Source organism: Plantibacter sp. MPB07 (genome assembly GCF_046619465.1).
Taxonomy (GTDB): domain Bacteria; phylum Actinomycetota; class Actinomycetes; order Actinomycetales; family Microbacteriaceae; genus Plantibacter; species Plantibacter auratus.
In genome coordinates, this window is the sequence record NZ_CP177043.1 from 3,300,377 (window position 1) to 3,520,426 (window position 220,050).

A 220,050-nucleotide genomic window follows, 5' to 3' on the forward strand; every position below is an offset into this window, starting at 1 on the left:
CACGCGCGTGCCGAGATCGGTTCGTTCTTCGCAGCCATGGGCACAGGGTATCGAGTTGGGCCAGCCGCCGACCAGAGCAGAATGGAGGGCATGACCGACGCCACTCCGCCGACCCTGACGGAACGACTGACGCTCACCCGCCCCACCGATCGGGATCTGCCGGAGCTCCACGAGCTCCATGCCGACCCCGCGGTCTGGACGCACCTGCCGTCCGCCCGACACACGGCGCTCGCCGAGACCCGTGACCTGATCGAGCGGTACCAGGCCGGCTGGGAGGCGAACGGTCTCGACGTGTGGGTGGCGCGTGACACCGCGACGGGTGCGTTGGTCGGCATCGGCGGCCCGAGCCTGCGTGGCGGGGTCGCCTGGAACCTCTACTACCGCCTGGCGCCCGCGGCCTGGGGGCGCGGATACGCGCAGGAGCTCATCGCGGCCGCGCGAGCCGCGGCAACGGCGTCGGCACCGGACCTGCCCGTGGTGGCGTTCCTCCTGGAGCACAACGATGGTTCACGACGGGCTGCCGAACGCGCGGGGTTGGAGGTCGTCTGGCGTGGCCCCGACGCGGGCAACCCGGATCCCGATGCCGTGCGCCTCGTGTTCGCCGACCGGGTGCTCAGCGACGAGGCGCTCCGCGCGTTCGTGGGTTGAACGACCGCCGCACCCGATCTCCGAGCGTGCAGAAGGACGCCGCTTCCGGGCGCGACCGGGTATTTTCGGGCAACCGGCCGCGAAACGCAAGCAGTCTGTTCACCGACGACGTTCCTCGATACGGTTGGAAGATATGTCAGCCACGGTCGAGATGGAACACATGAGTCAGGTAGAACGCGAACGCCCGCTCCTGCGCAAGGGGAGCGAGGCGAGTTTCGTCCGGTGGGCCTTCGACGGTCGCTCCTGGTGCGCCGACCTCGTGAGCGGGCAGTACCGAGGCGCGACGAAGACCGGTTGGCTCCTCCAGACCGAGAACGAGCAGCGGGAACTCTCCAATCAGGAGTGGGCTCCCTGCATGGCGTGAGCGTGCCGTCCACATCCACCCGCGCCACGCACCGAGGAGCCCACGCATGACCGACCGCATCCTGACCACGCACGCCGGGAGCCTGCCGCGCACGCCCGAGTTGACCCGGTTGCTCGTGGCCCGCGACCAGCGGCGGACGTTCGACGTCGCCGAGCTGGAGGAGGTCACGGCGGACGCGGTGGCCTCGACGGTCGCCGCGCAGCTCGCCACCGGTCTCGATCTCATCAACGACGGCGAGGTCCCGCGCGTTGGCTTCTCCACCTATGTGCTGGAACGCATCGAGGGATTCGGGGGTGCAGGACACCGCAAGCCGACGCTCGACTCCGTGCGATTCCCGGACTACGCGGCGTTCCAGGCGAAGCAGATCGTCGAGGGGGCAGACGTCGCACGGGTGTGGGATCCGCCGATGGCCCAGGGGCAGCTCGTGTACGACCCCACGCTGTCCGGCATCACCGCCGATCTCGACGGCTTCGAACGGGAGCTCGCCGTGCAGGCCGGCCAGGGACGCACACCCGCCGGCACCTTCTTCTCCGCGGCGACGCCCGGGATCGTGTCGACGACGCTCCTGCTCGACGCCGCGAATTCCTTCTACGGCGACGACCGCGCCTATGTGTTCGCGCTCGCCGAGCAACTGCGGATCGAGTACGAGGCGATCGTCGCCCGGGGTCACGTCCTGCAGCTCGACGCCCCGGACCTCGCCATGGAGCGGGCCATCCAGTTTGGTGACGCGACGCTCGAGGAGTTCCTCGCGGCTGTGGACCTGCACGTCGACGCCCTCAACCTCGCCATCCGGGACATCCCCCGTGAGCAGGTCCGGCTCCACGTCTGCTGGGGCAACTGGCAGGGGCCGCACCAGGACGACGTCCCGGTCGACGTACTCCTCCCGCACCTCTACCGGGCGCGGGTGGGCGCGTTCAGCATCCCGCTCGGCAACCCGCGGCACCAGCACGAGGCGCCGGCGTTCCGCGAGCACCCGCTCCCCGAGGGCGCGCTTCTCATCCCGGGGGTCGTCGACGTGACCACCAACTATCTGGAGCACCCGCAGGTCATCGCGAACCGCATCGTCGAGGTCGCCGAAGCGGTCGGCGATCCGACGCGCGTCATCGCCGGCACCGACTGCGGGCTCTCCACGTTCGCAAGCTATGAGTTCGTCGCGACCGATGTCGCGTGGGCGAAGCTCGGTGCGCTCGTCGAGGGCGCTGCGATCGCGTCGAAGCGGCTGTTCGGCGCCTGAATCCTCGGCTGGGCGCCGCGCTCAGACGGTGATCGACGGCTCGTCGCTCACCGAGAGCGTGAGCACGGCCTTGCCGATGAGGTCGTCCTGCTCGAGGTCGCCCTCGAGTCGGCGCAGCTGACGCGCGACGTCGTTCTCGCGGTCGTCGCCGACGAGGTCGACCGACGCGACGAGGAAGAGACGTTCCGGCCCGCTGAACTCGAGGTACAGCGCCGTGACCCGCTCGATCTCCGGGTGCGACAGGAGCGCGGTGATGGTCTGCGCACGGTAGGCGGGGCTCGGCGAGGCTCCGAGGAGATAGCGCCGGTTGCGGTTGATGAGCAGCAGCGCGACCCCGCCGAGCAGGACGCCGATCGCGATCGAGCCGATCGCATCCCACACCGGGTCGCCGGTCACCTGGTGGAGGCCGATGCCGGCCCCGGCGATGATGAGGCCGAGCAGTGCTGCGGAGTCCTCGAAGAACACCGAGCGGAGCGTCGTGTTGGAGCCGTTCACGATGTAGTCGAAGAAGCCGCGGCCGTACTTCTTCGCCGTGCGCCGACCCTCGAGGATCGACTGGGTGAAGGAGAACCCCTCGAGGAGGAAGGCGACGCCGAGCACGAGGTAGCTGAGGGCGTAGTCCTCCATCGCCTCCGGTGCGGTGAGGCTCTGGATGCCGTGCTGAATCGAGACGACCGCACCGACGGTGAAGATCCCGAAGGCGGCGAACAGCGAGAAGATGTAGGCGTCACGGCCGTAGCCGAGCGGATGCGCGGCGTCGCGTTGCTTGTCGGCCCGTTTGTCGGCGATGAGGAGGAAGATCTCGTTCCCCGCGTCGGCCCACGAGTGGGCGGCCTCGGCCAGCATCGACGCCGACCCGGTGAGCGCGGCGACGATGGACTTGGCGATGGCGACGATGACGTTGGCCAGGAAGGCGATCACGACGGTCATGCGCCAACGCTACGCCTAGCCGGGGTCCGTCGTGGACGTCCGGGTGTCTGTGCATCGGGCCGCCAGGGGGAGAGCCTCAGGACTTCAGGACGCGCAGCGCGGAGCCCTTGTGTGCGGCCTTCGCGCCGGTCTTCTCGGACTCCACGATGAACGCGGGCTCGTCCGTCGACGCCGTGAAGTGCTGGCCGTCGAACTGGAAGTCCGCGGTCTTCCGCTCGACGACCTTCCCCTGCGTCCGCCCCTGCGAGGTGCCCCACGACACGCGGTCGCCCACTCGTACGTCTGCCATGCTGCCTCCTCGGCGCTCCACGCCGCGCGCGCGACGTGACAGCGACGATGCCAGCGTGTCGGCGGCCGGACAAGCGCTTGCGCCGCGCGAGTGTAGGGGATATCCCCCGAGGCCCGCGGGCTCCGCGGGGTTAGCGTGTCCCCATGGCCTCGTTCACTCCGGGAAGACCCCGACTCGCGCTCGGCATCGGCATCGTGGCTGTCGTACTCGGGGTGGCGCTCATCCCGGTCGCCGTCGCGAACGCCCACGGCGAGTACGGCTTCCATTTCTGGTGGATCGTCATCGTCCCGATCCTCGCCGGCCTGTACTTCGGTGTGGCCGGAGCCGTCGGGCTCCGCAACCGCCGCTGAGGCCCGCGGCGGCCGCAGGCGCCCCCGGAATCTCGCGTACCGTTGGCGGGATGAGTGACGACGCCGCGACCGATGAGCACCGCAGAACCGCTGCGCACGCCTACAGCGCGCTCGGCTGCCTGCTCCTCGACGCCGGCACCTCCGTCACCGACGTCCGCGACTCCCTGGAGCGCGCCACGGTCGCATCGGGCGACGAAGGCCTCGCCTTCTCGGTGCTGCCGCAGCTCATCATCGTGAACGACGTGCGCACCGGCGCGGTGCTCGCGGCCGGCAACACGCACGGCGAGCTGTCGTTCCGCGGCGCGGCGCGGGCGAACCGGCTCATGCGCGAACTCGAGCTCGGACACTGGCCGGTCGGTGACCTGCCGGCCCGCATCCAGTCGATCCGGGAGACGCCGCGCCCGCACGCGTCGATGCACTGGGTGGTCGGGAACCTGCTGCTCGCGGGTGGGCTCGCACTGCTGTTCCGCTGCCCATGGTGGGCGATCGTCGCATCCATGCTCGTCGGTGCTTTCGTCGGCCTCGTCATCACCCTGCTGGCGCGGTGGCGGGGAGCGGTCGCGATCGCCCCATTCGTGACGGCGTTCGTCTCGACGACGCTCGTCGGGACGCTCGCATCAGCGATGGATCTCGGTCCCGTGCCGCTGTTCGCCGTCTGCGCGCCGATCGCGATCCTCGTGCCCGGCGCGCTCATCACCAACGCCCTGCTGGAATTGACGGCGACGGACATCGTGACGGGCTCGGCACGCCTGATGTACGGGCTCATCGTGCTCGCCTTCATGGCGGCCGGGATCTCGGCCGGGGCGCTGCTCACCGGCCTGTCGATCGACCCCGACTCGACGGCGCTCGTCGGTCAGGTGGACCGCGGGAGCTCGGACCTCGTCGGCTGGGAGTCGGTCCCGCCGCTGTGGTTCACGTGGATCGGCGTCGTGATGCTCGCGGCCGGGATCGGGATCGCGTTCGGCTCGGGCCGCTCCCTGACGCTGCTGACCATCTGCGTGATGGCGCTGACCTATGCGGGCATCGTCCTGTTCGCCCCGCTCGTGGGGAACGCGGTCGCGACGGGGCTCACCGCCGGACTCGTGTTCGTCGTCGCTCGCATCGTCGAGCGGTACTCGGCGGCGGTGCCGTCCAACGTCACGTTCCAGCCGGCCCTGCTCATGCTCGTGCCGGGCACCGTTGGCCTGGTCTCCCTCGCGACGCTCGAGGGCTCAGCGGTCACGGCGGCGCTGACGGTCTTCATCAGCCTCTGCGTCGGCGTCAAGACTGCGGCGGTCCTGACCGGGGTCGTCATCCCGCCGGTGCGTGCGAGCGCCCGTCCTTGAGTCGCCCGGAATCGTCCGAAACCGAGCCGAATCCGTGCAGATTCGGGCGTCTCAGCGTCTCAGGGCTGCACGCGCCCGCGCCTTGATCGCGAGGATGACCTCGGTCTTCGCATCGGCGTAGTCGTTCATGTCGTCCCAGGACCTCCCGAGCAGCTCCCGCTTGGTGCGCTCGTACAACGCGCGGTCGTCGGCGTCGGAACGCAGATGGTCGCGGAGGAGGAGGTACTCGTCGATCTCCGGTGCGCCCTGCTCGTAGAGGTGCACGTGGACGTCGCGCTCCGGGGTCCGGACCATCCGATGGCGGGGTTCACGGACGCGCAGCACGTAGCCGGCGGCCAGCAGGGGGTCGAGGTAGTCCTCCTCCGCCGTGATGTCCTCCACAGCGACCACGATGTCGACGATCGGCTTCGCCGCGAGTCCGGGCACCGAGGTCGAGCCGATGTGCTCGATCGCGACGGTGCTGGTCTCGAGCGCGTCCAGGATGCGCTGCCGGTGCTCCCGGTACCGTTCGGGCCACTCCGGGTCGGCGTCGTGCAGCTCGACCCGGACCGGCTCGGGGCCGCCAACCAGCTCGAGTGTCGTGACGTCCGGGCGGCGGGGACGTCGGCGCAAGCCGTTCTGGATCGCACGGATGTTGTCGCCGAGCACCCCCGAGGCCAGCAGTCCGGAACCGAGCGGCCCTGACGGATCGGTGCCGAGCGCCGGCAGGAGGCGCAGTGCCGTGCGGGCCGGGTCGCTCAGGTGCTCGAGCTGCCAGGCGATCTCGGCCGTGCCGGCTCCGGCCTGATGCAGCTCGGCGGCCTTCGCCGCGTAGGCGGCGGCGCCGAGCGCGTGAGCGCCCATGTGCGCGACACCTGCTGCTTGCCCGGCCGACCACGCGGCGGCTTTGGCTGCGGGTGAGGACACCACCTGCGAGGCCCGGTTGGCGACGAAGCGGCGGCGGATCTCACCGGCGGTGTCGAGTTCGCCACTCGCGTATGCCCGCGCGCGGGCGATCGCGTCACGTGGACGATCGTCGTCCGGGGCCTCCGCTTCGAACAGCGGCAGTACCCGCTCGGCGCAATCGGCGGCCCACGAGGCGACGAGACGGCGGTCGGCTTCACTGAGGGACTGCGGGGAGAGCATGCTCCACCCTCGCACACCCGCCGCGCTCGGAGCGTGGGCAGGCGGGATAGCGTAGAGGGATGGCCGCCTTGAACCTGCCCGTGATCTCCTGCAGCCTCGATCCGGCGAGTCGGAGTCGGACCCTCGCTTCGGCGAGCAGCGGGTTGCTGCGCGAGCAAGGTCATGACTCGTCCGTCATCGATCTGGCCGAGATGGAACTGCCGCCGTTCGACAACGACCGGGTCTTCGAGAGCCCTGCGTTCCGTCGCCTGCATGCGTTGATCACTGCTGCGGACGGCGTCGTCCTCGCCTTCCCGATCTACAACTGGGCGCCGGCCGCGTCGGTGAAGTCGCTCATCGAGGCGACCGGCGCGACCGGTGAGGACGGCAGGGTCGCCGCCTGGTTCGACAAGGTCGTGACTTTCGTCTGCGCTGCCGGCCTGCCGCACAGCACCATGGCGACGGCCACGCTCGGGCAGTCGCTCATGCTGGACTTCAAGTGCGTCATCAACCCGTACACGGCCTACCTGTCGGAGCGGGACTGGGAGCGTCCCGAGGTGCTGAAGGCGGACCGCGGCGAGCGGCTCGCCAAGACGATGAGCGTGCATGCGGAGCTGTCGGCGCTCCTCGCCGAGCGGAGCTACCGCTCGGTCTGGGAGGTGTGAGACGCGGTCTCGCCACGAGGATGAGCGTACGCGCTGAGCTGTCCGGGCTCCTCGCCGAGCGGAGCTATCGCTCGGTCTGGGAGGTGTGAGACGCGGTCTCGCCACGAGGATGAGCGTGCGCGCTGAGCTGTCCGGGCTCCTCGCCGAGCGGAGCTACCGCTCGGTCTGGGAGGTGTGAGTCCCGCGCCTCACAACCGCACGACGAGCTTGCGGGCCGAGACGCCGCCGTGGAGTCGGTCGAGGGCCGGCTGGATCGCTTCGAGGCCTTCGCCGACCACCTCGGGGGCTGGCGCGCAGACGTGTCGTCCGCCGGCGAGCGCGCCCGGCAGGTAGTCCTCCCACAGCATCGGCCCGACCTCGTTGGTCATGAGCGAGCTGCCCCACACGTACCGCGCGGAGATCCCCGCCCGACGGGCACGGATCTGGAGCGCGACGTTGGCCGCCACGAGCCGGGTCATGGTGCGGACGAACGTCAGACTCGGGCCGGCCCGACGCGGCAGCGACCCGAACGACACCGACGGGCTCGCGAGTGCGACGCGGCGTGCCCCGGTGGCGGCGGCGACGGCGACGGCTGGTTCTGCGGAGCCGGTCCCGACGGCGAGGACGCCGACGACCGAGGAGCCGCGGAGGGCGCTGACGAGATCCGCCACGACGGTCGGGCTGCGGTAGTCGAACACGAGGTCGGCACCGAGCTCGCGCATCCGGTCGTGGTTGTGCGGCGAGGCGGTGGTCGCGACCCGGTGGCCGGAGGCGACCGCGAGCTGGATGGCGTTGCTCCCGACGCTGGTGGCGCCGCCCCAGACGACGACGGTCGTCCCGGTGGCGGTGGGGTACTCCGAGGGGTGGGGGAGCGCGAGGTGGTCGCGTTGGAAGAGGGCGGTCGCGGCCGTGGAGATCCCGAGCGGCAGGACGACGGCGTCCTCGTCTCGCAGACCGTCCGGGATCGGGGCAGCGAGGTCCGCCCGCACGACGGTGAACTGCTGGAACCCGCCCTCGGCGTCATGGCGCCGACCGCGCTCCATGCCGACCGCGTACGCCACGACGCGGTCGCCCACGGCGAAGCGACGGACGTCCGGCCCGACGGCCACGACCTCGCCTGCGACGTCCTCACCGAGCACGGCGGGCGAGGGAAGCCACCGGTACATGAGGTTCCCGGTCTGCTGCTTGACGTCGTCGAGCGGGTTCACCGCGACCGCTCGGTTCCGGATGAGGAGTTCGCCAGGGCCGGGTTCGTGCATCGCGGCTGGGCCGACGACGAGGTCCGCGCGGGGTGCTGGCAGCCAGGCTGCGGTGTTCGTCGGCATGAGGTCTCCAAGGGTGTTGCGGATTGGCGTGGCGATGATGACACGGTGTGTCATCACTGTACACCTGACGACACGACGTGTCATCGGTTATCCTGATCGCATGGCACGATGGGCACCCGACGCCGCTCTCCGACTCGAGAGCGCTGCGATGGCGCTCTTCGCCGACCGGGGCTTCGCGGCGACGACGGTCCCGGAGATCGCCGAGGCCGCCGGGCTCACCACCCGCACGTTCTTCCGTCACTTCGCCGACAAGCGCGACGTGCTCTTCCTCCGCGAGCGCGAGCTCCCGACGGTGGTGGGACGGCTGGTCGCCGCGGCGCCAGCAGGGCTCGACCCGCTCGCCCTGGTGATGTCCGGCCTCGAGACCGTGGCCGCCGGTGAGCTGCAGCGCTGGCGGGACGACATCGCCGCCCGCCATGCTGTCATCCGGTCGGAACCGCAGCTGCGCGAGCGGGAACGGTTGAAGTCGGCGGTCCTCACCGACGCGATGCGCGATGCCCTCATGGAGAGTGGTGTCACGTCAGCCGACGCGGCGCTCGCCGCGTCCATCGGTTCGGCACTCTTCGACGCCTCCCTCGAGCAGTGGCTCGCCGGACCGGACGACGTGCTCCTCGTCGACGTGCTCCGCGCGATGCGCGCCCGACTCGGCGACCTCGCGGGTCGCTGACCGAGCAGCCAGGGAACCGGTCGCGCGCGCAGCGTGGCCGTTCTGTTCACGACCCCGTCGTCGCCCGGTCGTACGGTGAGACCATGACACTGAGACTCGGCTTCATCGGCATCGTGACGAACGACATGGCGGCCTCGCTCGCCTTCTACCGAGCCTTGGGCGTGCCCATCGAGCCCGGTCAAGACGATGCTCCCCACGTGGATGCACTCCTGGACGGAGGGGTGGCGCTCGCATGGGACACGGTCGAGACGATCCGCGGTTTCGACCCGACCTTCGTTCCGGCGTCCGGCGGCCACCGGATCGCCCTCGCCTTCGACCAGGGAAGTCCGGCTGCCGTCGACGCCACCTTCGCCACGCTCGTCGATGCCGGATACGCCGGGCACGTCGAGCCCTGGGACGCCGTGTGGGGCCAGCGGTACGCGACCGTCCTCGACCCGGACGGGAACTCGGTCGACCTCTACGCCGCGCTCGCCGCGAACTGAGCGGGGCTCGAGCCGACGAGACGCCTGAACTCGCGGGAGAGGTGGGGTTGGTCGGCATAGCCCGCCGATGCGGCGACGTCGGCGATCGACGAGCCCGAGCGGAGTGAGGATCGAGCTCGATGTGCGCGATCGAGGCGCACGAGCGTGGCGTAGCCGTATCCGAAGGTGGCGAGCATCCGCCGCCGGAAGGACCGTTCGGAGCCGCTCAGCGTCGCGGCGACGTCACGCGCCGGCGTCGCCTCGAACGCCGCTCGGCGGACGGCGTCCGACCAGCGACTCGCTTCGGCAAGCTGGGCCGAGAACGCCGCGAGCGTGCCGATCGGGGCGGGTCCGGCTTCGAGCAGGATCATCGCCTCGCGCAGCCGTGCCGCGGTCCGCCGATCGGTTACGTCGTCGAGCGGTACGAGTTGGTCCGCGATCGCTGCGAGATCGAGGCCGAGCAGGAGCCTGGCCCGCCCCGGCTGCATCCTGAAGCCGAACGACCCGGCGACCCCGTCGGGACCGGTGGCCAGCCACCGTGTGGACGGTCCGGCCACCTCGACCCGGCCGTCGCGGAGGATCAGGTCGACGCAGCCGTCGGCCGGGACGACCGCCCCGCCAGCGCTGTCTTCCGAGCGCCACAGCGCGTCGCCGGAGAGGAGGACACGCTCGGAGTACACCTGCCCAGTGTCTCAATCGGCGCGTGATGGTGTCGACACCGATCGGGCCGATGTCGACCGACGACGGCCGTGGTCCGCCGCTCACCACCGCACACCACGGCGACGGCGGCGCGGTCGGTCAGCGGTGTTCCGTGGACGATCGACCGCCCTGACCGACCGGCTGCTCCGGGAGCCCGACCTGCCACAGGATGAACGCCACCGCGCTGCAGACCGCGAGCGCGGCGCCGATGATCAGTGCAGCCGTGCCGGTGGAGGCGAGCCAGCCGTGGTGGCTGATCCAGCCGGGATCGTCCTGCGGGAAGTCGAGGAACGAAGCGTAGGTCGAGATGCTCACGACGCCTGCCCCCAGGAACGCCGCGGCCAAGACTGATGCGCACCAGGACAGGGTCAGCCATGCTCGGGAGCGGGTCGCACCCGCGCGCGCACGGGCGCCTCGTGATTCCCCCATGCAGCGAGGCTATCGCGATGCCGCGCCATGAGGTCGATCGATGGAGCGGCGTCCGATGGTCGAGGATGAGGGCATGTCGAAGCAGCAGTCGGGCCCGCAGGAGCACCGCGATCCCACCACCAACCCGTACCGGATGAGTCGACGGCGCCTCACGACGTGGACTGGCGCGCTCATCGCCTCCGTGGTGCTGCTCGTCGTCGTCGCGATGGTCTTGGCCGCCATCGGCGGCGACAGTGCCGAGTCCTGGGTCGCGATCGTCCTGTTCGTGGCGTTCGGCGTACCCGTCGCTGCGGCCGCCGTCTTGGGCGGGTTGGCGATCGCCTCATGGGGGTGGGTGGCCGGCACGGTGTTCGGTGTCGGGTGGCTGACGCTGCTCGTCGTCGTCGTGAACAACGGGTTCCATCTGCTCTTCGACGGTCAGGCTGTGGGGCCCGTGATCTATGACGAGGCGATCTGGCAGGCAAGCGGGGTGGGCGGACTGGTCGTCGGTGGGGTGTTGTTCTTCGTCGCCGGCTGGCAGGGCGATGTCCCGATGTGGATCGGCGGGCCGGCCGGGGGAATCGACGTCTCGCGCAGGCGCTTGAGGGGTAGAGAAGGCGACTCGGCCGGCTCTGGCGCGGTGGTCCCGCCACCGAAGCGGAAGCCGCGTCCGAAACCGAAGCGTCGCCCGAAGCAGCAGCGACGTCGCTGACGGCTCACGCGGCCCGGGCGGACCCGTCAGTCGCCGCCGCCCCCACCGCCCCCGTCTCCGCCGCCGCCGCCGCCGGAGTCGCCGCCGCCACCACCGTCCCAACCGCCGGAGTCGCTTCCGCCGTGGTGGCCGCCTCCATGGTGACCGTCGCCATCAACGATGAACGGCATGCCGGAGTCCGAACTCGTACCCCCGCGATGCTTCGTCCCGCCGGCACGTCGTCTGGCCTGCACGGTGATCGTGAAGACGATGACTGCAACGGCGGCGAGGACCACGATCATGATGACGGTTGAGCTGTCCATGGCTCGACCGTAGCGATGTCCGACGGCTGTCGCATCACCCCCGCGGCGAGTACCGGCGTCCGACCCGGACCTCAGCGCCTCGGGATCGTGGAACCGCGGAGGACGAGGCGGCCGGGCAGGTACTCGACGCCCGGTGCGACGTCCGTACCCTCGATCGCCTCGAAGATGCGGGTCGCGGCGAGCCGGCCGAGCTGTTGCAGGTTGGCGTCGATCGACGACAGCTCCGGGCGCGAGTTGGTGGCCAGGATCTCCCAGTTGTCGAAGCTGACGACCGCGACGTCGCTCGGGACGTCGCGCCCGAGGTCGCGGACCGTGTCGAGGACGCCGCGGGCGATCTGGTCGGAACCGGCCACGATGCCGTCGATCTCCGGGTGCTGTGCGAGCAGCATCGCCGCCGCATCGCGACCCCAGTGCTCGGTCCACTCCGAGAACATCGGCGTGCCGACGAGGTCCAGGCCCGCCGCGGCGAGGGCGTTCTGCACGCCCGTCACGCGATCCCTGGCCGCCGCATACTGCGGCTCACCCGTGATCATCGCGATCCGGGAACGCCCGCACGCGATCAGGTGCTCGACGGCGAGGCGCCCGCCGTCGCGGTTGTCGGGGGTGATCGACACGTCGGTCGGGTCGTCGGACGGCGCGTAGGCGTAGACGACCGGGACGGGCAGTTTGTGGCCGAGCGAGGGGCGTGGGTCCGTCGTGCGGCCCACGACGATGATGCCGTCGACGCGCCGGGTGAGGAGCGCGTTCAGATGGTGCTGCTCGCGGATCGCATCGCCCCGGGCGTCGCACAGGAACACGTTGACCTGCCCGGCGCCGAACGCGTCCTCGGCGCCCATGAGGATGGGGATGACGAAGCGGCCCTCGAGGTCGCTCGTCAGGAGACCGACGGTACCGGTGCGCCCGTTGATGAGGCTGCGCGCGAGTTCGTTGGGGGTGAAGGCGACTTCCTTCGCGGCGTCGAGCACCCGCTGCCGGGTCTTCGGGGCGACCTCGCTCCGACCGTTGATGGCCTTCGAAGCGGTGGCCATCGAGACGCCTGCGATCCGGGCGACGTCGCCCAAGGTCGCCGCTCGGCCGGGGGTACCGGTTGCCGACGCACTGACGTCACTGTCTGGCATTGCTCCCCCTCTTCGTTTCCGAAACGTTACCGGACTTCGCTCTTGACGCTACACCGATCCCAGGCTAGCTTTACCGAAAGGCGTTTCGACAGTTTCGAAAACCTCCCATGCACCGCCGGACCCGACCGGTCCGCTCAACGATGAGTCAGAGGAGTCACCATGCGCAGCACGCACACCAGACGGATGCAGCGGGTCGGAGGGGTGTTGGCCGCCAGCGCCCTCCTCGTCGGCCTCGCCGCCTGTTCCTCCGGGGGCGGCGGCAGTTCCCCGCTCGCCAGTGCCGGGCCCGAGGGCGTCGACGACGGCTCCGAGCTCACGCTCTGGACCCGCGCCCCACTCGAGAAGCAGGCGAAGCTCCTCGTCGAGGCCTACAACGCCTCGCACGAGAACCAGGTCAAGCTCACCGTCGTCCCGAACGACGACTACGTCGCGAAGGTCGGTGCGGCGGCCGGCTCCGACAGCCTCCCCGACCTGTTCGCCGCCGACATCGTGTACGTCCCGAACTGGGTCGAGCAGGGCCTGTTCCAGGACCTCACCGCGAACATCGACGGACTCGACTTCAAGGACGAGATCAACAAGGGTCACCTGGCCGCCGGCACCGCGGACGGCAAGGAGCACGTGCTTCCGTTCGTGCTCGACCTGTCGATGCTCTTCTGGAACAAGGAGCTCTACAAGGAGGCCGGCCTCGACCCCGAGCAGGGTCCGACGACCCTCGCCGAGTTCGCCGAGGACGCGAAGGCGGTGCAGGCGCTCAACAAGCCGGACACCTACGGCACCGCCACTGGCCTCAACTGCGGCGGTTGCCTCGTCTTCACCTGGTTCCCCAGTGTGTGGGCCGACGGCGAGCAGGTCATGAACAAGGAGGGCACCGAGTCGCTCCTCGCTGAGGACGGCGCCAAGGAGGTCTACAGCACCTGGGCCGACCTCTGGAAGTCGGGCGCCGTGCTCCCGTCCTCGAAGGACGAGGCCGGACCCACCTGGACCGCCGGCTTCACCGAGGGCAAGGTCGGCGTCATGCCGTACCCGGCGACGCTGCTGTCCTCCACTCCCTTCGACGTGGGCGTGTCCGGCATCCCCGGCCCGAAGGGCGGCGACTCGACCTTCGTCGGTGGCGACGGCATCGGCGTCTCGAAGGACAGCAAGAAGGCCGCACAGTCGTGGAACTTCCTCAGCTGGCTGATGTCCGAGGACGCGCAGGTCGGTGTCCTCGCGAAGGACAACGACGTCGTCTCCCGCTCCGACCTCGCCGAGAACGAGTACTCGAGCAAGGACCCGCGCCTCGTCACGATCAATGAGGTCGCCTCGAAGGGTGACACGCCGTACTCGCTGAACTTCCAGGAGGCCTTCAACTCGCCGACCAGCCCGTGGCTGACCCTCGTGCGGAACGCGGTCCTCGAGGGCACCGACACGGTCGACGCCGACAGCGACGCGATCACGGACGTGCTCTCGCAGTAGCCCGATCCGCCGGTGCGCCGCCGCATCCACCACCGCGACGGCGCACCGGCATCCACCCGCTTCGAAAGGTCCACCCATGAGTACCACCCTCGCCAGACGAGGCCCGACGGACTCGGTCGGCGCCCGGAAGCGTCGAGCCGTGCACGCCCGCACCGGCTGGTTGTTCGCGCTCCCCACCGCCGTGTTCGTCATCTTGCTGTTCCTCGTCCCGCTGGGGCTCGTGTTCCAGATGGCGGCATCCGACTGGCCGCTCCTCGGCGGCAACCAGGGTGTGAACTTCCCCGAGAACTTCCCGAAGGCGATCGACAACCGCTTCTTCCTGGACTCTGTCGTCTTCACGCTGAAGTACACCGTCATCGCGACGGTCCTCCTCATCGGCCTCGGGCTCGGCCTCGCGCTCCTCGTCCAGGAGTCCAGCCGATGGAAGGGCTTCCTCCGCACCGCCTTCCTCATCCCGAGCGCGCTCGGCCTCGCCTCGGCGTCGCTCCTGTTCTACGTCCTGTACTCGCCGATCGCGGGTCCGTTCGCCGACCTCACGAAGGCCATGGGCTTCACCTTCCTCGGGACCCCGGACGCGGCGCTCTGGTCGACGGTCTTCCTCATCGTCTGGCGCTTCGCCGGCTTCTACATGCTGCTCATGCTCGTGGGCCTGCAGGGGATCCCGGAGGAGGTCTACGAGGCGGCGCGCATCGACGGTGCATCACGCTGGCAGACCTTCCGCGACATCACCGTCCCGCTGCTGAAGCCGACCCTCGCCCTCACGACGGTGATGTGCGTCACCGGCTCACTCCTCGCGTTCGAGCAGTTCTACATCCTCACCAAGGGCGGGCCGGACAACAGCACCATCACCGTCGTCCAGCTCATCTACAACGTGGCGTTCCAGGGCCCGAACAACCTCGGCGTCGCCGGTGCGCTGTCGGTCATCGTGCTCGCCGCGCTCATCGTCATCAACATCGTGCAGATCCGCGCGTTCAGCAAGAAGGTCGAGGACTGAGCATGACCATCACCCGAAAGGAACCGGCCACCGTCACCTCGACGATGCCCGACGTCCGTGGTCACGGACGCAATCGCGGCCGCGGACGCGACGGGAAACCGACGAACTTCTTCGGTATCGCCATCCGGATGCCGTTCTGGATCTTCACGGCGGCGCTCGCCGTGATCTTCCTCTACCCGCTCGTGTGGACGGCCGTGCGATCGGTCTCCCCGCTCGCCGGCACGAACCAGACCGAGGGCTGGGGGCTCGGCAACTACATCACCCTCGCCGGCTACCAGGACGGCATCCTGCAGTACATCGGCAACTCGGCGTTCGTCTCGCTGCTGACCGTGGTCCTGACGCTCGTGATCTCGTTGTTCGGCGGCTACGCGTTCGCCAGGTTCCAGTTCCGCGGCAAGAACGCCCTGTTCCTCGCGACCATCGCGATCCTCATGGTCCCGTACGCCACGTTGCTCATCCCGCTCTACGTGCTGCTCAACCTGGTCGGTCTCTCCAACTCGCTCGTCGGGGTGGCACTCGTGCTCACCATGTTCCAGCTGCCGTTCTCGACCTTCATGATGCGCATCGCCTTCGAGTCGATCCCGAAGGAGCTCGATGAGGCGGCGATGGTCGACGGCTGCAACTCCTGGACCGTGCTCTGGAAGGTGCTCGTCCCGGCGGTCAAGCCCGGCCTCATCACCGTGGGACTGTTCGCGTTCCTCGCCGCCTGGAACGACTTCATGGCGCCGCTGATCCTCATCAACGACTCCGCGAAGATGACCCTGCCGCTCGCCGTCTCCAACCTGCGCGGCCAGGTCCAGGGCGTCGTGGACTACGGCGCGACCGAGGCCGGCGTCGTCGTCCTCGCATTGCCGTGCATCCTCCTCTTCCTCATCCTCCAACGTCACTACGTGCGCGGCTTCATGTCCGGCGCCTTCAAGGGGTAACCATGAGCACCACCACCAGCACCACGCCCACGACGTCCACTACGTCGGTGACCGTCGCAGCGCCGGTCGTCCCGACCACCGGCGCGCTCACACCGCTCGGCCTCGACGAGGTGCGCATCACCGACGGCTTCTGGGCCGACCGCCAGCGGGTCAACGGCACGGCGACGCTGCCGCACGTCGAACACTGGCTCGAGCGGGAGGGCTGGCTCCGCAACTTCGACCTCGCCGCCGCCGGCACGCTTCCCGAGGGTCGCCGCGGACGCGAGTTCGCCGACTCCGAGGTCTACAAGTACCTCGAGGCCGTCGCGTGGGAGCTCGGACGGCTCGGCGGTGACGAAGCGCTCGAGTCGCGGTTCCGCGCGATCGTCGACCGGGTCGCCGCCGCACAGGAGGCGGACGGCTATCTGAACACCCGCTTCGGTCGCCCGGGTCAGGGTGAGCGCTGGTCGGATCTCGAGTGGGGGCACGAGCTGTACTGCCTCGGCCACCTCTTCCAGGCGGCCGTCGCCCGGGAGCGGACGAGCCCCGGCTCCGACGACGGGCTCCTCGGGATCGCGACGCGGGCCGCCGACCTCATCTGCCAGGTCTTCGGCACCGACGGCATCCAGTCCGTGTGCGGGCACGCCGAGGTCGAGGTGGGCCTCGCGGAGCTGTCACGGGTGACGGGCGAGCCGCGCTACCTCGAACTCGCGTCGCTGTTCGTCGAGCGTCGCGGCACCGGCGTGCTCCAGGACATCGAGTGGGGCCGTGCCTACTTCCAGGACGACCTCCCGATCCGCGACGCCGAGGCGCTGCGGGGCCATGCGGTCCGCGCGAACTACCTCGCGGCCGGCGCCACCGACGTCGCGGTGGAGCACGGCGACACCGGGCTGCTCGACGCGCTCCGCAGCCAGTGGGACCGGACGATCGCCCGACGCACCTACCTGACCGGCGGTCAAGGATCGCACCACCAGGACGAGGCGTTCGGTGAGGACTTCGAGCTCCCGTCCGATCGCGCCTACTCGGAGACCTGTGCCGGTATCGCATCGATCATGTTCAGCTGGCGGTTGCTGCTCGAGGACCGGGATCTCCGGTACGCCGACCACATCGAGCGCGTCCTCTACAACGTCGTCGCGACGTCGCCGTCGGCCGCCGGCACTGCGTTCTTCTACGCCAACACCCTCCACCAGCGCACGCCGGGGGAGTCGAGCCCGGACGACGAGGTGTCGCCCCGAGCGTCGTCCTCCGAGCGTGCGCCCTGGTTCGACGTGTCGTGCTGTCCACCGAACGTGGCCCGGACACTCGCGAGCCTGGCGGCGTTCGTCGCCACGAGCGACGACCGCGGCGTGCAGATCCATCAGTTCGCATCGGCGACGATCGACACGGTCATCGGCGGCGAGCATGGCGGGCGGTTCCGGGCCGAGCTCGTGACCGACTACCCGCGCTCCGGTGTCGTCACCATGCGGATCGTGGAGGCGCCGAGTGGACCGGTGACCGTCTCGCTCCGCGTGCCGTCGTGGGCTGATGATGCGGTGGTGACCGTCCGATCCGTCGACGGGGAGCCCACCGATCGCGCCGTCACCCCGGGCTACGCCGATGTCGAGCGGTCCTTCGTCCCCGGCGACGTCCTGGAGCTCGCGTTCAGCGTCCGTCCGCGGGTCACCCTGCCGGATCCCCGCGTGGACGCCATCCGTGGCAGCCTCGCGATCGAGCGCGGACCGGAGGTCTACTGCGTCGAGTCGGTGGACCTCCCGGGCGGTGACGAGGCGATCGCGCGTATCGAGGTGGGGGAGGGTGTCGTGCCCGTCGAGGACGCGGACGGTCGGCTGTCGATCGAGCTGCGTACCCGGAGTCTCGCCGACACCGCCTGGCCGTACGGCGATGCGTTCGCCGGGTCGGGACCCGATGAGACCTTCACCGCGAGCATCGCGCCGTACCATTCGTGGGCCGAGCGCGGGCCGTCCACGATGCGTGTCTGGATCCCGATCACCCGGGCGTGAGGTCGGAGCGCGTCATACTGGTGTCTCGTCGACCAGCGATCCGGAAGCAGCCATGACGTATCCTCCGAACCCCGAGGTCCCCTCCGGCCAGCCGCAGGGCGGCCAGCCACAGTCCGGCCAGGCGCCCTACGGGCAACCGTACGGGCAGCCCCAGTACGGCCAAGCACCCTACGGCCAGCCGCAGTACGGCCAGGCACCGTACGGTCAGCCGCAGTACATCGCGCCCCCGCCCCGGGGTGCCAGCTCGCCGGACGACCTGACCCTGCCGCTCTACGGGGCCACGTTCCGCCAGGCCACCAAGCGGTTCTTCAAGCAGTACGCGAACTTCTCGGGGCGCGCGTCGCTCAGCGAGTACTGGTGGAGTTCGCTGCTCACGACGATCCTGATCCTCATCCCGACGCTGCTCGTCATGGTCGGTGCCATCATGACCGGCGTCGCAGCAGCGACGGCTGCGCAGGAAGAAGACCTGTCCGGGGGTGGCTATGACTTCGCGGAGCCTGGGCCCATGGAGTTCGGCATGCGTGTGCTCCTCATCCTCGGCGTGATCCTGCTGTTGGTGGTGTGGTTCGCGCTCATCGTGCCGAGCCTGGCGATCACCTGGCGGCGCTTGCACGACGCGAACTTCCCCGGCCCGTACTACTTCTTCACACTCGTCCCCTCGATCGGAAGCGTCATCATCCTGGTCCTCGTGCTGCTTCCGTCGAAGCCCGAGGGGCAGCGCTTCGATCGCCCGGCGCAGGTGTCGTCCGGACGCTGAGGTCGCAGGAGACGCGGTTCACTGCGGCAGTTCGGCGGCCTTCCGCAGCAGGACGTCGCGCTCACGGTCGTTCGCTGCGAGGTGCGCGGCGGTCAGGAGTTCCGAGCGCGCCTCCTCGATGCGCCCCAGCCGTGCGAGCAGTTCGCCGCGGACGCTCGGGATGAGATGCGACCCCCGCAGCGACGCATCGTCGGCGAGGCTGTCGACGATGCGGAGCGCCGTCGCCGGGCCGGTCGCCATCGACACCGCGATCGCGCGGTTGAGTTCGACGACCGGGTTCGGGGCGATCCGTCCGAGCGTCTCGTAGAGGATCACGATCTGCTCCCAGTCCGTCGCGTCCACGCTCGGAGCGACCGAGTGGCGCTGCGCGATGGCCGCCTGGAGTGCGTAAGCGCCGCGTCCCCGGCCGAGGGCGTCGGCGCGGCTGAGCGCTGCCGTCCCGCGAACGATCTGCGCCCGATCCCAGCGCTCGCGGTGTTGGTCGGCGAGCAGGATGGCGGAGCCGTCGGGTGCGACGCGGGCGGCGAAGCGTGAGGCTTGGAACTCCATGAGGGCGACGAGCGCGTGCGCCTCCGGCTCGCGGGGGACGAGCGCGACGAGGCGTCGGCCCAGCCGCAGGGCCTCGTTCGCGAGGTCGGCGCGGATCCAGGTCGGTCCGCTCGTCGCCGCGTACCCCTCGGTGAAGAGCAGGTAGACGACGCCGAGGACGGCCGACAGGCGCCGGGGCCACTCGGCCGGGTCCGGCGCCTCGAAGTGGACGTTCGCCGCGGCGAGCGTCTTCTTCGCACGGGTGATCCTCGCCTGCACCGTCGGCACCGGGACGAGGAGCATCCGGGCGATCTCCTGGGTGGTGAGCCCGCTGACGACCCGCAGCGTCAGCGCCACCTGCGACTCCCGCGAGAGCGCCGGGTGGCAGGCGGTGAAGACGAGCCGCAGCACGTCGTCCCCGATCGGCTCCCAGTCGAGGTCGCTCGCCTGCTCCAGGTCACGGGCGAGCGACCGGTACCGCTCATCGAGGGCTGCCCGACGTCGCCACCCGTCGATCGCGCGACGTTTGGCCACCATCGTCAGCCACGCACCCGGGGTGCGCGGCACGCCGTCGCGGGGCCAGTGTTCGAGGGCCTCCAGCAGAGCCTCCTGAGCGAGGTCCTCCGCCAGGCCGAGGTCGCCGGTCAGCTTCGTGAGGGTGGCGACGATCTGCGCGCTCTCGATCCGCCAGACGCTGTCGACCACGCGGCGGGCGGCCTCGTCGCCGTCCGCCGCGTCGGTCTCGGTCATGTCGGCGTCGGTCATGTCCGTCTCGCGTCGGTCGTGCTCAGGCCGGGTCGGCCGCCGGCTTCGCCACACCTTCCTGCGCCCGCCACTCCTGCTCCTTCTGGAGGTACTCGTTGTCGGCGTGGTCGGCGAAGTCCGTCTCGTCGGTCACACGGCGCACCTCGATCTTGTTGCCGGGGCCGAGCGGCGCACGGCCGGCCCATTCGATGGCCTCCTCGCGGGTGGCGACCTCGATGGTCCAGAACCCGTTGAAGAGCTCGTGGAGTTCGCCGTAGGGGCCGTCGGTGACGATCGGCGCCTCGGTCGTGAACTCGACGACGGCGCCCTGTGCGGCGTCGGTGAGACCGTCACCGCCGACCATCACGCCGGCGTTGATCATCGACTCGTTGTAGGCGCCCATCGCGTTGATGACCGCTTCGAAGTCCATGTCCTCGAGCTTCTCGACGGACCCGCTGTTGCGCATGATGAGCATGTACTTCGACATCGTCTTCTCCTGTCGTCAGGGGCGCTGATCGCCCGCCTCACTCTGACGTCGAACGGCGAACACGGAAATCGACATCGCGGTCAGAATATCCTCGGCGGGTGCCCGATGGGGAGGGTGAACGGATCGCGGCGGCCAGGTGTCCGGCGGGAGAACAGCGGCGGACGGAAGTCGCGATTCACAGCCCAGGCAACAACTGTGGGTTGATACTGAGTCCATGGCAACTGAGATCGACCACGAAGAGATCATCCGTCAGCTCACCGCGAAGCTGAGTGAGAAGTACTCGGGGGTCGATTCCGCTCGGATCGGCGAGCTCGTGCGCGAAGAGGTCAGCGCGCTCGCCGAACGCCCGGTCCAGGATTACGTGACCGTCCTCGCCGAGCGTGCGGTCAAGAAGTCGCTGAAGCGCGCCGAGAAGTAACGGTCCCGCCACCGGCCGGATCGCTACCGGTCAGGTCTGCTCGTCAGCGCCTCGATCGAGACCACGATGACGATGCAGACGACGAGCAGGATGAACACGTTCGGGTTCAGTGTCAGCGCGTAGAGGACGACGGCGATCAGCACGAGGACGCCGATGATGACGATCGCGCGGCGTGGTGATCTCCGCCTCGTCCGGTTCAGGTCTGCCATGGTGCCCCCTCGCTGATGGTCGGTCGAATCTCCAGACTATGAGTACCCCGGCGACCCGCGCGTCCAGTCTCAGTCGGTAGACTCACCTCGGGTACTTTTGTCGACGAGTCGACAGAAGCGGTCCGGCTCGGTGTCCGTCACCGATCCGATCGCCCGTCGGTGCCCGCCCGAAGCTACGAAGGAGTACCCATGAGCGCACCGTCCGTGCAGCTGTACACCGTCCGCGACGCCATCGCCGAGGACCTGCAGGGCGCCGTCGCCCGCATCGCCGAGATCGGCTTCACGAAGGTCGAGCCATACGCGTTCGTCGAGCGCGCTGCCGAGTTCGAGACCGCTTTCGCCGCCGCTGGTGTCACGGCCCCGTCCGGCCACGCGCCCGTCATCGACGCCGCCGACCCGGCGGTCGCGTTCGACGCGGCATCGCGGCTCGGGATCGGGACGGTCATCGACCCCTTCATCCCCACCGATCGCTGGCAGACCGCCGACGACGCGGCACGTCTCGCCGAGCGCGTCAACGAGCTCGCCGTCCAAGCAGCGGCGTCCGGCCTGAAGTTCGGTTACCACAACCACAACTGGGAGTTCTCGACCCACGTCGACGGGCGCCCGATCTTCGAGCTGTTCGTCGAGCAGCTGTCGCCCGAGGTCGTCCTCGAGATCGACACCTTCTGGTCGACGGTCGGCGGTGCCGACACCCCGGCGTTCCTCCGTTCGCTCGGTGACCGCGTGCAGTTCCTGCACATCAAGGACGGCATCATCTCCGGTGACATCGCCACCGCACTGCCGAGCAGCGAGAGTGCGCTCGTCGTGCCCGACGCGCTCGCTCAGGCGTTCGCGAACCAGCAGCCCGCGGGTCAGGGCCAGGTCGACATCCCGGCGATCCTCGCTGCCGCACCGCACGCGACCCGCGTCGTGGAGTTCGACGGCTACAGCAAGGAGATCTTCGGCGGCGTCGCCGAGTCCTACGCCTGGCTCGCCGAGAACGACAAGTAGGCGCGCACGTCGACAGGCTCGGTGAGCGGGGGAACTCGGTCACCGAGCCTGCGCGGCAGCGCGGCATCAGCGTGGGTGCAGGGGTGGCACGCACTCAGAACGGCGGGACCGCGTCCGGTTCCGTGCGGTGTCGCCTGCCGTCGGGTGTGGTCCAGTCGAGGACCCCATCGGGCCGGTGGTCGAGCGACCACCCCGGTAGATGCTTCAGTCGGTGGTGATGTCGGCAGACGCACGCCAGATTGCCGACACTCGTCGTGCCACCGTCGGCCCAGGCGATGGAATGGTCGAGATCGCACGCCCGAGCCCGTCTCCCGCAACCTGGTGCGCGACAGGTGACGTCGCGGAGGCGGACCGCTCGTTGCAGATCCGCCGGCACCCGGTACTGCTGCCGCCCGACGGAGACGACCGCACTTGTCTCCGGGTGGGTGAGCACCCTCGTCATCGAGGGGGCGTTGACCGCGAGCCGTGCCGCGGTCTCGGGGTCGATCGGGCCGTAGCCGTCAAGGATCGCCGGGGCCTCGCTGACCCCCAGGAGGCTGAGCACGGGCACGGTGAGGTTCACCGTGGGATGGATGTCGTCGAGCACTTCCACCGGCCGGGCGATCGGCGACCGCCGGCCCTGGTGGTCGGTCTGGTCGGCCGTGGTGACGCCGCTGATGCAGAGTGAGCCGAGTGCGTCGGCGCGCAGCTGCTGGCAGGTGCGGTCGTCGTCCGTCAGGTGGGCTACCCCGACGAGTGCGTCGAGGCGTTCTCCGATCGCGATGGCGACGGGCGCCGTGGTGAACAGGTGCACCCATGCCATGCCGTCTGCAGCGGGCTCGATCTCCACCCGTCGGTCGGACTCCGACCGGGCCGCCCGCACGGTGATGGACTCCGGGTGCAGTCGCTCGCGGAGGGTGCGGGCCTGGTGCTGCAGTCGCGTGACGGTCGACTGTTCCGCGATGGGGAGGACCGTCTCGAGGAACGCGGCTCGGCCGTGCGCCGGGATGTCTTGGAGCTGATCGGTGATGGTCCGCGCGTGCCGGCTCGAGATGCGGCCGTCCTCCAATGCACGGAGGACATCCGGAGCATCGGCGACGAGCCGTTCGGCATCGCCGGTGGCTCGTTGCACGGTCAGCTCGGAGGCGCGTGTCGCCATGGCGAGCGTCGCACAGGTGGAACGGCGGATGAGCGCCTTCCGCTGGGCGGGCGTCTCGTCGTGCGACACGAGACTGTCCGCCATGGCGTCGGCCAGGGCCGCGGACCTGGCGAGGAGACGAGCCTCCCGGGCGTCGAGCGCGGCACGCTCGCGCGCGATGCCGGTGAACTCGTCCGACAGTTCCGCGAGACGCTCTTCGAAAACGTCCACCGCGCGCAGCGGGTGCGTGGTGGAGGTCTCGGTCATGACTCCAGTCCACCACGGACCACTGACATTCGAGATGCTCAGTAACGACGCTTCGACGAACCCGGCGAGCGGTCGGGATGTAGAGCGGGTTCGCACTTCGACAGGCTCAGCGACCGGGTGTGTGGCTCAGTGAACGGGACAGTCTCAGTGACCGGGGCGCGGGCGTGCGCAACCCCACGACGATCATCCGGCTCTCGGTCAGGATGGAATCATGAGCGACCAGTCCGACACCACCACCCAGCCCGATCCCGACACCGTACCCGGCATCCCGGACGCGGAGTCGCTGCAGCCGACGAAGCACACCATCGCCATCCTCGGCGCCAACGGCGACCTGGCCAAGCGACTCCTGATCCCCGGCCTCGGCGAGGTCGTCGACGCCGCCCGCGACATCTCGCTGCAGATCATCGGTGCCGCCCGCACGCCGCAGTCGAACGAGGAGTGGCGTGCGACCGTCCGCGCCAGTCTCGAGGACGCCGGCATCGGCGCCCGGACCGTCGACGCGCTGGTGTCGACGACGGAGTTCATCCCGACCGACGCCTCCGACCCCGACGAACTGCGTGCACTGCTCGACGCCTGCACCGGCTCGCCGATCCTCTACATCGCGCTCCCGCCGTCCGCCGGGCGCAAGGTCGCCGAGGCGCTCGCGCAGATCGACCTGCCCGACGACCTCCTCATCGCCATCGAGAAGCCGTTCGGCGACGACCTCGCCGACGCCCAGGCGCTCAACGCGGCGCTCGCCGAGGTCGTGCCGGAGGAGCGTCTGTGGCGCATCGACCACTTCCTCGGCAACGCGACCGTCCTCGGGATGCTCGGCCTCCGCTTCGGCAACCGACTCCTCGAGGCGGGCTGGAACGCGGAGCAGATCGAGAAGGTGGAGATCTTCTACGACGAGGAGCTGGGACTCGAGGGTCGCGCGGCGTTCTATGACCAGACCGGCGCTCTGCGCGACATGTTGCAGAGCCACCTCCTCATGGTCCTCGCGCTCACCGCGATGGAGCGGCCGGACGCGGTGACGCCGACCGACGTCCACGACCGCATCGCCGAGGTCCTTGGCGCCGTCCGGCTGTGGAAGGACGACCCGTCGACCGCCCGTCGCGCCCGCTACACCGAGGGCCGGGTCGGCGACCGGCTCTTCCCCTCCTATGTGGACGAGCCCGACGTCGACGCCTCCCGCGAGACGGAGACGCTCGCACAGCTCCTGCTCCAGGTCGACACCCCGCGTTGGCAGGGCGTGCCGTTCGTCCTGCGCTCCGGCAAGGGCATCGGTGACCCGCGCCGCGAGGTCGCCGTGCACTTCCGCCGCTCGGCTGCGCCGACCGGACTGGACGCTCCGGACGGACACTCCGACACCGTCCTCCGCATGTCGCTCAAGGGCGGTGCGGTGCACCTCGACCTCATCGTGACCGGAGCCGATGACGTCGACGGCCTGCGCCGGGTCGAGCTCGAGGCCGATCCCGGAGCTGCGACCCTCAGCGCCTACGCGCAGGTGCTCGCCGGCCTCCTGCAGGAGAACACGCTGCTGTCGGTGCGCGGCGACATCGCCGAGCAGTGCTGGCGCATCGTCACCCCGGTCGTCACCGCCTGGGCCGCGGGCGAGACGCCGCTCGAGGAGTACGAGGCGGGGAGTGCCGGTCCGACGGACTGGTGACCGGGTCCCGACGCACTGCTGACCGCCTGACACGAAACGACCCGCGCCGAATGATCGGCGCGGGTCGTTTCGTGCTGTGGGCGGTTACGCCGACGGCTTCAGGACGACCTTGATGCAGCCGTCCTCCTTCTTCTGGAAGGTCTCGTACATCGCCGGAGCTTCGGCGAGCGGCACGCGGTGGGTCGCGAGGTCGAGCACGCCGAGCGGGTCGGTGCTGTCCTCGACGAGGGGGAGCAGCGTCGGGATCCAGCGGGCGACGTTGCACTGACCCATCCGGAGCGACACCTGCTTGTCGAACATCGACTTCATCGGCATGATGTCCGCCTCACCGGCGTAGACGCCGCTCAGGGACACGACGCCGCCACGGCGGACGAGCTCGAGCGCGGTGTGCAGGGCGGCGAGCCGGTCGATGCCGGCGTGCTCCATGGCCGGTCGCGCGATCGCGTCGGGCAGCACGCCGACGGCCGTCTGTGCCGCAGCCGCGATCGGTGACCCGTGGGCCTCCATGCCGACGGCGTCGACGACCCCGTCCGGGCCGCGTCCGCCGGTGGCGTCGCGGAGCTCCGCGACCACGTCGTCCGAGAGGTCGAGCGCACGGATGCCGTAGCGCTCGGCGAGGGCACGGCGCTCCGGCACCGGGTCCACGGCGAAGACCTCGAGACCGCGGTGCTTGGCGATGCGAGCCGCGAGCTGACCGACCGGGCCGAGGCCGAGCACGGTGATCGAGCCGCCGTCCGACACCCCGGCGTACTCGACGCCCTGCCAGGCGGTCGGGAGGATGTCGCTCAGGTAGAGGTAGGACTCGTCGGGCAGGTCACGACCGACGACGATGCAGTTCGCGTCGGCGAGCCGCACCTGCAGGAACTCGGCCTGTCCGCCCGGCACCTGCCCGTAGAGCTTCGTGTAGCCGTAGAGGGAGGCGCCGCTGCCGTGCTCGGTGACCTGGGTCGTCTCGCACTGCGACTGCAGCCCGTTGCGACACATGAAGCACTCGCCGCACGCGATGGTGAACGGGATGACGACCCGGTCGCCGACCGCGACGCGGGTGACCTCCGAGCCGACGGCTTCGACGACACCCATCGTCTCGTGGCCGAGGACGTCGCCGCGGTCGAGGAACGGGCCGAACAGTTCGTAGAGGTGGAGGTCGGAGCCGCAGATGGCTGCCGAGGTGACACGGATGATCGCATCGGTGGGGGCGGTGATCGCGGGGTCCGGGACGGTCTCGACCGACACCGAACGGCGACCCTGGTACGTGAGTGCGCGCATGGATGCTCCTTCGTCGTTGTCCTTCCACCCTGCGCCTCCTGGACGTCGGGCGACTGGGGGTGGACGTCTCGTCGGAGGGCTGATACGAGCTCAGCGTGCTGCGTCGGCGGCCACGCGCTGGAGGCTGGCGAGCACCGACCGGACCGCGGATCGCGCCATCGCCTCCGGTCTCGCCAGGACGTCGACGTGCCGGACGAGGACCGCGCCGGCGACCGGTCGGAGGACCATGCCGTCGACGGCCAAGGGCGCCGCCGTGGTGCGCGGCATGACGGCGATCGCCGCCCCCGTGCGGACGACCTGGGCGGCGACCGAGAACTCGTTGATACGGTGGTCGATCCGCGGCGCCCGGCCGCTCAGTGCGCCCAGGTGATGGAGGACGCCGGCGAGCGGGAACCCCTCGTGCGTGGAGATCCAGCGTTCGTCGCGCAGATCCTCCGGTCGCAGCTCCGACCGCGCCGCGAGCGGATGCGCCTCGTGCATCGCGATGTCGAGGGGTTCGACGAGCAGCGGCGTCACGACGAGGCGGTCGAGCGGCCACGCCGGTTCGTTCGAGAGGCGGTGGGCGATGACGAGGTCATAGTCGGCGGTGAGCCCGGCGAACCGGTCCTGCGCGACGTCGGCGTCGGCGAGGATGAGGCGCGGAACCGGACCGGTCACATTGACTCCGGGAATGGGGCCGCTCGCGAGCAGCGGTCCGAAGAACGCCAGCCCCGCGCTGTGGAACGCCGAGACGCTCACGGGGCGCTGCTCGTGTTGGAGGAAGGAGTCCACGGCGTCCCTCGCCTCGGCGAGTGCCTCCTCGACGCGCGCGGCGGCGACGGCCAGGGCTTCGCCGGCCTCGGTGAGGACGAGGCGGCGCCCGTGCTTCTCGGTGAGCGGCACCGGCATGGTGGCCTGCAGCGCGGCGAGCTGCTGCGACACGGCCGAGGCGCTGACGTGCATGGCTGCGGCGACCGCGGCGACGCTGCCACGGTCGCCGAGTTCGCGGAGGAGGCGGAGGCGCGCGGGATCCATAAGCTTTTCCTTCATCGTCGATCCAGACACTGCCTGTTGTTCTGTCGTGTCCGTCTCCAGGAGAGTAGCGGCATGGCCCGCCGCGCACCCTCCGAACTCATCGTCGATGTGCTGCTCGTCGGGGTCGCGGCGGTGTGGGGCGCCAGCTTCCTCGCGGCGAAGGGCCTCGCCGCCGTCACCGGTGTGCCGGCCGCGGTCGCCCTGCGCTTCCTGGTGGCGGTGATCGCCATCGGGCTCATCTGTCTCGTGCGACGGGAGCGACTCCCTCGCGGACGGGGCCTACTGATCGCGGCGGCACTCGGCTGCTCGCAGGCCGCGATCATCGGCCTCGAGACGTGGGGCGTGCACCTGACCTCGGCGACGAACGCCGGGCTGCTCATCAGCCTCGCGCTCGTCATGACGCCGGTGCTCGACGGTGTCGCGTCGCGGTCCTGGCTCCCGAGGTCCTATTTCGTCGCCGCGGTCGCAGCCGTGGTCGGTGTCGCGCTGCTCGTGTCGGACGGCGGTCTCCGCGCACCCACCGCGGGCGACGCGCTCGTGATCGCCGCCGCCGTCGTCCGTGCGGTGCACGTGACGTCGAGTGCGCACCTGACGCGAGGTCGAACCGACAGTACGCTCGGCGTCGTCTTCGTCCAGATGCTCGTGTGCGCCGGGGTGTTCAGCCTCATCGCCGGTGACGGGCTCGCGGCAGCTGTCACGCGGCTCGATCTGCGTGGCTGGCTGGACGTGCTGTTCCTCGGTCTGCTGTGTTCCGTGTTCGCGTTCGTCGTCCAGCTGTGGGCGGTGCGGCGGACTTCGGCCTCGCGCGCGAGCATCCTCATGGGGACCGAACCCGTCTGGGCGCTCCTCGTCGGCGTGCTCATCGCGGGGGAGGTGATCGGCCCGCTGGGTGCGCTCGGTGCGGCGCTGATCATCGTGGCGAGCTATGTCGGCCAGGCGATCGAACGCCGCCACCGCGCGCGGACGACCGGCACGGCACCCACGGTGCAGCAGGAGCCGGCGCCTGTCTGACGGGGTCTACGGTGTGGTCGCCGCGCCCGTGAGCGGCGTTCCCAGCGGTGCTGCGTCCTCGATCCGGCACACGCGGACGTCGATCTCATGGATCGGCGTCCCCGCCATCGACGTCGCGAGCACCCCGCGGATCGCATCGCCGACGAGACGGAGGGTCGCCGGGACCGGAGCCCCGTCGGTCACGCCGATGGTCACGCCGATCGTCAGCGCGCCGTCGGCTCCGCGACCGACGGCCACCTTCGTCGGCTTGTCGTCGTCACGCCCGACCGCGTCGGCGACGGTCCGCAGGACCGCACGGATCGGCGACCCGGACCCGTAGACTGTCGTGACCCCCGGTGTCGCAGCGACGACGGCGGTGAGCTGCTGCGAGAGTGCGGCATCGGTGTCCATCAGGAGTCCTCCGGCCGGGCGACGCGCTGCGTGTGGATGTCGATGATCGTGACGTCGACGGCGACCACGTTGAGCTCGGTGTGCGTGGCCAGTTCCGCGACGACGCGATCCCGGATGAGCTGCGACAGCCGTTCGAGGTTGTTGCCGAACGCGGCCGAGGCGGTGATCGCCACCGTGATGGGCGCGTCCAGGGTCGTCACATCGCCGTCGAGCCGGACCCGACCGACGATGACCCCGCCGACGCTGTCGCCCACCCCGCGGATCAGGGTGCGGACGGAGCCCTCCGTGATACGGAGGTGCACCTCGGGGTCCGGGTGCCTGAGTGGGATGTCCCGCCCGGCGTGCGCCTCGAGTGAGATGTTCTGAAGGACCGCGTGCATCCAGGAGCGGTCCTGCTCGGAGTGCGTCGCCGCCTCCGACTTGAGCAGCGCCCAGGTCTGGGTGCGCAGCCGGAGCAGGGCGTCGAGGGCGAGTTGGCAACCGGGGGAGGCTTCGATGTCGGGGTCGAGGGGCTCACGGCCGCTGTCGAGATAGTCGGAGAGCTCGTCGATGGTGTGCCCGTCGAGGTCGGCGCCGGCCAGGCCGTCGAGCATGGACTCGTGGTCGTCGTCGTTCATCGCCACACCTCCATCTCCCGCAGGACGGTCTGTCTGGCTCGCGCGAGCTGACCGCGCACCGTCGACGTCGGGACCCCGAGCGACTCGGCGATCTCGACGTACGACAGCCCGCCCGTCTCTTTGAGCATCCAGCACTCGCGCTGCATGGCGGGCAGTCGGTCGAGGACCGAGGCGAGTGCGCTCATCTGCATGCGCACCTCGACGACCCGTTCGGGGGACTGATGGGACGGGGCGGGGGCATTCCAATCCTCGATCTCGCTGTGTTCGCGGCGGCGTCTGATGCGGTCGATCGCCCGGTTCGAGACCATGCGCATCAGCCAGGACTTCACCGCGTTCGGGTCGTTCAGCCGGTCCAGCTGGCCCCACGCCTGGATGAGGACGTCCTGCACGACGTCCTCCGCCTCCGACTGGTTGCCCAGCACGCGGACGGCGTAGGCGCGCATGAGCGAACCGTGCCGGAAGACGAGGACCTCGAAGGCGGTGGCGTCTCCGTCGGCGGCGCGCTCGGCGAGGATGCCGTCCGGGAGCACCTCGAGCGAGCGCTTCACGGAGTGGTTAGAGGACGGCGAACGCGGTGAAGGCGACGGCGGTCGCGGACACGATCGCGGACGCGGCGACAGCGGCGACGTACGGAAACTGGAGCGTCTTCGCCGGGCCGTTCTCCACCGCCTCCTTGGCGCGGAGCAGGGAGACGAAGACCCCGAGGTCCTTGCCGGTGCTCGAGGCGGCGACGAAGCGGCCGTCCCGGAACTCGACCATGCCGGCGTACTCGCCGTCGACCGAGGCGACCCAGAGGGTCGCGTCCGGCTCGGCCCAGGCGACCGTGGTCCCCGTGCCTCGCTCCAACACCGTGCTCATGACTGCTCCTTGCTCAACGTTCGTGTTGTTAGAGAATCTAGCTATTCATGCGTCTGCATGTACCCCACTTGACATCGCGATCCGGACTCCGCTAGACAATCTCGTTACGAGAACCACTACTGTTGGACTTCATGACCGCCCAAGCCGTTGACGCGCAGCACTATTGGTACGAACAGGATGAGCACGAGCGCGGCCGCCGCATGCTTGAGGCCATGCGTCTGTACCGTGCCGCCGAGGCCGCGATGCGTCGTCGGACCCGCGACGAGATGCACATGGGCGAGAACGACCTCCTCGCGCTGCGGTTCATGCTGCGCGCCAAGCAGGAGCGCCGTCTGGTCAGCCCCACGGATCTGGGCGCCTACCTCGGCATCAAGACCTCATCGGTCACGGTCATGCTCGACCGCCTGGAGGCGGCGGGTCACGTCGTCCGTCGGCCGAGCGAGACCGACCGTCGCCGCGTCACCGTCTCGACCACCGACTTCGCCGACTCGGAGGTCCGCAAGACCCTGAGCCACATGCACCACCGCATGATGGAGGCGACCACCGGGATCGAACCGGAGATCGCTGCGGGCATCGTCGACTTCCTCGACCGCATGCGCGAGGCCGTCGACTCGATCGACCGCACCGAGCCCGAGGGGCAGCCGCAGCACTGAGCCGCGGCTCTGAGGCGTCGATGGGCCGGGAGGCCACTCGGTCTTCCCCACCTGGTCTGAGGGGAAACAGCGAGGCGGGCCGCACGGTCTGATCCGTGTGGCCCGCCTCCGAATGTCTTCGACGATTTCGACTGCGCGCTGCGGGCCCTCCAGGCGCCGCTCGAGCCGACTCTCAGAAGTCCCCGACCTTCGATGATCCGATGGTAATCGAGCACGTGTCGGACGGCCGATGCTTGAACGGTCGGATCGCTTGTGCTACTCGGGATCGTGCCGGTGGCCGTGTCAGTTGTCGGCGGACAGCTCCGGGTAGTCGGTCTCCGGCATGAGCTCGAGCCCCGCCGGCGTGTAGGTGCGGTCGAGCATGGCCTGCAACCAGGTGCGGTTGAGTGCGACCGGGCGTGAGCCGGTGAACCGGAAGACGATGGGGACGCCGGTCTCGATCCAGATGGCGTAGCGGCCCGAGCCGTGTGCGGGGTCGATCGTCCAGGAGAGGAGGAACGCCTCGCCCTTGCGGAGCTTGGAGACGACGACCATCTGCACATGGGCGAGGGTCCGATCCTCGAGTTCGAGTGCTTCGTTCCCGTACCGCAGCGTTCCCATGTTCCCCAGCCCCCTGTCGTCGTCTGCGCGGTCGATCACCGCGCCGACAATTCTGGCAGCTCCCGTGGATGCGGCGCGAATGCCAGAGCGGGAGTGCTCGTCAGTCGGCGTCGAGGACGGCGTCGAGGAGGCCCGGGAACCGGGTGTCGAGGTCGTCACGCCGCAGAGTGAGCGTGCGGTGGCGACCGTTCGGCTCGTTCCGGATGACGCCGGCCTCGCGGAGCACCTTCATGAGGTGGGACTTCGTCGACTTCGGGATCGTGGGGTCGAGGGCGGTGCAGTTCGCGGCGTCCATCGGTCCGTCCCGGAGTTGCCGCACCATCTCGAGTCGGTCCGGATCGCTGAGCGCGAAGAGCACGGCCGGCAGCTCGATCGCCTCGCGGTCGGGGTGCGTGAGATCGGCTGGTGCGGGCATGGTTCGATAATAGTTGAACAATGAGCGGAAAGCGCGTATCGTCCAATCGTTCGACATTTTTGGAACCGAAGGATGCCCGCCCCGTGCAGACGACGACCCCGTCACCCCCGACCCGACCCGTGCCCACCGCGGCTGACGGCGCGCCCGTGCTGCCGCGCCGTCGCTTCGGTTTCGTCCTCGCGGGGCTCGGCAGCACACTCATGCTCGCCGGTGCCAGCGCTCCGTCACCGTTCTACCCGGAGCTCCAGGAGCGGCTCGGCATCGGCCCGATCGGCGTCACCATCGCCTTCTCGGCCTACGCGCTCGCCCTGCTCGTCGCGCTCCTCACGATCGGTTCGGTCTCGGACCACCTCGGACGCCGCCCGGTGATCACCGCCGGGTTCGTCGTGCTCGCCGCGAGCATGCTGCTCCTCTGGCACGTCGACTCCGGAGCGCTGCTGTACCTCGCCCGCGTGCTCCAAGGCCTCGCCAGCGGGGCACTGCTCTCCACGCTGTCGGCGACGATCATCGATCTGGCCCCGCCCGAGCGGCCACGAGCGGCGACCCTGCTGAACGCCATCGCCCCGATGATCGGTCTGGCCTCCGGCACGATCCTCGCGGGCGTCCTGCTGCAGACGGTCGCCGACCCGTCGAGCTGGACGTTCCTACCGCTGGCGATCGCCTATCTGCTCATCGCGGCGTCCATCTGGATCGTGCCGGAGACCGCAGCCCGCACCCCCGGGTGGGCGCGCGCCATCCGTCCTCGCGCCGCCGTGCCGGTCGACGCTCGACGGCTCTTCGTCGTGAGCATCCCGATCGTGCTCGGTGGATGGGCGACCGGCGGGCTGTTCCTCTCCCTCGGGCCGAGCATCATGCACACGGAGCTCGGCGTGGACGGCCAGCTCGGAGGGGCACTCCTCATCGGGCTGCTGCCGGCCGCCGGGGCCGTCGCGGCCGCGGTGCTCCACCGTCGCCGACCCGTCGTCGCGGCCGTCTACGGGGCGTCCGCGCTGTCCGCCGGGACCGTGCTCCTGCTCGTCGCCCTGATCCTCGGGTCGCTCCCGGTCGCGGTGGTCGCCGTCGTGATCGCCGGAACCGGGTTCGGCACGGCGTTCATGGGCACGATCGCCTCGCTCGTCCCGCTCGCGCCGACCGACGAACGCGCTGAGCTGTTCGCGGCGCTGTACATCGTCGCGTACCTGTCCTTCGGCGTGCCGGCCGTCATCGCCGGCCTGCTCGCCTCGGCCATCGGGCTCCACGCCACGGTGCTCGGTTACGGCACGGTCGTCGCGATCGCCGCGGGCGCGGCCGCTGTGGTGCGCGCCCGGTCGGCGCGCTGACGGTTCGGGCCCGCTGACGACCTCAGCGCGCTGACGGCCCCTCGGTGAGGCGATCGAGGAGGGTCGACGCGCGGTACGGGATGACCTCGATCAGGGAGACCTTGGTGTTCGTCCGGACCACGCCAGGGGCAGCGAGGAGGACGCCCGCGATGCGGTGCAGGTCCTCAGTGTCGTGTGCCACGACCTTCGCGAAGAGGTCGGCGTCGCCGGTGGTCGCGTGCACCTCGACGATCTCCGGGATCGACTCGAGGGCCGCATAGGCCTCGGTCGCGAGGTCCTGACGGATGGAGATCTCGATGAAGGCGGTCAGCGGGTAGCCGAGCGCCGAGAGTCGGACCCGTCGGCTGGGGGCGGCCAGTGCGCCGCTCGTCTCGAGTCGGCGCAGACGGGCGTGGACGGTGTTCCTCGCGACGCCGAGGGTGCGTGCAAGGGCGAGCGCCGTCATGGATGGGTCGTCGTCGAGCGCAGTCAGGATGCGCGCGTCGAGGTGGTCGATGGTCGCAGGATGAGGCATGCTGCTCACTCTCGGGCTGGGAATCGAGCACGATGACCATTGCATTCTACTCGTGTTGCGCAAGACGACGAGCTGACGCATCGTTGGCGGAATGAGCACCCAGCAGCCGAGCGCCGCGACGTCGAGCGCGCAGCAGGCTCCCTCCACACCTGCCCCGGCGCCGTCTCCGGTCCGACACGGGGTGGTCGAGGACATCCTCGGGCTGCTCGTCGGCGTCACCGTGGTGTCGTTCGGCCTCTTCATCCTGAAGGCCGGTTCGGCGGTGACCGGCGGGACGGCCGGCCTGTCGCTCCTCGTCAGCTACCTCGCGCCCGTGCCGTTCCCGGTGCTGTTCATCGCGATCAACCTGCCGTTCTTCCTGCTCGCGATCCGCGGCAAGGGCTGGGTGTTCACGCTGCGGAGCGGCGGCGCGATCGTGCTCGTGTCCGTCCTGTCCGGGGTGCACCCGCTGTTCCTGCCGGTCGGACACATCGACCCGTTCTACGCGGCCGTCGTCGGCAACGTGCTCTGCGGCGTCGGCATCCTGATCCTCTTCCGACACCGGGCGAGCCTCGGCGGGTTCAACATCGTCGCGCTCATCCTGCAGGACCGCTTCGGCATCCGTGCCGGCTACGTCCTCATGGCCGTCGACACCGTGGTCGTGCTCGTGTCGCTCGTCGCCGTGCCGCCGCTCAACGTGCTCGTCTCGGCGCTCGGTGCGGTCCTCCTGAACCTCATCCTCGCGCTCAACCACCGGCCGGGCCGCTACCTCGGCGTCTAGGGCAGGAGATCCGCCCGGCAGCAGGACATCTCGAGCCGGAACGTCCTGCTGTGGTGCTGATCTCCTGTTGCGGTGCTGCTGCTCGCGCGCCTACTGCTTGTAGGACGACAGGAAGTTCCCGAGCCGCTCGATCGCGTCCGTCAGCACGCGCTCCTCGGGCAGGGTCACGACCCGCAGGTGGTCGGGGTCCGGCCAGTTGAAGCCCGTGCCCTGGACGAGCAGGATGTGCTCCGCCACGAGCAGATCGTGGACGAGCTGCTCGTCGTCGTGGATCTCGTGGACCTCGGGGTCGAGGCGAGGGAAGGCGTAGAGCGCACCCATGGGCTTGGTGCAGGAGACGCCCGGGATGGAGTTGAGGCCGGCCCAGGTGGCGTCGCGCTGCTCGAGCAGGCGACCACTCGGTGCGATGAGCGCGTCGATCGACTGCACGCCGGAGAGCGCAGCCTGCACGGCGTGCTGCGCCGGCACGTTCGGGCACAGACGCGTGGACGCCAGGAGGGTGATGCCCTCGAGGAAGCCCCGCGCATGGTCACGCGGCCCCGTGATGACGAGCCAGCCGGACCGGTAGCCGGCGACGCGGTAGGTCTTCGACAGGCCGTTGAAGGTGAGGCAGAGGAGGTCTGGGGCGACGGTCGCCATCGGGATGTGGACCGCGTCGTCGTACAGGATGCGGTCGTAGATCTCGTCGGCGAGCAGCAGCAGCCCGTGCTCGCGTGCGACGCCGGCGATCTGCTCCAGCACCTCGCGGGAGTACACCGCGCCCGTGGGGTTGTTCGGGTTGATGACGACGATTGCCTTGGTGTTCGGCGTGATCTTGGAGCGGATGTCCTCGATGTCGGGCGCCCAGTCCGCCTCCTCATCGCAGCGGTAGTGCACCGGCGTGCCACCCGCGAGGCTCGTCATCGCGGTCCACAGCGGGTAGTCGGGCGCGGGGATGAGGACCTCGTCGCCGTCGTCGAGGAGGGCCTGCATCGTCATCGTGATGAGCTCGGAGACGCCGTTGCCGAGGAACACCCACTCCGGGTCGACCCGGGGGAACCCCTCCATCTCCTCGTAGCGGTAGGAGACGGCCTGACGCGCGGAGAGGATGCCGCGGCTGTCGCTGTACCCGTGGGAGTGGGGGAGCGCGGCGATCATGTCGCGCACGATCTGGTGCGGTGCCTCGAAGTCGAAGATCGCGGGGTTGCCGGTGTTGAGCTTCAGGATGCGGTGCCCGTCGGCCTCGAGACGCACGGCCTCGACGAGGGCCTTCCCCCGGATCTCATAGAGGACGCTTTTCAGCTTGGAGGACTGGTCGAGGGTGCGGCGGGTGGTCATCCCCACAGGCTACTGCGGGGATGTGAGCGCACGACAATGCCGATTCAGGGATCGCGGCTCCCGCGGTCGGTCGGCTCCGGTGTCAGACGGCAAGGGCCTCGAGGCGGGCGAGGAGCACCGGACGAGGAGGCCGCGCCGTGCGGACGACGTCGAGCGCGGTCCGGCCGTCGGTGAGGACGACGGCCGGGTCGAGGCCAGGCGCGGCGAGGAGCACGTCGTACAGCGGTTCGAGTCGGTTCTCGGGGAAGTTGCCCTGCCCGGCGAGTGCGGTCAGCGGGACACCGTTCGCCGGTGAGGACGCGTTGACGTCGGCACCCGCGGTGATGAGTGCGCCGAGCACCCCGGCGTCCTGCTCGGCGTTCCGCTCACCGGAGCGGTCGAGCGCGAGGTGGAGGACGCTGTCGCCCTCGGCGGTGCGCAGGGCGACGTCGGCACCGTCGGCCAGCAGCTGCTGGACGAACGTGGATCGGACGGTGAGATCGGGATTGCGCAGGACGGCGTGGAGCAGGCTGTCGCCGTTCTCGTCGACCGCGGACGCGAGGCCTGGGGTGTAGACGGCTCGGAGCTCGTCGAGGTTCTGCCAGGTCGCCGTGCGGGTCACCGCCTCGGCGGCGGGGGCGAGTCCGGCCGCATCCAGATACACCGTCACCAGGTCGAACAGCTGCGGCCGCCGGAAGCGACTCGAGCGCGCGCGGTCGAGCACCGAGTGCCCGTGCGGGTCGGGCGCGAGGAGCTCGAGGCCCGGCTGGTCGAAGAACGCACGGTAGTAGGGTTCGAGCTCCGCTTCGGACAGCTTCGGGTGGTCGACCTCCTCCACCGGGCGGCGCTGGTGTCGTCCGGCGGGCCGGTTCACGTCGGCACCGGCGGCGATGAGGCGACGGACGAGCGGAGGGTCGACCTCGGGGTCCCGGGTGCGCTGCGCCAGCAGGACGTGCAGCAGCGTGTACCCCTCGTCGAGGACGACCGTCGCATCCGCCCCGTCGTCAAGGAGCCGCCCGGCGATGAACGCGCGCGTCGCCGGATCCTGGTTGGACATCGCCTCGGCCAACAGCGGCAGCCCGGTCGAATCGGTGTACGAGGGCCAGGTCTCGGGGTCGTAGGCCGCCTCGAAGTCCTCGATGCTCGCACGCTTCAACCAGTAGGGCCGGACCACCATCGTGACATCCTCCGATCGGGCGGCACCGGCGGAATGGGCCGCGCCCACCAGCCTAGGCGGACGCCCCGCGCGCTGTCCGGCTGGACGCCCGCTGTCAACGTCGGGGACACGATTCGTCCACGTTCAGGGTAGAGGAGTACCGTCAGACGCTGGCGGTCAAGACTGCCTGGTCAGAGGCACGGAGGAATCGTGACCGGAAACGCAACTACCCGATTCGACAATGTGGCCATGTTGTCGGTGGCGAGCACGCTGCCGTCCGCAGTGGTGACCTCGGTCGAGATCGAAGAGGGCCTCGCGGCCGCGATGAAACGCGCCCGCCTCCCGAAGGGCATCCTGCGACGCGTCGCCGGTGTGGTCGAGCGACGACACTGGGGCCCCGGTGAGAACTCGGATGACGCCACGGTGTCGGCCGGACGCCGTGCGCTGGCCGAGGCCGGCATCTCGCCATCGCAGATCGGCCTCATGATCAACACCTCGGTCACGAGACAGCACCTCGAACCGTCCGTCGCCGTGCGCATCCACGACGGCCTCGGGCTGCCGAGCTCCGCCATCAACTTCGACATCGCCAACGCCTGCCTCGGGTTCGTCACCGGCATGACCATGGCCGCCGCCATGATCGAGTCCGGACAGATCGAGTACGCGCTCATCGTCAACGGTGAGGACGCGAGCGAGGTCCACGCCAACACGATCGAGCGCCTGAGCGGCAGCACCATCGACCGCGACGACTTCATGAGCGAGTTCGCCTCCCTCACGCTCGGCTCGGGAGCGGCCGCCGCCGTCATCGGCCCGGCGGACCGCCACCCGGAGGGGCACCGCATCCTCGGCGGCGTCACCCGTGCCGCGACCGAGTTCAACCACCTCTGCGTCGGCAGCGTCGACGGCATGTTCACGGACGCCCGAGCACTCCTCAAGGGCGGGCTCGACCTCGTCGTGTCCGCGTGGAAGGAAGCGGCCGGCAACGACTGGCGCTGGTCCAAGATGGACCGCTACATCACGCACCAGGTCTCGTCGATCCACACCGACTCCATGGTGAAGGCCGCGTCACTCGACCGCAGCCGGGTGCCGGTCACCTACCCGTACCTCGGCAACGTCGGACCGGCCTCCATCCCGATCACCCTCGCCGACCAGCAGTCCACGCTCCAGAAGGGCGACCGCGTCCTGCTTATGGGTGTCGGATCCGGGCTGAACACCGGCCTCATGGAACTCGCGTGGTAGCGGGCACCGTCGCCGCGAACGTCGGTCTGCGGACCATGGGGGTGCGCGCCGCAGGTCTGCCCGGCCTGCCCGCCGCCTTCTCCCACCGTATCGACGTCCCCGGCCGCCTGGCCGACGCCGGCACCACGCGCAACTGGCACTACCTCGACACCGCCTCGGCGCTCGCCGAAGCCGGCGCGACACCGGTCGGCACCGTGCTCGCCGTCCACGGGAACCCGACGTGGTCGTACCTCTGGCGCTCGCTCGTCACGCAGTCGGTCGAGCAGGCGTCCTCCGGTGGCGACGCCTGGCGCGTCGTCGCGGTGGACCAGCTGGAGATGGGCTGGTCGGAGCGCACCGAGACCACCCGGACCCTCGAACAGCGGATCGCCGACCTCGCCGCCTTCACCGAGACGCTCGGCATCACCGGTCCCGTCGTCACGCTCGGCCACGACTGGGGCGGCGTCATCTCCCTCGGCTGGGCGACGGAGCACCCGGAGGAGCTCGTCGGCTCGATGCTCCTCAACACCGCCGTGCACCACCCGGAGGGCACGGCGATCCCCGCGCCGCTGCGTCTCGCAGGCGCTCGAGGCATGCTCGGTGCCGGATCGGTCCAGACCACGGCGTTCCTCGACACGACGCTCTCCCTCGCGTCACCGCCGCTCGACCGCGACGTCCGCGACGCCTACCGGAGCCCGTACGGGTCGCCGGCCCGCCGTCGGGGGATCGGCGCGTTCGTCGCCGACATCCCCGCGACGAACGACCACGTCAGCTTCCCGCGCCTCGAGCGCCTCGCCGACGACGTCGCCCAGCTCCGCGTCCCGGCCGTCATGCTCTGGGGCCCGCGCGATCCGATCTTCAGCGACCGCTACCTCGACGACCTCGCCGACCGCCTTCCGCACGCCGAGGTCCACCGCTTCGAGGGCGCCGGCCACCTCGTCATCGACGACGCCCCCGTCGCCGAATCGCTGCTCACCTGGCTCGGCGACCGCCTGCCGCAAGGTGTGGCGGCGGAGACCGTGCCAACTGCTCCCGCCGAGGCGTCCGCGTCCGACGGCGGCTTCGAGCCGCTGTGGCGTCGGCTCGACCAGCGTCGCACCGACGACGGCGACGCCATCGTCGAGCAGCGCGGGTCCGGAACCGCACGTCGCGTCAGCTGGCGGCAGCTCGACGACCGCGTGACCCGCCTGGCCGCCGGACTGCATCGCATCGGTGTGCGGCGCGGCGACCGCGTGTCGCTGCTCGTCACCCCCGGTGCCACGCTCACCGCCGTCATCTACGCCTGCCTGCGCATCGGCGCGGTCGTGGTCGTCGCCGACGCCGGTCTCGGCGTCAAGGGACTCCACCGAGCCGTGCGCGGTGCCTGGCCCGCCTACGTCATCGGTGAGACCAAGGGGCTCGCCGCAGCCCGGGCGCTCGGCTGGCCCGGCGTGAAGGTCTCAGCCGCCCGCCTCCCCGGCGCGACAGCAGCAGCGCTCGGCGTCTCCTACAGCCTCAAGGACCTGCTCGACACCCGCACGACGCCTGAGCTGCCCAGCGAACCCGGCCCGACCGACCTCGCGGCGATCCTGTACACCTCTGGATCGACCGGCCCGGCTAAGGGTGTGAAGTACACCCACGCCCAGCTGTCGTCGCTCCGTGACGTCCTCTCGGAGCACTTCGCGATCACCGCCGATTCGGGACTCGTCACCGGCTTCGCTCCGTTCGCCCTCCTCGGTCCGGCGCTCGGTGCCCGTTCCTCGACGCCGGAGATGGACATCTCGGCGCCCCGGACGCTCACCGCCCGGGCGGTCGCTGCCGCCGTGGCGGAGACGGATGCCGACATCGTGTTCCTCTCGCCGGCCGCCATCCTGAACGTGGTCGCGACGGCCGACGCGCTCGACGCAGCGGACCGACAAGCGCTCCAGGGCGTCAGGACCGTGCTCTCGACGGGCGCGCCCGTCAGTCGCCAGCTCCTCACGGCACTCGTGGGTGTCCTCCCCAACGCATCCGCGCACGCGGTGTACGGCATGACCGAGTGCCTGCTCGTCTCTGACATCACCCTCGAAACGCTGCCCGACGAGGACACCGAGCACACGGGTGTGTGCGTCGGGACGCCCATCGGCGGCGTCGACGTGCGCATCAGCCCACTCGATGAGGCCGGACGCGCCACGGGTGCGCCGACGCAGGACGCGGATCGCCTCGGCGAGGTCATCATCTCGGCGGAGCACCTCAAGTCGCAGTACGACCGCCTCTGGCTGACCGACCGTGCCGCTGCCCGCGACGTCGCCGATGACGGACGCTGGCACCGCACCGGCGATGTCGGGCATCTCGACACCGATGGCCGCCTCTGGATCGAGGGCCGTCTGCCGCACGTGATCGCGACCCAGGACGGACCGATCGCTCCGGTCGGACCGGAGCAGGCGATCGAGACCGTGTCGCTCGTTCGCCGCGCAGCCGTCGTCGGCGTCGGCCCCGAGGGTCTCCGCCAGTGCGTCGCGATCGTCGAGACGACCACGGGTACGAAGCGGGTCCAGCTCGCCGATGCGGAGCTCGCCGCGCAGGTGCGGGACGCTTCGACGCAGCCGCTCGTCGCGGTGTTCGTCGTACCCGAGCTGCCGACGGACATCCGCCACAACTCCAAGATCGACCGCACCCGCCTGTCGGTGTGGGCGGAAGGCATCCTGGCCGGTGAACGGCTGAGCACCCCGTGACGGTCCTCGTGACCGGCGCGAGCGGCATGCTCGGCCGCGAGGTCGCGTTGGAGCTGCTCCGCGCCGGCCACCACGTCCGCGTCCTGCAGCGCGGCCCGTCGGCGCTCGCCGATGTCGAGGAAGTGCGCGGGTCGATCACCGACGCGGCGGTCGTCGAGACGGCGATGGACGGTGTCGACGCCGTCGTCCACCTGGCCGCGAAGGTCTCGTTGGCGGGTGACCCGGCGGAGTTCGAGCGCGTCAACGTCGCCGGGGCCGAGGTCGTCCTCGACGCCGCCGAGACCGCGGGCGTCTCACGATTCGTCCACATCTCCTCGCCGTCCGTCGCGCACGGTGGCTCGGCGCTCGTGGGTGTCGGTGCGGAACCGGCCGACCCGGACGCAGCACGCGGGGAGTACGCGCGGACGAAGGCGAAGGGTGAGCTGCTCGCCCTCGAACGTGACCGTCGCGGGTTCGCGGTCGTCGTCGTGCGGCCGCACCTCGTCTGGGGTCCGGGCGACCCGCAGCTCGTCGAGCGCATCGTCGACCGCGCACGCCGCGGCCGGTTGCCGTTGCTCGACGACGGAACCGCCCTCATCGACAGCACGTACGTCGCGAACGCGGCGTCGGCGATCGCGGCGGCACTCGAGCATGCGGAGACGGCACACGGTCGTGCGTTCGTGGTGACGAACGGTGAGCCGCGTCCGGTCGGCGAGCTGCTCGCGGGCATCTGTCGTGCTGCCGGCGTGAAGCCGCCCGCCTTCAGTGTCCCCGCCGGCGTCGCCCGGGCTGCAGGTGGGCTCGTCGAGCGCCTGTGGAGCATCCGTCCCGGCGCCGATGAGCCGCCGATGACGCGCTTCCTCGCGGAACAGCTGTCGACCGCCCACTGGTTCGACCAGCGTCAGACCCGCGCGGCCTTGCACTGGACGCCGGCGGTCTCGATCGACGAGGGACTCGAACGCCTGGCGGAGCACTACCGCGGCTGAGGTCTTCTCCTCGACCCGGCCGTCGCCGTGCGACCGCTGCAGTCGTGGCGATCCGACTGCCAGACTGTGCAGCATGCCCGACACCTGCTTGCGTCCCTGGCTGCCGGACGATGCCGCCGCCCTGCAGGCCGCGTTCATCGCCGACGTCGATCTGGCTCCGCAGTTCGGGGGCGCCGAACTGTCGGCGGTCGAGGACGCCCGTCGCTTCATCACGCAGGAATTACGGTCTTCCGACGACCGTCGGAATTGGGCGATCATCCGCGACGGTGGTGTCGTGGGGAACGTCGGAATGTCGGCGATCGATCGACGACACGCGACGGCTTGGATCTCCTACTGGCTGGCCGGTGACGCGCGGGGCCAGGGCCTGGCCACCCGTGCGGTCATGACGGTCGTCGAGTGGGCGTTCACGCATGGGCTCTTCCGGTTGGAGCTGGGGCATCGGGTCAACAATCCGGCCTCCTGTGCCGTCGCGACCCGGGCGGGGTTCCTCCCGGAGGGCGTCGAACGCCAGAAGCTCGCGTACGGCGAGGAACGGTTCGACGTCGAGTTGCACGCGCGCCTGGCGACGGACCCCGAACCGACCGGCGGTCGCCTCCCGTTCGTGCGCTAGGGGGCGTCGGTCAGCCCGTTGAGCGCTTCGCGGCAGCCAACACGTCCACGGCGAGGCGAAACACGTCGTCTCGACTGTCCGTCAAGCTCATCGAATCTTCGCCGTAGAGGCGGACGAAACCCGGATCCAACTGCGGCTCACGGTTCACGCGCGGCTCAGGCTCTGCTCGTCGATGAAGATGTTGAGGCGCCGCAAGTGCTCCGGCGAGCGGGTGCGCGCACGCTCCCGCAGGCTGTCGAACTGGGAGACGAACCATGGCTCGGGCAGCGGCGTCAGCTCGGGCCATCGTGCGGTGAGCGCATCAGGCAGTGCTCGGCCGTAATGGGCACGGAACAGGGTGTCCCATCCGGTATCCGGGAGTTGCTCTGGAGGTCTGGCGAACAGCGGATCAGTCGCAAGGTCGGGCTCGACTGCGACCTTCTGCGCCGCTTGCGTCAGCAGGCGGAGGGCGAACGTGCGATCTCCCTCGAGGAGTGCGTCGCTCATCGCCTGGGAGACTCCGGCGGGCGAGAACCGAGCGGCGGGTGATGACGACTCGACCGCGTTGATGACGATGTCCTTCCCCAGGGCGCGCAGTGCCCGCTCGAGCGATGCCAGCTTGATCGTCGCGTCCTCCTCGGACTTCAAGAGCTGCGAGATCGCCCCAGGCGTGACGTGCAGGCGCCGAGCCAGTTCGGCCCCGCTCGTCCCCGCCGCGCTCATCGTGTCCCGAATCAGCGTACTCATCGACTCCCCGATCATTAGCTATAGCTAAATGATACCCGAACATCGTGATCGAACACCGTCGCTGCGCATCTTCATCCCTGTCGGACGTCTGCCCTAGCGTCGAGCGCATGCGTTCGTTCCGGATCCAGGTGCCCGATGCCGACCTCGAGGACCTGCGGCGGCGACTCGACACGGTTCGCCTCCCCGCCGCGATCGGTGACGCCGGCGAGGAAAGCGCCCTCTCGCTCGACCGGTTACGTACGCTCGTCGGCCACTGGCGGGACGGCTTCGACTGGCGACGCATCGAACGCGAGCTGCAGGAGGTGTCGCAGTTCGAGGCGGAGGTCGACGGGCAGCGGCTGCATGTCGCGCGGCTACCGGCTCCGGACGGCGTCACGGTGACGATCCCGGTGATCGCGTTCCACGGCTGGCCGTACTCCTTCGTCGAGATGCTGCCGCTGGCGAGGGAACTCGCAGGACGCACGGTCGACCTCGGCGGCGGCCGGACACTCGGCTTCGAGGTCGTCGTCCCCTCGCTGCCCGGGTACGGGTTCTCAGCGCCCCTCGCGGACCGGCCGTTCACCGGGCCGGTGGTCGCCGAGCTCATGCACAGGCTCATGACCGAGGTGCTCGGGCATGCGAGCTACCTCACCTACGGCGAGGACGTCGGGTCGACGACGAGCGACTGGCTCGCGGCGCTCCATCCCGAGTCGGTCATCGGTCAGTTCGCGACGCACGCCGCCTTCCCATCTGCGTCCCGAGCGCGCGACCTCACCGCCGAGGAGCAGGACTGGCTCGACCGACACGACCAGGAGTGGGCTCGCGGTCTCGCCTATGCCCGGGTGCAGGCCACCAGGCCCGAGATCCTCGCGACGGCCCTGAACGACTCGCCGGTGGGCCTCGCCGCATGGATCGCGGAGAAGCTCCTCGCGTGGGCGGGCGAGGGGGACTGGTGGACCGACGACGAGCTGCTGACCACGGTCTCGCTGTACTGGTTCACGCAGAGCGTCGGGTCATCGTTCCGGCCGTATCGCGACCACCCGAAGCAGCCTGAACTCCCACTGATCGAGGTGCCCGTGGCCGTCGCCGTGCAGACGGGCGAACGCGGACTCCCGCGCTCCTACGCGGCGCGGACGTACACCGACATCCGGAGCTGGGAGGAGCTGGACTGCGGTGCGCACTTCACGGCCTGGCAGGTGCCGGACGTGGTGGCGGACCGGATCGAGGCGTTCGCCGTGACCCTGCTCGAGGACTGACCGGCCGAGGAGGCGGGCCGTCAGGCGTCGGCGTCGCGAAGTGAGCGGATCATGCTGCGCAGGATGCTGAGCGCCGCCTGCTGATCGTCCGCGGTCAGGTCGCTCAGCATCCGCACCTCGACCGATCGCACCGCGGCGGTCGCCTGCGCGAGGTGCTCGCGACCGAGCGGCGTCAGCTGAGTGGGCAGGGCCTTCCCAACGGGTGCCTGTTCCGGTCGACTGACGAAGCCGTCGCGCTCGAGGGCCTGCAGGAGCACGTTCATGGACTGTCGGGTGACGAAGGCGCCGCGAGCCAGTTCCGAGTTCGACAGCCCGGGTCGCTGGGCGAGGAGTTCGAGGCAGGAGTAGTGCGTGATCGTCATGCCGAGTGGCCGCAGCACCGCCTCCATGGCTGAGCGGAGTGCGCTCGACGCCTCCTTCAGGAGGTACCCCAGCGAGGTGTCCAGTTCGATCCCGCGTTGACTCATGTCAGTATTCTGACATAGGCTGAGTGTGTCAGATAACTGACACAAGAGAAATGGACGCACATCATGCCCGTCACCGGACCCGACTTCATCTCCCTCCAGGTCACCGACCTCGACGCCTCGCAGGCCTTCTACGAGCAGTACCTCGGTCTCGTCCGCTCGCAGGCCGGCCCGCCGCACGCGGTCGTCTTCGAGACGTCGCCGACCGCCTTCGCCCTGCGCGACATCGTCCCCGGAGCCGACCTCGCCTCGGTGAACCAGCCCGGGATCGGCGCGGCGATCTGGCTGCACGCCACCGACGTCCAGGAGATCCACGACGCCCTCGTCGCCGACGGCCACGCGATCGTCTCGGCGCCGATCGACGGCCCGTTCGGTCGCACCTTCACCTTTGCCGACCCCGACGGCTACCAGCTGACGCTCCACGACCGCGCCTGAGTTGTTCAGTGCCCGACGCGTCAGAATGGACGGATGCGACGATCGAGAGTGCACGTGATGGGCGCCAGTGGCAGTGGCGTGACGACGCTCGGGCGGGCGCTCGCCGATCACTGGTCCGTCCCGCATGCCGACGCCGACGACTACTTCTGGGTGCCGACGGACCCGCCTTACGTCACCAAGCGTTCTGACGCGGAGCGGGTGCGGCTCATGCGCGAGCTGTTCGTGCCGCGCGAGGCGTGGGTCCTGTCGGGTTCGATGCCCGGCTGGGGCGACGAGATCGTCGCCGAGTGCGACGCGATCGTCTTCGTGACCCTCGATCCGGCGGAGCGGCTGCGGCGCCTGGAGGCCCGAGAGATCGAGCGGCGGGCAGGCGAACCGCACGACGACCGCGCGTGGCGGGAGTTCCGTGAGTGGGCGAGCGGCTACGACGACCCTGCGTTCGACGGCCGGAGTCGGGCGTCGCACGAGGCCTGGCTCGCGACCCTGCCGCAGCCGGTCCTCCAGGTCGACAGCGGGCTGTCGCGAGCTGAGCTCCTCGAGGTCGTCCTGGCCTGGGAACCGCGCTGACGGGTGTCGGTGTCAGAGCGCTGTCAACGGGGTGCCGGCCGCCGGATCGAGGCGCATACTGGAACGGTCAGACTTATCTGACACACGTCGCTTAGTGAGCGACTGCGGCGTGCGGTTCCGACGCTCGAGGAGGATGTCTCACCATGAAGGCACTGCGGTACACGAAGATCGGCTCGGCCCCCGAGGTCGTCGAGATCGAGAAGCCGACACCGGGGCCGGGTGAGATCCTGCTGAAGGTCACCGCCGCCGGTGTCTGCCACTCCGACGACTACGTCATGAGTCTCCCCGAGGAGGACTACCTCGCGCAGCAGTACCCGCTGCCGCTCACGCTCGGTCACGAGGGTGCCGGTGTCATCGAGTCGTTCGGTGAGGGTGTCGAGACCGGCCTGCAGATCTGTGACGCGGTCGCCGTCTACGGACCGTGGGGCTGTGGTCACTGCCTCAACTGCTCCCAGGGCAAGGAGAACTACTGCACGAACGCCGCCGCCGAGGGCATCCGTCCTCCCGGGCTCGGCGCGCAGGGTTCCATGGCCGAGTACATGATCGTCGACGACGTCCGCCACCTCGTGCCGATCGGCGACCTCGACCCCGTGAAGAACGTGTCCCTCACCGATGCCGGCCTCACGCCGTACCACGCGATCAAGCGCAGCCTGCCGAAGCTCGGTGCCGGCACCTTCGCCGTCGTCATCGGATCCGGTGGTCTCGGTCACGTCGGCATCCAGATGCTCAAGGCGCTCTCCGGAGCGACGGTCATCGTCCTCGACGTGAGCGACGAGAAGCTCGAGCTGGCGAAGCACGTCGGTGCCGACGTCACGCTCATCAGTGACGAGTCGGCGGCCGGCAAGATCCGCGAGCTGACCGGCGGGGTCGGTGTCGACGCCGTGTTCGACTTCGTCGGCGCGAACCCGACGATCGCCACGGCCACCGCGGTCGCCGCCATGGAGGCGGACGTGACGATCGTGGGCATCGGCGGCGGATCGGCGACCATCGGCTTCGGATCGATCGCCTACGACGCCGCCGTCCGCGTGCCGTACTGGGGTTCGCGGAGCGAGCTGATCGAGGTGTTCGAGCTCGCGAAAGCGGGCAAGGTCGACGTCGAGGTGCAGCCGTACTCGCTCGACGACGCCCCGAAGGCCTACGAGGACCTGCACGCGGGCACGATCCGCGGGCGTGCGGTCATCGTCCCGTAACCACGACTCCCGGAACCGGCGTCCGTCGCACTCGTGGCGGGCGCCGGTTCTGCGTTTTCAGTGCACCTCGGCGCAGGGTTCACACCCCGGAAACACTTTCGACACTGCATCGAAACTCCACCAACGCATACTTTCAATACAGTATCGAAATGAGTCGCGGCGAGGGCAGCGACGTAACCGGAGGAGCATCCCATGACCGTCGTCGAGACCGTTACCACCGTGGAGTCCGTCCGCGCCCGCCTGCAGGAGGCCGGCGTCAAGTACGCGATGGCGAGCTTCGTGGACATGCACGGCAGCATCAAGACAAAGTTCGTCCCGCTGTCGCACCTCGAGCGCATGGCCGGGGGATCGGAGCTCTTCACGGGGGCTGCGCTCGACGGCCTCCCGCAGGCGATCAGCGACGAGGAGCTCTCCGCTCGCCCCGACCTCGACAGCGCCGTGCAGTTGCCGTGGCGGAAGGACGTCGCCTTCTTCGCGAGCGACCTGTACACGAAGGGCGAGCCGTTCGAGGCGGCGTCGCGCAACATCCTCAAGCGCCAGCTCGAGGCGGCGGCTGAGATGGGCTTCACCTTCAACCTCGGGATCGAGACCGAGTTCTTCGTCCTGAAGGACACCCCGGAGGGTGTGACCGAGGTCAGCGACCGCGACGACCTCGCGAAGCCCTGCTACACGGCGACCGCGGCGCTCGACAACCTGGACTGGCTCACCGAACTCGTCGAGGCGATGACGGAGATGGGCTGGGGCGTCTACTCCTTCGACCACGAGGATGCCCCGGGGCAGTTCGAGATCGACTTCAACTACTCCGACGCGCTCACCATGGCGGACCGCGCCGTCTTCTTCCGCCTCATGGCGAACGAGATCGTCCGCAAGCACGGCTACTTCGCCACCTTCATGCCGAAGCCCTTCGCCGACCGGAGCGGGTCGGGTGCGCACTTCAACATGTCGCTCGCCGACATCGAGACCGGCGAGAACCTCTTCGAGACCGATGACGACCCACGTGGTTGCGGCATCTCGGAGCTCGGCTACAAGTTCATCGCCGGTGTCCTCAAGCACGCGCCGGCGCTCTCGGCGGTCATCGCGCCGACGGTCAACAGCTACAAGCGCCTCGTGCGTCAGGGCAGCATGTCGGGCTCGACCTGGGCGCCCGTGTTCGTGAGCTACGGCAACAACAACCGCACCAACATGCTCCGCGTGCCTCTGCAGGGTGGCCGCGTGGAGTGCCGGGCGGCCGACATCAGCTGCAACCCGTACCTCGGGGCGGCGCTCATCCTCGCCGCGGGCCTCGAGGGCATCCGTGAGGACCTCGACCCGGGTGCGCCGCACACCGAGAACATGTACGACTACACCGAGGCGGAGGTCGCGCAGCTCGGCATCGGCATGCTGCCCCGCAGCCTCGGCGAGGCCGTCGACGAGTTCGCGACCGACTCGCTGTCGCGCTCGGTCTTCGGTGACGCGATGTACGACGCGTTCATCGACTACAAGCGCCAGGAGTGGAACGAGTACCAGGCGCACGTGTCGGACTGGGAGACCGCCCGCTACCTGAAGTTCTTCTGATCCCGATGCACCAGGTCCTCGACCTCGGGAGGTTCGCGCTGGAGTCCGGCGCGGACCTCCCGGAGGCGCGGCTCGCGTACACGACGCAGGGCGCGCTGAACGCCGACGGCGACAACGCCGTCCTGCTCCCGAGCTACTACACCGGGACGCACGCGAGCTACGAGCCGTGGATCGGTCCGGGTCGGGCGCTCGACCCCGCGGACTGGTTCATCGTCTCGGTGGACCTGTTCGGCAACGGGGTGTCGACCTCGCCGTCGAACGCCGCCGCGGAGGTTCGCGGGGCCGCGTTCCCCGAGGTCTCGATCGGTGACAACGTGCGCGCGCAGCGCCAGCTCGCCGAACACCTCGGGGTCCGCCGCTGGCGGTTGGTCACCGGCTGGTCGATGGGCGCGTTGCAGGCCTACGAGTGGGCGGTGCGGTACCCGGAGTCCGTCGACACGTTCCTTCCCGTCGCCGGTGCCGCCCGCTGCTCGCCGCACAACGCGGTCTTCCTGGCCGGCGTCGAGGCGGCGCTCCGAGCCGACCCGGCGTTCGACGACGGGCGCTACACGACGCCCCCGGTTGCTGGGCTCCGGGCCTTCGGCACGGTGTACGCCGGGTGGGCCTACTCGCAGGCGTTCTTCCGCGACGGCACCTACCGCGAGCTCGGGTACACCGACGTCGCCGACCTCCTCGAGGACTGGGCGGCCGACCACGGGCGGTGGGACGCGAACGACCTGCTCGCGATGCTGCGCACCTGGCAACGGGCGGATCCCGGGCGAGGGGTCGAGGGTGGGTTGGCCGCGGCGCTCGGTGGAGTGCGCGCGCGGAGCATCGTCATGCCGTCGTCGACGGATCTCTACTTCACCGTCGAGGACAACGTCCTGGAGTCGGCGATGATGCGTCGGAGCGAGGTGCGGGTCATCGAGTCCGACCTCGGCCATGTGGCGGGGCGGCCTGGCGTGCGTGCCGCCGAGACGGCCGTGATCGAGGCGGCCATGCGGGAGCTGCTGGCCGAGGGCTGAGCTGCCGTGCCCGCCCGTAGGATTGGCGGAGGTGTCCGCGAGCAGGGAGTGGTGATCGATGGCCGGCCGCACAGGAGCATCGCCCGGTCGACCTCGCGCGAGCGGGGTCGCCGCCGAGGATCCTCGTGAGGAGATCATCCAGGTCGCGACCAGGTTGTTCGCGGAGCGCGGGTACGAGCGCACGAGCATGACGATGCTGGCCGAGGCGTGCGGGATGAAGCAGTCCTCGCTCTACTACTGGTTCGCCAACAAGCGTGAGGTGCTGCGGGCGACCGCCGCCTCGAACCGCCAGTCGGTCGGCGCTGCGGAGGCCCTCGGTCCGATCGAGGCTGACGTTCCCGCGAAGCTCTACCGCGTCCTCTACGAGGATGGCGTCGCGATCTGCGAGGCGCCCTTCGACTACAACGAGATCGAGCGCCTCGCGGCGGAGCACCCCGACGACCTCGCGTCCTTCTGGGACGACTACCGCGCGCTGTTCGCATTCATCGCCGGGCTCGTCCGCGACGGGGTGGAGCAGGGATCCCTCGTCCTCGGCGGCAGCGAGACGCCGGAGTGGGCGGCAGCGGCCGCACTCCACGCCAACGAGGGCATGCAGAAGGCCTACCGCTATGGCTCCGGCGACATCGCCGCGCAGTACCCGCCGGTCGAGGCCGCCGAGGGTGCGAGCGAGACGGACCGCATCAGGGCCTTCGCCCGCCGGACGGCAGCCGCCACGGTGCACAGCCTCCTCGTCGACCGCGCGGAGTTCGCCGACGTGGAACGGGCTGCGCTCCAACTTGACCTCGCTGTCGGCTCCGCCGGAATCCCGGGCGGTGCTCGTGGTCTCCGAGGCTGAAGCCGGACTCTAGGGCGACGGTAACCCAGAGCTCGCCGCCCTGCAAGCGATTCGGGCGCTGAGCGTGCCGGTCTTACCGTTGCGGCCATGTGGTTCGATAACTGGTCCGACGTCTGAGGGTCCTGCTGATCGGAGTCGCTGCTTACGCGGCGCTCGTGTTGCTCATCCGCGTCTCCGGGAAACGATCCCTGGCGTTGATGAACGCGTTCGACTTCGTCATCTCCGTGGCGCTGGGTTCGACGCTCGCCACCATCCTGCTATCGGCCGACGTCGCGTTCGCCGGTCGGCTCGGCAAGCCGCGCCGTGTGAAGGATTGTCGTCAGCACTCACACCGGGTGAAGCTCTCGCCCGAGGAGGAGGGTATTTGGGTTGCCCGGGCAACTGCAGCGCACGTGACCGTGCCGCGTTTGTTGGTCGAGTCAGCGTTGTCGGATGGCCGCGAGACGCTGGCCGACCGCCGCAACCTCGCCGCCGAGTTGTTCGCGATCCGAGGCCTGTTGCGATCGGTTTCCAACAACTTCAATCAGATCGCGAAGCGCGCGAACACCACGGAGGAGTTGCCGGCGACCGCCGTGGCAACGCTGCGTGCTGTGTACGATCTGACGGGCCGAATCGATGAGATCGCCCGGCGGGTGTAGCGGCGATGATCCCGAAGCATTCACGTGGCGACCGCATGGTCGGTCTGATGAACTACCTTGCCGGACAAGAAGAACGAGCACGAAGACATCCACATTGTGGCGTCGTCGCCGCTGGTGTTTGCGCACCCGGCGGGCGTCGCCCTCAACCAGGCCGACGCGCTCAGGGTAGCCCGCGGGATGGACGTGCCACACGACGTTTACGAATAGCGCACCTGCCCCGACCACGCCGCCAGCGACTGAGCAGTTGGAGCTGCGCGAGCTGCAGAGACTCCGTGCAGCGGCGGACGGTGCTGCAGCCGACACCAACGACAAAGTCCCCGACCGCAACAGGAGCGAGGGCTTCGGAGGGGAAAAAGGGCCAGCAGCGTTAGCTGACGCTCGATCGTCGCCGGGTCGGCCTCGCGTCGGTCGCCCCGAACCGCAGCGCGCTCGTCCACCCCGCTCGGGCGTGTCACTTTCGTTTGCCGACCAACTTGGCCCAGTAAATGACGAGAGCAAACATCAGCGCGGCGCCGATGCCACTGATGAACTGCCACGCCGTGCCGAACGGACGCCAGGTGGTGGCGAACTCAAACGTGTGCTCGGCGGCAAAGGGGGTCTGATCGCCCCACACCCCTGGCCCGAGTTGCGTTCCACTGCTGTACATCTGGGTGATTCCGCAGCTCGGGCAAACGACGACCCCAACAGCCGCGTTGCTCGTAGACACGCCATTGACAAGATCGCCGTCTTCATACCAATCGTCGCCGCCCCTGGCGTTCCAGTACCAGTAGACGTCCTCAGCATGTTCGGGTGGCTTCCAGGTGAAGGCCCACGCCTGGGTCCAAACTCTCTCTTCGGACAAGAATGATTCGGAGACCGGCGGGTCAATGAGCAGATCAATCTGCAGCATCACCATAGTGTCTCCGGTACCTTGCTCCACCGCTGTATCTGGCCGTAGCTGGAACGTTCGGGTAGTTCCCGCAGGCTTGTCAGGGAGATCCTGCCAATCCTCGGCAGTCAGTTTGATCTGTCCGATAGGGCCGGGGGAGACCTTGTACTGTCGCATCTTTTGGATCCGAAGGTCGGTCGCGAGTTCCCACGACAACGAGTCGCGATCGTATGCCACACCGCTCCCCTTTCCGGGCAGCATGAAAGTTGCTTCGATCCTGACTTGGACTTGACGACCAACACCGATCGTTTGCCAGAAGTCAGCGTGTTCCAGGAAAGTGAAGTTCAGCTGGTTCTCGGCAGCGACTCCCCGCGCGTACACGCTCGTGTTGGCGGGCGTCATCGTTATGAAAGGTTGTTCGGGCGAGCGGGTCGTGTGGCTTACCGCTGGCCACGCAGCAAAGACGCCGATGGCCGCGACCACGGCTAGTCCCACGGTCGCCCACCTTTTCGTCCGCAGCGCTCGTCGGGCGCTCTTTCCGGCGGCTATGTTCGCTCGTGTGGCCTCCGCAGCACGTCGGCCGGACAGAGGGGGGTCACTCGCGTCCGCGGGGCTCATGGCATCACGTTAGCGGCTGGGCTCGAAACGCCGAAGCCCCCGACAGGGAGGGTCGAGGGCGCCGGACGCGAAGGCCGAAAGAGTCACGCTGTCACGCTCCGCGTATAGCCTTAAGAATGCGTGGACGAAGGTGGGACAGGGGCTTGGGATCGCGGTTGCCGTGACCGGCTTTGTGCTGACCGTCTACGCCTTTGTGACCCAGACGGTGGTTGACAAGACGCCGATAATCTTCTGGGGCTCGGTGGGTGGCGTGGGGCTGTTCCTCGTCGTCTTTCTGGCGACGACCTTGCCCGCTGGGATTCGAGCGGCCAAATCTCGCCGTGCGGAAACCCGCAAACTGATCGCGAACGGCAGGCTGCACGAGCAGGAGGTACGCGAGATCGCGCAGCTGCAGAGCGCGGTGGCGAGGTGGCAAGACCGCGCTCAGAACGCTGAGGATGATGCTTTCGGTCGCGGTCGCCGAAGAGCTGCTGCAGAAGTGGCGGCAGCTCTTGCCAGCCCCGAGTTCGGAGCGACTGACTACCTGGAACGAGACGGGGAGGTCGTCATCGTGGCTGTCATCATTGATGGCTTGTTTCCGCCGCCAGACTCGATCTTGTTCGTAGAGAGCAAGCTTTCGGGGGATGTGAAGGCGGTGTTGAAGTGCATCGGTTTCATGAATGCCACGACGGCAATGCTCCAAGTCGAAGAATTTAGGTCGTTGGATCGCCAGCAGTTGCTAGAAGTCTTGAGGGAGAACGGCGGACTTCCCGCATCAATGGCGATCGTCGCTCGTGGGTGGGGCGAGGATTTTGGAACAGAAAGGTAGCTCACACTGTGGCTCAAATAGAAGAAGTTGAAGGGCTCGTAGCCCAGCTGTTGTCGGCAACTGAGATCGCAATCAACCTCGGATCGAATCGTGGCGTTCGGGTTGGCGACGCGGTGGTTGTGTGGAGGACGATCGAGATCCGGGACCCTGATACGTCACAGTCCCTGGGGTTCGTGCGCCGTCAGGTTGTGGATCTCATCGTCGACTATGTCGATGATGAGTTCTCCGTCGCGAAGGTTCGCGTACAAGCGTCCGCTTGGCCCGCAAGCATGTTCGGTCACCAGCCCAAGCTCTTCGTCAGGAACGACGATGAGCGGGTGCGTGTCAGCAAGGGCGATGAGGTGACGGTCTACCTGGAACCGAGTTCGCCAGCGGTATCAACAGAGGGCACCGACGAGGAAACCCCCGACCGCAGCGAGGTCGAGGGCTCCTAACAAGGAGAAGAATGCCAGCGCTGCCGGCTTCCCTACCGCATCTGCCGGTTCGACTTGACCGTGTTCTTCCGTGCTTTCGGCGCGTGCGGACGGGGACCGTTGCTGCGGGATTCATGGTTCGCACAGGCCGAACGACGCCGGTTGGAGGTAGCCCAGGCTTCGTCGATCCGCCCGATCGGTGGTCAGCCGAGGGGGAGGTACGGCCTGCTAAGTCCAAGTCGAAGACGGGCCAAGATCGGTAGGTCGGCGCACGATCACGTGGGACGAATTCCAGCAACGGAACTCGCCGCACTAGCGAATCGGGTGCGAGTCTCTGCCTGTCGGTACGGTGGGACGCGGCAGGATCCCTCCTGTCGCGAGCTCCTCGTCGACGAGCAATATCGCGCGCGTTGGCCAGGAGCCGTTCTACGTGCCACTGGCACGATCGGGCCACGGCACAGCGTACGATCACCAGGCTCGTCGTGCGATGAACTGCAGCTGGAGGAGCTTGGTCGCGGCATCTTCTCGCCGGAAATGCCACAACCAAGCACGTCATCTATCCGATGACCCGGTCGATCATGCGCTGCACCAGACGGTCCAGCGCGGCGACGGCGCGGAGGTGGATCGGGTGCTTCTTCGCGTTCCGGGTGATGACGATGGAGCGCCAGTCGTCGCGGTGCTCCGCGATGGGCGTACGTGCATCTCCCGTCGCGGTTGCGTTCTCGGAGGGGCAGTATGGCCCCGAGGTCGCAAGCGAGTGTTCGAGGAGGTGGGTAGAGAGGATGTACCGCAGGGGCGCCGGCACGCCGCGGCGTCCTGGGTGTGCTGTGAGGCTGACGAACTGTGCCAGCAAGGCGCTGCTGACGCTCGCGGATAGCGCCGCGACGTTCTGACGTGAACGTGTCTCCAGGTTGGACCCCTGGATGTACTCAGGGTTGTCGAGCAGTCCGAGCTTGTCGAGTGCGACCTCGCCGGGGAGAAGCTGGCCGATGCAGACCATGCATGGTCTGCCGGGGACCAACGTGTGTGCGCGCCAAATTCCGTTGCGCATGCGCCCGTCGCTGAAAGTGTCGAGAGCGATTCCCCCGTCGATCACGGGAATGAGGTCGGCGTAGGCGATGCCGTTGAGTACCGCCCTCGGCCAAGGGCTGTCCACGCAACAGAAGATCACGTCGTAGTCCAGAGCGACACTTACTCCTTCCGGATCGGAGATGCTCAGCTCGTGGCGGCGTACGTCGACATTGGTCGCCGTCGCGGCGGACCTCATCAGGCGCGCCGCGACATCGACCTTCGAACGCTCGAGTGCTGCGTCGAGTCGAGTCGCGCCGATCATCCGGTCGAGGTTGCGAGTCTCGACAGCGTCGAAGTCCATCACCCCGATGGTGACGAGCCCGGTCGCTGCGAGCCGCTGGGCAACGTCGAGCCCGACGCTCCCTCCTCCCACAACGAGAACGCGCAGGCGTGAGATCGAGCCTTGGGCGCGTTCACCCCACGAGGACACGGTGCGCTCCTGAGAGGCGCTAATCGCTGGCACAGCCCGGAGCTCGTCGTTCCAGGTCACCGACAGCACCGGGGCAACCGATCGGACCGATTCCGCCCAGGTCGGTGCGCCGCGATCGAACCAGAATCGGGCTGACCACGCGGTGTCGTGGCCGCCGAGCGTCATACCTAGCAATGGCAACTTTGTTGCGGTGCGAGCCACACGTTCGTACTCGGATTCGGTTTCGCGATCCATCCCGGAGAGCCGCTGCCACCCTTCCGCTCCCGGATGCGAGTGCACGAGCGCGACCCCGTGACCGGCGGCGCGGGCCTCGCTCGTTGCGCGGAGCACGTATGCGCTGGTGAACGAGGCGTTGCCGTGCACGAGACGCTCACCATCGCGGGGGAGGATGATCGACCGAATCAACGCGGTCGTGCGTTCGACGCCTGTGGAGAGGGCATACGTGGCGATGAGAACTTCTTCCTGTCCATCGTCACGAATGAGGTGATCGCGCATTGCCGCTTCGGCCTCACCCGTCATGGCGACTGAGTACCGCATGTCACGCCTCCCCAGCAACGGCGATGGAGAGGAAACCGCGGACGTGACTCAGCCAGGCCCGCGCCGGCGGAATGGAGGTGTCAGCGTAGCTGTAGTCACGGGAGTGTCTGACGAAGCCGGGTGCGCAGTCGCTGCCGTCGGTGTTGGTTTCCGCAAAGCGCACCGTCTCGGGCAGGTGAATCCAGTGCGGCGGCACGGCTGGCCAGCTCTGGATCTCTGAGATGCTGACGCCGGTGACTACCGTCTTACCGACGAGGGCGCCGCCTACCGGGACGACGTCGTAGAGGATGCTGGGCCCGTCGACCCTCGCTGAAGCGCCTGCGGCAGTCATGTCGTCGATGAACTGCTGGGCCGCCCCGGGCAGGTCGGGCTGGCCACTCATGCGACACCGCCGACGTGCTTGGCCGTGACGAACTCGTCGCCATCGACGATGGTCACGAGCTCCTGATCGGGGAACGATAGGGGGGCACCGACGCGGGCGAGGTCGTAGCCAGCCGGGTCCATGCCGGCCAGACGAAGCAGGTCGGCCGCAGTCTGGTCCTCGTCGTAGGTTCGGAATGGCTCGCCGTCGATGGTGAAGCGAAGGTTCTGGCGCGACCGGAACCGCTCATCGTCCTTGAGGTTGATGATCTGACTGTCCTTGATCTTCTCCTCGACGCCGTTCTTCTTGAGGAGGAAGAGGTCGAAGAACTTCGGGTCGCGGCCGGCAAGCCGCAACAGGGCTGCGGCGGTCTGGTCGGAGTCGTTGACGTCGTAGGCCTTGTCGTTGATGAAGATCTTCAGGCGGACGGGGGTGGTGGGGGTCATGGTGACCCTCCTTCCTATTGAGGTGGTTAGCGTGTCGCTCTCGCTTCCGGGTGGAAGCGAGTAGCATGTACCTGTCGGGTAAACCCCACTGTACACCATTTTTCGTTTACCAAAGAGGTAAAGCTTGAAGTTCGCTTGGTTCGACCCTCAGCTTCAGAGCTACTGCGCTTCTGGGGCGCGTCTGCGAACGGTCGTCGGTGGCCAGGCCAGTGCCGCCGAAGATCTCCTCCACGTCGTGGCACAGGCACCGCGCCTCGGTGATCTCGCCCGCTTCCGGAGTGTCCGGATGGGTGTGAAGGCAGGCAAGCTGACTCTCTCGATCGAGGAGGTTGATTTGCACGCACGGCCGCTCGACTTAGCTGGGGCTCCCGGCATCATCGCGAGCAGGACATCGTTGCTCGATCACGACGCTTCCGAGGCGCTACTCATTCACGACTTACATGTTCGCGGCCGATCGATTCTTCGACGCGCGAGCTGACCGGGATCATGACTACATACAAAGCAACCGACGCCCAGTTCGATTACGCGGCACGTCCAGGCCGCATCCTGCAGCGCGAACTCGATGCACATTCGATCAGTCAGGCCCAGCTCGCGGCGCGAACGGGTCTCAGTACCAAGCACATCAATCTCGTGATCAAGGGGACAGCGCCGCTGTCTCCGGATGTTGCTGTCACCCTCGAGCAGGTTCTCGGGACGCCGGCCGAGATGTGGTCTGGGCTTGAGGCTGCCTACCAGACGCATCAAGCACGGGCGGAACGGCGCAATGCGCTAGAAGGTTTTGTGGAGTGGGCATCAGCCTTCCCTCGTCAGATCCTCATCGCGCGCGACGTCATTGATCCGGCAGATGCCGGACCGCAGGTGGCACGTAAGTTGCTCGAGCTCTTCGGCGTCGCATCCCCTGCGGCTTACGGGAAGACCTGGCTGGAGCCTCAGGCCTCCTACAAGCGAAGTCAGCTGCATTCAATCGATTCGAATCTCACCGCGCTCTGGATACGTCTCTCAGAGTTGCGCGCCGCGGGTTTGATTGAGAACGCTCCCTCGTACGATGCCGACAAGTTACGTGTCGCTGCGGAGGCACTGCCTAAGCTCACCGTGAAGAAGGTTGATGTTGCCTTCAATAAGGCACAGAGTCTTCTTCTTGAAGCTGGTGTCGTACTCGTCTTCGTCCCTGAAATGCCGAACACGCGAATCAGTGGCGTGTCTCGCTGGGTCAACGGCACGCCGATGATCGCAGTTACGAGCCGGTACAAAGCCCTCGATAGCCTCTGGTTCACAATCCTCCATGAGATCGCCCACGTCCTACTGCACCCCAAGAGGAGCACGTTCGTCGACGGGTTCAAGGCGGACGACGATGCAGACTCACAGGAGGCGGCTGCAAATAAGTTCGCCGCATCGCACCTCATCCCCCCCGCTTTCAACAAGGAGCTACAAGCGGCGACCACACCCGACCAGATCCGCTCTCTTGCGGATACTCTCGGGGTCTCACCGGGCATCGTGGCAGGCCAATGGGCCTTCCGAACGCAAACCTGGAACGGGCCGATCGCGAGACTTCGAGAGAAGATCGACTTGGCAGAAGCTCTCGCCTGATCTCGTTTCGTTCCGTCGTTCGAGGACGCGTTCGGAGAGTTGAACTACTTCCGCAGAACGTGGCGCTGAACACGTAAGGGGCGCGGCTGTCGGCCTCAACGGTGCATTGTGATGGATGCCTTGATGCTGCAGTAGGAAAAAGTCTCCGGGGACTTGAGATCCGAGAGCGTTTGCAGGCGAGAGGCTCGCTCGGGCGCACGCGCCGCAGATTGGCCGAAGAGTAGGAGGAACGGACTCTCGATCAGGTCTAGCGGTCCGCAGTTGACTGAGGAGAGAGTCGGTACCTGTTTTCGGGCCAGTCTTTTTCGGTGCAGTTCAACAATGAGTGTTGCCTCAGGTGCGCCTAGGCCTCACCAGGCAGTGTCCCTCGGCCTATCGAGAGCTCCTACGCTCTCGATAGGGAGGATAGGGCCGATTCGGTTGCAGCTCCTTCCAGGGTCAGCTTGCCGAGCCAACAGCGCTGCATCCCGCTGTTGAGCCCCGCGATGACGCGCTCCGAACGCTTCCCGTGCCGGCGTAGGGTGACTCATTCGAGACGATGATCCAGAGCTGCACGGCCACGAGCGCCAAGAAGAGGACGGCCGCCACGAGCCACAGCTTGCCAGAGCGGGTCATCGGCCGTCTCCGGTATCGGTCCGGGCGGCGTCGATGGGTGCGTGTTTCGGGAGCCGCCACGCCTGGATCAACACAACCGCGCCGAGGACGATCTGCGCGGCACCCAGGATGACCCCGAGCGGATAGCCCTGACTGTCAGCGCCGGCGGGCAACCTGAATGCGAGTTGCACGACACCGAGGGTCGCCCACGTCCATCCCAGAATCAGCCGTGGAGTCCGGTACTGGGGATCGTTCGCCCTGACCATGCGAGCAGCCTATGGCGCGCCTGATAGGCGCGCAGTGAGAGAACGCTGCGCGCTTGCGCTTCGCCTGTCCGGTCTCGGCCTCGATACCGTTGTTTCATGACGCGCGACGTGGTGGGGCAGGGGCGGTGGCACGCGTTGGAGCATTTCCGGTGGATCGATGGCGATGCGGACGTGTGGAGCATGCTGCAGGATCACGCGGCGCTCAGTGCGATCGTCACGGCACTGGCTGATCTCGCCGGGCGCGACCGGCCGGACTACATCGTGGGTATCGAGTCACGCGGTTTCGTTCTGGCGCCAGCGGTGGCGGTCGCCTTGGGCATCGGGTTCGTGGCCGTCAGAAAGGATGGAGCCATGTTCCCCGGCTCGTTGATCAGCAGGCGGACCGAGGTCGACTACCGAGGGCAGCAACGCACGCTGTGGATGCGCCGTGAGCACCTGCAGCCTGGGGCTCGACTCGTTCTGGTCGATGACTGGGTGGAAACCGGAAGCCAGGCTCTGGCCGTCGCGGAGCTCGCGAAGGAGGGTGGGGCCGAGGTTGTGTCAGTGGTCACCATCGTCGATGAGGCAAGTGACACTGCGCGGCACCGGCTTCCGCCGATCCACTCGCTCGTGACGGGTGCCGATCTCCCATGATCAGCTTCGGCCGATCACAGAGGAGACGCTCTCCGCGCCTGACCAGAAGGCTGGACACTCCGGCCGGTGTACTCGTGCTCCCGCATACAGTCGAGGAATGTTCGTTCGCTTCCAGAGTGCCGTTCCGAATCGAAACGGCCGGTTCCCCGGTGTGTTCGCGATGGCGAACGGGCTGCACGACACCGGGCGGCTGTCGGGGGAGGACGCAGCATGGTGGCGTCAGAGCAACGACCGGCTGAACGCCGCATACGCGAACCCGTCCGTTGCCTCACCGGGTAGTTTCGAACACCCTGGCGCACGATCGTGGTTCAAGGAGACGGCGATCGATCTCCTCACGCTCACTGGCGGCTATCTCGCACTCCTCGATCGATACGACATCCCCTGGGTCGAGCTCCGAACGATGATGCCGGGCCGCCTCACCTATGAGGACGACGTGCAGATCGTCGCCGTTCCGTTCCGGTACCCCGACGACTGGCCTCTGTGACGCCCATCGCCTTGCGTCGAGTGTCGGGTCAGGGAGATGGGTGCCTCGCGACAACCTCTCGGATGAACGACTCTTTGCCGCGGTTGTAGTCCGCGCGTTCTGAAACGGTCGTCGCCAATCCTCGTTTGATGCGCTCGTACTCGCGTGCCAGACCAGGATTCCCTCGAAGAGCGTCTCGGAAGGCGAGGTGTTCCGCGGCCCAGACCGAGCCCATTCCGCAGACGTGGATGTGCACATTCCGCGGGCGTCCCGCGGGCGGTCGCAGGAAGCGGAAATTCGCACCGCGAGCGCGGAGAACCATCCCCAGTTCTTCCAGGGCGGGTAGGTAGGCGGGTTCATCTTCGATGTCCGGCACTTGGATCTGCATGTCGATGACCGGTTTGGCGGCAAGTCCGGGCACCGCGGTCGAACCGACGTGATCGACGTGGGCGGGGAGGGGGTGGAGCGAGTCCTTGAGCAGGTCTTCCCAGTGCCTGCCCATGTCGGCCCAATCGTCGGATGCGTCGTGGATCTCGACCGCTTCCTCGATGGGCTGGTCGAACCACTCAACGTCGACGTCGTCCATCTTTCAAGTCTGCCGAGGGGCAAAAGCCGACCGGACCTGACACGCGATCCCGTAACGAACACGAAACGGATTCGATACTGCATTGAAACCGGTCATCGTGACAATTGGATGACCTATTGAAAATGCGGTCGTCCGTTTCGGATCCCGCGCGAACCCTGGAGGTCCGGATGGACACGGCTGTAATCGCGGGCAACACGGCATGGCTCCTGGCGGCGGTGGTGGCCGTGGCGCTCATGCTGCCCGGCCTGGCCATGTTCTACGGCGGGATGGTCAGCCGTCGCGTCACCATGAACATGATGATGATGATCTTCGCGTCGTTCTGTCTCGTCGGGATCCTCTGGGTGGCCTTCGGCTACTCGATGGTGTTCGGGGACAGCATCGGCGGCCTCGGACTCGTCGGCGACCCGACCGAGTACCCGGGGCTCGGCCAACTACTCGTCGCGCCGGAGGGGAGCGCACTGCCGCCGCTCGCGCTCGCCGCACTCCACCTGATGTTCGCCGGTCTCACGATCGGGATCGTCGCCGGAGCGGCCGCCGGTCGGATGAAGTTCAGCGCGTGGATGGTCTTCGCCGGCGTCTGGTCGACGCTCGTCTACTTCCCGGTCGCGCACTGGGTCTTCGCCTTCGACTCCGCTGACGGCAGCGTGCAGGGCGGGTGGCTCGCCAACACCATCGGCTCGATCGACTACGCCGGCAGCACCGCGATCCACGTCAACTCCGGGGTCGCCGCACTCGCACTCGCCATCGTCCTCGGCAAGCGCAACGGCTTCCCGTCGCAGCCCAAGGCGCACAGCCTCCCGCTCACCCTGCTCGGCGCCGGACTCCTCTTCGTCGGTTGGATCGGCTTCGACGGCAGCGCCCTCGGTGCGGCCGACAACAACGCCGCCGTCGCGGTCTTCAACACCGTCGCCGCCACCTGCGCCGGCGTCATCGTCTGGCTCGTCGTCGAGAAGCTGCGCGACGGTCACCCGACCACGCTGGGCGCCTGCTCGGGTGCGATCGCCGCACTCGTCGCCATCACGCCCTCCTGCGGCGCGGTCACCCCGCTCGGCTCGCTCGCGATCGGCGCCGCCGCCGCGGTCGTCTGCTACTTCGCCGTCAGCCTCAAGGTCCGCTTCGGCTTCGACGACGCCCTCGACGTCACCGCCCTCCACTTCGTCGGCGGCGTCGTCGGGGGTCTCCTCATCGGTGTCCTCGCGGTGCCGCTCGCGCCCAGCGGCGGCGAGGGACTCCTCGCGGGCGGCGGCTTCCTCCTCCTCGGCAAGCAGGCGCTCGCGATCGTGGCCGTCTTCGCCTACACCTTCACCATCACCTGGGTGCTCGCCAGGGTCCTCGACAAGACGATGGGCATCCGGGTGTCGGCCGAGACCGAGGCGCAGGGGCTCGACGTCGCCCTCCACGCGGAGAACGCGTACGAGATCAGCACGCACGAGGCGCTCGCCCCGCGCGGGCACGCCGAGCCGAAGGTCCCGGCCGTCGAGTAGTCCCGGACGGCCCCCGCGGTCGACCGTCCCCTGCCGAGGACACCACCGCGGTAGGGGGTGGTCGATACCCCAGGGTGATGCCCGGTGTCCCTCCGCTTCGTAGCGTCGGAGCATGGACGTCATCAACGAACTCATCCTCGGCGCCGTGACCTCACCATGGCTCTACCTGGTGATGTTCGCAGCGGCCGTGATCGACGGCTTCTTCCCGCCGATCCCCAGCGAGACGGTGCTCGTCGCCGCCGCGGCGGTCGCCGTCTCGACCGGTGGGTCGAACCTCCTGCTGCTCTGCGCCGTCGCGGCGGTGGGGGCGGCGATCGGCGACAACCTCGCCTACCTCATCGGCCGTGGCGTCGGCACGACCCGCTTCGCCTGGATGCGGCGTCCGCGCATCGCCGCGGCCTTCGACCGGGCCGGGCGGACCCTCGGCCGGCGGGGCGCGCCGCTCATCCTGGGTGCGCGCTACATCCCCGTCGGACGGGTCGCCGTCAACATGTCGGCGGGTGCCCTCCGGTACCCGTGGCGTCGTTTCCTGCCCCTGAGCCTCATCGGTGGCGTGACCTGGGCCGCCTACAGCGCGCTCATCGGCGTCGTTGCCGGGAAGCTCTTCGAGGACCAGCCGTTCCTCAGCTCCGTCATCGGGGTCGCCGTGGCGCTCGTCCTCGGTCTCGTCGTCGACCGGGTCGCAGCGGCGCGTCGTCGTCGTCGCGAGCGCTCGGAGGCCGCTGCCGGGGCGAGTGGGACCGAGGAGGCGGAGGCGGACGACCACCCCGTCCTGGTGCTGGTGGGAGAATGACGATCATGGATCGCACGTCGCCCGGCATCACTCGCCGGACCGTCATCCTCATCGTCCTCGCGGGCGTCGGAGTTGTCCTGCTCAGTGTCCTCGTGCCGATCCAGAGCCTCCTCTACGGCACCGTGCTCCCGGCGTCGTTCCTCCTCGGAGCCGCGATCTGCGGGGCACCGGTCCTCTCCGTGGTCCTTCCGCGCGTCGCGATCGCGCTGTTCGCCGCCGCCGCGTTCGTGCTCCCGCTCATCGCCTCGGCCGATCACGACCCGGTCTGGCCGTGGCCGTGGTCCGTACCCGCGCTCATCGCGTTCGCCGTCCTCGTCGGGGCCGTCACCTTCCTGCACGGCTGGTTGCCGGGGCTCATCACCCTGCTCGTGAACATCGCCGGCTCGCTCGTCGCAGCGCTGCTCGTGCCGTCCGCCGCCGACCCGACCGCCATGGCCGCCGACCTCATCGTCGCGTCCTCCATCGCTGCCGTGGCGTTCCTCGTCGCGCTCCTCGTCTCCGGGCGCGTGCGCATCGGCGAGGAGCTCAACCGGGAGCGCCAGGTCTCGGCCACCGAGCAGTCGCGGCGGCTGCTCGTCGAGGAGCGCACGCGGATCGCCCGCGAGCTGCACGACGTCGTCGCACACAGCATGTCCGTGATCCAGGTGCAGGCCTCGACCGCCAAGTACCGGGTGCCCGGCCTCGCGGACGAAGCCACGGCGGAGTTCGACGACATCGCAGCGACCGCCCGGGCGTCGCTCGTGGAGATGCGTCGCCTGCTCGGCGTCCTGCGGACCGAGGATCAGGTGGCCGAGTTGACGCCGCAGCAGGGCATCGCCGATCTCCCGGCGCTCGCGGAGAGCCTGCGCCGGGTGGGCGCCGACATCACCCTCCAGGTGACCGACACCGACGGCGCCGAGGTCCCGCCGTCTGTGCAGATCGCCGCCTTCCGCATCGTCCAGGAGGGCATGAGCAACGCGGTACGGCACGCGCCCGGCGCACCGGTCGCCGTGGACGTCCGGGTCGACGACGCCGCGGTGCACCTGCGCATCCACAACGGAGCGTCCCGGTCGGCTGGCGAACACGGGGCCGGACACGGCCTGCGCGGCATGCTGGAGCGTGCGGAACTCCTCGGCGGTAGCCTGAGCGCCGGGCCGGACGGTGAGGGCGGCTGGCTCGTCGTCGCCACGTTGCCGGTCGCCGTGTCGTCCGAGCCACGGACGTCGACACCCTCGTCCCCCTCCCGACCCGTCTCCACGAAGGATCGCCCGTGACCATCGACGTCCTCATCGCCGACGACCAGGCCATGGTCCGCGCCGGGTTCGGTGCCCTCCTCGACGCCCACGAGGGCATCCGGGTGACCGGTCAGGCGGCGAACGGCGCGGAAGCCGTGAAACTGTCCGCACGCCTCGACCCCGACGTGATCCTCATGGACGTCCGTATGCCCGAGCTCGACGGGATCGAGGCGACCAAGCGCATCCTCGGGCCGTCCTACCCCGCGGCGAAAGTCCCACGGATCATCATGCTCACCACCTTCGACATCGATGACTACGTCTACGACGCGCTGCAGGCCGGGGCGAGCGGCTTCCTCCTCAAGGACGCGCTGCCCGAGGACCTGGTCCACGCCGTGCGGGTCGTGGCGGCGGGCGACGCCCTGCTCGCCCCGAGCGTGACCCGACGGATGATCGCGCAGTTCGCCGCGCAGAAGCCCCGCGCCTCGCATGGCGCCGCGCGGCTGGCGGAGCTCACCGAGCGCGAGCGAGAGGTGCTCGTCCTCATCGGCCATGGGCGGTCGAACAGCGAGATCGCCGCGACCCTGTTCATCGCGGAGCAGACCGTGAAGACCCATGTCGGCAAGGTCCTCGCCAAGGTCGGCGCGCGCGACCGCGTGCAGGCCGTGATCTTCGCCTACGACACCGGACTCGTCGCCCCGTCCTGACCCGGACTCCGCGCGTCGGCGCCTCACCCCTGGGTACGGGGCGCGACGACACCGCCGGGTGATGTGCCCTTCGGTACCGCGTTCATAACCTCCTCGGACATCACCGAGGAGGACCGTCATGGCCATCACCCACACCCCGCACCGCCGCTCCAGACCCGCACCCGTGACCGGATCGTCGCCCGTCCCGTCCGGTTCGCGCGACACGGGCATCGACCTCGTCCGCGCCTGCTGCATCGTCGGGGTCGTCGTCCTGCACGCGATGATGGTCGGCGTGACGGTGACCTCCGCCGGTCCCATGTTCGAGAACGCGAGTGACGGCACCGCCTGGATCGCCCCGCTCAGCTGGATCCTGCAGGTCATGCCGCTGTTCTTCGTGATCGGCGGCTTCGCCGGCCTGCTCGCGTATCGACGCCACCGGTCGCATGGTGCGCCGACCTCGGCGTTCGTCGCCGCGCGGCTCCATCGTCTGTTGCTCCCCGCGGTCGTCACCATCGGCTGTGTGGGAGCCGCCCTCGCGACGCTGACGCTGGCCGGTGTCCCCGCCGACCTCGTCGCCATGGCCGGCTTCCGGTTCGGCCAGCCACTCTGGTTCCTCGGCGTCTTCCTGCTCTGCCAGGCACTGCTGCCTGCGCTCGCCGCCGCTCATGAGCGCGCACCGCTCCGGTCGATCGCGTCACTCGCCATCGCCGCCGTGCTGGTCGACGTCCTGCGTGCTGCCACTGGTGTCGACGCCCTCGGATTCATCAACCTCGCCCTCGTCTGGACCGCGCTCCAGCAACTCGGATTCTTCCTGGCGGACGGCTCGATCGGTGCGCTCAGCCGGCGCGTCCGGGCGCTCGCCGGTGTCGGGGCGGTCGTCGTCCTCGTACTCACCTGGTGGGCCGGCGTCTACTCCAGCGACCTCATCGCGAACATCAACCCGCCCACCGCGGCGCTGCTCCTCGTCGGGGTCGCCCACACGGCACTGCTGTCGCTCGTCCGCGAGCGACTCACTCGGCTGAGCGCGCGTCGCCGGGTCGCGTTCGTGGTCGACTTCGTCACCCGTCGCGCCATGACGATCTACCTCTGGCACATGCCGGTACTCCTCACCATGGCCGGTGCGTCGGCAGTGTTCGCGCTTCTGACCGGCATCGCCCTCCCCGCGCCGGACAGCCTCGGGTGGTGGTTCGGACGGCCCCTCTGGCTGGCGGTGGCACTGACACTGACCGCACTGGTCGCGACGGTGTTCGCCCGTGTCGAGGCGGTTCCGCCTCCGGTCGCGACCGGTGCACGACGGCGACTCGCGATCGCCGTCCTGCTGGGGCTGGGCGCGATCGTGGCGCTCCTCGTGATCGGTACGACGGTGCTCAGCGCGGCGCTCGCCGTGGTGCTGATCCTCGCCGCGTTACTCCTGAGTGCAGAGGCCGGCGCGGATCGTCGCGGCCAGTGCCGTGCGCCGACGCTGGTGGACCTCGGGTGCGTCCGCTGAGGTCGCGACGACCGTCATCGACGCCTGTGCCCACGTCGCGGCGGTCGAGATGAGCAGCGACCAGATGTCCGCCGGGTCGAGGTCGGGGCGGATCGACCCCGCTCGTTGCTCCGCTTCGATGTCCTGGATGTGGCGGACGTCGTGGTCTTCGAGGCTGGGGTACAGGTAGCCGGTGCTCTCGCGCTCGAGCCGCTTCCACAGCACCAGGCGGGCGAGCGCCGGATCGGCGAGGTAGTCGTCGTAGAGCCGGGCCGCGTACTCGGGGAGCTCGGCGGCGGTGAACGGTACGCGGTCGCCGTTCGCGATGACGTGGGCGTGGAAGACGGCGTCGAACAGCTGGTCCTTCGCGCCGTAGTACGCGTAGATCATCGGCTTGCTCATGCCGGAGCGCTTGGCGATGCGGTCCACCCGTGCGCCTGCGATGCCGTGGGTGGCGAACTCCTCGGTCGCGGCGTCGAGGATGCGCTGGCGAGTCTGTTCGGCGGTGGTCATCGATCCAGTGTAGCGATACTACCAACTAGTAGGTAGTATCGGCCTATGCGCACAACCGCCCTCATGTCCACCGCTGCTCCCCGCTCCCTTCGACCGACCGTCATCGACCGCCGCGAACTCCGCCCGGACGATGTCGACGTGCGGGTCACGCACTGCGGCGTCTGCCACAGCGACCTGCACGCCCTCGCCTCCGCGGGACCCGCGGTCGGACTCGTGCCCGGTCACGAGTTCGTCGGGGAGGTCGTCGCGGTCGGCTCGGACGTGACGTCCTTCGCGCCCGGCGACGCCGTCGCCGTCGGCAACATCGTGGACTCGTGCGGAACCTGCACGATGTGTCTGCGCAGCCAGGAGAACTCCTGCTTGGAGTTCCCGACCCTCACCTACGGTGGCCGGGACCGCATCGACGGGAGCACGACGCTCGGCGGCTACTCCGGGCGCTATGTCGTCCGCGACAGCTTCGTCTACCACCGCCCGACCTCCCTCGACCCGGCCGGTGTCGCACCCCTGATGTGTGCGGGCATCACCGTCTGGGAGCCACTCCGCACCAACGGCGTGGGAGAGGGGACGCGACTCGGCGTTGTCGGCCTCGGCGGTCTCGGCCACCTCGCCGTCCGGCTCGGTCATGCGCTCGGTGCCGAGGTCACCGTGTTCACCACGTCCGAGGGCAAGGCGACCGACGCGCTGCGGCTCGGGGCGTCCCGGGTGGTCGTGTCGACCGACGCCGACGCCATGGCTGCGGCGGTCGGCAGCCTCGACCTCGTCATCGACACGGTCTCCGTGGAGCACGACCTCACACCGTACCTCCGCGTCCTCGACCTCGACGGGACCCTGTGCTCGCTCGGCTACCTCGGACCGATCTCCATCCAGACGATGGACCTGCTCCTCGGCCGGAAGCGACTGACATCGTCGGGCAGTGGCGGTCACCGGTGGACGCAGGACCTCCTCGACTTCTGTGGCACCCATGGCGTGACGGCGGACGTCGAGGTGGTCTCAGCCGCGGATGTGGACGTCGCGCTCGATCGGCTGGCCCGCAACGACGTCCGGTACCGCTTCGTGCTGGACCTCGCCGACATCGACGCCGAGCTTGCCTGACGATCAGGCGTTCGCGGTCGTCGCTTGTCGTCCCATCGCGCCGTCGAAGAACGCCGCGAGCTCCGCGGTGGCCGTGAGCGGGAGTACGTGGGCGACGTACTGGTCCGGCCGCACGACGACGACGGCACCCGCTCGGTCGATGCCGCGGTCGGCGAAGATGTCGACGTCGGGATGGCGGGCGTAGACCTTCTCGTAGTCGATGAGGTCGAACGGGCCGACGCGCGGCAGGAACACCGGCGGAACGGTGCCGAGGTCGATGTCGGTGTGGCGCTGCTGGTAGACGATCTTCACGTCGAACCAGTCGTCGGCCCGCACGCCGTCAGGCACCGCGCGGAGCGGTGACTCCGGGTCGTCCTGCAGCCAGGCGGCGAGCTCCGCCGATCGGCCAGACGCTGGCGAAGCGGCATCCGCGAAGACGTAGATCCGCCAGCGCCCGTCGGCCGTGGCGTGGTGTCCGAGATGGATGTGGTTGGCGTCCGCGACGCGCGAGGTGAGGGCGGACTTGAACCGCTTGCCGATCGGGAAGCCACTCGCGAGGTGCTGGTGGGTCGCCTCGCCGACGATCGCCGACGGGCTGTACTCGGTCATGAAGCCGGCCGGGAACTCCGCGGTGCGCACGTAGAAGTCGGCGAGCTCGGACGGGTCGGCGAACTCCTCCGGTCGCTTCGCCATGAGCGTCGACCACTCCCGGTCGAAGTCGATGAGGTCCTGCGCGACCACCTGCCGCTCGGCCGAGTAGGTCGCGAGCAGACTCTCCGGGCTGCGGCCCTCGAGCACATGTCCGAGCTTCCACGCGAGGTTGAACCCGTCCTGCATCGACACGTTCATTCCCTGGCCGGCCTTCGCGCTGTGGGTGTGGCAGGCGTCACCGGTGATGAAGACGCGCGGCGTGCGCGTGCCGAGTTCGTCGAGCGGGACGTCGTCGAAGCGGTCCGTCAGGCGATGGCCGACCTCGTAGACGCTGTGCCAGGCGACGTGCTTCACGTCGAGCCGGTAGGGGCTCAGGATGGTGTTCGCGTGGTCGATGATCTGCTCGATCGAGGTCGACCGCACGGCCTCGCTGCCGCCCGACGGCACCTCGCCGAGATCGACGTACATGCGGAACAGGTGCCCGCCCTCGCGGGGGATGAGCAGGATGCTGCCGCCGGAACCCGACTGGATGGCGCACTTCGTGCGGATGTCTGGGAAGTCGGTGACCGCGAGGGCGTCCATGACGCCCCACGCGTGGTTCGCCTGGTTGCCGGCCAAGGTGCAGCCGATCGCCTGGCGGACGGCACTCCGGGCGCCGTCGGCCCCGATGACGTACTTCGCGCGGACAGTCCTGGTCTCGCCGGAGGACTCATCGCTCGTGTCCAGCAGCGTGACCGCGACCGGGTACTCCGCGTCGTCGTCGATCTCGAGTCCCTGGAACGCCCACCCGTAGTCGGGGCGCATCCGGGTCGGGGCGTTCGCCATGTACTCGGCGAAGTAGTCGAGCACGCGAGCCTGGTTCACGATGAGGTGCGGGTACTCGCTGACGCCCGTCGTGTCGTCGAGCGGGCGTGCGCCGCGGACGATGCGTCTCGGGTCGTCGAGGTCGGGCTTCCAGAACGCCATCTCGGTGATCCGGTATGCCTCGGCGGTGATGCGCTCGGCGAAGCCGAAGGCGTCGAAGGTCTCGACGCTGCGCGCCTGGATACCGTCCGCCTGGCCGATCGCGAGGCGTCCCGGTCGGCGCTCCACGATCCGCGTGGTGATCGTCGGGAACCGGGACAGCTGGGCGGCGGCGATCATGCCGGCCGGGCCGCTGCCGACGATGAGGACGTCCATCTCCTCCGGGAGGTCCTCGGGTCGATCGACCCCGACGCCCGCTGCAGGCAGGACGCGCGGATCACCGGAGACATAGCCGTGGTGGTGGAACTGCATCGATTCCTCACTTCATCGTCAAGAATTCGATAATGGAACACGCTGTTCGCTTATCGCACGGCAGACACTACCCTGCACCGGCGCACGGTGGAAGACCGTTCGCCGGTGCAGGTGCAGCTCGAGTCGCGGGAGCTCAGTCCTTCGTCGCCCAGGTGCCGAGGTCCTTCACCTCGATGGCGGTCGGGAGTGCGTCCGCGTCGCCGAGGAACGCCTGGCAGGCGACCAGGGGAGCGTCGGGTGCGACTCCGGCGGTCGCGTTGCCGTCCGGCGTGCAGTCGAACTGGCCGATCACCTGGATGGGCTGGTACGTGCCCGTGCCGGTGAGCTTCCACTCGTCGGTCTTCGGGACGGGCAGGGCCGAGCGGTCCGCGTCCGCGATGTCGCCGTCGGTGAGCGTCACCGAGTATGTGACGAAGTACGGCGTCTTGCCCTCGTCGGAGGATGTCGACTGCAGACCCATCTCGGCGAGGTCGCTCAGCTTCCCCTCGCGGACGTCGTCGATGGCGAACGACATCTCGACGCCGGTCCCGACCTCGACGGCCACGCCCGTGCCGATCGCCAGGGCGTCGTCGGGTGCCTGCTGGGCGCCGGCGGAGCATCCGGTGAGGGCGATCCCGAGGGTCGCGGAGACGAGAGCGGTCAGGGCGAGGGCGCGAGGCGTGCGGATCATGCCTTCGACGCTACCCGGAACCGACGCGGCGGGCCTACGGGGACAACTCCCCATCCCGATCAGCAGATCAGCCGCGCTCGTTGTCGAGCAGGGAGAGCACCGCCCGCGCGAACGTCCCGGGGTCCTCCTGCGGGACGTTGTGCCCGATGCCCGGGAGCACGAGGTGCGTGTACGGTCCGGTGAAGTACTGGCGGTCGTCCGCCGGGTTCCCGCCGGCGACCCCGTCCGCGCCGCTCTCGATGACCACGGTCGGCACGGTGATCTCCGGGCTCTCAGCGATGCGCCGCTCGAGGTCGTCGTACCGAGGGTCGCCCGCTTCGAGGCCGAAGCGATGCCGGTACGAGTGGATGACGACGTCGACGAAGTCGGGGTTGTGCAGGGAGGGTGCCGATGCGGTGAAGGCGGTCGCGGCGTCGGCCCAGGTCGGCGACCAGTCGCGCCAGAGCAGCCCGCAAAGCGCCTCGCGGTTCTCGGTGAGGCCGATCCGGCCGCGCTCCGAGTGGAAGTAGTACTGGTACCAGTAGGTCTTCTCCCAGTCGGGTGGTGCAGGGGTGGCGGAGTGCGCGATGTCCTGGATGTTGTAGCCGTCGACGGTCACCAGCCCGCGCACGCGATCGGGGAACAGGGCGGCGGCGATGCAGGCCGCCCGTCCGCCCCAGTCGTAGCCGGCGACCACCGCCTGGTCGATGTCCAGGGCGTCGAGCAGGTCGATGAGGTCCCGGCCGAGCGCGGCCTGCTGGCCCGACCGGTTGGTGTCGTCGGCGAGGAACCGTGTCCGCCCGAAGCCGCGGAGGTACGGGACGACCACCCTTGCGCCGGCTGCTCCCACGATCTCGGCGACCTCGTCGTACGCGCGGACGTCGTACGGGAACCCGTGCATCAGGACGACCGCAGGCCCCAAAGGGTCACCGGCCGTCTCGTAGTCGATGGACAGGAGCGGCGTCGAGACGGAGGCGCGCTGATCGGAGAGCATCCCTCATGATGGCGTGCGCGTTCCTGCCCCACAACTGCCCACGACGTCCCGCGCGCGACGGCGTCGGTCACCCGCGCCAGTGTCCCGGCCGATCGACGGAGGGCGGCAGGAGCGTCGACTCGTCGCCGAGAGCCGCGTTGAGCTGCATCTGGGTGAGGAACAGGGTGTCCGAGAGGTCGGCTCCGTCGAGGCGCGCGCCTCGAAGGTCCGCGCCCAGCAGGTCGACCCCGGACAGGTCGACGCCGCGGAGGTCCGCGGCGATGAGGGTCGCACCGCGGAGGTCGGCCCCGCACAGTCGGCGTGCTCGCAGATCGCGGCCCGCCAGGTCGGCGGAGGGGTGGAGGCCGTCGTGCTGCTCGGCTTCGGCGGTCGCGAGGTAGCCGCCACGTGCCTCCTCGCTGGCCTCGACGAGCACGTGTCGGACCTCGTCGCGAAGGGAAGCGATGTCGCAGTCGAGGATGACGGCGGTGCCGCCGCCGATGATCCCCTGGATGCTGCTGTCGAGGCGGTGGGCGTGGTCGGCGATATCCGGCGAGGCCATCCGCTCGGCGGCTTCGACGAGGTACCAGCGCATCTCCTGCAGCTGTCGGACGACGGAGAACGTGGCGAACATCTCGGGGCTCGTGTCGGGGCGGTCGCGCCAGCTCGTACCGCTGAAGAGCTCCTGCGAGACGAGCTGGCCAGCGCCGAAGCAGTCGAAGACGGTGCACCCGCGGAACCCTCTCGGACGCAGGGATTCGTGGATGGTGCAGGAGAAGTCGTCCGCCAGATTGAGGCAGGGCGTGCCTGCCGGTTTGTCGATTGGGAAGTCGGTTGATCGTTGGAACCCGAACGCGGTGCAGCAGAGCGCGAAGCAGTCAGCGCAGTTCGCGCGAAGAGCCGAGCGGTCGTCGGAGGGGGTCGAGGAAGCGTCGATGGACGTCATGCGTGGGTGTTCTTTCCGGAGTGGTTTCGAGTGGGGGCCGGGGTGCAGGGGAACTCCGCAGGGAGCTCCCGTTCCGGGCGCACGAAATCACCGCCCCTCGTGGGAGGAGCGAACGGGTGTCGCTGAAGGGCCTCTGGGTCACAGAGCGAAAGAACGGTTCACTGCCCTCAGGGTATCGCGCAGGTCCGGTGCTGCTCCAGGTGCGTCTCGTCGTGCCGATCATGTCAGGGGCGTCTCGTACGGTGTCTCCGTGAAGATCCTCCTGCTCTCCCGTCAACCGGGTGCCATGGTGCCCTTCCTTGCCGAGTCGATCGATGTGGCGGGTCGTCGGCTGCGACTCGGGTACGTCGACGACGCACAGGTGGCGCTCGCCGAGGCGCCGTTCGTCCATGCCGAACGTGAGTCGGTGGAGGCCCTCGGACACGAGGTCGTCCGGATCACCGTGCGCGAGACCGCGCCTGCAGACCTCGACCGCGCGCTGGCGGACCTCGACGCGGTCTACGTCGCAAGCGGGAGCACCTTCGCCCTGCTCGAGGCGTTGCGGAGCTCCGGGAACGACACGGTGATCACCAGGCACGTGCAGGCGGGCCTGCCGTACATCGGTTCCAGTGCTGGGTCGATCATCGCCGGACCGGACGTCACCCCCGCCTCACTCCTGGACGACCCTGCAGACGGCCCGACACTCACCGGCTTCGCCGGGCTGGCGCTGGTCGACCGAACGGTGATCCCGCACGCCGACGGCCAGTTGCCGCCGTACCCACCGGAGCTCATCAGTCGGACGCTGGAGCAGTACGCCGACGACTACCCGCTGGTCCCGCTCCGCGACGATCAGGCCCTCCTGGTCGACGGCGCGACGGCGACGGTGATCCCGTCGAGTCCGTGAGCGCTCGCTCAGCGGGCGGACGGAGTGAGTGACGAGCTCGAGCGTGACATCGGAATCGCGCCGGGGAACGGCTCGCGTTTCGGCTCCCAGCCCGGGTTGGCCGCCCGCAGCTCGGCGATCTTCCTCGTCTGCCCGTCCCAGATCCTCGTGAGGACGTTACCGGTGCGTCGGCTCAGCATCGTGGTGATCAGGTTGAGTGGCGAGATCGGGACGGGCATCTCGACGTCGAGCAGGATGCAGAGCCGACCCGAGTAGAGGAAACTCGGATCGTGGTTCACGAACCACCCGCCGCCGCCGATCCGCAGGTAGGTCTCGCCGATGTATCGCGTGGCGCCGTCGGTGAAATCGGTGTCCTGCTCCTGCGCGAAGACGTGGCGGTCCGGCCAACGGTCGAGGATGAGCTGCTCGAGGGAGACGAGCGAGTCCCGCGTGAAGTCGGTGACGACCTCGCGCGGTGTGAGGAAGTCCTCGAATCGCGCGAGGCGTGGTTGCATGATCTCCAACCACTCGATCAGCAGCTTGTCCTGCTCCGGTGCGGGTGATTGTCCGCCGGTCTCGGTGCGTCCGTCGTCGCTCATCCCTCGAACGTACGCGGTGCGCGACGGGCAGGGAATGGGGACATCTCCCCTCGGTGTGGTTGGCTGGGCCACATCTGATCGAATTCGTGACCCTAGGAGGTAGCCGTGCGTGTCTTCGGTGTCTTTGCCCTCGTACTCGCCGCCCTCGGCCTCGTGGTCGCCTCGCTGGTCGTGATCGGCAACCCGGATCTGGCCGCACCCGGTCCGCAACTCCTGCCGTACCAGGCGTACGACTCCTGGCGCTTCACCCTCGGCCTCCTGCTGTGGGGTGCGGGTGTCTGGCTCGCGGTCGGCATCCTCGCGGTGTCGCGCCAGCCGGGGCTCGCCTGGCTCGTCCTGCTCGCGTTCATCCCGCTGCTGGTGGTCGACCTGATCGGCGGCGGGCTGATGCCGAGCTTCGTCCTGGCACTCCTCGCGATCGTCGTTCTCGGGCTCGTCGTCCCGGTGATCGTCGGGGTCGTCGGCGTCGCGATCGGCGGGGCTGTCCGGCGTCGCCGGAAGATCGCTGCAACTGCCTGACGACAGCGCTCCACAGGATCACTGGGCCGGAGCATTTTGCGAACAGCTCCCCACGAGATGGACCCGGTTCAGGTCGTCTGGAACGCTATATCCGGGGGTGCGGATTGTGTTCACTGAACGAGGTGGCGTCGCGAGAGCCGCTCGGCAGCGCAGCGCAGCGCTGAGCGCATGGCAGGTCGGTGTCGTATTCACCGGAGTGGGATGTCTGATCGGCTCGATTGTCGGACGCCTGTTCCCGCCATTCATCGTCGACGGTGGGTTCTGGCGAACCGTCTTGTCCGGGCCGCCGATGGCAGGTGGAATCGCTGGTGTCCTCGCCGTCGTCGCCGCCTGGATCGCGTTCCTCGCGGCAGATCGTCAGGCTCGTGTGACTCGAAAGGCTGCCGAACGCGAGCAGTGGTGGCACAGAGCGGAATGGGCGCTGACGCTGGCACGGTCGGATCATCGGGTGGACAGGCTGATCGGCATTCGAGCACTCGAGCCGCTCCGTACGGAAGCGACCGCAACCGAGTACGAGATGATCCTCGCCGTCACCCACGCCGTCTCGGGAGGGGCCGTGGACACCGGGGAGGGAGCGATGGACAATAGGAGTTCCGTCAGAAGGAGGTTCCCGTGGCAGAAGACGATCGCATGAAGAGCGTTCTTTCCGAGCGGATCGCTGCAGGGAAGGCCGACCCGATCAGCGATGAAGAGCGAGCCCTTGTTGCTGAGATGGAAGCGGATTTCCAGCGGAGATTCGGACGGCCTTCTCGGAGCGTCCTCCGCTCGTCCTCCAAGACGGCCTGAACCGCTCGGCCGGCGCTTCCGCTACAGCGCACCCTCGAAGGTCTGGGTACCGAGGACGGCGAGGAGTTTGAGCTTGCTTGCGGCCTCGGTGTGCGGCGCGGCCGTGAGGACGAGGAGTGCCTGCGACTGGTCCTCGGTGAACAGGGCCTGACAGTCCAGCTCGATGGGGCCGATCTCGGGGTGGATGAGCACCTTGTGGTCCTCGAACCGCCGCCCGACCTCGTGCGTCGCCCACAGTCGCCGGAAGTCCTCACTGTGCGCGGTGAGCGCCTCGACGATCTCGCCGGCCGGCGACTGCGCCCCCAACGAGCCGTAGGCCGCACGCAGCGACGCGACCTGCGCTCGACTCTGCCGGTCCCGGTCCTCGGCGGGGTATCGCTCGCGTTCCTCCGGGTGCAGGAACCAGCGGTAGATCGCGCTGCGTTCCAGGCCCCGGTACCGGTTCGCATCGCCGAACAGCGCCCGGGCCGGGTCGTTCTGGACGAGCGTCTCGCCGAGCGCCGACAGGATGAGCGCGGGTGCGTCGGTGAGCCGGTCGAGGACGCGCAGAAGCGCCGGCGCGACGTAGTCGGTCGCTGCGAGGCGGGTCGGCGCGTTGTGTCCGGCGATCCGATACAGGTAGTCGCGTTCCTCGGCGCTCAGCCGGAGCGCCCGCGCGAGTGAACCCAGCATCTGCGTGCTCGGCTGCGGAGCCCGCTGCTGCTCGAGCCGCGCGTAGTAGTCGGTCGACATCGCTGCGAGCTGCGCGACCTCCTCGCGTCGGAGCCCGGCCGTCCGTCGCCGAGGTCCGCTGCTCAGGCCGACGTCCGCGGGCTGCAACGTCGATCGGTGTCGGAGGAGGAAGTCGGCGAGCGCTGGGCGATCCATCCCGCCAGTATCCGCCTCCGCGGCCAGGCGATCCAGGGATCGCGGATCCATGGATCGCCGCACCCTGGTGCGGCCGTCGTCACCGACGGAGACTCGATGCATGCAGATCACCGGAAACACCGTCTTCATCCCCGGCGCGACGAGCGGCATCGGCCTCGCTCTCGCACGACGCCTCCACGCAGCCGGCAACACCGTCATCATCGGCGGGCGACGCACCGAACTCCTCGAGTCGATCGCCGCCGACGAGCCCGGCCTCCACACCGTGCGGATCGACACAGCCGATCCTGCGAGCATCGAGGCCGCGGCGAAGCAGGTCATCGCGGAGCACCCGGAGATGAACGTGCTGATCACGATGGCCGGCGTCATGCGCGGCGAGGACTGGACTGGTTCCGACTTCGTCGCGACCGCCGAGGAGATCATCACGACGAACGTCCTCGGGCCCATCCGGCTCATCGGCGCGTTCATCGAGCAGCTCCGCAGCCGACCGGACGCGACGATCATGACCGTCTCCTCGGGCCTCGCTTTCACCCCGCTGCGGGTGACGCCGACCTACAACGCGAGCAAGGCGGCCATCCACATGCTGAGCGAGTCGATCCGCCTCCAGCTGGCGGACACGGGCGTCCGTGTCGTCGAGCTCGTCCCGCCGGCCGTCCGCACTTCGCTCATGCCCGGCCAGGAGGAGAGCGACTTCGCGATGCCACTCGACGCGTTCGCCGACGAGGTCATGGGCCTCATCGAGTCGCAGCCCGACGCCACGGAGATCCAGGTCGAGAACGTCAAGTTCCTGCGCTACGCCGAGGTCCGCGGCGAGTACGACCAGACGGTCGCGATGCTCAACCGCCTCGACCCGCACTAGGCGCGTTCGTTCGCCCGAATCTGCACGAATCAGGCTGAGATCGTGCAGAATCGGGCGACTCAGCGCGTCCGGAGCCCGCCAGATGGCGGTGCGATGCCGGGAAGACGGGCACGTTCGGCGGGTGAGTCGGGCCGTCGCGAGCAGCAGACTGGGGATACCGTCATCCGCTGTGGACATTGGAGTTCATCATGACCGCGACCGCGAACCACCCGCCCTTCGATCCCGAGCTCGCCGCGGTCCTCGCCGCCGTCGGCGATCTGATGCCCTCGACCCTCACCGCCGACATGATCCCGATGCTGCGCCAGGCGTCGCCGGTCTCGCTCCCCGTGGACGAGATGCTCGCCGAAGCCGGGGTCGAGCGCCGCGATCTGAGCATCGCCGGGTACGAGGGTGCCGAGATCTCCGTCTCCGTGCTCGCGCGAGCCGGCAAGATCGGCACCGGCCCCGGAGTGTTCCACACCCACGGCGGCGGGATGATCATGGGCGACCGCTTCGTGGGGCTCGCCCAGTTCCTGCCGTGGATCGTCGAACTCGACGCCACGGTCGTCACCGTCGAGTACCGACTCGCACCGGAGTTCCCCGACCCGTACCCGGTGGAGGACTGCTACGCCGCACTCGTCTGGACGGCGGAGCACGCGCAGGAACTCGGCATCGATCCGGCTCGGTTCATCATCGCGGGAGCGAGCGCCGGTGGAGGGCTCGCCGCTGGTGTCGCGCTCCTGGCCCGCGATCGGAGCGGTCCGGAGCTCGCCGGCCAGGTCCTCATCTACCCGATGCTCGACGATCGCGACGCCACCGTCTCGACCACGCAGATCGACGGGGTCGGCGTCTGGGACCGGGGCAGCAACATCACCGGCTGGACCGCACTGCTCGGCGACCGTGTCGGAGGCGACGACGTCTCCATCTATGCCGCCCCGGCACGCGCAACCGATCTGACCGGCCTGCCACCCGCTTTCATCGACTGCGGCAGTGCAGAGGTCTTCCGTGACGAGGACGTCGCCTACGCGACGTCGCTCTGGCAGGCCGGCGTCCAAGCCGAGCTCCACGTGTGGCCGGGTGGGTTCCACGGATTCGACATGCTCGCGCCGCACGCCGAACTCGCCCGGGCCATGACCGCCGCCCGGAACGCCTGGGTCGCTCGCCTGCTCGCGCCCTGAGGTCATCGCCTGTGACGGCCCGGTTCCCTATGCTGGGTCGTCACAGGCACATCGGAGTGACGCCATGCAGGAACTCGTCGGCCGCCTCACCGCCTTGGATCCCGAGGCGAGTGAAGGTCTGAAGGTCATCGCCTACTTCGACGCGCTCGTCGCGGGCGGGGTGAACACCGAAGCGCTCACCCGCGGAGCAGCCGTTCTGGCCGGGGTGCCAGCAGGAGCGCGTACCCCGGAGGCTGCCGTCCGCGTCGATCCTGCCGGCCACCGGCTGCCCGTCGAATCCGCGGACTGGCCGACGCGCACGGTCGCCGGTGACGGGTCCGTCTGGTTGGAACGCGTCGGAGTCGCCCACGCCAACGACGCGATCGTGCTCGAACGGTTCGCGCTCGCCGTGGCCCTACTGCGGTCGCGGCGTCACCCGCAGGCGGACTCGTCGGTGCAGATCCTGCTCGATGCCGACCGTTCCGAGTCGGAACGATCGCAGGCCGCCGAACGACTGTCCCTCTCCGGCTCCGCCCTGCGGGTGATCGCGACGTCACCGTCGGTGCACCCGCAGGGCGGTCCGTCGGCCCTCACGGTCGGCACCGGTGGCGTGCTGCGGGCGACGATCATCAGCGGTCCCGACTCGGTGCCGGGACCGTCTACTGTCGACGGCGTCGCCGGGATCGGACGCCCGGGCGTCGCGACCCAGCTGGTGCGATCGTGGGCGGACGCGCAGTTGGCCATCAGCATGACGGACGCCTCCCACCGGGTCGTCGACATCGCGGACCTCGGTATCCTCGCTGACGCGGTCCGGGAGTTGGCCGCCACCGCCGCTGGGGTGCCGGACGTCTCGGCGCTCGCCGCACTCGACGATCGTGCCGTGCGGGTACTCGACGCGCTGGTGCGAGGCGACAGTGTGCGGTCAGCAGCGCAGGAGCTCGGCATGCACCACTCGACGTTGCAGGGCAAGCACGAGCACTTCACCCGGCTCCTGGGGTACGACCCTCGTGAGCCGGTCGGCCGGGCGCGCTACGAACTCGCCTCGCTGCTGCTCAGATCCACGGGGCGTTGAGTCGCCCCGTTCTGCACGGAATACGGCGATGTCCGTGCAGAATCGGGCGACTCAGCGAGCCGCTGCCTCCAGATCCACGACGACGTCGTGGAGGCCGGCACCGCTCACCGTCACCGTGATGGCACCGGGCCCGCTCGGCCGGACGATCGCCAGCGCCCGTCCGTCGAAGGTGGTGCGCGTGGTCGCGTCGAAGCGCTCGGTCGTCTTCGGGGTGCCGGTTCCGAAGGCCGCGAGCCGACCCTCGCCCGCGACGCTGACCGAGACCTCGCGGTCGGCGCCGGTGACCAGGACGCCGGCCGCGTCCCGCAGCTCGATCGCGATGAAGGCGAGATCGGTGTCGTCGGCGCGGAGCGTCGTCCGGTCGGCGGTCGCCACGAGCCTGGTCGGGCCGGTGGCGGAGACGAGCGCGGTGCGTCCGACCTCCGCGCCCGAGCGGAACGCGACCGCCTCGAGCGTGCCCGGCCGGTAGACGGTCTCGAACTCGGCGAGCTTCGGCCGGCGTCCACCCACCGGCCCACGCGCCACCTCCACACCGTCGAGCAGTAGGGCCACCTCGTCGGCGTCGGCGGCGACCTCGACCGTCACCGGCGCGCCCTCGAAACCGGGCCACGTCCACGAGTCGACCGAGTCGCTCCACGCCCACGGCGACTGCATCGTGATCGTCTGCCCGTGCCGTTCCGGTCGGAGCACCGCGATGGCCGGCTCGGACCGCAGACCGAAGACGATCTCCCGGTAGTACGACACCGGCCGCCGCCAGCCGGTGATGTCGAAGTCGCCGCACCACGCGGTGAGGTAGGGGAACTCGCGCTCGAGTGCGCCGTTCGCCTCCGGGTCCTCAGCGTAGGAGGTCGCACCGATGCCGACCTCGCCGAGGTAGTCCCAGCCGGTCCAGGTGAAGTCGCCGATCACGTTCGGGTTCGCCTCGACGAGCGGCCAGAGGTCGCCGATCTGCGTCGGGAAGGTCTCCGAGCCGACGATCACGCGGTGCGGGAACCGCTCGGCATCGCTCGCGTAGCGGCCGTCCGCGTAATTGAGACCGAGGACGTCGAGGGCTGCACTGGACTCCTCGGTGCGCGTCGTGACGGCGTCGGAGGATCCGATGAGGCTCATCATGTTCGCGCCCGCTTCGCCCATCAGCTCGTTCAACCCCTGGTCCGACGCCATGATGTCGTCCAGATCGTCGAGCACGGCCAGGGTCGCGTTCACGCCGTTCGTCACGAGTCGTGTCGGATCCAACGCGCGCACGTGCTCGGCGAGTTCCCGCGCCTGGATCGCACCGTGCGGGGTGCCGACCTCGACGATCTCGTTGCCGATCGAGTACATGATCACGCTCGGATGGTTCATGTCCTTCGCCACCATCGACTCCAGATCGGCCCGCCACCACTGCGCGAAGTCGAGGGAGTAGTCGTGGTCCGTCTTGCCCCGGCCCCACATGTCGAAGGCCTCGTCCATGACGAGCATGCCGATGCGGTCGCAGGCGTCGAGCATGGCGGGCGACGCCGGATTGTGGGCCGCGCGGATCGCGTTGAAGCCGGCGTCCTTGAGGAGCTGGATACGCCGTTCCTCGGCGCGCGCGATCGACGCTGCACCGAGCGGACCGTTGTCGCTGTGGACACAGGCGCCGCGGAGGAGCACCGGCTCGCCGTTGATGCGGAGACCCTTCCGAGGGTCGACGGTGACCGTGCGGATGCCGTGGACCGTGTGGACGACGGCCGCCTCGTCGGCGGGTCGGTCGTCGACCTCGAGCGAGGTCCTCGCCGAGTACAGTGCCGGCGAGTCGACGCTCCACAGGGCTGCGTCCGGCACGTACAGGCGCTGGCGGATGAGCGCGCTACCGCCTGGCGCGACGGTGACCGGCGTGCGCTCGCCCTCGACCACCCTCCCGTCTGGGCCGGCGAGTTCCGTCGCGAGGACGCGCGCGCTCCTGGTGAGACCCCGGTTGACGATGGTCGTCGCCACTTCGAGCACCGCCTGGTCGTCCTCGATCCGGATCGTCGTGATGCGGACACCGTCGGGTTCGACGTGCGTGGGCTCGTCGACGTGCAGGAGGACCGGGCGGTGCAGGCCGGCTCCGGCGTACCAGCGGGAGTCCTGCCCTGCGCGGGTCTCGATGCGCAGCGTGTTCGTCTCGCCGAAACGGAGGAACGGGGTGAGCTCGACGAAGAAGCGCGCGAAGCCGTCGGCACGATTGCCGGCGAACTCGTCGTTGAGGTACACCATCGCGTGACGGAACGCGCCCTGGATCTCGAGCCGGACGATGCGACCGGACCACTCGGCGGGGACCTCGAAGGTCTTCACCTGGCTGAACGCGCCGGCCGGGAAGTAGGCGGCCCCGCCCTTCGCGACTGCGTCCGGCGAGCGCTCGGTATCGCGCAGGGCGTCGTGCGGGAGGGTCACGGCCAGCGAGTCGTCGGCACCGCCCTGGACGGCGGCGAACGGGCCTCGGGGTGCGCGGACGATCCAGTCGCCGGTGAACGGGATGGTGGTCATGACGTGCTCCAGTGCAGATCGGGATGACGAAAGTCTTTCGGCGTCGTGCGCCCTGACCCCGAAGGTAGGCTGAGCGGCCAGGCGTCGTCAACGCGTCGATTCGAAACTGTTTCGCTAGGCTGGGCGCGACGGACGGCTGCCCGCTGCGGGACGAGGGAGAGGCTCCATGGCACGCACACCCATGACGGGTCCGACGCTGGCGTCGATCGCAGAGCGCGCCGGTGTCTCGATCGCGACCGTCTCGAAGGTGATCAACGGTCGTTCGGGCATGTCCGAGGCGACCCGTGCCCGGGTCGAGACGGCCGTGCGTGAGCTCGGGTACCGCCCGACACCCCGGTCGATCCCCGGTGCTCCGCGAACCATCCACGTCGTGTTCGACACCCTGCACAGCGTCTACTCCCTCCGTGTCCTCGACGGCATGGTCGCCGCGGCACAGCGGTCGGACGTCGATCTCGTGACGCGGGTGCTGTCGGCCGGTTCCGGCTTCGGGTCCACGGATGCGACCGGAGACGAGGTGGCGCTCGACCGCAGCTTCGTCGACGGCGTCGCGGCGCGAGGTGCGATCGGCATGATCGTCGTCACGACGCCCATCGCAGCCGACGTCGTCGATGCCTGCCTCGACGCGGGCATTGCGCTCGTCGCGGTCGACTCGCCGGATCCGCTCGACCGCTCGGTCGCGAGTATCGGCTCGAGCCACGCCGCCGGCGGGCAGCAGGCGGTCGAGCACCTCGTCGGCCTCGGGCATCGGCGGATCGCCTTCGTGGGCGGACATCCGGCGAATCCCGGCCTCCATGCGCGGGCGATCGGCTATCGAGAGGCGCTCTTGTCGGCCGGTGTCACGCTCGACCCAGGGCTCGTCTCGGAGGAGGGGATGGGCACCTCGGCGCGGGCGGTCGAGCGCATGCTCGCACTCGACGACCCGCCGACCGCCGTGTTCGCGACCAACGACGCCGACGCCTTCGCCGTCATCCGCACGGTCGTCCAGGCCGGTCTCCGCGTGCCGGAGGACGTGAGCGTGGTCGGCTACGACGACACGTACTCGGCGATGCTGACCGTTCCGCTCCTGACGACCGTCCACACCTCGATGCACGACATCGGCCGGGCGGCGGTCGACACCGTCCTCCGCCTGCATGCCGGCGAGCGGCCGTTCTCCCATCACCTCGAGCTCGCGACGACGCTCATCGCGCGGGAGTCGACGGGGCCGGTCCCGCCCTCGACGCCCTGAGTTGCCCGAATCTGTGCGTTTCAGCCCGAATTTCGAGCAGTTTCGGGCGACTCAGCGGGACGAGCGCGGCAGGCGGAGGTCGTGGAGCGTGAAGCGGCCGACGGGGAGCGCGGCACGGATCCGGGACTCGTCGAAGCGGCGTGAGGGACGGAGGTCCGCGGGGAGTTCCGGTGCCGCTGGGGCCGCCTCGCTCACTCCTTCCGCCAGCATCTGCGCCTGCGCCTTCGCCACCAACGGCGTCTTCATGAGGCGTTCCGTCGCGCGCGCGAGCAGGCGGATCGTCCACACGGGGACCGGGACGTACAGCGGGCGGCGTCCGGCCACGTGCGCGATCCGGCGCACGGCCGCACCCAGCTCGAGCTCCTCGGCGCCCATGACCGCGACGGTCGGCTCCGACACCCGGCCCTCGAGTGCTGCGACGAGGACGTCGACGGCGTCCGCGACCGGCACCGGACGCACGCGGCGCTCGCGGTAGCCGACGGTCGCGAACACCGGGAAGGTGCGGACGGCCTTGGTGACGTGATCGACCATGTGGTCGCCTGCGCCGTAGATCATGCCGAACTTGAGGACGGTGTGCGCGATGCCCGAGCCCCGCACGATCTCCTCGGCCGCCCACTTCGTCTCGTGGTACCCGGAGCCGCGGTCGGGGCGCGCGCGGAGGAAGCTCACCAGCACGATGCGACCGACGCCGGCGCGGCGGGCCGCGTCCACGACCGCCCGGGTGCCGTCGACGTGCACGCGCTGGAAGGTCTGCTCGCCGAGCTCCCGGTTGATCCCGGCGCAGTGCGCGACCGCGTCGCAGTCGGCGAACGCGGCGGTCAGCGCCTCGACGTCGTCGATCTCCACGCCGGTGCGTCGGGAGACGACGACGATCTCGTGCCCGTCGTGCTGCAGTCGCTCGGCCAGGTGTCGTCCGACGAACCCGGTCCCACCGGTGATGGCCACTCGCATGCTGTCTCCTTCGCTTGTTAGCAATATAGCGAAACTGTATATCGCAATTGTGCTAGATTGCAAACATGGCAGATACAGCGTCGGACATCTTCGCCGCGCTCGCTCATCCGACGCGGCGGCAGATCCTGCAGGACCTCAAAGACGGCGAGCTCGCCGCGGGGGAGATCGCCGCACGCTTCGACGCCACCGGTCCGACCATCTCGCGGCACCTGAGCGTCCTGCGCCAGGCCGGCCTCGTCTCCGAGCGCCGCGATGCGAACCGCATCCTCTACTCACTCGTCGGTGAGCGCCTCGCGCTGTCGGTGGGCGACTTTCTGTCCACCGTGTGCCCGGAGCAGATGGTCCTGCGTGAGGTCCGCAAGCGCCGGACCGCGTAGCTCGGTCTCGATCCGGCGCTGAGTCGCCCGAAGATGTCCGATTCCGCCGCGATCTCGAGCCGTTTCGCGCGACTCAGCGCAGCCCGCGCGTGACGCTGCGGACGATCGTCTGCGTGGCGGCCTCTCCGGCGCGGGTCGGCAGTAGTGCCCAGACGTGGAACTGTCCGGTGCCCTCGTGGTAGTCGACGGTGACGCCGGCCGCTTCGGCTCGGTCGACGAGCAGCTCTGCGTCGGGGTTGAGGACGTCGCGGGTCCCGCTCAAGAGCGTGAGTGGTCCGAGCCCGGCGAAGTCGCCGAAGAGGGGGCTCACGGTCGGATCGGTGATGTCCAGATCGCCGCGCCAGTGCTCCGCGAACACGCGCCCACCGGGCGTCGCCAGCCAGGGGTCGCTCGGCTGCACGAGGGGGATCCGCGGGTTGCTCCAGGTGAGGTCGAGCGCCGGTGACAGCAGGGTGGTCATCGGCAGGACGACGCCCTCGTCCCGGAGTCGGAGCGCAGCCGACAGGGCGATCTGACCGCCGGCCGAGTCGCCCGCGAGGACGGTCGGCCCGTGCCGCTCGATGCTGCGCCGCACCAGCTCGACGACGCCGTTCTGCGCCACCGCCGCGGTGCCGTAGGGCACGAGCGGGTAGATCGGGAGTGTGACCACGGCGCCGGTCTCCGCGGCGATGGTGGCCGCCAGCGTCCAGTGCTGCGGTGCGATCTCGCCGACCCAGCCGCCGCCGTGCGCGTACACGACCCCGCCGATCGCCGGTCGTCGCGTGGGGGACACGGTGTACACCGGCCAGTCTGCGAAACGTTCGACGTCGACCCGGACGTCGCTGCGGAGGGTGCTGGGTGGACCGTAGGACGCCGGCCGGAGGGTGCGCTCTCGGATCCGGCGACGCGCGCCGGCCTCACTCACGAAGGCGCGGTTCGCGCGGATCAGTCGGAGCGCGGGGCCGACGACGGCGCCTGGGATGGTGAGCACGGTGCCTCCGCGGTTGACGGGTTCCTGGGGCTCGCCACGGTAGCAGCGCAGGCTGGGCAGGAGTCCTCATCAGGCTGGAGGTGAAGCGCTCTGACGGGTCTTCGTCGTGGGACACTGGCAGACGGCGTCGACGTGCCGATCGCGCCGCAGCAGCCCGTCCCGAAGGAACCCGCATGCCCGAGCTGAACCCCGTCGTCATCGAGCGAGTCGCCTGGGACGACGAGCGGGCCGTGCGGCTCCGCGCCGCGATGGACGAGGAGATGGACGCCCGGTACGCGTCGGCCTGGGAGGACTGGGACCCCGAGGCCGCCGAGCGAGCGCTGACCGCGTTCACCGTCGATCCTGCCGACATCAGTGCGACCTTCCTGGCCCTCATCGACGGCGAGCCGGTCGGCCACGCCGCCCTGCGCCGACTGCACGGCGAATGGGAGCTCAAGCGCGTCGTCACCCTCCCGGCTCACCGCGGCCGGGGTGTCTCGAAGCGCCTGATCACCGCCGTCGAGGACACCGCCCGTGCCGAGGGGGCGTCCCGCCTCATCCTGCAGACCGGCGACCGCCAGCCCGAGGCCGTGCGGCTCTACGAGTGGCTCGGCTACGAACCCATCCCGATCTACTCGCCGTACGAGGTCATCCCGATGTCGCTCTGCTACGCCCGCCCGCTCCGCTGACGCTCGGCAGCGCGGCTGCCTCCGCTAGTGAGTAGCTTTCGCGGGCTGGTTCCGTGACCGCAGGCGCGAGATCCCGGTCACGATCGCGACGACGATCAGACCGAGGACGAGTCCGAACACGGCGGACATCGCGGTGTCGGCGATCCAGACGACGACCGGTCCGGCGGCCTCGATCGCGTGGGTGACGACGTGCAGGAGGTCGTACGGGACGTGCCAGAACGTCTCGGCGAGGTTCGCGATCACGAGGTGGCCGCCGACCCAGAGCATCGCGACCGTGCCGACGACGCTGATGACGCGGAAGACCGCGGGCATCGACGCGACGATTCGTGCACCGGTGCGGCGGACGCCGCGTGACGGGTTCTTCATGAGCCGGAGTCCGATGTCGTCGATCTTCACGAGCAGGGCGACCGCGCCGTAGACGACCGCCGTCATGACGAGGCCGATGACCAGGAGGGCGCCCAGTGTCATCCAGATGCCGAGCCCCGAGTCGAGGCTGGCGAGGGAGATGAGCATGATCTCCGTGCTGAGGATGAGGTCGGTGCGGACGGCCCCGGAGACGAGCTTCTTCTCGTCGCGGACGTCCTCCTCCGCCTCCGCGTGGTGCATGCCGAACCACTCCATGACCTTCTCCGCACCCTCGAAGCAGAGGTACGTGCCTCCGATGATGAGGAGGAACGGCAGCACCCAGGGCGCGAACGCCGTGAGCAGCAGGGCGATCGGGATGATGATGACGAACTTGTTGATGAGGCTGCCGCGGGCGATCCGCCACACGACCGGCAGTTCCCGCGCGGGGGTGAGCCCCTGCACGTACTGCGGGGTGACGGCCGCATCGTCGATGACGACGCCGGCGGTCTTCGCACTCGCCTTGAGGGCTGCGCTGAGGATGTCATCGACAACGGCGAGCAGGCCGACCGACATGTGCTTCTCCTTGGCTCGGGGATCACGCCGCCGCGGGCTCGGCAGGGACGGAGTCCACAGTAGTGCGGATCGGGGGGAGCGGGGGGTGGGGTGGAACCCCCTGCTCGAGCATGCATCACAGGCGTTCCCTGACCGGTGCACTCCACACGGTAGGGACCGCTCCCTTCCGCTCGGATCGTGCCCCGGTACTGTTGGCACTCACGACAGATTGGGGATTTCGAATGGTCGAGACCACACCGCGCCGCTCACGGTCGGCAGTGCTCGCGCTGACCTTGACGATCGGAACGCTCGTCGCGGCGGCGATCATCGGCGGATACTTCATCATCGTCGGCGATCAGGCCGACATCGCCGGGCGGGTCTGGCTCACGCTGCTGCTGCTCGCGGCCTTCGTCGGTGCCGTGTCGCTCGACGCCGCAGCCGGCCACGGACCCAACAAGTGGTACCTCGCGGTGTCGACGTTGGTGAACATCTTCCTCGTCACCGTCGGCCTCCTGAAGCTGTGGAACGGGTGGCTCCAGCCGCCGAACACCTCCGACGGGTTCGTCTGGTCCACGCAGATCATGCTGTTCCTCGGCATCCTCATCATCGTGCGTCTCGCGCTCATCATCATCCAGGTGTACTTCCTCCACTTCGTCACCCGCGCCACGTCCACCGTGGTCAGGGCCACCGGCATCGTGACGATCGCGCTCATCATCGCCACGGTCCTCGTGCTCGTGCTGCCGATGGCCTTCCCCGAGGGCACCTGGGCGGACTGGTGGTGGCGCATCGCCGCGGCCACGACGCTCGCTGCGGCGATCTCCGCCGTGATCCCCGTGATCGTCCGGGCGTTCTCCCCGAAGCCGGAGGGCGAGCGGGTGACCTACGGGCAGCAGCCGTACCGTCCGGAGGTGTACCAGCAGGCCGCACCCGGCTACCCGGTGCAGGGTTACCCGGGTCAGCAGGGATACCAGGGCCAGCAGGGCTACCCGGGACAGCAACCGCAGCAGCCGTACCAGGGGCAGCCGTACCCGCAGCAGCCGTACCAGGGGCAACAGCCGTATGGCGGCCAGCCGAACCCCGGCCAGCCGAACCCCGGCCAGTACGGGCAGGGGCACCCCGGGCAGGGCTACCAGGGGCAGCCTGCCCCGCAGCAGCCTGCCCCGCAGCAGTTCGCCCCGCAGCAGCCGGGCCAGCAGTGGCCCACGCCGTCCCGGCAGGGCTCCGCGCCCGGGCAGCCTGCTCCGGCACAGCCCGCGCCGCAGCAGTGGGGGCCTCCGCAGCCGCAGGTTCCGTCGTCGCCGGTTCCGCCTGCGTCTCCGCAGCCGGACCAGCAGCGTCCGCAGGAGTCCCGCCCTCCGCAGGAGCCGCAGCAGCCGACGCAGCCGCAGAGCCCGCCGCCCGCCGAGTAGGCGAACCGACCACGAGCCGGCTGGAAGCCCACCGCTTCCAGCCGGCTCCGTCGTCGGTCGCACTCGAAGCCTCGCTTCGCTTGCGCACAACTGCGTAGCCACGTCGGGCACGTCTTCGCCCAGCGGCGGATGTGGCGATGCGCTCGCTCCGTGAGTATGGAATCGGCGCGGTGCGACCGCCCGCCGCCGACTCCTCACGATGGGTGACGATGCGCAAGCTCCTGAAGGTTCCACTGATCTCGATCGCCACGATCGCCGGCCTCGTCGCGGCGGGCCTCGCGACGACGAGCATCGTGAACGCCGTCGCGAGTTCGTCGGAAGCGGGCGAACTGCAGCCCTACGGGCAGTTGGTCGACGTCGACGGCAAGGACATGAACGTCGTCATCAGTGGTTCCGGCGCTGAGACGATCGTCCTGCTGCCCGGGCAGGGCACCGCGGCACCCGGCCTCGACTTCGAGCCGCTCGTCGATGAGCTCCGTGACCAGTACCGCGTGGTGGTCGTCGAGCCGTTCGGCTACGGCCTCAGCGAGCAGACGGACGTGCCCCGGACCTCGGCCAACATCGCCGGCGAGGTGCACGCCGCCCTGCAGCAGCTCGGCATCGACCGGTACGTCCTCGCCGGACACTCGATCGCCGGCATCTACGCCCTCGAGTATCTGGAGCGGTTCCGCGCCGAGGTGACGGCGTTCGTCGGGATCGACACGAGCGTCCCGACCCAGCCCGGAAGCGACGAGCCGACGCCGACCGACGGCGTCGACACGCTGAAGGCGCTCGGCATCCTCCGCCTCCTCACCGCCATCGCGCCCGACCCGTACGAGGGCCTCCCGTACGACGATGCCACCAAGCGCCAACTCGCGATCCTGACGAACCGCAATGCGATGTCGCCGACGCTGCTCGACGAGATCGCCCACACGCCCGGCAACTTCCAGGCGGCCCGATCCCAAGCGTTCCCAGCCGACCTGCCGATCCTCATGTTCGTCGTCGGCGACGACCCGGAACTCTCCGACTGGGTGCCCCTCCACGAGGAGCAGCTCGCCGGAGTCGAGCGGGGTGAACTCGTCCGACTCGACGGCGGCCACTACCTGCACCACACCGAGGCGACGGTGATGGGCGAGGGCATCAAGCGGTTCCTCGCCGACACGCCGGGAGACTGAATCCACGGCCGATCCGGGCTGGCGTGTCGTCGGATGTCGGGTTAGGCTCACTCTCTATCGAACGTATGTTCGAACGACGGGAGGCCACGCATGTTGATCACGAGCACCGAGATCGCGGTCTGGACGACGCCGGCAGGCGTGCCGGAGCGACTGTTCTGGGACGGAGCCCGGTACCTCGTCACCGACACCCCGACCCCGCTCGAGCCGAACGTCTCGTTCGTCACCCATCCACCCGCGGCGACCCCCGCCTGGCGGTTCCAGGCGACCGCTGCAAACGGCCGGTCCTTCGTCTTCGACATCCGACTCGACGCCGCGCGCGGACGCTGGCAGCTCCTCCGCGCATACGAATGAACCGCTCAGACCGTCGCTCGGATCGACGTCGCTCCGGCTGTCAGGCGGCCGGCTGCAACCGCACGACGATCGCCTTCGAGACCGGGGTGTTGCTGCGGTCGGCCGTCGAGTCGAGCGGGACGAGGACGTTCGCCTCGGGGAAGTACGCCGCGGCGCATCCACGAGCGGTCGGGTAGGAGACGACGCGGAAGCCGCGGAGCTCCCGATCCGGCTGTCCGGCCCACTCGCTGAAGACGTCCACCGTCTGGCCGTCCTCCAGGCCGAGGTCGCGGAGGTCGTCCGGGTTGACGAAGACGACGTTCCGGCCCTTCTTGATGCCGCGGTACCGGTCGTTCAGGCTGTAGATCGTCGTGTTGAACTGGTCGTGCGAGCGCAGGGTCTGCAGGAGCAGCCGACCGGGCGGGCAGTGGATCGGTTCGAGCTCGTTGACCGTCAGCAGGGCGCGGCCCTCGGGGTTCGTGAACGTGCGGGAGTCCCGCGGTCCGTTCGGCAGGACGAAGCCGTCCTCGCGGCGGATCTGCTCGTTGTACCCCTCGCAGCCCGGCACGACCCGTCCGATGTGTTCGCGGATCGTGTCGTAGTCGTCCTCGAACGCCTGCCAGGCGATGCCCGAGTCCTCACCGAGCGTCGCTCGCGCGAGGCGCGTGATGATGGCGACCTCGGAGAGCAGACCGGGCGCTGCCGGCGGGATGCGTCCGTGCGAGGCGTGGACCGCGCACACCGAGTCCTCGACGCTGACCATCTGCGGTCCGCTCGCCTGCAGGTCGATCTCGGTGCGCCCGAGGGTCGGCAGGATGATCGCCGCCTCGCCGGTGACCGCGTGCGACCGGTTGAGCTTCGTGGAGATCTGCACGGACAGCTGCGTTCCGCGGATCGCGGCCTCGGCGGCGGCGGTGTCGGAGATCGCCGCGACGAAGTTGCCGCCGAGCGAGATCCAGGTGCGGACCTCGCCCCGCTGCATCGCTCGGATCGCGTTCACCGCGTCGACCCCGTGCTCCCGCGGCATCGGGACCGCGAACTCGCGCTCCATGGCGGCGAGGAAGGACTCGGGCATCTGCTCCCAGATACCCATCGTCCGGTCGCCCTGCACGTTGCTGTGCCCGCGGATCGGCGATGCCCCGGCGCCAGGCTTGCCGATGTTCCCGCGGAGGAGGAGCAGGTTGATGATCTCCTTGATCCCGTTGACCGCCGCCTTGTGCTGGGTCAGACCCATCGCCCAGGTGACGATCGTCGCGTTCGACGCGATGTAGCGCTCGGAGAGTTCGTCGATCTGCTCGCTCGTGAGGCCGGTCGCCTCGAGCACGGCCGCCTCGTCGAGGTCGGCCAGGTGGGCCGTGAGCTCCTCGAGTCCGAGGCAGTGCTCGGCGAGGAACGCGTGGTCGAGGATCGTCCCCGGAGCTGCCGCCTCGGCGTCCAGGACCCGCTTCGAGACCGCCTGCAGCAGCGCCATGTCGCCGCCGAGCCGGATCTGCAGGAACTGGTCGGAGATGACCGTGCCGCGCCCGACCATGCCGCGGACCGTCTGCGGGTTCTTGTACCGCTCGAGCGCCGCCTCGGGGAGCGGGTTCACCGAGACGATCGTCGCGCCCGCCTGCTTCGCGTCCTCGAGCGCCGTGAGCATGCGCGGATGGTTCGTGCCCGGGTTCTGGCCCATGACGATGATGAGGTCGGCCTGCTCGAAGTCCTCGTACCGGATGGTCGACTTCCCGACGCCGATGACCTCGCCGAGCGCCGTGCCGGTGGACTCGTGGCACATGTTCGAACAGTCGGGGAGGTTGTTGGTCCCGAAGGCGCGGACGAAGAGCTGGTAGACGAAGGCCGCCTCGTTCGACGCGCGGCCGCTCGTGTAGAAGACGGCTTCGTCGGGGGACTCCTGACCGCGCAGCTGCTCGCCGACGATGGCGAACGCCTCGTCCCAGCTCACCGGCCGATAGTGGTCCGAACCGGCCGGCTTGTAGACGGGCTCCGACAGCCGACCCTGCATGCCGAGCCAGTACTCCGACTTGTCGGCGAGATCGGTGAGCGAGTGTTCGGCCCAGAAGGCGCTCGGGATGACGACCGGCGTCGCCTCCCAGATGACGGCCTTCGCGCCGTTCTCGCAGAACTCGAGCTTCTTGCGGTCGTCCGGGTCGGGCCAGGCGCAGCTCATGCAGTCGAAGCCGCCGCGCTGGTTGATCGACGTGAAGAGCTCCGCGGTCCGCTTCGGCCCGAGCTGCCGGAGGGCGGGCTCCATGGAGTGCAGGATGCCGGGCAGGCCGACGGCGACGTGCTTCGGGTGGGTGACCTCGATGTCGGCGTCCGTGACGTCCTCGACGGGCGGTTCGGCGCTCATGCGTTCGCTCCGGTCTGGAGTGCTGCTGGTGCCGAGCCTTCGGCCGGGTCGGCGAGCCGGTGCGCTCCGCTGTAGACGACCATCGAGTCGCCACGGAGGAAGCCGACGAGCGTCATCCCGAGTTCGGTGGCCAGTTCGGCGGCGAGCGAGGACGGAGCGGAGACGGCGGCGAGCATCGGGATGCCGGCCATCGAGGCCTTCTGCGTGAGCTCGAAACTCGCGCGCCCCGACACCATCAGGACCATGGAGCGGAGCGGGAGCAACCCCTCCTTCGCCGCCCATCCGACGACCTTGTCGACGGCGTTGTGTCGGCCGACGTCCTCGCGGAGCACGAGCATCTCGCCGGTGCGGGCGTCGAACAGGCCGGCCGCGTGCAGACCGCCGGTGCGTTCGAAGACCGCCTGCTGTGCCCGGAGGCGGTCGGGGAAGGTCACGAGGAGCGCCGGGTCGAGGCGGAAGTCGTCGTCCGCGACGGAGTAGCGCGAGCTCGTCCGGACGGCGTCGATGCTCGCCTTGCCGCAGAGGCCGCACGAGCTGGTGGTGAAGAAGTTCCGTTCCAAGCTCGGATCCGGGGCGGGGACGCCGGGCGACAGGGCGATGTCCAGCACGTTGTACGTGTTGACGCCCTCGTCCGTCGCTCCGGCGCAGTAGCGCGCGGTCCGGACGTCGTCACCCCGGCCGATGACGCCCTCGGAGACGAGGAAGCCGATGGCGAGGTCGACGTCGTGGCCGGGCGTCCGCATCGTGATGGCGAGCGAACGACCACCGACACGGATCTCGAGTGGCTCCTCGACGGCGAGGACGTCCTCGCGGGTGCGCGCGGGCTGTCCCACGGTGATGCGGGTGACGCGTCTGCGCGCCGTGATGCGAGTCATGGCTCATGGCTATCACCCCCATCGGACGAGGGCAAGGTGCCTCACCGGATCCGCAGCCGCCTCGGGGGCTGGATCGCGGCCTAGGCTGGTGCCATGTCCGTCGACGCGATCATCCTCGCGGGAGGGCGGTCCTCCCGTCTCGGCGGCGTCGCGAAGGCGTCGTTGTTCCGCGACGGCCGGACGCTCCTCCAGCTCGCGGTCGATGCTGCGCGGGCGGCCGGCGGCCGTGTCGTCGTGGTCGGCCCCGAGGCCCGGACGACCGCTCCGGTCCGCTTCGTCCGTGAACGCCCCGTCTTCGGCGGCCCTGCCGCGGCCATCGCCGCAGGCCTGGACGCCCTGCGTGATGGCGTCGCGGCCGAGGGCCCCACGCAGGTTGCCGTCCTCGCCTGCGACATGCCGGATGCCGCACCTGCGCTCGCCGCGGTGCTCGAAGCAGCCGCGACCGGGACCGGCACCGACGGCTGGGTCGCGGTGGACGACTCCGGTCGTGAGCAGTCGCTGCTCGCCGTCTACCACCGGGAGGCCCTGGAACGCCGGGTCGCCGCACTCCGGGCGTCGCAGCCGAGCGGTGACCTCGCGGGTGTCTCCGTCCGCCAGCTGCTCGCCGGACTCGTCCTCCGACAGGTGCCCATTCCCGACGGCGGCTCGGCCGACGTCGACACCTGGGCCGACGCGACCGACCTCGGGGTCGTCACCGCCGTCGAGTCGCCGACGCCGACCGCGTCCACCACGCCGACCGCCGACCGCCGACCCTGAGGAGCGTCTCCCATGACCGATGACCTGCATGCCGTCCTCGCCGACTGGACCGAACGAGTATCCGCCGAGCTGGAGCTCGGCGACGTCGCGGTCGACATCGACGCCGTCCTCGGACTCGCGGGCACGGCCGCGCACGCCGTGCGGCGTCCGGCCGCCCCGCTCACCACCTACCTCGTCGGCATCGCCGTCGGGAAGGCGCTCGCGAGCGGGGCGGATCCGGTCGCCGCCGCCGAGGCCGCGACCGCGGCCGTCGAACGGCTGGTCGCCTCGGACTCGACCGCATGACGAGGTCCTCCTGGTCGGACGCCCGCAGCATCGCGCATGCGGCGGGTGCCGCGCAGCGGTCCGACGTCGTCGACACCCTGGCGCTCTCCGAGGCTCTCGGACATGTCCTCGCGGCGCCGCTCGTCTCGCCCATCGCGATCCCGCACTACGCCTCCTCGGCGATGGACGGCTGGGCGGTGGCCGGGGTCGGCCCGTGGACCTTGCTGACCGGTGGAGACGCCGAGCGCGCACGATCGGTCGGACTCGGCGACGGTGTCGCGGTCGACGTCCTGACCGGTGGACTGATCCCGGCGGGCGCCGAGGCCGTGCTCCAGCTCGAGCACGGCGTGGTCGAGCTGGGCTCGGGATCAGCTCGCCTCCACCTCGCGCCGTCCGCGCCGAGCGAGGAGCCGCGCCCGGGGCGGCACATCCGGCCCGCCGGAACCGAGTCACCCGCGGGATCGACGGTCCTCGACGCCGGCACTCGCCTGGGGCCCGTGCACCTCGCGGTCGCCGCCGGTGCAGGCTTCGACCGCGTGTCCGTCATGCCGCTGCCGCGGGTCCGCTTGGTCCTCACGGGCGACGAGGTCGTCACGAGCGGCGTGCCCGCGCCCGGGTTCGTGCGCGACAGCTTCGGCCCATCCCTCCCGGGAGTGATCGCCTCGCTCGGTGGCGTCGTCACGTCCAGCGTCCGTGTCGGCGATGACGCGTCCACCACGGCCGACGCCCTCGGGCTGACGAGTGCGGTCGGCGTCCCGGCCCGCCAGCAGCGGGACCTCGTCGTGACCACGGGTGGTACCGGTGACTCCCGAGCCGATCACGTCCGAGCGTTGCTCCGCGACGCTGGCGCGGACTTCCTCGTGGACGGCGTCGACGTCCGCCCGGGTGGCCCGGCGCTGCTCGCGCGGCTGCCGGACGGTCGTCTGTTCGTCGGGCTGCCCGGCAACCCGCTCGCCGCACTGCTCAGTGTCCTCACGCTCGTGCACCCGGTGCTCGCGGGCTTCCAGGGACTCGAGCTCCCGGCCCTGCGACCGGCGGTGCTCGCCTCGCCCGTCGACGGGGCTCGCTCAGGGACGGTGCTGCGCCCCTACCGCTCGGTGCACGATGCGGACTCGCCGACGCCGCTTGCGGAGCCGACGCCCTGGCACGGGGCAGCCATGCTCCGCGGGCTCGCCGACGCCGATGGCGTGCTCGTGTGCCCGGGCTCCGGCACAGCCGCGGGCGGCCTGGTACCGAGTCTCGACCTGCCCTGGTGATCGGGCCTCGGGTCAGCGGCCCCGGACGGCTGCCGCCGTCATCAGCCGCAGCAGTTCCTCGCCGGCGAGGATGCCGCGCCGCTCGGTGACCGTCAGCGTGTCGATCGTGAAGCCCTCGTCGTCGAGCTCGCCGTGCGCCGGCCGGAACGCGAGGTCGGCGGTCTCCAGCATCGACTGGTCGAGGAGCGAGTCACCGGCCGCGAGGACGAGTGGTCCGTCGAGGCGGCGGGCGACCTCGCTGACGGCGTCGTGCTTCGTGAGCGTCCGCGGCACGCAGTAGAGTTTGCGTCCCTGCAGCGACACCGTCCATCCGAGCCGTTCGCACTCCTGCTCGACCTGTTCGAGCCAGCCCGCCGGGATCGCGTCGCGCTCGACGATCGAGTAGAAGAACAGCGCGTCCGCGACGTTCGTCTTGAGGATCCAGGTCGGCGACGCCAGTTCCTCGAAGCGGGCAAGCGCCTCGTCGAGCGGAGCGGTGTGGTCGGTGAGGTGCGCTCGCACGCGACCGCGCCAATCGGCGTCCGGGACGCCGTCGACGAGGATCTCGCCGCCGTTGCTCGTGATCGCGTAATCGGGCGCACCACCCGGCAGCTGCACCCGCTGATACTGCGCCACGGTCCGCGTCGTGACGGGCATGAAGACGGCCTGTGAGCGCAGCTCGATCAGCAGGCGCTCCGACTCGCGCGTCATGAACGAGATCGGCACGCCGTTCCAGAGCTCCGAGACGATGATCGACGGCGCATCGGGGTCCGGCGTCTCGAGCCAGAACGCCTTCGGCGAGTAGATGAGAGTTCGGTCGAGGTCGCAGGCGACGAGGGCGCTCACTGGGCGTCTCCCGCCGCGGCGTCGCTCAACGGGTTGATGAGTCCGACACAGCTGTAGGGCAACCCGGGCACGACCTCGACCGGCACACCGCGCTGCTCGGCGAGCAGGAGCACGTGCGCGACGTCGTCGAGGGCGTCCGGCGACACGAGCACCTTCCACGGCACCCGGCGGAGCAGGACGCGAGTGGTCTCGCCGACACCCGGCTTCACGAGGTTCACGGTCGGGATGTCGTACTGTTCCCGGATCCGCTCGACGGCCTCCCAGCCGATCCAGCTCGGTTCGCGATCGGCCGTGGAGGCCTCCTCCACGCCCGCTGCGACGTCGTCGACCACCTCGGCGAAGCGGCTGGAGACCGCGTCGAGGAAGGCGCCGGAGACGTCGTGACTGCTCAGCTCGCGGTAGAACTTGGCACCGTGGAACTGGTCGTCGGAGAGCAGCTCGCGGTTGTACACCGTGCGGGACACGAGGCCGGAGACGGTGGAGTTCAGGCACGCCGAGGGGATGAGGTAGTCGTCGCGGGTGCCGTAGACGGGCACGCAGTGGCCGGGGTCCGCGAGGACCGCCAGTTCGTCGGAGAAGCGGATGCCGTCGGTCTCGGCGAAGAGTTCCAGCGCCGCCGTCAGTTCGCGGGCGATGGCGCCCTTGCCGGTCCAGCCGTCGACGAACGCGATCTGCTCCGGGTCGTGGTGCGCCGCGAGGTAGCGCAGCGCGGTCCCGTCGACGCCGACACCGCGCACGATGCTCATCGTGTAGTGCGGCACGTCGATCCCGCGGACCTCCTTCGCCCAGCGACGCATGAGGATCCCGATGGGCGTTCCGGCGCGGGCGAGGGAGACCAGCACCGGCCGGTTCTCGCGGGACGCCAGGACGAGGTCGGTGACGACACCGACGGCCACCGCGAGACGTCGGCTCGACCGCGCGAGGGCGTCCCGGTAGAGCTCCTCGTACTCGGGGGAGGGCAGGTACTCGATGGGCAGCGACTCGGCGTAGTGTGCGCGACCGCTCTGGATCGCGGCCTCGCGTTCCGAAGCGTCGGCCTCGAGGCGGGTGTCGCCGAGGTCGGTCAGCAGCCAGCGCACCTCCGAGGCGTCGTAGGACCCGAAGTCCGGTCCGGTGAGCGGCTCGGGGAGGGCAGCGGCGTCGATGGTCACGGTGCGGGGTTCCATTCGGCTGGGGTCGGGACGGATTCGGTGAGGAGGACGACGATGACGTGGTCGGTGACGGTCCGCAGCGCCTCGACGACGCCGTCGGTCCGGAGCAGGAGCTCGCGGTCGGCGCCCGGCTCCGGGAACAGGACCACCGCCGCGAACCGCGAGCCACCGCGCGAGAGGTTGTAGGCGAAGCGGGGTCCGAAGCCGTCGATCGTGCGGTCGTGGCTGGTGAAGGACACCGCGCTCGCGATGGCGTAGTCGTCACGGTCGATGACGGCGATGGGGGACCGCGTGGTGGTGGAGAAGCGCGTCGTTCCGCGGGTGCGGTCGAGGTGGTCGGCGACGGCCAGCGGTACCGCGATGAACTCCTCGGAGCCGAGCACCACGACCTCGCCGTCCGGCAGCTCCGGAAGGACTCGGTCGGCGATCGCGGCGGTCACCGCGTCGTCCAGGCGTCCTGGCGCACCGAAGCGCGCGCTCCGCACGGGCGACAGGTCGGAGGCGTCCACGACGACGACGTCGCCGGCTGCGGTCGAACCCGCGACCGATGCGGCGGGTGCAGCGTCGATGACCGCTCGCGCGCGGGCGAGGACGTCCTCCGGAAGGTCGACGGCACCCACGCCGAGCGCGACGACGGTGATCCGGGTGCCGAGGCGGTGGGCGAGGTCGTCGAAGCGCTGCCGGTCCGCATCCGAACGGAGGTCGATGAGGCCCGCGATCACCCAGTGCGCCTGCGGCGTGGTGGCGTGCAGCGCGGTGATCGTGTTGCGCACGGTGCGTCCGGTGCTCAACTCGTCGTCGACGAGCACCGTGGTGCCGCCCACCGTGGCCCACGCGGGGTCGCTCGGGTACAGGCGGTGGTCGCTCGCGTGCGAGTGCTCCTCCTCGAACGGCGTGAAGGGCACGTCCGCCTCGTGCCTCGTGGAGTGGAGGTACGGCGAGCCGAGCGCGTCGGCGACGATGTGGCCGAGCCCGGTCGCCGTCTCCGCGTAGCCGACGGTGACGAGCTCCGGCCCGGCCACTGGGGCCGCATCGCGGAGCTGGGCGAGGTGCTCGCGGACGGCGGTGAGGGCGGCGAGACCGTCAGCGTCCGGCCGTTCCCGACGGGCCAGGAGCTGCGCCACGGTGTCGAACGGAGCCGTCTCCGGATCGCTGCCGTCGAGCGCGCTCCGCACCAGCAGTCCGAGCAGTTCTCCGGCGGCGAGCGCCAGGCCGGGCACGGTCGGCACGTGTTTGGCGAGGACCGTCGACACGAGCAACTGCGCGCGTTTGGGGTTGTCGCGGAGTGCGAGACCGACGAGGTCCTCCACCGGGATCAGGCTTCGGGACGCGTCCGAGCGCAGGCCGATGCCGACGGCGTCACTGACGAAGCGGCCCGTCCATACGGTCACCGCATGCTCGTCTCGAGGAGGTCGACGAACGTCGTCTCCTCCGCTGCCACCCCGAAGGCCTCCGCGCGGAGCAGGGTCTTGCGCGCCCACGCCTGGTGCGGCTTCATCTCGTTCATCTTGTTCCGATACGGGGAGGCGTTGGCACCGCCGCCCACATCGCCGACGACCGAGAGGGCGTCGACGTACTCCTCGTGGCTCACGACCGACATCGCGTGGACGACCGGCACGTGGCTCGGGTGGATGACCGTCTTGCCGAGCAGCCCGTTCGCCTGGTCGAGCGCGATCTCGCGGATGAGGCCGTCGAGTCCCTTGAGGAGGAGCTTCTGACGCAGCTGCGCCTCGTTCGCGTCCTGGAACGGCGTCATGCGCAGCTGCGGGCGCATGAGCCGCTCCGCGTTGTGGAAGTGCTCCCAGACCGTGCCGGTGATGACGAAGTCGTCGCCCGGCCGACCGAAGACGTTGACGACGTCGGCGATGACCGAGGAGACGAGTTTCACGTCGTACACGGTGAGGTCGCGGGAGCGCCGGAGCGAGAAGGCGCTCGAGAGGTCGGTGGCGCCGATGCGGACCGCCAGGACGTCCTCGCGGTGGGCCTTGGTGACGTCGACGATCCCGGAGAGGGTGTCGTCGCGGGTCTCGCGGTGGATCATCCGCGGCGACTCGAGGATCGGCATGACCCGGAGGCGACGCGCGCCGTTCGACCCGTCCTGCCCGTAGTCGCGCTGCACGCGACCGAGCGCTTCGAAGAAGCGGTCCGCCACCCCGTCGCTGTTCTCGTACTTGGGGATGACGAAGCCGCTCAGGAGGTCGAGTCCCGGACCGAGGAGCCCGGCGACCCGCTCGAGCTGCTCGGGCGTGCGGACGCGGATGAACAGCAGCGGCAGCACGGGGCGCTTGGACCCCGAGCTCTTGGCGGCGAGCTGCTGCATCGCCTCCGCGACGTTCGTCTCGGCGAACTCGACCGCGTCGTCGGGGACCGAGTCCTCGAGGCACAGCACCATGCTCAGGCAGCCGTGCTTCGCCTGCTTCACGACGTCCTTCGCGAGCGTCGGGCGCGTGCCGGGACTGTAGAGCGTGGCGCCGAGTGCCGCCGCCACGTGTTCCGGCGGGGAGTCGATGCTGATGGGGCTCGGGAGCTTGTGGAACAGCCGCGACGCGCGCTTGTCGTCGACGTAACTGAAGTGGCGCATGGTCATCGTCTCCGGGGTTCGCGGGCGACGACGTACGGCGTCGGCTCGAAGCCGAACTGCTGCAGGAGCGTCTCGAGGGGGATCTCGGCGGGAAGGGGTTCGAGGCGGAGTTCGAGTCTCGACCCGATGCGCAACAGCGAGACGACCGGCGGTGCGCCGGTGTCGTCAGCCGCGGCGAAGCTCTCGCCGTCGAAGAGCTGCACCGTCAGTGGGTGGCCGGCTGTGCCGACGAACAACGCCCGCCGGATGAGGTGCACGTGCCGGAGCGCGAGGATCGCGTCGCCGCCGTCGAAGCCGAGCAGCGGCCGGTTGCCGGGCGTCGTCACCGGTGTGCCGTCGATACCGTCGGCGGTCGCGACCCCCGTCACGAGTTCGACGGTCTCCCACACGACCGCCGTCGCTCCGCCGACGATGAGGCTGCCGATCGCGGACTGACGCGGGTCGAGCCGGACCAGCGGGGTCTCGTCGTCGAGGACGCGGACCTCCTCAGCTGTCGGGGCTGGGAAGGGCTGCGGGGTCGTGGGAGCTGCGGCGGGTGTGGTGGCGGGGCGTCCCGACGGCGTAGCGGGAGCGGGCGACGAGGATCCGCCGAGCGAGAGTCCTGTCGAGAGTGCAGACGGTGCAGACGGCGCTGCCGATGCCGCCGGGGCAGGGGGTGCGGCGGCGGGCGTCGACGGCCCGCCGAGCGTGAGTCCCGTCGACGGTTCTGCCGACGCGGCGGGCGTTGCGGGGGGAGGTGCTGCCGGGGCGCTCGCCACGGGTTCCGCCTGCGCCACCGGCTCAGGTCTCGGCTTCACCCGACGACGGAGGTAGTCGATGTCCCGTCGCACCGGGGAGGTGTTGAGCGGCACGGCTCAGAGGTCGATTCTGAAGTCGCGTGCCACGCCGGCGAGCCCACCGGCGTACCCCTGCCCGAGGGCGCGGAACTTCCAGTCCGACCGGTGCCGGTACAGCTCGGCCAGGAGCAGCGCCTGGCTGCTGCGGACCTCGGCGATCGGCACGTCGAAGCGCACGAGCTCCCGACCGTCGGGCGTGGCGACGCGGACGAACGCCGAGCGCACAGGCGAGAAGTCGCCGGGACCGCGGACGTCGGGGTCGATGTAGAGCAGGAAGGCGATCTTCGACACGGCGTCCGGCACCCGCGACAGCTCGACGTCGATCTCCTCGTCGTCGGCCTCGGACGAGAAGGTGACCGCGCCGTCCTGGCTCTCGACCTGGTTGAAGAACACGAGGTGGTCGTCGGACAGCGCCTTGCCGTCGTCGCCGCACATGATCGCCAGCGGCACGGGTTCGCTCTGCGGCCCGCGGCTCGCGATGACGTCCCAGCCGAACCCGATGAGCACGGCGTCGAGACCAGGGTTCTCGGCGGTGAGCGCGGCGTTCGCGCCCGCGATCAGCGACGCCATCAGTGCGCACCCAGCACGAGACCGGCGTCGGGCTCCTGGAACTTGTCGGAGAGGAAGCGACCGTGCGTCGAGAGTTCGGCGATCGCGCCGATGCGGATCTGGTTGAGGAGGTCGCGGATGGTCTCCTCGATGAGCTCCAGCTGACGGGCGAAGACGATCGTGCTGCGGGAGTCGTCGGTGCGGTCCGCGGCCGGCAGCGCGAGGAAGGAACGCAGCGGGCTGGGGAGGTAGTCCGTCACCATCGCGGCGAGGAGCACGCGCTGCTCGGTCGACGCACCCTGGTCGGCGATCGTCGCGACGACGAGGCGCAACTGGTCGTCGATCTGTCGGAGCTGCGAGGTGAGCAGCGTGGGGAGGTCGCGCCCCACGGAGCGCACCGAGTCGCGGAGTTCGTCGAGGTGCCGGGCCGTCTGCTCGTCCTCGGTCTCACCGACGGGCGCCGGCGTGGCATCGACGACGCCGAGCGGCTCGGCCCCGCCGGTCCGCAGTGCGTTCAGCAGTCGTCCGAATGCCATCCCTCGTCCCCCTTCGTCCTCAGCGACCCGTGCGCCCGATCACCCGAGCGTGAGGCTACCGCAGTTCGCGCTGCTCGGCCTGACGGCTGCGCTCGAGGTACGGCTTCGCCTTCTCGAGACCAGACTCGAGCGCGTTGACGGTGCCCTCCATGTTCTTGGCGGCTTCGGCACGGAAGGTGTCGATCGCGTCCATGGTCTGGAAGACGTTGTCGAACGCGCGCTGCAGGGTCTCGACGCTGACACCCGCGGTGGAGGCCTGCTGGTGGATGCGCGTGGTCTGATCCTTCAGCATCTCGCTCGTCTGCAGGATCATGTTGTTCGTCGTGGTGTTGATCGCGTCGATCTGGTCGAGGACCATCTTCTGGTTCGCGAGGGCCTGCGCGACGACGACGGCGGTCCGCAGGGCGGCGATCGTCGTGGTGCGAGCGCGGTCGACACCCTTGATGAGCTCGAGGTTGTTCTTGCGGATGAGGTCCATCGCCAGGTAGCCCTGCACCGAGACGGCGAGCTGCGTGAGGATGTCCTGGTGACGCTGGCGGACGGGGAAGAGGACGTCGGCCTCGAGCTTCTGGGCTTCCTCGATGCGTCCGGAGGAGCGGGCTTCGTCGATCTTGGCGACGCAGGCGGCGTCGAGCGCCTTCGCGAAGACGGCGTACTCACTGAGCGCCTGCATCGTCTCCCAGAGCTGGACCTTCTCGCCGGCGAGGGCGGCGTTGTCCTTGAGGAGCTCGTCCTGGCCGGCCATGAGCGACTTGATGATCTTGTCGAGCTGGGTCTGCGCGGACTCGTACTTCTGGAAGTACTTGGCGAGCTTGTTGCCGCCCGGGATGAACCCGAGGATCTTGCGCCCGACGCCGAGGTCCGCCTGGTTCGGCGTGAGGTCCTCGACCGTGCTGCGGAGGTCGCCGAGCGTGGTCGCGACCTTGATCTGCGCGCTGTCACCCGAACGCTTCGCACCGGCGACCGAGGTCGACGAGCGGTCGAGCATGCGGGAGGAGTACCCGCTCGACTGCACCATCTCCTTGCCGCCGATCTGGGAGATACCCTCGATCTTCTGCGTGAATTCGGGCGAGCGCGGGTCGAGCGTCGCGACCTCCGTCACGAAGGAGCGCGCCTGCTGCTGGATCTCCGTCTGGCGCTCGGCCGGGACCGGAACCATGCCCGGTGCCTCTTCGGCCTGCACGACGTCCGGTGCATCCGGAGCGTGCAGCACGAGGGAGGCTGCTGCCTGTTCGTTGGCGTCTGGCGGAGTGAGTGGCGTGCTCATGCGGTCGACCTTGCTCTCGTGTGTGGCTTGCTCGTGGTGGAGGCGTCGGTGCTCAGCCGAGCGGGACGCCGAAGTCGCCGGCGATGCCGGCGAGACCGGTGGTGTAGCCCTGGCCGACGGCCTTGAACTTCCACTCGGATCCGTTGCGGTAGAGCTCCGAGAACAGCATGGCGGTCTCGGGGGCGGCGTCCTCGCTGAGGTCGAAGCGGACGATCTCGGTGCCGTCCTGGTCGACGATGCGGCAGTACGCTCCGCGGACCTGGCCGAAGTTCTGGCGACGCTCGTCGGCCTTGTCGATCGACACGGCGATGATCACGCGCTCGACGTCTGCCCCGACCGCGTTCAGATCGACCGAGATCTGCTCGTCGTCGCCCTCGCCGTCGCCGGTGCGGTTGTCGCCGAGGTGCTTGACGGAGCCGTCCGCCGAGGCGGGCTGGTTGTAGAAGATGAAGTCGGCGGAGGAGCGCACCTTGCCGTTCGCACCGACGAGCAGCGCGGAGGCGTCGAGGTCGAAGGCCTCACCGCTCGTGGTGCGCGGGTCCCACCCGAGACCGACCGTCGCGACCGTCAGGCCGGGGCTGGTCTTGGTGAGCGAGAGGTTGTTGCCCTTTTCGAGGGTGAGTCCTGCCATGGTGATCGCTTCTCCTTCGGAACTGCGCTGGCGCGCGGGGGACTGCTGCGGGTGGTGCTCAGAGGGCCTGGGCGGCCGGGCCGAGCAGGTCCATGACGGAACGCCCGTTGGCGCGCTCGCCGATCGCCTTGAAGGTCCAGCCGTTGCCCTCGCGCGAGACCTTCGACATGATCATCGCGGTGTGCGGACCGGAGTCGGTGAGCTGGTAGCGGGCGACCTCGGGCGAGCCGGGGGTCGAGTCGTCGATGATCCGGCTGAAGGCGTTCTGCACGGTGTCGAAGGTCTGGCGGCTGTAGCTGCTGATCACGAAGACGATCTGCTGGACGGACGGGGCGACCCTCGAGAGGTCGACGAGGATCGTCTCGTCGTCGCCGTCGCCGGCACCCGTGAGGTTGTCGCCGGTGTGGCTGGCCGAGCCGTCCTTGCTCGCGAGCTGCTGGAACCAGATGGTGTCGAGCACCTTGCCGGTGGCGTCGAAGAAGATCGCTGAGGCGTCCAGGTCGATGTCGGGTGCGGACGAGCGGCCGAAGAAGCCGCGCTTCACCGGTGCGACGCCGTCCCAGCCGAGACCGAGGCGGATCCGCGTGAGCGAACCGCCGTCCTGCTTCGTCAGTGAGAGCGACTGGCCCTTTTCCAGACTCAGACCCATGGTTCCGTCTCCTAGATGCTTCATCGTGTTGCTGGTGGTGAGGTGTGGGACGTGCGCCCCCGGCCGAAGCTGGGAGCGCACGTCCACGTTATCGGTTCAGCCGGGCGAGCGCCCGGATTCCCGGCCCGTTCAGAGCAGGCCGCGGGAGTCGGAGCTCTTCGCCTGCAGCTCGTGGGCCCGGGCGAGCAGCCGCTGGAGCTCCTCGTCGTCGGCCGCCTTCGCCTGGTGCTTGGGCTTCAGGTTCGCGAACGACTTCTGGCGCTCGACCATGCGGGTGTAGCTCGTCTCGAGTTCGACCTCGTCCACGTGGTGACCGTCCGGGATGTCCTCCGGGGAGTCGGCGTGGTCGACGATCTTCTTCGCCTGGGTGCGGGCGTCGCTGATGATCGTGTGTGCACGACCGGCCGGGCTGAGGAGCGAGGCGAGGACCGTGACGGTCAGGATGCCGATGATGACGATGAGCGACAGGCCAGTGCTGATCTCGAACACCGGGATGTGCTCGCCACCGTTGAGGAACGGCAGGGTGTTCTCGTGGAGCGCGTGCAGGACGAGCTTCACACCGATGAATCCGAGGATCGCCGCCAGGCCGTAGCTCAGGAAGATGAGGCGGTCGAGCAGGCCGTCGATGAGGAAGTAGAGCTGACGGAGGCCGAGCAGCGAGAACGCCGTCGCGGTGAAGACGATGTACGGGTTCTGCGTGAGGCCGAAGATCGCGGGGATCGAGTCGAGCGCGAAGAGCAGGTCGGTGCCGCCGATGGCGACCATGACGAGCAGCATCGGCGTGAGGACCTTCTTGCCGTTCTCGATGGTGACGAGCTTGTCGCCGTCGTAGCGGTCGGTCGTCTTGAAGAGACGCTTGGCGAGACGGATGACGAAGTTGTTCGCGTCGTCGCTCTCCTCCTCCGGGCGGAGGAGCTTGATCGCCGTGAAGATGAGGAACGCGCCGAAGATGTAGAACAGCCAGGACCAGGCGTTCACCGCGGCGGCACCGAGGAAGATGAAGCCGGTGCGGGCGATGAGGGCGAAGACGATGCCGAAGAGGAGCACCTTCTGCTGGTCGGCCCGCGGCACGCGGAAGCTCGACATGATGATGAGGAAGACGAAGAGGTTGTCGACCGACAGGGCCTTCTCCGTGATGTAGCCGGCGAAGTACTCGGATCCGAGTGTGCCACCGCCGAAGAAGAGGACGCCGAGGCCGAAGACGATGGCGATACCGACGTAGAGGGCCGACCACTTCGCGGCTTCCGGCAGCGTCGGCTCGTGGGCCTTGCGCACGTGGAAGATGAAGTCGAAGGCGAGGAGGGCCAGAATGCCGACGATCGTCAGCAGCCAGACGTATCCGGGGATTTCCATGGGCTGTGTTCTCCGCAGCGCTCGAGGTGGGGGACGGGTGATGTTTAGTTGGTGCTGTCCCACTATATAGTTGGTATGGTCGAACCAACACCCGAACGCACGTATTCAGAAAGAATTCAGCTATGAGCGATGACGTCGACCCCGCCGAGGCGGGAGCCGTCATCCAGGCGTCCCTCGCGACGGTGCTCCGGTGGTCCACCAGGGCCGACAACCGGCGTTCACTGCACGACGCCGAGGGTGCCGCCCTCACCGCCACGGACGCGTGGCTCCTCGAATACGTCATCACCGCCGGGCCGATCCGCATGTCCACGGTCGCGGGCTGGATGGACGTCGACAAGTCGACCGCGACGGCCGAGGTGCGTCGCCTCGAGGAGGGTGGTCTCGTCGTCCGGGCGACGGATCCGAGTGATCGCCGCGCGGTGCTCGTGAGCGCGACGGACGAGGGACGGACCGCCCTCGAACGACACCGGCAGGCGGCGCAGCAGGTCTACAACACCCTCGTCGGCAAGTGGAGCGAGCGCGATCGAGCGGAACTCGCCCGGCTGCTCTCGCGGTTCGTCGACGAGTTCTCCTGGGTCAGCGACGCCGTCTCGCAGCACAACGCGAGTCGCTGACTCTACGGCCTCACGGGTCGATGCGCACCGGGATCGGTCCCGTCCGCTCCGCCCGCGGCCCGTACACCCAGAAGCGGTAGAGCACGAAGCGGAACGCGGAACCGAGGGCCAGCCCGACGATGTTCGCCGACACGTTGTCCGCCAGCGGCGTCGTCAAGTGCATCGCGTCGTGGGAGACCCAGAGGCAGGCCAGGGCGATCGCGCCGCCCGCGAGACTCACCAGACCGAATTCGAGCGCTTCGCGGGCGACGTCCGAGCGCCGATGCGCGCGGAAGGTGAGGAGCCGGTTGCCCACCCAGTTGGCCACGATGGCGAGCGTCGTGGAGATGCCCTTCGCCACCAGCAGCCCGGAGGTGCCGGTGTGGAGGAACACGGTGTACGCGAGCAGGTTGAAGACCCCGACGTCGACGAGGAAGCCGGCGCCGCCGACGAGGCCGAAGGCGGCGACCTCGCGGACGATCGGTCGCCGGAGCAGTGCGCGCGGATCGGGAAGGGCTCGGATCACCATCGCGTCACGACCTGACCAGCTCGAAGACGATGCTGCGGTGGACGGGGATCCGCTGCTCGACGTGGTAGCCGAGCGCCTCCAGATCCGCCACGTTCGGAGAGGTGCTCGAGCCCTCGACGACCCAGACGGTGTCGTGGCCGATGAGCCGGTCGTGGATCTCGGACAGCGGCGCGGCGAGATCCCAGAGCTCGGGGCGGTCGCGGTAGCTCGTCTCGAGCGCCACGTCGTCGAGACCGGCGAAGGCCTGCGGGTAGAGGTCGATCGCGAGCCGCGACTTGCGCGAGGGCTTCACCGACTGGTCGAAGACGACCGCGTCGCCCGGCGCGGCATGGGCCTGGACGACCTCCGCGGTCTGCCGGAGGTCGCTGCCGTCGTCCTTCGCGAACGGGCCGCGCTGTTCCGCGAGGACCGGGATCGCGAGCGCCAGCACGAGCGCGACACCGACCGCGGTCGCCACCGCGCGGTCCACCCGCTTCGGCAGGAGGTCGATGATCGTCCGGAGTCCGAGCGCCATCATGATCGCGACGGCCGGGACGCAGAAGGTGACGTAGCGCAGGTTGTACATCGGCGTCACGAGGGTGTTGCCGATGATGAGCAGCGCGGTCGGTGCGAGCGCCCAGACGGCGATCATCGCCAGGGCGCGACGCTGTCGGGAGGATCGGCGCACCACGAGGACCCCGATGGGAGCGAGCACGATGAGCAGCCACGCGAGCACGGCGAAGGCCGGCGTCTGGAACCACTGGCCGACGAGCACCGATTCCGGCGTCGCGTAGTCCCGCCTGCCGAGGAACGCGATCTGCTCGCGCTGCGCGATGCCCGCGATCACGATCGGAGCGCCGAGGACCAGTGCGCCGACCAGGGACCAGCCCCACGCTCGCATCACCCTCCGCCCGGGGCGTTGGAGCACCATCCACGTGGCGTGCACGAGGAGGAGCATCGCGAGGTACAGGAACAGGTACATCGAGGCGGCGCTCGCGATGGCGAAGAGCGCCCAGCTGCGGCGCGATGTGGACCGGCGGCGAACGAGCGACACGAACCAGACCGTCAGCCACACGACCGCGGCCATGCCCAGCGCATAGGAGCGCGTCTCGGCGCCCATCCTGGTGACCTGGGGGATGACGGCGAACACGAGGCCCGCCGTGATGCCGATCGCCGGGGTGAAGATGGACCGCGCGAGCACGACCGTGCCGGCCGCGGCCAAGCCGACGCCGATCGCGCTCGGGAACCGCGTGACGGCCTCGGCGGTGCCGAAGGCACCGGTCCAGACGTGCAGGAACGCGTAGTACAGGCCGTGGACGGCGTCGATGTGGCCGATCATCCCGAACATGACGGGGAGGGGGCGTTCGGCGGCGAGGACGCTCGCCGCCTCGTCACCCCAGTACGACGGCGTGCCGATGCCGATGAGCGAGACGAGGGTGGCGAACAGGCCGACGACCCAGGGTGCGGCGCGGCCGCCGAGGAGGGTGTGGAGGGCGTCCCACCGACGGCGCGAGGGCGCGGTCGGGACGGTGATCGTCGCAGTCATGGGTTCCCCTCGGACGCGACAACCTGGCGCGTCGTCTCATCGTCCGCCGCTCGGATGAACGCCAGCAGAGAGATTCCTGAGAGGCCGCGGGGGATCCTGCCGGGACCCGACGGCAGGAGCCCGGCCGCCCCGGTGGGGAGTTGTCCCCATCGCGCGGCAACGGCGCGCGGGACAGACTGCTGGAGTCCGCCGCCGAAAGGAATCCCGATGCAGCTCTCCCGCGTCACCGCCCTGATCACCCTCCCCGTCGCAGCCATGCTCGTGCTGGCCGGATGCTCCACGCCGTCGGCCCCCGACGCGAAGCCGACGGAGAAGGCTTCGTCGTCTGCGACGTCGAAGCCGACCTCGACCGGATCGGCGGACGGTGAGGTCACCGAGCCTGGAGCGCAGGTCGGGATCGATGAACCGATCGTCTACGAGTCGCAGGGCACCGACGGCGTCACCGCGCTCATCAGCGCGAAGCTGACCGAGGTCACCCCCGCGACGGCCGACCAGGTCGCGTTCCTCAAGACGCAGTTCGACGGCGGGGAACTCGACGGCTACGACATCACGCTCATCCGGCTCGAGATGACCAAGGTGTCGGGCGACCCGGTGGCGTTCAACAGCGACGCGACCTCCTTCTCGCCCGTCGACGCCGATGGCGAGAAGGTCCAGGAGGCCACGCTCATCGGGTGGGACGAGTGCGGATCCGAGTCGTTCACCGAGGAGTTCGACGCTGGCGCGCCGATCACGCAGTGCTACGTCGCGGCGGCTCCCGCCGGTGGCAAGGCTCCGGCCGGCCTCATGTACGACGGCGGCTTCACCGACCCGAACCCGTACGACTCCTTCGACGGCGACCCGATCCTGCTCATCAAGGACTAGCTGCACTGCAGGCCTGAGTGCCCTTCGACAGGCTCAGGGACCGGAGCGTCGCGGGTGAACCTCTCCCGCTCACTGAGCCTGTCGAAGTGCCCGCGAGGAACCCGCATCGTTCCGGTGAACCTCTCCCGCTCACTGAGCTTGTCGAAGTGCCCGCGATGAACCCGCATCGTTCCGGTGAACCTCTTCCGGTCACTGAGCTTGTCGAAGTGCTCGCGAGGAACCCGCATCGTTCCGGGCACACCTCTCCCGGTCACTGAGCCTGTCGAAGTGCGCACGAGGAACCCTTCGACAGGCTCAGGGATTGCGGCGGGGTTCAGAACGGTGCGGGATCCGGTTCCGTTCGATGGTGTTTCCCGTCGGGCGTTGTCCAGTCGAGGACCCCACCGGGTCCGTGGTCGAGGTTCCAGCCGGGCAGGTGCTTCATCCGGTGATGATGTCGACACAGGCAGGCGAGGTTACCGACATCCGTCGTCCCGCCGTCTTCCCAGGCGACCGAGTGGTCGAGGTCGCAGGCCCGGGCGCGTCTGCCGCAGCCGGGTGCGCGACAGGTGCCGTCCCGGAGGCGCACTGCGCGCTGCAGGTCGGCGGGAACGCGGTACTGGTTGCGTCCGACGGAGAGGATCGCGCCGGTTTCGGGTTGGACGAGGATCCGGGTGAAGCTGGGCGCGTTCACCGCGATGCGTGCTGCGGTCTCCGGGTCGATGGGGCCGTAGCCGTCGAGGGTGGCCGGGGCGTCGCTGACGCCGGCCATGCTCAATGCCGGGACGGTGATCTGCACGGTGGGCTTGATGTGCTCCTGGACCTCGATCGGGTGCGGGAGCACCGGGCTCGACATGACGTCGTCCGGGGTCACACCGGTGAGCGCGAGCGCCGCGAGGGCATCCGCCTGCAGCTGTCCGCAGGTGCGGGTGTCGCCCGCCTTGCGTGACTCCGCCGCGGCCGCTTCGACGCGCTCGATGATGCCCTGCGCGATGGGCGCCGTGGTGAAGAGGTGCACCCACGCCATGCCGTCGGCCGCGGGCTCGAACTCGACCCGGCGGTCAGCTTCGGAGCGGACCGCTCGCGCGGTGATCGATTCGGGGTGGAGGCGCTCGCGGAGGACGCGGGCGCGTCTGCGGAGGTTCGCGTTGGTGGACTCTTCCGCGACCGGCAAGACCTCAGCGAGGAACGCCGCTCGCCCCGCGGTCGGCACGTCATTGAGTTGGTCGATGATCGTCTGCGCGTGCCGCGCTGACATGCGGCCGGCTTCGAGGGACTCGAGCACGGCGGGTGCGTCGTTCACGAGACGCTCGGCGTCGTTCGTCGCCCGCTGGACCGTCTGCTCGGGGGTGCGGGTCGCCATCGCGAGGGCTGCGCAGGTGGATCGGCGGGAGAGGGCCAGTCGCTCGGCCGGCGGGAACACGGCCGGAACGACCGAGTCCGCGAGCGCGTCCGCATATGCGGCAGAGCGAGCCAGCAAGCGCGCTTCTCGGGCGTCGAGAGCCGCCCGCAGCCGGTGGATCTCCGCGTACTCCTCCGAGAACTCCACCAGCTGCGCGGCGTAGTCATCGCCGTCGCGGATCGCGGTGGTGGTGGTCTCGGTCATGGAACCAGTCCACCATGGACCACTGACATTCCAGATGATGAGTCTGGGGACTGTGGAAGTTGCTCGTGGGCCCTTCGACAAGCTCAGGGATCGGAAGAAGATCACCGGAACGGGAAGCCCCTCGCGTGCCCTTCGACAGGCTCAGGGATCGGAAGAAGATCACCGGAACTGGAAGCCCCTCGTGTGCCCTGCGACAAGCTCAGGGACCGGGGGAAGATCACCGGAACGGGAAGCCCCTCGCGTGCCCTTCGACAGGCTCAGGGACCGGGGGAGGTCGGTCGGATCGGCGGGGTTTTCCGTTGGCCCTTCGACAGGCTCAGGGATCGGAAGAAGATCACCGGAACGGGAAGCCCCTCGCGTGCCCTTCGACAGGCTCAGGGATCGGAAGAAGATCACCGGAGCAGGAGGTCCCTCGTGTGCCCTTCGACAAGCTCGGGGACCGGAGGAAGATCACCGGAACGGGAAGCCCCTCGCGTGCCCTTCGACAGGCTCAGGGACCGGGGGAGATCGGCCGGATTGGCGGGGTTTTCCGTGTGCCCTTCGACAAGCTCAGGGACCGGGGAGAGGAGCCAGGGACCGGAGGAGGGGAGCCAGGGACCGGGGAGGGGCGCCAGGGACCGGGGGAGGGGGGTCAGGGACCGGGGGTGAGCCGAGTCGGCGTCCCGCAGACAGACGAACGCCGGTGACCCGAGCGGGGCACCGGCGTTCGTGTGATCGGGAGGTCAGTTCTTGAACGCGTCCTTCACGTTCTCACCGGCCTGCTTCACGTCGGACTTGGCCTGGTCGGCCTTGCCCTCCGCGACGAGCTTGTCGTTGTCTGTCGCCTTGCCGACGGCCTCTTTGGCCTTGCCCGCGAGGTCTTCGGCGGCGTTCTTGATCTTGTCTCCTGCGCTCATATGGTGCTCCTCACATGTTCTTCGGGCTGTCGATCCGCACTGATCGAATCCGACAGGGCGACCTGGTGGACGCCCTTCACTTCTACACCCGGGAGCTCGACGTCCGGGCGGGGCTCCAGCAGACTCCCAGAGAACTCCCCGGACCACACAGCACCAGTGCACCCGTCGTCGGTTCGTCCTCGACTGCCAGGACCCCGGCCATCAGACCACGCCGCTCGTGCCGAGCAGGGTGCCGATCGCGAAGGTGGCTGTGAGGGCGAGCGCTCCGCCGACCACGACCCGGACGGTCGGGCGGAGCACCGGGTTGCCACCGATCCTCGCGCTCGTGAAGCCGGTGAGCGCCAGTGCGATGAGCACGACGACGAAGGTGATCGGGACGCGCACCTCGGGCGGCGGCAGCAGGATCGCGAGCAGGGGGAGCAACGCCCCGACCGTGAAGGCGAGCGCCGAGGCGCCGGCGGCCGCCCACGGGCTGACGACCGCGTCCTCGGTGATGCCGAGTTCGGCCTCGAGGTGCGCCGTGAGCGGGTCGTGTGCGGTCAGCTCCTCGGCGACCCGCCTCGCGGTCGTCGGCTGGAGCCCCTTCGCCTCGTAGATCCCGGCGAGTTCCGCGAGCTCCGCCTCGGGGTCGTCGGAGAGCTCCCGCCGCTCCTTCGCGATGAGGGCCCGCTGACTGTCCCGCTGGCTGCTCACCGACACGTACTCGCCGAGGGCCATGGAGATCGCACCACCGACGAGCCCCGCGACACCCGCTGCGAGGAGCGGGGCGCTGTCGGTCGTGGCACCGGCGACACCGACGACGAGGGACGCGACGGAGACGATGCCGTCGTTCGCGCCGAGTACACCAGCACGGAGCCAGTTCAAGCGGCCCGCGAGGTCACCGCGATGCGGTTCGTCCGGGTGGGCGCCGGGTGGTGGTGATGAGCTCATGGATGCATCCAAGCACCGCGCGGGCCGCCCGCGCAGAGTTCCCGACCGGCCGCTTGCCCGATCGCCTAGAATGGAGGCTGGTGCGCCGGGAAGTCTGGTCGGCGGGCGATCGATCGGGATCGCTCTGCTGCTCGACCGAACCCTCACCCGAAGGATCCGTATGCCCGACGCTCACCGCTCCCACGACCTGCCGGCCGACCAGGCCCCGCACTCGATCTGGCGTGGCATCCACCAGACGCTCCAACAGGACACCGTCGGTGGCGCCCTCCTCGTCGTCGCCACCGCACTCGCGCTCGTGCTCGCCAACACCGGTGCTTCCGAGTTCTACCTGAGCGTCCGGGACTTCACCTTCGGTCCGGAGGCGCTCCATCTGAACCTCTCCATCGGTGCCTGGGCGGCCGACGGACTCCTCGCGATCTTCTTCTTCGTCGTCGGGCTGGAGCTCAAGGAGGAGTTCGTCGCCGGCAAGCTCCGGAACCCCAAGACCGCCGCGCTCCCCATCGCCGCTGCGGTCGGTGGTGTGGCCGTGCCCGCCGTCATCTACGTCCTCGTGAACCTGAGCGCCGGGCCCGACGCACTGCAGGGCTGGGCGATCCCGGCCGCCACGGACATCGCGTTCGCGGTCGCGGTGATCGCGGTGGTCGGCAAGTTCCTGCCGCCGGCACTGCGCACCTTCCTGCTCACGCTCGCCGTGGTGGACGACCTCATCGCCATCAGCATCATCGCGATCTTCTACACCGACCACATCGAGTTCCTGCCGCTGGCGCTCGCCGCGGTGCCGCTCGCCGTCTTCGCCGTGCTCGTCCAGCGCGGCGTCCGGGCATGGTGGGTGCTCATCCCGCTCGGCCTGTGCACCTGGGCGCTCATCCACGCGTCCGGTATCCACGCGACCGTCGCCGGCGTGCTGCTCGGCTTCATGGTGCCCGTCTTCTCGACCAAGCGTGCCCGCGTCCAGGTGGGGACCACCGCGGAGGGGCGTCCGATCTACGAAGGCCTCGCGGCGCACTTCGCCGATCGCTGGAGCGTCGTCTCCACGGCGGTCGCCGTCCCGATCTTCGCGTTCTTCTCCGCGGGCGTGGTCATCGGCGGGCTCTCCGGGCTCGTCGAGTCCTTCCAGGACACCATCGCGCTCGGGATCATCGCCGGGCTCGTCCTCGGCAAGCCCATCGGCATCCTGGTGACGACGTTCCTCGTCACCCGCCTGCCCGGCCTCGGCCTCGACCCGTCGATCCGCTGGGTCGACCTCGTCGGCATGGCGTTCGTCGCGGGCATCGGATTCACGGTGTCGCTGCTCGTCGGTGAACTGTCCTTCGGGGTCGGCAGCGAGTCCGACGACCACGTCAAGGTCGGTGTGCTCGCCGGCTCGCTCATCGCCGCCACCATCGGTGCCGCGATCCTCGCCGCCCGCAACCGCGTCTACCGGCGGGCGGTCACGGTTGGAAGTAGTACGCCGAGTGCAGGCGGCAGCCCGGATTGAACCGGGCGTCGCAGTTCGGGCAGCCGTCGACTTCCAGGTAGCGGTCGATCGTCAGTTCCGTCGAGCACACGCCGCACAGGATCGCCTCGCGGTCGCGCTGCTCGCGCGGCCACTGCTCGGCCGGGTGGTCGGCGCACTCCGCGTGGCACAGATGGCACGGGTAGTACTCGCCGCAGCAGGCGAAGCGGATCGCGATGACGTCGAGCGGGGTCGCATAGTGGACGCAGCGTGTCTCGTCGTCGACCGTCTTGCCGAGGACGCGCACGGTGTCGTCGCCGCTCATCGGACGCCCCGGGCGGTGAGGGCCTCACCGAGCTCGTCGGCGTGCTTCAGCGACACCACGAGGAACGGCACGACGAAGGTCACGAGGTTCGACCCGGCCCCGCGCGCCCGCTGCGCTTCCCGGACGCTCGTGGCCAAGCGGGCGAGGACGGGCACCGTGTTGATGGCGACGGCGAGCATCAGGGCGATGCGCGAGGGGTCGACACCGAAGCGACCCAGGGGCTGGAGGACGCGCTCGAAGGCGTCGAGCAGGTCGGCGACCCGCGTGCTCAGCACCAGGAGCGCCGCGAGCAGGATGGCGGCGACGATCCGGGAGGTGTTCGACACGGCGGACTCGACGTCGAGGAACAGCAGTTGGCCGGCCACCGTGATCGTGATGATCCAGCGGATGAGCAGGAGCTGCCGTCCGAGCTCGCCGAGGCCGAGGCCCGAGGCGAGGTAGGCGAGGACGGTCACCGCGGTGGCGATGCCAGCGGTCCACCAACTCGTCGGCAGGAGCGAGATCGCGAGCACCACGACGAGGATGCCGAGCGCCTTCGGGCCGGCCGGCGCGCGATGGAGCCAGCCGGAGCCGGGACGGTAGAGAGTGATCACGCGGTCACGCCCGCAGACTCGCGCGGTAGGCCGCGATCACGTCGTCCGGTGCTCCCTGCGCGACGACCCGCCCACCGTCGAAGAGCAGCGCGGTGTCGCAGCGGGCGGCGAGCTCCAGGTCATGGGTGACGAGGAGGAGCTGATGGCCTGCCTCGGGGTGGAGGAGGTGATCGGCGACGGCGGCGCTGTTGCGGGCGTCGAGGTAGGCGGTGGGTTCATCGGCGATGAGTAGCGCCGGCCGGCGGATCACGGCCCCGCAGAGCGCCAACAGCTGCTTCTGGCCGCCGGAGAGTTCGTAGGCGGACCGGTCGGCGAGGGCAGTCAGGCCGAACTCGTCGAGCGCATCGGCGACCTGCGCGGCGATGTCGGCCTTCGACGCCTTCGTGCCGCGGAGGGAGAACGCGACGTCCTCCGCCACCGTCGGCATGACGATCTGTGCGTCCGGGTTGCTGAACACGATGCTGACGAGTCGTCGAAGGGTCGCCGTGTCCTTCGCGGCGTCGACGCCGTGGACCTGGACGCTGCCGACGGTCGCTCGCGTGAGGCCGCCGACGAGCCGGGCGAACGTGGACTTGCCCGAGCCGTTCGCGCCGATGACCGCGATGCGCGCGTCGTCGAGGTGAAGCGTCACGTCGTCGAGTGCGACGGTGTCGCCGAGACGAGCGGTGACGCCGTCGAGACGGATGGCGGATGACTGGTCGATGTCCCCGATCATCGCACGACCTCGAACACCGCGGCGACGCCGAGACCGCCGCCGACCGAGGCCGCCGCCACCCCGATCGTGCCCGCCGGAGCCCCGCCGCGGACGAGCCGCGAGAACAGGCGGACCACGGCGACCGCACCGCTCGCGCCCCACGGATGACCGAGCGCGAGGGCGCCACCGTCGGCGCAGAGACGCTCGTCGTCCTCGGCGACACCGAGTCGGTCGAGCACGGCGAGCGTCTGGGCCGCGAACGCCTCCACGATCTCGAACGCGGCGACCTGCGCGAGGTCCACGCCGGCCCGATCGAGAGTGTCGAGGATCGCCGGCGCGGCCCCGATCCCCGGGAGTGCCGGGTCGCAGCCGACGACGGCGTGTGCCCGGACGGCGAGGCCGGGCGTCGTGCTCCCGTGGGCGGGCCCGCCGGGCACGACGAGCACGGCAGCCGCTCCGTCGCTCACCCGGCAGGTGTTGCCTGCGGTGAGGGAGCCGTCGGTGAAGAGCGGCGTGAACCGGGGGAGCAGACGCTCGATCCCGCGGCGCGGCGCCTCGTCCTGCTCCGCCGCCCCGACCAGCGGCACGAGCTCGTCGGTGAACCGTCCGGCGGCGACGGCGCTCGCCGCACGGTGCGTGCTCCGCGCCGCGTAGGCGTCCTGGCGTTCGCGGGAGATCCCGTCGTGCTCGGCGAGGTCCTCCGCGGCGCGGGTCATGTCGGGGTCGTGCCATCCCGCCGGTGCGAACGGTGCGCGTGCGTAGGCGACGCCGTCGACGGAACGGGTCGGCGCGGTCGACGCGCTCTCGACCCCGCCGGCGATCCGTGGCCGATGGTCGCCGGCGCTGATCGCCGTGGACGCCTCGATGATCGCCGCGAGGCCGCTGCCGCACTGCCGGTCGACGGTGAGCCCTGCAACGTCGAAGCCGAGGCCGGCCCCGAGCGCGGCGACGCGGGCCGGGTTGCCGCCGGGGCCCATGCAGTTCCCGAGGACGACGTCCGCCACCACCGGCGGCAGGCCCAGCACGTGCGTCGCATCGTCGTGCACGGCGCGGACGACGGGGACCGCCAGCTGCTCGACCGTGAGTGCGGCAAGGGCGCGCCCGCGCGTCGCGATCGGCGTCCGTCGGGCCGCGACGATGCGCGGGAGGGCGTGCGACTCAGACAAGGGACGCCACCGTCCCTGCCGCGAGACGATCGGCGAGCTCCGCGCGGGCTGCCTTGCCGGTGACGGTGCGGGGCAGCTCGTCGACGACGAACCACCGTCGGGGCCGATGGGTCGGCGGCAACAGCGGTGCGAGGGCGTCGCGAAGCATCGCGCGGGTCGGACGCGCGCCCGGGTGCAGTTCCAACACGGCCGTCACGAGCGATCCGACCCCGGCGTTCGGCAGACCGAGCACGACGGCGTCGTCCACCTCGTCGAGTCGGCGCAGAGCCTCCTCGACATCGGCGGGGATGACGGTTGCCGCGGCCGTGAGGATCGCATCGTCGGATCGGCCGAGGAGCGTGACGATCCCGTCGTCGATCCGTGCGCGGTCGCCGACGGTGGACCAGTCACCGTCGCGTCGGAGCGGGCCCGAGCCCCCGAGGTACCCGGTCGCGACGAACGGCGATCGGACCCAGAGGACGTCGTCGTCGCGGACCTCGGGCTCGACGCCGGGGAAGGCACGGAGGCCCGGTCGATCCGGATCGGCGCCGTCGTCGACCGCCACGAAGGAGAGCTCGGCGGCTCCGTAGTAGGACACGACACGGATGCCGAGGTCCTCCGCCCTGGCGCGGAGTCCGGGGTCGAGTGAGGCGCCTCCGATCAACGCCACCCGCAGGCGGGGCGGCACCTCGCCGTCGAGCAGTGCCCGGAGGCCGTTCGGGGTCCCGTGGAACCGGGTCGCGTCACGGGCGTCGTCGGGGGTGAGCGCGTGGGTGGTCGGGAGGGCGAGCGAGCAACCGACGGCGGCCGCATGGGCGACCGAGAACAGCGACAGCGACGACGCGGGCGGCGACGACAGCGCCAGGACGTCGTCCGGCCCGAGGTCGAGCAGCGCGCCGACGGCCGGGAAGGAGTCCGCCCACGACGCGGCGGTCCTGAGCACGATGCGCGGCTCGCCCGTGGTTCCGGAGGTCAGCGTCGCCCACCCCTGGCCAGGCTGTGGACCGGACGCGGTGCTGCGGTCGCGTACGGAACGCCAGTACGACTCGCTCCACCGGTCGTCGCCGATCAACGGCACGCCGCCGGCCGCCCGCACCTCGAGCGCCCGACGGACGAGGTCGGTCGGCGCCCCGCCGCGCAGCGGGACGAGGTGCCCTGGACGCACGGTCATCCGATCCGGGCGGGCTCGCCGGGACGCGTGGAGCCGGCGCCGGCCGCGTTGCGGAACGCGCGCGGGTAGGCGCGGGCGAGCGTCATCGTGATGACCGTCGCGAGCACGACCTTCACGAGGTCGCCGGGCACGAAGACGAGGCTCTGCAGGGCGGTCTCGCCGAGTGGCAGGCGGGTGACGAGCGACTGCACCGGGATGCCGAACGCGTAGATGACGCCGATGCCGCCGGCGAAGACGCCGAGCGCGGTGCGCCACCAGCGCAGCCGACTCCCGCCGGCGTGCACGATGAGCCCGATCACGAAGACGCCGACGATCCAGCCGAGGAGATATCCGGCACTCGGTCCGACGAAGACGCCGATCCCGCCGCGACCGCCGGACAGGAGAGGGAGGCCGATGGCGACGAGCGCCAGCAGCACCAGCATGGAGAGCATGCCGCGCCACGGGCCGAGGATCGCGCCGGCGAGCATGACGCCGAGGGTCTGCGCCGTGATGGGCACCGCGCCGAGCACCGAGAACGCGCCGGGCAGGCCCAGGGCGGCCACGATGGCGGCGAACACGGCGATGCGTGCGATGTCGGTCGCGTCGATCCGGAGTCTGCTCATGCTGGGTCCTTCGTCGGGATGGTCGGTTCGCCTGGGGCGGGTGGATCGCACCTGAACGGTGTTCACCTGAACAGCGTTCACTATAGTGGTGCTCATGTCCGGTCCCGAAACAGTGCGTCGCCATCGGCGCGACGATGTGGCTCAGGTGGCCCTCCGCATCCTCGACGATCACGGCCTGGCCGACCTCACGATGCGCCGCCTCGCCGCGTCGCTCGACGTCCAGCCGAGCGCGCTGTACTGGCACTTCGAGAACAAGCAGACCCTCATCGCCGAGCTCGCCGACCGGATCGTCGATGCGCACCCGGCACCGGGTGACGCGGTGTCCGAGGCCGGTTCCGACTGGCGCGAGCGGACGCGCGTGGAGGCGGAGGCGCTGCGCGACGCCCTCCTCGCCTATCGCGACGGCGCCGAGGTGGTGTCGAGCACCTACGCGCTCGGGCTCGGTTCCGGGCGGGCGCTCACCCGGCTGACGGACGCGGTGTCGGTGGCCGGGTTCGACGAGGCGACGAGTCGACGTGCGGGCACGGTGCTGCTCCACTTCATCCTCGGGCACGTGTCGCACGAGCAGCAACGGATGCAGTACGACAGCGTCGGCGTGCTGGCTGACGCTGCGACGGATCCGCTCGGCCAGGAGGACCAGGCACAGGCGTTCGCCTTCGGGGTCGGTCTCCTCGTCGACGGCCTGGCGGCGCTCTCCGTCCGCTGACGGCTCGTCGTGCGCGATAGCACAGGGTGGATGGAACCGCCCACCGTCTGGATCGGCGGCGGCCCACGGTAGCGTTGGTGCAGGCAGGACGCGAGGGAGGCAGGCGATGGCGAAGGGTGATGACGACGACGTCGACATCGTCATCGACGCCTGGGCGAACGCGTTGCCCGACGTGGACTTCGCACCGCTCGACGTGGTGTCCCGCCTCCGCCGGCTCGTGCCGCACCTGCAGGAGGTCCGACGCCTGTCGTTCGCCGCGAGCAACCTGCGGCCGTGGGAGTTCGAGTTCCTCTCCATCCTCCGCCAGCACGGAGCGGACGGGCTGACGCCGTCCATCCTCGCCACCCGACTGGGCATCACGAGCGGCAACCTCGCGAGCCAGCTCGATCGTCTGGCCGCTCGCTCGCTCGTCGCCCGGCAGAAGAACGAGGCCGACGGCCGGAGCAAGATCGTCGTCCTGACGACCCTCGGTCAGCAGCGGGTCGACGAGGCGATGCGGCGGCTGGTGGACGACGAGAACGCGATGCTCGCCGGGCTCAGCCACGAGCAGGTGGCCGTGCTCATCGAGAGCCTCCGGGTCATCGGCGCGGCGCTCGAGCGTCGGTAGGGGTCTGGGTCGAGGTTCCGGACCCGCCTCAGAACCGCAGGTCGGACGGCCTGCTCAGCTCGATCCAGGTGTCGGTGTCGGGACGCACCGTCGCGGGAGCCGGCTCGAGGACGTCGGCGGAGGCGAGGGCACCGAAGTCGAGACCGGTGAGGTTCGCGAGGTCGAGGATCGGCAGCTGGAAGGTCCGGAACGGGCCGAGTGAGGGCACGGCGGCGGCCTCGTGCGTGTCGTCGATCGCACTGGACCGGTCGAGGTCGAGGTCGTCGAGCTGCGCCGACTGGTCGAGGAGGTAGCCGCTCGCCGCGAGCGCTCCGTCGTTCGACCACGCTGCCACCTTCCAGAACCGGCGTGGGATCTGCACGCCGCGGTAGAGCGGGTCCGTGTCGGCGAACACCGGCCCGGTGAAGACCGACAGTCGCCGGCGCCCGGCCGAGGCGTACTCGAGGACGAGGTCCTCCAGGCCGTTCCAGAGCTCGAGTGACTGGTTGAAGTCCGCAGCCTGCGGGGCGGCGTTCGTGTAGCAGAAGGTGTCGACATTGGCCTGCCGGGCGATCTCGACGGGCCCCCAGACCGGGTCCCTCCGCCGTACGAGGTGGCCGCGGTCGAGGTCGTTGCGGGCGTAGAGCTCCGGGCCGGCCTGCTCCTCGACCGGGACGCGGTCGTCGAGGTGCCAGTCGTCGCCACGCCCGAGGTCGAGGAGGGCGGCGCCGTCGATGTCGACCCCGGTCGCGGCTGCCAGGCGGCGGTCGGGGTCGAGGAGCACGGTGAAGTGCGTGTAGTCGAGCCGGCGGAGGCGCGCCAGCTCGGCGGGGTCGGCCGGTGCCGGGAGCTGCAGCTGGTCGGCGAGGTCGAGGAAGCCTGAATCGAAGCCGGTCATGGCAATGAGTCGATCATGAATCCGATCGAATCGGAACGGGGACCCGCCCGATGGCCACGACGTCACTGACCGTTCACGATCGTGCACCCGTTCCGCAACAAATGAGAGCGCTCTCTTGACCTCGTCCGACCCAGCGCTTAGTGTGTCCTGCATGCCCGTGGGAACGTTCCCACGGCGTCGCGCCGCGGATCCCGGATGGGTGGTCGGCCGACACCGAAGCGCACACACAAAGGAGTGACTGTGAACAGCAAACGCCGCGGCATCACCGCCGCATCCATCGCGGGGGCATCGATCCTCGCCGTCCTGGCCTCGGGGTGCAGTTCCCCCGCCGGCAGTGGCGGAGACGAGAAGATCACCCTCTCGGTCACCACGTTCGGCACCATGGGCGTCGACGCCAACTACGAGCAGTACATGGAGGAGCACCCCAACATCACCATCGAGGCCACCAACCTGGAGGGTGGTGGAGCAGCGCGCGACGACGCCTACGCCAAGATCGCCGCCGGAACCGGCCTCAGCGACGTCGTGGCCATCGAGGAGGGCTGGCTCGGAACCATCTCCGAGGTCAGCGACTCCTTCGTCGACCTCCGCGACTACGGCATCGAGGACGTCAAGGACACCTGGCTGGACTGGAAGTACGAGCAGGGCACGGACGCCGACGGTCGCGTGATCGGCGCCGGTCTCGACATCGGACCGCAGGGCATCTGCTACCGCGGTGACCTGTTCGCGGCAGCCGGTCTGCCGAGCGAGCGCAGCGAGGTCGCTGCGTACTTCGGCGGCGAGGACGCGACCTGGGACCGCTTCTTCGAGGTCGGTGAGGAGTACGTCGGTGCCACCGGGAAGGCGTTCTATCACAGCCCCCGGTTCTTCTGGAACTCCTTCGTGAACCAGCAGGAGGAGGGCTACTACAAGGCCGACGGCGAGACCCTGAACATCGAGGGCAACGACGTGCTGAAGGCGCAGTTCGCGAAGATCGTCGAGGCGGAACAGGCCGGGCTCGGTGCCGGTCTTCCGGGCTGGGACGTCGGCCCGGAGGCCAAGGAGGGCAAGTTCGCGACCTACATGTGCCCGAGCTGGATGCTCGGCATCGTGCAGGGCTATTACGACGAGGGCACGACCGACAGCGGTTGGGACTTCGCCGACGTGATGCCCGGCGGCGCTGCCAACTGGGGCGGTGCGTTCCTCGGCGTCGCCGAGAACTCCGAGCACAAGGAGGAGGCGGCCGAGCTCGCCCTCTGGCTCGCATCCCCTGAGGCGCAGGCCGCATCGTTCGAACTCGCCGGTCCGTTCCCGAGCACGCTCGACGGCCAGGAGCTCGTGAAGGACTCCACCAACCCGTTCTTCAACGACGCGCCGGTGGGCGAGATCTTCGCCGCGCGGTCGGAGGGGGTCGTGGCGCAGGTGAAGGGTCCTGAGGACTCCAACATCCAGGACAACGTGTTCGGTCCGATCCTCGACCGGGTGAGCCAGGGCGAGATCACCGATGGTGACACCGCCTGGAACGAGGCGCTCAAGCTGCTCGACCAGCTCGTCGGCTGACCTCCTCTCCGACGCAGCTCGCCGGGGCGTCCGTTCGCACGCGGACGCCCCGGCACCCCTCCCGCTCCCTCTCCCGGATTGGCAGAGACATGACCAGCACCGCAACCGTCCGCCGGCCACCTGCCGCGTTGACGTTCAGACAGAAGCTGAACCGCTTCGACTACCGCGCCTCGCCGTACCTGTACATCGCGCCGTTCTTCATCCTCTTCGCCCTCATCGGCATCTTCCCGATCGTCTACACCTTCAACGTGTCGCTGTACGAGTGGCATCTGTTGAAGGGCCAGGGCGACTTCGTCGGACTCGACAACTACGTCTCCGTCCTCTCGGACCCGTTCTTCTGGAACGCGTTCGGCAACACCGTCAGCATCTTCCTGCTCTCGGCGGTGCCGCAGCTCGTCATCGCGACGCTGATCGCCGCCCTCCTCGACCAAACGCTCCGTGGACGCACGTTCTGGCGGATGAGCATCCTGCTGCCGTACATCGTGGCGCCGGTCGCCGTCGCGGTCATCTTCCTGCAGATCTTCAACCAGTACCACGGACCGGTCGCCGGCCTCCTCGAACTCTTCGGGCTCGACCCGATCCGGTGGGCGTTCGACGTCTTCCCCTCGCACGTCGCCATCGCGAGCATGGTGAACTGGCGGTGGACCGGCTACAACGCCCTCATCCTCCTCGCTGCGATGCAGGCGATCCCACGGGACGTCTACGAGTCCGCCGCGCTGGACGGCGCGAACAAGCTCCGACGGTTCTGGTCGATCACGATCCCGATGATCCGCCCGACGCTCATCTTCGTCGTCATCACCTCGACGATCGGCGGGCTGCAGATCTTCACGGAACCGAAGCTGTTCGACCCCCGGAGCAACGGCGGATCCGACCGGCAGTTCCAGACGATCGTCCTGTACCTGTACGAGCTCGCCTTCCCGAGACGGGACTTCGGTCGAGCATCCGCCACCGCCTGGATCCTGTTCCTCGTGATCATCCTCGCGGGCCTGATCAACTTCGCCATCACCAGGGCCATCCGGACGAACGACGCACGTCCGGTGCGGATCCCGAAGGTGCGCGACACCCTCATCACGACGCGGTCCGTCAGCACCAGCCCGGCCCGCTCGCGTTCGAAGACCACGAGCACCACCGACCAGCGAGGCGGACGAGCATGAGCACCCTGATGGAACGCACGCGGACCGAACCGACCGCGACCACGGAGGCCCCGCGGTACCGCAAGGGCAAGGACCACGAGCGGCCGGGCATCCTCACCTACGCCATCCTCATCGCGTTCTTCGCCATCTCGGCGTTCCCGTTGTGGTGGTCGTTCGTCATCTCGAGTCGGCAGTCCTCCGACACGAACCTCGTGCCGCCCGCCGTCCTCCCCGGCCCGAACTTCCTCGGCAACGCGGCGAAGGTGTTCGAGACCGCCCCGTTCCTGCAGGCGCTCGCGAACAGCGTCATCATCTCGGGCGCGATCACAGTCTCGGTGGTGTTCTTCTCGACCCTCGCCGGCTACGCCTTCGCGAAGCTGAAGTTCCGGGCCAGCAACGGGCTGCTCCTCGCGGTGATCGCCACGATGGCGATCCCCACCCAACTCGGCATCATCCCGTTGTTCATGCTCATGGCCGAGTGGGAGTGGGTGGGGACGCTCCAGGCGGTGATCCTGCCGGGGCTCGTGACCGCGTTCGGTGTGTTCTTCATGCGCCAGTACCTCGTCGACGTCATCCCCGACGAGCTCATCGAGGCCGCGCGCGTCGACGGCGCGTCGATGTGGGGCACCTTCTGGCATGTCGCGCTGCCGGCCGCCCGACCGGCGATGGCCGTCCTCGCGCTCTTCACCTTCATGGCCGCGTGGACCGACTTCCTCTGGCCACTCCTCGTCCTCGGTCCGCGGAACCCGAGTGTGCAGACGGCGCTCGCGGCCCTGAGTGCGAGCGGCGGACAGACCCCGGACCACTCGCTCGTGCTCGCTGGCGCGGTGCTCTCGGTGATCCCGCTGCTGATCCTCTTCGTCCTCGCGGGGAAGCAGCTCGTGGCGGGCATCATGCAGGGCGCGGTCAAGGGATGACGCCCGCGCCGCATACAGTGTCTTCACACCGGCACGACTGAGGAGACACACCATCGACACCGAGACGGACTCCACCGTCCCCACGCTCATCGCGGTGGCAGCGCTCGCGGGCGTCTCCAAGTCCACCGCCTCCCGCGTCATCAACGGGTCCTCCCAGGTGACGCCGGAGGCGGTCGCGTCCGTGACCGCGGCCGTCGAGCAGCTGCACTACGTCCCGAACCGCGCGGCACGCAGCCTCGTGCGTCGGCGTGCGCAGACGATCGCGATGGTCATCCCGCAACGCACCGCCGAGTTCTTCGCCGACCCCTACTTCGCCGAGGTCATCCAGGGTGCCGCGATGTACGCGTCGTCGACCGACTACACGCTGACGCTGCTGATCGAATCCGACGTCGACCCGGACAAGACCCGTCGGTTCCTCACCGGCGGCAACGTGGACGGCGCGCTCGTCCTCTCGCATCACACGAGCATGCAGGCGTACGCGAAGCTGTCGACGTCCCTCCCGGTCGTGTTCGGGGTGCGGGCGCTCGAGGAGACGACGCCACCTGGACATGTCGTCGACGTCGACAACGTGGAGGCGGGCGCCCTGGCGACCCGGCGTCTGGTGGAGGCCGGTCGGTCCCGCATCGCCACGATCACCGGCCCGCTCGACACCGCGGCCGGTATCGACCGCCGTGCCGGGTGGCGGCGCGCCCTCCTCGAGGCGGGACTCGAGCCGGGACCCGAGGAGGAGGGTGACTTCACGCCGACGAGCGGCGCGCGCGCGATGGAACGGCTCCTCGCAGACGGCCGGCAGGTCGATGCGGTGTTCGCGGCGTCGGCGCAGATGGCGACGGGCGCGCTCGGGGTGCTTCGAGACCGGGGGATCCCGGCGCCGGAGCAGATCGCCATGACCGCGGTCGACAACAACGTGTTCGCCGTGGACGCCTACCCGGCGTTGACGACCGTGGACCTGCACACGGCGGACAAGGGTGCGCTGCTCGTCGAGACCCTGCACCGCCTCATCGCAGGAGAGGAAGTGCCGGAGATGACCACGATCCCGATCGACCTCGTGGAGCGCGCCTCGGTCTGATCCCCGCCAGGGCTCGTAGGCGGGAGTCGCCGCACCTGACTACAGTTACTAGAATTTCACACTTTTGTTTCAGTAGGTTGTTTGATATATTACCTTTCATGACCACGATCTACGACACCACGCGCCGCACCGAAGATTCGCGCATGCTCGCAGCTCTCGTGTCCGCCACGTTCCTGCTCGACGCGCTGATCGTGTTCGGCATCGGCTTCATCCCCGGCGTCTCGCCGCTCGAAGGCGGACCGACGGCGATGACCGCAGCGGTGCTGACCGCCGTCCTCTTCGCCGTTCAGCTCGTGATCGTCGTCGTGATGGCACGTGCCGCCCGGGCCTCCATCGCCTGAGGGCATCGCTTCGGCGAGGTGCTCAGAGATGGATCTGCGTCTTCGGTCCGCCGGAGCTCGCGCGGGGGAGTCCCTCGGCGAGGACCCGCGGCACCTCGTCCAGGGTGATGACGGTGCCGATGAGTCGGCGGATCCGGTCACCCATGAGCGCAAACCGTCGTGCCGCCTCGTCGATCTCGGCCGAGCCGCCGAGCACCGCGTGGACGGCGGCATCGAGGGCGATGAGTCTGCCCGACGGGAGTCCGACGTCACCGTCGGGGACCCCGAGCAGTGCGATGCGGACGCCGACGGTGGCGTTGTCGAGCAGCCGACGCGTGACCTCGGCTGAGCCGGTCGCTTCGATGATCACGTCGAAGCGCTCGTCGCCGAGCGTCGCGGGGTCGCGGGTCTCGAGGTCGAACCCCGTGGCGAAGTCCCGGTCGGATTCGCGGCGCGCGGCGACGGCCACCTCGGCGCCGGCGTCCGCGGCGAACAGGGCGGCGAACATGCCGAGGGTCCCGGCGCCCCAGACGAGCACGCGGTCGCCCGGGCCGGTCTCGGTGAGTCGGATGCCGCGAAGCGAGCACGACGCCGGCTCGACCATCGCGCCCAGGTCCGCATCGACACCTGGTGGGAGGCGGTGTACGGCCCGCTCGGGGAGCACGAGGAGTTCCGCGAGTGCGCCGTCCAGCTGGCCGAGGACGCCGAGTTCGAGGTGGTCGGGGCAGCGGTGGTGGTGTCCGGCGGCGCAGCGAGCGCATGCGCCGCACCCGATGAACGTGTCGCCGGTGACGAGGTCGCCCGGCCCCACAAGGCTGACGCCGTCGCCCACGGCGACCACTCGGCCGGCCCACTCGTGGCCGGGCTGGAGCGGCAGGGTCGTCCGTCCGTCGGCGAGGTACGGCATGGTGCCGCGGAAGAGTGCCACGTCGGTGCCGCAGAGTCCGGCGCGCTCGATCCGGATGAGGACTTCACCCGGTCCAGCCGGTGGATCCGGTCGCTCGAGGACGGTGGCCTCGTTCGGTGCGATGATGTGTACGGCTCGCATGCGGTCTCCTCGTCGTGACGGCGCTGGTCAGAGCGTAGTGGGATGCGCGTCCGGGTTGCAGTGCAACAGTCCCCGTCGACCCGCATGCGGAAGGACGAGGTGTCCTCGTGGGCACTTCGACAGGCTCAGTGACCGTGGGAGGTCTGCTCAGTGACCGGGGGAGGTCTGCTCAGTGACCGGGGAGGTCCGTCCGGAACAACTCCGGTCCCTGAGCTTGTCGACGGGCGTGAGCGCGCGTCAGCTCACCAGGACGACTTGCCTCCGCCTGCGACGACCGCGCTGGGCCGCTGCACCTCGGCGAGACGGGAGGTCCGGAGCGGCGTCGTCTCCCACCAGGCGTCGAAGGTGCCGGACGCCGGGTCGATCTCGAGGTGCATGCGGTGGGGTGTCTCGATGAAGATCGCGTCGACGCGGAGGACCCGCGCTCCGTCCTCGTCGCCGGTGCCCCAGGCGGCACTCGCCGTGATCGGTCCATGCGTCCGCCATGCGCCGACACCGGGGACGAGGTCCACCCGGTCGTCGCCCTCGTGCACGACCAGCACGATGTCGTCACCCTCGCCCGCCGTCACCTCGAGCGCCGTCAGCTGCGCCAGGCCGGTGTCGGCGGCGGCCGAGAACGTCCGTCCGACGAGTTCGCGCAGTGACGAAGTCGCGCCGGTCTCGTCCGACGCGTCGAGCGGCGGCAGGGCGAGCCCCGCCAGGCGTGCGAGCAGCGACTGATCGGCGTCCGAGGTCGGACCGCGGTCTGCGTCGCTGCGCTCGGCGGTCCCGAAGGCCGGCAGCAGGTGCTCCCACGCGGCGTTCAGCACGGCCTGCATGTCGAGACTCTGCCCCGTGATCGCCAGGACGACGTCGTGCTCCGGCAGGACGACGCAGTACTGACCGTAGGCGCCGTCGCCGCGGAACCCGTGGCGGGCCATCCAGAACTGGAACCCGTACCCCTGCGCCCAGTCCGACTCCGGGTCGTCGCCGTTCGCGATGTGGGATCGTGTCGCCTCGGCGACCCACTCCGACGGCAGGAGCTGCCGCCCATCCCACTCGCCACCCTGCAGGTAGAGCTGCCCGAGTGCGGCGATCGCCTCCGTCGTCGCGTGCAGCCCGCTGTACCCGAGCTCGAAGCCCTCGTCGTCCTGCTGCCAGTCGAACTCGCCGATACCCAACGGCTCGAGCAACCGCGGTCGCAGGTAGTCGGTGAGCGTCCCGCCCGTGACGCGCTGGACGATCGCCGCGGCCGTGTACGTGCAGGGCTGGTTGTACGCGAAGACGGTTCCCGGGTCCTCGTCGGGCGGGAGGAGCAGGAAGCCGCGGACGAGGTTCGTCGGGTCGATCGCAGCGGCCCGCATGATCGTCTCCTCGCGGTGCCCGCTCGCCATCGCGAGCACGTGTCGCACGCGCATGGCGCGGCTGCGGGGGTCGGTGATCTCGGCGTCGAGCTCCGGGAAGTGGCTGATGATCGTGTCGTCGAGTCCGAGCAGGCCCTCCTCGACGGCGAGGCCGACGGCGGTCGAGGTGAAGCTCTTGCTCAGCGAGTACAGCAGGTGCACCCGATCAGCCGAGTACGGCGCCCACCAGCCCTCGGCGACGACGTTCCCGCCGCGCAGGAGCATCAGGCTGTGCGGTTCGACGTTCGGCGTGTGCTCGAGGGCCGTGATGAACGCCTCGATCCCGGCGGCGTCGACGTGCTGGGCGGACGGAGTGCTTCGCTGCAGGCTCATCCCTCCATGCTGCCATCTGCCGGCGGTGGGATCGACCCGACGCTCAGTCCTGGTCGGCGTCGAGCTGGTCTCGGAGTCCCTGGTTGATGTCCTCGAGATCGAGCACGCGAGCGATGCCGGCGAGGTTGACGCCGTCGTCGCGGAGGTCGGTGACGCGCTTGAGTCGCTCGATGTCATCCTCGCTGTAGCGACGGGTGCCGCCCTCGGTCCGGGACGGGGTGAGGAGGCCTTTGCTCTCGAAGAGCCGCAGGGACGCCTCCGGGACGCCGGCGAGCTGGGCTGCGACGGCGATGCCGTACACGGGTGTCGCGCCGTCACGATCGGCCATGCTTGAGGTTTCCTTTGAACGGGTTGCAATGGATCAGGTTTCGGATGTATAAAAAATCTACACCACGAAGTGCAGATCCGAACCACCCGATCTGTGACTTCCGGGCACTGACAATCGATGAGCCCGATCCGTCATCGGGCGACAGGGAAGGAGAACACCCATGGCAATGACCCTCGATCCCATCAGCCAGCTCGACCGCTTCGCGGCCTCCGTACTGGACTCCGTGCGCGCACCCCGGCCCATGCCGGTGGACCTCTTCCGTGACGGCGACCGGTACATGATGGTCGCCGACCTCCCCGGCATCGACCCCGGATCCATCGACGTCGACGTCGACGGAGGTCAGCTGACCATCCGCGCTCAGCGCACAGCCGACAGTCGCGAGGGTGTCCGCTGGCTCGCACGCGAGCGCGGTGGCGGCCACTTCCTGCGGCAGTTCACCCTCGGCGAGGGAGTCGACCTCGACGGCATCACCGCGTCCTACGACAGCGGTGTGCTCTCCGTGATCATCCCGGTGAGCGAGCGTGCGAAGCCGCGGAAGATCACCGTCGACTCCACGACCGACCACCCGCAGTCGATCAACGCCTGACCCGGGATCGACACTGACCCGGGATCGACACCGAGCCGGGATCGACACTGAGCCGGGATCGACACTGAGCCGGGATCGACACCCGTCCGGATCGAACGAACCGAACGCCCCGCCCACGATCCGTGGGTGGGGCGTTCGCCCGTGTGCGACCGGCGGTCGGCATACTGGGGGCATGTCCCGCGTCCAACGGATCCTCGTAGCGTCAGCCCTGCTCGTGATGGCCGCACTCGGCCTGTTGGTCGCGGCGACGCAGACCACGATGATCTGGTACCAGGCGCCGGGTGCCGACGGCATCGCGACGGAACAGGTCGCGGTGTTCGAGCCGGCGGTGGTCGGCACTGTGGTCGCCGCGGTGGCGGTGCTCGCGCTCCTGGCGCACCTGGCCCTCGTGATCCGACGCGCGGTGCCTCGGATGCAGTGGGTCGTCGCCATCGCGCTGACCGTCGTGACCGTGATCGCCGCGGTCCTCGTGTCCATCGCGGATCGGCCGGTGTTCTAACGCACGTCGAGCTCAGCCGAGCAGCTCGGCCAACAAGGCCCGAGTCGTCTCCTCGCTCGCCCCGGGGGCCTGCAGGCGCACCCAGTCGTCGCCACGTCGAGCATGCGCCGAGTGCTCGCTCCCAGTCGCATCCACGGCGCCGACCGGACTGTCCTCGCGAAGCACCCACGCACCTCCGGGGAGCACCGTGAACCGGACGAGCTCGCGGGAGTCCGCGGACAGCAGTCGGCAGTCGAGCCCGCCGACCCGCTGGAGCGAGTCCTGCACGAGGTGGTAGCTCGGTGTCGCGGTGCTCACGTAGCTCGCGCCGGTGGCGGCTGCGCCGAGGTGTGCCGCCGCGGTGTCCACCGGCAACGCCGTGGCGCAGGAGCGCGAGGTGGGTGCCGACGACGACGGGGGCGCGGTGGGTGCCGGAACCGGGGCCGCCGCAAGCGCTGTCCGAGCCAGTTCCTCCGTGCGCGTCCCGTTCGGGTCGTCGACCCCTGCCGCATCGACCTCGATGAACCGCTCGCCGTCGAGGGCGTGGACGGAGCAGGCGCCGTCCGAGCACATCGTCCCGTTGATCTCGCCGACGCTCGCGCTCCAGTCGGTGTGCTCGTACCAGTGGTTGAAGGTTGCCCAGTGGTCGACACCCTCTCCGACGAGTCGGACGGTCAGTGAGGTGCCGGCCGCCTCATCGGCCCAGGCGCAGACGGTCCCGCCGTCCTGCAGGACCGGGGCGTCGTCGACGGTGAGCGGTTGCGGCGCGGCTGCGGCGCCCAGGAAGGATGCGACCTCCGCGTCCGGGACGAGCGCATCGCAGGCGAGCCCCGGGAAGGTGGACGTCGGTGCGGGTGGGAGCGCCGCCGATGCATTCGGTGCGGATCCGATCTGAGTCCCGGTGGGCACCCCCGACGGCGGCGCGCTACACGCCGCGAGGACGCCCAGCAGCGCGGCGATCGTGAGGACGCGTGCGCCACGTGCGACCGCGGGCACCGTTCGACTCAGCCCACTGCTCATCGTCGCCGGAACAACCCTCGCTTGCGGCGATGGAACGGCGGGACACTGGTCAGGAGATGCTTCGCGCCAGGCGCCACGTACATGACGTCGATCGGCACGCTCGCCGAGTACGTCGCGAGGGCCCGTGCGAGGGGACCGCTGATCGTCTCACGGGCGGTCGGGGTGCCGACGATGACGAGGAGGTAGCACTCGTCGAACGTGCCGCCCTCCTGCGGGGTGACCTTCCAGCCCAGCACCGCTTCGTCGACCTCGCCGTACTCGGCGAGGACCGCGGTCAGGGTCTCGGTCATCCCTGGTGGGATGCGAGCCGGCTGTCCCACCATGACCTCGGTCTCGCGCTCGACCACGCGTGGTGTGAGCACCGCCTCGCCGTCGAGCAGCTGGGCGACTTCGCCGGGGAGGAACTCCTTGCCGTGCGTGGAGTGCGGGTTCAGGACCAGCCTCGCGCCTCGGGTCATCTGCCACAGGACGCGGCAAGGGAGGGCGAGGAGGTGCTGTTCGAACGACGGGACGACCTGGAGTGTCTCCTGGAAGCGCGCCTTCGAGGTGTAGAACGGCTGCACCGAGCTGCCGTCCGAGTCGAGGAGGTCAGCCAGGGTCGCCATGCCGTCGTCGGTCACGGTCCCTGCCACGATCACGGTGCTCTCGAGGAGCGCCGTCAGGAACGCGGGGGCGTTCGAGCGGTCGTTCGCGGCTGCGGCGAGGAGGGCTTCGATGTCGGGAGCGTCGGGTGCGTCGTCGGCGGCAGGCATGCCAGCAGCGTATCCCGGCCGTGTGGGAAGGTGCGCGTGCTCAGCAGCAGTCGCAGGTGTCCGCGTTCTCCGAGGTGAGCGATGAGACCGGCCGCTTGCACGCGTCTCCACGCCAGGCTTCGACGCCCTCACGGACCGCGAAGCCGGCGATGACGAGGGCGGCGACGCCGTCCGCCCAGGCCCAGCCGAGGGTGCTGTTGAGGACCAGCCCGATGAGGACCGCGGCCGACAGGTAGGAGCAGATGAGCGTCTGCTTCGAGTCGGCGACGGCGGAGGCGGAGCCGAGTTCCTTGCCGGTCCGGCGCTCGAACAGCGAGAACGCCGGCATGATCACGACGCTGGCCGCCGCGAGGACGATGCCGACGGTCGAGTGCTGGACCTCGGCGAACCCGAGCAGCGAGCGGGCGGCGTCGACGCTCACGAACGCGGCGAGGCCGAAGAACGACAGGGCGATCACCCGGAGCGCGACCCGTTCCCGACGATGGGGATCGGGGCTCGAGAACTGCCAGGCGACCGCGGCGGCGGACAGGACCTCGACGATCGAGTCGAGACCGAAGCCGACGAGGGCTGCCGATGAGGCGACGGTCCCGGCCGACAGGGCGACGATGGCCTCGAGGACGTTGTAGGCGATGGTCGCCGCGACGATCCAGCGGATCCGGCGCTGCAGCGTCGCGCGTCTGGCGGGGCTCAGCTGGGCGCGGAGACGAGGGCTCGGCAGGCCGACGGTGCTCATGCGCAGGTGCAGCTCTCACCCGAGCAGCAGGCGGGATCGACGATCAGGACGAGCCGGAGGAGGTCGTCGAGCGCCGGCGCCAGGTGGCTGTCCGCCAGGCGGTACCAGGTGTTGCGTCCTTCCTTGACGCCTTCGACGAGGCCGCAGCCGCGGAGACAGGCGAGCTGGTTCGACATGACCTGTCGGGAGACGCCGAGTGCGTCCGCGAGGTCGGAGGGGAAGGCCGGTGCCTCGCGGAGGGTCAGGAGGATGCGTGCCCGCGTCTCGTCCGACAGGGCGTGCCCCAGCCTTGCGAGTGCGGCAGTGTGCGTCAGGGTCGCGGTCGGCGTCATGGTGTCGGTCACGCGAACGACAGTACACGAAACGCTGTATCGATCAAGCCTCGCGGTCGCCCGAACAGCCGCGTTAGGCGAGGCGAAACGCTGGCAATCGGACATTTCGGCTTGCCGCCGCCGCACCGCGCTGGCAACGTTGACGGGTCCTCGCGGCATGGCGCCCGAACGCATCTCCGCGTCCAGGACGCATCACAGGAAGACCCCGCGACATGACGTTCTGGCCGCTGCTCCTCATCGCGCTCGGCGTCTCCGCCGACGCCTTCGCCGTCGCCCTCACCAAGGGCCTGCACATGCGGCGGTTCAACGTGCGTCACGCGCTCGTGATCGCCGGGACCTTCGGCCTGTTCCAAGCGGTCATGCCGCTCGTCGGCTGGTTCCTCGGCACGCAGTTCGCGCGGTACATCACCGAGGTCGACCACTGGGTCGCCTTCGGCCTGCTCGCCCTCGTGGGCGGCAAGATGCTCTGGGAGGCGTTCTCGAGCCACGAGGACACCGAGGTCGACTCCGACCGCATCGACGTTCGGCGACTCCTCATCCTCGCGCTCGCCACGAGCATCGACGCGCTCGCCATCGGCATCACGCTCGCGTTCCTGCCCGGCTCGATCCTCGAAGCCGTCGTCCTCATCGGACTGACGACGTTCGTGCTCGCCTTCCTGGGCGTCTTCATCGGCCGTCGCGTCGGTCAGCGCTTCGGCAAGCCGGCGGAGATCGCCGGTGGAGTCATCCTGATCCTCATCGGTGTCAAGATCCTCATCGACCACCTCACCGGCTAGTCGGAGGTCACCGCTTCCGGGTGAAGATCGCGCCGGTCGACACGTCCTCACCGAGCGCCTCGAGGCTCCGCCCACGCGTCTCGGGTACCTGGGTGGCGACGAAGAGGAGCGCGAGTGCGCCGACACCCGCGAACAGGAAGAAGGTCCCGGTGATGCCGAGGCCGTCGACCAGGGACGGGAAGTACAGCGCCAGGAACCCGTTTGCGACCCAGAGCATGAAGATCGAGACACCCATGCCGAGGCCGCGCATCTGGAGCGGGAAGACCTCGGCGAGGTACACCCAGACCGCCACGTTGAGGAACGTCTGCATGGAGCCGACGAACACGACCACGAGGAACAGGATGACCCAGGGACGCATCGGGTCGCCCGGCTCGAGCACCATCGAGGAGAAGCCGATGAGTAGATGGCACGCGGTCGTGAGCGAGAAGCCGATGACGAACGTCTTCCGTCGGTCGAGTCGGTCCATGTAGGTGAGGGCGATGAAGCCGCCGACGACGGCGATGACACCGGGCGCGATGTTGGCGATGAGTGCGGCACTCTCGTCGAAGCCCGACTCCACGAGCACGGTCTGCCCGTAATACATGATCGAGTTGATCCCCGTGAGCTGCTGGGCGATCCCGACGCCGACACCGACGAGCAGGATGCGCACGAGCCACGGGTTGCGGAGGACGGCCCCGAGCCCGATCCGGTGTTGGTCGCGCTGCGCGGTGATGGACGCCTCCACTTCCGCGAGTTCGGCGACGGCGCGGTCGTCGGAGCGGACGGTCCGCAGGACGTCCAGGGCGTCCTCGCGGCGACCGTGGTCGACGAGCCACCTCGGTGACTCGGGCATCCGCAGCATGCCGACGAACAGCGCGACCGCCGGGAGGGCGCAGACGGCGAACATGATGCGCCAGACGCTCGTGTGCTCGCTGAACACGGTGCCGATGACCGCGTTGATCACGAACGCCGACAACTGTCCGAGGACGATCGCGACCTCGTTCCGGCCGGTGATCGACCCGCGGATCTCATACGGAGCGAGCTCCGCCAGGTAGACCGGGACGACGGCGGAGGCACCGCCGACGGCGAGACCGAGAAGGATGCGACCGGCGACGAGGAGCTCGACGTTCGGTGAGCAGACGACGACCAGCGTGCCGACGAAGAAGAGGACGGCCAGCACGATGATGCTCCGACGTCGGCCCCAGGCGTCCGACACCCGCCCGCCGAGCAGCGCACCGACGGCGGCCGCGAAGACGAGTGAACTCGTCACGACACCCTCGGTGAGCGGGGTGAGGCCGAGCTCCGCGGTCATCGGTCGCAGTGCGCCGTTGATGACGCCGGTGTCGTACCCGAAGAGCAGGCCGCCGAAACAGGCGACGATCGAGATCAGGCCGAGGTGGCGGCGGTGCGGCCCGGGCGTGAGGGCCGGCAGCGTGCTCGCCGACTGTCGGGCTGTGGGGGATCCGGCCATCGTGCTTCCTCGTCTGCTGGGTCCCGGTGCCGAGCGGCGACGTGGACACGACGACAGTACCGGCTCCGCGCGGTTGCGGGGCGGGCCGTGGCCTCGCCCCGCAACCACACCGACGCCAGGCTGAGGGAGCTGCATCGGTACAGACGGTTCGGGTCTCGTCTATCCGGACGAGGCTACGGTCGAGAGCGATCCGCCGTTCGCGCTTGAGGATGTCCGGCGGCTGTCGTATCCTCTGCGCTCGGCGTTCCTCTGCTCCCTGAGCGACCGGTTCAGTCGTCGGCGCCGGGCCGGAGCAGGCCGCTCTCGTACGCGAGGATGACGAGCTGGGCGCGGTCGTGGGCGGCGACCTTCGTCATGATGCGGTTCACGTGGGTCTTCGAGGTGTGCGGTGAGATGACGAGGTCGTCGGCGATCTGCTGGTTGGATCGGCCGCGGGCCACGAGGAGCAACACTTCCAGCTCCCGCTCGGTGAGGAGCGCCAGCTCGGTGGGGACCTGGCGCGGGCTCGTCGGTTCGTCCGCAGCGACGACGTACCTGGTGATGAGACTCCGGGTCGCGGCGGGGGACAGGAGTGCGTCGCCGGCGTGCACCGCGCGCACGGCGCGGACGATGTCCTCGGGCTCCGAGCCCTTGCCGATGAACCCGCTCGCGCCGGCGCGCAGAGTCGCGATGAGGTTCTCGTCCTCCTCGAACGTGGTGAGGATGAGGACCCGGGTGTCCGCGAGGTCGGGGTCCGCGCAGATCGCGGTGGTCGCGCCGATGCCGTCGAGGACGGGCATGCGGATGTCCATGAGCACGACGTCCGGTCGCAACTCGCGGGCGAGAGACACCGCCTGCGCGCCGTCCACGGCTTCGCCCACGACCTCGAGGTCGGCCTCGGAGGAGAGGATGTCGGCGACGGCCTGGCGGATGAGCGACTGGTCGTCGACGACGAGCACGGTGGTCATGCGGGGGACTCCTCGGGGTGCGTCGGGGCCGGGTGTGTCGGACCGGGGTGCGTCGGCTCGCCGGTCGGGAGGCTCGCGGACAGCCGCCAGCCGCCCGGGGTCGCGCCGACGTCGACGGCCCCGCGGACGGCGGCGACGCGCTCGCGGATGCCGAGGAGTCCGTGCCCGGTGGTCGGCGCCGCGTCGGCCTGCTCACGCGGGACGCCGGGGGCCGTCGGATTGCTCACGCTGACGACGATCCTCCCGTCGCCGCCCTCGACGAGCACGTGCGCACGACGCTCAGGACCGTGCTTCAGTGCGTTCGTCAGCCCCTCCTGGACGACGCGGTACGCGACCGTGTCCGTGGCGGCCGACAGCTCTGGTGCGTCGGGGTCGATCCGTGTCGTGATGTCGAGGCCTGCGGTGGTGAACTCGGCGATCAATGCGTCGAGCCGGTCGAGTCCCGGCTGCGGCAGCGTTCCACGGGAGCCTGCGCCGGCGTCCCCGCCGTCGCTCCGCAGGACCTCGAGCAGGTCACCGATCTCGCCGAGCACCGTCCGTGACGCCCGGCGGATCGAGACGAGCGCCTCCTTCGCCTTCTCCGGCCGCGACTCCAGGGAGCTCGACGCCACCCCGGCGTTCAGGCTGATCACCGAGATCTGATGGGCGACGGTGTCGTGGAGGTCGCGCGCGATCCGCAGCCGCTCCTCGGTCACCCGACGCCTCGCCTCGGCCTCACGGGTCTGTTCGGCCCGCTCCGCGCGTTCGGTGATCGCCAGGATGTACGCGCGGCGCGATCGCGTCCCGTCGCCGGCCGCCGCGGCGAACGCGATCATCACCGCGAACTGCACCGTCCGCGGATCGAAGCTGCCGATCGACGCGAGCAGACTGAGGAGGGCGACGGCGACCATCGTCGCGACGGCGGTGATGAGGGTCGTCCGACGCGCGGAGCGCACGGCCACCCCGAACATCGCGATCGCGGCCGCGATCACGACACCGGGAGCGAGTGTCCCCGTGATCGCCGCCGCACCGTAACAGGCGATGACGGCAGCGAGCACCGGGATGGGCCAGCGTCGGCGGAGCGGGAGCAGGAGCGCGGGCGCGACGACCAGGGCGACGACGAGCGGGCTGCCCGGCCGGAACTCCGCATTGGGGAACGGGATGAACGCCGAGGCGATGATGAGGACCGCGGCGACCACGTCGTGCACCCACGCCGGAGGTCTCCGACGCGGATCGCGCACCCGGTGATCCTGCGTCGCGGAGGTCATTGGCCCAGTCTGCCGGGAACCGGCGCCCGGCGACTCCTCCACACGTGGCATTCCGCGGTACCACGGACGCGGTACACGGGTGTCCGCCGGTGGGGGACGCGCCGGACGGGCGACGCCGCGAGTCTGGAGTGGAGCCGGAGCACCCGGCCCCAGACGAGGAGACACCATGCAGAGCACCACAGCGCCGCCGATCATCTCGGTCCGGGACGTCCGGCGTTCCTACGGTCGCGGTCAGAACCGGTTCGAGGCGCTGAAGGGGGTGAGCTTCGACATCCAGGCCGGCGAGAGCGTCGCGATCGTCGGGAAGAGCGGCTCCGGCAAGTCCACGCTCATGCACGTGCTCGCGCTCCTCGACGCACCGAGTTCCGGCACCGTCGAGCTCGAAGGGGTCGACACGAGCACCCTCCGCGGTCGCCGCCTCAACACGACCAGGAACAAGACCTTCGGGTTCGTGTTCCAGCAGTTCTTCCTCACCGCCAACGCGACGGTGCTCGAGAACGTCCTGCTCCCCATGAAGATCGCCGGCGTCCGCCGCGGTGACCGACGTCGCCGGGCGCTCGCCGCACTCGCGCAGCTCCAGCTCGAGGACAAGGCGCGGAACCGCGCGGTGAACCTCTCCGGCGGGCAGAAACAGCGGACGGTGATCGCCCGTGCGCTCGTCAACAACCCGCGGATCATCTTCGCCGACGAACCGACCGGCAACCTCGACACGGCGACCGGCGCCGTCGTCGAGGACATCCTCTTCTCCCTCAACCGGGAGAGCGGCATCACCCTCATCGTCGTCACGCACGACGAGGACCTGGCGGCACGCTGCGATCGGCGGATCCTCATCCGCGACGGACTGCTCGTCGACGACGAGGCGGTGGCCGCATGAGAACCGTCGACCTCATCGGAACCGCCGTCGCGAACACGTTCCGGTCCAAGACCCGCACCATCCTGACGATCCTGGCGATCTTCGTCGGGGCGTTCACGCTCACGCTCACCAACGGGCTCGGCACGGGCATCAACGCCTACATCGACGACACGGTGTCGAGCGTCGGCGCGTCCGACACGATGACCGTCACCAAGACGGCCGACACCGTCGGAGGGTTGGGTGCGGCGACGAGCGGGCCGAAGGAGTACGACCCGGACGCGGTCGCCGCCACCGGTGCCGGTGCGCCGGGCTCGACCGTCGTCGCCCTGACACCGACCGATCTCGACGAGCTCGGCCGGATCGACGGCGTCCTCGACGTGCAGGCCGTGAAGTCGATCTCGACCGACTACATCGAGGCGGGCGGCGGCACGAAGTACGTCGTCGGTGTCGGTGGGCTCATCTCCGGGCAGAGCGTCACGTTGCTGGACGGTGCACAGCCCGACGACGACACCGAGACCCTCCAGCTCGTGCTCCCCACGTCCTACGTGGAACCGCTCGGCTTCGGAAGCGACGCGGACGCGGTCGGGCAGACGGTCACCGTCGCGATCACGGATGCGCAGCGCACGCAGCACACCGTGGACGCGACCGTCGTCGGCGTCGCCGAGGAGAGCCTCGCCTCGCCCACCGGTGCCTCGATCGTGCCGAACGCCGCGCTCACCGACCTCCTCTACGAGACGCAGAACATCGGCGTCCCGTCCGACCAGGTCGAGCGGTACGCGCAGGCGTCCATCCGGTTCGGCGCGGACGCCACCGATGAGCAGGTCACGGCGTTGAAGGACCGACTGGCCGACGCGGGCTACACCGGCACGACCGTCGCGGACCAGCTCGGCACCATCAAGACGGTGATCGACGGGATCGTCCTCGTCCTCAACGCCTTCGCGATCATCGCCCTCCTCGCGGCCAGTTTCGGGATCGTCAACACGCTGCTCATGTCCGTGCAGGAGCGCACCCGCGAGATCGGGCTGATGAAGGCCATGGGGATGGGCAGTGGGAAGGTGTTCGGGTTGTTCAGCATCGAGGCCGCGTTCATCGGCTTCCTCGGCAGCGCGATCGGCGTCGGCATCGCGGTGCTCGCCGGCACCGGCATCAGTGCAGCGCTGTCCGGATCGATCCTCGCCGACCTGCCGGGCCTCGACCTCATCGCGTTCGACCCGGTGTCGCTCGGGATCATCGTCCTGGTCGTCATGGTGATCGCGTTCCTCGCCGGCACCCTGCCCGCCGCCCGTGCCGCCAAGGCCGATCCGGTGGAGTCGCTCCGCTACGAGTGAGGTGCAGCGGTCGGGAATGCCGGGTGGCGGCTGTGGGGCGTGGCGGAAGCGACGCCCCACAGCCGCGCCGGCGCCAGGTTGAGGAGCAGCGCCGGCGCAGACGCTCAGGTCGTGTCTGCAGCGTCCACGTTACGACGAGCGGCCGTCCCGTCGTCGGAGCTTGAGGCTCCGCGCCCGCACTTCTCCGCTTCGCGCTGTGGGGTGGTGACGTGCTCGGGCCTGAGACCGATCCCGATGAACCTCGCCGCAAGCGGTCGGACGACGGGTCCGGCGAGCTGCATCAGCCGGATCACCCACCGCGGCGCGATGCGGTCGCCCGTGGTCGTGCGGGAGATCACCCGATGCCCCGCCCGCTGGATGCGCTGCATGATCCTGACCGGTCGCTCGCGTCGACGTTGGACGGCTGCGAGGACCCCGGACGGTGCGTCTCCTGCGGCGAGGTGGCCGGCGATAGCGTTGGACAGGGCGACCGCATCCTGGATCGCGTAGTTGACCCCGACGCCGAACATCGGTGACATCGCGTGCGCGGCGTCGCCGATGGCGATGAAGCCCGGTCGGTGCCAGCGGTCGAGACGGTTGAGCTGGACCGAGAGGAGCTTGACCTGCTCCCAGTCGGTCAGGGTGTCGACCACCGGGCGCAGGACGGGCGCGGCATCGACGATCCGGCTGCGGAGTGCCGGCAGGCCCTCGGCTCTGAGCTGCTCCGCGCCGCCCTTCCGGATGACCATGCCGGACTGGTACCGGTCGCCTCGGTCGATCGTGAGCACCATGCCGCGCGGCGAGAGGTAGGCGAGGGTCGGGGGCGGCGGGTCGGCCGGCTTCGGCAGGCTGAACCACAGGACGTCGATCGGCACGCCGCTCTCGTCGGGGATGAGTCCGGCCGCGTCGCGGAGTGCCGAGGTGCGTCCGTCCGCCGCGACCGTGAGGGTGGCTCGGATCTCGATGTCGGTGGAAGTGCTGGTCGCTGGGTCGGTTTCGGTCGCTGGGGCGTCGGCGGTCGTCGTGGTCGCGCGCAGTCCACGCACCCGGCCCTGCTCCACGATCAGGCCGGTCGCCTCGGTGCGGAGGCGGAGCTCGAAGTTCGGCAGTGCGGCGGCCTCCTCGGCGAGGAAGTTCAGGAAGTCCCACTGCGGCGCGAGGACGAGGAAGCGGTCGGGTGCTGGCAGAGTGCGGAAGTCGACCATCGTCATCCGCAGGCCGTCGATCACGGCGTCCATCGCCTGCAACCGGTTGAGCGGCAGCCGCAGGAACCGCTCGCGCAGGCCGAGCTCGCCGAGCAAGGTGATGGTCGACGGGTGGATCGTGTCGCCGCGGAAGTCCCGGAAGAAGTCGGCGTGTTTCTCGAGCACGGTCACGCTGAGGCCGGACCGGGCGAGGAGGTAGCCGAGCACCATGCCGGCCGGGCCGCCACCCGCGATGACACAGTCGCGGTCGGGGGTGTGGTCGGCGGCGTGGTCGCCGTGATCGCTGTCGGTGGGGGTCGTCGGTTTCATCGCACTGCTCCCGTCGGTCTCTTCCGGACACTACTCCGGAACCCATATCGTCGACATCATGCGTGTGTTGCAGCGGGCGGGACTGCCGCTTCTCGTGTCCGGAACGATCGTGCTCGCGCTATCGGCGTGCACTGGTGGCGGTGGGCCCGGTGGCGGCTCCGCCGGCAGTGCGTCGCCCGCTGCGTCGGTGCCGGCGGATTCCTCGAGCGGGGGCTCGGGAGACGGATCGTCCCTGCAGGTCGACTGCGCGGCGGTGGAAGCGGCCGTCGCGCCGTACATCGAGGGGCTCGTCGCGCGGGAGGACAACGGAGCGGACGAGTACGGGACCGTCTGTGGCTGGGAGGCACCGGAGGGGACGATCGATGCGGCGGACATCCGCTCGGTGGAGATCGTCGTCTCGCCCGAGTCGAGCGAGGCACTGTCGGCCGATGAGCTCGCCGCCGCCGGGCTCACGCCGATCCCGGATGCGACCATCGAGGCTGCTGGCGGGACCGCTTACAGTGCGACGGTCGAGACCGGTGTCGCCGCGGTGATCGTCACGACGGTGGTGCTGCCGGAGACGGAGATATCCGTCACCGGTGGGCAATGGGCGGGCCATCCGTCGCTCGACGGACCGGCCGCGGTCGAGGTCGTGAAGGCGCTCATGGGCCCGTGAGTGGCCCGGGAGCTGCGGACCCCCTCCGATCCCTGAGCCTGTCGAAGGGTACTCGCAGGCACTCCTCCTCCGCTCCCTGAGCAACCCTCCCCGGTCCCTGAGCCCGTCGAAGGGCGCTCGCAGGCACTTCGACGAGCTCAGTGACCGGAAGAGGTGCACCCGCGCTCACTCCGGTCTCCGAGCAACCCCCTCCGGTCCCTGAGCTTGTCGAAGGGCGCACGAGGAAGCGTCCAAGATCAGCGACACCCATCCGGTCCCTGAGCCTGTCGAAGGGCGCTCGCAGGCACTTCGACGAGCTCAGTGACCGGAAGAGGTGCACCCGCGCTCACTCCGGTCTCCGAGCAACCCCCTCCGGTCCCTGAGCTTGTCGAAGGGCGCACGAGGAAGCGTCCAAGATCAGCGACACCCATCCGGTCCCTGAGCCTGTCGAAGGGCGCTCGCAGGCACTTCGACGAGCTCAGTGACCGGAAGAGGTGCACCCGCGCTCACTCCGGTCTCCGAGCAACCCCCTCCGGTCCCTGAGCTTGTCGAAGGGCGCACGAGGAAGCGTCCAAGATCAGCGACACCCATCCGGTCCCTGAGCCTGTCGAAGGGCGCTCGCAGGCACTTCGACGAGCTCAGTGACCGGAAGAGGTGCACCCGCGCTCACTCCGGTCTCCGAGCAACCCCCTCCGGTCCCTGAGCTTGTCGAAGGGCGCACGAGGAAGCGTCCAAGACCAGCGACACCCATCCGGTCCCTGAGCCTGTCGAAGGGTGCTCGCAGGCACTTCGACAAGCTCAGTGACCGGAAGAGGTGCACCCGTACTCACTGCGGTCTCCGAGCAACCCCCTCCGGTCCCTGAGCAACCCCCTCCGGTCCCTGAGCTTGTCGAAGGGCACACGAGGAACTTCCACAACCGAGACCACTCAGCATCTGGAATGTCAGTGGTCCATGATGAACTTGTTCCATGACCGAGACCACCGCCTCCGCAGTTCGAGCTGGCGACGAGTACGCCGCGCGCCTCGCGGAGTTCTCGGACCATTACGCGGACATCCAGCGGCGTCGCGCCAACCTGGACGCCGAGGAGGCTCGGCTCCTTGCACGCTCTGCCGCCTACGCGGACGCCTTCGCCGACGTCACGGTCCCGGCGATCTTCCCGCCTGCCGAGCGGCAGGCGCTCTCGCGCCGGTCGACCTGCGCAGCCCTCGCGATGGCGACCCGCACGCCCGAGCAGACCGTCCAGCGGGCGACGAACGACGCCGAGCGCCTCGTGAACGACGCGCCAGCCGTGCTCGAGTCGCTCGAGGCCGGCCGTATCTCGGCCCGGCACGCACAGACGATCATCGACCAACTCAGCGACGTGCCGACCGCTGGGCGGGCGGTGTTCCTCGCTGAGGTGCTGCCGGTCGCGGAAGAGTCCACCAACGCGAACCTCCGCAGGCGCGCCCGAGTGCTCCGCGAGCGTCTCCACCCCGAGTCCATCACCGCCCGAGCGGTCCGCTCAGAGGCCGACCGCCGGGTCGAGTTCGAACCGGCCGCCGACGGCATGGCGTGGGTGCACCTCTTCACCACCGCGCCGATCGCGCAAGGCATCCTCGAGCGCGTCGAAGCAGCCGCCACCGAATCACGCCAGGCCGGCGACACCCGCACCTGCGCACAACTGCAAGCCGACGCCCTGGCAGCACTCGCCCTCACCGGCGTGACCCCGGACGACGTGATGTCGAGCCCGGTGCTCCCGCATCCCATCGAGGTGCAGGAGCACATCAAGCCCACGGTGCAGATCACGGTGCCGGCGCTCAGCATGGCGGGCGTGAGCGATGCCCCGGCGATGCTCGACGGGTACGGTCCGATCGACCCGGAGACCGCCGCGCGCATCGCGGTGAACGCGCCCAGCTTCACCCGGATCCTCGTCCAGCCGGAAACCGGCGCGGTCCTCTCCGTCGGCCGGAATCAATACCGGGTCCCGGCCGACCTGCAACGCGCGGTCCGCCTCCGAGACGGCACCTGTCGGGCACCCGGCTGCGGAAGACGAGCCAGAGCCTGCGACCTCGATCACTCGGTCGCTTGGGAGGACGGCGGGACGACGGATGTCGGTAACCTCGCGTGTCTCTGCCGACATCATCACCGGATGAAGCATCTCCCCGGGTGGAACCTCGAACACGGACCCGGCGGGGTCCTCGAGTGGACGACACCCGACGGCAAACACCATCGAACGAAACCGGACCCTGCCCCATTCTGACTCCCGCCGGTCCCTGAGCCTGTCGAAGGGTTCTTCGTGGGCACTTCGACAGGCTCAGTGACCGGGAGGGGTGTGCCCGGAACCGGTTCGGTCCCTGAGCTTGTCGAAGGGCACTCGGGTTGCGCTGCCTCAGTGATCGGGGAGAGGTGTGCCCGGAACGTTGAGGGTTCCTCGTGGGCACTTCGACAGGCTCAGGCCGGGAGAGGTGTGCCCGGAACCGATTCGGTCCCTGAGCTTGTCGAAGGGCACTCGGGTTGCGCTGCCTCAGTGACCGGGGAGAGGTGTGCCCGGAACCGTTTCGGCCCCTGAGCCTGTCGAAGGGCAGGCAGCCCCGGTGTGCTTCCGGGACCGCGTCCGCACCCTGCCGGGTAGGCTCCAAACGTGGGCACCGACGAAGACCAGATGCTGTCACTCGTGTACGCGAGCACGGCGACACAGCCGTTCACCGACGACGACCTCACCGCCCTGCTCGCCGTCTGCCGCGAGAACAACGCCCGCGCACAGCTCACCGGCATGCTCGTCCACCGTGACGGCCGGTTCCTCCAGGTCCTCGAGGGCCCCGAGGCCGCTGTCCGCAAACTGATGGTCACCCTCGCCGCCGATCCCCGTCACACCGGCATCCGCGTGATGTTCGAGGAGCCCATCCGCGAACGCCAGTTCGCCGCCTGGACCATGGGCTTCGAACGCGCCGACACCGGCTCCGCCGCAGACCTCGACGGCTACCGCGACACCTTCGACGACCTCGACCGCGACGACCCGACCGCCACCATGCGCGCCCTGCAGGAACTCGCCCGCTGGTTCCGCAGCCGCGCCACGCGGAGCTGAGCCACGCTCAAGCCCGCGCTCACACCCGCAGTCAGCCTGCGAGCTTGCCGATCGGGCTGTCGTCGAGGTTCGCGAGCAGCTCGGCGACGTCGCCGTAGACCGCGACAGCACCCGCGTCACGGAGCTCCTGCTCGCCGAACCCACCGCTGCGCACCCCGATGCACTCCACACCGGCCCGCGCAGCCGCCTCGATGTCCCAGACGGCATCGCCGACCATGACCGCTCGCGACGCCGGCACGCCCGCACGATCGAGCGCGACCTCGACGATGTCGGGCTCCGGCTTGGCGGTCTCCACGTCACCGGACGAGGTCGCCGCGAAGATCGCATCGTCGACGTCGAGCAGCTCCCGCAGGATCTCGAGCTCGTTCTCCGGAGCCGAGGTCGCCAGCACGACTGCGATCCCGCGGCCTGCCAACTCGCCGAGCAGCTCGCGCGCACCGCCGATCACCCGCAGCCGGGAGGTGTTCTGAAGGTAGTACTCGCTGTGCAACTCCTTCGCCCGCTCGCCGTACTGCTCGACCTCGTCGGACCCGTCGAGCAGCGATTCGAGCAGCTCACCGCCGTCCTTGCCGATCGAGCGATGGATCCGCCACGCGTCGACCGGCCTGCCGGCATCGGCGAACGCGCGATCCCAGGCGTCGACGTGCAGGTAGTTCGAGTCGACGAGCGTCCCGTCGATGTCGAAGAGCACCGCGATGCGGTCGTCGGAGTTCTCGGGGACGGTGGTGTCAGCTGGTTCGGACATGCGTCCAGTCAAGCCCGCGAGCCCGCGATTGTGAAGCGGTGGTCATTCGCCGCCGAACGTGCGAGCCCGCGGACGCGGCAGCGCGGCCGCTACTGGAACCGACTCGTGAGGATCACCGAGCTGGTCGCATCGTCGAGGAGCACCTGCGTCGAGCGGCCGTCCTGCGAGAAGGCGTCGTCGAGAGCGGACGAACGCACGAACGGTCCCGGCGGCAGTGCGTCGTCGAGTCCGGCGTCGAGGTCCGGGAGCTCCGCCTTCGCGTCCGAGCCCGCCTCACCGGGTGCGAGCGCGCGCAGTTCCGCGTACCCGGCCTCGTCCAGGACGACGACCGCATCGATCCAGTACGTGCTCGGGCCCGGAACCCGCTCGTCGCCCATGGTCCCCGACATCCAGGTCGCCGAGAGCGCGGTGGCGAGTTGCGGGAAGCGGTCGGTGAGCGGCCCGAGCTCGTGCCGGATCTCACCGGTGCCCGAGCGGGTGGCGGAGTCCGATGCCGATGCGGATGCCGCCGTCGTCCGGTCCGGCGACGGTGACGACGCGCAGCCGGCGAGCAGACCGGCGACCACGACGACCACCGTGGCCACGACGGTCGCGCGCGGCGCGAGACGGTGACGTCGATCATGCATCCGAGCAGTCGTGTCCATGCCAGCAGCCTAGAGGTCGTCGATCACTGTCCGTTCGGCCAGCCCGGGACTGTGCGGCAGGCGGGGGTGCCCGGAGCGGCTTGCGCCGAGGCTGGAGCCATGAACCTCTCCACCGCCCATCCCGTCGAGGCTCGCGGGCTCCGCAAGACCTTCCACGGTCGCCCGCGCGTCGATGACGTGTCCTTCACCGTCGCCCCTGGCCGGGTCGTCGGACTCCTCGGCCCCAACGGCGCCGGGAAGACCACCACCATCCGCCTGCTGCTGGGACTCGCCCGTCCCGACGCAGGGGACGGCCTCATCCTCGGCCGCCCGTACCGCGAGCTCGATCAGCCGGCGCGCACCGTCGGCGCCGTCCTCGACGCGGGCGGACTCCACCCGGCCCGCACCGGGCGGCAGCACCTCCGCATCGCCGCCGCGCGGATCGGGGTCGACGCTGCCCGCATCGACGCGGTCCTCACCGAGGTCGGGATGGCACGCGACGCCGACCGCCCCGCCGGCGGGTACTCGCTCGGGATGCGTCAGCGCATCGCGATCGCCGCAGCTCTCCTCGGCGAGCCGGCCGTGCTCATCCTCGACGAGCCGTCGAACGGCCTGGACCCGGCAGGCATGCAGTGGCTGCGACTCCGGCTGCGTGCGTTCGCCGACGCGGGTGGGACGGTGCTGCTGTCGTCCCACCTCCTGTCCGATGTCCAGGACATCGCGGACGACGTGATCGTCATCACCGACGGTCGCGTGCTGGCGCAGTCGTCGATGGTCGACATCCTCGCCGCATCGGGCGGTGACCTCGAGGCGTACTACCTCCAGGTCACCGGAACGGCCCAGCTCACCGAGAACGGGCAGGTGCGCTGATGCTCCGCGCTGAACTCACCGGGCTCGTCACCACGACCGCGACGAAGGTCACCGCGGCGGTCGCCGTCGTGGGACTCATCGTCACGCAACTCGCCTTCGTCACCCTCATGCCCGCCCTCGCCGACGGCGACATCGGGCCGGGGCTCGACGCCCTCGGGAGCGACTTCCCCGTCCTGGACCTCGCCGCCCGTGCCGTCCAACTCGACGCGCTCAACCCGCTCGGCGCGTCGATGGGCAGCGGCTCCATCGGTGTCGCACTCCTGGCCATCACCCTGCTCGGTGTGCTCGCCGGCACGAGTGACGACCGGTACGGCGGCATCGTCGGCGCTGTCCTCGCCTCGCCGAAGCGGTTCCGCATCGTCGCAGCGAAGGCGGGCGCAGTCGCACTCGTCGGCGCCGCCCTCGGTGTCGTGCTCGCCCTCGTCAGCCTGGTCACGCTCGTGATCACCTTGGCAGCCACCGGGACGCCGTTCGTCCTCGGACTCCCGGACCTCGCAGCACGGTTCGGGCTCGGCGTCCTCGCCGTCACCGCCCTGTCGGTCATCGGCCTCGCGGTCGGACTCATCGTCCGCACCCAGCTCGCCGGCGTCCTGACGATGATCGGGATCCTCATCCTCGAACCGATCGCCGTCTCCTCGATCCAGCTGATCACCGGCGGCATCGTGCCGGTCTGGACCCAGTTCCTGCCCGTCGCCCTCGCCCAGGGCGTCATCCACGGCGGAACGGACGGGCTCGGACCGTCCGTCGTCATCCTCGCCCTCGTGGCCCTCACCGCCGCCCTCACTGCGGCCGCATCCGCTGCGCTCGCGCGCCGCGACATCTGAAAGGAATCACCCACATGAACGACCAGACCCAGACCCAGACCCACACTCAGACCAAGACGCAGCACCAGACCCGTCACCGCACGATCATCGCCGTCTCGGCCGCCGCCGCGCTGCTCGCCGGAACCGTCTCCCTGAGCGCCTGCTCCAGCGCCACGGAGCAGACCGCCGGCTCCGGCTCCGCATCCGGGCCGCTGCAGGACCGGATGCAGTCGCTCGTCGACGCCGGCTACCCCGCGGCGCTCGCCTCGGTGATCGGACCGGACGGCGAGGCGCTCGACGTCGCGGCCGGCATCGGCGACCTCGCGACAGATGAGCCGGCCCCGGTCGACGGCGAGGTGCGGATCGCGAGCAACACGAAGATGTTCGTCTCGACCGTCGTCCTGCAGCTCGTCCAGGAGCGGAAGGTCGCGCTCGACACCCCGATCGACACCTACCTCCCTGGGCTCATCACCGGCGATGGCATCGACGGCACCCACATCACGGTCCGTCAGCTGCTCCAGCACACGGCGGGACTCCCCGAGTACGCCGACCAGATCGCCGCCGACGCGTTCGCGGCACAGGAGCGCTACACCTCGCCCCGGGACATGCTCGACATCGCCCTCGCCAAGCCGGCCGTGTTCGCGCCGGGGGAGCGGTGGGCGTACAGCAACACGAACTATCTCGTGCTGGGGCTCATGGTCGAGAGCGTCACCGATCGGGCGCTCGCCCAGCAGATCGACGAGCGCATCGTCAAGCCGCTCGACCTCGAGCACACGTACTTCCCGGCGCCGGGCGAACGCGAGCTGCGCGGTGAACACCCGCACGGGTACCACGCGAAGACCGTCGGCGACCTCCTGGACATCACGGCCCTCGACACCTCGTTCGCCTGGTCCGCCGGTGCGCTCGTCTCGACGCCGCACGAGCTCAACGTCTTCATGAAGGCCCTGCTCGACGGTGAACTCCTGAACGAGGAGACCCTCGCCGAGATGCAGACCACGGTTCCGGCGGGTGACGAGCTGTGGCCGGGAGCGGGTTACGGGCTCGGCCTGCAGAGCTACCCGCTGAGCTGCGGCGGTGTGGCCTGGGGCCATGGCGGCGACATCCCCGGAACCCAGACGCGCAACGCGGTCGGTCCCGACGGCACGGCCGTCACCATCGCCGTCACCTCCCTGCCGTGGGCGGTCGTCTCGCCCGACGACAACGAGCGGTTGATGAAGCAGTACCGGATCGTCGTCGACGCCCTCGACGCGACCCTCTGCGAGCGATGATCACTTCCCACCGGACGCCGAGCGCCGGCCCCAACCGGGGTCGGCGCTCGGCGTGGTTGACTCGACCCATGACCTCTCCCGCACGGCCCGCCCCGCTCGCGGTCCGTCTGCGCTCGGCGCTCCCGCCGGTCCTGGTCCTCGCCGGTGCGGTGGGGTACCTCGGGGTCGTCCCGTGGGTCGACGAGCTGCACGCCGTGCCGGGTCAGGTGTCGCCGTGGGCGCACGCGGGGCTGGTCGTGCTCCAGGCCATCGCCCTGCTCTTCCGGCGTCGGCACCCTGTCGCGGTGTTCGGCGTGGCGGTCCTCCTCGACCTCCTGGTCCTCGGGTCCAGTGGTGGCGAACTCGGGATCGGCTCGTTCGGCGTGATCCTCGCCACCTACGCGCTCGCTCGTCGCGCGGAGCGGCGGACGGTCATCCGCGCGCTGGTGGCCGGTGCGGTCGCGACGACGGTGGTCGGCGGCATCGCGATGATCTTCGGGTCGTCCGAGGAGCCGCTCATCCTCGTGTTCGCGGCCGTTGCGCGAATCGTGTTGCAGTACGTGCTCCCGGCCGGTGTCGCCGAGTACGCCAGGGGTCGCGAGCGCCTGCTGTCGGCGATCGAGGACCAGGCACGCATGGCCGAGAACGAGCGTCGCATCAGCGTGCAGAACGACCTCCGCGCTGAGCGCACCGCCCTCGCGCGGGAGCTGCACGACATCGCCGGACATCACCTGTCAGGGATCATCGTCAGTGCGCAGGCGGCCAGCGCCCTGGTGGAGCGCGACCCGGAACGTGCTCGGGAGATGCTCCAGACGGTGCAGTCCGATGCCCGCACGACGCTCGTGGACCTGCGGCGGACGGTCGGCCTGCTGCGCAGCGACGATGCGGACGCCCAGGGAGGCGGAGACGGATCGACGCTCGGGCCGGCGACCATTCCGACGATCGCGGCGATCCCGGAACTCGTCGAGGCGGCGCGGTCGCGGGGGCAGCACGTCGCCTACACCGTGACCGGCGAGCCTCGTGTGCTGGGGCCGCTCGCGGAGACGGCCGCGTATCGGACCGTCCAGGAGTCGCTGGCGAACGCCGCCCGGCACGCGCCCGGAGCCGTCTGCCGCGTGGCGGTGCGGTTCGAGGTGGACGCGATCGAGCTCATCGTGACGAACGCGGCGTCGTCACAGCGGCCCGCTTCACCGGCGCGCGACGGGTACGGCCTCTGGGGCATGCGGGAGCGTGCCGAACTCATCGGAGCACGATTGACCGCGGCGCCGACGGACGACGGCGGTTGGTGCAACCGCCTCACCATTCCTGACGAGCACCGTCCCGACCAGCAGGGTCCCGACCAGCACCGGAGTGACGCATGATCCGCCTTCTCATCGCCGACGACCAGGCGGTCGTCCGCGCCGGCCTCTCGGTGATCCTCGGGGCCGAGCCCGACATCGAGGTCGTCGGTGAGGCGATCGACGGTGCCGACGCGGTGCGGTTGGCGAAGGAACTGCGTCCGGACCTGATCTGCATGGACATCCGGATGCCGGGCACGGACGGGATTGCGGCGACCCGCACGATAACGGCGGACCCGGACCTCGACGCCGACGTCCTCATCCTGACGACCTTCGACGTCGATGCGGACGTGTTCGCCGCGCTCGAGGCCGGTGCGGCCGGCTTCCTGCTGAAGGGCGCGGACGAGGCGACGCTGCTCGCGGCGATCCGTTCCGTTGCAGCAGGGGAGGGGACGCTCGACCAACGCCTCACCCGTCGTATCCTGCGTGAGTTCTCGGAGCGCAGGCGGGAGACGCCCGCGGCCACGATGGCACCGGCGGAGTCGCCGCTCACCGACCGCGAGTTCGAGGTGCTCGACCTCCTCGCGCAGGGACTCTCCAACGCGGAGATCGCCGACCGGCTCTTCGTCGAACCCACCACGGTGAAGTACCACCTCGCCGGTCTTTTGCAGAAGACGGGAGCGCGCGACCGCCTGCAGGCCGTGCTCTGGGGCATCCGCGCGGGGCTCGTCGACCCGCGCTAATCGGAGTGCAAACGAAATAATATATATTATTGGCTCTTCTTCTACGTGTGTTTTTGAGCGCTACACGGCATGCGATGTTGGACGCGAAGGGACCGGATGGCTGTCGCTACCCAGCGGACGTGTCGTTACACGTGTTCCTTGCTGGAGCTCGTGGAGCGAAGAGCGGACGTGGGTGGGCCGACCTGGGCAGACTGCGCTGCCTGCGGGCTCGAAGCGCCGGAAGCCCTGGGGGCCATCGGGCACGCGGGGGACTGTCTCGTCGTGCTGATGCCCGGCTGATCTCGTCGCAAGGGTGGTCGTCGGGACGTGCTCGGGCGCCGCGCTCTATCGGTGGCGACACCGATCGTCTTGCTCCACAAGGTGCGTTGGCCGCACACGGACACCGGTCGACACATCGTGACGCCGCACGCGTCGACGTCGCCGATAGAGTGCGGTGACGGGTCGCGGACCGGTCTGAGCCTAGGGAGCGCCGATGTTGGTTCGTGTTGAGTGCTCTCCAACGACTGGCCAGGCTCCATGGCTGACCACTTGCTGTCCTGTGGAACGAGCAGGACAGCACTGCATGTTCATCCAAAAGCATAATATTGCCTTTATTGGCAAACTCTCAGGATATTGCTATCTTCCGCGCCAGGTCGCCGATCTTTGGGGCCGGTGTTGAATGATCGAGGAGGTTGAGCGGTTGCGAGAATGCGACTTGGGGACTAAGCCTAAAGTGTCCCCGCAGATGAATTTTGTAGTAATGACGAAAATCGGGATGGACTGATATGGGTTGGCAGAAGAAGCAAATTTTGCGAGACATCTTGATTGTTTCGGCTTCTGTGATTGTCTGCGTGGGGATATCGTTCCTTCTCGTCTCTAGCTGGCTTCCGGGGCTTCCGATAGGGGTGCTGCTGGGATTGGTGCTACAGCTGATCTTTAGGTACCGGTCGACGAAAAAGTCCCAGCGGTCAGAATAGTTCACACTCAAAGGAGAATGTTGTGTTCACAACTCTGAAAGGCAAGCTCGCGGGATTCGCGCTCGTTGCTGCTCTTGGCGTAGCTGCACCCGTCGCCGTGGCTTCATCTGCCTCGGCAGAAGACTGTGATCCTGGCGCCCGACACGACATCTGGGCGACTCCTGATGCCGCGTACGATGCTGTCACGCTCAACGCATGCTCGGCTCGAATCCTCTCCGATGAGTACGGGGCGAGCAGCGGCTACACGGGAGTCGTGGGGCTCATCACTTCATGGATTCCGGGGATCCCTGCGAAGACGGCCTCCGGACTCTTCGGCGTCAAGTCTGTCTCTGATTTCTTCGTCGGGAACGGGCTCGCTTCCTGCTCGAACAATTTCACGACGACTGTCAAGGTGACATTCGCAAATGGCTCGTTTGCCGGCTGTGAAGCTGGTTCTCTGGGCAATGGTGGCGGGATGCGGTAGATATCACCGGACTGGAAATGTTGTCTCTGCCGTAACTGAGCTTCTCAGAGGGGCGTCGTGGAATCTCCGCGGCGTCCCTCCAGCTTTGTTCAGGTCGCCCAGCGAGCGAGGCGTTGCGTTGCTCGAGGTAGCGGTCGATCGAGTTTCGACTGAACGAGCCGATGGGGCTCGGTCGTTGAGTTCGGGCCGAGCGTTCGGGTTCGTAGCAGCGATCTCGTGGAGACCTTTACGTACGGACAACTCGTCGAGCACCCGACGCAACCATGAAGTCATCGTCCGCGGCGAGCATGGCGAAGATCTCTTCTGGGGGGGGGGGGGGGGCTCGCGAGATGTCAGGTTCCAGCGGACGCTGGGGTCTGGGTCGCGCGCTTGGCGGCGCCACTCTTCAAGTTGCTCTGGGTTAGTCATACTTCGCGCTCTCAGAAGGAACGTACTGGGTCTGCAATTACTTCGATGATGCGCCGTCCGGAAGTGTCTCGCCCACTTTCCCTTCCATGAGCTGCCGAAGCGACGCGATCTCGGTCGTGAGTGCTTCGATGTGCGCACTGGTGATTGCTTCGGATACGGCCTCCCTTTGCTCGACGCGTTCGACGATCCATGAGGCAAGGGTGGCAGTGACGACACCGATAAGGGCGATCCCGCCGATCATGACTCCGACGGCAACGAGCTGTCCGGTGTACGTCACGGGGAAGTAGTCGCCGTAGCCGACGGTGGTGATGGTGACGAATGCCCACCAGAGGGCTTGGCCAAGTGTCTGGATCGCGCCGTCACCGCCGCGTTCAGCATCGAGAACCGCAAGACCCGCGACGTACACCAGGAGCGTGGATGCGCCGGCGGCATAGATGATGACCCGTCCCCGGAAGGCGGCGCCGGCGGTCCGGTTCAGGATCGCCAGGAGAGTGACGAGCCGGAGCAGGCGCAACGGGCGGAGCATCGGGAGAACGACGATCGCGAGGTCGAGAAGGTGCGTGTAGAACCAACGCCATCGCGGGTTCGCGAGCACCAGATTGACGACGTAGTCGGCCACGAAGACCACCCACGTCGCCGCGATGATGACCTCGGCGACGCTTCCGCCGGGTTCGGCGATCACCTCGTATGAGTACGCCGCGAGGAAGACGACCGCAGCGATCGCGAGGGGCCATTCAGTGAGCTTCTGCCAACGTGCCTGGGTCATGCGGCGAGCGTATCTGGAGGAGGAGCCCTCGCCCGGACGGGTTGAGAGCGAGCGGTTAACATCGTGGAGTGATTGTCGCGATCGAGGGTCCGAGTGCTGCCGGCAAGACGACCTGGTGTCGAGCGGCAGCGACGGAGTTCGTCGCTGAGTACGTGCCTACGGGCAACGAACCTGATGGACGTGACCCGGAGGCCCAAGCGAGGTATTGGACCGGAGTGAACGGAGATCGCTGGTCGCAAGCGATCGCTCTCGAGCGCCGAGCCGGAGTGGCTCTGTGTGACAGCGATCCCCTCAAGCTGCACTACTCATGGTGCCTGGCTCGCATCGGCGAAGCTTCTGCGACGCGCTTCCTCGCTGAATTGGGTGCTGTCCGTGAGGCGATGCGGCGGCGGCAGATCGGAATCGCTGACGCTGTCTTCCTGACCCTGCCCGAGGAAGGCGTTTTGCGGCGCCAGAAGGACAGCGACACGACACGGTCCCGGCGCGCCTTCGAGCTGCATGTCCGGCTACGCGGCCCCCTCGAGGAGTGGTATCGCACGCTTGACTCTCTCCGTCCCGGGAGCGTGGTCTGGGAGCTACCGCCAACGGGGGTGGCAGATCTCGTGCCAGCGCTGCAGCCCGACGACCGCTACGACGTTGACCTGCTCGATGCGCTCGAATCCCGACTGCCGCAGACCAGCTGACAGCAGACCCCTATTTCAGGTTGTCGACGGTCGCTCGGTGCGCGCGGTCGTCCGATGAGTCGATCGGCGGTGACCGGTCGACGATTCGCGCGCCCGGTCAGGTAAGGCTATCCTTCCTAGGTCCCACCCCTCGAATGAAGGAGACGACGTGCACCAGCGCGCCGCCATCAGCCTCGTCCTCGCCGCGGCGCTCGCCGTCGGACTGTCCGCCTGCGGCGCGTCCGAAGCGGTCGAGCCCGAATCGACCGCCGCCGCCGGGCAGGGCGCGACGGACTACCCGCTCACGCTCGACAACTGCGGCACCGAGGTCACGATCGACGCCGCACCCCAGCGGGTCGTCTCCCTCGACCAGAACTCGACCGAGATCCTGCTGTCCCTCGGGCTCGAGGACCGCATCGTCGGCACCGCCTCCTGGACGGACCCCGTCCTCGACTCCCTTGCCGACGCGAACGCCGACGTCCCGCGCCTGGCCGACAACGCCCCCACCTACGAGGTCGTCCTCGGAGCCGACCCGGACTTCGTCACCGCGTCCTTCGGCCGCCACTTCAACGAGGGCGGCGTCGCACCACGCGAGCGCTTCGCCGAGACCGGTGTCGCCAGCTACCTCTCGCCCACCGACTGCGACAACGGGACGAGCATCAACGGCGGCGGGACGCGCACGACGCCGCTCACCATCGACGCGCTCTACCAGGAGATCACCGAGATGGGAGAGGTCTTCGACGTCTCCGACCGTGCTGCCGCGCTCGTCGCCGACCTGCAGGCCCGTGCCGCGAAGGCGACCGAGGGTGTCGACTTCGACGGCACGACGGTCGCGTTCTGGTTCGCCGACACGAAGACCCCGTACGTCGGCGGCGGGCTCGGATCCGCCGCGCTGCTCGCCTCGACCACCGGGCTCGACAACGTCTTCGGTGAGCTCGAGGACGACTGGCCGGCCACCACGTGGGAAGACCTCGTCGACCGCGACCCGCAGGTCCTCGTCCTCGGCGACCTGCAGCGCGACCGGTTCCCCGGCGACCGCCTCGACGACAAGGTCGCGTTCCTGGAGTCCGACCCGCTCACGAAGACCATGGACGCGGTGCGCAACCAGCGGTACATCGCTCTCCACGGCGCCGAGCTGAACCCCTCCATCCGCTTCGTCGACGGCCTCGAGAAGATCAAGGCGTGGTGGGTCGAGCACGAGGACGAGCTCTGAACCCGGAGACGGTGACGAGTGGCGACACGGTGACGGCCAGCGACACGGCGCGGCGACCCGCCTCACGCGCACGCCGCGCGACGATCACCGGCCTGCTCGTCCTCGCCGGCGTGGTCCTCCTCCTCGTCTCGGTCGGCGTGGCGATCACGCTCGGACCGGCGGACATCCTGCTCGTGAACGTGCGGGACATCGTCGCGAACCACCTCGGCGTCACCGACATCCCCGTGAAGCTGTCGAAGGACGCGATCGTGTGGGAGGAGCGGTTGCCGCGGGCCTTCGTCGCTGCAGCCTGCGGAGCCGGGCTCGGGCTCTGCGGCGTCATCATGCAGTCGCTCCTCCGCAACCCGCTGGCCGACCCGTTCATCCTCGGCATCTCCTCCGGTGCGTCGACCGGTGCGGTCGCGATCGGGATCCTCGGACTCGGCGGGGCGTCGATCGGCCTCTCCGGCGGCGCGTTCATCGGCGCGCTCGTCGCCTTCGGACTCGTGCTCCTACTCTCCCGTCTGTCGGGCGGAGGGACCGACCGGGTCGTGCTGGCGGGCGTCGCCAGCACGCAACTCTTCTCCGCACTGACCTCGCTGATCATCTTCGCGTTCGCCGACTCGGACGAGACGCGCGGCGTGATGTTCTGGCTGCTCGGCTCCCTCGAGGGCGTGCGCTGGGACGACGTGGCACTCTGCGCGATCGTCGTCGTCGCCGGGTCGCTCCTGTGCCTGCGGTACGCCCATGCACTCGACGCGTTCGCCTTCGGTGAGGACGTCGCGGCGTCACTCGGCATCCACGTCGCGAGGACGCGGGCGATCCTGCTCATCGCGACGGCGCTCATCACGGCGACGCTGGTGAGCGTCGCGGGGGCGATCGGCTTCGTCGGGCTCGTCCTGCCCCACGCCGCCCGCTTGCTCGTCGGGCCCCGTCACGGTCGGCTCATCCCGGCCACGGCGATTATCGGTGCGATCTTCATGGTCTGGGTGGATGCCGGCTCGCGCGTCGCGTTCTCGCCGACACCGCTGCCCGTCGGCGTCGGGACCGCGCTCGTCGGGGTGCCGGTCTTCATCGCCCTGCTGGCGCGGAGGAGGACGCGGGTATGACACTCCACGCTGAGCACGTGTCCTGGAACCGCGGCGGTGCGCTCGTCGTCGACGGCGTGACGCTGCACCCCGAGCCGGGACAGACCGTCGGCCTCCTCGGGCCGAACGGGTCGGGCAAGTCATCGCTCCTGCGGGTGCTCCACGGACTCGTGAAGCCGACCGCGGGCCTCGTGACGCTCGACGGTGTCGACCTGGCGTCGGTCGGTCGACGGCGCATCGCGCGTTCGGTCGCCTCGGTGACGCAGCATGCCGACACCGACGTCGACATCACGGTGCGCGACATCGTGCGGCTCGGCCGGATCCCGCACCGCTCGGGACTCGGCGGTGACAGCGCAGCCGACGAGACCGCCGTCGTCCGCGCGCTCGCCCACGTCGGCCTGCTCGACCAGGCCGGCCGCCTCTGGCACACCCTGTCCGGAGGCGAACGCCAGCGGGCACAGATCGCGCGGGCGCTCGCCCAGGAGCCACGTGAGCTCCTCCTCGACGAACCGACCAATCACCTCGACATCCGACACCAGCTGGAGCTGCTCGACCTCGTCTGCGCGCTCCCGGTCACGACCGTGATCGCCATCCACGACCTCAACCTCGCCGCGATGTACTGCGACACGGTCGTCGTACTGCGCGCCGGTCGGGTGGTGGCTGCCGGGGCACCGGGCGAGGTGCTGACCGCGGCGCTGATCGCGGACGTCTACGGCGTGGCGGCCGAGGTGACGCTGGACGTCGAGCGCGGGTATCCGGTGGTCACGTTCACGAGATCGGCTGGGCCGTCCCCGTCACGGTGATGCCGCCGGTGGCCGGGACGTCGACCGTCAGCAGACTGGGGGCGCCGACGTGGTGGCCCTGCCGGACGAGGATCCGAGCCGGAGGAATGAGGAGACCGAGCACCCGCAGGTAGCCCCCGAGGGAGGCGGCTGCGGAGCCGGTCGCCGGATCCTCGGTGATGTCGCCGACGGGGAAGAGGTTGCGGGCCTCGACGAGCAGGTGGCCGGCGTCGTCGATCCCGTGGTCGTGCACGACCGTCACCGTCCCGGCCCAGCCCTGCACGTCCATCAGCGCGCGCAGCGCGGTCGGGTCGAAGGTGAAGCCGTCGAAGACCTGCTGCTCGCGGATCGCGACGACCGGGTGCCGGTTGCCGGCGAACGACTCGCGGAGCGGCCACCGCTCGTCGAGGTCGGAACGCTCGAGCCCGAGCAGCGACAGCAGGCGATCGGCGACCTCGGCGTCGAGACCGCGCACGGTGGGTTCGACGCTGGTGAACGACGCGGTGATCGATCCGGTGCCGCCGTTCGTGTCGCCGTTCGTGTCGGCGTCGGATGCGGTCTCGACGACGAGGGGTCCGACGTTCGTCTCCAGCGTGAAGCGTCCGACGCCACGGCGCTCAGCCAGGGCGACGGCGGTGGCGATGGTCGCGTGCCCACAGAACGGCACCTCGGCACCGGGGGAGAAGTAGCGCATGCGCACGTGGCGGTCGTCGCCGTCGACACCCGGGTCGACGACGAACGCCGTCTCCGGATACGCGACCTCGGTGGCGATCGCCTGCATCTCGGCGTCCGACAGTGCCGAGGCGTCGAGCACGACACCTGCGGGATTACCGCCGCCGGGTTCGGCGGCGAAGGCCGTGAGGCGGAGGAGCTCGGGAGGTCGCGTGGTCGACATCCGACGATGCTAACCCGCGTCGCCGTCCTCGCCGACTGCTGAGACCTCCACGATCCAGGCCCGTTCCGGTGCGGACGACGGGGTCTGGAGGCCCGAGTGCGACAGCACCGCCCCGGAGGCGACCACTCCGGTCCACCCGGCGAGCGGGCCGTCCACCTCGTCCTCCTCGCCGAACCAGGCGGGCACGGCGCGACCGCCGGTCGGCTCACCGATGCGCAACGGCCGAACCCGGTAGCGACGCTCCGGGTCGAGTCCGCGCAGGGTGAACCGCCCGATCCTCGCGACGTCCGAGCGGCTGAGGAACGCGAGCGAGAACAGGGCACGCGACCGGTCCTCGGCCACCACACCCGTGATCTGGAGTGTGTCGTCGAAGACGTCCTCGCGCACGAGCCTCCCCGTGTGCAACAGGTCACGCGTCCGGCGGTAGAGCCCGAACCATCCGCGCAGTTCCTCCAGTTCGGCCGGGGACGCCTGCCGCAGGTCCCACTCGACCCCGAGATGACCGAAGAGCGCGGTCGCCGCACGGAAGGACAGCTCGTGCGAGCGGCCCGTGGTGTGCGAGCGCCCGGAGGCGATGTGGGCGCCGAGCCGCTCCAGGGGGACCAGCTGGGCGGTCCAGCGGTTGATCTGCTGCCGCTCGAGCGGGTCGCTGCAGTCCGAGGCCCACACGCGGTGCGTGCGCTCGAGGACGCCGAGGTCGACGCGTGAGCCGCCGGAGGAGCAGGACTCGATCTCCAGCTCCGGGAATCGACGCGTGAGTTCGTCCATCAACCGGTACACGGCCGCCGTCTGACGATGCACGCCGGCCCGACCGTCGGGTGCCGACCCGGCGTCGACGAGGTCGCGGTTCTGATCCCACTTGATGTACGCGATGTCGACCTCGGTCAGGATCGCGGTCATCCGTTCCAGGACGGCGGCGAAGGCCTCTGGTCGGCCGAGATCGAGGACCTGCTGGTTCCTGGCGGGGATCGGCAATCGTCCGCCCGTCTGCATGATCCAGTCCGGGTGCTCCCGGGCCAGATCGGAGTCGAGGTTCACCATCTCCGGCTCGAACCACAGACCGAACTCCATCCCCAGGCTCCGGACCCGGTCGGCGAGCGGCTGCAGCCCGTCGGGCCACACCTCCTCGTCGACGAACCAGTCGCCGAGCCCCGCGCGGTCGTGTCGTCGCCCACGGAACCAGCCGTCGTCGAGGACGAACCGCTCGATCCCGAGCGAGGACGCGACCTCGGCCAACTGCATCAGAGCCTCGGCGTCGTGATCGAAGTAGACCGCCTCCCACACGTTGAGCGTGAGCGGTCGGTCCCGCGCCGGATGGCCGGATTGCGCGCGCAGGTGCTCGTGGAACATCGCGGCCTGGGCGTCGAGCCCGTCCCCGTGGGCGCCGTACACCCAGGGGCTCGTGTAGGCGTCACCCCTGGCGAGGCGGATCTCGTCGGGCAGCAGCAGTTCGCCGCCCCCGATCACCTGGTCGCCGGTCGAGAGCCGTTCCGCGAGGTGTCGCTGGTTGCCGCTCCACCCCACGTGGACGCCCCAGACCTCGCCCGTGGCGAAGCCGAACCCGGGGACGCCCACGTTCAGGACGAGCGGCGCGTCCGGCCCGGTCCGCCCGCGGCGGTCCTCGCGCACCCAGGCGCCGACCCGGAGCGGCGAGCGCTGCGGCGTCCGCTCCTTGCCCCACCGGCCGGCGAGGTCGAGGACCTCCCGGGCGCGAGCCGGGATCGGGAGCGCGAGATGCAGGTCGTCGAGCCGGTAGACGCCGTCGGCGACGTTGCGGAGCGTCGCACGGACACGCAGGAGACCGGCCTCGCTCAGCTCGAACTCGATCCGGATCGCCAGGCCCGCCTCGGCGTCCTCGCCGTCGACGGTCACCGTGCGCGGGGTCACCTGCGCCGGCCCCATCGTGAACAGCGGCGACCAGTCGCGTCCGTCCCGGCTGCCGGTGATGCCCGGCCGACCGAGCCAGGCCTCGCTCTGCTCCGGCAGCACCGCGAGGCGGGTCGGGCGGTCGGGGGCGTTCTCCGTGACGAACCGCTCCGCGCCGCGCACGACATCGGCGAGCTCCGTAGCGTCGAGCGCACCGAGGTCGGCTCCCCAGTGCGCGATCGACGGCAGATGTCCGTCGCGCAGGTCGATCACGACGCTCACGGCGCGCGATCGCAGGTGGACGACGGACTGTCGGGTGTCGGTGGACATGGGGTCCTTTCGGATGGGGTGCGGTGGTCAGTCCGCGGACGGGCGTGCGAGCTGGCCGTCCCAGGGGACGAAGGTGGCGAGGTCGACGTCGTGCACGGTTCCGTCGGTCCACCGTGCGACCAGTCGGGTCCCGGTCACGTCCACCGCGACCGGGAGGTCGGGTGTCTCGCCGTCGTCGAAGCGGAGGGTGTGGAGCGCGGCCAGGACGGTGTGCCCCGGAGTGCTGGCGGCGTACAGCGCCGGAACCGCCGAGTGCGGGCCAAACGCGTTGGCGTCACGGTAGGCGACGGCCTCCGCGCGGTCCCAGCCGTGCAGCCCGACGATGGTCGCTGCGAGCCCGTCGCGACCGACCACCGTGGCCCGAGGCACGGCCACGGCGGGATCGACCACGGTGCGCAGGATGGCGTCGTCGGCGACGGCCGCACCGCCCTCGCGGACGGTCCAGGCGCGCGTCGATTCGACGAGGTGCGCGCGGAGCTCCTGATCGCCGTGGACGATGCTGACCGTGGTGACGGCGCAGCCCGGCCACACTCGGCCGTCGAGCTGTGGGAGGTGCACCGAGCCGGAGACCTCGCCGACGGTCCGCATCCCGCGGATCGCGGCGCGGCGACTCGCCCGCCCGTCCTCATCGAGCAGCGCGAGATGGCCGTCGACGTTCTCGTCCCACGCCGCGCCCGTCCCCGGGGCCGTGTGCGAGGAGTACCCGAACTTGGCGTAGTGCGGATCGTCCGCGTCGGCGCGAGCGGGCTCGACGGGGATCTCGCAGTGGTCGCTGCCGTGGTTGGCGAGCGTCACGACACCGTCCCGCTGCGAACGCAGGATCCATCCGACCGCCGGCAGCACGGTGGTCTCCGGCGGCCCGTCGGTCGGTTGCGGGTGTTCCGGAGCGGTCCACACCGGGTCGTCGCGGTCGATGGCGAGCCCGAGGAACCCGATGCCCGCGAGGTAGGGCGAGCCGAAGCCGCTGTAGCTCTGCGCGGTGGGCTCCCACGGCCCGTACCAACCGAGACTCAGCGGGCCGTCGACGCCGACGCCGTGCCGGACGAAACCCGAGACCACCCCGGAGGCCAGGCGTCGCGTCGCGCCGGGACTCAACGGGTTCACCCCCGAGAGCTCGGCGCACCAGAGCCCGGCGAGGGCGGCCGTCCGATAGCTCAGCGAGCGGCCGACGTGCACCATCGACCCGTCCGGCGCGACCATGCGCGCGAAGGAGCCGGTGAAGTCGTGCAGCCGTTCCAGATGCCGTGAGCCGTCGGCCGTGCCCGTGCGGTCGGTCATGCGGTACCAGGCCCAGAGGTAGGGGTGGATCGCCCACGCGTTGTAGTAGTCGATCGCGTGTTCCGGACCGTCGGTGTACCAGCCCTGCTCCAGGTGCCACGACTCCACGCGGGCGACGTTCCTCGTGCCGTTCAGCCCGGTGACGTCCTCGTCGACCGAGCGGAGGAACGCCTCCGCCATCGCCGGGAAGAGCTGCCAGTTGTTGTGCCAGACCTCGAGGCGCGCATGGTGGCGCAGCCAGTCGGCGATCTGCACCTGCTCCTTCCGGGTGAGCCCCGCCCACAGTCGGTCGCGACTGACGTACAGGCCGAACGCGATGTTCGCCGCCTCCACGATCGAGTTGGTGACGCCCGTGCCGGGGGCCCGACACGTCACGCCCAGCGGCCAGGACTCCTGACCGTCCGGGGCCGTACCGGCGAGGAGTGCCCGGCTGTACCAGGCGACGAGGTCCTCGACCCCGTCACCATCGCCGGCACCAGGGCCGTCGCCACCGCCGGCGATCCGTGGTGCGGCGAGGAGGAAGGAACGACCGACCGCCTCCATGCCCTCGCGTGCGACACCGTCGCGGGTGACCCGACCGGGCAGCCGAGGAATGCCGCCGAGCGGGCTCTCGAACCGGCGGACCTCCGCCAGCCACCGGTCGGCCGTGGCCTCCCATTGCGCCCGCGTCCACCCGGTGAAGGGTGCGGCGACGGGGTCCGCGGCCGGTAGACGGAACGGCGGGAGCGGGTCGGGCGTCATCGTCGGGCCTCCATCGGTGCTCCCGGTTCCGGGTACTGTTCCGCGCGGCGCACCCGCAGCGCGTGTGACCCGCTCGTCGCGGTGGCGCGCTGCACGAGCCGGATGCGGAAGACGGCCGACCCCCAGACCTCATGGAGCTTCGGGTCGTCGATGTCGATCCGGTCCACCGCCACCTCGAACGCGGGGTCGGTGTCCAGGCGGGCGTCGCCGACCAGGACACCGTGATCGTCGGCGACCGGCTCGGCGGCCGTCAGGAAGGTCAGCGTCATCTGCAACGGTTCGGCGAACGCCCAGTGGTCGTCGACGAGGACGGCGCAGGCGGCACGGTCGAGCGTCACCGTGCGGTCCAGTGCTGTGAGTCGGGCCTCGGGCGGATACGCACCCAGGAGGGACGTGGCGAGGACGGAGCGGTCGCCCTCGTCGGAGAACCGTGTCCCGCTCGCCGTGAAGGACCGACCATACGGTTGCTCGACCCCGGCAGGGAGGGGGACGTTGTGGAAGGCGCTCCGCATGGTCCAGATGCCGTAGCGGGTGTCGGGCATGAAGGTGTCGCGGTGGTACACGCCGACACCCACGTCGATGAGGACGGGCTCACCGTCGAGCGAGACGATGACCCCGCCGACGTCGTTGTGGTTGTGGCTGACGTCGTTGTGACCACCCTTCGCGGCGACCGCCCAGCCGTCCACGCGACCGGCCTGCTCGCGGAACACCGCCACCTCCGTTCCCGGTGCGTACCAGGAGGAGGGCATCCCCGGCGTGGCGTCGCCGGCCGTGGTCCACGCCGGGTCGAGCAGCTCCGCGAGCGTCCGGCGGAACAACGGAGCCAACTGCCCTGAGAAGCCGAGCGGATGCGAACGCCCCATCCAGCGGGCGTGGGCAGCCACCTCGTCGTCGCCCACGCGCTCGCCGAAGCGGGCGAGCAGGTTCCACGTCGCGTTCGACGGCAGGCTCGCGGACCCGTCCGAGAAGTTGACCTGTGACGTGGCCGACAGCTGCATGACCATCGGGAACCGGGCCATCGCGGCGACCGGCGGGACCGCGAAGCCGTCGAAGGCGCCGCCGGTGAGGTCGCCGAGCAGGTCGAGGGCCTCGAACAGGGTCGCGCCCGCCCACCACCAGTACGTCGCACCCTCGTCGCAGCTCCCGTCCTCGGCGTACCCGGCACGGAAACGGTCGAGGACGGCGACCGCGCGGTCCACCGACGCCGCCAGCTCGGACCGATCGGTCTCGACCACGGCGGAGCACACGAGCACGTTCGAGACGATCCACGGGGCCCAGTTGTTCGGCGGTCCGTCGAGCCCGTGCCAGAAGTCCACCTCGTCGCGCCACGGGTCCAGGACCCGACGACGGATCTCGGCGTGCACCCGTGCGCGCAGTCCCGGGGAGGTCCGCTCCAGGCGGTCCCCGGCGATCGTGTCGATCGCGGCGAGCATCCCGCCGATGTAGGCGTCCGAGAGGTCGAGCACGTCACGACCGGGGATCGGGAGGAAGGGGCGCTCGCCGGACTCGGGCAGCGCGTAGTGGGAGGGCAGACACCAGGCGGTCAGTTCGCAGAGCCGCCAGACGCGGTCACCGAGCTCGCCGACCCAGGCGTCGTCCCCGGTGGCACCGAGCGCGAGTGCCGAGGCGGCGACCGAACCGAGGAGGGCCTGCTGCGCCGTCTCGTACGGGATCCGGTCGCCCTCCGCGCTGTACCGGGCCCAGAGCGACAGCGTCGGCGGGTTGCGGTCCGCCTCCGCGCACCAGCGGTGGGCCGCGTCGACGAGGGCCACCCGGTCGCGCTCGGCGACGCGGCCCCAGGCCTCGCGGTGGTCGACCGACGGTCCGGCGCTCCAGTCCCCGACCCGCAGTGCGCGGCGGGCCCGGTCGTCGAACCGTCCGGCGAAGCTCGTGCTCGTCGGCGCGGTGTGGTCTGTCTCGAGGGTCATGGTCTGGCCTCTGGTGTTCGGTGCTCGGTTCACGCCTGCAGCGCGAGGGCGGCGAGGGTGATCGGTCGCTGGAAGGTGCCGAACCGGACGAAGTGCAGGGCCTCGTCGACCGTGTTGGCTGCGAGACGTGCGAGCTCGTTTCCGGCCGAGCCGGCGATGTGCGGCGTGATGACCGTGTTGGGGGTCGACCACAGCCGGGAGGAGGGCGGCAGGATCTCCGGCGAGGTGACGTCGAGGATCGCGACCAGGTCGCCGCGGTCGAGTCGGTCGGCGAGCGCGTCGTGATCGATGAGGTCGCCTCGGGCGGTGTTGATGACCGTGGTCCCGGGCCGCATCAGCTGGAGGAGGGACCGGTCGACGAGGTGCCTGGTGGAGGGGAGCGCCGGGGCGTGGAGCGTGACGATGTCGCTGTGCGCGGCCAGCTCGTCGAGCGTGACGCAGGGCACCCCGAGGGCCGCCTGCTCCTGGTGGTCGAGGGTCGGATCGGCGACGACGACCCGCACGTCCAGGGAGGCGAGGCGCTCGACGACGAGGCGGCCGATCCGGGAGGCGCCGACGACGCCCACCGTGATCCCGTGGCTGCCGACCGTCGGCCACGCCCGCTCCGCATCGACGGGGGCTCGAGAGGCCCGCAGCGTCTCGGTGGCCCAGAACGTGCGCTTCGCGGCGAGGATCACCATCGCCATCGTGAACTCGGCGACCGGGACCGCGTTGGCCGTCGCACTGGAGGTGAGGGCGACCCGGCGTTCGAGGAGGGCGTCGGTGACGATGCCGCGCACGCTGCCGGCCGAGTGCGCCACGGCCCTGAGTGACGGCAGGGATCGCAGGAGCGTCTCGTCGAGCACGGGGGAGCCCCAGCCCGTCACGAGCACTTCGACCGCGGCCAGCTGGGCGCGGTCCTCCGCGCGCTCGAGCCGGAGCGGGCGGTCCGACGGCAGCCTGGCGTACGGCTCCGACCGCAGCCGGGCGAGGTCCGGCGCGGAGAACACCCGTTCGAAGGTGCCGTCCGGCATGAGGAAGCCGATCGTGCCCGTGCGGGCGCTCTCGCTCTGCGGCATCGTCGCCTCCTGGTCGTCTCGGCAGCAGGCTCAATCCCAATCGGAGCCGCCCGATCGTGTCAAGCACGCCCGTTCAAACGAACAGGAATCGAACAGCACAGGGCTATCGCGGTGGCGCGGTCGACTCGCGGAGGCTCAGACTCGGCCGCAGGCTCATGTGGCGTGCGGAGAAGCCCTGCTGGGCCGCGGCCGAGATGCGCTCGAAGCACATCGTCGCCGCGAACCGGCCGATGTCGCGTTTGGGCGGTGCGACCGCGGTGAGCGGCACCCGGGCGAGCCCGGCCACCTCGTCGTCGTACGCCACGATCGACAGGTCGTCGGGGATCGAGAGCCCGAAGTCGAGCGCCGCGTCCGCGAACTCGACGGCGTAGTGGTCCGAGTGCATGAACACCGCGGTCGTGCCGGACGCCACGCACGCCTCGAGGTACCGCCTCGTCTGCTCGCCGACGCCGTGCCGGTCGTCGATGATCGCCGTGCTGGCGTCCTCGCGCAGGCCGAGCTGGCGCCGGGCGCGCTCGTAGCCGAGCCGCAACGACGGCGTCGTCGGGGTGTCGAAGGCCGCCATCCCGACCCGCTCGTGACCGAGGGCGGCGAGGTGTCGGAGCGCGATGGCGGCGCCGGCGGCATGGTCGGTGCGCACGAACTCGAGTCCGTCGCCCACCGGGGACTCCGCGACCGAGCGCTCCACGAGGACGACGGGGACCGGTGCGCGCTCGAGGAGCTCGAGCGTCGCGAAGGCGTCGAGGACCGAGGTGGTCACGAGGAGGCCGTCCACTCCGCCGGCCAGCAGTCGCTCGATCTGGTCGCGCTCGCGGGCGGGGTCGTAGCGCGAGACACCGAGGACGATCCGACCGCCGAGCGACTGCGCCCGCTCCACGGCACCGGCCACGATCGTCGGGAAGTAGTAGCTCGGATCGGGCACGACGAACCCGAAGGTGAACAGGGTGTCGGCGGCACCGGGGGCCGGCGTGGGGCGGGCGCCCGGCCGGTGCGGGATGCCCGTGGTCGGCTGCGTGTCGATCGAGACGGCCCCGCCGTGCACCCGACGGAGGCGGCCCTGCTCCCCGAGCTCGCGCAGGTCCCGCCGGACGGTCATCGCGGAGATGCCCATGCGCTCGGCGAAGTCGGCCGCGGAGAGACTGCCGTGGATCCGCAGTTCGGCGAGGATGCGGTCGTGACGTTGCGAGAGCTCCATGATCGACTCCGATGTTCGATATCTGTTCGGATGATTAGATGATCTTGACTTTACTCAACGGCCCCGCGAAAGATTGCCAACGTTCGAGAGAACGACGCGGAAGCACCCGACGGGGCCTCCGCTGCGAGCAAGGGAGCTGCTGTGAGCGCGACGACGACCGATCGGCCGGAGACCATCCGACCACCGATCGCACCCGCAGGTTCCGGCGGCCGGCCGACGAAGCGCAAGGTGCCGTTCGGGATGCAGCTCCGTCGCGACTCGCCACTGCTCATCATGGTGACGCCGGCGGTCGTGCTGCTGCTGCTGTTCGTCTACATCCCGCTGCTCGGGAACGTCATCGCGTTCATGGACTACCAGCCGTACATCCCGATCCCGGACAGCCCATGGGTGGGCTTCGCCAACTTCTCGGCGCTCTTCGGCGATCCGGCGTTCTGGAACGCGGTCTCCAACACCCTCCAGATCACGTTCATCCAGCTGGTCCTCTTCTTCCCGGTCCCCATCGCGCTGGCCATCTTCATCCACTCGCTGACCTGGCCCTGGCTCCGCTCCATCGTGCAGTCGGTGCTCTACCTGCCGCACTTCCTGTCCTGGGTCATCGTCGTCGGCTTCTTCCAGCAGAGTCTCGGATCGGGAGGGGTGCTCAACACCTGGCTGCGGCAGCTCGACCTCGGGACCGTCTCCGTCATGTCCGACCCGGCGACCTTCAAGCTCCTGCTGTCCTCGCAGGTGATCTGGAAGGACGCGGGCTGGGGCACCATCATCTTCCTCGCGGCGCTCGCGGCCATCGACGACTCGCTCTACGAGGCCGCCGCCATCGACGGAGCGGGCGCCTGGAGCCGGTTCTGGCACATCACCCTGCCCGGGATCCGGCCCATCATCGTGCTGCTGCTCATCCTGCGGCTCGGCGAGGCGCTGTCCGTCGGCTTCGAGCAGATCATCCTGCAACGCAACGCCGTCGGCCCCGGAGCCGCCGAAGTGCTCGACACCTACGTCTACTACCACGGCGTCATCGACGGGAACTGGAGTACCGGCATCGCCGCCGGCCTCATCAAGGGTCTCGTCGGTCTCGTCCTCATCCTCGTCGCCAACAAGGCGGCGCACATGCTCGGCGAGCAGGGAGTGTATTCCAAATCATGAGCACCATCGTCCGACCGGTCTGGGCGGGGAAACCGAAGCCCGTCGTCCTCGCGCTCAAAGCGCTCGCGATCGTCATGATCCTCGCCGTCATCCTGTTCCCGTTCCTCATCGTGGTCTCCACGAGTGTGTCGACCGCCGAGGACGTCACGGCCGCCGGTGGCTACGTCGTGTGGCCAAAGTCCTTCACGCTCGACGCGTACCAGCAGATCCTCGCCGGGGGCGTGGTCACCCGCGCGATCCTGGTGACGCTGTTCGTGACCGTCGTCGGCACGCTCATCAGCCTCGTCTGCACCGTGTCGGCAGCGTGGGCCCTCAGCCGGCGTTCGTTCTTCCAGCGCCCCGTGCTGATGATCGTGCTCGCCACGTTCCTCTTCACCCCGGGACTCATCCCGCTGTACCTGATGGTGAAGCAGCTCGGCCTGCTCGACAACGTCTGGGCGCTCATCCTGCCCGGTGCGTTCAGCGTGTTCAACATGGTGGTCGTCCGCGGCTTCATGATGGGCATCCCGCAGGAGCTCATCGACAGCGCGAAGATCGACGGTGCCGGGGAGTTCCGCATCCTCGGCACGATCGTCCTGCCGCTGTCCCGCGCGGTGATCGCCGTCGTCGCCCTCTTCTACGCGGTCGGGTACTGGAACGCGTTCTTCAACGCGCTGCTGTACATCAACGACACCTCCAAGTGGACGCTCCAGCTCGTCCTGCGCACCTACGTGCTGCAAGGGTCCTCGCTCGTCGGTGGAGCTTCGGACGCCTCGGTGCTGCCGCCGGCCGAGTCCCTGCAGATGGCCGTCGTGCTCATCGCCATCGTCCCGATCCTCATCGCCTACCCACTCGTGCAACGCCACCTCACGAAGGGTGTGCTGACCGGCGCCGTCAAGGGCTGACCGGTCCGCACACCTCCACCCGGCACCGTCGCCGGGACCTCACCCGCGCCCCTGGCGCCAGCCCCACCTCGAAGGAGACCACGATGAACGACACCACCTCCGGCCTGTCACGCCGCACCTTCCTCACCGCGGCCGGCGTCGGCCTCGCCGTCCTCGGCCTCGGTTCCGCGCTCGCCGGCTGCACGCCAGGCGGCGCGACGTCCGGTGCCGCGGGTTCCGGAGCCCTCGTCCCGCTGCCCACGTACGTGCCGATCACGAAGGGACCGACCCCGGACCTCGCCGGCTCGGCCACGGTCCAGCCCGTCTACCTCTCGGCACCGAAGGAGGCCGAGCTCTTCACCTCGGTGTCCGGGAAGGCCGCCGTGAGCGGCACGGTGTCCGGGTTCGTCATCTCGTACAGCCCGCCGGCACCCGCGTCGAACAGCTACCTCCAGGCGGCCGAGCAGGAACTCGGCTGCAAGCTCGACCTGCAGGTGGTCCCGGCCGACTCGTTCGCGCCCAAGTTCGCGACGGTCATGGCCGGCGGCAGTGTGCCGGACCTCGTCGAGTTCCTCGCGTTCCAGCTGCCGCCGTCCTACCCGCAGCTGCTGAAGGCCCAGTTCGCGGACCTGTCCGACCACCTCTCCGGCGACAAGGTGAAGGCGTACCCCAACCTCGCGAACCTGCCCACCCCGTCCTGGGAGGGCTGCCGGATCAACGGCCGGATCTACGGCGTCCCGGTGAACCGCCCGCCGTTCGGCAACATGCTCATCTCCCGACCGGACGTCATCAAGGACCTCACGGGAGCGGAACCCGCTCCGAAGACGAAGGACGAGTTCACCGAGCTCTGCAAGGCGGTCACCGACGCCAAGCGCAACCGGTACGCGATCAGCGGGCAGAGCAACGGCGACAGCGTCGACTGGGCGTACGACTTCATGGGCGCGATGTTCGGGGTGCCGAACGGTTGGGAGCTGCAAGGCTCGAAGCTCGTCCACAAGTGGGAGTCGGACCGCTGGCTCGAGACGCTGTCGTACATCAAGGAGTTGAAGGACGCCGGGTACTACCACCCGGACACCCCGAGCATCTCCGGCTCCCAGGCGAAGACCTACATGGCCAACGGCACGGTCTTGATGCACCAGGACGGCATCTCGGCGATCATCGACCCCAGTGCCCCCGAGGGCGTGGTCTACGACGCGATCCTCCCGTTCGCGGCGGACGGCGGTGCCGGCATCGTCTACCAGGGCTCGTCGATGTTCTCGTTCACCGCCATCAAGCAGGCGGACGACGCTCGGGTGAAGGAACTGCTGACGCTGCTCAACCACCTCGCGGCGCCCTACGGCAGCACCGAGGGGTTCTTCCTCCAGTACGGCCGGGCCGGCGAGCACCACACGCGTGAAGCGGACGGTCGCGTCGTCCTGACCGAGGCGGGTTCGGCACAGATCGGCCCCACCTCGTTGAACCGACTCGCCGCTGCACCGCAGATCCTCGCCAGCGCGGTGCCGATGGAGGAACGGCTACGTCGCTCGCACGCCTGGCAGGAGCAGGCCTCCCCGATGCTGCAGAAGAGCCCGATCACCGGGCTGTACTCGGAGACCGCCGGCAAGACGTCCTCGTCGACGAACGCCCTGTCGTCGACGATGAACGAGTACATCCTCGGCCGGACCGGTTTCGACGCCGTGAAGTCGGGCATCGCCTCGTGGAAGAAGTCGACGAACGACAAGGTGCGGGCGGAGTACCAGGAGCAGCTCGAGAAGCTGTCCTGACGGCGGCCGGCGGTCAGGCGCGGGGTCTGGCCCACATGACGACGCCGTACCAGGCGATGACCGCCACGACGCCGGCGATCAGCCCTCCGAGGACGAGGTCACCGAACGGGTCGTCGCCCGCGACGCCGTTCAGGGTCCAGATGCCCAGGATCACCGCGGCGGCGAGGGCCGACGGGGTCAGCCAGCGCACCGCGTCGCGGAGCAGACCCGGCTTCGGGGCCCGGCGCCGGGCCGACCCGAGGGCGCCGATCACGGAACCGAGGATGGCAAGCCCGGCGAGGACCACCGTGAGGAACCCCGGTGCCAGCGCCGCCGTCCGGGCCCAGGCCGCGGCATCGGCGTCGGTACCGGCGACCGTCCCGGCCGGGAGGTCGAGGACCACGCCGAGGTCGTCGCCACGGACGTCGAGCGGCCATCCGCCGTCGTCGTCAGGCGTGAGCTCGATGGTCGCCGTCTCGCGGCCGGAACCACCCTCGGACGCCGCCGGTCGCCAAGTCCCGGCCTCGGTGGGGGTCCACCCGGCATCGACGGCGTCGTCGAGGAGTTCGTCGTCGGCGGTGAAGCTGAGCCGGAACGGCCCCTGCGCGACGTCCTCGTCCCAGGCGACGCCGCTCGTCCAGCCGTCGAGGAGCGCGACCCAGCTGACCCGGTCGACGTCCCGTCCCTTGACAGTCGCGGAGACGGCCGGCCTCGTGGCGGTCGTCTGGATCACGACGTCGTGCAGGCCGGTGCGCACGTCGGCGAAGGTCGTGCGGAGCAGCAGCCGGCCCTCCGCGCGTTCCGTCGTGAAGGGCGCATCATCGCCGTCGACCGTCACCCGGTCGACCGTGAGGCCGAGGTCCTGGCCGTCGACGACGGCGGGCCATTCGCGCACCACCTGTGCGGGCACCGAGCCCTCGTCGGAGAAGTCCACACCGAGACGTTCGGTGACGCGTAGTCGCGCACCGTCACCGTCGGTCCGCGTGAGCTCCGCGTCGAGGTCGGCTGTCGCGATCGTCGTGAGGGTCGATCCGGGGATGTCGCCCGTGTAGGAACGGGGTGTCTCGGACTCCAGCGACGGCGCCGGGAGGACGTTCACGGCGACGATCGCGCCGACGACGAGCAGCACTGCGAGCACCCGGACGGCGATGCGCGGTCCGGTCAGGAAGCCCGCTCTCGACCCGTCGGCGCGCGAGGCGCGATCGGCCGCGGCCGCCGGCATCGTGATCTCCGGGGCGATCAGCGCGGCGACCCGTCTGCCCGTCACCCGAGGCGGAGCGCCGAGCACGGCGTAGGGCAGGAGGCGGTCGCGCAGGGTCGCGCGATCGAGCAGCTGCGTCCGCTCGGCGTAGACACGAATGCCGAGGAGGTGCTGCTTCACGAGCGCACCCCTGCGGGTCAGCGGCCGGGCGGTCAGGGCGATCGCGAGGACGATGACGGCGAAGACGGTGGAGAGGCCGACGAAGGCGAGCGGCCACCACACCACCGCGAGCACCGTCTGATGGGAGAGCTGCCGGACGATGCCCCACTGGAGGAGGGTCAGCGCGATCGGTGCGGCGATGAACCAGTCACGCACGAAGCCCTTCGGCACCCGGCGGAGACCCGCCTGGATCTGCCCGGCGCGTTCCGGCCCGGTGAGGTACCGACGCAGGGCACGGGGTCGGTCGCCCAAGCGGCCGGCCCGCTTGGCGGCACCCGCCGCCGCGATGAGGCGCGCCTGTCGTTTGGCCTGCTGCTTCGTGCCGCTGATCGCGGCGTCCTTGAGACGTTCGGCGAGCTCCATCGTGGCGGGCGACCGCAGGAGGTGCGCCGCAGTGCGGGGCGTGATGCCCTCCGGCGGTTCCGACTGGGCGAGGTACCACGGACGTCCGCGGGCATCACCCCACGCGACCGCGCGGGCCGCGAACGACAGCAGGAGCGTCGCAGCGAGGACGAGCATCGGCAGGACGGGGCCGAAGGTCTGCACCCAGAAGATCCAGGACTGCGGGGGCATCGTGATCGAGCCGGCCTCGAACGGCATGGTGAACCGCGCCTGCGCGTGCGGTGGGGCCGCGTCTTCGCTCGTGAACGCGTAGACCACCTCGCCGGGTGGGGCGTCCGGCTCCGGGGTCAGCCACTGCCCGGCACCCACGAGGGTCCATGCGAGGGAGCCGCGCGGTTGCCGGACGAGACGGTCGTCGAGCTCCTGTGGGATGGTCACCCGCACATCGAGTTTCGCCACGGCCTGCTGCAGGTCGGGGCCGAACACGTCCCATCGGAGGAGGTCGACGGGCTGCCCGGTAGCTGGGTCGGTGTCGACGTAGGCGAGATCGGAGAGCTGGTACCGGATGACGAGCTCGTGGTCGCCCGTGAGTTGCTCACCGGGGTCGACGACGAGCCGGAGGAAGACCGCTGCCCGCTCCCGGGTCACGTCCTGCTTCACGCCGTCCAACGTCACCGTGATCGCTGACGGGTCGAGGGCGTGCCCCTGGTACTCGGTCGCGAGCACGCGTTCGATCGTGCGGTCGTCGAGGTCCTTCGGGAAAAACGCGTCGATGCGCTCCTCGACGTCGGTGACGAGTCGGCCGTCCTCGTCTGTCGTCACGCGGTAGTCGGCGCTGAAGGAGCGGGCGATCCAGGTGTCGGTGACGTCGGATGCCTCGTCGGTGAGGTCGTCGAGAGTGAGGGGCGGGTTGATGACCGGGCCGACGAGGAGGAGGATCCCGCCGACGGCGACGAGCCCCCAGAGCTGCCACAGCCCGCCGCGGAGGCGGGAGCCGCCACGAGACTGCAACCATCGCTCGACCCGCAGGAGCCAGGCGGAGAGGAGGGTCCACAGTGGCGTGTGCCGGGGCGCGGGATCCGGGATGCGGCTGTCGGGTTCGCCCACGCCGTCCGGTTCCGTCACGTCGTCGAGTGTAATCCCGTGGCGTCGCGCGCCCGGACGCCAGCCGTCGCTCGGCGACGCCGGGAGCTCAGCGACGCCGGGACGTGAAGGCGACCGCCTGGTGGCCCGTCTCGGTGACGTCGCGCTCGGCCGCCGCACGCTCGCGCCCGAGGTCGAGCGACCGGGAGAGAAGCACATAGGCGATCGCGGAGGCGGCGAGACCGATGAACAGGGCCAGGTCCGCCCCGCCGAGCAGCTGCGCGATCGGACCGGTGAACCACACCGTCACGACGAACGGGATCATGGCGACGATGCCGATCGCGTAGGCGAGGAGGCCACGCCAGCCCCAGGCGCCGTAGACGCCGTTCGGGGTGAAGATGTCACGGACGACGTAGTGACCCTTCCGCACGAGGTAGTAGTCGACGAGGTTGATCGACGTCCACGGCACGAGGACGTAGAGCAGGACGACGAGGAAGCTGCTGAAGTTCGCGAGGAACTCGCCGGTGCTCAGCAACGAGCCGATGACGGCGGCCGAAGCGATCGCGAGACACGTGACGACCCGCAGGGTGCGCGTCGGCCGGACCGGTCGGATGGAGTCGATGATCGTGATGGTCTCGATCGACGCCGCGTAGATGTTGACCGTGATGACGCTGATCAACCCGGGCAGCGCGGCCACGAGCAGCCACGTCCCGGAACCCGGCAGGATGGCGTCGGCGGCGTCACGCACCCCTTCGAGCGGGTCGGCGCCCTGGAACGCGCTGGCGACGAACGCACCGAGCCCCATCAGCCAGACCGCGCCGACGAACACGCCGCCGTAGGTGTAGAACAAGGCCCGCCCGGGGTTCGTCTGCGGTGGGAGGTAGCGCGAGTAGTCGGAGACGTACGGTGCCCAACCAAGCGCGTACGCTGCGGCACCACCGAACTGCACGAGGAACGCGACCCAGCTGAAGTTCGCGAGCGACAGCGCGTCGGCCGGCAGCGGCACGACGAAGGGGACGACGACCGTGAACAGCCCGAAGGTGATGAGGAACAGCGCGGTGAGCCACGACTGCGTCCGGTGGATCCAGGAGTACCCGAAGATCGCGAGGAGGACGGCGACGCCGCTGATGAGCACGTACCAGCCCGCACCGGCGTCGACACCGGTCGTCATGGTGAGGACGTCCGCGCCGAGCATCTGGTTGAACATGTTGAAGCCGACGAGGCTGAAGACGACGATCGCGCAGATGAGGACGACGCCGCGATAGCCGAACTGGGCGCGCGACTGGATCATCTGCGGGAGTCCCAGCTGCGGCCCCTGTGCGGAGTGGAAGGCCGTGAACACGGTGCCGACGGCCACGCCGAGGACGATCGCGAGGAGGGACGTCGCGAGGTTCGCTCCGAGCGCCGCGCCGAGCATGCCGGTCGCCAGGGTCGTGACCTGCGCGTTCGACATGAACCAGAGCGAGAACAGCGAGCGCGGGCGACCGTGACGCTCATTGAGCGGGACCCAGTCGATGGAGCGGGATTCGACGAGGGACGGCTGGGTGTCACCCGCTCCGGCGGCGGAACCGGACGGGGGAGTGGGGGCGGCGGGTGTCGCCATGGCTGGCCTCCAGGGCTCGGGCGGTCGAGGAGTGCGACGGGCAGCCGGGGGTCTGCCTCAGGTCGGGGACTCGCTCGTGCCGACGACGGTATCCGCAGCCCACGGACCGGCACAATCGGCCATGCCCCGATCCCAGCCATCGGGGAACACGATGGTCCCGTCCGCGAGGGCTTCGTATGATCGCTGGATGACCAGCACCGACCCCACGGGGTTCACAGACCACAGCGACCCCGACGCGCACAGCATCCGGGTTCGCGCCCACGAACTCGCCCCCGTCCTCGGCGACCTCGACGGTAACCTGCGCACGATCGAAACGGCCGTCCGGGACGCTGTCACGGACGGGGTCCAGCTCCTCGTGCTGCCCGAACTCGCGACGAGCGGCTACTACCTGGGCAGCCCGGAGGCGGCCCGCGCGGTCGCGCTCCCGAGCGACGCGCCGGTGTTCAGTGACTGGGCGTCGCTGCTCCCCGAGGACACCGTGGTGGTCGTCGGCTTCTGCGAGCTGGACGGCGAGGAGATCCGCAACAGCGCCCTGGTCCTCGGCGCCTCGGGGGTGCTCGGGGTCTACCGGAAGGTGCACCTGTGGGACGAGGAGCAGTCCGTCTTCGTGGCGGGTCGCGAGACCCAGCCGGTGGTCGAGACGCCGCTCGGCCGGCTCGGCATCCTCGTCTGCTACGACCTCGAGTTCCCCGAGGTGCCGCGGGGTCTGGCGCTCAGAGGCGCGGACCTCCTCGTCGTCCCGACGAACTGGCCCCTGGTCGAGCGCCCGGAGGGCGAGCGGGCACCCGAGGTCGTCCAGGCGATGGCGGCGGCACGAGCGTCCGCGATCCCGATCGTGTGCTGCGACCGCTCCGGCACCGAGGCAGGCAACCCCTGGACCGAGGGCACCACGATCATCCCGGCCGACGGGTGGCCCGTCGGTGGGAAGGACGCGCGGGGACGGGTGGACGCGACCCTCCGGATCGACCGGGGCGCGACCAGAATCGGACCACGCAACGACGTGCTCGCCGACCGGCGGCCCGAGCTGTACGGGACGCTTACGGCGCAATGACGGGAGAGCGCTCCTCGCTAGGCTGACCGCATGACCCTCGCGCAACTCCGCGCTTTCCTCGCCGCCTACGAGAGCGGTTCCTTCACCGCCGCGGCCGCCGAGCTCGACAGCAGCCAGGCCTCCGTGTCCGAGCTCGTCAGCCGCCTCGAACGCGAGATCGGCCTGCAGTTGTTCGCCCGTGGTGCGCGTCGGCTCGTCCCGACGGCGGCCGCCGAGGAGCTGCGCGAGCACGCCAGACGCGCGGTCGCCGCGATCGACGGCGGACTCGACGCGCTCTCGGCGATCACCTCCCTCGACGGCGGCGTGTGCACCTTCGGCGTCCTGCGCAACGCCGCCTACTACGAGCTGTCCGACCTCGTGCAGCGCTTCCACCAGCGGTACCCCAACGTGCGCGTGCGACTCGTGGGGCTGAACTCGGCACTCGTCGCGGACTCTGTGGCGAGCGGCGAGATCGAGGCCGGGCTCGTCGTCCTCCCGGTGCCCGTCGCGGGCCTCGCCATCCGGCCCCTCTTCCGCGACGAGGTCTTCTACGCCTCCACCACCAGGGATCCCGCCGCGGGCCCGGTCGGGATCGACGAGTTCGCGGACGCCAAGCTCGTGCTCTACGACGCCTACGCCGGGTGGCGGGATCCCACTCGGCTGCAATTGCTGGAGCGCGCTCGCCTGCAGGGACGGTCGATCGAACCGGCCGTCGAGGTCGAGCACGTGGAGACCGCCCTGAGCCTCGCCGCGACCGGGGCCGCGGACACGATCGTGTCCGGCACGGTCGCCCGCACCGGCGGGTTCCCGGAGCAGCTGACGCTCACCCCCTTCGCCGAACCGCTCTACGACACGATCGCGCTCGTCCAGCGCGAGGGCGCCTACCTGTCGCCGGCCACCGCGCGGATCGCCGAGCTCGCCGAGCACACCCTGCTCGCGGCGGCGGAACCCGACCAGGTGATCGCGACCACCCCGAGACGCTGAGCGTCGACCGCGAACCGGCGTATCGGATGACCCGATGGCTCACGCAGGCACGTCCCCCGTTGTCGCCCGCGCACCGCGTTCGTACGCTCGCAGCATGCGTTTCAGTCCTCCCGTGCTCCAGTCCCTCGACGGCTCCTTCCGTCACCTCAAGACCCCGCTCGTCGACGCTCCACCGGCGCAGCGCGATCCGGCCGTCATCGAGACCGTCTCCGCCATGCTGCTCGACATCGAGCGTCGCGGCATGGACGCCGTCCTCGACGCTGCCAAGCGTCTCGACCGGTACGAGGGCGGCGACGTCGAGCTGACGCGCGAGCAGATCGCGACCAGCGGCGACCGGCTCCCCGCCGACCTCCGCGCCGCCATCGACCTCGGCGGCGAGCGCACCCGGGCCTTCGCCCAGGAGCAGCGCTCCCACCTGCAGGACTTCGAGACCGAGCTCGTCCCCGGGCTCGTCACGGGCGTGAAGTACGTGCCCGTCTCCCGCGTGGGCGCCTACCTCCCGGCCGGTCGCTTCCCGCTCACCGCGAGCGCGTTCATGACGGTCGGCGTCGCCAAGCAGGCTGGCGTGCCGACGGTCATCGCCTGCACCCCGCCGCAGCCCGACGGCGGCGCGAACGACGCCGTCGTCTACGCCGCGCACGTGTCCGGCGTCGACCGCGTCTTCGTCCTCGGCGGTGTGCAGGCGCTCGCCGCGATGGCCTACGGTCTGCTCGGCGAGCTGCCGATCGACATGCTCGTCGGTGCGGGCAACGCCTTCGTCGCCGAGGCCAAGCGGCAGCTGTTCGGCACGGTCGCGATCGACCTCCTCGCCGGTCCGTCCGAGGTGGCCGTCCTCGCGGACGAGACCGCGGACCCGATCCTGGTGGCCGCCGACCTGCTCGGGCAGGCCGAGCACGGTCCGAACTCGCCGGCCGCCCTCGTGACGACGTCGGAGGAGCTCGGCCGCGCGGTCATCGCCGAGGTCGAACGCCAGCTCCCGACGCTCTCGACCGAGTCGATCTGCGGGCCCGCCTGGCGCGACTACGGCTCGGTGACCGTGGCCGACGACCGCGAGACCGCCGCGGCGCTCATGGACGACCTCGCCCCGGAGCACCTCGAGGTCATCACGGCGGACGACGCCTGGTACCACGAGCGGTTGCTCAACTACGGGTCGATCTTCCTCGGTGCGTGGAGCACCGTGGCGTACTCGGACAAAGGCATGGCCGGCACGAACCACGTGCTCCCGACCGCCGGCGGCGCCAAGCACAGTGCCGGGCTCTCGGTGTCGCGGTTCCTGAAGCCGCTCACCTACCAGCGGATCGCCGAGGCGGCGACACCCGAGCTCGCCGACGCGGTGCAGGTCATCTCCGATTCGGAGGGGATGGCGGCGCACAGCGCGACGGCGACGCTCCGCACGGCCCGGCTCAGCTGAGGCGGTCGGCACTGAGGCGGTCGGCGCGCACCCGCTCGGTCAGTCACCCTGGCGGAGCGAGTGCTGGGCCTCCTGCATCGCCTCGTCGAAGTCCAGTTCGGGGTCGTGGAGGATCCGGGCGGTCGCGCGAGCGTGCGCGCGGGCCTCTCGCTCGAACGCGTCGGATGCAGCCGTCTGTTCGACGGGTTCGATCGAGGGCTCGCCGATCGTGGCGAACGCGCGGGTGAGACTGAGCTGCACCTCGCGGTCGCCCCGGCCGAACTGCCTCGCCAGCAGCTCGGCGAGCGCCGATGCCTCCCGCTCCGGGACGACCCCTGCGGCGGTGCGCCAGGCGGCTCGGGCGACCTGATCCTCCTCGTCCTCCAGCAGCGCCAGGGTGATGGCCGACCAGGTGCGTGGGTCTCCGGTCTTCGAGAGGGTGTGCAGCGCCTGGCTGCGTGCCTGTGGGAAGACCGACCCGAGTTCCTCCATCAGGCGAGGAACGGTCACCTCGGGGTCGTGCCGCACGAGTGCCCAGGTCAACATGTCGCGCACGAAGAAATCGGGCTCCACGGCGCAGCGGTCGACGAGGACCTCGATATAGGCGGTCCTCGGGGTGGTGCCCGCGGCGAGCGCAGCCTGGAGCCGGTCTGAAGAGGCCGGCACGCGGAGGGCGCGGGCGAGCCCGTTCGCGGCGGCGTCGTCGTATTCCGAGGACATCTCGACCACCTTCCGGGGTGTGGGGACGGGTTTCCAGCGTAGGTGTCCGGTGACGCCGACGGCCCCCTATGACGGCGCTCGTCGTGCGGACGGCCAGACTGGACCCATGATCACCATCCACCTCCGCTACCAGATCGACCCCGAGCAGCTCGACACCTTCACCGAGTACGGGCGGCGCTGGATCCGCCTCGTGAACCGGCTCGGTGGCGACCACCACGGCTACTTCCTCCCAGCGGAGGGCGACAACGACGAGGCGTTCGCGCTGTTCAGCTTCCCCTCGCTCGCCGCGTACGAGCAGTACCGCATCGCCGCGACGACGGATCCGGAGTGCATCGAGGCCTACGAGCTCGTGCGGGGCACCGGTTGCATCGTCCGCTTCGAGCGTCGTTTCCAGACACCGCTCTTCGGCGACGAGGCGGACCTCCGACCCTGAGCCTCAGTGACCCTGAGCCTCGGTGACCCAGAGCCACGGTGAGCGTCAGTAGGGCGCGCGGAACGTCAGGGTGAACCGGGTCGGCGCGTCCTCGGTGAGGAGGGACCCGTTCAGGAGTTCGGCGCGTTCGCTCAAGCCGACGAGGCCGTGGCCCGCGGACGACCACGAGCTGTCCGACGTGCGTGCGGGTCGGGCGTTCCGGATGACCACGGTGACCTCGTCTGCGGAGGCTTCGGCGCGTACGTCGACCGCGGCCCCCGGCGCATGCTTGCGCGCGTTCGTCAGTCCCTCCTGCACGGTCCGGTAGATCGCCCGCTGCACGGGTGCGGGGAGGCCGTCCGGCAACTCGATGGCGGAGGTGACGGCGATGCCGCTGTCCGCGATCAACCGGTCGAGATCGTCGACCGTCGGTTGCGGGGCCAGCGGCGCATGACCGGTCTCCGCGCGCAGCAGCGTCACCATGTCCCGCAGCTCGTCGAGCGTGCGCGACGCGAGCGAACGGATCGTCACCGCCATCCGCTTCGTCCCGGGTTCCTCGGTCTGCACCTGGATCGCGCCGGCCTGGACGGCGATCAGGCTGACCTGGTGGGAGACGACGTCGTGCATCTCCCGGGCGATGCGCGTGCGCTCCTCGACGAGGACGTCGGAGGCGATGCGCGCCCGCTCGCTGCGTCGGATCTGTTCGAGGTCGTGTATGCGGTCGAACAGTTCGCGGCGGGTGCGGACGAGCAGGCCGAAGGCGATCGGTGCCGCCGCGTAGAGTGCGGCGTACACGATGGACAGGATCGTGTAGTTGGGCGACGTCCACCCCCACCACGGCACCGCGGCGAGGACGAAGACCACGGCGCCGGTCGTGACGAGCCGCCAGCGTCGCCGTTCCCGCACCGCGACGGAGAAGAGCGACGCCAACCCGGCCAGGGTGGCGAGGTTCAGGGTGAAGGCCGGCACGGCGAGGAGGAGCGACAGCCACGGCCAGCGTCGCCGGAAGACGAGGCCGACGGCAGCGGCGATCGCCAGGCCGGACTCCCAGGGCGTCGCCCACTCGAGCGTCGTCAGGCTCTCGACGGCCGCCGCCGCGATGAGGGCGAGTTCGAGGAGGACCGACCAGAGCCGCGAGCGCCGCTTCACCGGGGGTCCGCTTCGTCGCCGCGGACCCCGGCACGCTCGGCGATGATGGCGGCTTCGAGTCGGGTCGTCACCTCGAGTTTGCCGAGGATGGCACTCACGTGGTCCTTCACGGTCGCGCGGCTGAGGTGCAGTGCCTCGCCGATCTCGGTGTTGGACGCGCCCGTCCGGAGCGCCGCGAGCACGTCCTGTTCGCGGCCCGTCAGCCCGGACAGTCGCTTCGCCGCCTCGCGGTCGGCGGTGCGGGCGAATCCGCCGACGAGCGTCCGGGACACCTGCGGCGAGAGCACGATGCCGCCCGCGGAGAGGGACCGGAGCAGCATGGGGAGCTGCTCCGGGTCCGTGTCCTTCACGAGGAACCCCGCGGCGCCGCTGCGCAGAGCGCGGGCGATGTAGTCGTCGGAGTCGAAGGTGGTGAGGATCGCGACGACGGGCGGGTCGTCCCAGGTCTGCAGCTCGTCGAGGATGTCGAGCCCGTTGCGCCCGGGCATGCGGACGTCCAGGAGGACCACGTCGGGACGGCTCGAGCGGATCGCCTCCACGGCGCCGATCCCGTCGACCGAGGCGACGACCTCGATGTCCTCGACGGCACCCAGGATGAGTTCGAATCCGGACCGCACCAACGCCTCGTCGTCGACGATGGCCACTCCGATCACGGTGTCCTCCTCAGCTCGACTCTCACCCTACGAGTCCCGGGAACCGGGCGGCGACGGCCGGGATGCTGAACCCGCCAGGTGGCGGGGGTGGAATAGCCCGCAGCAGGATGCGCGTCGCGCCGACCCGGGCGGATACTGAAGCGCCCCGGTGACGTGCGCGCCACTCGGAGCATCGACATCGAGGGTGTCGATCGAACGTCCGGGGGAACCACGATGCGAGAACAGTCATGATACGAGTGCGCGTGGAGCAGCGGATCCCGCTGTCGAAGCCCTTCCACGCCGCCGGTGAACTCGAACAGCTCGAACGCGTCCTCGCCGGAGACCACGTCCACGGCGACGGTGCCTTCACCGCGTCGGCATCCGAGCGCCTCAGGGACCTCTCGGGCGCGCCGCACGTGCTCCTGACCACCTCGGGGACCCACGCGCTCGAGATGATGACCCGCCTGATCGGCGTCGGTCCCGGCGACGAGGTCATCCTGCCGACCTTCACCTTCCCGTCGGCGGCGAACGCGGTCGTCCTCGCCGGAGCGACGCCGGTCTTCGTCGACAGCGACCCGGTGACGGGCAACCTTGATCCTCAGCACGTCGCCGACGCCATCGGACCACGCACGCGGGCGATCTCGATCATGCACTACGGCGGTGTCCCGGTGGACGTGCCCGCGTTCCAGCAGCTCACGGACGAGCACGGGCTGCACCTGCTCGAGGACAACGCGCACGGCCTCGGGGTCGCCGGCGACGGTGTCCGCCTGGGCACGGTCGGAGCGATGGCGGCCCAGAGCTTCCACGACACGAAGAACGTGCACTGCGGCGAGGGCGGCGCCCTGCTCATCTCCGACGAGACCGTCCTGCTCCGCGCCGAGATCATGCGCGAGAAGGGGACCGATCGGGCCCAGTTCCTCCGCGGGCAGGTCGACAAGTACAGCTGGGCGGACCTCGGGTCGAGCTACCTGCCGAGCGAGCTCAACGCCGCCGTCCTCGACGCCCAGCTCCGCGAGTTCGACGTCATCCAGGGGCATCGGCACCGCATCTGGGACCGCTATGCGGCCGAGCTCGCCGAGTGGGCTCACGATCGCGGCGCGACGCTCATGGACCCGCCCGGTGGTGTGCATGCCGCGCACCTGTTCTTCCTCCTGCTGCCGGATGCGCAGGTGCAGCAGGAGTTCCTGCGGCACCTCCAGGCGCACGGTGTCGGAGCGGCCTTCCACTACGTGCCGCTGCACTCGAGCGCGGCGGGCCGGCGCTACGGCAGAGTGGTCACCGAGCCGCAGCACGCGGTCCGGTTCGCCGAGCGTCTCGTCCGGCTCCCGTTGTGGCCGGCCATGACGGACGACGAGGTGGACCGGGTCATCACGGCGGTCCGCGCGTTCGGACCCGTGGCACCAGCAGCACCAGCGGCACCAGCGGCACCTGCGGCACTCGCAGCGACGGCATCGACGGGACAGGACTCCATATGGGCATGATCGGGCAGGGGCTCCGAGCCATCCGCGGCGAGGGCGTCCGATCGACGCTCTGGCGCGCCGCGCACTTCGCCGACGGACGGTTCAACCCGATGCGGCGCAAGCCGACGGACCTGTACCCGAGCGACGCCATCGCCGCGGACTGGACGGTGCCGCGGAACTTCAACGCCGTCGAGTTCCCGGAGCGCCTCTATGACGTGGCGTGGTTGATCTCGCCGCCGAGCCGGACCTCGGGCGGGCACCAGAACGCCTTCCGGTTCATGGAGTTCCTCGAGCGCGCCGGGCACCGGCTCACGATCTACCTGTACCAGGCGTCGGCCCAGCCCGCGGTCGACATCCCTGGGATCCGGGCGATGATGGCCGCGAGCAGCGCGTACCCGGAGCTGCAGGCCGACCTCGTCCGGTACGACCCGACGACCGGCATCGCGCCGGGCGCGGACGTCGTCGTGTCCTCCGACTGGCAGACGGCCTACCCCGCGTTCCGCTACGAGGGGCCGGCCAAACGGTTCTCCTTCGTGCAGGACTTCGAACCGTGGTTCTACCCGGCCAGCAGTGAGTACGTGCTCGCGGAGAACACCTACCGGTTCGGGTTCCACGGCTTCTCCGCTGGGCCGTGGCTCGCGCAGAAGGTCGCGGACGAGTACGGGATGAGCTGTGACCACTTCGACTACTCGGTCGACAAGCAGCACTACTCGCACGTGAACGACGCGCCTCGCACCGAGATCCTGTTCTACGCCCGCCCGCCGACTCCTCGACGCGGTTGGGAGGTCGGCGAACTCGCCCTGACCGAGTTCCACCGGCTGCGCCCCGACATCACGATCAACCTCGTCGGCTGGGACATGTCGGGCTACGAGACCGGGTTCCCGTTCGTCAACCGGTCGGCGATGGACATCTCGGAGCTCAACGCGGTCTACAACCGGTGTGCCGCGGGTCTCGTCCTCTCGCTGACCGACATGTCGTTGTTGCCGCTCGAGATCATGTCCTCCGGCGTCGTGCCCGTCGTCAATGACAGCCCGAACACGACCGGGGTGCTCGACAGCGAGCACATCGAGTACGTCCCGTTGTCGCCTGCGGCCATCGCCCGTCGCCTCGTCGACATTGTCGAACGGCCCGACGCGGTCGAGCACGCGAAGCGGATCTCGGCGTCCATCACCGCCGCGGACTGGTCCGACCCGGGCACGCAGTTCGTGGCGCAGTTCGAGCGCGCGATGCGTACGTCGATCTGACGAGTCTCCGCAGCGTCAGCGAGCCTGCACGGGTCAGCCCGCCCGCACCTGTCGGCCCCGCGAGTCGATGTCGGGCACCGTGGCGGTGGTGGCTGCTTCGCGCGAGCCGAGGGCGGTGAGCGCGAGCTCGACCGCCTCCCGCACGCTCAAGCCGGTCGCCGTGAGGGTGTTCAGCTGCGCGAGGGCCTCGGGATCCACGATGACGACCGAGACGGGCGACTCGGGCCCCGCCTCGCCCACGGCGGACCCGGCGCGAGCCCGACGGGTGGCGAGCCCGCGAGCGATCCACGCCCGGTTCCGCTCGACGTCGATCTTCAATAACCGTTTGTTGTTCCGGACCCGTTCGGCGACGAGTCTGCCCTCGTGGATGTCGGAGTACACCTGCCAGCGCGGGTAGAGGAGCCGGGTCGCGAGGTCGGTCGGTCGCAGTGGGATCGGGAGGTCGTCGATGAAGTCCTGCAGCACGGCGTCGGCGAGCGCCTCGCGGAGCAGTCGCCGCTCCAGGGTGTCGTCGGGCGAAGCTGGGAACGGCAGGGTCATGGGGATCCGGTGGTCAGAGGTCGGGTATGGTCCAGTGTCACTCCGGGTCCTGCGCCCCGGGTGGACTTCACCTGGAAACCACCCCGGAACCAACCCCTGCAATCCGTTGACCGTGCAGGCGCCGGTCTCATCGCACGGACCTGATCGGCAGGACGGCGAGTCCGCCCAGGACGGCGAACACGATCGCCGCGACATACAGCGCGTGATAGTTCTCCCCGCCACCGAGCGCGAGCAGGGGGACGGCGACGATCGGAACGAGCAGCTGTGGGAGCTGATAGGAGAGGGAGACGATGCCGAGGTCCTTGCCGGCCTCGTCGAACGACGGCAAGACCTCCGTCATGAGGGCGATGTCGACGGACACGTAGGCCCCCTGCGCCGCTCCGACGATGAAGATGCCGACGAGGAACACGGTGACGTCGGGGGAGATGATCGCGACCCCGAGCCCGACGGCGCTCAGGAGGCTGGAGACGAGCACGATCGGCTTGCGTCGCCCGGTCCGGTCGGAGATCCAACCGAACAGGACCGTCATGACGATGTTCCCGACTGTGAAGATGATGAGCGCGTTCGCCTGGACACCCGACGCCTGCTCCTTCGGGATGCCCAACTGGTCGATGATGAAGAACAACAGGTAGATCGACACCGAGACGATCGACATCGTCACGAGCAGGCGGCAGGCCCACGCCCAGAAGAAGTCGCGATAGCGCACGGGGTTCAGCCAGTAGGTGGACAGGACGTCGGCGAGGCGCAGCGGCGGAGCAGGGACCGTCCGCACGATGTCCCGGAGCCCGAACACGAGCGCGGTGCTCAGGACGCCACCGATCAGGCCCGGCACGACGAACCAGGTCCACCGAGCATCATTGGGGAGGGCGGCGACGATCTGCGCACCGACGATCAGGGCGAGCCCGCCCGAGACGCTGGCGGCGGCCGCGACACGCGCCCGGATCCGCGCCGGGATCTGATCGGCGAGTAGCGCGTGCACCGCCATGTTCGTCGCACCGAAGCCGAGCTGCACGATGCTCCACCCCAGGATCGTCACCGCGAGGCTGTCACCCGTCGCCAGGATCGCGACCCCGCCGAGCGCCACGACCGCGCCGCCGAGCATCCAGGGCCGCCGCATCCCGAAGCGCGAACGCGAACGGTCGGACAGTCGGCCGAACAGTGGCGTGATGATCATGATGACGACGCCGCCGACCGCCGCGACGATCGAGAGGTTCGTCCCCTTCGTCGCGTCGTCGAGAAAGGCGAGCGCCTTCGGGATCGACGCCCCGCTGATGGTGCCGAGCGCCAGCGTGACCCCGAACCAGGCCAGCACGAACAGCGGCAGGAAGCCGCGCGCCTGCGGTGAGCCGGGGACGGCGTCCGGCTCGACCGCCGCGACGGGGACGGCGTCACCGATCCGCGGCTCCGGCTCGACGGGCCCCGTGGACGGACCGGTGGGTGGGGTGTGAGCTGACATCATCGTCTCCTCGGCTGGATCGGTTCGGGCGCGAGCGGGTTCGTCCCGTAGGCCTCACGGAGCGCGGTGGCCTGGACCGCCTGCCACTGCCTCGCGCCCGCCATGACGGCCGTGAGACCACCCGACGCATGGACGTGGCCGCGCCCGATCCACGTCACCGTCGGGACCCCCGCCTCCACGAGTCGGCGTCCGTACGCCAGACCCGCGTCGCGGAGCGGGTCGTGCTCGGCGACCTGGATCAGCGTGGGCGGCAGGTCCGAGAGGTCGTCGGCCTCGAGCGGGGAGGCGTAGGCGTCCGCCGCACGCGGACCGCCGAGGTACAGCGGCACGAGTGCCTCCGCGTCGTCCAGCCCGAACCCGCGCGCGTACCGGGTGGCGGAGTCGCCCGACGGGGTCAGCGACACCGCGGGGACCTCGAGCGCCTGATGGACGAGGGGGAGGTCACCCGAGTCACGCAGGTGGAGGACGGCGCTCGCCGCGATCCCGCCACCCGCCGAGTTGCCGGCGATGCCCAGGCGGTCTGGATCGACGTCGAAACGGCTCGGGCCTGCTTCGGAGGTCAGGACCCGCAGGGCGTGGATGGTGTCGTCGACGGCGGCCGGATAGGGGTGCTCGGGTGCGAGCCGGTATCCGAGCGCGACGATCTGGATCCCGGCGGCGAGCGCCCGGGCGGCGAGCAGTCGGTCGTTCAGGAGCTCGTGGACGGTGCCGGACGTGAAGCCGCCGCCGTGCAGCGCGAGTTGGGTCGGCGCCGGAGACGGGAGTCCTTCCGGGCGGTATCGGCGGAGCTCGAGCGGCCCGGCCGGTCCGTCGATCCAGCTCGTGGTGATCTCGACCGACGGTGGCGCGGGTTCGGTGAACTCCTCCGCCAGGAGGTCGGAGAGCCGCCGCGCCGCTTGCCGACGGAGGGCGAGGTCCGAAGAGCGGAGTGCCGGCAGCTGCTCCGCGTGCTGCTCGATCCGCGCAGCCCAGGCGAGGATGCCCGGGTCCAGCCGCAGCTCCTCCACGGACGTCACCGCGAGGCCTCCGCCGGCTCGCGGAGCGGCGCGCCGTAGCTCACCGGGTCCTCGTGCAGCGTCCGCAGGGTCGTGATGACGTCGCGGTGCAGGTGGTCTGCGGCCGGGACGTGACCGGTCAGCCCGCCGGAGGTGTGCGTCTGCCCGATGTACCGGACGCAGCTCACCGGCACGCCGGCCTCGCTCAGCACGCGGGCGTAGGCTTCGCCGTCTCCGCGGAGTGGGTCCATCTCCGCCGTGTAGATGACGGCCGGTGGCAGATCCCGGTGGTCGGTCGCGAGGAGTGGCGACGCGTACGGTTCGTGCTGCGTCGCCCGGTCCGGCCCCAGGTACTGGAGCACGAGCTGGCGCGCGAGGCGACGCAGGATGGCACCCGGCACCTGCGTGATCCCGCGGGCGTCGAGGTGTCCGCGCGTCAGGTCGAGCGCCGGAGCCTCGAGCAGCTGCAGCCGGATCGGCCGCTTGGCGCGGTCCCGGTTCATGAGGGTCACGGCGGCGGCGAGGTTCCCGCCCGATGATGCACCACCGATCGCGAGTCGGTCGGGGTCACCGCCGAGTGAACGCGCGTGTTCGGCCGCCCACTCGAACACGGACCAGCACTGCTCCGGCTGTGCGGGGTACCGGACCTCCGGGGCCAAGGAGTACTCGCCGGCGACGATGATGACACCGGCCTCCCTGGCGCGGCGACGGAACCCGGCGTCCCAACCGATCCAGTCGATCCCGGCGATCGTGAAGCCACCGCCGAAGAAGTACACGAGGACGGGTCGGCCACCGGACACACCGTCGGCCAGGGCGGGGAGTCGCTGCTGGTCGGGCCAGTAGACGCGGAGCCGTGCGTCCGGGTGGCCGGGCACGTGGACGGTGTGGTCCTCGGTCGCTGCCACGAGGGTCTCGGTGCCGAGCGCCTCGGAGGACACCCGGTCGAAGGCGGCCGCGTGTGCACGCCGCCCGGCGGGATCCTTCGGCTCGGGCGTCTGCAGCGCTGCCAGACGCCCGGTGATCGCCGTGACGAACGCGTCGACGGTGGGCTTGCTCCGAGCCATGGTGTTCCTCCGATCCCGGCATCGATGCCGTGTCCGGTTCGAGTATCCGCTATCGAAGAACTTCGATCAAAGAACTTTTTACGAGCTAGGATCGTCGGAGGAGGTGCGCCATGGACGAGCGACCGCAGAAGGCGACGATCTACGCGGTGGCCAAGCGTGCCGGCGTGAGCATCTCGACCGTCTCCCTGGCCATCAACCACCCGCAGCGGGTGAACGAGGCGACGCGACGATCGGTCATCGCCGCAGCGACGGAGCTCGGTTACCGCGGTGGTGCCGCCGCGAGCGGTGCTCAGCGGATCGCCGTCGCTGCGCCGTTCTCGAGTTACGCCTCCTACTACCGGCGACTCTCGGGGATCATGGAGCGCGCCGCGATGGACTCGGTCGAGATCGTCGTGCACGACCTCCCCTCGGCGGCGGGGAGCGACAGTCCCGTCCTCGACGCGCTGCCCATGCGAGCGGGGATCGACGGCATCGTGGTGATGGGCGTGCCGCTGTCACCGGCCGCGTTGGAGTCGAAGGCGCTCCCCGGCCCGCCCGTCGTCCTCGTCGACGTCCCGGACGGCGCGCAGCGGCGGCTCGGGCTGCCCTCCGTCCTCATCGACGACGAACGGGGTGGTGAACTCATCGCGCGACATCTCACGGAGCTCGGTCACGAACGGGTGGTGTTCCTCCACGAACCGCAACGCTCCGAGGAGTACGTGTCGGCCGGCATGCTGCGGGCGCGCGGCCTCGGTCACCTGCTCTCCGTCTCCGAGGCCGTGGCCGACGTCGCCTCGACAGACCTCGTCGAAGCCGTCGGTGCCGCGCTCGAGCGGGCGTTCCGGGTCGACCCGGAAGCGACCGCCGTGGTCGCCAACCACGACGAGCTGGCCGCCGCCGCGCACCGGGCGTTCCGCGTCACCGGCGCGCACCTGCCCGTGGGACGCTCGCTCGTCGGCTACGACGACGGACCGCTGGCTTCCGCGCTCGACCTCACGACGGTCCGCCAGCCGTTCGAGGAGTCCGGGTACGCGGCGCTCGATCTCCTGCTCGGCCGGCTCTCGGGTGAGCACGCCCGCGTCTCATCAGTCCAGCTCGCACCCGACCTGGTCGTCCGAGGCACCACCTTCCGCGTCTGACCCGACCTCGCGAGCGCCCGCCGCCGCGACGCTGTTACCCTCGACGCACGAACACCACCGTTGAGGGAGGAATCGTCATGGGCAACGACGCCGGACGACAGGACCGAGCACGCGCAGGATCGAAGCGGGACGGAGCGCTGCAGCCCGCGGGTGGCGGGGAGGCGGAACCCGTCCTGGTCCAGGATCCGGAGCTGCCGCCCACGGCGGTCGACGAAGCCGACCTCGCCCCGAGATGGACCCCGGCGAAGGTGATCCTGTGGGTCGCCATCGCCTTGCTCGGCGGTCTCGCCTGGACGATGCTCGCCCTCGTCCGGGGTGAGACGGTCAACGCGATCTGGTTCGTCTTCGCGGCGGTCTGCACCTACCTCATCGCCTACCGCTTCTACTCGAAGCTCATCGAACGCAAGCTGCTGCGCCCCGACGACCGACGAGCCACCCCGGCCGAGTACCTCGCCAACGGCAAGGACTTCGTCCCCACCGACCGCCGGGTGCTGTACGGCCACCACTTCGCGGCGATCGCCGGAGCCGGTCCACTCGTCGGCCCGGTGCTCGCGGCACAGATGGGCTACCTGCCCGGCACCATCTGGATCATCATCGGCGTGATCCTGGCGGGTGCCGTGCAGGACTACCTCGTCCTCTTCTTCTCGATGCGCCGCGGCGGCCGCTCCCTCGGCCAGATGGCGCGCGACGAACTCGGCGTGATCGGCGGCACTGCGGCGATCATCGCGACGCTCGCGATCATGGTCATCATCGTCGCGATCCTCGCCCTCGTGGTCGTCAACGCGCTCGGCGAGAGCCCGTGGGGTGTCTTCAGCGTCTCCATGACGATCCCGATCGCACTCTTCATGGGCGTGTACCTGCGCTTCATCCGGCCGGGCAAGATCACCGAGATCTCGATCATCGGTTTCGTCCTCCTCATGTTCGCGATCGTGGCCGGCGGCTGGGTCGCCGAGACCGAGTGGGGCGCCGCGGCGTTCACCCTCGACCGCACGGTCATCGCCGTCGGGATCATCGTCTACGGCTTCGTCGCCGCGATCCTGCCGGTGTGGCTGCTCCTCGCACCACGCGACTACCTCTCCACGTTCATGAAGATCGGCACGATCGTCATGCTCGCGGGAGCGATCGTCCTCGTCCGCCCGGAGATCACGGTGCCGGCGTTCAGCGAGTTCGCCGGTGGCGACGCCGGCCCGGTCGTGAGCGGCTCGCTGTTCCCGTTCCTCTTCGTCACGATCGCGTGCGGCGCCCTCTCCGGCTTCCACGCGCTCATCGCGTCCGGCACCACGCCCAAGCTGATCGAGAAGGAGCGCCAGACCCGTTTCATCGGGTACGGCGGCATGCTCATGGAGTCGTTCGTCGCGATCATGGCCCTCGTCGCGGCACTGTCGATCGACCGCGGCATCTACTTCGCGATGAACTCCTCCGCAGCGGCCACGGGCGGCACCGTCGAGGGCGCGGTCGCCTTCGTGAACTCGCTCGGCCTCGCCGGAGTGAACCTCACGCCCGACGTGCTCACGCAGACGGCGGCGAACGTGGGGGAGGAGTCGATCGTCTCCCGCACCGGCGGTGCACCGACGCTCGCCCTCGGCCTCGCGCACATCATGCAGCAACTCATCGGCGGCACGTCGCTCATGTCGTTCTGGTACCACTTCGCGATCATGTTCGAGGCGCTGTTCATCCTCACCGCGGTCGACGCCGGGACGCGCGTGGCACGCTTCATGCTGCAGGACACCTTCGGCAACATCATCCCGAAGTTCCGCGACCCGGACTGGCGGGTCGGAGCGTGGATCTGCACCGCGGTCATGGTGGCGGCGTGGGGAGCGATCCTCATCATGGGCGTCACCGATCCACTCGGCGGCATCAACACCCTCTTCCCGCTGTTCGGCATCGCGAACCAGCTACTCGCCGCCATCGCGCTCGCCGTGTGCATGGCGATCGTGGCGAAACGCGGGAACTTCCGCTGGCTGTGGATCGTCGCCGTCCCGCTGGCGTTCACCGCCGTGGTGACGATCACCGCGTCGATGTTCAAGATCTTCTCGCCGGTTCCGGCCGTCGGCTACTGGGCGCAGAACGCGGCGTTCCGTGAGGCGCTCGCGGCGGGCGAGGACAGCTTCGGAAATGCGCCGACGCGGGCGGCGATGGAGGCGGTCGTGCGGAACACCACGGTGCAGGGGGTGCTCTCGATCCTGTTCGTGACCCTCGCGATCATCGTCATCTTCTTCGCGATCCTCCACACCGTGCGGTCGTTCCGCTCGGGCGGTGGGCCGAGTTCGGAGGATCCGGCGCTGCCGTCGCGACGGTACGCGCCGTCGGGGCTCATCGCCACGAAGGCGGAGAAGGTGCTCGAGCGCGAGTGGTCGACCGTGGACACCGACAAGCGACCCGCGCGGTCGGGGCACTGATGGCCGGCTTGCGGCGGGGTTGGGCCGCGCTGCGGTGGTTCGTCACCTCGCTGATGGGCGACACCGCCTACGCCACCTACGTGGATCACCAGCGTCGCGTCCATCCCGACGCCGCCGTCCCGGACGAGCGCACATTCTGGCGGGAGCGCTTCGCGGAGCAGGACCGGACGCCCGGCTCGCGCTGCTGCTGAACGCGCGGGGCGCTCGTGCCGTCGCGTCCTACTGGTCCACGGCGTGGACGGAGAGGACGACCTGCTCCTCCGGCACGAGCGCCTCGAGGGCTTTGCGAGCGCTCGGGTAGTCGCGACCCTCTGCCTCGATGGTGCGGGTTGCCGTCGGTCGGAAGACCGCGGTGCCGACGAGGTCGCCGTTCACCCGCCCACCGCCGTGCAGCCCGGCGAGGGCGTGCCCGGGCGGGGTGGAGGCGAGGACGGCGGCACGCAGGGCGGCGACGTCGGGTGCGGAGGCTTCGGTGGTGATGGTCGCGCGGTCGCGGACGGTGGCGATGAGCTTCACCCCTCCAGCCTACGGAACGTCGTGTTCCGGGCAACCCTCCACAACCTCTGCCGGAGGCAGATGCTGGAGGTATGATGGATCTACACACCCCCGGACACTTCGGTTACCGGTTAGAAGGCCCCACTCGTTGGGGCCTTCGGAATTTAAGTGGTCGACCAAGCGGGCGGGCGATGGAATCTGCCCACGGCATCGGTGAGCTGGTCGGGATACTGACAGGCGCTGAGGTCGGATTCTTCAATGGTGCCGATGACATCAGGGGCCGTCTTCACCAGTTCTTTCGAGAGGCGGGCGGTCGGCATCGGAAAGATGATGCCAGTCCGGTACCCGAGCTCGTGCTTGAGCATCGAGATCGGCCCGGCCAGGTCGGAGTCGTTCGACAGCATGACGTAGAGGTCGGCAGTGTCCGCGTGTGCGTCGGCGATCATCCTTGACGCCAGATTGACGTCCGAACCCTTCTCCTCAAGTTTGCGGACGGCGACGGTCCTGTGGCGTCCCGTCACTGGGTCGATGGTCACTGGGTGGAGGGGCATGTGACGCTTGTCGTTGCGGAACGTCCCGAGATGGACCTCGACGCGAGGGTCGGCCCGGACCGCACGCAGATACATCTGCTGACGCACAGGTGTCTGAGGATCGATTGCCATTCCGGGCCGAAGCATCGCCGTGAAGTAGCGCACCAGATCGATGTCATACCCAGGCAGGAGCCGTTCGGAGAATTTCGGCAGGTCCAGCCACTTCAGGTGTGGTCTGCCCGTGAGCAATCGGCGGTAGAGATTGAAGCCGTCGACGTAGACGCGCGCTCTGGGTCGTGGCATGCGTTCAGGGTATGGGGCTGACGGTGAACACCCGGCGCAGGAGGCGCTTCGACGTATACAAGTTCACTCACGTCGCAGTGGGGAGCGCACCCCATCCGCCGTGACCCGCTCGTGTACCGTCGAGACGAGCGTCGGACCTGAAGGCGGCTTGAGGTCGATGCGAGGAACGAGGGTGGGACACCGTGCACAGTCCGGATGAGTTGCTCAGTGTCGGCGAGATGAGTCGTCGCACCGGCGTCGCGGTGTCGGCGCTGCACTACTACGAGCGGCTCGGCCTCATCGGTTCCGAGCGGACCGCCGGCAACCAGCGGCGATACCCCCGGCACATGCTGCGCCGCGTCGCGCTCATCTCGGTCGCGAAGCGCCTCGGTATCCCGCTCGAGGACGTGGCGGAGGCGTTCGCCGACGTGCCGCTCTCCAGCACCCCGAGTCACGAGGACTGGCAGCGTGCCTCCCGCCGCTGGCAGAAGGTCCTCGAACAGCGTCGGCGCGGGATCGAGCAACTCGAACGCGAGCTCACCGGCTGCATCGGCTGCGGCTGCCTCTCGATGAAGGCGTGCACACTCCTCAACCCCGACGACGAGCTCGGCGACACCGGCACCGGCGCGAGGCGCATCCCGGTCTGAGTGCACTGCCTGGCCGGTGTTCAGCCGTCGCGGCGTTGTCCGAACGTCGCTGGATCGACCGGCCGCAGCCGTTTCGGCAGCCCCTCGACGACGAGCAGGTACGACTCCGTGACGAGGTCGTCGACGAACGCCGGTTCGAGCTCGCCGTCCGGCTTGAGCGAGATCCAGTGCCGTTTGTTCATGTGATAGCCGGGGATGATGTCGGGGAAGGCCTCGCGCAGACTGTGACTGTCCTCGGGTCGCGCCTTCAGGGTGACGATGGGTTCGCCCGTCGCCCCCGTCTGCAGCATGAAGACCTTGCCGCGGACCTTGTAGACGTCCCACTCCTCGCCGAACGGGTGCGTCAGCTCCGCACCGGGGAGTTCGTCGGCGCGACGGGCCGCCCGGTCCTGCAGCTCCGAGCCGTGCATCGTGGTCCTCCTCGGAGTCGGCGTCAGCCCTGGCTGTCCGTGGGCTTGAGGCCCGCCAGGTTCTGCAGCGGGCACCAGGCGCCGAGGCGCGGGTAGTCGATGGTCACGCCGACGACCCCGTGCTCGCCGAAGGACCGGACCCAGTCGATCGCCGCAGGCATCGGGACCGCGAGCAGCGACACCGTGGCGTCCGGCGGGACCAGCCCGTTCGCGTACGCGGCCTCCTGTGCTCGTTTCCCGCTGCTGTAGATGCCGATCAGGTTCCCCGGTTGCGCTGCGAGCGCATACGGGCGCGGGTTGTCCTCCGGACCACGGTTGATGAAGACCCACCGGTCGAGTGCGGCGACCGCCCGCCAGAGCCGGATCTGAGCGTCGATGTCGTCCGGCGCCGCCCGGCAGGCCTCGTTCAGTGCGTCGAGCTCGGCCAGCACCTCGGGAGCGGGCTCGAGGGTGCGGCCCTGGTTCGGCTGCTCCGGGGCGTCGATCTGCTCATCGACCGGGCTGTCATCGACCGGGCTGTCGTCGTTCGGGCTGCCGTCGCGGCGGAACGGGTTCTTCATGGTCACTTCCTCGTGGCTCGGGATCCGGGTTCGGGGACGTGGCCAACGCTATCGCAGGGGTGCGACGGGGCGCCGGAGGTTCAGAACGCACTCCCGAAGGCGAGGGCTTCGGCCGCTGCCTGCGCCGGCGAGCCGAAGAACGCCGGGCCGTGTCCGGGCAGGACGACGGAGGCCGGTAGCCCGGCCAGCGTGGTCAACGACTGGCGGGCGCGCTGGAGGTCGCCGTGGAACATCTCGGGGAGCAACTGCGGGCCGTCGTGCGGGCTGGTGGGGTGCGCGGTGACGAGTGCGTCGCCCGCGACGAGGACGCCGTGCTCGACGAGGAGAAATCCGAGGTGCCCGCGCGTGTGGCCGGGGAGGGGGAGCGGGCGGACCGCGACACCGAGGGTCGCCCGGAGCTCGGGCACATCCTCGATCGCGGTGACCGACGTCGGCGGTACGACCTCGAGTCCGCCGGCCTCGACGGCGTGGCTGACCCAGGTGGCGACCCCGGGACGTTCCAGATGTGGCTGCACGTCGGCGAGTCCGACCTGCTCGAGCACCTCCCGGCGGACGTTGGGGATCTCGTCGTGGGACGCGAGGATGTCACACTCCGCCAACCCGGCGATGAACGTCGCGTTGCCGATGTGGTCGCTGTGTCCGTGGGTGAGGAGGATCGCCTGCACGTCCTCGACCGCGTAGCCGAGCGCGCCGAGGGTCGCGGTGACGGCCGCGCCGTCGCCGGGGTAGCCGGTGTCGATGAGGACCGGCCCGAGGTCGCCCTCGACGATGATCCAGTTGACGGACGGACCCTGCACGAGGTGTACCCGATCCGTGACCGTGGTGCTGCGGGTGGTGCCGTTCGGCACGGCGTCGATCTGGGACATGGGCGTCCTTCCGATTGCGGAGACGGGTTCGGGGGAGGGGTCGGTGCTCGGGGGAGGGTCAGTGCTCGGCCGGTCCGGCGACGAGCTCATGAGCGGCCGCTGCGGCGGTCGTCGTGGCTGCAGCGCCGGCGGGATCGACGGTCGCGAGGATCGGCCGGATCAGCGTGATCAGTCGCTCGCTGAGCTCGGCCGCATCGTCGTCGCCGACCGTCGTGGTGACGAGTCCGAAGCAGGCGTCGAGCAGGACGTCTGCGACGCCGTCGAGGTCCGGGAGGTCGAGATCGTGCGCTGCGGCCTCCATGCGGAGGTTCGTGCGGGTGTAGGCGCGCCAGTCGAACACCGTGTAGACCGGGTCGTCCATCCGTGGCAGTTCGTGCAGGAGCCGGATGGCGCCCATCGCGATGGGGGACCGCTGCGCTTCCTGCGCCGAGGCGAGGATCATCGTCACCCAGCGGAGTGCGCCGTAGGGCACCCCGATCCGCGCGTCCGCCGCCTGCCACCGCTCGTCCTGCTCGGCGATCACCGCGTGCGCGAGACTCCGCTTCGACGGGAACAGGTGGTACCCGATGACCGATTTCGGCTTGCCCATGACGGACGCGATGCCGGAGAACGACGTCCCGGCGTAGCCGTTCCGGCCGAACTCGAGCCCGGCGGCGTCGATGATCTCGTCGCGGACCTGGTTCATCGCGTACTGGCGCAGACCGCTCACGAGCGCTCCTTCGAGGTGGAGGGCCCGTCGATCGGGCCGCTAGACGATCGTCTGAGTCAGACGCTCGTCTAGCTTAGACGAGCGTCTGTGAGGAAGCTGAGGGATGCGACGACCACCCGCACCGACCACTCAGGCCGGGAGCGGTTCGATGAGGTGCGGGCCCGTGTTGCGGACGTTGTTCACGTCGCGCGTGACCTCGTAGTGGGTGAGATCGTGGGCGACCGCGAAGGACTCCCGGTCGAGCAGCTGCAACAGCTGGTCGGTGTCGAGGTGGTTGCCGAGCCAGTCGTCGTAGCCGTCGGGGGTGAGGCAGGCCGGCATGCGGTCGTGGACCTCGCCCGGTGAGACGTGCGCGTCCCGCGTGATGATCGCCATCGACAGCCGCCACTTGTCCGGGTGGTCCTCAGCCTTGGCAGGGTCTGGCCAGGCGCTGATGATGCCCGCCATCGCGAGCTCGGCCTCGGGGTCGTGGATGAAGTGCGGCTGCTTCCCGGTCTCGGTCACCACCCACTCGTAGTACCCGGTCGCCGGGATGATGCAGCGGGCGGAAGCGAACGCCTTCCGGAACATGGAGCCGGTTGCGACCGTCTCCATGCGCGCGTTGATGGGTTGCGGGCGCTGCTTCGCGAAGTCCTTGGCCCAGCCGGGGACAAAGCCCCAACGGGCGCTGGTCGCGGTCCGTTCCTCGTGCCGGGTGCGGACCACCGTCACCTCGGTGGTGGGCGCGACGTTGTAGTCGGGCGCAGGCGCCTCGAACTCGGCCACGAGGTCCGCGAGGAGAGTGGACGTGGAATCGGTGACGACGAAGCGACCGCACATGCGCTCAGCTTAGAAGCGGGGAACCGTGAGGTCGAGGCCTCCCCGGCAGCGGGCGACTATTCGGCCGAGGGGCACCAGGTTACGAGAGTTCTCACACGTCAAGCGGAGGTGAAGGGGCCCGCCGCTCGAGGAGTACCGTGTCACGCCAGCGTCCGGCGTAGGGTCCATAACTCATGCGGGCGATCCGCTCGCGATGCCCGATCGTGCGGAACCCGACTCGTTCGTGCAGGACCAGGCTCGGGATGTTCTCGGGGAAGATGCTCGATTGGATTGTCCAGATCCCGGCGTCATCAGCGGCCGCGATGAATGCCGAGAGCAGCCGTGTTCCGACGCCGCGTCCTGCCGCTGCCGCGGCGACGTAGACCGAGTGCTCGATCACGCCGCGGTAGACCTCGCGGGTCGAGACCGGCGATGCGGCGACCCATCCGAGGACGGCTCCCGAGTCGTCGACGGCGACGAGTCGGCCGATGGTCAGCTTGCCTGCGTCGAACTGTTCCCAGCTCGGCGGTTCTGCCTCGAAGGTGGCGTTGCCGGTGGCGATGCCCTCGCGATAGATGGTCTCGACCGCGGCCCAGTCGGCGGAGTCGAGCGGACGGATGGTGTCGGCGTCGGTCACGGGCGGATCGCCTGGGAGGCGCGTTCGAGCCCGTCGGTGATGACGCGGAAGTACGCCCAGCGGCCGCGCTGTTCGCGGGTTGCGAGCCCGGCGTCGACGAGGATCTTCATGTGGTGCGACACGGTGGGCTGCGAGAGCCCGACGGGCTCGGTGAGGTCGCAGATGCACGCTTCCCCGCCCTCGCTCGCTGCGATCAGCGACAGCAGCCGGACACGGGTCGGGTCACCGAGCGCTTTGAAGGTGTGCGCGATCCGCTCGGCTTCGTCGAGCGCGAGCACCCCGCCGGTCACGGGGGTGCAGCACGCTGTGGCGTCGGCTTCCAGGAGGGGCGGTTCGATCGGCATGGACACATTCTGACACGTCGTATTGACATCTGTCGATGTATCGATCAGTCTCGTCGTATTGATGGTTGTCGATTGGAGTTGATGATGGTGAACGAGCTGCCCGTGATCGTGATCGGTGCAGGCCCGCAAGGTCTGGCTGCTGCAGCGCACCTGGTGGAGCGGGACGTTCCGGTGCTGGTGCTCGAGGCCGGGTCTTCGGCTGCTGCGGCGGTGTCGGAGTGGGGTCATGTGCGGTTGTTCTCCGATTGGTCCGAGCTGGTCGACGCGGCGTCCGCTCGGTTGCTCGCGCCGACCGGCTGGACCGCGCCGACGACGGGATACCCGACCGGCGCGCAGTGGATCAGTTCCTACCTCGCACCGCTCGCGGACGTCCTGGGGGAGCGGGTTCGGTTCGATGCTCGTGTGGTCGGAGTGTCTCGTCGTGGTCGCGATCGGCTCGTGGACGCGGGGCGTGCGGAGCAGCCGTTCACGGTGCACGTGGAGTCCGCGGACGGGACGGAATACCGCCTCGACGCGCGGGCGGTCATCGATGCCTCGGGCACCTGGTCGACGCCGAACCCAGCCGGGGCGGACGGTCTGCCAGCGCTCGGGGAGCGGGCCGCGTCCGAGACGCTCGGCTACCAGATCCCGGACTTCCGGAACCGGGCCGGCTTCGAGGGCAAGCACACCGTCGTCGTGGGATCCGGGCACTCCGCGGTCACCGCGGTCATCGCGCTCGCGCGGATCGTGCGCCGCAACCCGGACACCACGGTCACCTGGGTGCTGCGCCGCGGCACGGTCGGGAACGCCTTCGGCGGCGGCGACGCTGACGAGCTGCCCGCCCGCGGAGCGCTGGGTGTGAAGGCGAAGGAACTCGTCGACGGTGGCCTCATCAACCTGGTGACGGGCTTCCGCGTCGAGCGCGTGACGCGCGACGGCGATCAGACCGTGTTGGTGTCGGAGGACGGCCGCGAGCTGCCCGGCGCTGATCGGGTGATCGTGCTGACCGGATTCCGGCCTGATCTGTCGTTCCTGTCGGAGTTGCGGATCGAGCTGGATGCGACGCTGCAGGCTCCGGTGCGGATCGCGGCCGAGGTCGACCCGAACCTCCACTCCTGCGGATCGGTCGCCGCAACCGGTGCGAAGGATCTCGCGCAGCCGGAACCGGATTTCTACATCGTCGGCGCGAAGTCCTACGGGCGTGCCCCGACGTTCCTCGCGATGACCGGCTACGAGCAGGTCCGCTCCGTCGTCGCAGCTCTCGCCGGCGACCAGGCTGCGGCCGAGCGGGTGGAGCTGGTCCTCCCGGACACGGGCGTGTGTGGCGGGGCGGGGTTGTTCGATGCCGCTGGTGCGTCGCTGGGTGGTTCGTGCTGCGCGGTGCCGGAGCAGGTGCTGCAGATCGGTCGCGCACCAGCAAGCGTCTGACCGCTCGCTGCGGGAGCTACCGGGTGAGCAGCTCAGTGCGGATCTGCTCGGCCACGGCTTCCCGCAGCGGGCGCACGGCTTCGACGTCCCAGGCCTCGGGGTTCGGGAACGACCAGGCCAAGACCTCGCCGCGCGGGGTGGCAGGCAAGGTCAGGCCGGGCTTCATCAGCACCACGACGTCGGGCTGATCCAGGTCTGCGGCGGTGACCGCCCGTGGCGCTCGGTCGGTGATGTCGAGGCCGAGCTCAGCGACGGTCGCGGCGACCGCAGGGTTCACGGCACCCGATGGGGTGAGGCCTGCTGAGGTGGCGGTGAAGCGGTCTCCGGCGAGGTGTTCGAGGAGGGCCGCGCCGAGTTGGGAACGGCCGGCGTTGTGCTGGCAGATGAACAGGACGACGGGCTTGGTCGTGGTCATGAGGGTGCTGGTGCTTTCTGATCAGGAGGCGAGCAGGCGGGGAGCGAGGTCCGCGATGCGGCGCTCCAGTTCGGTGTAGGCGGCGTCGAACGCGGCATCGGTGCCGGCGCGTACCGGGTCGGGGATCGACCAGTGCAGATCGCCCGTGACGCCGATCTCCTCGTGCGCGTTATCGCAGACCGTGATGACGAAGTCCCCATCACCCAGCACCGCGTCCAATGCGCTCGGCGCACTCGACGGGAGGGCGAGCTGGTGGCGTGCGGCAGCAGCGATCGCGCCAGGGGCGATCTGTTCGGCCGGGTGGGTGCCACCGGAGGCGACGGGGATGGTGCTCTGCCGCGCCCAGAGGGCGGCGGCGAGTTGTGAGCGTGCAGAGTTCGCGGAGCACACGAACACGACTCGGCTGGCCGTGCCTGCAGCGCCGGGCATCAGGCCGTCGAACCCGCCAGGGGTGAGGTGGACGTAGCTGCGTCGCTTGTCGCCTTCGGACGTCGTGCGGGTGATCATGCCGACGGATTCGAGAACGTTCAGGTGGTGCGTGAGCAGGTTACCCGGCGTGCCGAGTGCGACCCGGATCTCCGTCGGGGACAGGTCACCCAACGTCAGCAGATCGATCATCTGTAGGCGCGTGGGATCGCTCAGCGCGGCGTGCTTCGCAGCCCGCGCTTCGACCACTTCAGTTCGTTCGACGTTCATTGGTTCAATATTGACTGAAGTAACTTTGTGAGTCAAGATGATGCCGCCATGAACCCATCGAATCCCGCTCCCATCCCGGTCCGACCGCATCTGCTGCGTCGGATGCTTGCCGAGTTCGTCGGCACCGGACTCCTGGTGGCGATCGTCGTCGGCTCCGGGATCATGGCGCAACGACTGTCCCCGGATGACGTCGGGCTGCAGCTGCTGCAGAACAGCCTGACGACCGCGCTCGGGCTCGCCGTGCTGATCCTCACCCTGGTCCCGGTCTCCGGCGCACACTTCAACCCGGTGGTGTCACTCGTGGACTGGTGGGTGAGCCGCGGCACCCCGCACGGTCTGCCGGTGCGCGACGTCGCGCCGTATGTGGCCGCGCAGATCGTTGGCGGAATCGCTGGCACCGTACTGGCCGGGGCGATGTTCGGCACAGCACCAGTGCTCTCCACGACGGACCGGGCGAGCGCTGAGACGTTGCTCGGTGAGGTCGTCGCGGCTGCCGGGCTCATCCTGGTGATCTTCGCCCTAGCTCGCTCCGGGAAGGGCGCGGTGACCGCGGCCGCGGTCGGTGGCTACATCGGGGCGGCGTACTGGTTCACCAGCTCGACGTCGTTCGCGAACCCGGCCGTGACGATCGCCCGCATGTTCACCGACACCTTCGCCGGGATCGCCCCGGCCTCGGTCGGCCCGTTCATCCTCGCGCAACTCATCGGCGCGACCCTTGGGGTCGGCCTGGTGCTCGTGCTCTATCCGACTCCCGCGCGCAGCACCGCTGCGGCCGTGGCTCCACAACCTGCAGCTCAGCTCTGAAAGGCACCCTCATGCATCTCGCAGTCATCGGCGGCAGTGACGCCGGTATCTCCACCGCCCTCCGCGCCCGGGAGCTCGACCCCTCCGTGGACGTGACGGTGATCGTCGCTGACGCCTACCCGAACTTCTCCATCTGCGGCATCCCCTACTACTTCTCCCGCGAGGTCCAGCCCTGGCAGTCCCTCGCGCACCGCACCCACGCCGACCTCGAAGCCACCGGCATGAACCTGCGCTTGAACACGCTTGCGACCGGTATCGATGTCGCCGGCCAGCGCCTCACCGTCCGCGACGAACACGGGACGGAGTCGACCATCGCCTACGACGAACTCATGGTCGGCACCGGAGCCTCACCCTCCACCGCCGGCATCACCGGCCTCGACCAGCTCGGCCCCGCAGACGGCGTGCATCTGCTGCACTCGATGGGCGACACCTTCGCCCTCGAGCACTACCTGGACACCCACCAGCCGGAGACCGCGATCATCGTCGGTGCCGGGTACGTGGGCCTGGAAATGGCCGAAGCCCTCACCGTCCGCGGCCTCCAGGTCACCCAGCTGCAGCGCGGCCCCGAAGTGCTCTCCACCCTCGACCCAGAACTCGGTTCCCTCGTCCACGACGAACTCACCCGCCACGGCGTGAACGTCATCACCGACACCCGTGTGGAGCACCTCAGCAAGACGAACAGTGGTCTCGCCGTGACCGGCCTGCAGGACGGACGGCCGTTCGAGCGCAGCGCCGAGCTCGTGCTCGTCGTCGTCGGCGTCCGGCCGAACACGAGCCTGCTCACGGAGGCCGGCGCTGCAACTGGGCCGGGTGGTGCGGTGGTCGTCGACGAGCAGATGCGCACCGGCCTGCCGCACGTCTGGGCGGCGGGCGACGGCATCGTCACCCACCACCGCCTGCTGGGCGTCACGTATCTGCCGCTCGGCACGACGTCGCACAAGCAGGGCCGGGTCGCTGGCGAGAACGCGATCGGCGGCAACACCCGCTTCGCCGGCAGCCTCGGCACCCAAGTGGTGAAGGTCTTCGACCTGGTTGCCGCTCGCACCGGGCTCCGTGACCACGAAGCGGTCGCGGCCGGATACACGCCGCACAGCTCGACGGCGATCGCGGACGACCACAAGGCCTACTACCCGGGCGCGACACCGATCAGCATCCGCATCACCGCAGCAACCGACAGCGGGCTGCTCCTCGGTGCGCAGCTCGTCGGCACCCGCGGCGCGGAGATCGCGAAACGCGTTGACACCTACGCCACCGCCCTGCACCACGGCATGACGGTTGACGCGATGAGCGACCTTGACCTCTCGTACACGCCGCCACTCGGCTCCCCGTGGGACGCCGTGCAGGTCGCGACGCAGGCGTGGAGCCGGAGTCTCAAAGTCCTGAACGGTTAGGAGGCCGCCGGCCGCTCCGACGACGAGGCGACCGCACATGCGCTCAGCTTAGGAGCGCATGTGCGGTCGGTCGACCCCTACCGCTCGATGCCGGCCCGCGCGTCGCGGCGGGTCTTCGCGAGCGAGGCGACCGTCGCCACGGTGATGGTCGCGGCGATGAAGAGCAGCGAGAACCAGATCGGGATGTCGGGGATCCAGTCGATGTGCTGACCGCCGTTGATGAACGGCAGCTCGTTCACGTGGAGGGCGTGGAACACGAGTTTCACGCCGATGAAGGCGAGGATGACGGCGAGACCCTGGGCGAGGTAGACGAGGCGTTCCAGCAGGCCGCCGATCAGGAAGAACAGCTGGCGGAGGCCCATCAGGGCGAAGGCGTTCGCGGTGAACACGATGTACGCCTGCTCGGTGAGGCCGTAGATCGCGGGGATCGAGTCGACCGCGAACACGAGGTCGACGAACCCGATCGCGACGATCGTCAGCAGCATCGGCGTGAAGAAGCGCTTGCCGTCGATCCTCACCGAGAGTCGGTCACCGTGATGGGTGTCGGTGATCGGGAGGATGCGGCGGGCGAATCCCACGACCTTGCCGTTGGCCGGGTCGCTCTCGTGGCTGCCGAACGCCTGGCGGTACGCGAGGAACAGCAGCAGCGCGCCCATCAGGTAGAAGATCCAGGAGTAGTTCTCGATGAGTGCGGCGCCGACGGCGATGAACGCACCGCGCATGATGAGCGCGATGATGATGCCGATCATCAGCACCTTCTGCTGGTACGCCTTCGGGACGGCGAACCCGGCCATGACGATGAGGAAGACGAACAGGTTGTCGATCGACAGCGCCTTCTCGGTCAGATACCCGGCGAAGTACTCGCCGCCGTACGTCCAGCCGGAGACGAGGCCGATGCCGACGCCGAACAGCAGGGCGAGGCTGACGTAGAAGATCGACCAGCGTGCCGACTCGGCGATCGTCGGTTCGTGGGGCCTCCGCACGTGCGCGAAGAACTCGTAGACGAAGAAGAGGATCGTGACACCGATGGTGATGATCCAGATCAGCGGGGTGACGGCCATGGTGGCTCCAGGGGCTCGAGGACGGGACTCCGACGCGATGGTCGGAACACGGTCTTCTCCACTCTCGATGAGAGCCGACACCCCGGGACCCGATGGCGGATCCGTACTGACGAGCATGTCGCGAAGGAGTACTCCCCCTGCTCCGACAAGTGTAGGTCAGGGGGTGGACGGGGTACCTGGGAATTCGCCCTTCGACAGGCTCAGGGACCGGGTGAGGGGCGGCTCAGGGGCCGGGTGAGGCTCAGGGACCGGAGGTGCTCAGGGGACGTCGACCCGGCGCCTCGCCAAGCGCTCGGCGTTCGCCGTCGCCGTGGAGTCGCGCAGGATCAGCTCCGGTACCGAGGGTGGCACCGCTCCCGGGGGTTCTCCGTTGACGTGGTCGAGCAGGGTCGCGAGCAGCGTCCGGCCGACCTGTTCGAAGTCCTGCCGCACGGTGGTGAGCGGCGGCGAGAGGTGCTCCGCCTCGGGGATGTCGTCGAACCCCACGACGCTGAAGTCGAGCGGGACCCGGAGTCCGCGCTCGGTGAGCGAGTGCATGAGCCCCAGGGCCATCTGGTCGTTGGCGGCGAACACCGCGGTGACCTCGTCGTCCAGCTGACGGCCGAGAGCGTATCCGGAGGTCGGCGTCCAGTCGCCGGTCCCGACGACCTGCGCGACGAGACCCGCAGTGGCGAGTTCGTCTCGCCAGCCGCGCTCGCGCTCGCGGGCGTCGATCGCGTCCGGTGGTCCGGCGAGGTGCCCGATGCGCCGGTGGCCGAGCCCGATGAGGTGGGCGGTCGCGGCACGCGCGCCGGCGTACTGGTCGACGCCGACGGTGACCATACCTGCACGTGGCGTGGCGTGCAGGGCCACGAGCGGCACGCTGAGTTCCATCCCCGCCACGATGTCGGTGACCCCCTCGCGTGCGCTGATCACGGCGATCCCCTCGACGTTCTGGCGCAGGAACCCCTCGACCGCTGCACGCGCGGAACCCGGGTCGCTGTCCACCATGTTCGCGGTGAAGACCGACCAGCGGGCGTCGCGGGCCGCGGCGTTGAAGTGCAGGACCGAGGACGACGGCCCGAACTCGGTACCGCCGGTGGCGATGAGGCCGATGGTCCGGGATCGCTTCGTGACGAGCGTCCGGGCGGCGGGGGAGGGGACGTAGCGCAGCTGCTTGATCGCTTCGTCGACCCGCGCCTTCGTCGCCGGGCGCACGTTCGGGAGGTCGTTGAGTACTCGTGACACGGTCTGGTGCGAGACCCCTGCGAGCCGCGCGACGTCGAAGATCGTCGCATGACGGGACGGCTCAGCCACGCGGTCCCCTCTCGTCGTCGGCGGTCGTGATCGGTTCCGGCGGGGCCTCGTCCGGCCCCTCCGAGATCGCGGCCAGCAGCTTCGAGACGGTGAGGTCGTAGTTCGGGAGGTCGGCGACCTTCCGTCGGTCGCGCAGCACGGCGATCCGGTGGCTGATGCGCAGGACCTCCTCGAGTTCGGCTGAGATGAACACGACCGACAGACCGTTCTCGGCGAGCCGGGTCACGAGCTTCTGGATCTCGGCCTTGGCGCCGATGTCAATGCCTCGGGTCGGTTCATCGAGCACGAGCAGCCGAGGAGCGAGCGCGAGCCACCTCGCCAAGAGTACCTTCTGTTGATTCCCGCCTGAGAGCTCCTTCATGAGCGCATCGGGATTCGCCGGTTTGATGCCCATCGCCTGGATGTAGCTCTCGGCCAGTTCGTTCTGCCGACGCAGCGGGATCCGTCTGAACCACCCGAGGTCCGCCTGGAGGGCCAGCGCGATGTTGTCGCGCAGGCTGAGGTCGCCGATGATCCCCTCAGTGCGACGGTTCTCCGACGCGTAGACGATCCGTTGCTTGAGGGCGCGGCGCGGGGATCCAAGGCGGGTGGCCCTCCCGGCCACCTCCACCGAGCCGGTGTCGGCCCGGTCGACACCGGTCAGGAGTCTGGCGAGCTCCGTCCGTCCTGAGCCGAGCAGGCCGGCGATGCCGACGATCTCGCCCTCGTAGACCTTCAGGTCGATCGGTTCGATCGCACCCTGGCGCCCGAGCCCGATCGCCGCGACGAACGGGTCCTCACCGTCCAGGGCGTCGCCCTCGTCAGAGGTGTCGAGCGCGCGTCGGATCTCGTCGAAGGTCGCGAGCTCCTTGCCGATCATCTTGTGGACGAGGTCGATCCGGAGCAGTTCGTGCGGGAGGTATTCGCCGACGAGACGCCCCTCCCGCAGCACGGTGAGTCGGTCGGAGATCTCGTAGACCTGGTCGAGGAAGTGCGAGATGAAGAGGATCGCGACGCCCTCGGCCTTGAGGATCGAGATGACCCGGAAGAGTTCGGTGACCTCGTCGTTGTCGAGGCTCGAGGTCGGTTCGTCGAGGACGAGCACCTTGGTGCGCACGGCGATCGCCCGGACGATCGCGACGAGCTGCTGGATCGCCGGCGGGTGGGCGGAGAGCTGCGAGGCCGGGTCGATGTCGAGTCCGACGACGGCGAGCAGTTCGCGGGCGCGCTCGCGCATGCGCCTCCCCGAGATCCCTCCCCAGGTATGGCGTGGTTCGCGGCCGAGGAGGATGTTCTCGGCGACGGTCAGGTTGGGGAGGAGGTTGACCTCCTGGTAGACGGTGCTGATCCCGTGCGCCTGGGCGTCGGCGACGCTCGAGAACGACACCTCTCGTCCCTCGAGGAGGATGCTTCCGCTGTCGATCCGATGGACCCCGGTGAGCGACTTGATCAGGGTCGACTTTCCCGCTCCGTTCTCGCCCATGAGGGAGTGGACCTCACCGGGGAACAACCGGAGGTCGACGTCGTCGAGCGCTTTGACGCCGGGGAAGCTCACGGAGACACCGCGCAACTGCACGAGTGGCGTGGGCGAGGTCATCTGCAACTCTCCATCGAGGTGGTCGCGGCCGGGGTGTCCGCTGATCACCTGACTCTAGCGCGCGCGACGGCGCCGCCGGGAGGCCGCTCCGGAAGAATTGTGAGGGCTAACATTGCCTGTTGACAACCGGTTCGAGCCGTGGCTAATGTTCAGCACAACGCAGATGTGATCGCTAACAATCACCAACCACCTGCGTCACCGCAGCACCACGCACGTCACATTCACGCCGCACCCATCGTCGGGACCGCGGGTCTCAAAGAGGAGAACAATGTTCAAGACAACACGTGTCCGCGCACTCGCGGGCCTCGCCCTGGTCGGCGCTCTCGCGTTCAGCGCGACCGCCTGCTCGAGCGGTTCCGGAAGCTCCGACGGCGACGCCGGTTCCGACGGCGAACTCACCACCATCGGCTTCGTGGCCGTCGGTCCCGAAGGCGGATGGCGCACCGCGAACGAGAAGAACATCCAGGACTCGTTCTCGAAGGAGAACGGCTTCGACCTCAAGTACGCACCGGCGACGAACGGCGACCAGAACTCGCAGATCACCGCCTTCACCTCGTTCATCGACGAGGGCGTCGACGCCATCCTGCTGTCCGCCACCGAGGCGACCGGCTGGGAGAGCGTCCTGGAGCGCGCGAAGGAGGCCGAGATCCCCGTGGTCCTGCTCGACCGCGGCATCGAGCCGAACGACACCGAGCTCTACACGAGCCGCATCGCCCCCGACAACGTCGGCATCAGCGCCTCGGCCGCCGAGTGGGCGAACGGTCAGTTCCCCGACGGCGCCAAGTACGTCGTCCTCGAGGGCCCTCCCGGCCTCTCCGTCGTCAACGACCGCAACAAGGGCTGGGACGACACCATCGACCCGAACTTCACCAAGCTCGAGTCGCAGTCGGCCAACTGGTCCACCGAAGAGGCGAAGAGTGTCTTCGAGACCATCCTCAAGGCGAACAACAACGACGTCCAGCTCGTCTTCGCACAGAACGACGAGATGGGCCTCGGCGCTGCACTCGCCGTCGAGGAGGCCGGCCTGAAGCCCGGAACCGACGTCAAGATCATCACGATCGACGGCACCAAGGCGGCGCTCGAAGCACTCGCCGCCGGACGCCTGAGCTTCGTCGCCGAGTACAACCCGCTGTTCGGTGAGACCGCGATCGACATCGTCAAGAAGGCACTCGCCGGCGACAAGGTCGAATCGGACATCGTGGTGCCGAGCGTCACGTTCGACTCCCCGGACGCCGCGACGGCAGCACTGCCCGAACGCGCCTACTGATCCGACCCGGTCGCCCGGCAGCCACTCCCTCGCTGCCGGGCGACCGCCCACCCGCTTCCCGGGGACCAGACTCCCCGGCGACGACGCCGGACCGACCGGCAGAACGACCAGGCAGACATGGCAATCACCGAGCCGATCGTCGAGATGCAGCACATCTCCATCGAGTTCCCAGGCGTCAAAGCCCTGCAAGACGTGGACTTCCGTCTCTTCCCCGGCGAGGTCCACACGCTCATGGGCGAGAACGGCGCCGGCAAGTCGACGCTCATCAAGGCGCTCACCGGTGTGTACAAGATCGACTCCGGTACGATCCTGGTCGCCGGAGGCCCCCGTTCCTTCTCCGGAACGGCGGACGCGCAGAGCGCCGGCATCTCGACCGTCTATCAAGAAGTGAACCTCTGCGACAACCTCACCGTCGGCGAGAACGTGATGCTCGGCCACGAGGTCCGCGGTCCCTTCGGCATCAACTGGCGCCGCACCCACGAAGCCGCACACGAAGCGCTCGTCGGGCTCGGCCTCGGGCACATCGACCCCAAGCAGCCGCTCTCGAGCATCTCGCTCGCGCTGCAACAGCTCGTCGCGATCAGCCGGGCCATGGTCACCAAGTCGAAGGTGCTCATCCTCGACGAGCCGACCTCCAGCCTCGACGCCAACGAGGTGGAGGGCCTCTTCCAGGTCATGCGCCGACTGCGCGACCAGGGCGTCGCGATCCTCTTCGTCTCCCACTTCCTCGACCAGGTCTACGCGATCAGCGACCGACTCACGGTGCTCCGCAACGGTGAGTTCGTCGGGGAGTACCGCACCGCCGACCTCAACCGCACCGAGCTCATCTCCAAGATGATCGGCAAGGACTACGGCGCGCTCGCCGCCCTGGGTTCCAACCGCGGCCGGACCGCCACAGCCGACACCCCGGCGTTCTACAGCGCCAAGCACCTCGGGCGGAAGGGCTCGATCGACCCCGTCGACATCGAGGTCCACGCCGGCGAGGTCGTCGGTCTCGCGGGGCTCCTCGGGTCGGGCCGCACCGAGCTGGGTCGGCTCATCTACGGTGCCGACCGTCCCGACTCCGGCACGGTCACGATCGACGGCGCGACCGCCGAGGTCCACACGCCCATGGCCGGCCTGTCGAAGCAGATCGCCTTCTCCACGGAGAACCGACGCGACGAAGGCATCATCGGCGACCTGACCGTGCGGGAGAACCTCATCCTCGCCGTCCAGGCCCGCAGGGGCTGGGCGCGTCCGCTCTCCCGCCGCGAGCAGAACGAGCTCTGCGACAAGTACCTGCTCGAACTCAACGTCCGCCCCTCCGACCCGGAACGACCCATCAAGAACCTCTCCGGTGGTAACCAGCAGAAGGTACTCCTCGGCCGATGGTTGGCGACGAAGCCGCAGCTCATCGTGCTCGACGAGCCGACCCGCGGCATCGACGTCGGCGCCAAGGCCGAGATCCAGGAGGCGATCGCCGCGCTCGCCGAGGACGGGATGTCCGTCGTGTTCATCTCCTCCGAGCTCGAGGAGGTCGTGCGCTTGAGCGAGCGGATCGTCGTGCTGAAGGACCACCGTAAGATCGGCGAGATCGTCAACGGACCCGAAGTCACCGCAGACACCATCGTCGACCTGATCGCCACCGAAGGGAGCGCCACGTGAGCGCCACCAGTCAGGGGCCGGCCCGTTCCGGTTCCTCCGCACGCGGCGGCCAGGGCTCAGCCCGCGGCGTCGTCAGCACCATCGTCCACCAGCCCTACATCTGGGCGATCGTGACGTTGCTGCTCCTCCTCATCATCAACCTCGTCAAGGACCCCGGCTACCTCGGCGTCTCCGTCAACGGCACGACCGGCAACCTGTCGGGCAACCCCATCGACATCCTGCGTGCGAGCGCCCCGATCATGATGATCGCGGTCGGGATGACGCTCGTGATCGCCACCCGCGGCATCGACCTCTCGGTCGGATCCGTCATGGCCGTCTCCGGCGCCGTGTCGATGGAGTTCATGAGCAACCAGAGCGGCGGCGACGCCGGTTCGGCCATCGTCGCAGCGCTGCTGGCGCTCGCCGTGAGCGCCTTCCTCGGCACCGTCAACGGAGTGCTCGTCTCGATCGTCGGCCTACAGCCGTTCATCACCACGCTGATCACGATGCTCGCCGGCCGCGGCCTCGCGAAGGTCATCACCTCGGGGCAGAACACCTCCGCCACGAACGAGCCCTTCCGCTGGCTCGCCAACGGCACCGTGTTCGGATTCCCCGTCGTCTTCATCATCGCCGGTGTCATCGTCGCGATCGTCGCCTTCCTCGTCCGGCGCACCGCGCTCGGCCTGATGATCGAGTCCATCGGTATCAACCCGCGCGCCGCCCGGATGGCGGGTATCCGCCCCATCGGCATCCTCATCGCCGTCTACATCGTGAGCGCCGTCCTCGCGGGTGTCGCCGGGATCTTCAGCACCGCCAGCGTCATGACGGTCGAGGTGGCGAAGACCGGGTTGAACGCGGAGATGGACGCCATCCTCGCGGTCGTCATCGGCGGCACCTCGCTCGCCGGCGGCAAGTTCTCCCTCACCGGCAGCGTGATCGGCGCGCTCCTCATCGCGACGCTCGACAAGACGATCGTGTTCCTCTCCATCCCCTCCTCGGCGACGCCGGCGTTCAAGGCCGTCGTGATCGTGATCATCTGCCTCCTCCAGTCACAGCGCGTGAGAGCCCTGTTCGCCCGGCGGAAGTCCCGGACGACGCCCACGGCGTCGGTCCCCACGCGAAAGGAAACGGTGTCAGCATGAGCACCCTCACCGACCGACCGGCGCCCGACGCTCCGGTGCTCCCGCGGCGCTCGCTGCTGTCCCGGCTGACGCCCAACCTCGAGACCCTGCCCACCCTGGCGGCCGTCGTCATCTTCATCGGCATGGTCGTCTACGGCGAGATCGCCTACGGACGGATCGTCCAGGCCAGCACGATCTCGAACCTGCTCATCAACAACGCCTACCTGATCATCCTCGCCGTCGGGCTCACCTTCGTGATCCTCACGGGCGGCGTGGACCTCTCCGTCGGTGCGATCATCGCCATCAGCAGTCTCGTCGGGGTGATGCTCGCGAACTCGGGCTGGAACCCGATCGCGGTCATGGTGATCATGATCCTGATCGGCTCCGCGTTCGGCGTGTTCTCGGGCGTGCTCGTGCAGTACTTCAACGTGCAACCGTTCATCGCCACCCTCGCGATGATGTTCCTCGGGCGCGGTCTCGCGTCGATGCTCAGCACCACCCCGGAGCGTCTCGCCGACGACTCGCCGATCCGTTCGCTGTCCACCGAGTGGAAGGTGATCGACGGCCCGAAGATCAACGACCTCATCACCACCCCGAACGTCCTGATCGCCCTGCTCGTCGTCGCCGCGGCGTTCGTGGTGCTCCACAAGACCCGCCTCGGCCGGACCGTCTACGCGATCGGCGGCTCTGAGCAGTCGGCGCTGCTCATGGGGCTGCCGGTCGTCCGCACGAAGCTCATGGTCTACGTGATCAGCGGCACGCTGGCCGGTCTCGCGGCCGTCGTCTACACCTCGAAGCTCGGCATCGCCCAGAACATCACGGGCGTCGGCTGGGAGCTCGACGCCATCGCCGCGGTCATCATCGGCGGCACGCTGCTGACCGGAGGCGCCGGCTTCGTCCTCGGCTCCGTCGTCGGTGCGCTCGTCCTCGGCCTCATGAACGTGCTCATCACCCGCGACGGCAGCATCCCGCCGGAGGCGACGACCATCATCACCGGTGGCATCCTGCTCGTCTTCGTCCTCCTCCAGCGACTCGTGGTCTCGCGCAAACGCAAGACCTGACGCCCGCCCCCCCCGCAGCACCACCCGTTCCATCCCGCTCGACAACGACGCCGAACCAGGAGAACCAACCCCCATGAGACAACTGCGCCTCAAAACGGTCGTCGCGACCTCCATCGCGGCCCTGATCCTGCCGCTCGTCGGTGCCTCCGGCGCTGCCGCAGCGGTGTCGCCGGGGACCGCCCCGGCAGCGACATCCCAGTCCGGCTTCCGAGCCGCCCCCACGGCGCAGGAGGATCTGGACGCCGCCGCGGCGGCGCTCTCGATCGCGAACGTCGACGACGTGCGCGGCAATCTGACCCTGCCGGGAGCCCCCGATGGGATCGACATCGCCTGGGCGTCGTCGGACACCACCGTGATCACCACCGACGGTGTCGTGACGCGGCCCGCCACGGACACCACCGTCACCCTGACCGCCACGCTGAGCCAGGGCGAGGCGACCGCGACGCGCGAGTTCACGGCGACCGTCCGCGCCGCGATCGCGGCCCCCGACTACGAGGGCTATGCGTTCGCCTACTTCACCGGCAACTCGCTCGCCGGCGAGAACATCTACTTCGCCGCCAGTGAAGGCAACAACGCGCTCGACTGGAACGAACTCAACGCCGGACGCCCGGTCCTCACCTCGGACGAGGGGACGAAGGGGCTGCGCGACCCGTTCCTCATCCGCTCTCCCGAGGGCGACACCTTCTACCTCATCGCCACCGACCTCTCGATCGGCAGTGGCACGTCCTGGGGTGACTCGGTCCGGAAGGGCAGCCACTACCTCGAGGTGTGGGAGTCCCACGACCTCGTGACCTGGTCCGACCAGCGGCACATCGAGGTCGCACCGGAGAACGCCGGCAACACCTGGGCACCCGAGGCGTACTACGACGACACCATCGGCGCGTATGTGGTCTTCTGGGCTTCGTCGCTCTACGGCGCCGACGACCCGGACCACACCGGGAACAGCTACCACCGCATGATGTACGCGACCACCCGCGACTTCACGACGTTCAGCGAGCCGCAGGTCTGGCAGGACCAGGGTGTCTCGCGGATCGACTCGACGGTGATCAAGTCGAGCGACACCTACTACCGCTTCACCAAGGACGAGGGCGCCGGTGGCACCGGGTGCGCCGACATCATCCAGGAGTCCTCGACGGACCTGCGGGCCACGCTCGAGTCCTGGACGGTGCTCGACACCTGCATCGGTCGCGATGCCGGCACCAGCGCGGTCGAGGGGCCGACGGCGTTCGCCGCCAACCCTGGCGACGTCAACGGTGACAAGTTCTACCTCTTCGTCGACGAGTACGGCGGACGCGGCTACATCCCGCTCGAGACCGAAGACATCGCGAACCCGGACTGGCAGGTCGCGAAGGACTACGACCTGCCCGCGAGCCCGCGCCACGGTACCGTGCTCCCGGTCACCGCCGCAGAGCTGCAGCTGCTCGAGGACAGCCTCGGCGGAGCACCCGAGCCGGTGCCCGCGAACGAGGACGGCGAGATCGTCCGGTACGACTTCGCCGGGTCCGCAGGCTCGACGCTCAATGACATGTCGGGCAACGGCCTCGACGCTGCGGTCGAGGGCGGTGCGAGCTTCTCCGACGGTGCGCTGCAGCTGGACGGCGGCGACGACTACGTCAAGCTGCCGGACAACCTGCTCGCCGGCGTGAAGGACGTCACGGTGGAGGCGGAGGTCTGGATCGACCCGACGCAGGCCAACCCGTACTTCATCTACGGGCTCGGCAACACCACCGGTGGCGCCGGCGACGGCTACCTGTTCAGCACCGGCAACGCGTACCGGACGAGCCTCGCGACCGGCAACTGGAGCACGGAGCAGACGGTGTCGCAGGGCAAGGACCTGACGCGCGGTCGCTGGGCGAAGCTGACGTACACGGTGCAGGGCACGACGGCCACGATCTACCTCGACGGCATCGCCGTCGGCACCGGAACCGTGACGTCGGATCCGGGCGACATCGGCGGCGGGTGGACGAGCGCCAATTACCTGGGCCGCTCGAACTACGACGCCGACAACCGCCTGAAGGGCGCGTTCCGTGAGTTCGCGATCTACAACCGCGCGCTCTCGGCGGACGAGGTGCTCGCCGGCTCCGGGAACACCGCGGCGCTGACCGACATCGGCCTCGAGGAGGACGTGCTCAAGACCGCTCCGATCGTGGACAACGACCGCCACGAGGTCGTCTTCCCGGTACAGCCCGGGACGGACCGCACCGCCTTGAGCCCGACCTTCACGACCGCGGCCGGTGTCACGGCGAGCCCCGCCTCGGGGACCGCCGTCGACCTCAGCAGCCCGGTGACCGTGACGTTGACGCCGACCTCGGGTGAGGCCGTGACGTGGACGATGCGGGCCGTCGAGATGAAGAGCCCGGTCATCCCCGGTCTCTACGCCGACCCGAACGTCTTCGTCTGGGGCGACACCTACTACATCTATGCGACCACCGACGGCTTCGCCGGTTGGGGTGGCAAGGAGTTCTTCGTCTGGTCATCGAAAGACCTCGTCGACTGGGAGCGTTCGGCGGAGCCGATCCTCACGCTCGACGGCGCGAACGGGAACGTGCCGTGGGCGACCGGCAACGCCTGGGCGCCGACGATCGCCGAGAAGGACGGGAAGTTCTTCTTCTACTTCAGCGGCCACAACCCCTCGGTCGACCGGAAGACCATCGGTGTCGCCGTCGCGGACAGCCCGGCCGGTCCGTTCGCGGCTCAGCCGAACGCGATGATCCTCAACGACGAAGCGGTGACCTCGGGACAGGCGATCGACCCGGCCACGTTCACCGACCCGGTGACGGGGAAGAGCTACTTGTTCTGGGGCAACGGCTCGCCGGTGTACGCCGAGCTGTCGGACGACATGCTGTCGATCAAGGCCGACACGCTCGAGCGCATCGACGGCCTGACCGACTTCCGCGAGGGTGCCTTCGTCAACTACCGGGACGGGATCTACCACCTGACGTACTCGATCGACGACACCGGTTCGGAGAACTACCGGGTCGGGTACGCGACGGCGACGAGTGTGGACGGCCCGTGGACGTACCGCGGTGTGATCCTGCAGAAGCAGCCCGAACTCGGCATCCTCGCCACCGGTCACAGCTCGATCCTCAACGTGCCGGGCACCGACGACTGGTACATCGTCTACCACCGGTTCGCCATCCCTGGTGGTGACGGCCAGCACCGCGAGACGACGATCGACCGGCTGACGTTCGACCCGGAGACGGGCCTCATGAACCCGGTCGTCCCGACCCTCGAGAGCGTCGGTCCACAGCGGATCGCGGTGCCCGGTGCCGAGGGCACGCTGACGATCGACCAGCCGTCGGTGCGGGTGGGTGAGTCGATCTCGGTGTCCGGGTCCGGCTTCGCCGCGGGGGAGCAGGTTCGGTTCACGCTGTTCTCCACCCCGACCGACCTCGGGACCGTCGTCGCGGACGCTTCGGGTGCGTTCGTGGCGACGCTCACGGTGCCCGCTTCGGTGGTGCCGGGTGCACACACCCTGCAGGCGCTGGGCGCGGACTCCGGCATCACGGCCGAGGCGGCGCTGACCGTCCTGGCTGCTGATGCCGCGGCTCCCGGCGCTGCGGGCTCCGGTCCTGGTGCATTGTCGACCACCGGTGTCTCGGTCGTCGGATTCCTGGGTCTGGCCGGGCTGTTCCTCGCAGCCGGCGCGTGGCTGGTCGTCCGTCGCCGACGCGTCGCCGCCTAGCCCGCGCCGACACGGCATCGATCCCGTCCGGGGTGACCATCGTCACCTCGGGCGGGATCATGCATGCGCCGTCTGACGCGTCGAGCTCCGTCAGTAGCTGAGGTCGGGGAGGAGGAGCCCTCCGACGATCGCGACGAAGCCGAGGCCGATGAAGGCGAGCGAGACGAGCGTCGCGCCGGTGACGCGGAGCAGTATCGACGTCCGACGGTGACGACGGTCCTCGAGCGACCCGGCGCCCCGCGCCGCCCGGATCGCCCGCCAAGCGCTCGGAACACACCCGAGCACCGCGACGGCGGTCAGGATCTGCGCGATCCGGATGACGATCGCCGACGGCGCCGGTCCGTCGGAGATGAGCGCCTGCGCGACGACGGCCCAGAACGGTGCCGCGGCGATCAGAGCGAGGATCGATCCCCGCGTCCACCAGGTGAGCACGCGTCCACGTCGATCGGAGGGTATGGGCTGATCGCGGCCCGCGCGACGCAGGGCTCCGAGCGGCCACGCGATCAGGGAGAGGACGAGGGCGATCAGCGACAGGGCGGCGACGGTCGGGACCAGCGCGCGCTCGGTCGGCATGGGCTGCATCGTGAACGCCGGATCGAACCCGACTGCCGTGACGACGTCCCCGTCCGTCGCAGCGGCGACCCGGCGCTGACCGCCGATCTCCTGCCAGACCCAAGGCTCGACCTCGGTGAAGCGGAGCGGCGTCCCGGCGCTGTCGGTGATCGCGGAGATCGTGACCACCCCGTCCTGCTCGGCGGTGACCTCCACACTCGACAGGATGTAGAACAGGCGCACGAACGTCGATTCGCCTCGTCGCGACAGTTGGTATGTGCCGGCCAGTGCGGCGCCGTGGTCCGCCGCCGTCTCGACGGCCCCGGGGGCCGTGCGATCCTCGGGGAAGTACCGATCGGCGAACCCGGTCGTGATCGCATCGCGGATCGCCGTCGTTGAGTCACCGTTGACACCGGTGCTGTTGAGGGAGATGAAGATCCCGGCGTCGTCGTCGGGGTAGATCTCGAGCTGAGCGTGGAAGGCGGTCAGGTCGCCGGCGTGGCTGAGGACGCGGTGTCCGTTGCGGTCCCGCTCGAAGAAACCGAGGGTCATCTGTGGACCGTTCGCCAGGTTCCCCAACTGTTCCTCGCCGAGCGCCGGGGCATGCATCTCGTCGAGCGTCTCAGGGGCGAGGAGGGTGCGCCCGTCGGCGGCGGGGTGACCGAGCTGTGCGTTCATGAAGTTCGCCAGGTCTCCGGCGGTTCCGGTGACGGCACCCGCCGGCGACGGACTAACCACTTCGAAGGGCACCTCCGGTGATCCGGCGAACCGGTACCCGGCCGACATGTCCTGCTGCCGTTCGGGTGAAAGCGGCTGTTCGTACGTCGCGCCGTCCATGTCGGCTGCCTCGAGGATGTGCTCGGTGGCGTACTCCTCGAACGGTCGTCCGGTGACGCGTTCGACCACGTAGGCGGCGAGCCCGTTGGAGTAGTTGGAGTAGGACGGCGTGGTGCCCGGCTCGAACAGCTGCACGGGTGGATCGATGGACACCGTGTCGCGGAGGGGCTTCGGCACGGCGGGCGCCGAGGCGATGAGGCCGCCCAGCTGGTCCTCGAAGCCGGCGGTGTGCGTCAGGAGGTGACGGAGGGTGACGGGGGTGTCGAACGTCACCGGCAGGGTGAAGTCGAGGTAGGACTGGACGGGTTCGTCCAGATCGACGGCACCCGCTTCGACCTGCTGCATGACCGCGGTCGCCGTGATCAGCTTCGACACGGAGCCGATCCTGAACAGCGTCCGGTCGACGTCGACCGTCGTGGGCTCGGCCGTCCCGGTGGCGGCCTTCGACACGCCGTAGCCGCGCTCAGCCAGGATCTCACCGCCGCTCACCACCGACACCACGGCACCGGCGATCCCCTCGCGTTCGAGGGCGGCGGGCAGCATCCCGTCGAGCCACGCGTTCGTGTCCTGCGAGGTCAAGGACGCCGCCGCACTCTGAGGCGTCGCCTCGGCTGGTTCCACCGCCAGTGCCGATCCGGCGGCCGGTGCGGCACCGCAGGCGATCGCCCCAGCGACCGCGAGGGCGAGCATCCGCCATCCCCGGGATCGAGGAGCCGTCAGGACAGGGCGGCCGGATCCGCGATGGGTGTCGTTCACAGAAGTCAGTCGACCATCATTCGGCCGTCAGTGCCAAAACGAGGGTGTTCGGTGGGGGTCTCACGCCCACTCGGGCTCGGTACGCGCGAAGTCAAGCGTTCCAGGGCGCTCGTCCGCCGAATCTACGGGTGTCGATCACCACCAAACAGGCGGCGGCCGGCCAGTTCGTGACGGTGACCGTCTCCGGCTACGAGCGTTGGGACTTCCTGTCACTCACGCTCGGAGACGTACGGATCGGGCAGGTGTACACCGACGTCAACGGTGCAGCGAAGATCACCCTCCGCGTGCCGACGGATACGGCGGCGGGGAAGCTGAGCCTGGAGGCGACGGGGAGTTCGGGAACGCCGTCCGCTGCCGTGACACTGAACGTGACCCGCTGACGGGCCGCCTGCTGGGCGCCGAGAGACCACGCTCTCGGCGCCCAGCACACGTGATCCCGGCTCAGTCGAGCGGGACGCCGAAGTCGCCCGCGATGCCGGCGAGACCGGTGGTGTACCCCTGGCCGACGGCACGGAACTTCCACTCGCCGTTGTGGCGGTAGATCTCCGCGAAGAGCATCGCCGTCTCCTGCGACGCGTCCTCGGTGAGGTCGTAGCGGACGATCTCCTGCTGGTCCTGATCGAGGACCCGGCAGAAGGCGTCGCGGACCTGGCCGAAGTTCTGGCGGCGGTTGTCGGCGTCGTGGATGGAGACCGCGATGACGATGCGGGCGACATCGGGCTCCACCGTGCGGAGGTCGATCGTGATCTGTTCGTCGTCGCCGTCACCCTCGCCGGTGCGGTTGTCGCCCAGGTGGACGACGGAGCCGTCGGGGGTCGACATCTGGTTGTAGAAGATGAAGTCGGCTGAGGAGCGGATCTTGCCGTTCTCGGCGACGAGGATCGCGGAGGCGTCGAGGTCGAACGCGACGCCGACGGTGGTCCGCGGGTCCCACCCGAGACCGACGGTGGCGATCGTCAGACCAGGGCTGGTCTTCGTGAGCGAGAGGTTGCTGCCTTTGGAGAGGCTGAGGCCTGCCATGGGTGTGTTCCTTCGAGAGTGCTCGGTGATGTTCGAACCTCCATCCTGCCTTGTTCCGGCTGAGTTTGGAGTGGGTTGCGGTGCATCGACCCGGAATCCCTCGGTGGGTGGGCAGCAGCGATCAGGCGTCGTCGGTGTCGGGGGAGCCCGTCGCCACGACCTCGTCGAGCGGGACCTCCTCGCGTGCGACCGCGGCCGCGACATCGCCGAGTCGTCGCTGCCGGGACCGGGCGTACTGCCGGATCATGCCGAACGCCGTGTCCATGTCGACGCCCGCCGCCCGAGCCAAGTACCCCTTCGCCTGTTCGATGGCGACCCGGCCGTCGAGCGCGCGCTGGAGCTGCGCGGTGGCGAGCGTGGCGTTCTCGATCGTCCGCTGCTGGAGGAGGCTGATCGTCGCGACATCGGCCAAGGCCTGGGCGGCGCGGGCGTCGGCACCGTTGAGGGCGCCCTCGGTCTCGCGGAACAGGTTCAGCGACCCGACGGTCGTGTCGCGGAGGCGCAACGGGATCGCGTGGACGCCGATGTACCCGCTCTCGTTCGCCGCATCCGCGAACCTCGGCCAGTACGTGTGGAGCTCGTCGGCCGTCTCCACCGTCACCAGGTCACCCGAGGTGACTGCGGCGATGCACGGGCCCTCACCGGCGTTCAACTGGAGGAGCCCGAAGAAGCTGCTGCGCTCGCTCGTCGAGGCGACGACGCGCAGGGTTCCGTCGCGGTCGGCGAGGTGGATGGCACCGGCCGCGGCGTCGAACAGCTCCACCGCGCGATCGACGAGGATCTGTAGGAGCTCGACGACGTCGTAGTCGTCCACGAGGCTGTCCGTGAGCGTCACGAACGTCTCGATGAGTCGTGCTTCGCGTGCGTCGTCCATACCGGCGTCAGTCCTCATCTGTTGATCAGCGGATCCACGGTAACCGAGCGGACGGCCATCCGCATGGTCCGGTACGCTCTGGCGGATGCGGAATCTGGACTGGGACGGCCTGCGGAACGTCAGGGACCTCGGCGGCTTGCCGACACCCTGGTCGTCCACCGGCGCCACACGCCACGGGATGGTGGCGCGGGGTCCCCGACGCGAGCTGCTCACCGCGGAGGGATGGGACGCGGCGATGGCGTGGGGCCTGCGGTCCGTCGTCGACCTCCGCAGCGCCGATGAGACGGGTGCACGCGCGGCGGACCCGGACGTCCGTCCTCCGGTGGACCTCACGATCACCCTGGCGCCGACCGAGGATCAGACCCGTGCGGAGTTCCGCGAGGTGTGCCTCCCGATCCTCGACTCACCGGAGTACTGGCAACACAACGTGCGTATCCTGCCGGAGCTGGTCCGCGGCGCTCTCGAGGCGATCGCCTCATCCCAACCCGGCGTCCTGGTCCACTGCGCCGCAGGCCGTGACCGCACCGGCCTGGTCAGCGCGCTGCTCCTCGCCAATGCCGGCGTCACCGAGGACGCGATCGTCGACGATTACGCCGACTCGGTGCGCGCGATGGCGGGGACGGCGCCTCACGGCGGCCCGACCCACGATCGCCAGGCATCGTGGACGCCGGAACAGGTCGACGCCTTCCTCGCGGAGGTGACGCCGCACGTCCACGCTTTCGTCGCCGACGCGGACGGCGTCTTCGACACCCTGTGGGTCGACGCCGAGACTCGCACCGGCTTGCGTCGTCTGCTCCTGCCGTGACGGCACCAGGCCGGCTCGGATGCCGTCCTGCTACGGTCCTAGCGGATCGTCATCCGCTCCCGTCAGTCACCTCACCATCGGAACAGGAACTTCACCCGTGCAGAAGATCGCCGTCGTCATCGTCGTCCTCCTCGTCCTCTGGGCGGCCCTCTCCATCGCCGGATTCGTGCTGAAGGGCCTGTTCTGGCTCGGGATCGTCGGCCTCGTCCTCATCGTCGGCACCATCGCGTTCGGCGCGGTGCAGCGCTCGCTGAACAACCGCCGCTAGGCCCGGCACACCGGATCGGTCTCCAGCCCAGCCGCCACGACCACTACCGCGGCAGCGCTGCGAACCGCTCCGTCTTGTACGTCGGGCCGAGGACGAGGAGCCGCTGGCCGGCGGTGAGGACCGTGTCGCCGGTCGCGTAGGTCCACCGGTCGTCCTGGCGGACGGCGACGACGG

At 69.5% G+C, this 220,050-nt stretch carries 227 protein-coding genes (2 of these 227 only partly in view); 112 read left to right on the plus strand and 115 right to left on the minus strand.

Features of this window, described 5'->3' with window-relative positions; genetic code table 11:
* A protein-coding gene (locus ACLIME_RS15235) for a hypothetical protein (RefSeq protein ID WP_159876848.1) crosses the window boundary here: on the minus strand, positions 1-38 show its 5' portion. It extends 250 nt beyond the left edge of the window; the window shows 38 of its 288 coding nt (coding positions 1-38); its start codon is at positions 36-38; the stop codon falls past the left edge of the window.
* 52 nt (positions 39-90) lie between these two features.
* On the opposite strand from ACLIME_RS15235, the gene ACLIME_RS15240 reads away from it, so the two are divergent.
* The 3 genes from ACLIME_RS15240 to ACLIME_RS15250 all read left to right on the plus strand — a co-directional run bounded on the left by ACLIME_RS15240 (position 91) and on the right by ACLIME_RS15250 (position 2,246).
* Positions 91-648: a GNAT family N-acetyltransferase gene (locus ACLIME_RS15240; RefSeq protein ID WP_411557433.1), complete on the plus strand. Its 558-nt coding sequence runs from the start codon at positions 91-93 to the stop codon at positions 646-648.
* Between the two features lie 160 nt (positions 649-808).
* Positions 809-1,012, plus strand: coding sequence for a hypothetical protein (locus ACLIME_RS15245; RefSeq protein ID WP_124768057.1), 204 nt, complete (start codon positions 809-811; stop codon positions 1,010-1,012).
* Positions 1,013-1,058: 46 nt separating this feature from the next.
* The gene (locus tag ACLIME_RS15250; protein ID WP_411557434.1) at positions 1,059-2,246 is read left to right on the plus strand and encodes a cobalamin-independent methionine synthase II family protein; all 1,188 of its coding nucleotides are present in this window, start codon (positions 1,059-1,061) and stop codon (positions 2,244-2,246) included.
* A gap of 21 nt (positions 2,247-2,267) precedes the next feature.
* On the opposite strand, the gene ACLIME_RS15255 is transcribed toward ACLIME_RS15250, so the two are convergent.
* Positions 2,268-3,176 carry a cation diffusion facilitator family transporter gene (locus ACLIME_RS15255; protein ID WP_079704532.1) on the minus strand — a complete coding sequence of 303 codons (909 nt, stop codon included), beginning with the start codon at positions 3,174-3,176 and terminating at the stop codon, positions 2,268-2,270.
* 76 nt (positions 3,177-3,252) lie between these two features.
* Positions 3,253-3,465 (minus strand): DUF2945 domain-containing protein, encoded by a 213-nt coding sequence (locus ACLIME_RS15260; protein WP_314138089.1) that lies wholly within the window; start codon positions 3,463-3,465, stop codon positions 3,253-3,255.
* A gap of 143 nt (positions 3,466-3,608) precedes the next feature.
* Here ACLIME_RS15260 and ACLIME_RS15265 point away from each other — a divergent pair, with 143 nt between their 5' ends.
* Together ACLIME_RS15265 and ACLIME_RS15270 are read left to right on the plus strand one after the other, a co-directional pair.
* Complete coding sequence (locus tag ACLIME_RS15265; RefSeq protein WP_137242746.1) at positions 3,609-3,815, plus strand: hypothetical protein; 207 nt, start codon at positions 3,609-3,611, stop codon at positions 3,813-3,815.
* A 50-nt stretch (positions 3,816-3,865) separates the two neighbouring features.
* Positions 3,866-5,140, plus strand: coding sequence for a threonine/serine exporter ThrE family protein (locus tag ACLIME_RS15270; protein ID WP_411557435.1), 1,275 nt, complete (start codon positions 3,866-3,868; stop codon positions 5,138-5,140).
* 51 nt (positions 5,141-5,191) lie between these two features.
* Here ACLIME_RS15270 and ACLIME_RS15275 read toward each other — a convergent pair whose 3' ends face one another.
* Positions 5,192-6,265, minus strand: coding sequence for a GrpB family protein (locus ACLIME_RS15275; protein WP_411557436.1), 1,074 nt, complete (start codon positions 6,263-6,265; stop codon positions 5,192-5,194).
* Between the two features lie 59 nt (positions 6,266-6,324).
* On the opposite strand from ACLIME_RS15275, the gene ACLIME_RS15280 reads away from it, so the two are divergent.
* The gene (locus tag ACLIME_RS15280; RefSeq protein WP_411557437.1) at positions 6,325-6,909 is read left to right on the plus strand and encodes an NADPH-dependent FMN reductase; all 585 of its coding nucleotides are present in this window, start codon (positions 6,325-6,327) and stop codon (positions 6,907-6,909) included.
* Between the two features lie 188 nt (positions 6,910-7,097).
* Here the strand turns inward: ACLIME_RS15280 and ACLIME_RS15285 are convergent, their stop codons facing one another.
* The gene (locus tag ACLIME_RS15285; protein ID WP_411557438.1) at positions 7,098-8,267 is read right to left on the minus strand and encodes a zinc-binding alcohol dehydrogenase family protein; all 1,170 of its coding nucleotides are present in this window, start codon (positions 8,265-8,267) and stop codon (positions 7,098-7,100) included.
* A 46-nt stretch (positions 8,268-8,313) separates the two neighbouring features.
* Here ACLIME_RS15285 and ACLIME_RS15290 point away from each other — a divergent pair, with 46 nt between their 5' ends.
* Entirely contained in the window at positions 8,314-8,880 is a 567-nt protein-coding gene (locus ACLIME_RS15290; protein WP_411557439.1) for a TetR family transcriptional regulator, read from the plus strand.
* 83 nt (positions 8,881-8,963) lie between these two features.
* Complete coding sequence (locus ACLIME_RS15295) at positions 8,964-9,362, plus strand: VOC family protein (RefSeq protein WP_124768073.1); 399 nt, start codon at positions 8,964-8,966, stop codon at positions 9,360-9,362.
* Here ACLIME_RS15295 and ACLIME_RS15300 read toward each other — a convergent pair.
* Together ACLIME_RS15300 and ACLIME_RS15305 are read right to left on the minus strand one after the other, a co-directional pair.
* Positions 9,338-10,021: a helix-turn-helix domain-containing protein gene (locus ACLIME_RS15300; RefSeq protein ID WP_411557440.1), complete on the minus strand. Its 684-nt coding sequence runs from the start codon at positions 10,019-10,021 to the stop codon at positions 9,338-9,340. The genes ACLIME_RS15295 and ACLIME_RS15300 overlap by 25 nt on opposite strands.
* Before the next feature lie 118 nt (positions 10,022-10,139).
* Positions 10,140-10,469: a hypothetical protein gene (locus ACLIME_RS15305; RefSeq protein WP_411557441.1), complete on the minus strand. Its 330-nt coding sequence runs from the start codon at positions 10,467-10,469 to the stop codon at positions 10,140-10,142.
* A gap of 73 nt (positions 10,470-10,542) precedes the next feature.
* On the opposite strand from ACLIME_RS15305, the gene ACLIME_RS15310 reads away from it, so the two are divergent.
* Positions 10,543-11,160, plus strand: a complete 618-nt coding sequence (locus ACLIME_RS15310; protein WP_411557442.1) for a hypothetical protein — start codon at positions 10,543-10,545, stop codon at positions 11,158-11,160.
* Between the two features lie 26 nt (positions 11,161-11,186).
* Here the strand turns inward: ACLIME_RS15310 and ACLIME_RS15315 are convergent, their stop codons facing one another.
* Both ACLIME_RS15315 and ACLIME_RS15320 read right to left on the minus strand, forming a co-directional pair.
* Positions 11,187-11,462 carry a hypothetical protein gene (locus ACLIME_RS15315; RefSeq protein WP_411557443.1) on the minus strand — a complete coding sequence of 92 codons (276 nt, stop codon included), beginning with the start codon at positions 11,460-11,462 and terminating at the stop codon, positions 11,187-11,189.
* Between the two features lie 71 nt (positions 11,463-11,533).
* Positions 11,534-12,580 (minus strand): LacI family DNA-binding transcriptional regulator, encoded by a 1,047-nt coding sequence (locus ACLIME_RS15320; RefSeq protein ID WP_079704543.1) that lies wholly within the window; start codon positions 12,578-12,580, stop codon positions 11,534-11,536.
* A gap of 159 nt (positions 12,581-12,739) precedes the next feature.
* Here ACLIME_RS15320 and ACLIME_RS15325 point away from each other — a divergent pair, with 159 nt between their 5' ends.
* From ACLIME_RS15325 to ACLIME_RS15345, 5 genes are all read left to right on the plus strand, one after another.
* Entirely contained in the window at positions 12,740-14,035 is a 1,296-nt protein-coding gene (locus ACLIME_RS15325; protein WP_411557444.1) for an ABC transporter substrate-binding protein, read from the plus strand.
* 76 nt (positions 14,036-14,111) lie between these two features.
* Positions 14,112-15,029, plus strand: coding sequence for a carbohydrate ABC transporter permease (locus ACLIME_RS15330; RefSeq protein ID WP_079704545.1), 918 nt, complete (start codon positions 14,112-14,114; stop codon positions 15,027-15,029).
* Between the two features lie 2 nt (positions 15,030-15,031).
* Positions 15,032-15,955 (plus strand): carbohydrate ABC transporter permease, encoded by a 924-nt coding sequence (locus ACLIME_RS15335; RefSeq protein WP_341864845.1) that lies wholly within the window; start codon positions 15,032-15,034, stop codon positions 15,953-15,955.
* A 2-nt stretch (positions 15,956-15,957) separates the two neighbouring features.
* Positions 15,958-17,934, plus strand: coding sequence for a glycoside hydrolase family 127 protein (locus ACLIME_RS15340; RefSeq protein ID WP_411557445.1), 1,977 nt, complete (start codon positions 15,958-15,960; stop codon positions 17,932-17,934).
* Positions 17,935-17,986: 52 nt separating this feature from the next.
* Positions 17,987-18,691, plus strand: coding sequence for a DUF805 domain-containing protein (locus ACLIME_RS15345; protein WP_411557446.1), 705 nt, complete (start codon positions 17,987-17,989; stop codon positions 18,689-18,691).
* 18 nt (positions 18,692-18,709) lie between these two features.
* On the opposite strand, the gene ACLIME_RS15350 is transcribed toward ACLIME_RS15345, so the two are convergent.
* Positions 18,710-19,969, minus strand: coding sequence for an RNA polymerase sigma factor (locus ACLIME_RS15350; protein ID WP_411558801.1), 1,260 nt, complete (start codon positions 19,967-19,969; stop codon positions 18,710-18,712).
* Between the two features lie 37 nt (positions 19,970-20,006).
* A complete protein-coding gene (locus tag ACLIME_RS15355) occupies positions 20,007-20,450 on the minus strand; it encodes a YciI family protein (RefSeq protein ID WP_191940091.1) in 444 nt (147 codons plus the stop codon).
* 214 nt (positions 20,451-20,664) lie between these two features.
* Between ACLIME_RS15355 and ACLIME_RS15360 the strand changes: the two genes are divergently transcribed.
* Positions 20,665-20,868 (plus strand): three-helix bundle dimerization domain-containing protein, encoded by a 204-nt coding sequence (locus ACLIME_RS15360; protein ID WP_079704549.1) that lies wholly within the window; start codon positions 20,665-20,667, stop codon positions 20,866-20,868.
* A 23-nt stretch (positions 20,869-20,891) separates the two neighbouring features.
* Here ACLIME_RS15360 and ACLIME_RS15365 read toward each other — a convergent pair whose 3' ends face one another.
* Complete coding sequence (locus tag ACLIME_RS15365) at positions 20,892-21,077, minus strand: hypothetical protein (protein WP_079704550.1); 186 nt, start codon at positions 21,075-21,077, stop codon at positions 20,892-20,894.
* 189 nt (positions 21,078-21,266) lie between these two features.
* On the opposite strand from ACLIME_RS15365, the gene ACLIME_RS15370 reads away from it, so the two are divergent.
* On the plus strand, positions 21,267-22,067 hold the full coding sequence (locus tag ACLIME_RS15370; protein ID WP_079704551.1) for a sugar phosphate isomerase/epimerase family protein: 801 nt from the start codon (positions 21,267-21,269) through the stop codon (positions 22,065-22,067).
* Positions 22,068-22,161: 94 nt separating this feature from the next.
* Here ACLIME_RS15370 and ACLIME_RS15375 read toward each other — a convergent pair whose 3' ends face one another.
* The gene (locus tag ACLIME_RS15375; RefSeq protein ID WP_411557447.1) at positions 22,162-23,451 is read right to left on the minus strand and encodes a DUF222 domain-containing protein; all 1,290 of its coding nucleotides are present in this window, start codon (positions 23,449-23,451) and stop codon (positions 22,162-22,164) included.
* 211 nt (positions 23,452-23,662) lie between these two features.
* Here ACLIME_RS15375 and ACLIME_RS15380 point away from each other — a divergent pair, with 211 nt between their 5' ends.
* Complete coding sequence (locus tag ACLIME_RS15380; protein WP_411557448.1) at positions 23,663-25,099, plus strand: glucose-6-phosphate dehydrogenase; 1,437 nt, start codon at positions 23,663-23,665, stop codon at positions 25,097-25,099.
* An 84-nt stretch (positions 25,100-25,183) separates the two neighbouring features.
* Here ACLIME_RS15380 and ACLIME_RS15385 read toward each other — a convergent pair whose 3' ends face one another.
* Positions 25,184-26,365 (minus strand): alcohol dehydrogenase catalytic domain-containing protein, encoded by a 1,182-nt coding sequence (locus ACLIME_RS15385; protein WP_411557449.1) that lies wholly within the window; start codon positions 26,363-26,365, stop codon positions 25,184-25,186.
* 90 nt (positions 26,366-26,455) lie between these two features.
* The gene (locus ACLIME_RS15390) at positions 26,456-27,379 is read right to left on the minus strand and encodes a LysR family transcriptional regulator (protein ID WP_411557450.1); all 924 of its coding nucleotides are present in this window, start codon (positions 27,377-27,379) and stop codon (positions 26,456-26,458) included.
* A gap of 72 nt (positions 27,380-27,451) precedes the next feature.
* Here ACLIME_RS15390 and ACLIME_RS15395 point away from each other — a divergent pair, with 72 nt between their 5' ends.
* A complete protein-coding gene (locus ACLIME_RS15395; protein ID WP_411557451.1) occupies positions 27,452-28,390 on the plus strand; it encodes a DMT family transporter in 939 nt (312 codons plus the stop codon).
* A 6-nt stretch (positions 28,391-28,396) separates the two neighbouring features.
* Here ACLIME_RS15395 and ACLIME_RS15400 read toward each other — a convergent pair whose 3' ends face one another.
* Genes ACLIME_RS15400 through ACLIME_RS15415 form a run of 4 tightly spaced genes read right to left on the minus strand, consistent with a single transcriptional unit; the run spans position 28,397 to position 30,255 of the window.
* Positions 28,397-28,780, minus strand: coding sequence for a hypothetical protein (locus tag ACLIME_RS15400; protein ID WP_411557452.1), 384 nt, complete (start codon positions 28,778-28,780; stop codon positions 28,397-28,399).
* Positions 28,780-29,397: a hypothetical protein gene (locus ACLIME_RS15405; RefSeq protein ID WP_079706159.1), complete on the minus strand. Its 618-nt coding sequence runs from the start codon at positions 29,395-29,397 to the stop codon at positions 28,780-28,782. Before ACLIME_RS15405 ends, ACLIME_RS15400 begins: the two co-directional genes overlap by 1 nt.
* Complete coding sequence (locus ACLIME_RS15410; RefSeq protein WP_079704557.1) at positions 29,394-29,945, minus strand: RNA polymerase sigma factor; 552 nt, start codon at positions 29,943-29,945, stop codon at positions 29,394-29,396. Before ACLIME_RS15410 ends, ACLIME_RS15405 begins: the two co-directional genes overlap by 4 nt.
* 7 nt (positions 29,946-29,952) lie before the next feature.
* Complete coding sequence (locus tag ACLIME_RS15415; RefSeq protein ID WP_124768103.1) at positions 29,953-30,255, minus strand: hypothetical protein; 303 nt, start codon at positions 30,253-30,255, stop codon at positions 29,953-29,955.
* 131 nt (positions 30,256-30,386) lie between these two features.
* Here ACLIME_RS15415 and ACLIME_RS15420 point away from each other — a divergent pair, with 131 nt between their 5' ends.
* Positions 30,387-30,908 (plus strand): MarR family winged helix-turn-helix transcriptional regulator, encoded by a 522-nt coding sequence (locus tag ACLIME_RS15420; RefSeq protein WP_411557453.1) that lies wholly within the window; start codon positions 30,387-30,389, stop codon positions 30,906-30,908.
* Positions 30,909-31,190: 282 nt separating this feature from the next.
* Here ACLIME_RS15420 and ACLIME_RS15425 read toward each other — a convergent pair whose 3' ends face one another.
* Both ACLIME_RS15425 and ACLIME_RS15430 read right to left on the minus strand, forming a co-directional pair.
* Complete coding sequence (locus tag ACLIME_RS15425) at positions 31,191-31,508, minus strand: hypothetical protein (RefSeq protein ID WP_086472701.1); 318 nt, start codon at positions 31,506-31,508, stop codon at positions 31,191-31,193.
* 100 nt (positions 31,509-31,608) lie between these two features.
* Positions 31,609-31,923: an ArsR/SmtB family transcription factor gene (locus ACLIME_RS15430; protein WP_064295809.1), complete on the minus strand. Its 315-nt coding sequence runs from the start codon at positions 31,921-31,923 to the stop codon at positions 31,609-31,611.
* An 83-nt stretch (positions 31,924-32,006) separates the two neighbouring features.
* Here ACLIME_RS15430 and ACLIME_RS15435 point away from each other — a divergent pair, with 83 nt between their 5' ends.
* Entirely contained in the window at positions 32,007-33,242 is a 1,236-nt protein-coding gene (locus tag ACLIME_RS15435; protein ID WP_411557454.1) for an MFS transporter, read from the plus strand.
* A 22-nt stretch (positions 33,243-33,264) separates the two neighbouring features.
* On the opposite strand, the gene ACLIME_RS15440 is transcribed toward ACLIME_RS15435, so the two are convergent.
* Positions 33,265-33,756: an Lrp/AsnC family transcriptional regulator gene (locus tag ACLIME_RS15440; protein WP_411557455.1), complete on the minus strand. Its 492-nt coding sequence runs from the start codon at positions 33,754-33,756 to the stop codon at positions 33,265-33,267.
* Between the two features lie 91 nt (positions 33,757-33,847).
* On the opposite strand from ACLIME_RS15440, the gene ACLIME_RS15445 reads away from it, so the two are divergent.
* Positions 33,848-34,516 carry a YitT family protein gene (locus ACLIME_RS15445; protein ID WP_086472703.1) on the plus strand — a complete coding sequence of 223 codons (669 nt, stop codon included), beginning with the start codon at positions 33,848-33,850 and terminating at the stop codon, positions 34,514-34,516.
* 90 nt (positions 34,517-34,606) lie between these two features.
* Here ACLIME_RS15445 and ACLIME_RS15450 read toward each other — a convergent pair whose 3' ends face one another.
* Together ACLIME_RS15450 and ACLIME_RS15455 are read right to left on the minus strand one after the other, a co-directional pair.
* On the minus strand, positions 34,607-35,833 hold the full coding sequence (locus tag ACLIME_RS15450; protein ID WP_056009747.1) for a pyridoxal phosphate-dependent aminotransferase: 1,227 nt from the start codon (positions 35,831-35,833) through the stop codon (positions 34,607-34,609).
* 82 nt (positions 35,834-35,915) lie between these two features.
* Positions 35,916-36,989: a hypothetical protein gene (locus tag ACLIME_RS15455; RefSeq protein ID WP_411557456.1), complete on the minus strand. Its 1,074-nt coding sequence runs from the start codon at positions 36,987-36,989 to the stop codon at positions 35,916-35,918.
* Positions 36,990-37,217: 228 nt separating this feature from the next.
* On the opposite strand from ACLIME_RS15455, the gene ACLIME_RS15460 reads away from it, so the two are divergent.
* From ACLIME_RS15460 to ACLIME_RS15475, 4 genes are all read left to right on the plus strand, one after another.
* A complete protein-coding gene (locus ACLIME_RS15460) occupies positions 37,218-38,204 on the plus strand; it encodes a 3-oxoacyl-ACP synthase III (RefSeq protein WP_411557457.1) in 987 nt (328 codons plus the stop codon).
* On the plus strand, positions 38,198-40,876 hold the full coding sequence (locus tag ACLIME_RS15465) for an alpha/beta fold hydrolase (RefSeq protein WP_411557458.1): 2,679 nt from the start codon (positions 38,198-38,200) through the stop codon (positions 40,874-40,876). Before ACLIME_RS15460 ends, ACLIME_RS15465 begins: the two co-directional genes overlap by 7 nt.
* Positions 40,873-41,841, plus strand: coding sequence for an NAD-dependent epimerase/dehydratase family protein (locus tag ACLIME_RS15470; RefSeq protein WP_411557459.1), 969 nt, complete (start codon positions 40,873-40,875; stop codon positions 41,839-41,841). Before ACLIME_RS15465 ends, ACLIME_RS15470 begins: the two co-directional genes overlap by 4 nt.
* A 73-nt stretch (positions 41,842-41,914) precedes the next feature.
* Positions 41,915-42,451, plus strand: a complete 537-nt coding sequence (locus ACLIME_RS15475) for a GNAT family N-acetyltransferase (protein ID WP_411557460.1) — start codon at positions 41,915-41,917, stop codon at positions 42,449-42,451.
* 144 nt (positions 42,452-42,595) lie between these two features.
* On the opposite strand, the gene ACLIME_RS15480 is transcribed toward ACLIME_RS15475, so the two are convergent.
* Positions 42,596-43,177, minus strand: coding sequence for a helix-turn-helix domain-containing protein (locus ACLIME_RS15480; protein ID WP_124768119.1), 582 nt, complete (start codon positions 43,175-43,177; stop codon positions 42,596-42,598).
* Between the two features lie 107 nt (positions 43,178-43,284).
* Between ACLIME_RS15480 and ACLIME_RS15485 the strand changes: the two genes are divergently transcribed.
* Positions 43,285-44,412, plus strand: coding sequence for an epoxide hydrolase family protein (locus ACLIME_RS15485; RefSeq protein ID WP_411557461.1), 1,128 nt, complete (start codon positions 43,285-43,287; stop codon positions 44,410-44,412).
* Between the two features lie 20 nt (positions 44,413-44,432).
* Here the strand turns inward: ACLIME_RS15485 and ACLIME_RS15490 are convergent, their stop codons facing one another.
* Positions 44,433-44,879, minus strand: coding sequence for a MarR family winged helix-turn-helix transcriptional regulator (locus ACLIME_RS15490; protein ID WP_411557462.1), 447 nt, complete (start codon positions 44,877-44,879; stop codon positions 44,433-44,435).
* Between the two features lie 63 nt (positions 44,880-44,942).
* Here ACLIME_RS15490 and ACLIME_RS15495 point away from each other — a divergent pair, with 63 nt between their 5' ends.
* The 8 genes from ACLIME_RS15495 to ACLIME_RS15530 all read left to right on the plus strand — a co-directional run bounded on the left by ACLIME_RS15495 (position 44,943) and on the right by ACLIME_RS15530 (position 51,306).
* Complete coding sequence (locus ACLIME_RS15495) at positions 44,943-45,311, plus strand: VOC family protein (RefSeq protein ID WP_411557463.1); 369 nt, start codon at positions 44,943-44,945, stop codon at positions 45,309-45,311.
* Positions 45,312-45,344: 33 nt separating this feature from the next.
* Positions 45,345-45,878 carry a hypothetical protein gene (locus tag ACLIME_RS15500; protein WP_192004167.1) on the plus strand — a complete coding sequence of 178 codons (534 nt, stop codon included), beginning with the start codon at positions 45,345-45,347 and terminating at the stop codon, positions 45,876-45,878.
* 143 nt (positions 45,879-46,021) lie between these two features.
* Positions 46,022-47,068, plus strand: coding sequence for an NAD(P)-dependent alcohol dehydrogenase (locus tag ACLIME_RS15505; protein WP_411557464.1), 1,047 nt, complete (start codon positions 46,022-46,024; stop codon positions 47,066-47,068).
* Positions 47,069-47,260: 192 nt separating this feature from the next.
* A complete protein-coding gene (gene glnT, locus ACLIME_RS15510) occupies positions 47,261-48,622 on the plus strand; it encodes a type III glutamate--ammonia ligase (protein WP_411557465.1) in 1,362 nt (453 codons plus the stop codon).
* Positions 48,623-48,627: 5 nt separating this feature from the next.
* Positions 48,628-49,626, plus strand: a complete 999-nt coding sequence (locus tag ACLIME_RS15515) for an alpha/beta fold hydrolase (RefSeq protein ID WP_411557466.1) — start codon at positions 48,628-48,630, stop codon at positions 49,624-49,626.
* A 58-nt stretch (positions 49,627-49,684) separates the two neighbouring features.
* Entirely contained in the window at positions 49,685-50,461 is a 777-nt protein-coding gene (locus ACLIME_RS15520; protein WP_411557467.1) for a TetR/AcrR family transcriptional regulator, read from the plus strand.
* 155 nt (positions 50,462-50,616) lie between these two features.
* The gene (gene mobC, locus ACLIME_RS15525; protein ID WP_411557468.1) at positions 50,617-51,099 is read left to right on the plus strand and encodes a plasmid mobilization relaxosome protein MobC; all 483 of its coding nucleotides are present in this window, start codon (positions 50,617-50,619) and stop codon (positions 51,097-51,099) included.
* A gap of 57 nt (positions 51,100-51,156) precedes the next feature.
* Positions 51,157-51,306, plus strand: a complete 150-nt coding sequence (locus ACLIME_RS15530; protein ID WP_411557469.1) for a hypothetical protein — start codon at positions 51,157-51,159, stop codon at positions 51,304-51,306.
* Positions 51,307-51,550: 244 nt separating this feature from the next.
* On the opposite strand, the gene ACLIME_RS15535 is transcribed toward ACLIME_RS15530, so the two are convergent.
* Positions 51,551-52,450, minus strand: coding sequence for a hypothetical protein (locus ACLIME_RS15535; protein ID WP_411557470.1), 900 nt, complete (start codon positions 52,448-52,450; stop codon positions 51,551-51,553).
* Between the two features lie 295 nt (positions 52,451-52,745).
* Between ACLIME_RS15535 and ACLIME_RS15540 the strand changes: the two genes are divergently transcribed.
* Complete coding sequence (locus ACLIME_RS15540; protein WP_411557471.1) at positions 52,746-53,393, plus strand: hypothetical protein; 648 nt, start codon at positions 52,746-52,748, stop codon at positions 53,391-53,393.
* Between the two features lie 8 nt (positions 53,394-53,401).
* Positions 53,402-53,827 carry a FlgT C-terminal domain-containing protein gene (locus ACLIME_RS15545; protein ID WP_411557472.1) on the plus strand — a complete coding sequence of 142 codons (426 nt, stop codon included), beginning with the start codon at positions 53,402-53,404 and terminating at the stop codon, positions 53,825-53,827.
* Positions 53,828-54,362: 535 nt separating this feature from the next.
* On the opposite strand, the gene ACLIME_RS15550 is transcribed toward ACLIME_RS15545, so the two are convergent.
* The 3 genes from ACLIME_RS15550 to ACLIME_RS15560 are packed head-to-tail and all read right to left on the minus strand — an operon-like array spanning position 54,363 to position 56,651.
* Positions 54,363-55,844, minus strand: coding sequence for a ThiF family adenylyltransferase (locus ACLIME_RS15550; RefSeq protein ID WP_411557473.1), 1,482 nt, complete (start codon positions 55,842-55,844; stop codon positions 54,363-54,365).
* Position 55,845: 1 nt separating this feature from the next.
* The gene (locus tag ACLIME_RS15555; protein WP_411557474.1) at positions 55,846-56,226 is read right to left on the minus strand and encodes a hypothetical protein; all 381 of its coding nucleotides are present in this window, start codon (positions 56,224-56,226) and stop codon (positions 55,846-55,848) included.
* Positions 56,223-56,651, minus strand: a complete 429-nt coding sequence (locus ACLIME_RS15560) for a hypothetical protein (protein ID WP_411557475.1) — start codon at positions 56,649-56,651, stop codon at positions 56,223-56,225. The genes ACLIME_RS15555 and ACLIME_RS15560 overlap by 4 nt, the downstream gene beginning before the upstream one ends.
* A gap of 486 nt (positions 56,652-57,137) precedes the next feature.
* Between ACLIME_RS15560 and ACLIME_RS15565 the strand changes: the two genes are divergently transcribed.
* Positions 57,138-58,238 carry an ImmA/IrrE family metallo-endopeptidase gene (locus ACLIME_RS15565; protein WP_411557476.1) on the plus strand — a complete coding sequence of 367 codons (1,101 nt, stop codon included), beginning with the start codon at positions 57,138-57,140 and terminating at the stop codon, positions 58,236-58,238.
* Between the two features lie 611 nt (positions 58,239-58,849).
* Here the strand turns inward: ACLIME_RS15565 and ACLIME_RS15570 are convergent.
* On the minus strand, positions 58,850-59,098 hold the full coding sequence (locus ACLIME_RS15570; protein ID WP_411557477.1) for a hypothetical protein: 249 nt from the start codon (positions 59,096-59,098) through the stop codon (positions 58,850-58,852).
* A gap of 96 nt (positions 59,099-59,194) precedes the next feature.
* Here ACLIME_RS15570 and ACLIME_RS15575 point away from each other — a divergent pair, with 96 nt between their 5' ends.
* Together ACLIME_RS15575 and ACLIME_RS15580 are read left to right on the plus strand one after the other, a co-directional pair.
* Positions 59,195-59,731 (plus strand): phosphoribosyltransferase family protein, encoded by a 537-nt coding sequence (locus ACLIME_RS15575; protein WP_411557478.1) that lies wholly within the window; start codon positions 59,195-59,197, stop codon positions 59,729-59,731.
* Positions 59,732-59,828: 97 nt separating this feature from the next.
* Positions 59,829-60,215 carry a hypothetical protein gene (locus ACLIME_RS15580; RefSeq protein WP_124768143.1) on the plus strand — a complete coding sequence of 129 codons (387 nt, stop codon included), beginning with the start codon at positions 59,829-59,831 and terminating at the stop codon, positions 60,213-60,215.
* Between the two features lie 28 nt (positions 60,216-60,243).
* Here the strand turns inward: ACLIME_RS15580 and ACLIME_RS15585 are convergent, their stop codons facing one another.
* Entirely contained in the window at positions 60,244-60,780 is a 537-nt protein-coding gene (locus ACLIME_RS15585; RefSeq protein WP_411557479.1) for a GrpB family protein, read from the minus strand.
* A 167-nt stretch (positions 60,781-60,947) separates the two neighbouring features.
* Between ACLIME_RS15585 and ACLIME_RS15590 the strand changes: the two genes are divergently transcribed.
* The 5 genes from ACLIME_RS15590 (at position 60,948) to ACLIME_RS15610 (ending at position 66,443) form a co-directional block, all read left to right on the plus strand.
* Entirely contained in the window at positions 60,948-62,264 is a 1,317-nt protein-coding gene (locus ACLIME_RS15590; protein ID WP_411557480.1) for an ammonium transporter, read from the plus strand.
* Positions 62,265-62,376: 112 nt separating this feature from the next.
* A complete protein-coding gene (locus ACLIME_RS15595) occupies positions 62,377-63,057 on the plus strand; it encodes a DedA family protein (RefSeq protein WP_411557481.1) in 681 nt (226 codons plus the stop codon).
* 5 nt (positions 63,058-63,062) lie between these two features.
* Positions 63,063-64,310, plus strand: coding sequence for a sensor histidine kinase (locus ACLIME_RS15600; protein ID WP_244175374.1), 1,248 nt, complete (start codon positions 63,063-63,065; stop codon positions 64,308-64,310).
* Entirely contained in the window at positions 64,307-64,975 is a 669-nt protein-coding gene (locus ACLIME_RS15605; protein WP_079704581.1) for a response regulator, read from the plus strand. Before ACLIME_RS15600 ends, ACLIME_RS15605 begins: the two co-directional genes overlap by 4 nt.
* Positions 64,976-65,093: 118 nt before the next feature.
* Positions 65,094-66,443: an acyltransferase family protein gene (locus tag ACLIME_RS15610; protein ID WP_124768151.1), complete on the plus strand. Its 1,350-nt coding sequence runs from the start codon at positions 65,094-65,096 to the stop codon at positions 66,441-66,443.
* Here the strand turns inward: ACLIME_RS15610 and ACLIME_RS15615 are convergent.
* Entirely contained in the window at positions 66,360-66,935 is a 576-nt protein-coding gene (locus tag ACLIME_RS15615; protein WP_124768153.1) for a TetR/AcrR family transcriptional regulator, read from the minus strand. The genes ACLIME_RS15610 and ACLIME_RS15615 overlap by 84 nt on opposite strands.
* 45 nt (positions 66,936-66,980) lie before the next feature.
* Between ACLIME_RS15615 and ACLIME_RS15620 the strand changes: the two genes are divergently transcribed.
* A complete protein-coding gene (locus tag ACLIME_RS15620) occupies positions 66,981-68,027 on the plus strand; it encodes an NAD(P)-dependent alcohol dehydrogenase (protein ID WP_411557482.1) in 1,047 nt (348 codons plus the stop codon).
* A gap of 3 nt (positions 68,028-68,030) precedes the next feature.
* Here ACLIME_RS15620 and ACLIME_RS15625 read toward each other — a convergent pair whose 3' ends face one another.
* The 4 genes from ACLIME_RS15625 to ACLIME_RS15640 all read right to left on the minus strand — a co-directional run bounded on the left by ACLIME_RS15625 (position 68,031) and on the right by ACLIME_RS15640 (position 72,500).
* On the minus strand, positions 68,031-69,932 hold the full coding sequence (locus ACLIME_RS15625) for an FAD-binding monooxygenase (protein WP_411557483.1): 1,902 nt from the start codon (positions 69,930-69,932) through the stop codon (positions 68,031-68,033).
* 133 nt (positions 69,933-70,065) lie between these two features.
* Positions 70,066-70,602, minus strand: a complete 537-nt coding sequence (locus ACLIME_RS15630; RefSeq protein ID WP_411557484.1) for a hypothetical protein — start codon at positions 70,600-70,602, stop codon at positions 70,066-70,068.
* Between the two features lie 67 nt (positions 70,603-70,669).
* On the minus strand, positions 70,670-71,575 hold the full coding sequence (locus ACLIME_RS15635; protein ID WP_411557485.1) for an alpha/beta fold hydrolase: 906 nt from the start codon (positions 71,573-71,575) through the stop codon (positions 70,670-70,672).
* Between the two features lie 67 nt (positions 71,576-71,642).
* Entirely contained in the window at positions 71,643-72,500 is an 858-nt protein-coding gene (locus ACLIME_RS15640; RefSeq protein WP_411557486.1) for a pentapeptide repeat-containing protein, read from the minus strand.
* A gap of 250 nt (positions 72,501-72,750) precedes the next feature.
* Here ACLIME_RS15640 and ACLIME_RS15645 point away from each other — a divergent pair, with 250 nt between their 5' ends.
* The gene (locus ACLIME_RS15645; RefSeq protein ID WP_411557487.1) at positions 72,751-73,383 is read left to right on the plus strand and encodes a Type 1 glutamine amidotransferase-like domain-containing protein; all 633 of its coding nucleotides are present in this window, start codon (positions 72,751-72,753) and stop codon (positions 73,381-73,383) included.
* Between the two features lie 8 nt (positions 73,384-73,391).
* Here the strand turns inward: ACLIME_RS15645 and ACLIME_RS15650 are convergent, their stop codons facing one another.
* Positions 73,392-73,961: a hypothetical protein gene (locus ACLIME_RS15650; RefSeq protein ID WP_411557488.1), complete on the minus strand. Its 570-nt coding sequence runs from the start codon at positions 73,959-73,961 to the stop codon at positions 73,392-73,394.
* A 105-nt stretch (positions 73,962-74,066) separates the two neighbouring features.
* Between ACLIME_RS15650 and ACLIME_RS15655 the strand changes: the two genes are divergently transcribed.
* Positions 74,067-74,480, plus strand: coding sequence for a hypothetical protein (locus tag ACLIME_RS15655; RefSeq protein WP_411557489.1), 414 nt, complete (start codon positions 74,067-74,069; stop codon positions 74,478-74,480).
* Positions 74,481-74,586: 106 nt separating this feature from the next.
* Positions 74,587-75,114, plus strand: a complete 528-nt coding sequence (locus ACLIME_RS15660; protein WP_411557490.1) for a hypothetical protein — start codon at positions 74,587-74,589, stop codon at positions 75,112-75,114.
* Positions 75,115-75,287: 173 nt separating this feature from the next.
* On the opposite strand, the gene ACLIME_RS15665 is transcribed toward ACLIME_RS15660, so the two are convergent.
* Positions 75,288-76,133, minus strand: coding sequence for a helix-turn-helix transcriptional regulator (locus ACLIME_RS15665; protein ID WP_411557491.1), 846 nt, complete (start codon positions 76,131-76,133; stop codon positions 75,288-75,290).
* A gap of 100 nt (positions 76,134-76,233) precedes the next feature.
* Between ACLIME_RS15665 and ACLIME_RS15670 the strand changes: the two genes are divergently transcribed.
* The 3 genes from ACLIME_RS15670 to ACLIME_RS15680 all read left to right on the plus strand — a co-directional run bounded on the left by ACLIME_RS15670 (position 76,234) and on the right by ACLIME_RS15680 (position 79,197).
* On the plus strand, positions 76,234-76,989 hold the full coding sequence (locus tag ACLIME_RS15670; protein ID WP_159876953.1) for an SDR family oxidoreductase: 756 nt from the start codon (positions 76,234-76,236) through the stop codon (positions 76,987-76,989).
* A gap of 188 nt (positions 76,990-77,177) precedes the next feature.
* Positions 77,178-78,146 carry an alpha/beta hydrolase gene (locus ACLIME_RS15675; RefSeq protein ID WP_124768177.1) on the plus strand — a complete coding sequence of 323 codons (969 nt, stop codon included), beginning with the start codon at positions 77,178-77,180 and terminating at the stop codon, positions 78,144-78,146.
* A gap of 64 nt (positions 78,147-78,210) precedes the next feature.
* Positions 78,211-79,197: a hypothetical protein gene (locus ACLIME_RS15680; RefSeq protein WP_411557492.1), complete on the plus strand. Its 987-nt coding sequence runs from the start codon at positions 78,211-78,213 to the stop codon at positions 79,195-79,197.
* A gap of 51 nt (positions 79,198-79,248) precedes the next feature.
* Here ACLIME_RS15680 and ACLIME_RS15685 read toward each other — a convergent pair whose 3' ends face one another.
* Positions 79,249-81,687, minus strand: coding sequence for a glycoside hydrolase family 2 TIM barrel-domain containing protein (locus ACLIME_RS15685; protein ID WP_411557493.1), 2,439 nt, complete (start codon positions 81,685-81,687; stop codon positions 79,249-79,251).
* A gap of 166 nt (positions 81,688-81,853) precedes the next feature.
* Between ACLIME_RS15685 and ACLIME_RS15690 the strand changes: the two genes are divergently transcribed.
* Positions 81,854-82,912 carry a LacI family DNA-binding transcriptional regulator gene (locus ACLIME_RS15690; RefSeq protein WP_411557494.1) on the plus strand — a complete coding sequence of 353 codons (1,059 nt, stop codon included), beginning with the start codon at positions 81,854-81,856 and terminating at the stop codon, positions 82,910-82,912.
* A gap of 51 nt (positions 82,913-82,963) precedes the next feature.
* On the opposite strand, the gene ACLIME_RS15695 is transcribed toward ACLIME_RS15690, so the two are convergent.
* Positions 82,964-83,863, minus strand: a complete 900-nt coding sequence (locus tag ACLIME_RS15695; protein WP_411557495.1) for an NAD-dependent epimerase/dehydratase family protein — start codon at positions 83,861-83,863, stop codon at positions 82,964-82,966.
* 65 nt (positions 83,864-83,928) lie between these two features.
* Here ACLIME_RS15695 and ACLIME_RS15700 point away from each other — a divergent pair, with 65 nt between their 5' ends.
* Positions 83,929-84,240 carry a metalloregulator ArsR/SmtB family transcription factor gene (locus tag ACLIME_RS15700; protein ID WP_064295846.1) on the plus strand — a complete coding sequence of 104 codons (312 nt, stop codon included), beginning with the start codon at positions 83,929-83,931 and terminating at the stop codon, positions 84,238-84,240.
* A 73-nt stretch (positions 84,241-84,313) separates the two neighbouring features.
* Here the strand turns inward: ACLIME_RS15700 and ACLIME_RS15705 are convergent, their stop codons facing one another.
* A complete protein-coding gene (locus ACLIME_RS15705; protein WP_411557496.1) occupies positions 84,314-85,210 on the minus strand; it encodes an alpha/beta hydrolase fold domain-containing protein in 897 nt (298 codons plus the stop codon).
* A gap of 173 nt (positions 85,211-85,383) precedes the next feature.
* Here ACLIME_RS15705 and ACLIME_RS15710 point away from each other — a divergent pair, with 173 nt between their 5' ends.
* Positions 85,384-85,878 carry a GNAT family N-acetyltransferase gene (locus ACLIME_RS15710; RefSeq protein ID WP_079704598.1) on the plus strand — a complete coding sequence of 165 codons (495 nt, stop codon included), beginning with the start codon at positions 85,384-85,386 and terminating at the stop codon, positions 85,876-85,878.
* 24 nt (positions 85,879-85,902) lie between these two features.
* On the opposite strand, the gene ACLIME_RS15715 is transcribed toward ACLIME_RS15710, so the two are convergent.
* Positions 85,903-86,796, minus strand: coding sequence for a DUF808 domain-containing protein (locus ACLIME_RS15715; protein WP_411557497.1), 894 nt, complete (start codon positions 86,794-86,796; stop codon positions 85,903-85,905).
* Between the two features lie 221 nt (positions 86,797-87,017).
* Between ACLIME_RS15715 and ACLIME_RS15720 the strand changes: the two genes are divergently transcribed.
* The 3 genes from ACLIME_RS15720 to ACLIME_RS15730 all read left to right on the plus strand — a co-directional run bounded on the left by ACLIME_RS15720 (position 87,018) and on the right by ACLIME_RS15730 (position 89,689).
* Entirely contained in the window at positions 87,018-88,184 is a 1,167-nt protein-coding gene (locus ACLIME_RS15720; protein ID WP_411557498.1) for a hypothetical protein, read from the plus strand.
* A gap of 209 nt (positions 88,185-88,393) precedes the next feature.
* Positions 88,394-89,338, plus strand: coding sequence for an alpha/beta fold hydrolase (locus tag ACLIME_RS15725; RefSeq protein ID WP_411557499.1), 945 nt, complete (start codon positions 88,394-88,396; stop codon positions 89,336-89,338).
* A 90-nt stretch (positions 89,339-89,428) separates the two neighbouring features.
* Positions 89,429-89,689: a hypothetical protein gene (locus ACLIME_RS15730; RefSeq protein ID WP_411557500.1), complete on the plus strand. Its 261-nt coding sequence runs from the start codon at positions 89,429-89,431 to the stop codon at positions 89,687-89,689.
* Between the two features lie 40 nt (positions 89,690-89,729).
* Here the strand turns inward: ACLIME_RS15730 and ACLIME_RS15735 are convergent, their stop codons facing one another.
* Positions 89,730-92,021 carry an FdhF/YdeP family oxidoreductase gene (locus ACLIME_RS15735; RefSeq protein ID WP_411557501.1) on the minus strand — a complete coding sequence of 764 codons (2,292 nt, stop codon included), beginning with the start codon at positions 92,019-92,021 and terminating at the stop codon, positions 89,730-89,732.
* Positions 92,018-92,896 (minus strand): formate dehydrogenase accessory sulfurtransferase FdhD, encoded by an 879-nt coding sequence (gene fdhD, locus ACLIME_RS15740; RefSeq protein ID WP_124768195.1) that lies wholly within the window; start codon positions 92,894-92,896, stop codon positions 92,018-92,020. Before fdhD ends, ACLIME_RS15735 begins: the two co-directional genes overlap by 4 nt.
* Before the next feature lie 93 nt (positions 92,897-92,989).
* Between fdhD and ACLIME_RS15745 the strand changes: the two genes are divergently transcribed.
* The 3 genes from ACLIME_RS15745 to ACLIME_RS15755 are packed head-to-tail and all read left to right on the plus strand — an operon-like array spanning position 92,990 to position 95,172.
* Positions 92,990-93,652, plus strand: a complete 663-nt coding sequence (locus ACLIME_RS15745) for a molybdenum cofactor guanylyltransferase (RefSeq protein ID WP_411557502.1) — start codon at positions 92,990-92,992, stop codon at positions 93,650-93,652.
* Positions 93,653-93,664: 12 nt separating this feature from the next.
* Positions 93,665-93,937, plus strand: a complete 273-nt coding sequence (locus ACLIME_RS15750; RefSeq protein ID WP_411557503.1) for a DUF6457 domain-containing protein — start codon at positions 93,665-93,667, stop codon at positions 93,935-93,937.
* Positions 93,934-95,172 carry a molybdopterin molybdotransferase MoeA gene (locus tag ACLIME_RS15755; protein WP_411557504.1) on the plus strand — a complete coding sequence of 413 codons (1,239 nt, stop codon included), beginning with the start codon at positions 93,934-93,936 and terminating at the stop codon, positions 95,170-95,172. Before ACLIME_RS15750 ends, ACLIME_RS15755 begins: the two co-directional genes overlap by 4 nt.
* Before the next feature lie 12 nt (positions 95,173-95,184).
* Here the strand turns inward: ACLIME_RS15755 and ACLIME_RS15760 are convergent, their stop codons facing one another.
* The 11 genes from ACLIME_RS15760 to ACLIME_RS15810 form a co-directional block, all read right to left on the minus strand.
* Entirely contained in the window at positions 95,185-95,997 is an 813-nt protein-coding gene (locus ACLIME_RS15760; RefSeq protein WP_124768203.1) for an HAD family hydrolase, read from the minus strand.
* On the minus strand, positions 95,994-97,163 hold the full coding sequence (locus tag ACLIME_RS15765) for a cysteine protease StiP family protein (protein WP_411557505.1): 1,170 nt from the start codon (positions 97,161-97,163) through the stop codon (positions 95,994-95,996). Before ACLIME_RS15765 ends, ACLIME_RS15760 begins: the two co-directional genes overlap by 4 nt.
* On the minus strand, positions 97,145-98,539 hold the full coding sequence (locus ACLIME_RS15770) for a phosphoribosyltransferase domain-containing protein (protein ID WP_411557506.1): 1,395 nt from the start codon (positions 98,537-98,539) through the stop codon (positions 97,145-97,147). Before ACLIME_RS15770 ends, ACLIME_RS15765 begins: the two co-directional genes overlap by 19 nt.
* The gene (locus tag ACLIME_RS15775; RefSeq protein WP_071261351.1) at positions 98,536-99,729 is read right to left on the minus strand and encodes an HpcH/HpaI aldolase/citrate lyase family protein; all 1,194 of its coding nucleotides are present in this window, start codon (positions 99,727-99,729) and stop codon (positions 98,536-98,538) included. The genes ACLIME_RS15770 and ACLIME_RS15775 overlap by 4 nt, the downstream gene beginning before the upstream one ends.
* Before the next feature lie 2 nt (positions 99,730-99,731).
* A complete protein-coding gene (locus ACLIME_RS15780) occupies positions 99,732-100,580 on the minus strand; it encodes a hypothetical protein (protein ID WP_137242675.1) in 849 nt (282 codons plus the stop codon).
* 3 nt (positions 100,581-100,583) lie between these two features.
* Positions 100,584-101,135, minus strand: a complete 552-nt coding sequence (locus ACLIME_RS15785) for a TerD family protein (RefSeq protein ID WP_064295863.1) — start codon at positions 101,133-101,135, stop codon at positions 100,584-100,586.
* A complete protein-coding gene (locus tag ACLIME_RS15790) occupies positions 101,135-101,650 on the minus strand; it encodes a hypothetical protein (RefSeq protein WP_079704609.1) in 516 nt (171 codons plus the stop codon). The genes ACLIME_RS15785 and ACLIME_RS15790 overlap by 1 nt, the downstream gene beginning before the upstream one ends.
* Positions 101,651-101,705: 55 nt before the next feature.
* Positions 101,706-102,917, minus strand: a complete 1,212-nt coding sequence (locus tag ACLIME_RS15795) for a toxic anion resistance protein (protein ID WP_079704610.1) — start codon at positions 102,915-102,917, stop codon at positions 101,706-101,708.
* Positions 102,918-102,969: 52 nt separating this feature from the next.
* Positions 102,970-103,548, minus strand: coding sequence for a TerD family protein (locus tag ACLIME_RS15800; protein ID WP_079704611.1), 579 nt, complete (start codon positions 103,546-103,548; stop codon positions 102,970-102,972).
* Between the two features lie 58 nt (positions 103,549-103,606).
* Complete coding sequence (locus tag ACLIME_RS15805; protein WP_079704612.1) at positions 103,607-104,197, minus strand: TerD family protein; 591 nt, start codon at positions 104,195-104,197, stop codon at positions 103,607-103,609.
* A 129-nt stretch (positions 104,198-104,326) separates the two neighbouring features.
* Complete coding sequence (locus ACLIME_RS15810) at positions 104,327-105,550, minus strand: TerC family protein (RefSeq protein WP_079704613.1); 1,224 nt, start codon at positions 105,548-105,550, stop codon at positions 104,327-104,329.
* A 122-nt stretch (positions 105,551-105,672) separates the two neighbouring features.
* On the opposite strand from ACLIME_RS15810, the gene ACLIME_RS15815 reads away from it, so the two are divergent.
* Entirely contained in the window at positions 105,673-106,164 is a 492-nt protein-coding gene (locus tag ACLIME_RS15815) for a MarR family winged helix-turn-helix transcriptional regulator (RefSeq protein WP_079704614.1), read from the plus strand.
* 10 nt (positions 106,165-106,174) lie between these two features.
* Here the strand turns inward: ACLIME_RS15815 and ACLIME_RS15820 are convergent, their stop codons facing one another.
* Positions 106,175-106,672, minus strand: coding sequence for a GtrA family protein (locus ACLIME_RS15820; RefSeq protein ID WP_138945987.1), 498 nt, complete (start codon positions 106,670-106,672; stop codon positions 106,175-106,177).
* Between the two features lie 4 nt (positions 106,673-106,676).
* Positions 106,677-108,197: a glycosyltransferase family 39 protein gene (locus ACLIME_RS15825; RefSeq protein WP_411557507.1), complete on the minus strand. Its 1,521-nt coding sequence runs from the start codon at positions 108,195-108,197 to the stop codon at positions 106,677-106,679.
* A 207-nt stretch (positions 108,198-108,404) separates the two neighbouring features.
* On the opposite strand from ACLIME_RS15825, the gene ACLIME_RS15830 reads away from it, so the two are divergent.
* Positions 108,405-109,058 carry a hypothetical protein gene (locus ACLIME_RS15830; RefSeq protein WP_079704617.1) on the plus strand — a complete coding sequence of 218 codons (654 nt, stop codon included), beginning with the start codon at positions 108,405-108,407 and terminating at the stop codon, positions 109,056-109,058.
* Between the two features lie 313 nt (positions 109,059-109,371).
* Here ACLIME_RS15830 and ACLIME_RS15835 read toward each other — a convergent pair whose 3' ends face one another.
* From ACLIME_RS15835 to ACLIME_RS15845, 3 genes are all read right to left on the minus strand, one after another.
* Positions 109,372-110,643, minus strand: coding sequence for a DUF222 domain-containing protein (locus ACLIME_RS15835; RefSeq protein WP_411557508.1), 1,272 nt, complete (start codon positions 110,641-110,643; stop codon positions 109,372-109,374).
* Between the two features lie 722 nt (positions 110,644-111,365).
* Positions 111,366-111,539: a CsbD family protein gene (locus ACLIME_RS15840; protein ID WP_079704619.1), complete on the minus strand. Its 174-nt coding sequence runs from the start codon at positions 111,537-111,539 to the stop codon at positions 111,366-111,368.
* A gap of 201 nt (positions 111,540-111,740) precedes the next feature.
* Complete coding sequence (locus ACLIME_RS15845) at positions 111,741-112,469, minus strand: VIT family protein (protein WP_411557509.1); 729 nt, start codon at positions 112,467-112,469, stop codon at positions 111,741-111,743.
* Positions 112,470-112,629: 160 nt separating this feature from the next.
* Between ACLIME_RS15845 and nhaA the strand changes: the two genes are divergently transcribed.
* A complete protein-coding gene (gene nhaA, locus ACLIME_RS15850; protein ID WP_411557510.1) occupies positions 112,630-113,946 on the plus strand; it encodes a Na+/H+ antiporter NhaA in 1,317 nt (438 codons plus the stop codon).
* Here nhaA and ACLIME_RS15855 read toward each other — a convergent pair.
* Genes ACLIME_RS15855 through ACLIME_RS15880 form a run of 6 tightly spaced genes read right to left on the minus strand, consistent with a single transcriptional unit; the run spans position 113,900 to position 118,434 of the window.
* Positions 113,900-114,229: a CHY zinc finger protein gene (locus ACLIME_RS15855; protein WP_411557511.1), complete on the minus strand. Its 330-nt coding sequence runs from the start codon at positions 114,227-114,229 to the stop codon at positions 113,900-113,902. The genes nhaA and ACLIME_RS15855 overlap by 47 nt on opposite strands.
* Positions 114,226-114,822, minus strand: coding sequence for an energy-coupling factor transporter transmembrane component T family protein (locus ACLIME_RS15860; protein ID WP_411557512.1), 597 nt, complete (start codon positions 114,820-114,822; stop codon positions 114,226-114,228). The genes ACLIME_RS15855 and ACLIME_RS15860 overlap by 4 nt, the downstream gene beginning before the upstream one ends.
* Positions 114,823-114,826: 4 nt before the next feature.
* Positions 114,827-115,537: an energy-coupling factor ABC transporter ATP-binding protein gene (locus ACLIME_RS15865; RefSeq protein WP_411557513.1), complete on the minus strand. Its 711-nt coding sequence runs from the start codon at positions 115,535-115,537 to the stop codon at positions 114,827-114,829.
* Positions 115,534-116,682, minus strand: coding sequence for a thiolase family protein (locus tag ACLIME_RS15870; protein WP_411557514.1), 1,149 nt, complete (start codon positions 116,680-116,682; stop codon positions 115,534-115,536). The genes ACLIME_RS15865 and ACLIME_RS15870 overlap by 4 nt, the downstream gene beginning before the upstream one ends.
* Positions 116,675-117,832 (minus strand): class I adenylate-forming enzyme family protein, encoded by a 1,158-nt coding sequence (locus ACLIME_RS15875; RefSeq protein WP_411557515.1) that lies wholly within the window; start codon positions 117,830-117,832, stop codon positions 116,675-116,677. Before ACLIME_RS15875 ends, ACLIME_RS15870 begins: the two co-directional genes overlap by 8 nt.
* The gene (locus ACLIME_RS15880; RefSeq protein WP_191940156.1) at positions 117,829-118,434 is read right to left on the minus strand and encodes a biotin transporter BioY; all 606 of its coding nucleotides are present in this window, start codon (positions 118,432-118,434) and stop codon (positions 117,829-117,831) included. The genes ACLIME_RS15875 and ACLIME_RS15880 overlap by 4 nt, the downstream gene beginning before the upstream one ends.
* Before the next feature lie 94 nt (positions 118,435-118,528).
* Here ACLIME_RS15880 and ACLIME_RS15885 point away from each other — a divergent pair, with 94 nt between their 5' ends.
* Positions 118,529-119,140 (plus strand): TetR/AcrR family transcriptional regulator C-terminal domain-containing protein, encoded by a 612-nt coding sequence (locus ACLIME_RS15885; RefSeq protein ID WP_159877011.1) that lies wholly within the window; start codon positions 118,529-118,531, stop codon positions 119,138-119,140.
* Positions 119,141-119,246: 106 nt separating this feature from the next.
* Complete coding sequence (locus ACLIME_RS15890; protein WP_079704629.1) at positions 119,247-119,747, plus strand: MarR family winged helix-turn-helix transcriptional regulator; 501 nt, start codon at positions 119,247-119,249, stop codon at positions 119,745-119,747.
* Between the two features lie 28 nt (positions 119,748-119,775).
* On the opposite strand, the gene ACLIME_RS15895 is transcribed toward ACLIME_RS15890, so the two are convergent.
* Positions 119,776-120,624: a DNA/RNA non-specific endonuclease gene (locus ACLIME_RS15895; RefSeq protein WP_411557516.1), complete on the minus strand. Its 849-nt coding sequence runs from the start codon at positions 120,622-120,624 to the stop codon at positions 119,776-119,778.
* 234 nt (positions 120,625-120,858) lie between these two features.
* On the opposite strand from ACLIME_RS15895, the gene ACLIME_RS15900 reads away from it, so the two are divergent.
* The 5 genes from ACLIME_RS15900 (at position 120,859) to ACLIME_RS15920 (ending at position 125,620) form a co-directional block, all read left to right on the plus strand.
* On the plus strand, positions 120,859-122,160 hold the full coding sequence (locus ACLIME_RS15900) for an ABC transporter substrate-binding protein (RefSeq protein WP_124768237.1): 1,302 nt from the start codon (positions 120,859-120,861) through the stop codon (positions 122,158-122,160).
* 89 nt (positions 122,161-122,249) lie between these two features.
* Positions 122,250-123,314 carry a carbohydrate ABC transporter permease gene (locus tag ACLIME_RS15905; protein WP_192019902.1) on the plus strand — a complete coding sequence of 355 codons (1,065 nt, stop codon included), beginning with the start codon at positions 122,250-122,252 and terminating at the stop codon, positions 123,312-123,314.
* The gene (locus ACLIME_RS15910) at positions 123,311-124,210 is read left to right on the plus strand and encodes a carbohydrate ABC transporter permease (protein WP_411557517.1); all 900 of its coding nucleotides are present in this window, start codon (positions 123,311-123,313) and stop codon (positions 124,208-124,210) included. The genes ACLIME_RS15905 and ACLIME_RS15910 overlap by 4 nt, the downstream gene beginning before the upstream one ends.
* Before the next feature lie 94 nt (positions 124,211-124,304).
* Positions 124,305-125,279 carry a LacI family DNA-binding transcriptional regulator gene (locus ACLIME_RS15915; RefSeq protein WP_411557518.1) on the plus strand — a complete coding sequence of 325 codons (975 nt, stop codon included), beginning with the start codon at positions 124,305-124,307 and terminating at the stop codon, positions 125,277-125,279.
* Positions 125,280-125,377: 98 nt separating this feature from the next.
* Positions 125,378-125,620: a hypothetical protein gene (locus tag ACLIME_RS15920; RefSeq protein WP_274499091.1), complete on the plus strand. Its 243-nt coding sequence runs from the start codon at positions 125,378-125,380 to the stop codon at positions 125,618-125,620.
* Between the two features lie 22 nt (positions 125,621-125,642).
* Here ACLIME_RS15920 and ACLIME_RS15925 read toward each other — a convergent pair whose 3' ends face one another.
* The 3 genes from ACLIME_RS15925 to ACLIME_RS15935 all read right to left on the minus strand — a co-directional run bounded on the left by ACLIME_RS15925 (position 125,643) and on the right by ACLIME_RS15935 (position 128,690).
* Positions 125,643-126,647, minus strand: a complete 1,005-nt coding sequence (locus tag ACLIME_RS15925; RefSeq protein WP_411557519.1) for a zinc-dependent alcohol dehydrogenase — start codon at positions 126,645-126,647, stop codon at positions 125,643-125,645.
* Positions 126,648-126,889: 242 nt separating this feature from the next.
* A complete protein-coding gene (locus tag ACLIME_RS15930; RefSeq protein WP_411557520.1) occupies positions 126,890-128,362 on the minus strand; it encodes a serine hydrolase domain-containing protein in 1,473 nt (490 codons plus the stop codon).
* A 43-nt stretch (positions 128,363-128,405) separates the two neighbouring features.
* A complete protein-coding gene (locus ACLIME_RS15935) occupies positions 128,406-128,690 on the minus strand; it encodes a MerR family transcriptional regulator (RefSeq protein WP_079704638.1) in 285 nt (94 codons plus the stop codon).
* A 160-nt stretch (positions 128,691-128,850) separates the two neighbouring features.
* Here ACLIME_RS15935 and ACLIME_RS15940 point away from each other — a divergent pair, with 160 nt between their 5' ends.
* Together ACLIME_RS15940 and ACLIME_RS15945 are read left to right on the plus strand one after the other, a co-directional pair.
* Positions 128,851-129,276, plus strand: coding sequence for an Hsp20/alpha crystallin family protein (locus ACLIME_RS15940; protein ID WP_071261327.1), 426 nt, complete (start codon positions 128,851-128,853; stop codon positions 129,274-129,276).
* Positions 129,277-129,448: 172 nt separating this feature from the next.
* A complete protein-coding gene (locus ACLIME_RS15945) occupies positions 129,449-129,775 on the plus strand; it encodes a hypothetical protein (protein WP_411557521.1) in 327 nt (108 codons plus the stop codon).
* Between the two features lie 12 nt (positions 129,776-129,787).
* Here ACLIME_RS15945 and ACLIME_RS15950 read toward each other — a convergent pair whose 3' ends face one another.
* The 4 genes from ACLIME_RS15950 to ACLIME_RS15965 are packed head-to-tail and all read right to left on the minus strand — an operon-like array spanning position 129,788 to position 132,591.
* Positions 129,788-130,750 carry a hypothetical protein gene (locus ACLIME_RS15950; RefSeq protein ID WP_411557522.1) on the minus strand — a complete coding sequence of 321 codons (963 nt, stop codon included), beginning with the start codon at positions 130,748-130,750 and terminating at the stop codon, positions 129,788-129,790.
* Positions 130,751-130,770: 20 nt separating this feature from the next.
* A complete protein-coding gene (locus ACLIME_RS15955; protein WP_411557523.1) occupies positions 130,771-131,526 on the minus strand; it encodes an enhanced serine sensitivity protein SseB C-terminal domain-containing protein in 756 nt (251 codons plus the stop codon).
* Between the two features lie 40 nt (positions 131,527-131,566).
* Positions 131,567-132,259, minus strand: a complete 693-nt coding sequence (locus ACLIME_RS15960; RefSeq protein WP_411557524.1) for a cation diffusion facilitator family transporter — start codon at positions 132,257-132,259, stop codon at positions 131,567-131,569.
* Complete coding sequence (locus ACLIME_RS15965) at positions 132,256-132,591, minus strand: ArsR/SmtB family transcription factor (protein ID WP_079706164.1); 336 nt, start codon at positions 132,589-132,591, stop codon at positions 132,256-132,258. Before ACLIME_RS15965 ends, ACLIME_RS15960 begins: the two co-directional genes overlap by 4 nt.
* A 212-nt stretch (positions 132,592-132,803) precedes the next feature.
* Between ACLIME_RS15965 and ACLIME_RS15970 the strand changes: the two genes are divergently transcribed.
* Positions 132,804-133,367 (plus strand): manganese efflux pump MntP family protein, encoded by a 564-nt coding sequence (locus ACLIME_RS15970; RefSeq protein WP_192004221.1) that lies wholly within the window; start codon positions 132,804-132,806, stop codon positions 133,365-133,367.
* 7 nt (positions 133,368-133,374) lie between these two features.
* On the opposite strand, the gene ACLIME_RS15975 is transcribed toward ACLIME_RS15970, so the two are convergent.
* The 3 genes from ACLIME_RS15975 to ACLIME_RS15985 form a co-directional block, all read right to left on the minus strand.
* A complete protein-coding gene (locus ACLIME_RS15975; RefSeq protein ID WP_411557525.1) occupies positions 133,375-134,817 on the minus strand; it encodes a sugar porter family MFS transporter in 1,443 nt (480 codons plus the stop codon).
* A gap of 269 nt (positions 134,818-135,086) precedes the next feature.
* Positions 135,087-135,764 carry a response regulator gene (locus ACLIME_RS15980; protein WP_411557526.1) on the minus strand — a complete coding sequence of 226 codons (678 nt, stop codon included), beginning with the start codon at positions 135,762-135,764 and terminating at the stop codon, positions 135,087-135,089.
* The gene (locus ACLIME_RS15985; protein ID WP_411557527.1) at positions 135,761-137,011 is read right to left on the minus strand and encodes a histidine kinase; all 1,251 of its coding nucleotides are present in this window, start codon (positions 137,009-137,011) and stop codon (positions 135,761-135,763) included. The genes ACLIME_RS15980 and ACLIME_RS15985 overlap by 4 nt, the downstream gene beginning before the upstream one ends.
* Before the next feature lie 166 nt (positions 137,012-137,177).
* On the opposite strand from ACLIME_RS15985, the gene ACLIME_RS15990 reads away from it, so the two are divergent.
* Both ACLIME_RS15990 and ACLIME_RS15995 read left to right on the plus strand, forming a co-directional pair.
* Complete coding sequence (locus ACLIME_RS15990) at positions 137,178-137,885, plus strand: ABC transporter ATP-binding protein (protein ID WP_411557528.1); 708 nt, start codon at positions 137,178-137,180, stop codon at positions 137,883-137,885.
* Complete coding sequence (locus tag ACLIME_RS15995; protein ID WP_411557529.1) at positions 137,882-139,192, plus strand: ABC transporter permease; 1,311 nt, start codon at positions 137,882-137,884, stop codon at positions 139,190-139,192. The genes ACLIME_RS15990 and ACLIME_RS15995 overlap by 4 nt, the downstream gene beginning before the upstream one ends.
* A gap of 104 nt (positions 139,193-139,296) precedes the next feature.
* Here the strand turns inward: ACLIME_RS15995 and ACLIME_RS16000 are convergent, their stop codons facing one another.
* Positions 139,297-140,685, minus strand: a complete 1,389-nt coding sequence (locus ACLIME_RS16000) for an FAD-dependent oxidoreductase (protein ID WP_411557530.1) — start codon at positions 140,683-140,685, stop codon at positions 139,297-139,299.
* A gap of 58 nt (positions 140,686-140,743) precedes the next feature.
* Between ACLIME_RS16000 and ACLIME_RS16005 the strand changes: the two genes are divergently transcribed.
* The 3 genes from ACLIME_RS16005 to ACLIME_RS16015 all read left to right on the plus strand — a co-directional run bounded on the left by ACLIME_RS16005 (position 140,744) and on the right by ACLIME_RS16015 (position 144,384).
* On the plus strand, positions 140,744-141,340 hold the full coding sequence (locus ACLIME_RS16005; protein ID WP_137242645.1) for a hypothetical protein: 597 nt from the start codon (positions 140,744-140,746) through the stop codon (positions 141,338-141,340).
* 947 nt (positions 141,341-142,287) lie between these two features.
* Positions 142,288-143,559, plus strand: coding sequence for a DUF222 domain-containing protein (locus ACLIME_RS16010; RefSeq protein WP_411557531.1), 1,272 nt, complete (start codon positions 142,288-142,290; stop codon positions 143,557-143,559).
* Between the two features lie 381 nt (positions 143,560-143,940).
* The gene (locus ACLIME_RS16015) at positions 143,941-144,384 is read left to right on the plus strand and encodes a BLUF domain-containing protein (RefSeq protein WP_411557532.1); all 444 of its coding nucleotides are present in this window, start codon (positions 143,941-143,943) and stop codon (positions 144,382-144,384) included.
* 31 nt (positions 144,385-144,415) lie between these two features.
* Here the strand turns inward: ACLIME_RS16015 and ACLIME_RS16020 are convergent, their stop codons facing one another.
* Together ACLIME_RS16020 and ACLIME_RS16025 are read right to left on the minus strand one after the other, a co-directional pair.
* On the minus strand, positions 144,416-145,129 hold the full coding sequence (locus ACLIME_RS16020) for an HAD family hydrolase (RefSeq protein ID WP_159877050.1): 714 nt from the start codon (positions 145,127-145,129) through the stop codon (positions 144,416-144,418).
* Positions 145,130-145,218: 89 nt separating this feature from the next.
* Complete coding sequence (locus ACLIME_RS16025) at positions 145,219-145,773, minus strand: hypothetical protein (RefSeq protein ID WP_159877052.1); 555 nt, start codon at positions 145,771-145,773, stop codon at positions 145,219-145,221.
* A 99-nt stretch (positions 145,774-145,872) separates the two neighbouring features.
* On the opposite strand from ACLIME_RS16025, the gene ACLIME_RS16030 reads away from it, so the two are divergent.
* From ACLIME_RS16030 to ACLIME_RS16055, 6 genes are all read left to right on the plus strand, one after another.
* Positions 145,873-146,622: an ABC transporter ATP-binding protein gene (locus ACLIME_RS16030; RefSeq protein WP_411557533.1), complete on the plus strand. Its 750-nt coding sequence runs from the start codon at positions 145,873-145,875 to the stop codon at positions 146,620-146,622.
* Positions 146,622-147,446 (plus strand): hypothetical protein, encoded by an 825-nt coding sequence (locus tag ACLIME_RS16035; RefSeq protein ID WP_159877056.1) that lies wholly within the window; start codon positions 146,622-146,624, stop codon positions 147,444-147,446. The genes ACLIME_RS16030 and ACLIME_RS16035 overlap by 1 nt, the downstream gene beginning before the upstream one ends.
* Positions 147,447-147,460: 14 nt before the next feature.
* Positions 147,461-148,693, plus strand: coding sequence for a serine hydrolase domain-containing protein (locus tag ACLIME_RS16040; protein WP_411557534.1), 1,233 nt, complete (start codon positions 147,461-147,463; stop codon positions 148,691-148,693).
* A 68-nt stretch (positions 148,694-148,761) separates the two neighbouring features.
* Positions 148,762-150,033: a sensor histidine kinase gene (locus ACLIME_RS16045; RefSeq protein WP_411557535.1), complete on the plus strand. Its 1,272-nt coding sequence runs from the start codon at positions 148,762-148,764 to the stop codon at positions 150,031-150,033.
* A complete protein-coding gene (locus tag ACLIME_RS16050) occupies positions 150,030-150,692 on the plus strand; it encodes a response regulator (RefSeq protein WP_159877062.1) in 663 nt (220 codons plus the stop codon). The genes ACLIME_RS16045 and ACLIME_RS16050 overlap by 4 nt, the downstream gene beginning before the upstream one ends.
* Before the next feature lie 978 nt (positions 150,693-151,670).
* The gene (locus tag ACLIME_RS16055; RefSeq protein ID WP_159877064.1) at positions 151,671-152,111 is read left to right on the plus strand and encodes a hypothetical protein; all 441 of its coding nucleotides are present in this window, start codon (positions 151,671-151,673) and stop codon (positions 152,109-152,111) included.
* 445 nt (positions 152,112-152,556) lie between these two features.
* On the opposite strand, the gene ACLIME_RS16060 is transcribed toward ACLIME_RS16055, so the two are convergent.
* The gene (locus ACLIME_RS16060) at positions 152,557-153,285 is read right to left on the minus strand and encodes a potassium channel family protein (protein ID WP_411557536.1); all 729 of its coding nucleotides are present in this window, start codon (positions 153,283-153,285) and stop codon (positions 152,557-152,559) included.
* Positions 153,286-153,353: 68 nt separating this feature from the next.
* On the opposite strand from ACLIME_RS16060, the gene ACLIME_RS16065 reads away from it, so the two are divergent.
* The 4 genes from ACLIME_RS16065 (at position 153,354) to ACLIME_RS16080 (ending at position 157,030) form a co-directional block, all read left to right on the plus strand.
* Positions 153,354-153,968 carry a hypothetical protein gene (locus ACLIME_RS16065; protein WP_411557537.1) on the plus strand — a complete coding sequence of 205 codons (615 nt, stop codon included), beginning with the start codon at positions 153,354-153,356 and terminating at the stop codon, positions 153,966-153,968.
* Between the two features lie 148 nt (positions 153,969-154,116).
* Entirely contained in the window at positions 154,117-155,160 is a 1,044-nt protein-coding gene (locus ACLIME_RS16070; protein WP_411557538.1) for an ABC transporter substrate-binding protein, read from the plus strand.
* Complete coding sequence (locus ACLIME_RS16075) at positions 155,133-156,248, plus strand: FecCD family ABC transporter permease (protein WP_411557539.1); 1,116 nt, start codon at positions 155,133-155,135, stop codon at positions 156,246-156,248. Before ACLIME_RS16070 ends, ACLIME_RS16075 begins: the two co-directional genes overlap by 28 nt.
* On the plus strand, positions 156,245-157,030 hold the full coding sequence (locus tag ACLIME_RS16080; RefSeq protein ID WP_411557540.1) for an ABC transporter ATP-binding protein: 786 nt from the start codon (positions 156,245-156,247) through the stop codon (positions 157,028-157,030). Before ACLIME_RS16075 ends, ACLIME_RS16080 begins: the two co-directional genes overlap by 4 nt.
* Here the strand turns inward: ACLIME_RS16080 and ACLIME_RS16085 are convergent.
* The 6 genes from ACLIME_RS16085 to ACLIME_RS16110 all read right to left on the minus strand — a co-directional run bounded on the left by ACLIME_RS16085 (position 156,996) and on the right by ACLIME_RS16110 (position 166,300).
* Positions 156,996-157,904, minus strand: a complete 909-nt coding sequence (locus ACLIME_RS16085; protein WP_159877076.1) for a PhzF family phenazine biosynthesis protein — start codon at positions 157,902-157,904, stop codon at positions 156,996-156,998. The genes ACLIME_RS16080 and ACLIME_RS16085 overlap by 35 nt on opposite strands.
* A gap of 9 nt (positions 157,905-157,913) precedes the next feature.
* Positions 157,914-160,100: an alpha-galactosidase gene (locus ACLIME_RS16090; RefSeq protein WP_411557541.1), complete on the minus strand. Its 2,187-nt coding sequence runs from the start codon at positions 160,098-160,100 to the stop codon at positions 157,914-157,916.
* Between the two features lie 27 nt (positions 160,101-160,127).
* Entirely contained in the window at positions 160,128-162,119 is a 1,992-nt protein-coding gene (locus ACLIME_RS16095) for a DUF2264 domain-containing protein (RefSeq protein WP_411557542.1), read from the minus strand.
* Positions 162,116-164,047, minus strand: coding sequence for a hypothetical protein (locus ACLIME_RS16100; protein ID WP_411557543.1), 1,932 nt, complete (start codon positions 164,045-164,047; stop codon positions 162,116-162,118). Before ACLIME_RS16100 ends, ACLIME_RS16095 begins: the two co-directional genes overlap by 4 nt.
* 29 nt (positions 164,048-164,076) lie before the next feature.
* Positions 164,077-165,105, minus strand: a complete 1,029-nt coding sequence (locus ACLIME_RS16105) for a hydroxyacid dehydrogenase (protein ID WP_411557544.1) — start codon at positions 165,103-165,105, stop codon at positions 164,077-164,079.
* Between the two features lie 103 nt (positions 165,106-165,208).
* On the minus strand, positions 165,209-166,300 hold the full coding sequence (locus ACLIME_RS16110; RefSeq protein ID WP_124768321.1) for a substrate-binding domain-containing protein: 1,092 nt from the start codon (positions 166,298-166,300) through the stop codon (positions 165,209-165,211).
* 141 nt (positions 166,301-166,441) lie between these two features.
* On the opposite strand from ACLIME_RS16110, the gene ACLIME_RS16115 reads away from it, so the two are divergent.
* The 3 genes from ACLIME_RS16115 to ACLIME_RS16125 all read left to right on the plus strand — a co-directional run bounded on the left by ACLIME_RS16115 (position 166,442) and on the right by ACLIME_RS16125 (position 170,063).
* A complete protein-coding gene (locus tag ACLIME_RS16115) occupies positions 166,442-167,437 on the plus strand; it encodes an ABC transporter permease (protein ID WP_411557545.1) in 996 nt (331 codons plus the stop codon).
* Positions 167,434-168,321, plus strand: coding sequence for a carbohydrate ABC transporter permease (locus ACLIME_RS16120; protein ID WP_079704680.1), 888 nt, complete (start codon positions 167,434-167,436; stop codon positions 168,319-168,321). The genes ACLIME_RS16115 and ACLIME_RS16120 overlap by 4 nt, the downstream gene beginning before the upstream one ends.
* Positions 168,322-168,404: 83 nt before the next feature.
* A complete protein-coding gene (locus ACLIME_RS16125) occupies positions 168,405-170,063 on the plus strand; it encodes an extracellular solute-binding protein (RefSeq protein WP_411557546.1) in 1,659 nt (552 codons plus the stop codon).
* 13 nt (positions 170,064-170,076) lie between these two features.
* On the opposite strand, the gene ACLIME_RS16130 is transcribed toward ACLIME_RS16125, so the two are convergent.
* Both ACLIME_RS16130 and ACLIME_RS16135 read right to left on the minus strand, forming a co-directional pair.
* Positions 170,077-172,929 (minus strand): hypothetical protein, encoded by a 2,853-nt coding sequence (locus tag ACLIME_RS16130; RefSeq protein ID WP_411557547.1) that lies wholly within the window; start codon positions 172,927-172,929, stop codon positions 170,077-170,079.
* Between the two features lie 67 nt (positions 172,930-172,996).
* A complete protein-coding gene (locus tag ACLIME_RS16135) occupies positions 172,997-174,490 on the minus strand; it encodes a purine-cytosine permease family protein (RefSeq protein WP_411557548.1) in 1,494 nt (497 codons plus the stop codon).
* Between the two features lie 187 nt (positions 174,491-174,677).
* Here ACLIME_RS16135 and ACLIME_RS16140 point away from each other — a divergent pair, with 187 nt between their 5' ends.
* The 3 genes from ACLIME_RS16140 to hisD all read left to right on the plus strand — a co-directional run bounded on the left by ACLIME_RS16140 (position 174,678) and on the right by hisD (position 177,915).
* The gene (locus tag ACLIME_RS16140; RefSeq protein ID WP_411557549.1) at positions 174,678-175,541 is read left to right on the plus strand and encodes a nitrilase-related carbon-nitrogen hydrolase; all 864 of its coding nucleotides are present in this window, start codon (positions 174,678-174,680) and stop codon (positions 175,539-175,541) included.
* A gap of 30 nt (positions 175,542-175,571) precedes the next feature.
* Complete coding sequence (locus tag ACLIME_RS16145; RefSeq protein ID WP_079704685.1) at positions 175,572-176,504, plus strand: LysR family transcriptional regulator; 933 nt, start codon at positions 175,572-175,574, stop codon at positions 176,502-176,504.
* A gap of 94 nt (positions 176,505-176,598) precedes the next feature.
* Positions 176,599-177,915 carry a histidinol dehydrogenase gene (gene hisD / locus ACLIME_RS16150; protein ID WP_411557550.1) on the plus strand — a complete coding sequence of 439 codons (1,317 nt, stop codon included), beginning with the start codon at positions 176,599-176,601 and terminating at the stop codon, positions 177,913-177,915.
* A 39-nt stretch (positions 177,916-177,954) separates the two neighbouring features.
* Here hisD and ACLIME_RS16155 read toward each other — a convergent pair whose 3' ends face one another.
* Positions 177,955-178,614 carry a HEAT repeat domain-containing protein gene (locus ACLIME_RS16155; RefSeq protein WP_411557551.1) on the minus strand — a complete coding sequence of 220 codons (660 nt, stop codon included), beginning with the start codon at positions 178,612-178,614 and terminating at the stop codon, positions 177,955-177,957.
* 106 nt (positions 178,615-178,720) lie between these two features.
* Here ACLIME_RS16155 and ACLIME_RS16160 point away from each other — a divergent pair, with 106 nt between their 5' ends.
* Positions 178,721-179,047: an NIPSNAP family protein gene (locus ACLIME_RS16160; protein WP_079000967.1), complete on the plus strand. Its 327-nt coding sequence runs from the start codon at positions 178,721-178,723 to the stop codon at positions 179,045-179,047.
* Between the two features lie 45 nt (positions 179,048-179,092).
* Here the strand turns inward: ACLIME_RS16160 and ACLIME_RS16165 are convergent, their stop codons facing one another.
* Both ACLIME_RS16165 and ACLIME_RS16170 read right to left on the minus strand, forming a co-directional pair.
* Positions 179,093-180,175 (minus strand): sensor histidine kinase, encoded by a 1,083-nt coding sequence (locus tag ACLIME_RS16165; RefSeq protein WP_411557552.1) that lies wholly within the window; start codon positions 180,173-180,175, stop codon positions 179,093-179,095.
* Complete coding sequence (locus tag ACLIME_RS16170; protein WP_124768339.1) at positions 180,172-180,828, minus strand: response regulator; 657 nt, start codon at positions 180,826-180,828, stop codon at positions 180,172-180,174. The genes ACLIME_RS16165 and ACLIME_RS16170 overlap by 4 nt, the downstream gene beginning before the upstream one ends.
* A gap of 242 nt (positions 180,829-181,070) precedes the next feature.
* On the opposite strand from ACLIME_RS16170, the gene rffA reads away from it, so the two are divergent.
* Together rffA and ACLIME_RS16180 are read left to right on the plus strand one after the other, a co-directional pair.
* The gene (gene rffA / locus ACLIME_RS16175) at positions 181,071-182,288 is read left to right on the plus strand and encodes a dTDP-4-amino-4,6-dideoxygalactose transaminase (RefSeq protein WP_411557553.1); all 1,218 of its coding nucleotides are present in this window, start codon (positions 181,071-181,073) and stop codon (positions 182,286-182,288) included.
* Positions 182,285-183,511 (plus strand): glycosyltransferase family 1 protein, encoded by a 1,227-nt coding sequence (locus ACLIME_RS16180; RefSeq protein ID WP_411557554.1) that lies wholly within the window; start codon positions 182,285-182,287, stop codon positions 183,509-183,511. The genes rffA and ACLIME_RS16180 overlap by 4 nt, the downstream gene beginning before the upstream one ends.
* A 33-nt stretch (positions 183,512-183,544) precedes the next feature.
* Here the strand turns inward: ACLIME_RS16180 and ACLIME_RS16185 are convergent, their stop codons facing one another.
* The 4 genes from ACLIME_RS16185 to ACLIME_RS16200 form a co-directional block, all read right to left on the minus strand.
* Positions 183,545-184,051, minus strand: a complete 507-nt coding sequence (locus ACLIME_RS16185) for a hypothetical protein (RefSeq protein ID WP_411557555.1) — start codon at positions 184,049-184,051, stop codon at positions 183,545-183,547.
* A gap of 127 nt (positions 184,052-184,178) precedes the next feature.
* Positions 184,179-185,507: an MFS transporter gene (locus ACLIME_RS16190; protein WP_411557556.1), complete on the minus strand. Its 1,329-nt coding sequence runs from the start codon at positions 185,505-185,507 to the stop codon at positions 184,179-184,181.
* Positions 185,507-186,523, minus strand: a complete 1,017-nt coding sequence (locus ACLIME_RS16195) for an alpha/beta hydrolase (RefSeq protein WP_411557557.1) — start codon at positions 186,521-186,523, stop codon at positions 185,507-185,509. Before ACLIME_RS16195 ends, ACLIME_RS16190 begins: the two co-directional genes overlap by 1 nt.
* A complete protein-coding gene (locus ACLIME_RS16200) occupies positions 186,520-187,566 on the minus strand; it encodes an alpha/beta hydrolase (RefSeq protein WP_411557558.1) in 1,047 nt (348 codons plus the stop codon). The genes ACLIME_RS16195 and ACLIME_RS16200 overlap by 4 nt, the downstream gene beginning before the upstream one ends.
* Positions 187,567-187,676: 110 nt before the next feature.
* Between ACLIME_RS16200 and ACLIME_RS16205 the strand changes: the two genes are divergently transcribed.
* The 3 genes from ACLIME_RS16205 (at position 187,677) to ACLIME_RS16215 (ending at position 191,274) form a co-directional block, all read left to right on the plus strand.
* Entirely contained in the window at positions 187,677-188,684 is a 1,008-nt protein-coding gene (locus ACLIME_RS16205; protein ID WP_411557559.1) for a LacI family DNA-binding transcriptional regulator, read from the plus strand.
* Positions 188,685-188,761: 77 nt separating this feature from the next.
* Positions 188,762-191,083 carry a carbon starvation CstA family protein gene (locus ACLIME_RS16210; RefSeq protein WP_411557560.1) on the plus strand — a complete coding sequence of 774 codons (2,322 nt, stop codon included), beginning with the start codon at positions 188,762-188,764 and terminating at the stop codon, positions 191,081-191,083.
* The gene (locus ACLIME_RS16215; RefSeq protein WP_411557561.1) at positions 191,083-191,274 is read left to right on the plus strand and encodes a YbdD/YjiX family protein; all 192 of its coding nucleotides are present in this window, start codon (positions 191,083-191,085) and stop codon (positions 191,272-191,274) included. The genes ACLIME_RS16210 and ACLIME_RS16215 overlap by 1 nt, the downstream gene beginning before the upstream one ends.
* Positions 191,275-191,302: 28 nt before the next feature.
* Here the strand turns inward: ACLIME_RS16215 and ACLIME_RS16220 are convergent, their stop codons facing one another.
* Together ACLIME_RS16220 and ACLIME_RS16225 are read right to left on the minus strand one after the other, a co-directional pair.
* Entirely contained in the window at positions 191,303-191,599 is a 297-nt protein-coding gene (locus tag ACLIME_RS16220; protein WP_079704698.1) for a hypothetical protein, read from the minus strand.
* A 143-nt stretch (positions 191,600-191,742) separates the two neighbouring features.
* Positions 191,743-192,411: an NYN domain-containing protein gene (locus ACLIME_RS16225; protein ID WP_411557562.1), complete on the minus strand. Its 669-nt coding sequence runs from the start codon at positions 192,409-192,411 to the stop codon at positions 191,743-191,745.
* Between the two features lie 218 nt (positions 192,412-192,629).
* Between ACLIME_RS16225 and soxR the strand changes: the two genes are divergently transcribed.
* Complete coding sequence (soxR, locus tag ACLIME_RS16230) at positions 192,630-193,037, plus strand: redox-sensitive transcriptional activator SoxR (protein ID WP_079706171.1); 408 nt, start codon at positions 192,630-192,632, stop codon at positions 193,035-193,037.
* Between the two features lie 20 nt (positions 193,038-193,057).
* On the opposite strand, the gene ACLIME_RS16235 is transcribed toward soxR, so the two are convergent.
* The 7 genes from ACLIME_RS16235 to ACLIME_RS16265 all read right to left on the minus strand — a co-directional run bounded on the left by ACLIME_RS16235 (position 193,058) and on the right by ACLIME_RS16265 (position 197,361).
* Entirely contained in the window at positions 193,058-193,447 is a 390-nt protein-coding gene (locus ACLIME_RS16235; RefSeq protein ID WP_079704704.1) for an MmcQ/YjbR family DNA-binding protein, read from the minus strand.
* 23 nt (positions 193,448-193,470) lie between these two features.
* On the minus strand, positions 193,471-194,007 hold the full coding sequence (locus ACLIME_RS16240; protein ID WP_411557563.1) for a hypothetical protein: 537 nt from the start codon (positions 194,005-194,007) through the stop codon (positions 193,471-193,473).
* Positions 194,008-194,087: 80 nt separating this feature from the next.
* A complete protein-coding gene (locus tag ACLIME_RS16245) occupies positions 194,088-194,873 on the minus strand; it encodes an MBL fold metallo-hydrolase (RefSeq protein ID WP_411557564.1) in 786 nt (261 codons plus the stop codon).
* 58 nt (positions 194,874-194,931) lie between these two features.
* Entirely contained in the window at positions 194,932-195,582 is a 651-nt protein-coding gene (locus ACLIME_RS16250) for a TetR/AcrR family transcriptional regulator (RefSeq protein WP_064295974.1), read from the minus strand.
* Between the two features lie 129 nt (positions 195,583-195,711).
* Positions 195,712-196,401 (minus strand): SOS response-associated peptidase, encoded by a 690-nt coding sequence (locus ACLIME_RS16255; RefSeq protein WP_411557565.1) that lies wholly within the window; start codon positions 196,399-196,401, stop codon positions 195,712-195,714.
* A 91-nt stretch (positions 196,402-196,492) separates the two neighbouring features.
* Positions 196,493-197,017, minus strand: a complete 525-nt coding sequence (locus ACLIME_RS16260) for an N-acetyltransferase family protein (RefSeq protein WP_411557566.1) — start codon at positions 197,015-197,017, stop codon at positions 196,493-196,495.
* The gene (locus ACLIME_RS16265; protein WP_208612308.1) at positions 197,014-197,361 is read right to left on the minus strand and encodes an ArsR/SmtB family transcription factor; all 348 of its coding nucleotides are present in this window, start codon (positions 197,359-197,361) and stop codon (positions 197,014-197,016) included. Before ACLIME_RS16265 ends, ACLIME_RS16260 begins: the two co-directional genes overlap by 4 nt.
* 84 nt (positions 197,362-197,445) lie before the next feature.
* Here ACLIME_RS16265 and ACLIME_RS16270 point away from each other — a divergent pair, with 84 nt between their 5' ends.
* On the plus strand, positions 197,446-198,768 hold the full coding sequence (locus tag ACLIME_RS16270) for an NAD(P)-binding domain-containing protein (protein ID WP_411557567.1): 1,323 nt from the start codon (positions 197,446-197,448) through the stop codon (positions 198,766-198,768).
* Between the two features lie 16 nt (positions 198,769-198,784).
* Here the strand turns inward: ACLIME_RS16270 and ACLIME_RS16275 are convergent, their stop codons facing one another.
* Together ACLIME_RS16275 and ACLIME_RS16280 are read right to left on the minus strand one after the other, a co-directional pair.
* On the minus strand, positions 198,785-199,183 hold the full coding sequence (locus ACLIME_RS16275; protein WP_411557568.1) for a low molecular weight phosphatase family protein: 399 nt from the start codon (positions 199,181-199,183) through the stop codon (positions 198,785-198,787).
* 21 nt (positions 199,184-199,204) lie between these two features.
* On the minus strand, positions 199,205-199,879 hold the full coding sequence (locus ACLIME_RS16280; protein WP_411557569.1) for a helix-turn-helix domain-containing protein: 675 nt from the start codon (positions 199,877-199,879) through the stop codon (positions 199,205-199,207).
* Positions 199,880-199,927: 48 nt separating this feature from the next.
* Here ACLIME_RS16280 and ACLIME_RS16285 point away from each other — a divergent pair, with 48 nt between their 5' ends.
* Together ACLIME_RS16285 and ACLIME_RS16290 are read left to right on the plus strand one after the other, a co-directional pair.
* The gene (locus tag ACLIME_RS16285; protein ID WP_241160997.1) at positions 199,928-200,683 is read left to right on the plus strand and encodes an aquaporin; all 756 of its coding nucleotides are present in this window, start codon (positions 199,928-199,930) and stop codon (positions 200,681-200,683) included.
* Positions 200,684-200,694: 11 nt separating this feature from the next.
* Entirely contained in the window at positions 200,695-202,074 is a 1,380-nt protein-coding gene (locus tag ACLIME_RS16290; protein WP_411557570.1) for an FAD-dependent oxidoreductase, read from the plus strand.
* A 77-nt stretch (positions 202,075-202,151) separates the two neighbouring features.
* Here ACLIME_RS16290 and ACLIME_RS16295 read toward each other — a convergent pair whose 3' ends face one another.
* From ACLIME_RS16295 to ACLIME_RS16305, 3 genes are all read right to left on the minus strand, one after another.
* Positions 202,152-203,135 (minus strand): TerC family protein, encoded by a 984-nt coding sequence (locus ACLIME_RS16295; protein ID WP_411557571.1) that lies wholly within the window; start codon positions 203,133-203,135, stop codon positions 202,152-202,154.
* A gap of 258 nt (positions 203,136-203,393) precedes the next feature.
* Entirely contained in the window at positions 203,394-204,431 is a 1,038-nt protein-coding gene (locus tag ACLIME_RS16300) for a LacI family DNA-binding transcriptional regulator (protein ID WP_086472833.1), read from the minus strand.
* The gene (locus ACLIME_RS16305; protein ID WP_411557572.1) at positions 204,424-206,007 is read right to left on the minus strand and encodes a sugar ABC transporter ATP-binding protein; all 1,584 of its coding nucleotides are present in this window, start codon (positions 206,005-206,007) and stop codon (positions 204,424-204,426) included. The genes ACLIME_RS16300 and ACLIME_RS16305 overlap by 8 nt, the downstream gene beginning before the upstream one ends.
* Positions 206,008-206,275: 268 nt before the next feature.
* On the opposite strand from ACLIME_RS16305, the gene ACLIME_RS16310 reads away from it, so the two are divergent.
* The 5 genes from ACLIME_RS16310 (at position 206,276) to ACLIME_RS16330 (ending at position 214,764) form a co-directional block, all read left to right on the plus strand.
* The gene (locus ACLIME_RS16310) at positions 206,276-207,274 is read left to right on the plus strand and encodes an ABC transporter substrate-binding protein (protein WP_086472835.1); all 999 of its coding nucleotides are present in this window, start codon (positions 206,276-206,278) and stop codon (positions 207,272-207,274) included.
* A 117-nt stretch (positions 207,275-207,391) separates the two neighbouring features.
* Entirely contained in the window at positions 207,392-208,918 is a 1,527-nt protein-coding gene (locus ACLIME_RS16315; protein WP_411557573.1) for a sugar ABC transporter ATP-binding protein, read from the plus strand.
* Positions 208,915-210,039: an ABC transporter permease gene (locus tag ACLIME_RS16320; RefSeq protein WP_124768368.1), complete on the plus strand. Its 1,125-nt coding sequence runs from the start codon at positions 208,915-208,917 to the stop codon at positions 210,037-210,039. Before ACLIME_RS16315 ends, ACLIME_RS16320 begins: the two co-directional genes overlap by 4 nt.
* Complete coding sequence (locus ACLIME_RS16325; protein WP_159877136.1) at positions 210,036-211,079, plus strand: ABC transporter permease; 1,044 nt, start codon at positions 210,036-210,038, stop codon at positions 211,077-211,079. The genes ACLIME_RS16320 and ACLIME_RS16325 overlap by 4 nt, the downstream gene beginning before the upstream one ends.
* 73 nt (positions 211,080-211,152) lie before the next feature.
* Positions 211,153-214,764: a family 43 glycosylhydrolase gene (locus tag ACLIME_RS16330; RefSeq protein ID WP_411557574.1), complete on the plus strand. Its 3,612-nt coding sequence runs from the start codon at positions 211,153-211,155 to the stop codon at positions 214,762-214,764.
* 90 nt (positions 214,765-214,854) lie between these two features.
* On the opposite strand, the gene ACLIME_RS16335 is transcribed toward ACLIME_RS16330, so the two are convergent.
* On the minus strand, positions 214,855-216,843 hold the full coding sequence (locus ACLIME_RS16335) for a serine hydrolase domain-containing protein (RefSeq protein WP_411557575.1): 1,989 nt from the start codon (positions 216,841-216,843) through the stop codon (positions 214,855-214,857).
* A gap of 194 nt (positions 216,844-217,037) precedes the next feature.
* Here ACLIME_RS16335 and ACLIME_RS16340 point away from each other — a divergent pair, with 194 nt between their 5' ends.
* Entirely contained in the window at positions 217,038-217,289 is a 252-nt protein-coding gene (locus ACLIME_RS16340) for a hypothetical protein (RefSeq protein WP_411557576.1), read from the plus strand.
* 61 nt (positions 217,290-217,350) lie between these two features.
* Here the strand turns inward: ACLIME_RS16340 and ACLIME_RS16345 are convergent, their stop codons facing one another.
* Entirely contained in the window at positions 217,351-217,929 is a 579-nt protein-coding gene (locus ACLIME_RS16345; protein WP_079704718.1) for a TerD family protein, read from the minus strand.
* A gap of 121 nt (positions 217,930-218,050) precedes the next feature.
* On the minus strand, positions 218,051-218,821 hold the full coding sequence (locus ACLIME_RS16350; protein WP_411557577.1) for a GAF and ANTAR domain-containing protein: 771 nt from the start codon (positions 218,819-218,821) through the stop codon (positions 218,051-218,053).
* 67 nt (positions 218,822-218,888) lie between these two features.
* On the opposite strand from ACLIME_RS16350, the gene ACLIME_RS16355 reads away from it, so the two are divergent.
* A complete protein-coding gene (locus ACLIME_RS16355; protein WP_124768373.1) occupies positions 218,889-219,608 on the plus strand; it encodes a tyrosine-protein phosphatase in 720 nt (239 codons plus the stop codon).
* Between the two features lie 97 nt (positions 219,609-219,705).
* Positions 219,706-219,876 carry a hypothetical protein gene (locus ACLIME_RS16360; protein WP_164486832.1) on the plus strand — a complete coding sequence of 57 codons (171 nt, stop codon included), beginning with the start codon at positions 219,706-219,708 and terminating at the stop codon, positions 219,874-219,876.
* A gap of 43 nt (positions 219,877-219,919) precedes the next feature.
* On the opposite strand, the gene ACLIME_RS16365 is transcribed toward ACLIME_RS16360, so the two are convergent.
* A protein-coding gene (locus ACLIME_RS16365) for a potassium channel family protein (protein WP_411557578.1) crosses the window boundary here: on the minus strand, positions 219,920-220,050 show its 3' end. The gene runs 556 nt beyond the window's last position; only the last 131 of its 687 coding nucleotides appear in the window; the start codon falls outside the window, past its right edge; it ends in the stop codon at positions 219,920-219,922.

Coding starts and splice junctions, on each gene's coding strand:
- ACLIME_RS15240 (WP_411557433.1), top strand. CDS start 91: ATGACCGACGCCACTCCGCCGACCCTGACGGAACGACTGACGCTCACC.
- ACLIME_RS15245 (WP_124768057.1), top strand. CDS start 809: ATGAGTCAGGTAGAACGCGAACGCCCGCTCCTGCGCAAGGGGAGCGAG.
- ACLIME_RS15250 (WP_411557434.1), top strand. CDS start 1,059: ATGACCGACCGCATCCTGACCACGCACGCCGGGAGCCTGCCGCGCACG.
- ACLIME_RS15255 (WP_079704532.1), bottom strand. CDS start 3,176: ATGACCGTCGTGATCGCCTTCCTGGCCAACGTCATCGTCGCCATCGCC.
- ACLIME_RS15260 (WP_314138089.1), bottom strand. CDS start 3,465: ATGGCAGACGTACGAGTGGGCGACCGCGTGTCGTGGGGCACCTCGCAG.
- ACLIME_RS15265 (WP_137242746.1), top strand. CDS start 3,609: ATGGCCTCGTTCACTCCGGGAAGACCCCGACTCGCGCTCGGCATCGGC.
- ACLIME_RS15270 (WP_411557435.1), top strand. CDS start 3,866: ATGAGTGACGACGCCGCGACCGATGAGCACCGCAGAACCGCTGCGCAC.
- ACLIME_RS15275 (WP_411557436.1), bottom strand. CDS start 6,265: ATGCTCTCCCCGCAGTCCCTCAGTGAAGCCGACCGCCGTCTCGTCGCC.
- ACLIME_RS15280 (WP_411557437.1), top strand. CDS start 6,325: ATGGCCGCCTTGAACCTGCCCGTGATCTCCTGCAGCCTCGATCCGGCG.
- ACLIME_RS15285 (WP_411557438.1), bottom strand. CDS start 8,267: ATGACACACCGTGTCATCATCGCCACGCCAATCCGCAACACCCTTGGA.
- ACLIME_RS15290 (WP_411557439.1), top strand. CDS start 8,314: ATGGCACGATGGGCACCCGACGCCGCTCTCCGACTCGAGAGCGCTGCG.
- ACLIME_RS15295 (WP_124768073.1), top strand. CDS start 8,964: ATGACACTGAGACTCGGCTTCATCGGCATCGTGACGAACGACATGGCG.
- ACLIME_RS15305 (WP_411557441.1), bottom strand. CDS start 10,469: ATGGGGGAATCACGAGGCGCCCGTGCGCGCGCGGGTGCGACCCGCTCC.
- ACLIME_RS15310 (WP_411557442.1), top strand. CDS start 10,543: ATGTCGAAGCAGCAGTCGGGCCCGCAGGAGCACCGCGATCCCACCACC.
- ACLIME_RS15315 (WP_411557443.1), bottom strand. CDS start 11,462: ATGGACAGCTCAACCGTCATCATGATCGTGGTCCTCGCCGCCGTTGCA.
- ACLIME_RS15320 (WP_079704543.1), bottom strand. CDS start 12,580: ATGCCAGACAGTGACGTCAGTGCGTCGGCAACCGGTACCCCCGGCCGA.
- ACLIME_RS15325 (WP_411557444.1), top strand. CDS start 12,740: ATGCGCAGCACGCACACCAGACGGATGCAGCGGGTCGGAGGGGTGTTG.
- ACLIME_RS15330 (WP_079704545.1), top strand. CDS start 14,112: ATGAGTACCACCCTCGCCAGACGAGGCCCGACGGACTCGGTCGGCGCC.
- ACLIME_RS15335 (WP_341864845.1), top strand. CDS start 15,032: ATGACCATCACCCGAAAGGAACCGGCCACCGTCACCTCGACGATGCCC.
- ACLIME_RS15340 (WP_411557445.1), top strand. CDS start 15,958: ATGAGCACCACCACCAGCACCACGCCCACGACGTCCACTACGTCGGTG.
- ACLIME_RS15345 (WP_411557446.1), top strand. CDS start 17,987: ATGACGTATCCTCCGAACCCCGAGGTCCCCTCCGGCCAGCCGCAGGGC.
- ACLIME_RS15350 (WP_411558801.1), bottom strand. CDS start 19,969: ATGACCGAGACCGACGCGGCGGACGGCGACGAGGCCGCCCGCCGCGTG.
- ACLIME_RS15355 (WP_191940091.1), bottom strand. CDS start 20,450: ATGTCGAAGTACATGCTCATCATGCGCAACAGCGGGTCCGTCGAGAAG.
- ACLIME_RS15360 (WP_079704549.1), top strand. CDS start 20,665: ATGGCAACTGAGATCGACCACGAAGAGATCATCCGTCAGCTCACCGCG.
- ACLIME_RS15365 (WP_079704550.1), bottom strand. CDS start 21,077: ATGGCAGACCTGAACCGGACGAGGCGGAGATCACCACGCCGCGCGATC.
- ACLIME_RS15370 (WP_079704551.1), top strand. CDS start 21,267: ATGAGCGCACCGTCCGTGCAGCTGTACACCGTCCGCGACGCCATCGCC.
- ACLIME_RS15375 (WP_411557447.1), bottom strand. CDS start 23,451: ATGACCGAGACCTCCACCACGCACCCGCTGCGCGCGGTGGACGTTTTC.
- ACLIME_RS15380 (WP_411557448.1), top strand. CDS start 23,663: ATGAGCGACCAGTCCGACACCACCACCCAGCCCGATCCCGACACCGTA.
- ACLIME_RS15385 (WP_411557449.1), bottom strand. CDS start 26,365: ATGCGCGCACTCACGTACCAGGGTCGCCGTTCGGTGTCGGTCGAGACC.
- ACLIME_RS15390 (WP_411557450.1), bottom strand. CDS start 27,379: ATGGATCCCGCGCGCCTCCGCCTCCTCCGCGAACTCGGCGACCGTGGC.
- ACLIME_RS15395 (WP_411557451.1), top strand. CDS start 27,452: ATGGCCCGCCGCGCACCCTCCGAACTCATCGTCGATGTGCTGCTCGTC.
- ACLIME_RS15400 (WP_411557452.1), bottom strand. CDS start 28,780: ATGGACACCGATGCCGCACTCTCGCAGCAGCTCACCGCCGTCGTCGCT.
- ACLIME_RS15405 (WP_079706159.1), bottom strand. CDS start 29,397: ATGAACGACGACGACCACGAGTCCATGCTCGACGGCCTGGCCGGCGCC.
- ACLIME_RS15415 (WP_124768103.1), bottom strand. CDS start 30,255: ATGAGCACGGTGTTGGAGCGAGGCACGGGGACCACGGTCGCCTGGGCC.
- ACLIME_RS15420 (WP_411557453.1), top strand. CDS start 30,387: ATGACCGCCCAAGCCGTTGACGCGCAGCACTATTGGTACGAACAGGAT.
- ACLIME_RS15425 (WP_086472701.1), bottom strand. CDS start 31,508: ATGGGAACGCTGCGGTACGGGAACGAAGCACTCGAACTCGAGGATCGG.
- ACLIME_RS15430 (WP_064295809.1), bottom strand. CDS start 31,923: ATGCCCGCACCAGCCGATCTCACGCACCCCGACCGCGAGGCGATCGAG.
- ACLIME_RS15440 (WP_411557455.1), bottom strand. CDS start 33,756: ATGCCTCATCCTGCGACCATCGACCACCTCGACGCGCGCATCCTGACT.
- ACLIME_RS15445 (WP_086472703.1), top strand. CDS start 33,848: ATGAGCACCCAGCAGCCGAGCGCCGCGACGTCGAGCGCGCAGCAGGCT.
- ACLIME_RS15450 (WP_056009747.1), bottom strand. CDS start 35,833: ATGACCACCCGCCGCACCCTCGACCAGTCCTCCAAGCTGAAAAGCGTC.
- ACLIME_RS15455 (WP_411557456.1), bottom strand. CDS start 36,989: ATGGTGGTCCGGCCCTACTGGTTGAAGCGTGCGAGCATCGAGGACTTC.
- ACLIME_RS15460 (WP_411557457.1), top strand. CDS start 37,218: ATGTTGTCGGTGGCGAGCACGCTGCCGTCCGCAGTGGTGACCTCGGTC.
- ACLIME_RS15475 (WP_411557460.1), top strand. CDS start 41,915: ATGCCCGACACCTGCTTGCGTCCCTGGCTGCCGGACGATGCCGCCGCC.
- ACLIME_RS15480 (WP_124768119.1), bottom strand. CDS start 43,177: ATGAGTACGCTGATTCGGGACACGATGAGCGCGGCGGGGACGAGCGGG.
- ACLIME_RS15485 (WP_411557461.1), top strand. CDS start 43,285: ATGCGTTCGTTCCGGATCCAGGTGCCCGATGCCGACCTCGAGGACCTG.
- ACLIME_RS15490 (WP_411557462.1), bottom strand. CDS start 44,879: ATGAGTCAACGCGGGATCGAACTGGACACCTCGCTGGGGTACCTCCTG.
- ACLIME_RS15495 (WP_411557463.1), top strand. CDS start 44,943: ATGCCCGTCACCGGACCCGACTTCATCTCCCTCCAGGTCACCGACCTC.
- ACLIME_RS15500 (WP_192004167.1), top strand. CDS start 45,345: ATGCGACGATCGAGAGTGCACGTGATGGGCGCCAGTGGCAGTGGCGTG.
- ACLIME_RS15505 (WP_411557464.1), top strand. CDS start 46,022: ATGAAGGCACTGCGGTACACGAAGATCGGCTCGGCCCCCGAGGTCGTC.
- glnT (WP_411557465.1), top strand. CDS start 47,261: ATGACCGTCGTCGAGACCGTTACCACCGTGGAGTCCGTCCGCGCCCGC.
- ACLIME_RS15515 (WP_411557466.1), top strand. CDS start 48,628: ATGCACCAGGTCCTCGACCTCGGGAGGTTCGCGCTGGAGTCCGGCGCG.
- ACLIME_RS15520 (WP_411557467.1), top strand. CDS start 49,685: ATGGCCGGCCGCACAGGAGCATCGCCCGGTCGACCTCGCGCGAGCGGG.
- ACLIME_RS15550 (WP_411557473.1), bottom strand. CDS start 55,844: ATGCGGTACTCAGTCGCCATGACGGGTGAGGCCGAAGCGGCAATGCGC.
- ACLIME_RS15555 (WP_411557474.1), bottom strand. CDS start 56,226: ATGAGTGGCCAGCCCGACCTGCCCGGGGCGGCCCAGCAGTTCATCGAC.
- ACLIME_RS15560 (WP_411557475.1), bottom strand. CDS start 56,651: ATGACCCCCACCACCCCCGTCCGCCTGAAGATCTTCATCAACGACAAG.
- ACLIME_RS15565 (WP_411557476.1), top strand. CDS start 57,138: ATGACTACATACAAAGCAACCGACGCCCAGTTCGATTACGCGGCACGT.
- ACLIME_RS15570 (WP_411557477.1), bottom strand. CDS start 59,098: ATGGTCAGGGCGAACGATCCCCAGTACCGGACTCCACGGCTGATTCTG.
- ACLIME_RS15575 (WP_411557478.1), top strand. CDS start 59,195: ATGACGCGCGACGTGGTGGGGCAGGGGCGGTGGCACGCGTTGGAGCAT.
- ACLIME_RS15580 (WP_124768143.1), top strand. CDS start 59,829: ATGTTCGTTCGCTTCCAGAGTGCCGTTCCGAATCGAAACGGCCGGTTC.
- ACLIME_RS15585 (WP_411557479.1), bottom strand. CDS start 60,780: ATGGACGACGTCGACGTTGAGTGGTTCGACCAGCCCATCGAGGAAGCG.
- ACLIME_RS15590 (WP_411557480.1), top strand. CDS start 60,948: ATGGACACGGCTGTAATCGCGGGCAACACGGCATGGCTCCTGGCGGCG.
- ACLIME_RS15595 (WP_411557481.1), top strand. CDS start 62,377: ATGGACGTCATCAACGAACTCATCCTCGGCGCCGTGACCTCACCATGG.
- ACLIME_RS15600 (WP_244175374.1), top strand. CDS start 63,063: ATGGATCGCACGTCGCCCGGCATCACTCGCCGGACCGTCATCCTCATC.
- ACLIME_RS15610 (WP_124768151.1), top strand. CDS start 65,094: ATGGCCATCACCCACACCCCGCACCGCCGCTCCAGACCCGCACCCGTG.
- ACLIME_RS15615 (WP_124768153.1), bottom strand. CDS start 66,935: ATGACCACCGCCGAACAGACTCGCCAGCGCATCCTCGACGCCGCGACC.
- ACLIME_RS15620 (WP_411557482.1), top strand. CDS start 66,981: ATGCGCACAACCGCCCTCATGTCCACCGCTGCTCCCCGCTCCCTTCGA.
- ACLIME_RS15625 (WP_411557483.1), bottom strand. CDS start 69,932: ATGCAGTTCCACCACCACGGCTATGTCTCCGGTGATCCGCGCGTCCTG.
- ACLIME_RS15630 (WP_411557484.1), bottom strand. CDS start 70,602: ATGATCCGCACGCCTCGCGCCCTCGCCCTGACCGCTCTCGTCTCCGCG.
- ACLIME_RS15635 (WP_411557485.1), bottom strand. CDS start 71,575: ATGCTCTCCGATCAGCGCGCCTCCGTCTCGACGCCGCTCCTGTCCATC.
- ACLIME_RS15640 (WP_411557486.1), bottom strand. CDS start 72,500: ATGACGTCCATCGACGCTTCCTCGACCCCCTCCGACGACCGCTCGGCT.
- ACLIME_RS15650 (WP_411557488.1), bottom strand. CDS start 73,961: ATGAGCGACGACGGACGCACCGAGACCGGCGGACAATCACCCGCACCG.
- ACLIME_RS15665 (WP_411557491.1), bottom strand. CDS start 76,133: ATGGATCGCCCAGCGCTCGCCGACTTCCTCCTCCGACACCGATCGACG.
- ACLIME_RS15670 (WP_159876953.1), top strand. CDS start 76,234: ATGCAGATCACCGGAAACACCGTCTTCATCCCCGGCGCGACGAGCGGC.
- ACLIME_RS15675 (WP_124768177.1), top strand. CDS start 77,178: ATGACCGCGACCGCGAACCACCCGCCCTTCGATCCCGAGCTCGCCGCG.
- ACLIME_RS15680 (WP_411557492.1), top strand. CDS start 78,211: ATGCAGGAACTCGTCGGCCGCCTCACCGCCTTGGATCCCGAGGCGAGT.
- ACLIME_RS15685 (WP_411557493.1), bottom strand. CDS start 81,687: ATGACCACCATCCCGTTCACCGGCGACTGGATCGTCCGCGCACCCCGA.
- ACLIME_RS15690 (WP_411557494.1), top strand. CDS start 81,854: ATGGCACGCACACCCATGACGGGTCCGACGCTGGCGTCGATCGCAGAG.
- ACLIME_RS15695 (WP_411557495.1), bottom strand. CDS start 83,863: ATGCGAGTGGCCATCACCGGTGGGACCGGGTTCGTCGGACGACACCTG.
- ACLIME_RS15700 (WP_064295846.1), top strand. CDS start 83,929: ATGGCAGATACAGCGTCGGACATCTTCGCCGCGCTCGCTCATCCGACG.
- ACLIME_RS15710 (WP_079704598.1), top strand. CDS start 85,384: ATGCCCGAGCTGAACCCCGTCGTCATCGAGCGAGTCGCCTGGGACGAC.
- ACLIME_RS15715 (WP_411557497.1), bottom strand. CDS start 86,796: ATGTCGGTCGGCCTGCTCGCCGTTGTCGATGACATCCTCAGCGCAGCC.
- ACLIME_RS15720 (WP_411557498.1), top strand. CDS start 87,018: ATGGTCGAGACCACACCGCGCCGCTCACGGTCGGCAGTGCTCGCGCTG.
- ACLIME_RS15725 (WP_411557499.1), top strand. CDS start 88,394: ATGCGCAAGCTCCTGAAGGTTCCACTGATCTCGATCGCCACGATCGCC.
- ACLIME_RS15730 (WP_411557500.1), top strand. CDS start 89,429: ATGTTGATCACGAGCACCGAGATCGCGGTCTGGACGACGCCGGCAGGC.
- ACLIME_RS15735 (WP_411557501.1), bottom strand. CDS start 92,021: ATGAGCGCCGAACCGCCCGTCGAGGACGTCACGGACGCCGACATCGAG.
- fdhD (WP_124768195.1), bottom strand. CDS start 92,896: ATGACTCGCATCACGGCGCGCAGACGCGTCACCCGCATCACCGTGGGA.
- ACLIME_RS15745 (WP_411557502.1), top strand. CDS start 92,990: ATGTCCGTCGACGCGATCATCCTCGCGGGAGGGCGGTCCTCCCGTCTC.
- ACLIME_RS15750 (WP_411557503.1), top strand. CDS start 93,665: ATGACCGATGACCTGCATGCCGTCCTCGCCGACTGGACCGAACGAGTA.
- ACLIME_RS15755 (WP_411557504.1), top strand. CDS start 93,934: ATGACGAGGTCCTCCTGGTCGGACGCCCGCAGCATCGCGCATGCGGCG.
- ACLIME_RS15765 (WP_411557505.1), bottom strand. CDS start 97,163: ATGGAACCCCGCACCGTGACCATCGACGCCGCTGCCCTCCCCGAGCCG.
- ACLIME_RS15775 (WP_071261351.1), bottom strand. CDS start 99,729: ATGCGCCACTTCAGTTACGTCGACGACAAGCGCGCGTCGCGGCTGTTC.
- ACLIME_RS15785 (WP_064295863.1), bottom strand. CDS start 101,135: ATGGCGTCGCTGATCGCGGGCGCGAACGCCGCGCTCACCGCCGAGAAC.
- ACLIME_RS15790 (WP_079704609.1), bottom strand. CDS start 101,650: ATGGCATTCGGACGACTGCTGAACGCACTGCGGACCGGCGGGGCCGAG.
- ACLIME_RS15795 (WP_079704610.1), bottom strand. CDS start 102,917: ATGAGCACGCCACTCACTCCGCCAGACGCCAACGAACAGGCAGCAGCC.
- ACLIME_RS15800 (WP_079704611.1), bottom strand. CDS start 103,548: ATGGCAGGACTCACCCTCGAAAAGGGCAACAACCTCTCGCTCACCAAG.
- ACLIME_RS15805 (WP_079704612.1), bottom strand. CDS start 104,197: ATGGGTCTGAGTCTGGAAAAGGGCCAGTCGCTCTCACTGACGAAGCAG.
- ACLIME_RS15810 (WP_079704613.1), bottom strand. CDS start 105,550: ATGGAAATCCCCGGATACGTCTGGCTGCTGACGATCGTCGGCATTCTG.
- ACLIME_RS15815 (WP_079704614.1), top strand. CDS start 105,673: ATGAGCGATGACGTCGACCCCGCCGAGGCGGGAGCCGTCATCCAGGCG.
- ACLIME_RS15820 (WP_138945987.1), bottom strand. CDS start 106,672: ATGGTGATCCGAGCCCTTCCCGATCCGCGCGCACTGCTCCGGCGACCG.
- ACLIME_RS15825 (WP_411557507.1), bottom strand. CDS start 108,197: ATGACTGCGACGATCACCGTCCCGACCGCGCCCTCGCGCCGTCGGTGG.
- ACLIME_RS15830 (WP_079704617.1), top strand. CDS start 108,405: ATGCAGCTCTCCCGCGTCACCGCCCTGATCACCCTCCCCGTCGCAGCC.
- ACLIME_RS15835 (WP_411557508.1), bottom strand. CDS start 110,643: ATGACCGAGACCACCACCACCGCGATCCGCGACGGCGATGACTACGCC.
- ACLIME_RS15840 (WP_079704619.1), bottom strand. CDS start 111,539: ATGAGCGCAGGAGACAAGATCAAGAACGCCGCCGAAGACCTCGCGGGC.
- ACLIME_RS15845 (WP_411557509.1), bottom strand. CDS start 112,469: ATGAGCTCATCACCACCACCCGGCGCCCACCCGGACGAACCGCATCGC.
- nhaA (WP_411557510.1), top strand. CDS start 112,630: ATGCCCGACGCTCACCGCTCCCACGACCTGCCGGCCGACCAGGCCCCG.
- ACLIME_RS15855 (WP_411557511.1), bottom strand. CDS start 114,229: ATGAGCGGCGACGACACCGTGCGCGTCCTCGGCAAGACGGTCGACGAC.
- ACLIME_RS15865 (WP_411557513.1), bottom strand. CDS start 115,537: ATGATCGGGGACATCGACCAGTCATCCGCCATCCGTCTCGACGGCGTC.
- ACLIME_RS15875 (WP_411557515.1), bottom strand. CDS start 117,832: ATGACCGTGCGTCCAGGGCACCTCGTCCCGCTGCGCGGCGGGGCGCCG.
- ACLIME_RS15880 (WP_191940156.1), bottom strand. CDS start 118,434: ATGAGCAGACTCCGGATCGACGCGACCGACATCGCACGCATCGCCGTG.
- ACLIME_RS15885 (WP_159877011.1), top strand. CDS start 118,529: ATGTCCGGTCCCGAAACAGTGCGTCGCCATCGGCGCGACGATGTGGCT.
- ACLIME_RS15890 (WP_079704629.1), top strand. CDS start 119,247: ATGGCGAAGGGTGATGACGACGACGTCGACATCGTCATCGACGCCTGG.
- ACLIME_RS15895 (WP_411557516.1), bottom strand. CDS start 120,624: ATGACCGGCTTCGATTCAGGCTTCCTCGACCTCGCCGACCAGCTGCAG.
- ACLIME_RS15905 (WP_192019902.1), top strand. CDS start 122,250: ATGACCAGCACCGCAACCGTCCGCCGGCCACCTGCCGCGTTGACGTTC.
- ACLIME_RS15910 (WP_411557517.1), top strand. CDS start 123,311: ATGAGCACCCTGATGGAACGCACGCGGACCGAACCGACCGCGACCACG.
- ACLIME_RS15920 (WP_274499091.1), top strand. CDS start 125,378: ATGACCACGATCTACGACACCACGCGCCGCACCGAAGATTCGCGCATG.
- ACLIME_RS15925 (WP_411557519.1), bottom strand. CDS start 126,647: ATGCGAGCCGTACACATCATCGCACCGAACGAGGCCACCGTCCTCGAG.
- ACLIME_RS15930 (WP_411557520.1), bottom strand. CDS start 128,362: ATGAGCCTGCAGCGAAGCACTCCGTCCGCCCAGCACGTCGACGCCGCC.
- ACLIME_RS15935 (WP_079704638.1), bottom strand. CDS start 128,690: ATGGCCGATCGTGACGGCGCGACACCCGTGTACGGCATCGCCGTCGCA.
- ACLIME_RS15940 (WP_071261327.1), top strand. CDS start 128,851: ATGGCAATGACCCTCGATCCCATCAGCCAGCTCGACCGCTTCGCGGCC.
- ACLIME_RS15945 (WP_411557521.1), top strand. CDS start 129,449: ATGTCCCGCGTCCAACGGATCCTCGTAGCGTCAGCCCTGCTCGTGATG.
- ACLIME_RS15955 (WP_411557523.1), bottom strand. CDS start 131,526: ATGCCTGCCGCCGACGACGCACCCGACGCTCCCGACATCGAAGCCCTC.
- ACLIME_RS15960 (WP_411557524.1), bottom strand. CDS start 132,259: ATGAGCACCGTCGGCCTGCCGAGCCCTCGTCTCCGCGCCCAGCTGAGC.
- ACLIME_RS15965 (WP_079706164.1), bottom strand. CDS start 132,591: ATGACGCCGACCGCGACCCTGACGCACACTGCCGCACTCGCAAGGCTG.
- ACLIME_RS15970 (WP_192004221.1), top strand. CDS start 132,804: ATGACGTTCTGGCCGCTGCTCCTCATCGCGCTCGGCGTCTCCGCCGAC.
- ACLIME_RS15975 (WP_411557525.1), bottom strand. CDS start 134,817: ATGGCCGGATCCCCCACAGCCCGACAGTCGGCGAGCACGCTGCCGGCC.
- ACLIME_RS15980 (WP_411557526.1), bottom strand. CDS start 135,764: ATGACCACCGTGCTCGTCGTCGACGACCAGTCGCTCATCCGCCAGGCC.
- ACLIME_RS15985 (WP_411557527.1), bottom strand. CDS start 137,011: ATGACCTCCGCGACGCAGGATCACCGGGTGCGCGATCCGCGTCGGAGA.
- ACLIME_RS15990 (WP_411557528.1), top strand. CDS start 137,178: ATGCAGAGCACCACAGCGCCGCCGATCATCTCGGTCCGGGACGTCCGG.
- ACLIME_RS15995 (WP_411557529.1), top strand. CDS start 137,882: ATGAGAACCGTCGACCTCATCGGAACCGCCGTCGCGAACACGTTCCGG.
- ACLIME_RS16000 (WP_411557530.1), bottom strand. CDS start 140,685: ATGAAACCGACGACCCCCACCGACAGCGATCACGGCGACCACGCCGCC.
- ACLIME_RS16005 (WP_137242645.1), top strand. CDS start 140,744: ATGCGTGTGTTGCAGCGGGCGGGACTGCCGCTTCTCGTGTCCGGAACG.
- ACLIME_RS16010 (WP_411557531.1), top strand. CDS start 142,288: ATGACCGAGACCACCGCCTCCGCAGTTCGAGCTGGCGACGAGTACGCC.
- ACLIME_RS16020 (WP_159877050.1), bottom strand. CDS start 145,129: ATGTCCGAACCAGCTGACACCACCGTCCCCGAGAACTCCGACGACCGC.
- ACLIME_RS16025 (WP_159877052.1), bottom strand. CDS start 145,773: ATGGACACGACTGCTCGGATGCATGATCGACGTCACCGTCTCGCGCCG.
- ACLIME_RS16030 (WP_411557533.1), top strand. CDS start 145,873: ATGAACCTCTCCACCGCCCATCCCGTCGAGGCTCGCGGGCTCCGCAAG.
- ACLIME_RS16035 (WP_159877056.1), top strand. CDS start 146,622: ATGCTCCGCGCTGAACTCACCGGGCTCGTCACCACGACCGCGACGAAG.
- ACLIME_RS16040 (WP_411557534.1), top strand. CDS start 147,461: ATGAACGACCAGACCCAGACCCAGACCCACACTCAGACCAAGACGCAG.
- ACLIME_RS16045 (WP_411557535.1), top strand. CDS start 148,762: ATGACCTCTCCCGCACGGCCCGCCCCGCTCGCGGTCCGTCTGCGCTCG.
- ACLIME_RS16050 (WP_159877062.1), top strand. CDS start 150,030: ATGATCCGCCTTCTCATCGCCGACGACCAGGCGGTCGTCCGCGCCGGC.
- ACLIME_RS16060 (WP_411557536.1), bottom strand. CDS start 153,285: ATGACCCAGGCACGTTGGCAGAAGCTCACTGAATGGCCCCTCGCGATC.
- ACLIME_RS16080 (WP_411557540.1), top strand. CDS start 156,245: ATGACACTCCACGCTGAGCACGTGTCCTGGAACCGCGGCGGTGCGCTC.
- ACLIME_RS16085 (WP_159877076.1), bottom strand. CDS start 157,904: ATGTCGACCACGCGACCTCCCGAGCTCCTCCGCCTCACGGCCTTCGCC.
- ACLIME_RS16090 (WP_411557541.1), bottom strand. CDS start 160,100: ATGTCCACCGACACCCGACAGTCCGTCGTCCACCTGCGATCGCGCGCC.
- ACLIME_RS16095 (WP_411557542.1), bottom strand. CDS start 162,119: ATGACGCCCGACCCGCTCCCGCCGTTCCGTCTACCGGCCGCGGACCCC.
- ACLIME_RS16100 (WP_411557543.1), bottom strand. CDS start 164,047: ATGACCCTCGAGACAGACCACACCGCGCCGACGAGCACGAGCTTCGCC.
- ACLIME_RS16105 (WP_411557544.1), bottom strand. CDS start 165,105: ATGCCGCAGAGCGAGAGCGCCCGCACGGGCACGATCGGCTTCCTCATG.
- ACLIME_RS16110 (WP_124768321.1), bottom strand. CDS start 166,300: ATGGAGCTCTCGCAACGTCACGACCGCATCCTCGCCGAACTGCGGATC.
- ACLIME_RS16120 (WP_079704680.1), top strand. CDS start 167,434: ATGAGCACCATCGTCCGACCGGTCTGGGCGGGGAAACCGAAGCCCGTC.
- ACLIME_RS16125 (WP_411557546.1), top strand. CDS start 168,405: ATGAACGACACCACCTCCGGCCTGTCACGCCGCACCTTCCTCACCGCG.
- ACLIME_RS16135 (WP_411557548.1), bottom strand. CDS start 174,490: ATGGCGACACCCGCCGCCCCCACTCCCCCGTCCGGTTCCGCCGCCGGA.
- ACLIME_RS16140 (WP_411557549.1), top strand. CDS start 174,678: ATGACCAGCACCGACCCCACGGGGTTCACAGACCACAGCGACCCCGAC.
- ACLIME_RS16145 (WP_079704685.1), top strand. CDS start 175,572: ATGACCCTCGCGCAACTCCGCGCTTTCCTCGCCGCCTACGAGAGCGGT.
- hisD (WP_411557550.1), top strand. CDS start 176,599: ATGCGTTTCAGTCCTCCCGTGCTCCAGTCCCTCGACGGCTCCTTCCGT.
- ACLIME_RS16155 (WP_411557551.1), bottom strand. CDS start 178,614: ATGTCCTCGGAATACGACGACGCCGCCGCGAACGGGCTCGCCCGCGCC.
- ACLIME_RS16160 (WP_079000967.1), top strand. CDS start 178,721: ATGATCACCATCCACCTCCGCTACCAGATCGACCCCGAGCAGCTCGAC.
- ACLIME_RS16180 (WP_411557554.1), top strand. CDS start 182,285: ATGATCGGGCAGGGGCTCCGAGCCATCCGCGGCGAGGGCGTCCGATCG.
- ACLIME_RS16185 (WP_411557555.1), bottom strand. CDS start 184,051: ATGACCCTGCCGTTCCCAGCTTCGCCCGACGACACCCTGGAGCGGCGA.
- ACLIME_RS16190 (WP_411557556.1), bottom strand. CDS start 185,507: ATGTCAGCTCACACCCCACCCACCGGTCCGTCCACGGGGCCCGTCGAG.
- ACLIME_RS16200 (WP_411557558.1), bottom strand. CDS start 187,566: ATGGCTCGGAGCAAGCCCACCGTCGACGCGTTCGTCACGGCGATCACC.
- ACLIME_RS16205 (WP_411557559.1), top strand. CDS start 187,677: ATGGACGAGCGACCGCAGAAGGCGACGATCTACGCGGTGGCCAAGCGT.
- ACLIME_RS16210 (WP_411557560.1), top strand. CDS start 188,762: ATGGGCAACGACGCCGGACGACAGGACCGAGCACGCGCAGGATCGAAG.
- ACLIME_RS16215 (WP_411557561.1), top strand. CDS start 191,083: ATGGCCGGCTTGCGGCGGGGTTGGGCCGCGCTGCGGTGGTTCGTCACC.
- ACLIME_RS16225 (WP_411557562.1), bottom strand. CDS start 192,411: ATGCCACGACCCAGAGCGCGCGTCTACGTCGACGGCTTCAATCTCTAC.
- soxR (WP_079706171.1), top strand. CDS start 192,630: ATGAGTCGTCGCACCGGCGTCGCGGTGTCGGCGCTGCACTACTACGAG.
- ACLIME_RS16235 (WP_079704704.1), bottom strand. CDS start 193,447: ATGCACGGCTCGGAGCTGCAGGACCGGGCGGCCCGTCGCGCCGACGAA.
- ACLIME_RS16240 (WP_411557563.1), bottom strand. CDS start 194,007: ATGAAGAACCCGTTCCGCCGCGACGGCAGCCCGAACGACGACAGCCCG.
- ACLIME_RS16245 (WP_411557564.1), bottom strand. CDS start 194,873: ATGTCCCAGATCGACGCCGTGCCGAACGGCACCACCCGCAGCACCACG.
- ACLIME_RS16255 (WP_411557565.1), bottom strand. CDS start 196,401: ATGTGCGGTCGCTTCGTCGTCACCGATTCCACGTCCACTCTCCTCGCG.
- ACLIME_RS16265 (WP_208612308.1), bottom strand. CDS start 197,361: ATGCCGATCGAACCGCCCCTCCTGGAAGCCGACGCCACAGCGTGCTGC.
- ACLIME_RS16270 (WP_411557567.1), top strand. CDS start 197,446: ATGGTGAACGAGCTGCCCGTGATCGTGATCGGTGCAGGCCCGCAAGGT.
- ACLIME_RS16275 (WP_411557568.1), bottom strand. CDS start 199,183: ATGACCACGACCAAGCCCGTCGTCCTGTTCATCTGCCAGCACAACGCC.
- ACLIME_RS16280 (WP_411557569.1), bottom strand. CDS start 199,879: ATGAACGTCGAACGAACTGAAGTGGTCGAAGCGCGGGCTGCGAAGCAC.
- ACLIME_RS16285 (WP_241160997.1), top strand. CDS start 199,928: ATGAACCCATCGAATCCCGCTCCCATCCCGGTCCGACCGCATCTGCTG.
- ACLIME_RS16290 (WP_411557570.1), top strand. CDS start 200,695: ATGCATCTCGCAGTCATCGGCGGCAGTGACGCCGGTATCTCCACCGCC.
- ACLIME_RS16295 (WP_411557571.1), bottom strand. CDS start 203,135: ATGGCCGTCACCCCGCTGATCTGGATCATCACCATCGGTGTCACGATC.
- ACLIME_RS16305 (WP_411557572.1), bottom strand. CDS start 206,007: ATGACCTCGCCCACGCCACTCGTGCAGTTGCGCGGTGTCTCCGTGAGC.
- ACLIME_RS16310 (WP_086472835.1), top strand. CDS start 206,276: ATGTTCAAGACAACACGTGTCCGCGCACTCGCGGGCCTCGCCCTGGTC.
- ACLIME_RS16315 (WP_411557573.1), top strand. CDS start 207,392: ATGGCAATCACCGAGCCGATCGTCGAGATGCAGCACATCTCCATCGAG.
- ACLIME_RS16325 (WP_159877136.1), top strand. CDS start 210,036: ATGAGCACCCTCACCGACCGACCGGCGCCCGACGCTCCGGTGCTCCCG.
- ACLIME_RS16330 (WP_411557574.1), top strand. CDS start 211,153: ATGAGACAACTGCGCCTCAAAACGGTCGTCGCGACCTCCATCGCGGCC.
- ACLIME_RS16335 (WP_411557575.1), bottom strand. CDS start 216,843: ATGCTCGCCCTCGCGGTCGCTGGGGCGATCGCCTGCGGTGCCGCACCG.
- ACLIME_RS16345 (WP_079704718.1), bottom strand. CDS start 217,929: ATGGCAGGCCTCAGCCTCTCCAAAGGCAGCAACCTCTCGCTCACGAAG.
- ACLIME_RS16350 (WP_411557577.1), bottom strand. CDS start 218,821: ATGAGGACTGACGCCGGTATGGACGACGCACGCGAAGCACGACTCATC.
- ACLIME_RS16355 (WP_124768373.1), top strand. CDS start 218,889: ATGCGGAATCTGGACTGGGACGGCCTGCGGAACGTCAGGGACCTCGGC.